The following is a 230,686-nucleotide window of genomic DNA, read 5'->3' on the forward strand; positions in this document are numbered from 1 at the left end:
TGGCGCTGATGGGCATCGTGGCCCAGGTCGGCTCGTTCAACATGCGCGACATCGTCGAATACCAGGCGCAGAACCTGTGGTTCATCATTCCGCAGTTCTTCGGCTTCTGTACCTTCTTCATCGCTGGCGTGGCCGTGACTCACCGTCACCCCTTCGACCAGCCGGAAGCGGAACAGGAACTGGCCGACGGCTACCACATCGAATATGCCGGCATGAAATGGGGCATGTTCTTCGTGGGCGAGTACATCGGCATCATCCTGATCTCGGCGCTGCTGGTAACCCTGTTCTTCGGTGGCTGGCACGGGCCGTTCGGCATCCTGCCGCAACTGTCGTTCGTGTGGTTCGCCCTGAAGACCGCGTTCTTCATCATGCTGTTCATCCTGCTGCGCGCCTCGATCCCGCGCCCGCGCTATGACCAGGTGATGGACTTCAGCTGGAAGTTCTGCCTGCCGCTGACCCTGATCAATTTGCTGGTGACCGCTGCGCTCGTGTTGCTCAACACGCCAGCTGTTGCGGCCCAGTGAGGATTTGACCCATGTTCAAGTATATTGGCGACATCGTTAAGGGCACTGGCACCCAGCTGCGCAGCCTGGTGATGGTGTTCTCCCACGGGTTCCGCAAACGCGACACCCTGCAATACCCCGAAGAGCCGGTCTACCTGCCGCCGCGCTACCGCGGCCGCATCGTGCTGACCCGCGACCCCGACGGCGAGGAGCGCTGCGTGGCCTGCAACCTGTGCGCCGTGGCCTGCCCGGTGGGTTGCATCTCGCTGCAGAAGGCCGAGACCGAAGACGGTCGCTGGTACCCCGAGTTCTTCCGCATCAACTTCTCGCGCTGCATTTTCTGCGGCCTCTGCGAGGAAGCCTGCCCGACCACCGCGATCCAGCTCACCCCGGATTTCGAAATGGCCGAGTTCAAACGTCAGGACCTGGTGTACGAGAAAGAAGATCTGCTGATCTCCGGCCCCGGCAAGAACCCTGATTACAACTTCTACCGTGTTGCAGGTATGGCCGTTGCCGGCAAGCCGAAGGGCGCCGCGCAGAACGAAGCCGAGCCGATCAACGTGAAGAGCTTGCTCCCTTAAGGAAGAAAGATGGAATTCGCTTTCTATTTCGCATCCGGTGTCGCCGTGGTGTCCACCCTGCGGGTGATCACCAACACCAACCCGGTGCATGCCCTGCTCTACCTGATCATTTCGCTGATCTCCGTGGCGATGACCTTCTTCGCCCTCGGCGCGCCGTTTGCCGGCGTGCTCGAAGTGATCGCCTACGCTGGCGCCATCATGGTGCTGTTCGTGTTCGTGGTGATGATGCTCAACCTGGGGCCGGCCTCGGTCGCCCAGGAGCGCGGCTGGCTCAAGCCCGGCATCTGGGGCGGGCCGGTGTTCCTCGCCGTCCTGCTGCTGGCCGAACTGCTGTACGTGCTGTTCGTGCAGCCGAGCGGCGCCGCCATCGGTCATACCACCGTTGACGCCAAGGCCGTGGGCATCAGCCTGTTCGGCCCTTACCTGCTGGTGGTGGAACTGGCCTCGATGCTGCTGCTGGCTGCAGCAGTGACGGCGTTCCACCTCGGCCGCAACGAGGCGAAGGAGTAAATCATGTCAGCAATTCCTCTCGAACACGGCCTGGCCGTCGCCGGCATCCTGTTCTGCCTCGGCCTGGTCGGGCTGATGGTGCGCCGCAACATTCTGTTCGTACTGATGAGCCTGGAAATCATGATGAACGCCTCGGCACTGGCATTCATCGTGGCGGGCAGCCGCTGGGCGCAACCGGACGGGCAGATCATGTTCATCCTGGTGATCAGCCTGGCCGCCGCCGAGGCCAGTATCGGCCTGGCGATCCTGCTGCAGCTGTATCGCCGCTTCCACACTCTCGATATCGATGCTGCCAGTGAGATGCGCGGATGAACCTACTCTTTCTGACCTTCGTCTTCCCCCTGATCGGCTTTGTGCTGCTGTCGTTCTCGCGCGGGCGGTTCTCGGAGAACCTGTCGGCGCTGATCGGTGTCGGTTCGATCGGCCTCTCGGCCATCGTGGCCGCCTACGTGATCTGGCAGTTCAACGTCGCCCCGCCTGAAGGCGGCGCGTACAGCCAGCTGCTGTGGCAGTGGATGCAGGTGGGCGACTTCAAGCCCAACTTCACCCTGTACCTGGACGGCCTGTCGGTGACCATGCTCGGCGTGGTGGTCGGCGTGGGCTTCCTGATCCACCTGTTCGCCTCGTGGTACATGCGTGGTGAAGCCGGCTACTCGCGCTTCTTCGCCTACACCAACCTGTTCATTGCCAGCATGCTGTTCCTGATCCTGGGCGACGACCTGCTGTTCATCTACTTCGGTTGGGAAGGCGTGGGCCTGTGCTCGTACCTGTTGATCGGTTTCTACTACAGCAACCGCAACAACGGCAACGCAGCGCTCAAGGCCTTCATCGTCACCCGTATCGGCGACGTGTTCATGGCCATCGGCCTGTTCATCCTGTTCCAGCAACTGGGCACCCTGAACATCCAGCAACTGCTGGTGCTGGCGCCGCAGAAGTTCCAGGCCGGTGATTTCTGGATCGTGCTGGCAACCCTGATGCTGCTGGGCGGCGCCGTGGGCAAATCGGCCCAGCTGCCGCTGCAGACCTGGCTTGCAGACGCGATGGCCGGCCCTACCCCGGTATCGGCACTGATCCACGCCGCCACCATGGTGACCGCCGGTGTCTACCTGATCGCGCGTACCCACGGCCTGTTCGCCCTGGCGCCCGACGTGCTGCACCTGGTGGGTGTGGTCGGCGGCGTGACCCTGGTGCTGGCCGGCTTTGCCGCGCTGGTACAGACCGACATCAAGCGTATCCTGGCCTACTCGACCATGAGCCAGATCGGCTACATGTTCCTGGCTCTGGGCGTGGGCGCCTTCGACGGCGCGATCTTCCACCTGATGACCCACGCCTTCTTCAAGGCCCTGCTGTTCCTTGCCTCCGGTGCGGTGATCGTTGCCTGCCACCACGAGCAGAACATCTTCAAGATGGGCGGCCTGTGGAAGAAACTGCCACTGGCCTACGCCAGCTTCATCGTCGGTGGTGCCGCCCTGGCTGCCCTGCCGCTGCTGACCGCCGGCTTCTACTCCAAGGACGAGATCCTCTGGGAAGCCTTCGCCAGCGGCAACAGCGGCTTGCTGTACGCCGGCCTGGTGGGTGCGTTCATGACCTCGCTGTACACCTTCCGCCTGATCTTCATCGCCTTCCATGGCGAAGCCAAGACCGAAGCCCACGCTGGCCACGGCATCTCGCACTGGCTGCCGCTGGGCGTGCTGATCGTGCTGTCGACCTTCGTCGGCGCCTGGATCCACCCACCGCTGGCCGGCGTGCTGCCGCAGAGCGTCGGGCATGCCGGTGGCGAAGCCAAGCACAGCCTGGAAATCGCCTCGGGTGCCATCGCCATCGCCGGTATCCTGCTGGCCGCCATGCTGTTCCTGGGCAAGCGTCGCCTGGTTACCGCGATCGCCAACAGCGGTATCGGTCGTGTGCTGTCGGCCTGGTGGTTCGCCGCCTGGGGCTTCGACTGGATCTACGACAAGCTGTTCGTCAAACCTTACCTGCTGATCAGCCACATCCTGCGCAAGGATCCGGTTGACCGCAGCATCGGCCTGATTCCGCGTTTGGCCAAGGGCGGTCATGCCGCCATGAGCAAAACCGAAACCGGTCAGCTGCGCTGGTACACCGCCTCGATCGCCATTGGTGCCGTGCTTGTGCTCGGTGCCGTTGTTGTGGCTGCGGTCTGATATGAACCTTGCGACTTTGCGAAAGGAATTGAGCCCGTCATGATTTTGCCTTGGCTGATCCTGATCCCCTTTATCGGCGGCCTGCTGTGCTGGCTGGGTGAGCGCTTCGGCGCCACCCTGCCGCGCTACATCGCGCTGCTGACCATGTCCCTGCTGCTTGGTATCGGCCTCTGGCTGTGGGCCAACGGCGACTACACCCTGGCGCCTGCGCCGGGTGCCGCGCCACAGTGGGCCTACGAGTTCAAAGTGCTGTGGATCGAGCGCTTCGGCATCAGCCTGCACCTGGCCCTGGACGGCCTGTCGCTGCTGATGATCCTGCTCACCGGCCTGCTCGGTGTGCTCTCGGTACTGTGTTCCTGGAAAGAGATCCAGCGCCACGTCGGCTTCTTCCACCTCAACCTGATGTGGATCCTGGGCGGCGTGGTCGGTGTGTTCCTGGCCCTGGACCTGTTCCTGTTCTTCTTCTTCTGGGAAATGATGCTGGTGCCGATGTATTTCCTCATCGCGCTCTGGGGTCACAGCTCCTCGGACGGCAAGAAGACCCGGATCTACGCAGCCACCAAGTTCTTCATCTTCACCCAGGCCAGCGGCCTGATCATGCTGGTGGCGATCCTGGGCCTGGTACTGGTCAACTACGGCAACACCGGTGTGATCACCTTCGACTACACCCAGTTGCTCAAGGCCGACCTGCCGGCGGGTACCGAATACCTGCTGATGCTGGGCTTCTTCATCGCCTTCGCGGTCAAGCTGCCGGTGGTACCGTTCCACTCCTGGCTGCCTGATGCCCACGCCCAGGCGCCGACTGCCGGTTCCGTCGACCTGGCCGGTATCCTGCTGAAGACCGCGGCCTACGGCCTGCTGCGTTTTGCCCTGCCGCTGTTCCCGAATGCCTCGGCCGAGTTCGCGCCGATCGCCATGACCCTGGGTCTGATCGGGATCTTCTACGGTGCATTCCTGGCCTTCGCGCAAACCGACATCAAGCGCCTGATCGCGTTCTCCAGCGTCTCGCACATGGGCTTCGTGCTGATCGGCATCTACTCCGGCAGCCAGCAGGCCCTGCAGGGCGCGGTGATCCAGATGCTGGCCCACGGCCTGTCGGCAGCGGCACTGTTCATCCTCAGCGGCCAGCTGTACGAGCGTCTGCACACCCGTGACATGCGTCAGATGGGTGGCCTGTGGTCGCGCATCGCCTACCTGCCGGCCATCAGCCTGTTCTTCGCCGCGGCCTCGCTGGGCTTGCCGGGTACCGGCAACTTCGTCGGCGAGTTCCTGATCCTGATCGGCAGCTTCGTCAGTGCCCCGTGGGTCACCGCGATTGCCACCTCCGGCCTGGTGTTCGGCTCGGTGTACTCGCTGATCATGATCCACCGCGCCTACTTCGGCCCGGCCAAGTCCGACGAAGTACTGGCCGGCATGGACAACCGCGAACTGATCATGGTGCTGGGCCTGGCGGTACTGCTGATTGTGCTGGGCGTTTACCCGCAGCCGTTCCTGGATACCTCCGCCGCCACCATGAGTGGTGTGCAGCAGTGGCTCGGCTCCGCTTTCACTCAACTCGCTTCGGCCCGGTAAGAGCGCTATGGACCTGACGATTCAACACTTTATTGCGCTTGCGCCACTGCTGATCACCAGTATCACCATCGTCGTGGTGATGCTGGCCATCGCCTGGCGCCGCAATCACTCGCAAACCTTCCTGCTGTCGACCGTGGGGCTGAACCTGGCCCTGCTGTCGATCATCCCGACCCTCAAGGTGGCCCCGCTGGCGGTCACCCCATTGCTGACCGTCGACAGCTTCGCGTGCCTGTACATGGCGTTGATCCTGGTCGCCACCCTGGCCTGCGTGACCCTGGCGCATGCCTACCTGGGTGACGGCGGCAAGGGCTACCCGGGCAACCGCGAAGAGCTCTACCTGCTGATCCTGATGGCGGCCCTGGGCGGCCTGGTGCTGGTCTGCGCGCAACACCTGGCCGGCCTGTTCATCGGCCTGGAGCTGCTCTCGGTACCGGTGTATGGCCTGGTGGCGTATGCGTTCTTCAACAAGCGTTCGCTGGAAGCCGGCATCAAGTACATGGTGCTGTCGGCAGCCGGTTCCGCGTTCCTGCTGTTCGGCATGGCGCTGCTGTATGCCGACGCCGGCAGCCTGAGCTTCGACGGCATCGGCAAGGCCCTGGCCACCACCAGCCTGCCAAGCCTGATTGCCCAGCTGGGCCTGGGCATGATGCTGGTCGGCCTGGCGTTCAAGCTGTCGCTGGTACCGTTCCACCTGTGGACCCCGGACGTATACGAAGGTGCTCCGGCGCCGGTTGCCGCGTTCCTGGCCACCGCGAGCAAGGTGGCTGTATTCGCCGTTGTGGTACGCCTGTTCATGCTCTCCCCTGCTGCCAGCAGCGGCGTGCTGACCACCGTGCTGTCGGTGATTGCAGTGGCCTCGATTCTGGTCGGCAACCTGCTGGCGCTGACCCAGAGCAACCTCAAGCGTCTGCTGGGTTATTCCTCGATCGCCCACTTCGGTTACCTGCTGATTGCCCTGGTGGCGAGCAAGGGCATGGCGGTGGAAGCCATTGGCGTGTACCTGGTGACCTACGTGATCACCAGCCTGGGCGCGTTTGGCGTCATCACCCTGATGTCCTCGCCTTACAAGGGCCGTGATGCCGATGCCCTGTACGAGTACCGCGGCCTGTTCTGGCGTCGTCCGTACCTGACGGCGGTACTGACCGTGATGATGCTGTCGCTGGCGGGTATTCCGCTGACCGCGGGCTTCATCGGCAAGTTCTACATCATTGCTACCGGCGTCGAGTCGCAGCTGTGGTGGCTGGTGGGTGCGTTGGTGATCGGTAGTGCGATCGGGGTGTTCTACTACCTGCGCGTGATGGTCACCCTGTACCTGATCGAGCCGAACCTGCGTCGTCACGATGCGCCGTTGAACTGGGAGCAGCGTACCGGTGGTGTGATGCTGCTGGCGATTGCGATTCTGGCGTTCGTGCTGGGTGTTTATCCGCAGCCGTTGCTGGACCTGGTGCAGCATGCAGGTTTGCAGTTGCTTGGTTGAGTGCTGATGCATTGACAGGACACCCCGCTTCGGCGGGGTGTTTTGTTTTTGGCGATTGAACAACCCATCCCCAGCACCGCCGTTGTTCTTGATCTTGATCTTGATCTTGATCTTGACCTTGATCTTGATTGTCCGGCCTGTCAGGAGGCCGAGTGGAGGTGTCGTGCAGGGGGCGGGGCGCAGCCCCTTCGGCGTTAGCCGAAGCGAGCGACTGTTAGAGTTGCGCAGCAACTCGGGTCGCGTGCCCCCTGGACGGCGCCGGAGGGAGGGAACCCGGAGCGAAGCGTAGGGCCGTATGTTTGGCCGGGGACCTTTTGGTTACTTTTGCGTCCTTGCAAAAGTGACCCGCTGTAAGAGCGGAAGGCGCCGTTCGCAGCGCTATGCATGCCGGATAAACACACCACTCGGTAAAATCGACGACCGTGAACATATCCAGAGCAGATCAAAAACATGACTGCACTACAGATCACCCACTGTGCTTCGTCTGATACTTGCAACGTCAGATAGCCGCCCAACCGTCCCGGAACCCCTTCGATGCACCCCACCCTGCCCCGCTCGTCCCTCGCCGTATTGATCGCCTGCACCGCCACCGCCCAAGCCAACCCAGGCATCGAACTCGGCCAGGTACTGATCCAGGACCAGGAACACAACGAACTTCAGGACGCCCGCGAGCGCCTGCAGCAAATCCCCGGGGCCACCAACCTGATCGACATGCAACAGGTCGAACAAGGCCGCGTCGCCAGCAACCAGGACGTGCTCGCCTACCAGCCCGGCGTGTTCGCCCAATCCGCCGGCAACGACGGCATCAAACTGTCGATTCGCGGCTCGGGCCTGAACCGTGCCCCCGGCGCCCACGGCTCCGGCGTATACACCCTGTTCGACGGCCTGCCACTGACCGGCCCCGGCGGCACGCCCTATGAACTGTTCGAGCCCCTGTGGCTAAGCCGCGCCGAGGTACTGCGCGGCGCCAACGGCTTCGACCGCGGCGCCCTGGCCCTGGGCGGCGCCATCAATTACGTGACCCACACCGGCTACGACGCCGCGCCCCTGCAGGTACGGGTCGAGGCCGGCAGCCGTGGCTACGGCAAACGCCAGGTCAGCTCCGGCCAGGTACTGGGTGACCTGGACTACTACGTCGCCCTCACCGACTCGGAATACGACGGCTACCAGGACCACAGCAGCGGCAGCAGCAAGGGCATCGCCGCCAACGTCGGCTACCGCTTCAACCCCAACCTGGAAACCCGCTTCTACCTGCGTTACCGCGAAACCGAAAACGAACTGGCCGGGCGCCTGACCAAGGACCAGATCAAGCACCACCCGCGCGCTGCCAACCCGCTGTACCTGAGCCGCGACGCCAGCCGCCCGCAACCGGGCAGCACCTGGCTGGGCAACAAGACCACCTTCTACCTCGATGACGACTCGCAACTGGAAGCCGGCCTGGTCTACCACGACTACCCGATGGACCTGCGTGAAGGCACCAAGCGCCTCAAGGTGGCGTACACCGACGTCAGCGGCACGCTCAACTACCTGCGCCGCGACACCCTGTTCGGCCGCGAGAGCAAGACCACCCTGGGCTGGCGCACCACCAAGCACCTGCCCAACACCGGGGCCTCGGAGTTCGTGCGGGTCGAGACCGACCCCACTCAGCCCATAGGCACCAAGACCCGCGACTTCACCTACCAGGGCTCGGACAGCGTCCTCCACTTCAGCAACGAACTGGAACTGGTGCCAGACCTGTGGCTGACCAGCGGCCTGGCGATGATCTATACACGCCGCGAAAGCGCCGTCACCTATCCGGCCAGCGGCGGCAAGGTCAGCCAGCATGACTGGGACTACGCCCCGCGCCTGGGGCTGCGCTACGACTTCAGCCCCGCGCTGCAGCTGTACGGCAACCTGAGCCGCTCGGTGGAGCCTGCGCACCCCTGGGCACTGATCTGGAGCTCGCCAGCGATCAAAGGCCTGCAGACCCAACCCATCGAGCTGCGCAACCAGACCGCCACCACCCTGGAGCTCGGCGCCCGCGGCGACTCGCGGCTGGGGCGCTGGGACCTGGCCTGGTACTACTCGGCCGTGCGCCACGAACTGCTGACAGTGGAAACCGTGGCCGCCAGTAGCACCACCAACGCCATCGTCGGCGAGGTGAATGCCAGCCCTACCGTGCACCAGGGGGTGGAAGCCAGCCTCGACAGCCTGCTGTGGGAACACAGCGGAGTTGGCCGGGTGTCGCTGCGCCAGGCCTACACCTTCAGCGACTTCCACTACCGCGATGACGCGGAGTTCGGCGACAACCGCCTGCCCGGCATGCCGATGCACTACTACCAGGCGCAGGTGCGCCTGGACCATCCCAGCGGCTTCTATGCCGGGCTCAACACGCAGATGGCCTCAAAGGTGCAGGTCGACTACGCCAACTCCTACCAGGCCGATGCGTATGCCCTGCTGGGCGCAACCTTCGGCTACGCCTCCCCCCGACAGGACTGGACCACCTGGCTCGACCTGCGCAACCTCACCAACAAGCGCTATGCCGCAACCGTGACGCCCGGCTACGACGACAAGGATCTCGATGCCGCACGCTCCACCCCCGGCGAAGGCTTCGCAGCCTACGTGGGCATGTCCTATAGCTGGAAGTGACGCTCGCCAGCGGCGCCTCAGGGCAGTTGCACCTGAGGCTTGGTCGCCACGAAAATCCCCCAGCTGGACATGAACAGCGCCGCGATCAACGGCCCGATGACGAAGCCGTTGAGGCCGAACACCGCCAGCCCGCCCAGGGTCGAGATCAGGATCAGGTAGTCGGGCATGCGGGTGTCCTTGCCCACCAGGATCGGGCGCAGCACGTTGTCCACCAGGCCGATCACGAACACCCCGAAGGCGGCAAGCACCACACCCTGCCAGATCGAACCACTGAGCAGGAAGTACGCGGCCACCGGGCCCCACACGATGCCGGCACCCACCGCCGGCAGCAGCGACAGAAACGCCATCAGCACCGCCCACACCAGCGCACTGGGGATATCCAGCACCCAGAAGATGAACCCGCCGAGCGCGCCCTGGGTCACCGCCACCAGCAGGTTGCCCTTGACCGTGGCACGCACCACGCGATTGAACTTCAGTTGCAGGCGACGCTTCTGGTGTTCGGCCAGGGGCACCGCCGTGCGGATCTTGCGCACCAGCTCGGCGCCATCGCGCAGGAAGAAGTACAGCAGGTACAGCATGATGCCGAAGCTCACCAGGAACTCGAACGTGCCCTGCCCGAAGCTGAACGCCTGGGTGGCGAAGAACTGGCTGCCCTGCATCGCGCCCTTGGCGATCTTGTCGCGCAAGCCCTCCAGATCCCCCATACCCAGGCGTTCCAGGCCATGCTGGGCCACAGCGGGCAGCATGTCCTTGAAGCGCTCGATGTAGCCGGCGATATCCAGTTGGCCGCTCTCGATGTTCTTGTACAGCGTGGCGCCTTCCTGAACCAGCAGCGTGCTGATGACGATCACCGGCAGAATCGCGATCAGCAGGCACACCAGCAGCGTGATGCCCGCTGCCAGGTTGCGCCGCCAGCCCAGGCGCAACAGCAACCGGCGCTGCAACGGCGCAAACACGATGCCCAGGATCACCGCCCAGAACACCGCGCCGTAGTAGGGCAATAGAATCCAGATGAAGGCCAGGGTCACCAGGACCAGCAACCACATCAGGGCTTTTTGCTGCAATACCGATTCGTTCATGTCCGCTCCTTTGCGCTCTGATGATTAGTGCGCGGCGCACTGCAGAAAGTGCCGTTGCCGTGGATCAATAAAATCGGTGGTGCAGGCGCGTAGCATCCGCGCTTTTGTCGCGACCTTGCCATGACCCACCTCGCCCGACCCGAACTGCTCGCCCCTGCCGGCACCCTGAAGAACATGCGCTATGCCTTCGCCTATGGCGCCGATGCGGTCTACGCCGGCCAGCCGCGCTACAGCCTGCGTGTGCGCAACAACGAATTCGACCATGCCAACCTGGCGCTGGGCATCCAGGAAGCCCAGGCCCAGGGCAAGCGGTTCTACGTGGTGGTCAACATCGCCCCGCACAATGCCAAGCTCAAGACCTTCCTCAAGGACCTGGAACCTGTGATCGCCATGGGCCCGGACGCGCTGATCATGTCCGACCCTGGGCTGATCATGCTGGTGCGCCAGCACTTCCCGGCCATGCCGATCCACCTGTCAGTACAGGCCAATACGGTGAACTGGGCCAGTGTCGCGTTCTGGCAATCCCAGGGCCTGAGCCGGGTGATCCTGTCCCGGGAGCTGTCGCTGGAAGAAATCGAAGAGATCCGCCAGCAGGTGCCGGCGATGGAGCTGGAAGTGTTCGTGCACGGCGCCCTGTGCATGGCGTATTCGGGGCGCTGCCTGCTGTCGGGCTACCTGAACCGGCGCGATGCCAACCAGGGCAGCTGCACCAACGCCTGCCGCTGGCAGTACAGCGCCACCCCGGCCCAGGAAAACGAGGTGGGTGACATCGTGCGCGAAGTCCAGCCGACCCTGGGCGTCGGCGCCCCCACCAACCAGGTGTTCGTGCTGCAGGAAGCCAACCGGCCCGGCGAAGACATGCCGGCATTCGAGGACGAGCACGGCACCTACATCATGAACGCCAAGGACCTGCGTGCCGTGCAGCACGTCGGGCGCCTGACCCGCATGGGGGTACACTCGCTGAAGATCGAGGGGCGTACCAAGTCGCACTTCTACTGTGCCCGCACCACCCAGGCGTACCGGCAGGCCATCGACGATGCGCTGGCGGGGCGTGAATTCGACCGTTCGCTGATGCTCGACCTGGAGTCATTGGCGCAACGCGGCTACACCGAAGGCTTCTTGCGCCGCCACGTGCACGACGAGTACCAGAACTACGAGCGGGGCAACTCGGTGTCCGAGCGCCAGCAATTCGTGGGCGAGCTGACCGGGGAACGGGTCGACGGGCTGGCCGAGGTCAAGGTCAAGAACCGTTTCGGGCTGGGCGATCACCTGGAGCTGATGACGCCGCGGGGCAACTACCATTTCGACCTGCACCAGCTGCGGGATCGCGCGGGCAATCCGCTGGAGGTGGCGCCGGGGGATGGGCACACGGTGTACCTGCCGATTCCCGAACAGGTGGAGCTGGGCTACGGGCTGTTGTTGCGGGATCTGAATACGTAGCCACGCTATCGCGGGTCAAGCCCGCTCCCACAGGTAGTGCGCAATCCTGGTGGGAGCGGGCTTGACCCGCGATGCAGCCGACGCTCAACGTGGGCTGCTGGCTACAGCTGCAGTATCCGTCTCACGTATCACCTGCACCTGATACTGCGGGTCCGCCTTGATCTGCGCCTCGGTGAATGGAATGGTGTGCCAGTGCCCGGCCGAGAACGCACGGGTCTGGTCACTGGCATGCACCGACCCCGCCTCGCTGGACTGGGAAAACGCCAGCAGCCCCTGCGCGTGCGGCCCCTTGTCATCGAAACTGACCACCTGCAGGTAACTGGTGCCGCTGATCACGGTGCGCTTGCCCCCCTCGCCCGGCACGCTCTGCATGGCGTTGTACACCCCAAGGCTCGACGGCCCGCCATGCATCGGCGTGCCGTCGCCCGCCTGCTGGATCTGCCCCCACTGCACATTCGCACTCAGCCCGGCCTCGGCCACCTGCGCCTGCGACGCCAATGCCGCCGCACGCACGGCCCTGGCCACCTCGGCACACTCCAGCGCAAGGCCGCGTGGGGTGTGCTGGGGGTCGGCCGGATCGAATGCCACGCGCCAGAACTCACCGTGCTCCTGCAACGCCTGCAGGATGTTCTGGAAGTGCACCAGGCCGATGCCACTGGCCAGGCCGGCCTTGCCATCCCACGCCGCCAGGCTGTCGCAAACGGCCTTGAGCTGCGGATCGGCCGTCGCGCCCTTGCACCACTGCAACAGGTCGGGCAGCGCCAGCTCGGCCAGGTACACCTTGTCGTCCATGACCATGTGGTGCAGGTCCTGCGCGCTGATCTTGCCGGGGCGGTTCAACCGCTGCAGGGCAAAGCGGCTGCGCGGGCCCAGGGGCACGTCTTCGCGGCTGATGATCGGCGAGTAGCCGCGCAGCGGCTGCGCCGGGTTGACCATCCAGGCCGAATCGTTGGAGTGCTGTACGAAGTCGCCACGCAGCAGGCTTGGCTGCAGTTGCGCGGGGAAGATACCGGGCTGCGCCGCTCGCGCATCGACCTTCCAGTTGCAGGCGCTGCGCGAACCGTCGAGCACGATCAGTTCCAGGCCCGCCGCCGGGTCGCTGCACTGCGCCAGCAGCGGCGCATCCACATAGGGCACCACCGACTGGTTCAGGTACAACGCCTGCCCCCTGGCATCCACCGCCAGGGTGTTGACCCAGGGTATGCCCTGCAGGCGCTGCACCGACTGCTGCAGGGCCTGCAGGCTGTCGGCCTGGTTCATGCTGTACCACTGCTGCAGCACGCGGGTGTTGCCCAGGTTGGCATCACGCAGGCTGAAGGCAACCTGCCCGGTCCAGTCCAGCCGCCCGGGCCACTGCACCAGCGGGCCGTAGATCGTGCCGTACAGCTCGCGGGTGACCACCTGCTGCTGGCCGTCCTCAGCCTTGACCGACACGCTCACCGGCTGGCGGGTCATGGGGGTGGACACGCCGTCGAGCAGGTAGCGGGTCGAATCTTTCGGGTCCAGTTGCAAGCGGTGCAAGGTGAAGTGCCGGGAGGTGTCGACGGTGTGCGTCCAGGCCAGATGCCGGTTGAAACCGATATTGATCAGCGGCAGGCCGGGCAACGCGGCGCCCATCACGTTCAGCTTGCCGGGGATGCTCAACTGCATCTGGTAGAAGCGCATGCCACCCACCCACGGGAAATGCGGGTTGGCCAGCAACAGGCCACGGCCATTGGCCGAACGCTCGTGCCCTATCGCCACCGCGTTGCTGCCGCGCTCAAGCGCAAAGTTGGCCTGACGCGCCTGGGCCATACTGAAGGCCGCAGCCGGCAACCCCGCCGCTGCACCGGGGGGCGCGGCACCGGCCACGGCTTCGACGAACTGCCCGGCCCCACCCTCGACCAGCAGGCGCCGGGTCAGCTTGACCAGGTCCAGGGCGGTGATGGGGCGCAGCCACTCGGCCTGCTGACACTGGGCTGGCAAGCCCTGGGCAGTGCGCTCGGCCAGCGCGCGGTTGTAGCCCAGCGCGTAGCCTTCGAGCAATGAACGGATCGGCGCCGGTTGCGCCTGCCAGTACGCAGACACCGCCGCCGGCGTGTTCAGCCAGGTGAAAAACACGTCGCTGGCCAGGTTTTCACGCTGCTCCAGGGTCAGCGCCTGCGGCCCGAAGAACCGCGAGCGCTCACCGTTGACGGTCACCACTTCGTTGGCCAGCAGGCACAGGTTGTCCTGCGCGTAGGCATACCCGATGCCATAGCCCAGGCCACGCTCATCGCGGGCCACGATGTGCGGCACACCGAAGCTGGTGCGGCGGATCTCGGCCCGGGCCTCGCCCGGCGGCGCCTCGCGGGCGTGGGCTGAACAACTCAGAGCAACCAGCAGGGCCGTCAGGCAGAACGAGGGGATCGAGCGATTGGCAGACACGCGGACTCCGGCAGCATCAGGGTGAACGAACATCCTGACTAGACGAATTTCATCATGAAAATTTACCGCTTTTGCGCCGCTCGTTCGTCTCTCTCTACATAAAGGCAATATTTTTTGCCTTGCCGATGCAGATTTGCCGCGCTCGTTCGTCTTATAGAGTGAGAGCACCACACGCAAACTGGACAGGCTCGGGAAAGGGAGTTTTCACATGTACAACCAGCAACAGCCAATCACACCGCTGCGTTTCAGACGCAAAGCCCACGCGCCGCTGCCGGAAAAGCCCGAAGCGGCTGAACCGGACCGCGCCGGCAACGAACATATCCGCGAACTGCTCAAGGCATTCGGCCTGCGCACCAGCCTGATCCGGCTGAAGGTCATCGATGCGCTGCACGCGGCCGCCAGAGAGGGGCGCAGTATCGGGGTGCGCGGGGTGCACAGCCAGCTCGAGCAGCTGGATATTCCGCTGTCGTTCCTGAGCGTTCGCGAAGTGCTCAAGCGCCTGTGCGTCGAAGGTGTGATCAGCCTGGGCAGCGACAAGTGCTACAGCCTCAACCCCGAGGCTCGCGCGGTGCTGGAACAGCCGGTTTCACGCTAGGCCAACGGCCGGGTGACGCCGGCCGCAGCCTCGCAAGCGGTCAGAACTTGACCTTGCGCCGCATGATGCCGTTCACGATCACGGCCAATACGGCTACGCCGATGGCAATGTACTGGAACACCTTTTCGCTGATCACGCCGGCGTTCTGCAGGTACGAGCCGCCCAGCATGATTGCCAGCACCACCAGGGCAACCAGGATCGAGTATTTCAGGCGTTGAGCTTGAGTCATTGAAAAATCCTTACGACAACGGGTTTGAGGGCCCTACTGCGGCCGGCGGCCATGATACAACGCCACGTCACGCAGGAGGATGTTTCCCGGTTTTTCCCGACGCGACAACCTGAAATCATCCGCCAGGTGTGCCCGTGCCCTGCGTTCAGGGTTGAGCAACCTGAACCACAGCACTGGAGCAGGCTCGCCGCAGACACGCGGCCACGCCCTCCCTGGCGCCGCTGGTTCCTACAACAGACCACCGACTTCCTCACGCAATGTGTACGGAAAGACTACCTCCCCTGACCCGCTTGCTGCCTAGATCTCCCCTTGGCGGTTGACCGAGAATTCCTTCAGGCCACTTGGCAGTTCAACGCTGTCGACGTGGGGCGCGCCGCACCTGGCAAGGATGCTCAGGCACGGACGGCACCCGATGAAGTGGCCCCTTCGCTCATACCGCCAACAAGGAAGTCATCATGGAACTGTGTGACCTGAACAAGATCGACATCGAACAACTGCCCCAGTCACTGCAGATGCTCATCGAATGCATCGGGCTGGAGCATGCCTACCGCCTGACCACCATCTACGGCGGCCGCCCCAAGTACATTCCCAAGCACCGCGAGCGCACCACGCTGGCCGAGATCCTGCCAACCGAAGCGCTGGATGCATTGATCAAGCGCTACGCCGGCATGGCGCTGGAGATTCCCAAGGCCGACCACTTCAATCGCCAGCTGCGCAACCAGCAGATCCAGCAGGAAAGCTCCAATGGCCAGTCACGCAGCGTGCTGGCCGACAAGTACGGGTTGAGCCTGCGCCAGATCGGCAACATCCGGCGCCAGGAAGCGCACACGCGCTAGACACACCCTGCACACAACAACGCCAGGCGCGAGCGGTCGCGCCTGGCGTTGTTGTGTGCGCAGCCCTTGACGGGCCGTATCAGAAGTCGCGCTTGTAGAAGATATCCAGCGAGCTGGCGATACCGCTGGCAGCCTCCAGGTAGACCTTCTTGCTGAGCAGGTAGCGCAAGGCGATGGTGTTGGCCGGCTCGAACACCCCTACGCCGTAGCGCAGGCTCAGGCGCTCGGTCAGCTTGCCGCTGGCCACCACGCTGGTGTTGTCGCCGCTGCCCTGGGTGTCGAGCTGGAAGTCCTCGATGCCCAGGCTCGATGCCAGGCTGCCGGTAATCCCCGCGCTGCCCGCCAGGCCCAGGCCCAGGGCCGCCTCCGCCAGCATGTTGTTGTCTTCGCCGGTATTGCCCAGCGGACGCCCCAGCACCAGGTACGACAAGGCCTGCTCCTGGCTCATCGCCGGCTCGGAAAACACCTGGGTGGTGGGCTGTTCGGCGCTGCCGCTGAGGCGGATGCCGGCAATCACGTCGTCGGTCTGGCGAATGGCCTCGATGTCCAGGTAGGGCTGGTCGATCGGCCCGGCAAACAGCAGCCGCGCACGGCGGATGGTCAGGCGCTGGCCATAGGCCCGGTAGCGCCCATCGGCCAGGCTGAGCTCGCCACGGGTATCGAGGTTGTCGCCAATGTGCACGCGCCCCAGCAGGTTGGCGGTCAGGCCGAAGCCGCTGAATGCCAGCTTGTCCTGCCCCACCTCCACGTCGATGTCCATGGCCACGGCCATCGGCGCCTTGCCCTGCTCGGTCTGGTGGCCGACGATGACCGTGTCATCCGACACCTTGACGGTCGAAGGCGGCAGTTCGCGCACGGTGATCTTGCCCTTGGGCACCAGCACCTTGCCGGTGACCGCGAGCTTTTCGCCGATGATGTGGATCTTCAGGTCCGGCGCCACCTCCAGGTTGGCGTAGGGTTCGACGGTGACCGGCAGGCGCTGCCCCTGCAGTTGCAACTCCACCGCCAGGCCCTGGGCCCAGCCGATCTGGCCACTCAGGCGGCCCTGGCCGACCGGGCCGCTCTTCCACTCGCCGCCCAGTTGCACCTGCTCGCCTGCGATCTGTGCCCGCAGGCTGAGGTCGCTGAGGCTGATGGGCAACTCGGCACCCGACACTTCGCCATTGCTCAGCGTCAGGTTGCCGTTGACCTGGGGCGCCAGCAGCGTACCGGTGATCTGTCCGCTGCCGTTGAGCTGGCCAGCCAGGCGCTCGACCATCGGCGCGAACGGCCGGCCCACCGACAGGTCCAGCCCGCTCAGGCGGAAGTCTCCGCTCAGCGGCTTGTTGCGCGCCAGTGGGTCGATACGCGCCGACAGGGTCAGCTCGCCCAGGCGCCCGCCCACGAACTCCAGGCGCGTGTCCACGCGGCGCGGGCCCAGGGTGCTGTTCAGGCGCAGCGCCTGGTACGGGAAGTCCAGCCATCGATCCTTTTCCCGCACCCGCAAGGTGCCGCCACTGGCGTCTACCACGATCGACCCCTTGGGCCCGCTGGCCGGCAGGTCGAGGTTGATGTCGGCATTGAGCATGCCCTGCCAGGCGAAGTCCTTGGGCAACCACTGCGCCAGGCTTTGCAGCGGGAACTGCTTGAGGTGGTAGCGCAGGCGCGGGTCGGGCATCAGGCGCTGGTCTTCACCACACAGGCTGGCCTGCCCGGAGCGCCAGCAATGGGCGCCGAAATCCACCTGCCCATTGGCCAGGCGCTGCAACCTGGCCGGTGCCTGCAACTGCCAGTCCTGCCCGCCCGCCTGCACCTGGCCGCTGGCCAGGCGTCCGCGCCAGTTGCCCTTGTCGAGCTGACCGTCCAGGCCCAGGTCGAGCTTGAGCTGCGGCCCATCGAGGGCCAGTTGCAATTGCTGCTTGCCAATGTCGCCCTGGCCTTTGGCGGTCAGGGTGCCCAGGTTGGTTTCGCCCAGGCGGATCGACCCGGCCTGCAGGTCGATCAGGGCACGCTGGGCGCTGTCCAGCCGGGCGTCCAGGTCAAGGCGTTGCACGCGGTTTTCGGCCTGGCCCAGTTGCTGGCCCTGCAAGGTCAGTTGCCCCTGCGGCGCCTTGAGCGTACCGGCCACATCAAGCCGACCCTTGAGCTGGCCTTGCAGTTGCGGCCACAGCTGGCCCAGGCGCGGCAGGTTGAGGTCAAGCTGACCGGCCAGGCGTTGCTGCACACTGGCGCTGCCGTTGATCTTGTTGTCCCCCAGCTGGATCAGCAAGGTGCCCAGGGTCCAGTTCTCGCCTGCACCGTCGGCCTTGGCCTGCAGCACGGCGGGCTGGCCGCGCAATCGCCCCTTGAGGTCCAGGTCGGCATTCAGGCGCAGCGTGTCGCCCTTGAGTTCGCCCTTGCTGCGCAGCGGGCCCGCCAGGGTGCCCGGCAGCTCGGCCAGCCAGTACGCCGGGTTGAGCGCCGACAATTCCAGTGCCGCGTCCCACGCCACGCCCTCGGCAAACTGCACGGCGACGCTGCCGGCCACCTTGCCCTGGCCGGCTTCAAGGGCCAGCTGTGGCAGGCTGACCTGGCCCAGGTCGCCCTTGAACGGGCTGCTGACCTTGAAGGCACCTGCCGGCCCGTCCAGGTCGCCACTGAAATCGCCCTGGTAGTTGCCGTCGCGGTAGTTGACCTTGACGTTCAGGCGCCGCAGCGTGACCTGCGGAGCCTCGTCCAGCGGGTACAGGCGCAGCCACGGGAAGTCCAGCCAGTCGATGCTGGCATCGGCAACCAGACCGCTCTGCCAGTCGGCAGTGGCGCTGAGCGTGACACGCTGTTGCGCGGCGGCGCTCAGGTCCAGGGCAGCGATCTGGGCGCCCTTGGCATCCACCCGGCCACGCAGGCTCAGGCTGATCGGCCCCTGCTCGGCCGGCAGGCGACCGGCGCCCACCAGTTGGTAACCTTTTGCCAGGTCGCCATAGGCACTGAGTTCCAGCTGTTCGAACTGCAGGGTGTCCGGCAATCCGGCCGATGGCTTGAAGCCGGTGGCGCTCAGGCGTACCTGGGCCGGCAGGTGCTCGGCCAGGGGCTGCAATTGACCCGCCAGGCGCCCTTGCAGGTAGCCGCTGCTGTCGGCCTGCAGGTCGAGGCTTTTCTGCAGCTCGCCTTTTATATGCACCGCCAGTTGCCAGGGCTGGTCGTCGATGGCCGGCAGTTGCACCTGACCCTGCAGCTGCAACGGCCAGTCACCCACCGGTTGCAGCAGGCCGCTGAGGTTCAGGCTGAGGTCTTCGCGTTGCAGGTTCAGGCTGTCGATCTGCAGGCCCTGGGCGGTCCAGTGCGCAGCCAGTTGCAACTGGCTCAACTGCTCGCTGCCGTCCAGATGCAACTGGCCGACCTGTACTTCGCCCAGTTCGATCGCCACTGGCAACTGGAGGCTGGGCAACTGCAGCGGGCCGCTGTCGGGCGCTGCCTCGCTGGGGGCGAAGTCCAGGTTGACCTGCCCGGCGCGCAGCTGGTCGATGCACAAGGTCATGCGCAACAGGCAGCCGGGCGACCAGGCAAACACCGGTGCAAGCACTTCGACCCGGTCCTCGCCCTGCTGCCAGATCAGCCGATCGGCCTGCCATTGCCCGCCAAGGCGGCCCTGAAAATTGTCCAGTTGCAAGCCCGGCACCAGGCTCAAGGCCCAGCGGCTGCCGGCCTGGGTACCCAGCAGGATACCCACGGCCAGCACCAGCACGACCAGCAGCGCCAGCAGGGCCAGCCCGCCGCGTTTCAACACCTTGCTCACAACTCGGGCCCCATGGAAAAGTGCAAACGTATGCCGCCGTCATCGTCCAGCGCCTTGGCCAGGTCGAGCCGCAGCGGGCCGACCGGCGACACCCAGCGTACACCGAAGCCGACGCCGGTCTTGAGGCTGGGAAGCTCCAGGCTGTTGAACGAGTTGCCCTGGTCGACGAAGGTCGCCAGGCGCCACTTCTCGGCGATCGAGTACTGGTACTCGGCACTGGCGGCCACCAGGTAGCGCCCGCCGATACGGTCGCCATCGGCGTTCTTGGGTGAAAGGGTCTGGTAGTCGTAGCCACGCACGCTCTGGTCGCCACCGGCAAAGAAGCGCAGCGAGGGGGGCACCGACTTGTAGCCGTTGGTGGCGCTGCCGCCGAACTGCACCCGGCCCAGGAAGCGGTGGTTCTGCGCCACGGTGGTCAGGCCCTTGAGCAGCACGTTGCCATGCAGCAGGTTGGTGTCGGACAGCAGCCCTTCCTTGGCCACCTGCGCGTCGAACTGCAAGCGGTAGCCGTTGTGCGGGTCGATGCGGTTGTCGCTGCGCAGGTAGCTGTAGCTCACACCCGGCATCAGCAGAGTGCTCAAACCCGAATCGTCACCCAGACGGTACTCTTCGCGCTGCCACTTGAGCGATACCACGCGCTGCCAGCCGCTGGGCAGCTTGCTGTGCCATTCCGGGCCTACGGTGAGCAGTTTGCTGAGGCTGTCGGTACCGGCGATCTCTTCGTTCTGGTAGCCGCCGGCAAAGCGCAGCTTGTCGGTCAGCGGCGGGTCGAGCGGTATGTCGTACCACAGGCCGACGTTCTGGCGCGGCGCCGAAAGCTCGGTTTCCAGGCCATAGCTGTGGCCTTGCGGGTTGACCCAGTGACGGGTCCAGTTGGCCTTGCCGCGCGGCCCGACGTCGGTCGAAAAGCCCAGGCCCAGGCCCATGGTGCGGGGCTTGCGGGTTTGCAGTTGCACCTCTACCGGGATGCTCTGCGCCACGGCGGCAGTGGGCGCAGCGTCGCCCCGCACGCCTTCGAAGTAGCCGCTCGATTGCAGCGCGTTGTTCAGTTCGGCGATCAGTTCGGAGTCGTAGGGGGTGCCTTGCTTGAAGGGCACCATGCGTTGCAGCAGGCTCTCGTCGAACGGCGCGTCGCCTTCGAAGCGGACCTTGCCCAGCTGGTAACGCGGGCCGCTGTCGTACACCAGTTCGATATCTGCCACACCCGCCGCCGGGTCGACCGCCAGGCGCTGGCGCAGGAAATGCCCGCTGAAGAAACCGTAGCGCGAGGCCTGGTTCTGGATCAGCCGCTTGGCGTCCTCGTAGTTGCCATGGTTGAGCACAGCCCCAGGCCGCAGCGCCTTGCTCGAAGGAACCCGGAAGGCCGTCATCTCGCTGGCCGGGCCCTCGACGCGCACAGTCACCTCGCGCAGGCGCACCGGCTCGCCCGGCTCGATGCTGAGCACCAGTTGCGGGCCCTTGTCGGCCTTGGGCGAAGGTTTGACCTGGCTGTCGATCTGCGCCTGGTAGTAGCCCAGCGCCTGAGCGGCTTTTCTGGCCTGCTCCACGGCGCCGCGGCTGAAGCGCAGCAGCGCTTCTTCATCGCGGGTGCCAAGGCTGCCGATATAGCCTTCGACGTTGGCCTTGAGCTCGTTGTTGACGGGCTTGATGCGTACTACCAGCTCGCTCTGTGCGTACACCGCGCAGCTGGCAACCCATAAAATCAACCCGCAGGTGAATCGTCCTGAATACGTCATAGGCGCGGATGCTACCAGAGCTTGGCGGTTGCCCGCAGCTCGCCGACGGTCTGATACACCACCCCTTCAGGCCTGTGCCTGGCGCAAACGCTGGGGATTGGGATGAAAAAACACATGCTCGCGGATTGGTCCTACAGCAATTTCACCGATTTCCAGGTAGCCCTGTCGCTTGTAGAACTCGAGGTAGTGGTCATTGCCGGTATTCAGTACCACGCCTTCGGACTGTTCGTCCTCGGCGCACCAGTCATGCAGCGCCAGCAGCAACTGTTCGCCATAGTGATGGCCCTGGAACTGCGGGTGAATGCCCAGTAGCGGCAGCACATGCACCGCGTCGCCCGGCACACAGGCCATGACCGCGGCCTGGTAGTCCAGGTAGCGCCGGGTACAGCGCAGGCCGGCGCTCAGCAGCATGCGCAGGCGCCACGCCCAGCTCTCGGTGATGCCCAGGCGCCGCTGCGGCGGGGCGATCAGGGCGATGCCGATCAGCCGGTCCTGCACCAGCAGGCCCAGGGCCGGCAGGTCCTGGAAGAAATGCTGACGCACCAGCTCGCGTACCGTGGCGCGCACGCGATGGTCGTAGCCGGGGCGATCGGCCTCGAACAGGTAGCGAAAGGTCGGCTCATGCCGGTAGGCCTGGTACAGCAGCGAGCGCGCCTCACGGCTGTAGCCGCTGTCGAGCTGACGAACTTCGGCCGGTACGGCAGGGGTATCGGACATGGTGACTCTCCTGGTGGGCTTCAATGCCTCTTTCTGAGTAGTGCGCGCTGGCCAACGTTCCCTTTGACTATAGGCCAGGACGCCACGCGTGCTGACACGCCGGGCGCCATCGGCTAGCATTCCCGATTTGCTCAGGATTGCGCCCCCCCATGAAGATCGTCTCGTTCAACATCAATGGCCTGCGCGCCCGCCCCCATCAACTGGCCGCGCTGATCGAAAAGCACCAGCCGGACGTGATCGGCCTGCAGGAAACCAAGGTGTCCGACGAGCAGTTCCCGCTGGCCGAGGTGCAGGCGCTGGGCTACCACGTGCACTTTCACGGGCAGAAGGGCCACTACGGTGTCGCCCTGCTGTCGCGCCAGGCGCCGCTGAGCCTGGTCAAGGGCTTCAGCACCGATGAAGAGGACGCGCAGCGGCGTTTCATCTGGGGCACCTTCGCCGACGAGCACGGCAACCCCATCACCATCATGAACGGCTACTTCCCCCAGGGCGAAAGCCGCGACCACCCCACCAAGTTCCCGGCCAAGCAGCGCTTCTACGAAGACCTGCAGGCCCTGCTCGAATCCCGATTCCAGAACGACCAGCCACTGGTGGTGATGGGCGATGTGAACATCTCGCCCGAGGACTGCGACATCGGCATCGGCCCAGACAATGCCAAGCGCTGGCTGAAGACCGGCAAGTGCAGCTTCCTGCCCGAAGAGCGCGAGTGGATGGCGCGCCTGAAGAACTGGGGCCTGACCGACAGCTTCCGCCATCTGCACCCGGAAGTGGCCGACCGCTTCAGCTGGTTCGACTACCGCAGCCGCGGCTTCGAGGACGAGCCCAAGCGCGGGCTGCGCATCGACCTGATCCTGACCTCCCAGGCACTGCTGCCGCGCATCAAGGCCGCCGGGGTCGACTACGAGTTGCGCGCCATGGAGAAACCCTCCGACCATGCGCCGATCTGGCTGGAACTGAACTGAGCCATGCGCTCGATGGCAGTCATTGGACTGTCATCGATCTGTCTTAATCTGCGCTCACCATCTTGAGTGCAGAGCACCCCCGGCAATGTTGCGATCTTTCTGTCTGCTGCTTGGCCTGCTGCCGGCGCTGTGCTGCGCCGAGCCGGCCAGCCTGCGCCTGCAAGGCTCCAATACCGTGGGCAGCGTGCTCGGCCCCGCGCTGGTACGCGGCCTGCTGCAGGCCCAGGGCGCCCGGTCGATCCAGACCCTGCCCGGCGCACGACCCAACGAGGTGTGGGTGCAGGGGGTTTCGCCACAGGGCCAGACACTGCGCGTGAGCATTGCCGCCCATGGCTCGAGCACCGGCTTTGCCGCGCTCAAAAGCGGCGACGCCGACCTGGCGGCCACCTCACGCCCGATCAACGACAGCGAGCAGCAGGCGCTGCACGCGCTGGGCGACCTGAAAAGTGCCGACGCCGAACAGGTCATCGCCCTCGATGGCGTGGCCGTCATCGTGCACCCGGACAACCCGCTGCCCCAGCTGAGCACCACGCAACTGGCGCAGATCTTCGCCGGCCGCATCACCACCTGGGATGAACTGGGCGCCGGCAGCGGGCCGATCCACCTCTACGCCCGCGATGACCGCTCGGGCACCTTCGACACCTTCAAGGCCCTGGTGCTGGACGCCCAGCAGTATTCGCTGGCCAGCCACGCCAGGCGTTTCGAGTCCGGCGAGCAGTTGGCCGACGAGGTCAGTGTCGACCGCCAGGCCATCGGCTTCAGCAGCCTGGCGTCGGTGCACGGGGCCAAGGTGCTGGCCATCGTCGACGGCACCTCCCAGGCCATGCTGCCGACCCCCGCCCTGGTGGCCAGCGAAGACTACCCGCTGTCGCGGCGACTGTACCTGTACCTGCCGCCCGCCCAGCGCAACCCGCTGGCCAGTGCCCTGGTGGAGTTCGCCCAGAGCGCAGCGGGCCAGGCCATCGTGGCCAGCAGCGGGTTCGTCGCACAGCAGGTGCGGCCGGTCCAGGTACAGGCCTTGCCGGGCATGCCGGCGCAGTACCGCCAGTTGATCGCCAACGCCAGGCGCCTGAATGTCAATTTCCGCTTCCAGGAAGGCAGCGCCAGCCTCGACAACAAGGCGCTGCGCGATGTGCAGCGCGTGCTGGCGTACCTGCGCGAACACCAGAAGCTGCAGCACAGCGTGGTGCTGGTGGGGTTTGGCGACGCCAAGGACGACCCCGACCGCGCCGCCCTGCTCTCGCGGCTGCGGGCCATGGCGGTACGCCGCGAACTGGTGCGCGAAGGGGTGAACCTGCGCGAAGTGACGGGCCTGGGCGGTCAGATGCCAGTGGCGACCAATGCCGCCGAAGAAGGCCGAATCCGCAATCGCCGCGTGGAAGTCTGGGTCTACTGACTCACCCACCCGGGAAACCATTTGTAACAGCCTCCCCCCTCACCCTTTCCAGAGGCGAGCTAGGCTTTGGCTCAGTGACACCGGGCCCCTCTGACGGCTGATCGCCGCCATGTCGGAGTCACAGTTGTTTTCATACAACTACGACGACAAGGAGGGGCTCATGAGCGCTCTGCCGTTATTTCTCTTCGACGATTTCCTGGGCACGGCCGTGTGGCTGTGGCTGGTGTTCATCACCCTGGTGGTGGCTCTGCTGGTCCTGGACCTTGGCGTGCTGCACCGTCGCCCGCACGACATCGAAATGCGCGAAAGCCTGCTGCTGTACTCGGCCTACTTCAGCGTGGGGCTGCTGTTCGGTGGCTGGGTGTGGCTGGAGCTGGGTGCGCAGAGCGCGCTGGAGTTCTACACCGGGCTGCTGGTGGAGCAGTCGCTGTCGATGGACAACGTGTTCGTCATGGCGATGATCTTCGGCTTTTTCGGCATCCCGCGCCGCTACCAGCAGCGCGTGCTGTTCTGGGGCATTCTGGGCGTGGTGGTGCTGCGCGCCCTGATGATCGGCCTGGGCAGTGCGCTGGTGCAGGAATTCGACTGGATACTGTACCTGTTCGGCGCATTCTTGCTGTTTACCGGCCTCAAGATGCTGTTCACCCGCCACGAAACGCACCCGGACCTGGCACACAACCCGGTGATCAGGTTCGTGCGCCGGCACATGCGCGTGACCGATGACCTGCATGGGGCGCGCTTCTTCGTGCGCCTCAAGCCGGCTGGCCAGCCCAGGGCACTGCTGTACGCCACGCCGCTGTTCCTGGCCCTGGTGCTGATCGAGCTGGCCGACCTGGTGTTCGCGGTAGACAGCGTGCCGGCCATCCTGGCGATCACCCAGGACCCCTTCATCGTGTACACCTCCAACATCTTCGCCATCCTGGGCCTGCGTGCGCTGTACTTCGCCCTGGCGGCGCTGGTGCACCGCTTCGTTTACCTCAAGTACGCCCTGGCGCTGGTGCTGATATTCATCGGCGGCAAGATCTTCGCCCACGGCCTGATCGGCAAGGTGCCGCCGCTGCTGTCGCTGTGCGTGACGTTCGGGCTGCTGGCCGGTGGCGTGCTGCTGTCGCTGTTCAAGACACGAACGGCGGCCGAGGAGGTGAAACGGGTGGAGTAGCCTCGGGCAGCGTGTAGATACCCTCGCGGATCATGCCCGCCCCACCCGGTCAGCAGGCGATCCGCGAGGGCATCGACGCGGGCTCAGTGCCCGCTGCGCAGCATCTCCCGGGGCACGTACTTGCCGATCTCGTACTTGCCGATCGCCGCGCGGTGCACTTCATCCGGCCCGTCGGCCAGGCGCAGGGTGCGTTGCATCGCGTACATGTAGGCCAGCGGGAAGTCGGCGCTGACCCCTGCCCCGCCGTGAATCTGGATGGCCCGGTCGATCACCTTCAGCGCCACGTTCGGTGCCACCACCTTGATCTGCGCGATCTCGCTGCGGGCCACCTTGTTGCCGACGGTGTCCATCATGTAGGCCGCCTTGAGGGTCAGCAGCCGGGCCATGTCGATCTCCATGCGCGAGTCGGCGATCTTGTCGATGTTGCCACCCAGGCGCGCCAGCGGCTTGCCGAATGCGGTGCGCTCGGCCGAACGCTTGCACATCAGCTCAAGGGCACGCTCGGCCATGCCGATCGAACGCATGCAGTGATGGATGCGCCCCGGCCCGAGACGGCCCTGGGCGATCTCGAAGCCGCGCCCTTCGCCCAGCAGCACGTTGTCATACGGTACGCGCACGTTCTCGAACAGCACCTCGGCGTGGCCGTGGGGCGCATCGTCGTAGCCGAACACCGGCAACGGGCGAACGATCTTCACCCCCGGTGCATCGGTAGGCACCAGGATCATCGAGTGCTGCTGGTGACGCGGCCCGTCCGGGTTGCTCAGGCCCATGAAGATCATGATCTTGCAACGCGGGTCGCAAGCGCCGGAGGTCCACCACTTGCGGCCGTTGATCACCCACTCGTCACCGTCGCGCACCGCCCGTGCGGCCATGTTGGTGGCATCGGACGAGGCCACGTCGGGCTCGGTCATGGCGAACGCCGAACGGATCTCACCGCGCAGCAGCGGCTCCAGCCACTGGCGTTTCTGCGCCTCGCTGCCGTAGCGCACCAGGACCTCCATGTTGCCGGTGTCCGGGGCCGAGCAGTTGAACGGTTCCGGCCCCAGCAGCGAGCGGCCCATGATTTCGGCCAGCGGCGCGTACTCCAGGTTGGTCAGGCCGGCGCCCAGCTGCGACTCGGGCAGGAACAGGTTCCACAGGCCCTCGGCCTTGGCCTTGTCCTTGAGTTCTTCCATGATCGCGGTCGGCTGCCAGCGATCACCTTCGGCAACCTGGCGTTCGAACACCGCCTCGGCGGGATATACATAGGCGTCCATGAACGCGGTGACGCGTTCGCGCAGTGCCTGGACCTTGGGTGAATAGGCGAAATCCATGAGCGGTACCTGCTGGGAAAGGCGAGTGATTTAAGAGATCTGGCTTGGATGCTAGATCACCGGGCAAAATCCACCTAGCCTATTCTCGGCGTGTATAAACATTCATAACCGATATATGATCGGGCCATAACTCCAACAAGAGCGGCATCCATGAACCTCAGCAAGGTCGATCTGAACCTGTTCATCGTCTTCGATGCGATCTACACCGAAGCCAACCTGACCCGTGCCGGGCAGATCGTCGGCATCACCCAGCCTGCGGTGTCCAACGCGCTGGCGCGGCTGCGCGAGACCTTCAACGACCCGCTGTTCGTGCGCACGGCCCAGGGCATGGTGCCCACGCCCATGGCCCAGAACATCATCGGCCCGGTGCGCAATGCCTTGTCGCTGCTGCGGGTGTCGGTGCAGGAGAGCCGCATCTTCAACCCCTTGCAGGCCAACAAGACCTTCCGCATCAGCATGACCGACCTTACCGAGGCGGTGGTGCTGCCATCGCTGTTCCAGCGCCTGCGCCGGCTGGCGCCGAACGTGGTGATCGAGAGCTTTCTGTGCAAGCGCCGCGAGACCACCAAGGAACTGGCCGCCGGACGCCTGGACTTTGCCGTGGATGCACCGCTGAACACCGACCCGCAGGTGCGTCACGTCAAGCTGATGCAGGACCCGTTCGTGTGCGCGATGCGCCAGGGCCACCCGCTGGCCAGGGACAGCATCAGCCTGGAGGATTACCTGAGCCTGACCCACATCCAGATCTCCAGCCGGCGCAACGGCCTGGGGTATGTGGACCTGGCGCTCGGCAAGCAGGGGCTCAAGCGCAAGATCGCGCTGCGCTCGCAGCATTACCTGATGGCCTCGCAGGTGCTGCAGCAGACCGACATGGTGATGACCGTGCCGGAGCGCTTCGCGCGGCGCCATCAACTGAGCTACGTGAGCCTGCCGGTGGGCGACGTGCCGCCTTTGGAAACCCACCTGTACTGGCATGAAAGCACCGACCAGGACCCGGCCAACCGCTGGATGCGCGAGCAGATGATCGAGTTGTGCCAGGCGGTGGTGGCGCAGGACGAGCGGGAGGCACGCGCATAAGCTGCGGGCTGCGTTGAAGCCATCGCGGGTCGAGCCCGCTCCCACCCGACCTGCGCTGAAGCTGTGGGAGCGGGCGTGACCCGCGACAGGCATCCCGAATGCCTGCTTGACGTATACGTCAAGCAGCCAGTAGCTTAGCCGCATGCCCCCTTCCCCGAGCCATGCAATGAGCAGCCAGACCTACAGCATCTCCGACCTTTCCCGCGAACTCGACATCACCACCCGGGCCATCCGCTTCTATGAGGAGCAGGGCTTGCTCAGCCCCGAACGTCGTGGCCTGGAGCGTGTGTATTCGGCCCGCGACAAGGTCAGCCTCAAGCTCATCCTGCGCGGCAAGCGCATCGGTTTCTCGCTGGCCGAGTGCCGCGAGCTGATCGAACTCTACGACCCCACCAGCGGCAATCAGAAACAGCTGCACAGCATGCTGGCGAAGATCGCCGAGCGCCGCGCCCAGCTCGAACAGCAACTGCTCGACATCCAGCAGATGCAGCTGGAGCTCGACACCGCCGAGGAGCGCTGCCAGCAGGCGCTGGCCACCACCCTGAACAATCAGAAAAACGGCCATTGAGGCCCACAGGAACCCTAGCCATGTCATTGCCTACCCATGTGCGTCTGGTCGAAGTCGGCCCCCGCGACGGCCTGCAGAACGAAGCCCAACCCATCAGCGTAGCGGACAAGGTCCGCCTGGTGGATGACCTGACCGACGCCGGCGTGTCCTATATCGAGGTGGGCAGCTTCGTCTCGCCCAAGTGGGTACCGCAGATGGCCGGTTCGGCCGACGTGTTCGCCAGCATCCGCCAGCAGCCCGGCATCACCTATGCGGCGCTGGCCCCCAACCTGCGCGGTTTCGAAGACGCACTGGCCGCAGGCGTCAAGGAGGTGGCCGTGTTCGCCGCCGCGTCCGAGGCGTTTTCGCAGCGCAACATCAACTGCTCGATCAGCGAAAGCCTGCAGCGCTTCGCGCCCATCATGCAGGCGGCGCGCGAACACGGGGTGAAGGTACGCGGCTATATCTCGTGCGTGCTGGGCTGCCCCTATGAAGGCCAGGTAGATGCCGAGCAGGTCGCCCCCATCGCCCGCGAGCTGCGCGACATGGGCTGCTATGAAGTGTCGCTGGGCGACACCATCGGCACCGGCACCCCGGGCGCCACCCGCCGCCTGTTCGAAGTGGTCGGCGCGCAGGTGCCGCGTGCCGAGCTGGCCGGGCACTTCCACGATACCTACGGCCAGGCGCTGGCCAACGTGTACGCCAGCCTGCTGGAGGGAATCAACGTGTTCGACAGTTCGGTCGCCGGCCTGGGCGGCTGCCCGTATGCCAAGGGCGCCAGTGGCAACGTGGCCAGTGAAGACCTGCTGTACCTGCTGCAGGGCCTGGGTATCGAGACCGGCATCGACCTGGACAAGCTGATCGACGCCGGCCAGCGCATCAGTGCCGTGCTGGGCCGCGCCAGCGGTTCGCGTGTGGCCAGGGCACGCGCTGCCCGGTAACGGTGCGCAGCAACAGGGCCAATGGGGGGTGAGTGTTACCGCCGCCACACCCGACAGGGGAAATCCGGGTAACACGGAAACAAATCAGCACAATTTCCCGTGGCGATTTTTCCATCAAACCAGCAAACCATTGATTTTATTGGGTTTTAAAAAGTTGGCACGGCACCTGCTATATCTTTCGTACAACAACAATAAAAAATGCGACAACCCAATAAAAATAAGACGTACCGGCTCTGACATAACAAGAACAACACGGCAGAGGCGCAGCTAACAGATTTTTTTGAAGTGGATGGCTTTTCGGGGGCGTGCCCCGCGACCTGACAGAGAACAATAAAACTACCCCAAGGTAGCGCCCGTCTCGGTTGGATCAGCAATGATAAAGGTCGATCAGCGCTCAAAAAAATACGTTTGCTCTTGATCCCGGATGGGGATCGCAACGCAACAAGAGGCAAGGGTCGCCAAAAACAACAATAGACCACCCTCCAATAATAAAAAGAGCACACGCAACAAAATTTGAGGGGAGCCCAGGCTCCCCTCAGTGCTTGCTGCCCTACTCGTTCTGCTGGTCATCCTCTGGCTTGCGCTTCTCCAGGCGGTCGACCACCCACGGCATCACCCCCAGCACCAGCAACGCCAGCACCGTGCTCACCAGCGCAGTGGCTTCGCGCCCCATGCCTGCGGCCACGCCGATGGCGGCGGTCATCCACAGGCCCGCAGCAGTGGTCAGGCCCTTCACATGGCCCGCATCGTCCTCCTTGCCCTTGAGTATGGTGCCCGCCCCCAGAAAGCCGATGCCGGCGACGATCCCCTGCACCACCCGACTCAACGCTGCGTCGTCCGCCCCGGCCATGCGCGGCACCAGCACGAACAGCGCCGCACCGATGGCCACCAGCATGTGCGTGCGCACTCCCGCCGCCTTGCCCTTGAGCTCGCGCTCGAAGCCCAGCACCGCCCCCAGCAGCGCAGCCATCAGCAGGCGCACCGTCACCTGCGTCAGTTGCTTGGCATCGGTGATATCGGCGAATTCGGCAATCAGTGTCGACCAGACTTGGTGCCACCAGGCGTCCATGAGCAGCGTCCATCAGCAAGGGGATACTGGATGGACAACAGCCTGGCGCGCGAGTGCTGTCGACCGCTGATCGGCCACGCTCAGCAACCCGGCCGGCAACGGAGTCACAGCTGTAAGCCCCCCGTTCGAGGACACCGCCATGCCCATTGAAATCAACGAAACCACCAAGCGCTGCACCCTGATAGCCGATGACCTGAACATCGAAGGTGAAGCGGCAGAGGTGCAGATCATCACCGATGCCGACCTGCGCATGTCGATCGCGACCCTGGCCGGGCAACGGGTGCCGATCACCGAGGCAGAGGCTGACGCGCTCACCGTGGCAGGTGCGGTGGATAGTCGCAGGCATTTGAAGACCTCCGAGGAGGGCTCGATCATATAAGGGCTGCAGGGTTTCAAGGGATAATCTGATACGGTTTTTATCCAGATATCTGCACCTGTTATGCAAACAGATGGGACGCCATAGTGCTCTGGCCTGATCGAGGCCTGATGAGCGACGAACCATGAGCGAACGAATTCCCGTCCAGATCGTTGAAATTGCCGAGCCCTCCACGTTCAAGAAGAAGGCCGCCAGCAGCGACAGACACATCCACACCCGTAGCTTCACCGGCTTTTTCCGAAACCTGCGCCTGGGTGGCGCGGGTTTTCTGTTTCTGCTGTTTTTCGGCACCGTCTGGCTGAACTGGGACGGGCGCCAGGCGGTCCTCTGGGACCTGGCCGACAGCAAGTTCCACATCTTCGGCGCCACCTTCTGGCCGCAGGACTTCATCCTGCTGTCGGCGCTGCTGATCATCTGCGCCTTCGGCCTGTTCGCCATCACCGTGTTCGCCGGGCGCGTCTGGTGCGGCTACACCTGCCCGCAAAGCACCTGGACCTGGGTGTTCATGTGGTGCGAAAAGGTCACCGAGGGCGAACGCAACCAGCGCATCAAGCTCGATGCGGCGCCCTGGGGCCCCAACAAGCTGGCGCGCCGCGCAGCCAAGCACACCCTGTGGCTGGGCGTCAGCCTGCTGACCGCACTGACCTTCGTCGGCTACTTCACCCCCATCCGGCCACTGACCCAGGAGCTGTTCACCCTGCAGCTGGGTGGCGTCAGCCTGTTCTGGATCCTGTTCTTCACCGGTGCCACCTACATCAACGCAGGCTGGCTGCGCGAGGCGGTGTGCATGCACATGTGCCCGTATGCCCGGTTCCAGAGCGTGATGTTCGACAGGGACACCCTCACCATCGCCTATGACCCGCAGCGCGGCGAGTCGCGCGGGCCGCGCAAGAAGGACGCCAACCACAAGGCCCAGGGCCTGGGCGACTGCATCGACTGCCACATGTGCGTGCAGGTATGCCCCACCGGCATCGACATCCGCGACGGCCTGCAGATGGAGTGCATCGGCTGCGCCGCCTGCATCGACGCCTGCGACAGCATCATGGACAAGATGAGCTACCCACGCGGGCTGATCGGCTACAAGTCCGAGCACACCCTGCAAGGCGGCACCACCCAGTGGATGCGTCCGCGCCTGCTGGGCTACGTGACCGTGCTGGTGGTGATGATCGGCGCCCTGGTGATCGCCCTGCAGCAACGCCCGATGGTGTCGATGGACGTGATCAAGGACCGCGGCCTGTTCCGCGAGAACGCCCTGGGGCAGATCGAGAACATCTACACCCTCAAGGTCATCAACAAGACCCAGCAGCCGCAGACCTACCGCCTGCGCCTGGTGGACGCCGAAGGCTTCGAACTGCATGGCAAGACCGAGTTCACCCTGGCGGCCAGCGAGATGAGCGATATACCGGTCTCGGTGGCGATGCTGGCCGACCGTGCGCCCAGCAGCTCCCAGGAGATCAGCTTCGAACTCATCGACACCGACCAGCCGAACGTGCGCAGCCTTGCGCGCAGCCGTTTTGTCGCGCCTTTGAACCGCTGATCACATACACTCCGCTGAGTCAGACCGCCCAGAGCCATGATGAAACGCTACGAGAAATTCGCCGACGACATTGCCGAACTGATTCGCTCCGGGGTACTCGGCCCCGGCCAGCGCGTGCCGTCGGTGCGTTACGCCAGCCAGACCCACGGGGTCAGCCCGTCCACGGTGTTCCAGGCCTACTACCTGCTGGAGCGTCGCGGGCTGATCCGGGCCCGGCCGCGCTCGGGCTACTTCGTCAACACCCACGCCCCGCGCCAGTTCAACGAGCCGCAGATCATCGAGCAGGCCAGCGAATCGACCGAAGTGGACGTCAGCGAGCTGGTGTTCTCGATCCTCGACTCGATCAAGGACCCGCAGACGGTGGCCTTCGGTTCGGCGTTCCCCAGCCCCAACCTGTTCCCGCTGCCGCGCCTGGCGCGCTCGCTGGCCAGCGCCAGCCGCGAGATGGACCCGCGCATGGTGGTCACCGACCTGTCGCCGGGCAACCCGCAACTGCGCCGCCAGATCGCCCTGCGCTACATGGTCGGCGGCTTGATGCTGCCGATGGAAGAACTGCTGATCACCAACGGTGCGCTGGAGGCATTGAACCTGTGCCTGCAGGCGGTAACCGAGCCGGGTGACCTGGTGGCCATCGAGGCACCGGCGTTCTATGCCTGCCTGCAGATTCTGGAGCGGCTCAAGCTCAAGGCGGTGGAGATTCCGGTGCACCCGCGCGAAGGCATCGACCTGGGGGTGCTGGCGCAGACGCTGGAGCGGCATCCGGTCAAGGCCGTGTGGTGCATGACCAACTTCCAGAACCCGGTGGGCGCGAGCATGCCGGAAGACAAGAAGAAGCAGCTGGTCGAGCTGCTGAGCGTGCACCAGGTGCCGCTGATCGAAGACGACGTGTATGCCGAGCTGTACTACGCGCAGCAGGCGCCCAAGCCGGCCAAGGCATTCGACACCGAAGGGCTGGTGATGCATTGCGGCTCGTTCTCCAAGAGCCTGGCGCCGGGCTACCGGATCGGCTGGGTGGCGGCCGGGCGCTATGCGCAGAAGATCGAGCGGCTCAAGCTGATGACCTCGCTGTGTGCATCGATGCCGGCGCAGGCGGCGATTGCCGACTACCTGCAGCACGGTGGCTACGACCGCCACCTGCGGCGCCTGCGCTATGCGCTGGAAGAGCAGCAGAACGCCATGCTGGCGGCGATTGCCCGGCACTTCCCGGCGCAGACGCGGGTCAGCCACCCCAGCGGCGGGTACTTCCTGTGGCTGGAGCTGCCGGAGCAGATGGACTCGCTGAAGCTGTTCCAGATGGCATTGGCCCAGGGCATCAGCATTGCGCCGGGGCCGATCTTTTCGCCGACGCGCCGGTTTCGCAACTGCATCCGCCTCAATTACGGCAGCCCCTGGACCGAGCAGTCGGAGCAGGCGATGGAGACGCTGGGGCGGATCGTGCGGTCGTTCTGAGGGGCTGGCATGACGGTCAACGCCCCATCGCGGGTCAAGCCCGCTCCCACATGACTGCGGTGATCCTGTGGGAGCGGGCCTAACCCGCGATTGGGTCGGTGCAGCCCCTTGCCCACACCCGCACAATCGCGCACCATCCCCTCCCGCACTTGCCCACGGATGGCCCCGGATGAAACCGCTGTACCTGCTACTGGCCCTGCCCCTGCTGCCCGCCTGCAGCCTGATCGGTTTCGTCGCCAAGGAAAGCGTCGTGGGCGCCACCAGCCACTACGGCTTGAGCAGCACCACGCTGATCGCCGAACTCCCGCCCAACCACGGCGTCACCTACAACGCCAGCTACGCCCCGCTCGACCCGTACCGCTGCACCGTGGCCTCCCCCGCCACCGGCGGCATGCGCTCGCGCCCCAACCAGTACCGCACCGACCAGGCCGATGCGCACCCCGACGCGCGCACCGTCACGTTCAGGATCCCGCTGACCTACACCATCGGCAGTTGCACCCAGCAACTGGACAACATCACAGTGAGCATCAAGTCCCCCAGCGGGCGGTACAGCCTGGCGGGGGTCAAGGTATTGCCGGCACTGCCCGACGGCACTGGGCCGGTGCGCGACGCAGACCCCGAGCTGGTTGTGCGCCGCCTGTGCGGCACGGCCTACCACATCGTGCCCGGGCATGAGCGCCACGTGCTGGCCAGGGACATCGACTGCCTCGCCGCCGACAGCCAGTGGCAACCGCTGGAGCGGACCTCCAGGCACCCCGGCCCGGTCGCCAACGTCGCCTACACCCAGCTGAACAAGACCGACCTGCGCTTCGTGTACCGCCTCATCGACAAGGAGTGGCCGCTTTACCCCGAGAACTGGTCACCGGTCGGCGATGGCATGAAGCCCTGCGCTTCACAATGGAAGTGGGTTGGCGAAGCCTCCTGCAGTTATCGTGACCCGACATTTTCGACTTTCGAGATGGACGGTCGTGAATGCACTCTTTATCCAGGCTGTACAGAGTAAGCCCGAATGGATATTTACCGAATTGCAAGGCCATTACTAAACTTAGCCAGAACCAAGTCGTATTCAAGATCTTTCTTTTCAGATGCCTGAATGTCTAAAGCAATACCAGTTAAAGCACGTCTAAGTGCATCCTTACTGGAGGCATAGTCCATCCTTTTTCTTATGGGGGCCGAGTCATCTGCGTATAGAGTAAACAAAATTGCATTTCGTCTCCCCTCAACGGTTTCAAACTCAAAGTCGACGACAGCATATCGCACTTCATTCGGGGTCAGCGCGCTCAGAAAATCCTCGTAGGTTGCGGACCTATCGCCTGTTGATTCAACAACAACCTCCTTGTAATCATCTGAGATCTTGAAAACAATATACCTAAACGCTTTACTTAATTTGAGCGAATTGTAAGCATTTCGACACTCATCCGTCACTAACACACCAGTGCTTGACATGGCCATCATCCTCTTCCGATTCAATCGCGTACCACGCCAACTAACCGCGAAGTCAGGCATCACCATACAACAGCGCCTAATCAACCGACACTGGCAAAGTTATCAGGTTACATACTGCTGAAAACAGGCTGCGCCCTGCTTACCTGCCAATCACCGCGCCTCCCCCGCACGCGGCTTGTAGAACAGGAACCTGGGAGTTTCGGCGGTCTTCAAGTACGTCCTGGCCCACGCGGGATGCACATGGCGGTCATGAAAGTACATCGCGCCATCGGTGCTGTCGGTCAGTTGCTGATTCAGCGCCTTGCGCGCGATTTCCTTGGCCACGGTGTACTGCACCGGCTCTTCCACATCGTCCGAGCGCCCGTCGCACCACCACGAGAACTGGCATGTACGCTCCTTGATGCCCTGCTTGACCACCTCGCACACGGTGCCCGGAAACCCTTCGTGCCCCAGCCGGTTCATCACCACGCTGGCCACACCCTGCATGTCCGCCGCCTCACCGCCCTTGGCCTCCCAGTAGAGGGTGCGCGCCAGGCAGGTGATCGCGTCATCCAGCGCGGCCTCGCCCTTGGGGTCGACCGCCTGCACTTCGCTGCGGGTGATGGCCTGGTCGCTGGGTACGCTGGCCTCGCGCCCCTGTTCGGCAGCCTTCTGCTCCAGCACCTGGGCCTTGTCTTCGGCTACCGCCGCAGGCGGCGCCGCGGCGGCAGAGCCCGGCAGAACAGCGATCAACCACACGGCAAGACAGCAAACTGCAGCGAATGAGCGCATGACCGAGCCTTCTTGTGAGCCTCTGATAGATGCACAGTAGCTGCAACCGGCGATTTGCGCCGCCCTACCCCAGCAGCTCGCGCAGGCGGTACCACAACATGCCCAGCGCCAGCAGTGGCGAGCGCAGGGCCGGGCCGCCGGGGAAGGTCATGTGCGGCACCTTGCTGAAGATATCCAGGCCCTGGCTATGCCCGGCGTGGATCGCCTCGGCCAGCAACTTCGCCGTCCAGTGGGTGACGTTCACCCCGTGCCCCGAATAGCCCTGGGCGTAGAACACGTTGGGGTGCTGCTGCAGGCGTCCCACCTGCGGGAAGCGATTGGCGGTAATGCCGATCTTGCCGCCCCACTGAAAGTCGATGCGCACATCCGCCAGCTGCGGGAACACCTTGAGCAGCTTGGGCAGCATGTAGCCGGCGATATCCGCCGGGTCGCGCCCGGAATAATGGCAGGCCCCGCCGAACAGCAGGCGCCGGTCGGCAGTAAGGCGGTAGTAGTCCAGGCCGACCTTCTGGTCGCACAGCGCCAGGTTCTGCGGGATCAGCCCGGCGGCGCGCGGTGCCGACAGCGGCTCGGTGGTGATGATGTAGCTGCCGGCCGGCAGCACCTTGCCGCTCAGGCGTGGCTCCAGGTCGTCCAGGTGCGCATTGCACGCCAGCACCAGGCTGCCAGCCCGCACGCTGCCGCGCGCGCAGCGCACCTGCACGGTGGGGCCATGCACCAGTTCGAGCACCGTGCTGTGCTCGAACACCTGCACCCCCAGCGACGCCGCCAGGCGCGCCTCGCCCTGCACCAGGTCGAGCGGGTGCAGGTGGCCGGAGCCCATGTCCAGCAGCCCGCCGGCATACACCTTCGAGGCCACCACCTCGTGCATCTGCTGCGGCCCGTAGAGTCGGGTCTGGTGCCGATAGCCCAACGCCTCCAGGCTCTGCTGTTCAGCCTGGAACGCTGCGTACTGCGCCGGGGTATTGGCCAGCTCGCAGAAGCCCCAGCGCAGGTCGCAGTCGATGCCGTCCTCCTGCACCCGGCGGCCCACCACCTCCACCGACTCGATGCCGGCGCGTTGCAGGTAGGCCACCCCTTCCTGCCCCACGTAGCGGGCAAACCCCGACACCTCGTGGCCGATGCCGCGAATCAGTTGCCCGCCGTTGCGCCCGCTGGCACCCCAGCCGATGCGCCGCCCCTCCAGCAACACCACCGAAAGCCCGCGGCGAGCCAGTTCGATGGCGGTGTTGACCCCCGTGAAGCCACCGCCGATCACGCACACATCGGCGATCAGGTCCTGCTCCAGCGTCGGGTAGTCGGCCTGGCGTCTGGCCGTCGCTGCGTAGTACGAACGGGCGTGTTGCGCATTGCCATTCACGTTGTTCATTTGTTCGATTTCACTTTGCTCCACGAGCGGGTCATCAAACGCATGATGGCCGGCGTGGGGGTGCTTGAGATATACAGTTTGTCGAGCACCGCCTGGGGCGGATACACCTCGGGGTTGTCGACCAGGTCGGCGGCCATGTACTGGCGCGAAGCCGGCGTCGGGTTGGCGTAGCCCACCAGGGTGCTGACCTTGGCGATCACCTGCGGGTCCATCAGGTAGTTGATGAAGGCGTGCGCCTCCTTGGGGTTGGTGGCGTCGGCCGGGATCGCCAGCAGGTCGAACCACAGGTTGCTGCCCTCCTTGGGAATCGAATAGGCGATGTTCACGCCGTTATGGGCTTCCCTGGCGCGGTTGGCCGCCTGGAACACGTCGCCGGAGTAACCGAAGGCGATGCAGATGTCGCCGTTGGCCAGGTCCGTGACGTACTTGGAGGAATGGAAGTAGGTGATGTACGGGCGCAGCGCCAGCAGCTTGGCCTCGGCCTTCTTGTAGTCCTGCGGGTTTTCGCTGCGCGGGTCCAGGCCCATGTAGTTGAGCACTGCCGGGAACAGCTCGTCGGCCGAATCCATGAACGACACGCCGCACTGGCTGAGCTTTTTCAGGTTCTCGGGCTCGAACAGCACCGCCCACGAATCGATATGGTCGATGCCCAGCACCTGCTTGACCTTGTCGACGTTGTAGCCGATGCCATTGGTGCCCCACAGGTAGGGCACCGAGTGGCGGTTGCCGGGGTCGTTGTCCTCCAGTTTCCTGAGCAGCACCGGGTCGAGGTTCTTCCAGTTGGGCAGTTGCGAGCGGTCCAGCTCCAGAAACGCCCCGGCCTTGATCTGGCGCGCCAGGAAGTGGTTGGACGGCACCACCACGTCGTAGCCGGTGCGCCCCGCCAGCAGCTTGCCCTCCAGGGTTTCGTTGGAGTCGAACACGTCGTAGATCACCTTGATCCCGGTCGCCCCCTGAAAGTCGGCCAGGGTGGTAGGGCCGATGTAATCGGTCCAGTTGTACACGCTGACGCTCGGCTGGGCCTGTGCGGCGGCCCCCCACAGCAACCCCAGAGCCACCGGCAACACGGATTTCAACAGACGCATATCGACACCTCTTCTGATTGTTTTATCGATGATCGGCAGGTCAGCGCATCACACGCTCAGCAGCAGGAACTCGCGCTCCCACGAACTGATCACGCGCTTGAAGTTCTCGTGCTCGGCGCGCTTGACCGCCACGTAGCCACGCACGAACTTGCTGCCCAGGTAGCGTTCGATGGTCGGGCAGTCTTCCATGTGCGCCAGCGCGTCCTCGATGGTGATCGGCAGGCGCAGGTTGCGCCGCTCATACGCACGCCCCTGCACCGGGGCGCTGGGCGCGATGCCCTCGACCATGCCCAGGTAGCCGCACAGCAGGCTGGCGGCAATCGCCAGGTACGGGTTGGCATCGGCGCCGGGCAGGCGGTTCTCAACGCGCATCGACTCGGGGCTGGAGGTGGGCACGCGCAGGCCCACGGTGCGGTTCTCTTCGCCCCACTCCACGTTTACCGGCGCCGAGGTGTCGGGCAGAAAGCGGCGGAACGAGTTGACGTTGGGCGCGAACATCGGCAACACCTTGGGGATGTACTTCTGCAGGCCGCCGATATGCTGCAGAAACAGCTCGCTCATGCTGCCGTCGTCATTGACGAAGATCGGCTTGCCGGTGGCGCTGTCGACCACGCTCTGGTGCAGGTGCATGGCGCTGCCCGGCTCGTCGCCCACCGGCTTGGCCATGAAGGTGGCGGTGACGTTGTGCTTGAGTGCGGCCTCGCGCATGGTGCGTTTGAACACGGTGATCTGGTCGGCCAGGTCCAGGGCGTCGCCGTGGCGGAAGTTGATTTCCATCTGCGCCGGGCCGTCTTCGTGAATCAGCGTGTCCAGGTCCAGGCCCTGGGCCTCGCACCAGTCGTAGACGTCCTCGAACAGCGGGTCGAACTCGTTGGCGGCATCGATGGAGAACGACTGGCGGCCACTTTCGGCGCGGCCCGAACGGCCCAGTGGCGCCTGCAACGGCAGGTCCGGGTCTTCGCAGCGCTGGGTCAGGTAGAACTCCATCTCCGGTGCCACGATCGGTTGCCAGCCCTTGTCGGCGTACAGCTTGAGGACTTTCTTGAGCACGTTGCGCGGCGACAGCTCGATGGGGTTGCCCTGCTTGTCGAAGGTGTCGTGGATCACGATCGCGGTGGGCTCCAGCGCCCAGGGTACCGGGTAGATGGCCGTCGAGTCGGGGCGGCAGAGCATGTCGATGTCGGCCGGGTCGAGCAGGCCGTAGTAGATCTCGTCCTCGACGAAGTCGCCGGTCACGGTCTGCAGCAGCACACTTTCCGGCAGGCGCATGCCTCGCTCATGCAGGAACTTGTTGGTGGGGGCGATCTTGCCGCGGGCGATACCGGTCAGGTCGGTGACCACGCATTCCACTTCAGTGATCTTGTGTTCTTTCAGCCAGGTGGACAGCTGATCGAAGGGGGTATTCATGAGAACCTCGTTGTCGTGATGCAGGGCATGCGCAAGGGTGTGTGTGGCGCGGGCGGGCAAGGCCTGGCTTCCCCTGCGCCGCGTTGAGGTCTATCTTGGTGCCGCAGCTGCGGCTGCATCTATCCACTTTGAGCAGAAGAAAATGCACCAAAGCAGTGCATTCAGAGGTTCTCATGACAACCCCGTCGCCCTTGCGGGTACAGGCCTTCACCAGTGCCGATGTGGCCGAACAGGTACGCGCCACGCCAGGCTGGGCACAGCACTACCAGCAGATGTCACCCGGGCACTTTGCCGGCATGGTGCGCTGCCTCGACCTGCAGGGCGTGGAGGTGTACGAAGAGCGCATGAACACCCGGGTGGAGCAGAGCTTCAGCGCCCCCGGCGGTTCGCTGTCGTTCTGCTTCGACCGCAGTGACAACAGCCTGTACGTGCTCAATGGCGAAAGCCGCAACATCTGGATCACCCCCGAGAACTACCAGGAAGTGGCCGTCGTGTTCGGCCCTGCGTTCGTGCGTGAGCACGGCGTGGACGTTGCGGCGCTCGAAGGTCTGTTCATGGCACCGCTCAATTCCCAGCGCAATGCCTTGTTCAGCGGCTGGCTGAGCAGTACCCTGACGCGCCTCTCGCAGAGCGAGGACGCGCCGTGCCAGCAGGTGCTGGCCAGGCAGTTGCTGGACGATTGTCTGTACATTCTCGACACCGCCTCGGTGTGCCTGGACCGCGGCGAGCTGTGGCGGCGCACCGAGGAGCGCACCATCATGCGCAAGGTCAGCGAATGGGCGGCGGATTCGCCGGAGGAGTCATTGAACCTGCTGCAACTGGCGCAGGTGGCCGGCAGTTCGGTGCGTCAGTTGCAGCATGCGTTCAAGGCGTACACCGGCATCACGCCCAGCCACTGGCTGCGCCTGCGCCGCCTCAATGGCGCACACCGCGAGCTGCTGACCGCGCGCGGCCACACCGTGGCGGAAGTGGCGATGCGCTGGTCGTTCTGGCACCTGGGGCGGTTTTCCAGCAGTTATCAGGCGCTGTTCAAGGAGTTGCCCAGTGAAACCCTCAAACGACGCAAGGAGACGCGGTATGGCTTTTGACTGGCATGGCGGGGTGATTACCCGGGAGACACCGGTGGGCGAGGATTACCGCAACACGCAGAACGTGCGGCGGTTCATGCGTGAGCAGTGTGGCGAGGATTTCAGGTTCGACCGGCCGTTGATGGCATGGATAGTCGATGGTACGGCGCGGACGATGGGGGATGTGGTGGATGAGTGGGCCAGGCGTCGTAGTGCTTAGCTGAACCCGCGACATCCCCGCGCAAGTACCCACTGGCAGCCCAGGCTGGTATTGTGCCGCCCTGCAAACCCAACTGGATGACTGTGAGGAAATGACGTTGAACGCTGATGCGAACATGACCGGGGACCTGTTCGAAGTCGACAAGCGCCTGGGCCTCAAACCCGTGGTGGACTTCAACACCTACCTGCGCGCCGCATTCGCCGACGGCGCCTGCGCATGCAGCCGCTGCCTGGAAAACAAGAGCGACGAGAGCGGCTACGCCTTCGCCCATACCTTCGACTTCCAGGGCCAGGTCACCCATCGCCGCTTCGCCACCACCACCGCCAGCGATGTGCTGATGGTCCTGAAAAAAGCCTGGCTGTCCTACACCAAGGCCGAACTGGATGTCAGCGGCAACCTGGACCTGGACGCCATCAAGGCCTTCGTCGAGCCACAGCTGCACAAACGCCTGGTGCCACTGTTCGTCGCCAGCGGGCTGGTTGTCGAGGTCGACGGGCAACTGGTGCTGCAAGCCCAGGCCGCCGCCTGACGGCCATGCCTGGGGCGCGTTGCCGGCAGAGCCGCCAACGCGCCCCAGGCGCAACCCGCGCGCGATTGCACCCCCGCCCAGGCTACACACAGGCATTGCGACACTGTAGTATTGAGAACTATTCACATTCACTGTCGAGTCGTTCCCGGTGCACACGCCTTCCTCCAAGCTCGGCTTCTTCTTCAGCGACCACCACCGCTGGCTGCTGCAACACATCCAGAAGCGCCTGCGCAACCGCGCCGACGCCGAAGACACGGCTGCCGAGGCGTTCTGCCAATTGCTGGTGGCGCGGGTTGATCCGGACAGCATCCAGCAACCGCGGGCCTTTCTGTCGACCATCGCGCGCCGGCTGATCTTCGACCGCCACCGCCGCCGCCAACTCGAAAATGCCTACCTGGAACGCCTGTCGAGCCTGCCCGAGCAGGTAGCGCCCTCCCCGGAGGAACAACTGCTGCTGGTCGAAGCGCTGGTGGCCATCGACCGAGCGCTCACCGGCCTGCCCGCGGTGGTCAAGGCAGCCTTCCTCTACAGCCAGCTCGATGGCCTGAGCTATGTGGAGATCGGGCGCAAGCTCGCGCTGTCGGAACGCACCGTCAGCCGCTACATGAAACAGGCCCTGCGCCAGTGCTACCTGGCCGAGATGGCACCATGAGCAAGGCCCGCCTCGACCCGGCCGCGGAGCAGGCCATCGACTGGATGGTGCGCCTGAGCGCCGACCGCAACGACACCCGCCTGCACGCCCGTTTCGATACCTGGCTCAACAGCGACCCGGCCCATGCCCAGGCCTGGGGCCGGCTGCAGGAGCGCCTGGGTGGCGCGTTCGGCACCGTGCGGGCGCTGGACCAGCGCCTGCCCGGCCAGGCCGGCGAAGCCCGGCGCGTGCTGATGCAGCCCGGCACCTCCCGGCGCGATGTGCTGCGCGCCATCGGCGGGCTGGGCCTGCTGGGCGGCGGGCTGTGGCTGGCGGCGCGCAGCGAGGTCGGCACCACGCTGATGGCCGACCTGCACACCGGTACCGGCGAGCGGCGCACCCTGGAACTGGAAGACGGCAGCCAGCTGAGCCTGAACGCTAGCACTGCCGTCGACCTTAAATTCGATGCCCACCAGCGCCTGGTGCTGCTGCGCCAGGGCGAACTGGTGATTGAAGTGGCACCCGACCCGCAGCGCCCCCTGCGCGTGCGCACCGCCCAGGGCGAAATCCGCGCGCTGGGCACGCGCTTTCTGGTCAGCCAGCAGCCCGACGCCACCCGCGTGGTGGTGCTGCAGCATGCGGTGCGCGCACGCCTGCACGATGGTAACGAACTGGACCTGCAGGAAGGCCAGGCCGCCCTGCTGCACGCCCAGCGCATCGAGCGTCTGGGCCGTGACGAGCGTCACCGCGCCGACTGGCTGAACGGGCACCTGAATGTACTGGATGACCCGCTGGATGCAGTGGTCGACGCGCTGCGCCCCTACACCCGCGGCTTCGTGCGTGTCGCGCCGCAGGTGCGCAACCTGCGCGTGCAAGGGGTGTTCCCGCTCAACGATCCGCAGCGCAGCTTCGGTGCGCTGGCCGAAACACTGCCGATCGAGGTGCGACACTACGGCCCGTGGTTGACCCTGATCGGCCCGAAAAGCTGAGCCCGAGAACCCTCTGAAAAGTTTTTATGAAAAACAATCGCATTTGTGTCCGGTTTTCATTTCTCATCCCACCTATCTCCTGACTGCACACACAATCAGGAGAATTCCGTGCTCAACCCTTGGTCCCGCGCCCTCCCCGTCGCCGTTGCCCTGGCCACCCTGAGCTGCGCCGTGTCTGCCCAGCAGCAGGCACTTGCGTTCAACCTGCCGGCCGGCCCGCTCGCCGCCACGCTCAATGCCATCGCCAGCCAGAGCGGCCAGATCATCTCCCTCGACCCGGCCCTGGTGCAGGGCAGACAGGCCCCGGCCGTCCGTGGGCAGATGAGCGCCGAGCAGGCCCTGCAGGCCGCACTGGCCGGCAGCGGGCTGCAACTGCTGGTGACCGGCAGCGGCCACTTCAGCGTGGTGCAAGGTGTGAGTGTCGACGGCGCACTGGAGCTGGGCGCCACCAGCATCACCGAGGTGCGCAACCTGGCCACCACCGAAGGCTCGAACTCCTACGCAGCGCGGGTCACCACCATCGGCAAGGGCGAACACACGCTCAAGGAAATCCCCCAGTCGGTCAGCGTCATGACCCGCAAGCAGATGGACGACCAGGGCCTGACCAACCTCAAGGACGCCGCCAACCAGACCACCGGCCTGGTCGGCCAGCAAGGCGTGGGCAAGGGCATGATCCTGATGTCGCGCGGTTTTCAGATCGACGACTGGCAGTACGACGGCGTGCCGATTCCGCGCAACACCTACTCGCTGGGCAACTGGGCGACCCAGGACCTGATCTTCTTCGACCGCATCGAGTTCCTGCGCGGTGCCTCGGGCCTGCTGCAGGGCACCGGCAGCCCGGGCGGCGCGATCAACCTGGTGCGCAAGCGCGGGCAGGACAAACCCACCGTGACCGTCACCGGCAAGGCCGGCTCCTGGGACCACTACGGCCTGCAGCTGGACGCTGGCGGCCCGCTGAACCAGCAGGGCACGATCCGCGGGCGCTTCGTCGCCGACGAAGACCAGAGCCAGTCGTTCATCGACTACGAGTGGAGCAAGACCCACTCGCTGTACGGCGCGCTGGATTTCGACCTGAGCCCGGACACCACCGTGGGTGTGGGCGTGAGCTACTCGGACAACACCTCACGGCCCATGCTGCGTGGCCTGCCGCGCTATGCCGACGGACGCCCTGTGGACGTGCCGCGCTCGACCTATACCGGCGCGCGCTGGAACCACTCCGAAATCGACGTGACCACGGTGTTTGCCGACCTCGACCACCGCTTCAACGACGACTGGAAGGTGCATGCCGCCGCCGTGTACATGAGCGAGAGCAACGACTCGCTGCACCAGCGGGTGCAAACCACCGGCCAAGGGCTGAATCCTGACGGCAGCGGTGTCCAGTATGCCAACTGGTACACCGACTTCGACTCGACCAAAGTGGGTCTGGACGCCTACGTCAACGGCCATTTCGAAACGCTGGGGCTGCAACAGGAACTCATCCTGGGTGGCAACTATTCCCAGCTCAAGACCGACGATGTGTTCGCGCGCACCTTCATCAACGGCGGCAATATCTTCGATATCGACCACGACCGCCCCAAACCCAGCTACGACAGCCTGATGCGTGACGGCGGCCGAGCCACCGCAAGCGAATATGACGTGCGCCAGAAAGGCCTGTACGGCAGTTGGCGGGTCAAGCTGGCCGAGCCGTTGACCGTAGTGCTTGGCTCGCGCGTGAGCTGGTACGACTTCCGCTACTCCTCAGTCATCACACAGGGCAACACGGTGACGGTCGCTGACCCAAGCGTCATGACCGAAACCGGTGTGGTTACCCCCTATGCCGGCATCATCTATGACCTGACCCAGGAATGGGCGGCCTACGCCAGCTACACCGACGTGTTCCAGCCGCAGAGCGAACTCGATGCCGCACAATCGGTACTGAAGCCGATTGTCGGCAGCAACTACGAAGTGGGCCTCAAGGGCGAACTGATGGATGGCCGGGTCAACACCTCGTTCGCCGTGTTCCGCTACGACCAGAACAACCGAGCGATCACCGACGCTTCTGCGCAATGTGGCTCCGGCGATTGCTCGAAAGCGTCCGGCAAGGTGCGCAGCCAGGGTTTCGAAGCCGAAATCAGTGGCGAAGTGATGCCCGACCTGCAGCTGTTCGCCGGGTACACCTACACCACCACCACGTACATCAAGGACCCGGAGAACGAAGGCAAGGTCTTCAACCAGTGGACCCCCAAGCACATGCTGCGGGTATGGAGCGACTACCGTTTGCCGGGCGACTGGAGCCGCGTAAGCGCGGGCCTGGGCTTCAGCAGCCAGAGCCACACACTGGGTTACGAGAGTACGTTTGATGTGCCCGGTTACACGGTGTGGAATGCACGCCTGGCCTATCAGCTGACGCCTGAGGTGAGTGTGGCAGTCAACGCCAACAACCTGTTCGACAAACACTACATTGCCTCGGGCTACAACCAGCTCGGCGGCAACAACAACTACGGCGAGCCGCGCAACATGATGTTCAGCGTCAAGTACACGCCGCAGTTCTGACGCGCCTGCTTCGCCGGCAAGGCCGGCTCCTGCACAGCCTGTAGGAGCCGGCCTTGCCGGCGAATGCCCCGACGCGGTGTCACCTGCCCAGCGCCCTGGCCATCACGATGGTGCGTTCTTCCCCCTCCACCACCTCGCGTACCACCGCATACCCCAACCGCGCATAGAACGCCTGCGCCGTCAGCGAGGACGGTACCCGCAGCGCCTGCACCCCCGACGCACCGGCCAGCTCTTCAACATGCAGCATCAAGGCCCGACCGATGCCCAGCCCCTGCCGGTCCGGCGCCACGAACACCGTGCGCACCACGTCCCCCTCCAGGCTCGCGGTACCCACCACCTGCCCGCCCAACTGCGCCACCACCACCTGCCGACGCGCCATCAACCCCAGCAGCGCCTCGGAGGAAAAACTCTGCTCCACCCGCGCAATCACCGCCGGCGAATAATCCTGGCTGTTGCTCGTGCGCAAGGCCTCGACAATCACCCGGCTGATCGCCGGCGCATCCGTTTCCAGTGCTTGGCGCACCTGACATGTTTCGCTCATCACCGCCCCACTCCAGCCACCCTGCATTTGAGAATGAATGCTATTATCGCCTTCCTTTTTTCGACACCCGAGCCCTGTCTTGTCCGCGCCCACCCGCTACCTGCTGAGCGACTTCCATGCCCTGGGCCAGCGCTACGACGTGCACTATAGCCTGCCCGAAGGCGACGGCGGCGAGGACGATCCGTGCCTGATGCAGGGCCATATCAGCGAACATCGCCTGGCCCCCGGCTTCAGCCTGGTGAACTCCGACGTGCAGGCCTTCCACACCTACCGCGCCGATTCGCTGGACATGCCTGACCTGACCCTCGCGCTGGTACTCCAGGGTCAGGCCTCGATCACCTACACCCGCACCCAGCCCCTGCAACCAGGCGCCTGCATCACCGCGCTGTGCGGCGATGGCCGGCCGATGTCGGCACTGCACCGCGGTGGCGCGCACCTGCGCGGGCTCAACCTGTCGCTGCGCCGCCCGCAGGATGTGGGCGAAGAGGCCTTGGCCGAGCTGATCGAGGCTCGCCTGCGCGGCCACGGCTCGGCCCTGAGTTGCTGGACCCTGCCCGCGCACTTGCTGGCGGGCATCGAAGACATGTTGTCCGGTCGCTGGCAAGGCACCCTGCAGCACCTGTTGTGCCAGGGCCTGAGCCTGCAACTGCTCAGCCACGGCCTGGCCAGTTTCGACAGCCTGCCGGGCCCTTCGCCGGGCCTGTGCCCACGCGACCGGCTGATGCTCGAACGGGTGCGCGAGCACCTGCACCAACAGCCCGGCGACGAGCACGACCTCACCGAACTGGCGCGCCTGGCCTGCATGAGCAGCAGCTCGCTACGCAGCAAGTTCCGCGCGCTGTACGGCGAAACGGTGTTCGGCTACCTGCGCAACCGGCGCCTCGACCAGGCCCGCCAGTTGCTCGAACAGGGCTGGCAGATCCAGCAGGCCGCCCACCATGTCGGCTACCGCCACGCCAGCAATTTCGCCACCGCGTTTCGCCAGCGCTTTGGCCACGCCCCCCGCGAGACCGCCTGAAGTTCCCCTCCCGACGCACGCTTTGGCAGCGCCCATAAGCAGTCTGGCATCTGCCAAACGTGGCCCCGCAAGCAACTGTGAATAATACGCAGACGATAACGATACTCTGCGGAGAACGATTCCCATGCAGCGCCGCCTTGCCCCCTCTACCCGACCGATCAGCAGCGTGCGTATCGCCCTGCTGGGCGGGGCCTTTGTCTCCCTGATGGCCAGTGCCGAGGAGTCCGCCGAAAAGCCGGTGCTGACACTGCAGGCCACCGACGTACAGGGCGAGGCGTACCGGCCGCAGACCACCGAAGGCAGCGCCAGCTACACCACCGGCGCGATGTCCACCGCCATCGGCTTGCCGATGTCGATCCGCGAAACCCCGCAGTCGGTCAGCGTGGTGACCCGCCAGCAGATCGAGGACGAGGGCCTGAGCAACACCGCGCAGATTCTCGACAGCGCGCCGGGCATTTCCCATGTGCGCAACGACAGCAATCGCCTGTCGTTCTCGGCGCGTGGTTTCACCATCGACAACTTCCAGTTCGACGGCCTGGCCTCGCCGATCAACGGCTTCTGGAACTTCGGCGCCACCGAGATGGACTCGGCCATCTATGATCGCGTCGAGATCGTGCGCGGCTCCACCGGCCTGCTGACCGGCGCCGGCAGCCCGTCGGCGGCGGTCAACTTCGTGCGCAAGCGCCCGCTGCCCGAGTTCGCCGCCAGCGGCTCGGCGGGCATCGGGCGCTGGGACGAGCGACGGGGTGATGTGGACGTGTCGGCCCCGCTGACCGAGGACGGGCGCATCGCCGCGCGGGTGGTGGCCGCCTATTCGCAGAAGGACAGCCACGTCAGCTACCTGGACTACGGCTCGCGCACCTTGTACGGCGTGGTCAGCAGCGAACTGGGCCCGCGCACCCGGCTGACCACCAGCCTGGAGTACCAGAAGAACGAAACCGACGGCATGGGCAGCGGCTTTCCGCTGTTCTACAAGGACGGCGGGCGTACCGATTTCGGCCGATCGGCGGCCAACAACACCAAGTGGGGCTACTTCGGCACCGAGTCCACCACCGCCTTCGTCGACCTCGAGCACCAGTTGGAAAACGACTGGAAGCTGCGCGCCGCCTACAGCCGCTTCGAAGGCAACTACCGCATGCGCTACCTGTACCGCGGCGGCTACCCGGACCGCGAAACCGGGCGCGGCATGTCGGCCAGCTTCCTCAAGTACGAGGGCGAACGCACCCGTGACGACTGGCACCTGACCGCCAGCGGGCCGTTCCAGCTGCTGGGCCGCAGCCACGAACTGGCGTTCGGTGCGATGAGCATCGACGACGACCTGACCATCGACCAGTTCAGGCCGCTGGGCACGGTGCCGGATACCGGCAACTTCATGGACTGGAACAGCAACCACATTGCCGAGCCCGCCTGGGCCAACGTGCGTGCCTCGGGCGATGCCACCCACACCCGCCAGAACGGCGGCTACGCGGTAACGCGCCTGTCGCTGGCCGACCCGCTGCACCTGATACTCGGCGCACGGGTCAGCAACTGGGAAATCGACCAGGACTACTACGGCAGCCTGCGCCAGTACCGCTACCGCAACGAAGTGACGCCCTACGCGGGGCTGGTGTATGACCTGAACTCGACCTACAGCCTGTACACCAGCTACACCAGCATCTTCAACCAGCAGAACGCGCGCGGGCCGGACGGCAGCATCCTCGACCCGGTGACCGGTGACAGCTACGAGGCCGGCATCAAGGCCGGCTACCTGGACGGTCGCCTGAACGCAGCGCTGGCGGTGTACCGCACACAGCAGGAGGGCCTGGCCGAAGCGATCCCGGGGGTGAACGTGGAGGGGCGCCCCAATGAGCAGGCGTACAAGGCCGGCACCGGGGCGCGGGTCGACGGCTTCGACCTGGAGCTGGCCGGACAGCTCACCGAGCAGTGGAACCTGTCGGCCAGCTACACCCACTTCATTGCCCGCAATGCTGACGACAAGGCGATCAACACCAACCACCCGCGCACCCAGGCCAAGCTGTTCACCACCTACCGCCTGGGCGGTGTGCTGGACAAACTGACCGTGGGCGGAGGCGCAACGTGGCGCAGTGGCGTGTCACGCAGCGACGTGGCGATGCCGGGCGGTTTCACCGACCTGGAGCAAGGCGGCTACACGCTGGTCAGCCTGATGAGCCGTTACGCCCTCAACGACCACCTGAGTGTCAGTGCGCATGTCGACAACCTGTTCGACAAGCGTTACTACGAGCAGATCGGCTTCTACAGCCAGGGCTGGTACGGCGAGCCGCGCAACCTGCGCCTGAGCGTGCGCGCCACCTTCTGACCGCATCGCGGGTCAAGCCCGCTCCCACAAGTACTGCGCCGGCCCCAGGAACATCGCAATACCTGTGGGAGCGGGCTTGACCCGCGATGGGCTGCAAGGCAGCCCCGCCTCAATCATCCCTCAACCCTGCGCTCGAATATCCAGGTGTCATGCACCCCATGCCACGGTGTATCGCGCACACCCTCCACCACCCGCACCACCTCGAACCCCAGCGCCCTGGCCAGCCCATGGCTGGCGCCGTTCACCGACGCCGCGGTCAGGCGCAGGGTGCCGAAATCCTGCGCCGCCAGCAGCGCGCCGATGCCTTCGCTCATCAACCCCTGCCCGCTGTACCCGACGTTGGCCCAGTACCCCAGCACATGCGCATGCTCGCCCGCAGGGTCCGGGTGCAGTCCCGCACAGCCAATCACCGCGGTCTGATCGGCCGTGAGAATGAAGTAACGTTTCTCGGCCGCCACCCGCGCGTGGTCCAGCAACGCCTGGCGCAGGTTGTTGCGCGTGTCCTGCAACGCCGGTGCGGCCTTGGCCCACGGCAAAAACGGCTGGTGCAGCACAAAGCTGTCGATCAACGCCTGGTTCACCCACGGCGCCAACACCGCATCCGGCATCACCACCACCGTCCTGGGCGTACTCGCCACCACCTGCAACACCATGTCTGCACTCCCCTTGCTGTTCATCCTGATCCCGATGATTGTCACAAAAAATTTCACCGGTGCGACATTTTGTCTTTCATTGCCGCCTGAACAGGTTCAAAATAAAACTGTACCGTACAGTACTAAACATGAATCCACGCCCCCATGCCCGCGCAGCTGGGGTCGTGTCATGGACAAACAGGAATGAAAAACACAGATAACCCGGGGGCCCCTGCCCCTGCTTCAACTCGCCTTGCCTTTTATATCTTCGGTACCCTGCTCGGCCTCAGTGGCCTGGCCCTGGCGGTCGGCGGTGTGCGCCTGGCCACCCTCGGCGGCTCGTGGTACTACCTGCTGGCCGGCCTGGGCATGCTGCTGGCCGGTGTGCTCTATGCCCGGCGCAAGCCGCTGGGCGCCGGCCTGATGGCGCTGGTGTTCGGCGCCACCGTCATCTGGTCGCTGTGGGAAGTCGGCCTGCGCTTCTGGCCACTGGTGCCGCGCCTGGCGCCGTTCCTGGTGATCGGCCTGGTGGCGGCGGTGTTGCATCCGTACCTGGCCGGCGGCCGTCAGCGTGGCCTCAGCCATGCCTGCGCCGCCCTGTTCGGGCTGGCCCTGGTGGCCGGCGGCGCCTCGACCTTCGTGCCGCACGGGGTCATGCACGCCACCACCGAACCGGTGCTCGACACCCCGGCCACCACGGCCGGCGCCCCCCAGGACTGGCAGCACTACAGCAACGGCCCGCAGGGCACGCGCTTCACGCCGCTGGACCAGATCAACAAGGGCAACATCGACAAGCTCCAGGTGGCCTGGACCTACCGCACCGGCGAGATCGCCGAAGGCGCCTCCGAGTCGCAGAACACGCCGATCCAGATCGCCGAAACGGTGTACACCTGCACCCCGTTGAGCAAGGTCATCGCGCTGGATGCCGACACCGGCAAGGAGCGCTGGACCTTCGACTCCAAGCCCGCCAACGACAAGACCTGGAACCGCTGCCGCGGCCTTGGCTACTACGAGCCGGCCAAGGTCCAGAAGCCGTTCCAGTTCGCTGACCTGGCACCCGCCCCACGCGCCACGGGTGGTGTGTGCGCCAAGCGCATCGTGCAGGTCACCATGGATGCACGGCTGATCGAGATCGACGCCGACACCGGCAAGCCGTGCGAAGACTTCGGCGACAAGGGCTCGGTCGACCTGACCCAGGGCCTGGGCCTGGTGGATGAAGGCGTGCCGTACTACGCCTACACCTCCGCGCCCACCGTGGCACGCAACCTGATCATCCTCGGCGGCTGGGTCTTCGATGGCCGCTCCACCGACGAACCGTCAGGCGTGGTGCGTGCCTTCAGCGCCGACACCGGCGAACTGGTGTGGGCGTGGGACCTGGGCAACCCGGCCATCACCAAGCTGCCACCGGAGGGCGAAACCTATACCCGCAGCACGCCGAACATGTGGTCTACCCCGGCGTTCGATGACGAACTGGGCCTGGTCTACCTGCCTACCGGCAACCAGCAGCCCGATTTCTGGGGTGGCGATCGCCCGGCGCTGACCGAGAAATACTCGTCTGCCGTGGTTGCCCTGGACATGGCCACCGGCCGCGAGCGCTGGACCTTCCAGACCGTGCACCACGACATCTGGGACTACGACGTGGCTGCCCAGCCGGCGCTGTACGACGTGCCGGACGGCAAGGGCGGCAAGATCCCCGCGCTGATCCAGCTGACCAAGCGCGGGCAGATCTTCCTGCTCGACCGTCGCACCGGCAAGCCGATTGCCGACGTGGTCGAAAAACCCGTGCCCCAGGCCCATGCCGAAGGCGACTGGGTAGCCAAGACCCAACCCTACTCGGTAGGCATGCCGGCGCTGGGCGCCGAACCGCTGACCGAACAGGACATGTGGGGCGCGACCTTCTTCGACCAGCTGATGTGCCGCATCAACTTCCGCGAACTCAACTACGAGGGTGAGTTCACCGCACCGAGCACCCGCGACACCCTGATCTACCCGGGCTACTACGGTGGCTTCAACTGGGGCGGCGCGGCCATCGACGAGCGCAACGGCTACCTGTTCCTCAACGACATCCGCATCCCGCAGGTGGTCAAGCTGGTCAAGCGTGAAAACGTCGACCTGTCGCACCTCAAGTCCGGGCACGGCGTGGGCAGTACCTACCCGATGGACGGCACGCCGTTCGTGATCGACCACAAGGCCTTCAACTCGCCACTGGGCATCCCCTGCCAGAGCCCGCCATGGGGCGTGTTCGCCGCCATCGACCTGAAAACCCGCAAGCAGGTCTGGGAACGTCCGGCCGGTACGGTGCAGGACGCGGTGATCAATGGCGTGCGTGCCAACCTGCCGATCCCGCTGGGCATGCCCACCCTGGGCGGCGGCGTGAGCACCGGTGCCGGGCTGGTGTTCTATGCCGGTACCCAGGACTACTACCTGCGGGCACTGGACATCGCCACGGGCGAGGAAGTGTGGAAGGGTCGCCTGCCGGTCGGCGGCCAGGCCACACCGATGAGCTACGTGTCGCCGCGCTCGGGCCGTCAGTACGTGGTGGTGGTGGCCGGCGGTGCGCGCCAGTCTCCAGATCGCGGGGATTACGTGATAGCGTACGCGCTCCCTGACAAAGAGTAGCGCCCATGACCCCGTTGCACCGTGCCCCGACTTCCCCTACGAGCCGAAGTGTGGAGCGCAGGCGCAACCTGCTGGTGACCGCCAGCGAGCTGTTTCTGGAGCACGGCTACGATGGCGTCAGCATGGACGCCATCGTCGCCGCGGCAGGCGGTTCCAAGGCCACCATCTACCGCTACTTCGGCAGCAAGAACGAGCTGCTGGTGGCGGTGGTGGAGTACCTGTGCGACGACTTCATCATCGACCTGCGCCAGCTGGACACCAGCACCGTGGGGCTGGCCGAGGGGCTGCGGCTGATCCTCGACCAGTTGGTGGCGGTGGTCACCAGCCCGCGGCACGTGGCGTTCTACCGCCTGGTGGTCAATGGCACGGCGCATGTGCCCGAAGTGGGCCAGACCTGGTACGAGCATGGCCCGCAGGTGTGGCATTCGCTGATTCTGCGCTTGCTCGAAGGCCAGCGCGGGCAAGGGGCAGTGGCCGCGGATGCATCGCTGTCGGAACTGCCGCACGTGCTGTTCGATGCGCTGTTCTCGCACCTCACCACACGCACCGTGATGCTCGGGCAGCACTGCACGGCCGAAGCGTTCCGGCCGATGATCGATGAGCTGACCGGGTTGGTGCTCAGGCGCTTGCAGCAGGGCTGATCGTTTTGGCCCATTCGCCGGCAAGGCCGGCTCCTACAGGTCGTGCACCGTCTGTAGGAGCCGGCCTTGCCGGCGAAGCTTCAACTCACCACGCGGTAGCACGGCTCATACGCCGCCCCACCCGGCAGCTTCATCCGATGCTGCTCCACGAACGCCTGCAACAGCTTGTCCAGTGGCTGCATGATCGCGGTATCGCCATGGATCTCGTACGGCCCATGCTCCTCGATCAGGCGAATGCCCTTGTCCTTCACGTTGCCCGCCACGATCCCGGAGAACGCCCGGCGCAGGTTCGCCGCCAGCTCGTGTGCCGGCAAGTCGCGGCTCAGCTGCAGGCTGGCCATGTTGGCGTGGGTCGGGTCGAACGGGCGCTGGAAGCCCTCTTCGATCTTCAGCATCCAGTTGAAGTGGAACGCATCGTTGCGCTCGCGGCGGAACTGCTTGACCTGCCTGAGCCCCTCGGTCATCTGCCGCGCCACCTGGGCCGGGTCATCGATGATGATCTCGTACAGCGCATGGGCCGCCTCGCCCAGGGTGGCGCCGACAAAATCATGCAGCTGCTGCAGGTACGCCTCGGCGCTGCGCGGGCCGGTGAGGATCACCGGGAACGGCAGGTCGCGGTTTTCCGGGTGCATCAGGATGCCCAGCAGGTACAGGAACTCCTCGGCCGTGCCTGCGCCACCAGGGAAGATGATGATGCCGTGGCCCACGCGCACGAAGGCTTCCAGGCGCTTTTCGATGTCCGGCAGAATCACCAGCTCGTTGACGATCGGGTTCGGCGCCTCGGCGGCGATGATGCCCGGCTCGGTCAGGCCCAGGTAGCGACCGATGCTCATGCGCTGCTTGGCGTGGGCGATGGTGGCGCCCTTCATCGGCCCCTTCATCACGCCCGGGCCGCAGCCGGTGCAGATGTCCAGCTTGCGCAGGCCCAGCTCGTGGCCGACCTTCTTGGTGTACTGGTATTCCTCGGTGCTGATCGAGTGGCCGCCCCAGCACACCACCATCTTCGGCTCCACGCCCGGGCGCAGGGTGCGCGCGTTGCGCAGCAGCTGGAAGACGTAGTCGGTGATGCCCTGGGAGCTTTCCAGGTCGATGCCCATGCGGTCCAGTTCGCTTTCGGTGTAGACGATGTCGCGCAGGGCGCTGAACAGCATTTCGCGGGTGCTGGCGATCATTTCGCCATCGACGAAGGCATCGGCTGGCGCGTTCAGCAGCTCAAGGCGCACGCCGCGGTCCTGCTGGTGGATACGGACTTCGAAGTCCTTGTAGGCGTCGAGAATGGTCTTGGCGTTGTCGACGTGGGCGCCGGTATTGAGGATGGCCAGGGCGCACTGGCGGAACAGGGTGTAGATGCTGCCGGAACCGGCTTCGCTCAGTTGCTGCACTTCACGTTGGGAGAGTGTCTCCAGGCTGCCTTTGGGGCTGACAGATGCGTTGATTACGTGTCTTGGGGTCATTCTGGATTCCATATGTACGACGCCAGCGAACGGCTGTGGCATCGGGGTATTAACGCCTGACGCAATGCTGCATACAGGTTTTATCAGGTGGCCGGTCGCAATGGCAAACGGTCTGCCTGAAAGAGTAGGCGCGATCCCCCGGCGATGCCTCAGATTCCGTGCGCCGCCCAGCACTGCGCCACCTGCTCGGGCTGCTGCGCCTCGACCCCGCGCAGATCCCTCGGGTAGGTGACCCCCGCCTGCTCCTCGAAGCGCGTGGCCACGAACTGCCCGTTGCTGGCGCGCAGCACCTGCCCCGTCACCTGGCACGCGTCCGACACCAGGTACACCACCCCCGGCACCACCCACTCGGGCTTGAGGTCATCCGGCTCGCCCTCCTCGCCCCACATGCGCGTGCGCGCCACCGGCGAAACCGCGTTGACCAGGATGCCGTGTGCGGCGCCCTCTTCGCTCAAGGCATTCATGATGCCCAGCTGCGCCATCTTGCCGGCGGCATAGGCCGCCAGCCCGGTCTGCGCGTAGCACGCATACATCGCCCGGTCGGAGGTCGTCAGCACCACACGCGGCGCGGCGCTGGCCTTCAGGTGCGGCCAGGCGTGCTTGCACAGCCACAAGGGCGCCTGCACGTTGATCGCCAGGGCGCGCTCGACAAAGCCTGCATCCACCTGCTCGATCGGCTGGTACCCCACCCAGCCGGCGTTGTGGATCACCCCGTCGAGGCCGCCGAACTGCTCCACAGTGCGTGCCACCAGCGCCTCACAGGCCGCTTCATCGGCCAGCTCGGCGCAGTGCCCGAGTACCTGGTGCCCCGCCGCCTGCAGGGCCTGGGCCGCCCGTTCGACCGGGCCGGGGTCGGTGCCGCAGCCGGCGCGGTCGGCGCCGCGGTCGGTAATGACCACCCGCGCGCCGCGTTCGGCCAGGGCCCTGGCGTAGGCAAGCCCCAGGCCGCGGGCGGCGCCGGTGACGAGAAAGGTGCGATGGGTGAAGTTCATGGGCGCTCTCCTGTAAAGTCGTCGAGCCTATCGAGCGCGCCGCGCAAAGTTGAATATTATCGAAGGCCGGTTCCGATACCCGTCAGATATCGCACCGCGCCAGGGACGCCGCCATGATCGAGACCCGCCTGTTACGCCAGTTCATCGTCGTTGCCGAAGAACTGCACATCCACCGCGCCGCCGAACGCCTGCACATGGCCCAGCCGCCGCTGAGCCAGGCGATTGCGCGGCTGGAACAGAAGCTCGGTTGCACACTGCTGGTCCGTCACTCGCGCGGGGTGTGCCTGACCGGCGCCGGCCAGGCCTTCGTCGAGACCGCGCGCGCCACCCTGAGCCTGCTGGACCAGGGCGCCGAACACGCCCGCGAGGTGGCCGACGGGGTCAGCGGGCACCTGCGCATCGGCAGCCTGGCACTGGCCGGCTACCCGCCCCTGCTCGAGGCCCTGCGCCGGTTTCGCGCGCAGTGGCCCAAGGTGCGCCTGAGCCTGCAGCAGCAACCCTCGGCGCAACTGGCCGAGGGCGTGCTGGGTGGTGAACTGGACGTGGCCTTCATGCGCCAGTTGCCGGGGCTGAGCGAGCGCCTGCACAGCCGGCTGATCCTCGACGAGCCGCTGCTGCTGGCGGTGCCTGCCGGGCACCGACTGGCCCACGGTGGCCCGGTGCACCTGGGCGAGGCCGCAGACGAAGACTTCGTGTTCACCCCGCCGGCCCTGGGCAGCGGCTTTCACCAGCAGATGCTGAGCCTGTGCGAACGCGCCGGCTTCACCCCGCGCATCAGCCAGCAGGCGGCGCAGATGCAGACACTGGTCAGCCTGGTGGGCTGCGGGTTCGGCGTGGCCCTGGTGCCGCAGGCGGCGGCGCGGGCCAACCGTCAGGACGGCGTGCACTTCTGTGCCCTGCACGACACCCCGCCGCTGGGCCTGTACATGGTGTGCCCGGGGGAGCAGAGCACCCCGCAGGCAAGCCACTTCATGGACCTGTTCGCACCGGCTACAGGGCAATCCCCAGTGCCTGGCGCAACTGCGCGGCACGCGGCTCTGCTGCCGGGCTGACCAGCGCGTAGTTGTAGGCGCCCTGCGACCAGTAGCGGGCCTGCAACTCGCCGTCCACCCGCTCGCCACTGGGCATGCGCGCATAGTGCTCGCCGGGCGAACGCAGGAACAGGCTGACCCGCTCGCCGCTGGCATCCTGAAACAGCAGCAGCGCCGCCGGCCCCTGCTCGTTGCTGAGCAACCGCGCGCCCACCGGCGTGAAGCCATAGGCCGAGAGGTCCGGCAACTGCCCTGCCTGGGCAAAGTGCTCGCCCAGCCAGGCCTGCAATTGCCCCGGCCGCTGCACGTTCAGGTCCAATGTGCCCGACTGGGCAAACAGGCGGTGCGCCTGCACGGCATCGGCCATCGGTGCGAGGCCCGCCTGCAGGCTCGACTCGCGCGCCTGCCAGCCGCCCAGGCCACCGATGCCCAGTGCCACCAGCAACATCGCCGCGCTGGCCCATTGGCGGCGATGGCGCTGGCGCACGGCGCGGCGCACGGCTGCCGGGTCGAGCCGCGGGTTCGCGGGCTGCTCGGCCAGCCCGGCCAGGGCGGTGCGCAGCAGGCGTGCATCGGCGCGCCAGCCCTCGACCCGCGCCGCCTGCTCGGGGTGGGCTGCCAGGTACAGTTCCACCTCGCGGCGGCGCGCCGCCTCGAGGCGTTCGTCGACATAGGCGTGCAACTCGTCTTCGGACGGGATCAGCCGGCTCATTTCAACCTCCGCAATGCCGGGGGCGGCGTATTGCCCTCGGCCAGTTCTCGCATTGCCGCACGCGCCCGCGACAGGCGCGACATCACCGTGCCGATGGGCACGTCCAGGGCCTGGGCGGCCTCCTTGTAGCTCAGGCCCTCGACACTCACCAGCAGCAACAGCGCCCGTTGCTCGGTGGGCAGGCGCGCGAATGCGGCCAGGCCCGACTCGGCGAGCACGATATCCTCGGTGCTGCTGCCCACCGCCTCGTCGCGCCCGAACCACGCCAGCCAGCGTGCATGCCGGCGCTCGCGGCGCTTGGCGTCGATGAACAGCCGGTACAGGATCGCGAACAGCCAGGCGCGCAGGCTGTCATCGCCACGCTGCTGGCCGCGCCGGCTCAGGGCGCGCTCCACCGTGGCCTGCACCAGGTCGTCGGCGCTGCTGGCCTCGCGGGTCAGCCACAAGGCAAAGCGGCGCAGGCGCTGGAGCATGTCGCGCAACTGGTCGTCATCAAGATCGTTCATGGTCGGGGTTCTGGGCGGCTGGCAGTCAGTGTACGAGGCAGACGCTCGCCGCCGAAATTTATTCCCGCCGGCGTGGAATAAAACCTGGTGCGGTGCGTCGTATCGGCTCATTCACTGACCGGATCGCCGCCATGAGCACTCCGTTAAACGGTCGCGCCCGCACCCTGCGCCTGGCCGTCATCGGCCTGGGTATCGCCGCCCTGGGCGCAAGCTTTGCCTACGCTGCCGGCTGGATCGGCCCGCAGCGCCTGACCCCGCAACGTATCATCGACACCTTCGAGGCCCAGGCCGGGCACTACCCCGGCTATCGAAAGAACCACGCCAAGGGCCTGTGCGTGAGCGGCTATTTCGACAGCAGCGGCCAGGCTGCCAGCTGGTCGCGGGCCCGGGTGTTCAGCCAATCCAGAGTGCCGGTGATCGGACGTTTCGCCATCGGCGGCGCCAACCCGTTCAGCGCCGACGCCAGTGTCGCCACCCGCAGCCTGGCGCTGCAGTTCAGCAGCGACGACGGTCAGCGCTGGCGTACCGGCATGAACACCCCGCCAGTGCTGGCCGTCAGCGATGCCGCAGGGTTCTACGAACAGGTGCTGGCCTCGACGCCCGACCCGGCCACCGGCAAGCCGGACCCGGCGGCCCTGCAGGCGTTTTTCGCCAGGCATCCCGAAAGCGCCGCCTTCCGCCAGTGGGCCAGGGACTACAAGCCCTCCGACAGCTTTGCCAGCTCGGCCTTCAACAGCATCAACGCGTTTCGCCTGGTGGATGCGGCGGGCAAGGTGCAGTACGTGCGCTGGAGCCTGCAGCCGCACAGCGACTTCGCCCCGTTGGCAGCCCAGGTCGACGACAGGAACTTCCTTCAGCACGACCTGCAGCAACGCCTGGCCAAGGGCCCGCTGCGCTGGACCCTGCGCCTGACCCTGGCCGGCGCCGACGACCCGGTGGACGACCCCGCGCGCCCCTGGCCCGTCACCCGCCAGCAGGTCGATGCCGGCACCCTGGTGATCGACCACGTCGATGCGCCCGAGCAGGGCGAATGCCGTGACCTGAACTTCGACCCGCTGATACTGCCCGACGGCATCCAGGCCTCGGCCGACCCGATCCTGGCCGCCCGCTCGGCCGCCTATGCCGAATCCTTCAACCGGCGCAGCCGCGAAACCGCCCTGGGGGCCCACCCATGAACCTGCACCCGTCCACCCGCTTCCACCCGCTGGCGCGCCTGCTGCACTGGCTGATGGCCGTGTTGATCCTGACGATGCTGTTTGTCGGCGTGAGCATGGTCGCCGACCTCTCGCCCCGCCACCCCTGGCTGGTCAGCCTGCACAAGGCCATCGGCCTGGCCCTGCTGGTGCTGGTGGTGCTGCGCATCGCCACACGCCTGCGTTACGCCACCCCGCCCCTGCCCAGCGACCTGCCACGCCTGCAGCAGTGGGCCGCCAAGGCTTCGCACCTGCTGCTGTACGGGTTGATGCTGGGCATGCCGCTGATCGGCTGGGGCATGCAATCGGCCGGTGGCTACCCGCTGCCGTGGCAACTGCCGGCCATCGCGCCCCACGACCTGCGCCTGTACGCCCTGCTGCGCGCCCTGCACGGCTGGCTGGCGTACCTGCTGTTTGCCACGGTGCTGGTGCATATCGCCGCCGCACTGGTGCACGGTTTTGTCCGCCGCGATGGCGTATTGCGCAGCATGTGGCCGGGGCGCTGAGCGCGCCGGCGCAGCAACAGGCAACCTACCTGGCAACGGGCATAACGTTAACACGTTAAGTTTTTTCGCCCGCAAGCCTGCAAAGGCTTTCGGGGCAAAAAGATAATATGTTAATTATATGCCCGCACCGCAGCAGCGGCTGCCGCCAGAACAACAACAAAAGGTAGATTGCATGTCGTTTTCCCGCCGTCCCCTGACGGCCAGCGCCGGCCTGTGCGCCGCGCTTGCGCCGTTGCTTGTGCAGGCCGATTTCATCCAGGACAGCAAGGCCAGCCTGGAGGCCCGCAACTTCTATTTCAGCCGCGACTTTCGCCAGCACGCCGCGCCCCAGAGCCAGGCGCGGGAGTGGGCCCAGGGCTTCATCCTGCGCATGGAATCGGGTTACACCGAAGGCACCCTGGGCGTTGGCCTGGATGCGCTGGGCGAGCTGGGCCTGAAGCTCGACTCCAGCAAGGCGCACCGGGGCACCGGCCTGCTGCCGTTCGGCGCCAGCCAGGAGCCGGCGCACGACTACAGCGAACTGGGCCTGACCGCCAAGCTGCGCCTGGGCAAGAGCGTGCTCAAGCTCGGCACCTTGCAGCCCACCTTGCCGGTTGCCTCGATCAACGACGTGCGCCTGCTGCCCTCGACCTACAACGGCAGCCTGCTGACCTCGCAGGACATCGACGGCCTGACCCTGAACGTGGGCCGCCTGGAAAAACAGAACCTGCGCGACTCCTCGAGCAACGACCAGATGAGCTATGCCGGTGTCCAGAGCAGCCACCTGGACCTGGCAGGCGGCACCTACGCGCTGCGCCCCAACCTGGCGCTGAGCTACTACTACGCACAGATGCACGACCTCTACCGCCAGCACTACGCCGGGCTGGTGCATGACATGCCGCTGGCCGAAGGCGTGAGCCTGCGCAGCGACCTGCGCTACTTCGACACCCGCGAACAAGGCAGCGCCAACCTGCGTTCCGCTGCGCGGGTGGACGGCGGGCGCATCGACAACCGCTTCTTCAACGGCATGCTGACCCTGGGCGTGGGCGCGCACAAATTCGGCCTGGGCTACCAGAACCTCTCGGGGGACGGCGACTTCGCCTACCCGGGGCTGGACCCGTACTCGGTCAACCTGGTGACGGTGAATGTCTTCACCAAGGCCGAAACCGATGCGTGGCAGGCGCGCTACGACTACAACTTCGCCGCGCTGGGGCTGCCGGGGCTGAGCTTCATGACCCGCTATGTGAATGGCAACCATATCCAGACCGCGACGGTGAGCGGCGGCAAGGAATGGGAGCGCGACACCGACATCGCCTATGTGGTGCAGAGCGGGCCGCTGAAGAACGTGAGCGTGCGATTGCGCAATGCGACGTTCCGTTCCAGTGGCGGGTTGACCAGCGATATCGACGAGAACCGCTTGATCGTGGGGTATACGCTGGCGTTGTGGTAATCGCCGAGGGGCCGCGTGGCGGCCCTTTCGCGGGTCAAGCCCGCTCCCACAGGCAAACCGCTGCCTTGCAGGACGGTGCAGACCCCGTGGGAGCGGGCTTGACCCGCGATGCGCCCAGCGCTATTTCACCTGCCCTCTTCCTAACATTCTTGGGAATGCTTATCATCTGCATCCTTTTTCCCCGGAAGTCGCCAGGATGAGCGCCCCCACCTCACCCGCCAACGCCGAAGTCGGCCAGCTCTACCAGCACCATCACCTGTGGTTGCAGCACTGGCTGCGCCGGCGCCTGAGCTGCCCGCAGCGCGCCGCCGACCTGATGCAGGACACCTTCGTGCGCATCCTCGCCTCGTCCGAGTCGCTGGAGCTGGTGCGCCTGCTGCGCGAGCCGCGCAGCTACCTGGCGACCGTGGCGCGGCGGGTGATGATCGACCACTTCCGGCGCCAGAAGCTCGAACAGGCCTACCTCCAAGCCCTGGCCGCCCAGCCGGTGTACGAGGAGATCTCGCTGGAAGAGCGCCTGCTGATTCTCGAGACCCTGCGCGAAGTCGACCGCCTGCTGGCCGGGTGCGGCGCCAAGGCGCGCCAGGCGTTCCTGATGGCCAACTGGCTGGGCATGACCTATGGCGAAATCGCCACGGCGCTGGGCGTTTCGCTCAGTTCGGTGAAGAAGTACATGTACAAGACCACCGAGCGCTGCCTGCTGCTCGCCTTCGACGAGCAGCCATGAGCAACGACCGCGAAGCGCAGCGCCAGGCGCTCAAGGAAGCCGCCCGCTGGCATGTGCAGCGCATGGCCGGCGATGCCAGCCCCGGCCTGGAACGGGCCTGGCGGGCATGGTTGGACAGTGCACCGCAGAACGGCTGGGCCTGGGCCCGGGTGGAGCAGTTGCATGGGCAACTGGCCAGTGTGCCGGGTGGGCTGGCGTTCGATGCCTTCAAGCGTGCCGAAGCCCATGGCCTGACCCGCCGCGGCGTGGTCAAGGGGCTGCTGCTGGCGACCGGGCTGGGGCTGGGTGGCTGGGCCAGCTACCGCAGTACTCCGGCGCAGGCGTTGCTGGCGGACGTGCACAGTGGCACGGGTGAAATTCGCAGCGTCACCCTGGCCGACGGTAGCCAGTTGGTGCTCGATACGGCGTCGGCGGTGAACATCCGCTTCGACAGCGGGCAACGGCTGATTCAGCTGGTGCGCGGGCGCATCCTGCTTACCAGTGGCAAGGATGTGCAGCAGCGGCCGTTGCGGGTGCAGACCGCGCAGGGCGTGGTGCAGGCGTTGGGCACGCGCTTCAGCGTGGCGCAGCAGGCCGGGCGCAGCGAGGTCGAGGTGTTCGAGCATGCGGTGCGGGTCAGCCCCTTGCTGGGGGAGGCGCAGCGCCTGGAGAGCGGGCAGGCGTGCGGGTTCAGTGATCAGCGGGTGGATAGCCCGCAGCTGGCGTCGGCGGCCCAGGCGGCGTGGAGCCTGGGGCAACTGGTGGTGGAGAACTGGCGGCTGGGTGATCTGCTCGACGAGCTGGGGCGGTACCGGCCGGGGTTGCTGACCTATGCGCCGCAGCTGGCAGAGCAGCGTGTGTCGGGCAACTTCTCGTTGACCGACAGTGATGCGGCGCTGTCGGCGCTGGCGCGCTCGTTCGATTTGCGAATCGAGCGGCATGGTCGGTACTGGGTGCGGGTGATGTAGGCGCCGGCCTTGTCTGGCCGGCTCTTGACCTGCACAGCGCAGTGTTTGATGCAGCAAAAAAAATTCCTCATCCCGCGGTACCTTTTCTCATTCTCATCCGCCTTGTCTGAAACACCCCCTTTCGCGCATCCCTTCTGCATCCGACGAGGCCCCCATGTCACCCCGTTCCCCCCGCCTGCTCCCCGCCCACCTGCTGGCCGCCGCCATGGCCGCCAGCATGCTGCCAGCCCCCTCGGCGATGGCCGATGAAGTCAGCAGCAGCCGCACGGCCTACAACATTCCGGCCGGTTCGCTGGCCAGCGTGCTCGGTGCCTTCGCCGCCGCCAGCAGCCTCAATCTGTCCTACGACGCCGCCCTTACCCGCGGCAAGCAGAGCCCCGGCCTGCAAGGCCAGTACGCCACCCTCGACGGCCTCAGCCGCATCCTGGCCGGCAGCGGGCTGCAAGCCTTCCCACAAGGCGACGGCAGCTACTCGTTGCGCCCGGCCCCCAGCAGCAACGGCGCCCTGGAACTGGGCGCCACCAACGTCGACGGCACCCGCACCAGCAGCACCGGCGACAGCACCGACAGCTACACCGTGCGCAGCGTCAGCATCGGCAAGGGTCAGCATTCGCTGCGCGAAACCCCGCAGTCGGTCACGGTCATCACGCGCAAGATGATGGACGAACAGAACCTCACCAGCCTCGAACAGGTGATGGAGAAAACCCCCGGCATCACCGTTCACGACTCGCCCATGGGCGGCAAGTACTTCTACTCGCGCGGCTTCATGATCGCCGGCCAGTACCAGTACGACGGCGTACCGCTGGATGTGGGCGGCAACTACGTGCAGGCCAACAGCTTCTCCAGCGACATGGCCTATTACGACCGCGTCGAGATCATGCGCGGCGCCGCCGGCATGATGAAAGGCGCCGGCAGCTCGGCCGGCGGGGTCAACTTCATTCGCAAGCGCGGCCAGGACAAGGCCGCCACCCACGTAACGCTGTCGGCCGGCACCTGGGACAACTACCGCGCCCAGGTCGACACCGGCGGCCCACTCAACGACGCCGGCACCCTGCGCGGGCGCGCCGTGGTCGCCCAGCAGGACCGCAAGTACTTCTACGACATCGGCGAGCGCGAAGACCAGGTGGTGTACGGCGCACTGGACTACGACCTGAACGAAGACACCACCCTGGGCCTGGGCCTGGCCTACGAAAAGCTCGACGCCAAGCCCTGCTGGCAGGGCCTGCCGCGCTACAGCGACGGCAGCGACCTGAAGCTGTCGCGCTCCACCTGCCTGGGCGCGTCGTGGAACCACTGGGACAGCGAGCGAACCAGCCTGTTCGCCGACCTTACCCACCGTTTCAACGCAGACTGGGCGCTCAAGGTCGCCTCGATGTACACCCACAACGACCAGAACATGCAATACGCCATGGGCGAAGGCACCGTGCCGGTGGGCAGTACCCAGAGCGCCTCGAAGCTGTACTCCGGGCTGTTCGACTACGACCAGGACGACTACGGCTTCGACGCCAACCTGGACGGCCATTTCCAGGCCTGGGGCCTGGAGCACGAGATCATCGTCGGCGCCAACGCCAGCCGCTCCAAGGGCCGCGACCGCTACGAACTGATCAACCTGACCGAGCTGTACGGCGTTACCCAGAACCCGTTCAACCCCAACCCGCACATCCCCAAGCCGGGTGACTCGGTCTACGAGAAGGAGTCCTACCGCGGCGGGCCGATTCCGGTGACCTCCGACACCCGTCAGTTCGGCACCTACGCCACCCTGCGCCTGAAGCTGGCCGAGCCCCTCACCGCCGTACTCGGCAGCCGCGTCAGCTGGTACCGCAACAGCAGCGACAGCTACACCCGATACTGGAACTACTGGCAGCCCAACCGCAGCCAGGAAAACGGCCAGGTGACGCCGTTCGCCGCGTTGATCTACGACCTGGACGACACCTGGTCCGTTTACGCCAGCTACGCCGACATCTTCCAGCCGCAAAGCACCTACGCCAAGGCCGACGGCAGCTCGCTCAAGCCCAAGACCGGTGCCAGCTATGAGGTGGGGGTCAAGGCCGAGTGGTACCAGGGTCGCCTCAATGGCGCCTTCAACCTGTTCCGCAACACCGAGCAGGGTCGCGCCGAGGCTGACTACAGCACGGTATGCGATAGGTCGTCCGACGGTTACTGCTACACCGACAGCGGCAAGGTGCGCGCCCAGGGCTTCGAAGCCGAGCTGAGCGGTGAACTGATCGAGCGCCTGCAGGTGCTGGCCGGCTACACCTACACCCAGGTCGAATACCTCAAGCGCATCGACGACACCCGCCAGGACGCCACCTTCACCGCCAGCTACGTGCCCAGGCACATGGCGCGTGTATGGACCAACTACGACCTGGACGGCGCCCTGCAGCGCTGGAGCGTGGGCGGCGGGGTCAGCGCGCAGAGTGCCAACCACTTCGTGGACCGCAACACCAAGATGGTGCAGCCCGGCTACGCCCTGTGGAGCGCCCGCATCGGCTATCGCCTGGATGACAACTGGAGCCTGGCCCTCAACGGCAACAACCTGTTCGACAAGCACTACTACAGCAGCGTCGGCGCCGCTGGCTGGGGCAACTTCTATGGCGAGCCGCGCAATCTGATGGTGACCCTGCAAGGCGACTTCTAACCCACAGCAACAAGGCTGAAGTCAATTAAATGATTATTACTATCGTTTACAGGCTTTAGCCTTGGGGACAGCTGCGGCACAATGGCCGCCCTGCTCCTCTGCCTTGGATAGCCATGAACACCGTCCAGCAACCCCCGCTGCTCAAAACCCCCGCCTTCGACCTGCGTCCGCTGATGGTGGTCAACATGGCCTGCACCATGGCGATGATGGCCTTCGTCGCCCTGATCGGCCCCATCGCCCGCGTGCTGGGCCTGGCAGCCTGGCAGGCGGGCGCGGCGGTCACGGTAGCCGGGGTGGTGTGGATGCTGCTGGCGCGCCCCTGGGGCCGGGCCAGCGACCGCTTCGGTCGACGCCGGGTGCTGCTGGTGGGCACCGCGGGGTTCACCCTGGCCTATTGGGCCCTGTGCCTGTTCATCGATGGCGCGCTGCGCTACCTGCCGGCCACCTCCCTGGCCTTTGCCGCACTGGTGATCGGCCGCGGCCTGATCGGTGCGTTCTATGCCGCCCTGCCGGTCGGCTGCGCCGCGCTGATTGCCGACAACATGCAACCGCAACAGCGCGCCCGCGCCATGGCCTCGCTGGGTGCGGCGAACGCCGTGGGCCTGGTGATGGGCCCGGCACTGGCCGCGCTGCTGGCGCGCCACAGCCTGAGCCTGCCGTTCTATGCGATGTCGGTGCTGCCACTGCTGGCATTGCTGGTACTGCAGTTCAAGCTCAAGGGTCAGGAGCTGCACCTGAGGCAACCGCCCCGCCCCGTCAGCCTGACCGACCCGCGCCTGCTTCGCCCGCTCACGGTGGCCTTCGTGGCGATGCTGTGCGTGTCGCTGGCGCAGATCACCGTAGGCTTCTTTGCCCTTGACCGCCTGGGCCTGGCGCCTGCCGATGCCGCCCAGGCGGCGGGCATTGCCCTGACCATGGTGGGTGCGGCGCTGATCTTCTCGCAGGTGCTGGTGAGCAAGCTGCAATGGCCGCCGCTGCGCATGATCCGCGTGGGCGGCTGCATCAGTGCGCTGGGTTTTGCCAGCGGCGCCCTGGCCGACAGCGTGGGCATGCTGTGGGCGTGCTACTTCGTCGCTGCGGCCGGCATGGGCTGGGTGTTCCCGGCGTTCCAGGCGCTGGCGGCGAACGCGGTGGATGCCGGTGAACAGGGCGCGACCGCAGGCTCTGTGGGCGCGGCACAGGCCCTGGGCACGGTGATCGGGCCGCTGGCCGGCACCCTGATCTACGCCCTGGACCCGCGCCTGCCGTACCTGATGGCCGCCTTGCTGCTGCTGTTGATCGCCTTGTGGCCGGTGCCTGCACGCCAGTAGGCGGGTTCGGCGACGGAATGTGTTTTAATGCGTCGCCCATTATTTTTGACATCAAGGCGGCTATGGACACGGGGACACGACTCAAACTGGTACGTGAACGCACCAAGCTCTCGCAACGGGAGCTGGCCAGGCGCAGCGGCCTGACCAACTCGACGATTTCACAGATCGAGCAGAACCGCGTCAGCCCATCGGTGAGCTCGTTGAAAAAGCTGCTGGAAGGCATCCCGATGTCGTTGGCGGAGTTCTTCAGTTTCGACGAACCGCCGCGCGAAGAACGCTTCGTGTTCCGCGCCAACGAGCAGCCCGACCTGGGCAGTGGTGGCTTGCGCATGCTGCTGGTCGGCGCCAGTGTCGAAGGTCGGCAGATGCGCATGCTGCGCGAGCTGTATGCGCCGGGCGCCGACTCCGGCGAAGAGCCGATCGTGCACACCGAGGGCGAGGAATGCGGCCTGGTGACCCGTGGCACCATCGAGTTGCGGGTAGACGGCCAGGTCAGCGTGCTGAACTCCGGCGACGGCTACTACTTCCCCACCACCCTGCCCCACAGCTTCAAGAACATCGGCCAGGACGAAGCCGAGATCATCAGCGCCAACACCCCGGCGAACTTCTGATGAGCATCGCTGCAAGCGGCAAGCTGGCTCGGCCTCGCTTGCCGCTTGCCGCTTGCAACGGCCCTTCTACATCCAGCCCAGCCAGTGCCACCAGGTTGCGGCGAACACCAGCATCAACCCGTACCCCACCAGCGTCACCACGATCCCGACCTTGGCAAACTGCCGCGCGTTGAAGGTTTCGGTACCCAGGCACACCATGTTCTGCGGTGCGTTGATCGGCAGGATGAACCCGTAGCTGACCACAAACCCCAGCACCATGGTCATGCCCAGGCGGCTGAAATCCCCCGGCAAGGTCTGCAGCACCGCGATCAGTATCGGCAGCAGCGCCGAGGTCAGCGCCGTGGCACTGGCAAAGCCCAGGTGGATCACGATCAGAAACGCCGCCAGAATCGAGAACACCCCCAGCGTGCCCAATTGATCCAGCCCGGTATTGGCCACCACCTGCCCGCCCAGCCATTGCCCGGCCTGGGTGGTCAACAGGGTGGTGCCCAGGCTGATGCCGACGCCGAACACGATCACTGTGCCCCACGGAATACGCGCCTGCACATCCTTCCAGGTCATCACCCCGAAGCGCGGCAGCAACAGCAGCACCAACCCGGCGTAGGTGGTCGAGGTGGTGTCGAAGTGATGCAGCTTGCCCTCGGTGGCCCAGGCCAGCAGCAACAGCAGCGACACCCCCAGCAGACGCTTCTGCGCCCCGCTCATCGGCCCCAGCGCCTGCAACTGCTCGGCCACCGCCGCCTTGCCGCCGGGAATGCTGTCGCTCTCGGGGGGCAGCATCCTGAGCACCAGCACGATCAGCACCACCGACATGATCAACGCCCACGGCGCCCCGGCGATCAGCCAGTCGATCCATGACACCCGTGCACCGAGCATCTTGTCCATGAAGCCGACCGTCAGCAGGTTCTGCGCGGCTGCGGTCTGGATGCCGATGTTCCAGATGCTGGTGCCCTGGGCCACGATGATCATGATGCCGGCGGCGATGTTGGAGCGCTTGTTCACGCCGAACGCGGCGATCACGCCCATCATGATCGGCACCACGCAGGCACTGCGCGCCGTGGCACTGGGCACCACCAGGCTGAGCAGGATGATCACCACCATCGCCCCCAGCAGAATGCGTCGGGTGCTCACGCCCACACGGTTGAGCGTGACCAGCGCGATGCGCCGGTCCAGCCCGGTGTGGGTCATCGCCGCTGCGATGAACAGGGCCCCCACCACCAGCGCCAATGCCGGGTTGGCAAAGCCCGTCAGGGCCATGCTCACGGCTGCCGACGAGCCGTAGATCACCGACGGGTCGGCAAGGGTCGGTGCGGTGCCCAGCAAAAATGCCAGCAGCGAGGTGATCATGATCGCACTGGCTTCGTACGACACCGCCTCGGTGATCCAGATCACCACCGCAAAGGCCAGGATCGCCAGCACACGGTGACCGGCCACCGGCAGGTCGGCCGGCAGCGGCAACAGCAGCACGCCGACCAGCGCGACGATGCCCAGCAGCAGGCCCACGGGCAACAGGGGTTGAGCGCCAGGCGCTGCGGGAGGATTGGCGGGGGTACTCATGGGCAGGACTTCTTTGGCAACAAAACAGGCCCCTATCATCCCCAGCGCCTGGCCGGTACGCGCTGACCCGGGTCAATACATGGCCAAGACGCCCTGACCAGAGCGCTTTGTAGGACATTCCAACAGCCGGTGGCGCGGCGACCCATAAGCTCGAAAAAGACTGACCGGTCATTTGTAGTGAATAAAAAAAATCACTACAAAACCTATTGACGGCATTCGTTGCCCCTTGCATGATGAGGCCGTCTCCCTGATCGGGAGCGCTGGCAAAGGGTGTTCCAGACAGTTCGAGCGGTTTCGGGCTGTCCGTGGAGAGGGACTGTCCAAAAGGCAGAGTGAAGAAAGCCCCTGTTGCGACGCTGCTGTAGCAGCCTTGGTAGATCGCTACATGAAGTAGCGCAGGTTTGAACTCACCAACGACGAATAGGTAATAGGGGGCTTTATGATCAACTTGAACAACCAACCCACCATCGACCAATTGGCTCAGCTGTTCGCTGCCCGCAAGGACAGCCTCGATGACCACCTGCTGTGGGTCAGTGCCACAGGTGACGTGCACATCGACAAGATGCCGCCGCACACTGTCGAAGAGGCGATCGATGCGAAGCGTGAAATGCGCGCCCGTTTCAGGATGTTCCGCCGTGGCAAGGGCTACGTCGGCAAGAAGGCAGCGGCAGACACCGCGTTTGTCGCCAAGGTGCTGGAGACCCTGCAACAGGAATGGCCCGCCATCCGCGAGCGCCAGGACGTGAAGGTGATCGACCGGCTGTGCTGAGCCAGGCGAATTGAAAAAGGCGACCTTCGGGTCGCCTTTTTTATGCGTGCCTTATCGCCTCATCGCGGCTCTGGCTCGCCCCACCGTCTGCGCACATTCCCTGTGCGCCACGACAGGGCGTAACCGCAGGCATCAGGCCTGACGACGAAACCGCGGGTGCTCCATCGGCACGGCGTCGGTGGCCAACGCCCGGGCCCGGTCCACGCCGCGCACCAGCGCACGGCTCATGGTTTCACCCGGGCACGAGGGGTAGTACTCCTCGAACAGCGCCTTGCCCCGGCGCCCGTACACCCCCAGGAACATCTGCGTGGCCCCGGTGCGCGACAACCGCACCTGCACGTCGATGCTGGTGCCATCGCTGAGTTCTTCGTCATGGCTGCGGCTGTGCAGCTGAGAGTCGGCCCACGCCCAATAAGTCTCTTCCCTGATGCGCATCGCACTGCTCCTTGTTCGTTCGAACCGACAGTAAGGCATACAACCGCCAAGGGGGCTAGCGACAGCCGTCGCCCCATTGAGCGAGGTCAAGAAAGCCGCATAAAACGGCAGATTCAGCGTACCGGTCGTCTGTTTGCGAAATAGCCTACAACCCACATGAAAAAGCCCCACACACCGCAGCACAGGCTGGATGGCGGGGCCTCTTCGGCGTCGTGGCTACTTCTTGCGCAGGCCCGGCAGAAACCGGCGGCGCTCGCTGCGCGGTGGCACCGTGGAGCGCACACGTACCGGCGCGTCTTCCAGGGTCATGTTGGCAAACCCCAGCTGGAACGCTGCTTGCCCGCAACGCACCTGGCTGTTGATGGGAAACTCGTCACCATCGTCTTCGAAATACGATTCCTTCATACCCGGCTCCCCTGCTGTGGATCACTACCGGCACGCAGATGAATGCCTAGGAAATAGTGACCTGTTGCTTTCAGAGACTAGCCGGACATTTGAAGACTGCCTGGTCACTTATTGTCGCACCCGACCAGTGGCCTATGGCTACCTGAGTTTGACCGCGGTGCCGGTGACGAATACCACCACCATGCCGCCACGGGCCGACGGCATGCTGATTTCGTAATCCAGGCCGATCACTGCATCGGCCTGCAGGCTGCGGGCGCGCTGGCGGATTTCGTCGGTGGCCTGGATGCGCGCTTCTTTCAGGGCGCTTTCCAGGGTTTGCGAACGGCCGCCGAAAAAGTCGCGAAAGCTGGTGAAGATGTCGCGTACCACGTTGATGCCCTGCACCGATTCGGCGCTGACTACATCCAGGTAGGCCGCGACTTCGCGCCCTTCGACAGTGCCAGTGGTGGTGAGGATCATTGCGTACTCCTGAGCGTTGTCGGGGCATGCCCCGACCCAAAAGAACACGATGGTAACAAACCCGCACTTTCGCCGCCCTGCCTCGCTGGCAAGGCTGGCTCCTGTCAGAAGCGCAACCGTGCAGCTGGCCCCGCAGAACGCCGGCTACGGGTATGTGCTGGCGGTGGCCCTGCACGATCAGGGGCAGCGCGAGCCGGCAATGCAACAACAACCGTTTAACCGTGATGTTCGGCTGGCCTTGATGCATTATCTGCAACAGGCCCGGCAGGTGGACACAGCCAATGCCCTGCTCGAGTCGCTGCGCCAGCTCAACCCCTACGACCCGATGCTGCAACCGCGCCCCGCCAGCGGGAGCTGAGGGCCTGCAAAAAATTTGATGAAGGCAATATCGAACTAGAATCAGGCCTGCACACTCAGATGCGCATGTGCCTTACCTACCCTGCTCAGGAGCTTGTCCAAATGGCTGCACTGCAACCTGTCACCCTCACCGCCATCCGCACCCACCAGGCCTCCCTGGTAGCCGAATGGCTGGCCGGGCTGGACGCATCGGGTGCCACGCGCAACCTTAAGGCCGACGACCTCAAGCGCCAGACCGAAGAGTTTCTCGACCTGCTGCACGCCGGCCTGCAGAACGGCGATGCCAGCAACCTCAACGCCGGTGCCTGGGACGAGGTGCGCCTGTTCCTGGAAAAGCTCTCCCATAGCCGCGCCCTGCTCGGCCAGGACTCGCAGCAGACTGCCACCTTCATCTTCTCCCTCAAGGGCCCGCTGTTCGCCCTGCTGCAGCGCGAGTACAGCGAGCAGCCGGCGCAACTGGCCAACCAGCTGCTGCAGGTGTCCGAACTGCTCGATGCCCTGGGCCTGCACACCATCCGCACCTTCCAGAAATCCCGCGAGGCGGTGATCAAGCGCCAGCAGGAAGAACTGCTGGAGCTGTCCACCCCGGTGGTCAAGCTGTGGGACGGCGTACTGGCACTGCCGATGATCGGCACTCTGGACTCGCAACGTACCCAGGTGGTGATGGAATCGCTGCTGCAGCGCATCGTCGACACCGGCTCTGAAATCGCCATCATCGACATCACCGGTGTGCCCACCGTCGATACCCTGGTGGCCCAGCACCTGCTCAAGACCGTGACCGCCATCCGCCTGATGGGCGCCGACTGCATCATCAGCGGTGTACGCCCGCAGATCGCCCAGACCATCGTGCACCTGGGCCTGGACCTGCAGGGCGTGGTGACCAAGGCCAACCTGGCCGACGCCCTGAAGCTGGCCCTGCATCGCCTGGGCCTGTCCGTCGCCAAGGCGGGCTGAAGCCATGGAGCGCATCCCGATTCTGCAAATCGGCGAATTCCTGCTGGTGACCATCCAGGTCGACATGCATGACCAGCTGGCCATGACCCTGCAGGACGACCTGTCCGAGCGCATCAGCGCGACCTCGGCCAAGGGCGTGCTGATCGACATCTCGGCGCTGGACATGGTCGACTCCTTCATTGGCCGCATGATCGGCACCATCTCCGGGGTGTCGCGCATCATGGACACGCAGACCGTGCTGGTGGGCATGCAGCCGGCCGTGGCGATCACCCTGGTCGAACTGGGCCTGACCCTGCCCGGCGTGCGTACCGCGCTCAACGCCGAGCGCGGCATGCGCCTGCTCAACAACTCGGCTGCACCGCAATGAGCGCCGAGCAAAGCGGCACCCAGCCCATCCTGCTGGAGCAGGATGTGGTACGTGCACGGCAACTGGCGCGCACCCTGGCCCAGGGCTGCGGCATGAGCCTGATCAACCTGACCAAGCTGGTCACGGCGGTCAGCGAGCTGGCCCGCAACGCCGTGGTGTATGGCGGCGGTGGCCACATGGACTGGCAGGTGGTCGAGAAGGACCATCGCAAGGGCCTGCGCCTGACCTTTCGCGACGAAGGGCCGGGCATCCCCGACATCAAGCTGGCCATGACCGATGGCTGGACCAGCGGCGGCGGCCTGGGCCTGGGCCTGACCGGGGCAAAGCGCCTGGTGGACGAGTTCGAACTGGATACCGCCCCCGGGGCCGGCACGCGCGTGACGATTCTGCGATGGGCCTGAGTATCCTGGGCAGCCTGACCCAGGTGCTGCCGATAGAAGACGAGAGCCAGGTCGGTCATGCCCGGCGCTGCGTGCAACGCCTGGCCGAACAGCAGGGTTTCGATGCCACCGACGCCGGGCGCGCCGCGCTGCTGGCCACCGAGCTTGCGAGCAACCTGCTCAAGCATGCCGGGCGCGGTGAACTGCACCTGCGGGTGCTGCCCAACAGCGGCTACAGCGGGCTGGAACTGATCGCCATCGACCGTGGCGCAGGCTTCGACCTGCACCACTGCCTGGCCGACGGGTTCTCCACCGGCGGTACCCAGGGCATCGGCCTGGGCGCGATCAAGCGCCTGGCCGATGTGTTCGATGTGTACGCCGACAGCCGTGGCGCCGCCGTGCTGGCGCGCCTGTACCCACGCAGCAGCGCGGCCTGCGACCTGCGCTGGGGCGCCAGCCAGCACAGCCTGCATCACGACCCGGCCTGTGGCGATGCCTGGTACCTGGCCTACGACGGCCAGCGCATCAGTGCCCTGGTGGTCGACGGGCTGGGCCACGGCGAGCTCGCCGAACGGGCCGCCCACGCCGGCACCCAGGCCTTTGCCCAGGCCCCGTTCGCCGACCCCGCGCAGGTGCTCGAGGCGATGCACGTCAACATGCAGGGCACCCGTGGCGGCGCTGCGGCCTTCGCCCAGTACGACAACGGCGCGCTGCGTTTCAGCGGCGTCGGCAACATCGGCGCGCACCTGCTCGCACCCGGTAGCAGTCGTGGCCTGGCCTCGCACCCGGGTATCGTCGGCGGGCAATTCCGTCGCGTGCGCCCCTTTGACTATGCTGATGTGCATGCCAACCTGCTGGTGCTCTACAGCGACGGGCTGCAATCGCGCTGGGACCTGCAGCAGTATCCTGGCCTCATGCATCAGCACCCGGCACTGATCGCCGCCGTGCTGCATCGCGACTTCTGCCGAGGCCGCGATGATGTCACCGTGCTGGTTGTTGCCCTGGAGACCCTAAGTGGCTGATTCCCCTACCCTTGCCGACACCGAGGCGCAGGCGCTGATCGCGCGGCTGCGTGAAGAGGGCGACGCCCTGCGAGCCGAACTCGAAGAAACCAACCAGGGCGTGCTGGCCCTGTATGCCGAGCTGGATATCCAGGCCGAGCAACTGCGCCAGGCCTCGGACCTCAAGAGCCGCTTCCTGTCGTACATGAGCCACGAGTTTCGCACGCCGCTGGGTTCGATCCTGAGCATCGCCCGCCTGCTCAGCGACGAGCTGGACGGCCCGCTGAGCCCCGAGCAGCACAAGCAGGTGACCTTCGTCAGCAATTCGGCGCGCGAACTGAGCGACATGGTCGACGACCTGCTCGACCTGGCCAAGATCGAGGCCGGGCGCATCACCATCTCGCCGGCCTGGTTCGACATGCTCGACCTGTTCGCGGCCCTGCGCGGCATGTTCCGGCCGATCGTCGATGCCTCGGCGGTCGACCTGATCTTCGAAGAGCCCCAGGGCCTGCCGCGCCTGTACAGCGACGACAAGAAGCTGGCGCAGATCCTGCGCAACTTCATTTCCAACGCGCTGAAATTCACCGCCCGTGGCGAAGTGCGGGTATCGTCGCAACTGGAAGACGACGGCCAGATCCGCTTTGCGGTGCACGACACCGGCATCGGCATTCCGGGCGAGCTGCACGACACGCTGTTCGAGGACTTCGCACAGATCGACTCGCCGCTGCAGAAGCGCCTGCGTGGCACCGGCCTGGGCCTGTCGCTGTGCAAGCGCTTCGCGGCGCTGCTGGGTGGCCGGGTCGGGGTCGAGAGTACGCCCGGGGTCGGTTCGACCTTCTACGTAGTGATCCCCTTGGCGCTGGCCCAGGAGCCTGGTGATGAAGCCTGACATCCGCCTGCTGATCGTCGACGACAACATCGTCACCCGCTATGCCCTGCGCCGGCGCCTGGAATGCCATGGCTACCGCATCGACGAGGCCGGCACCGGTGGCGAGGGCCTGGAGCTGATTGCCAGCCAGACCTACGACGCGCTGATCCTGGATGTACACCTGCCGGACATGAGCGGCTTCGATATCGTGCGCATCCTGCGCGCCACCCCGGCCACCGCGTTGCTGCCGGTGATCCACGTATCGGCGGCCGCCATCGGTACCGGCGACATCATCACCGGGCTGGACGCCGGGGCCGACGCCTACCTGATCCACCCGGTCGACCCCGAGGTGTTGCTGGCCACCCTGCGCACGCTGCTGCGGGTACGCGACACCGAGCAGGCGCTGCGCGAGAGCGAGGCGCGCTTTCGCGAGATCTTCGTCAGCACCGCCGCGCCCATCGCGCTGCTGGGCACCGGGCTCAAGGTGCACGAATGCAACCAGGCGTTCGCCCAGCTGATCCAGGACAACCTGAGCCCCGACACCCTGGTCGAGTGCTTTGCCGACGACCAGCAGCCGGTGATCGACGAGCTGCTGCGCAGGCTCGGCACCCGGGACCGCTGGAAGGGCCTGCTGCACATGCGCGTCAACGGCCAGCTGCGCGAGACCCAGTGGCAGGTGTCGCCCTACCGCAGCGGCGAGTCGAGCCTGATCTTCGTCGAGGACGTGACCGAACAGCGCCACCGCGAACGCACCCAGCGCGCCGAACTGGACAGCGCGACCACCCTGCTGGCCCAGGAAGTGGCCGAGCGCGCCCGTACCGAGGCGCAGTTGCTGCAGGTGCAGAAGATGGACGCACTGGGCAAGCTTACCGGCGGCATCGCCCATGACTTCAACAACATGCTCACCGGCATCATCACCAGCCTGGAGCTGATCAAGAAACGCATCGAGCAGGGCCGCGTCGACAAGGTGCAGTCCTACGCCGACGCTGCACTGGGCGCCGCCATGGGGGCCGCCACCCTGACCCACCGCCTGCTCGCCTTTGCCCGCCAGCAACCGCTGGACCCCCGCCCGGCCGACATCAACCAGCACATCCGCTCGCTGGAGGAACTGCTGCGACGCACCATCGGCGAACACATCAGCCTTCACCTGAACCTGAGCGAGCACCTCAGCGTGGCCCTGGTAGACCCGATCCAGCTGGAGAACGCCGTGCTCAACCTGGTGATCAACGCGCGCGACGCGCTGCCCCAGGGTGGCAACATCTGGATCAGCACCTACGCGGCGCACACCCAGGACGACCTCAAGCTGGCCGATGGCGCCTACGTGGCATTGTCGGTGCGCGACGACGGCAGCGGCATCGCCCCCGAGGTGATCGGCAAGGTCTTCGACCCGTTCTTCACCACCAAGCCCATCGGCCAGGGCACCGGGCTGGGGCTGTCGACCATCTACGGCTTCGCCCGCCAGTCGGCCGGCGACGTACAGATCCGCAGCACCGGCGGGCGCGGTACCGAAGTGACGCTGCTGCTGCCGGCCAGCCAGAGCCCGCTGTTGAGCATCACCGAACCCACACCCGACACCGTGATCAGTACCGCCGGCGAGCATGTGCTGGTGGTGGAGGACATGTCGGTGGTGCGCAGTTTCGTCTGCGAGGTGCTGACCGATGCCGGTTACCGCTGCACCCCGGCGCCGGACGTCGAAAGCGCCCTGCAGAAACTGCATGCCGACCCGAGCATCGCCCTGCTGCTCAGCGACGTGGGCCTGCCGCACATGAACGGGCGCGAGCTGGCCAATGTCGCGCGCATGCTGCGCCCGAGCCTGCCGGTGCTGTTCATGACCGGCTACGCCGAGAACGCCATCGACCGGCAGCATTTTCTCGGTGAGCGCATGGACATCGTCACCAAGCCGTTCCAGATCCACGAACTGCTGGACAAGGTTCGGCGCAGCCTCGACGCCTGAGCCGCCTCAGCCCAGGGCCCGGGCCAGAAACGGCGCGGTACGGCTGTGGGCACTGGCCGCCACCTGCTGCGGCGTGCCACAGGCCACCAGCGTGCCGCCCTGGTCCCCCGCCCCCGGGCCGATGTCGATCACCCAGTCGCTCTGGGCCACCACGCGCATGTCGTGCTCCACCACGATCACCGTATGCCCGGCATCCACCAGGCGCCCCAGCTGCAGCATCAGCCGGTCGATATCCTGCGGATGCAGGCCGTTGGTGGGTTCGTCGAGCACATACAGGGTGGCCCCGCGGGCCATGCGCTGCAGTTCGGTGGCCAGCTTGATGCGCTGCGCCTCACCGCCCGACAGCTCGGTGGCCGGCTGGCCCAGGCGCAGGTAGCCCAGCCCGATTTCGTGCAGCACCGCCAGGGCACGCTGCACCGCCGGCTGCTGCTCGAACACCGCCAGTGCCTGGGTCACCGTCAGTTGCAGCACCTGGGCGATGTTCAGGCCCTGCCAGGTGACTGCCAGGGTCTGCGGGTTGTAGCGGGCGCCATGGCAGGTGGGGCATGGTGCGTAGACGCTGGGCATGAACAGCAGCTCGACGCTGACAAAACCTTCGCCTTCGCAGGTGTCGCAACGGCCCTTGGCCACGTTGAACGAGAAGCGCCCGGCGTCGAAGCCCTGCTCGCGGGCCGCATCGGTGGCGGCGAACAGTTTGCGCACGTGGTCGAACAGGCCGGTGTAGGTCGCAAGGTTCGAGCGTGGGGTACGGCCGATGGGCTTCTGGTCCACCTGCACCAGCCGGCGGATGTGCTCCAGGCCCGCCGTGACCTGGCCGCCGCTGCCCTGCGCCACGTCATCCTCCAGGCCCTGCTCCTGGGGCTCGCTGGGCGCAGTGGCCTGGCCCAGGTGCGCGCCCACCAGCTCCAGCAGGGCCTGGCTGACCAGGCTGGACTTGCCCGAGCCGGAAATCCCGGTGACGGCCGTGAAGCACCCAAGGGGGAAGGCCGCATCGAGGTTGTGCAGGTTGTTGCGCGTCACGCCCTCCAGGCGCAGCCAGCCGCCGGGTTCACGCGGGGTGCGCGGCACGGCGGCCTGGGCGCCGAACAGGTAGTTGCGGGTCTGCGAGGCCTCGACCTCGGCCAACCCGGCCGGGGGCCCGCTGTACAGCACCTGGCCGCCCTGCTCGCCCGCCGCCGGGCCCACGTCCACCAGCCAGTCGGCGCGGCGCATGGTGTCCAGGTCGTGCTCGACCACGAACACCGAATTGCCCGCGGCCTTGAGGCGCAGCAGGGCCTCGTACAGCGCCTCGCCATCGGCCGGGTGCAGGCCGGCCGAGGGTTCGTCCAGTACATAGATCACCCCGAACAGCTGCGAGTTGAGCTGGGTGGCCAGGCGCAGGCGCTGCAGCTCGCCCGAGGACAGGGTCGGCGTGCTGCGCTCCAGGGCCAGGTAACCCAGGCCCAGGTCGATCAGGGTGGCCACCCGTTCGAGCAGGTCCTGGGCGATGCGCTGCGCGGCCAGGCGTTTTTCCAGCGAGAGGTTGGGCGTGTGGCGCACGTCCGCGCCGCCGGCATGGGCGTTGTCGCCCCTGGCCGCGCGCTGCTGGCGGGCGTCACGGGTTTGCGCGTGGGTCAGCACCGCACCCTGCTCGTCGCCATGCTCGACATAGGTGGCGCTGGCCACCGGCTTGAGCACCTCGGCCAGCTGCAGCAAGGGCAACTGCGCCAGCTCGGCAATGTCCAGCCCGGCGAAGGTCACGGTCAGGGCCTCGCGCTTGAGCCGCTTGCCCGCGCACAACGGGCAGGCGCTGGCCCGCATGAACTGGCTGACGCGCTTGCGCATCAGCGCGCTCTGCGAATGGGTGAAGGTGTGCAGCACATAGCGCCGCGCGCCGCTGAAGGTGCCTTGATAGCTGGGTTCGAGCTTGCGCTTGAGGGCGTCGCGGGTCTGGGCCGGGGTCATGCCGGCATACACCGGCACGGTGGGGGTCTCTTCGGTGAACAGGATCCAGTCGCGCTGCTCCTGGGGCAGGTCGCGCCACGGAATGTCGACGTCATAGCCCAGGGTCACGAGGATGTCGCGCTGGTTCTGGCCCTGCCACGCCAGCGGCCACGAGGCCACCGCACGCTCGCGGATGGTCAGCGACGGGTCGGGCACCATCGAGGCCTCGTCCACCTCGTAGACCCGGCCCAGGCCGTGGCACTCGGGGCATGCGCCCTGGGGCGTATTGGGCGAGAAGTCCTCGGCATACAGCATCGGCTGGCCGTCCGGGTAACTGCCGGCGCGCGAATAGAGCATGCGGATCAGGCTCGACAGCGTGGTCACGCTGCCCACCGAGGAGCGCGCGCTGGGGGTGCCGCGCTGCTGTTGCAGGGCCACCGCCGGCGGCAGGCCTTCGATGGCGTCCACATCCGGCACCCCGACCTGGTCGATCAGGCGTCGCGCATAGGGCGCCACCGACTCGAAATAGCGGCGCTGGGCCTCGGCATACAGGGTCGAGAACGCCAGCGACGACTTGCCCGAGCCGGACACGCCGGTGAACACCACCAGCGCATCGCGGGGGATGTCCACATCCACGTTCTTCAGGTTGTGTTCGCGCGCGCCGCGCACCTTGACCATGCCGGCCGGGCCGGCATGGGGCGTGGTGGATCGAGGTGAATTCATGGTCGGACCTTGGTCGGCGAGGGTCTGGAATTGGAGCGGCGTGCGCGGCGGATCGTTCCACCGCCGCCCTGGGGCCTCAGCTCAGCGCGGCCCGCAGACGTTGACGCAGGCGCGAGCCGAACACGTTGATCAGCAACCCCACCATCACCAGCACCCCACCCCAGCATTGCAGGGTACTCAGGCGCTCACCCAGCAGCAACGCCGAGGAGCTCAGCCCCACCACTGGCACCAGCAGCGAAAACGGTGCGACCTTGCCCGCCGGGTAGCGCGACAGCAGGCCGCTCCACAGGCTGTAGCCGAGCATGGTGGCGATGAAGGCCAGGTACGCCAGGGCCAGGATCGAGTTCAGGCCGATGCCGCGCAGCGAGCTTTCGATCAGCGCCGGCCCTTCGAGCCACCACGACAGGGCGAAGAATGGCAACGGCGGAATCAGCGCGCCCCAGATCACCAGCGCCACCAGGTCGATGTTGCCGAAGCGGCGCGTGATGATGTTGCCCATGGCCCAGCATGCGGCGGCGCACAGGGTCAGTAACAGCGCCAAAAATGGCACGTGGCTGCCGTTCTCGCTGCCGATCAGCGCCAGGCCCCCGGCGGCCACCAGCAGCCCCAGCAGGCTGGCGGCGCGCAGCCGCTCACCGAGAAACATCGCGGCAAAGAACAGCGTGAAGAAGGCCTGCGACTGCAGCACCAGCGACGCCAGGCCCGGCGGCATGCCGTTGCCCATGGCCTCGAACAGAAAGGCGAACTGGCCCAGCGAGATGGTGGTGCCGTAGGCCAGCAACCAGCGCCACGGCAGTTGCGGGCGCTTGATGAAGAAGATCGCCGGAAACAGCACCAGCACGAAGCGCAGGCCACCCAGCAGCATGGGCGGCAGGCCGTCGAGGCCGACCTTGATCACCACGAAATTCAGGCCCCAGGCGACGATCACCACCAGCGCCAGCAACAGGTCCTTTAACGGCATTCTGCCCTCACCAATTTGTAATATTTCGAAACAGCATATCCTTATTCCCGGGTTCAGTTATACCCGTCGGCGGCGCATGCCTGTGTGACCAGCAGCTGCCCGGCAGCCCACACCACAAAAAACGCCGCGCAACCTGCAGAACCGTCGTATAAATATCGGCCCGGTGCCTAACGCCCCGTCCTGCCAGAGGCCAGTATCCATGCCCCTCAAACCCTTCTGCGGTGCCAAACTCGCCCTGCTGTTCCACGACCACCTGCTCACCTACAGGCGCGACGTGAAAAGCACCATCCCCTTCCCCGGCTGCTGGGACTTTGCCGGCGGGGGGCGCGAAGGTGATGAGACCCCGGTGGAATGCGCGCTGCGCGAGCTGGACGAAGAGTTCGCCCTGCGCCTGCCCCCCGAACGCATCGAATGGCGCCGCAACTACCCCAGCCTGGCCAGACCTGGCTGGGAGTCCTGGTTTCTGGTGGGGCACATCACGCAGGGGGAAATCGATGCCATCGAATTTGGCGACGAAGGCCAGTACTGGCAGATGATGCCGATCAGCGATTACCTGAAACACGCTGAAGGTGTGTGGTATCTGCAGGATCGGCTGCGGGACTATCTGGCGCAGGCCAGTTGAACCCGTTGGGTGGCGAACCACCCGGCAGGAACGGATTGCGCCGGCGCAAGGGCCGGCGCGGCGGGTACTTACATGTGGCTGTGGTCGTGCATCGAGTGCTCGCCGTGACCGTCGGTGGCGGTCAGCGAACGCACCGGGGCGTCGACCTTGATCGACTCCTTCTGGCCCTTGGCGTCTTCGACGATCAGGGTCAACGGCACCGTGTCGCCTTCCTTCACCTGCTTGACCAGGCCCATCAGCATCACGTGGTAGCCATTGGTGTCGAGCACCACCGGCTTGCCGGCGGGCAGGTCCAGCGCCTTGACTTCACTCATGCTCATCACGTCGTTGTGCATCTGCATCTGGTGCACCTGCACGGTCTTGGCCACCGGCGACTCGACACCCACCAGCTTGCTGTCGGTGCTGGCAGTGAGGGTCATGAACGCACCGGTCGACTGCTGCTGCGGCACGCTGGCGCGCACCCAGGGCTCGCCCACGGTGGTCTGGGCAACGGCGGGCAGCGCCGCACCGAACAGGGACAGCAACGCCATCGCGCCAAGCGCGTGTTTCACGGGAGAACGCATTAACAAACCTCCATTACGGTAAGCAGGTCTTCGGTGCATTCCCTGGCATTGAGGGAGTGCGAGAGGCCAAGGCGCAGCACGCCACGCGAGTCGAACACGTAGCTGGTCGAGCTGTGGGAAATGGTATAGGTGTCGCCGGCCGGCACCTTCTCGTAGAACACGCCGAATTCCTTGGCCACTGCGGCCGTCTCTTCCAGGGTACCGGACAGCGCCACGAACGAGGGATCGAAGGCCTTGACGTAGGCGTCCAGCACTTCGGGGGTGTCGCGTTCGGGGTCCAGGCTGATGAACACCACCTGCAGGAAGTCGGCGTCGCGGCCCATCAGCTTCTTGATCTGCACCGCGCGGGCCAGGGTGGTGGGGCACACCGCCGGGCATTGGGTGAAGCCGAAGAACACCATCGGCATCGAGCCCTGGAAGCTCGACAGGGTCATCACGTTGCCTTGCGGGTCCTTGAGCTTGAAGGTGCGGCCGAGGATCTTGTTGCTCAGGTCCTTGCCGTATTTGAAGTCCAGCGCGCCGGAGTTGTTGCAACCTGCCAGGGCACCGAGGCCGAGCAGGCCGAGCCCGGCGATCACCGTGCGCCGGGTCAGTAAATCGTTCATGTAACCATCCTTTTGGGAAGGTGCCGGCCCCGAGAGCGGGAGCCTTGTGCAAGGGTTTTGCGAGGCGGCATTTTGTCACGCAGGGTCGACGGGTTCCAGCGCGCAGCGCCAGATGGGTGCGGTCTGATGTCGCAGCATGGCAGTCAAGATTGTAAGGAAGATTTACCGAGCAAATAGAAATGTTATACAGTAACCATTCAATTCGCCCCCTCTGCCTGCGACCTTTCCATGACTAGCGCTACTGCCCTCCCCGCCGCCAGCAAACCAAGCCAACGCCTGCTGTCCATCGATGCCCTCAGGGGCCTGGTGATCCTGTTCATGCTGCTGGACCACGTGCGCGAAACCTTCTTCCTGCACCGCCAGGTCAGCGATCCGATGGCCATCGACAGCACCGAACCTGCGCTGTTCGTCAGCCGTACGCTGGCCCACCTGTGCGCCCCGGTGTTCGTGCTGCTGACCGGTCTGTCGGCCTGGCTGTATGGCCAGAAGCACCAGGGCCGGGGCGATGTGTCGGCCTTTCTGTTCAAGCGCGGGCTGTTTCTGGTGGTGCTGGAGTTCACCTTGGTGAACATCGCCTGGACCTTCCAGCTGCCACCCAGCGTGATCTACCTGCAGGTGATCTGGGCCATCGGCATCAGCATGATCGCCCTGGCGGCCCTGGTGTGGTTGCCGCGCCCGCTGTTGCTGGTGCTGGGCGCCGCGATCGTGGCCGGTCACAACCTGCTCGACGGCCTGCACTTTGCGCAGGGCTCTGCGCTGCACGTGCCGTGGGCGATCCTGCATGACCGCGGCTGGCTCGAGTTCTCCGACAGCCTGTGCCTGCGTACCTCGTACCCGGTGCTGCCGTGGGTCGGCGTGATCGCGCTGGGCTACGGCCTGGGCCCCTGGTTCGCCCACTCGATGCCGGCCGCCACGCGCCAGCGCCGTCTGCTGCTGGCAGGCCTGGCAACCCTGATCGGCTTTGTCGCCCTGCGCCTGCTCAACGGCTACGGCGAGGCGCCATGGACGGTTCAGGCCGATACCGCGCACACCCTGATGAGCTTCTTCAACATCACCAAGTACCCGCCCTCGCTGCTGTTCCTGGCCCTGACCCTGGGGGCTGGCCTGCTGTTGCTGCTGGGCCTGGAGCGCGCCGGGCAGCGCCGGTGGATCAGCACCCTGGCGGTGTTCGGCGCCGCACCGATGTTCTTCTACCTGCTGCACCTGTATGTGCTGAAAGTGGCGTACCTGGCCTGCGTTGCACTGCTGGGCCTGAACCAGGGCAATTACTTCGGCTTCGATGGTATCTGGGCGGTGTGGCTGACCGCCGTGCTGCTGGCCGTGGCGCTGTTCCCGCCGGTGCGCTGGTTTGCCGCGTTCAAGGCCCGCCGTCGCGACATTGCCTGGCTCAAGTACCTCTGAGGCTGGCGGGGTTTTGTTTCCCTGCGGGCGGCGTGATCGACTACCATGCCGCCCGCCGGTTTCCACACGGAATCAATAGGGAATCCGAGACGCCACTGCATGGCGTCAAACGGAACTGCCCCCGCAACTGTAAGTGCCGAGCCTGCTCCTGAAATGCCACTGGGTGACCCCCGGGAAGGCCGGAGCCAGGTGACGACGCACCAGTCAGGAGACCTGCCGGCACAGCAACAATCACTAACCGGCGGGGTGTCCGGGGAGTACATCTGTGCCGCGAGCGCCCCGCGCGCCGAACGGCCTTGCCCTGCCCTCGCGGCAGCGCCTGTCGATGTGTTTCCAGGTTGTACACCCCTGCCCGTGTACGGTTCGAATGGAGATCGCATCATGCAGTTGCCCCGCCTTGTCACCCTGCTCGCGGTCCTGGGTCTGTCGACCCTGGCCCAGGCCGCCCCGACCCACTACCCGCTCACGCTGCAGAACTGCGGCATGCCGCTGACCTTCCAGCACGCGCCCGACAGCGCCGTGACCATCGGCCAGGCCGGCACCGAGATGTTCTACGCACTGGGCCTGGGCGACAGGCTGGTCGGCACCTCGCTGTGGTTCAACGATGTGCTGGCGCAGTACAAGGTGCAGAACGACAAGGTCGAGCGCCTGGCCGACAACGACCCCAGCTTCGAGGCGGTGATCGGCAAGCGCCCGCAACTGGTGGCGGTGCAGCTGGAGTGGATGGTCGGCCCGCAGGGCGTGGTCGGCACCCGCGAGCAGTTCCATGAGCTGAACATCCCCACCTACCTGATGCCGTCCGACTGCGAGGGCAAGGACAACCTGGTCGGCGCCGACGGCACCCGCCTGGAGCCGTTTCGCATCGACAGCATCTACAACAGCATCAGCCAGCTGGCCGAGATCTTCGACGTGCAGGCGCGTGGCGAGCGGTTGAACAGCGAGCTCAAGGCACGCCTGGCCAAGGCTGCCGCCACCGTGAAGGGCAAGGATCTGAAGGACACCAGCGCCCTGTTCTGGTTCTCCAGCGCAGACCTGGACATCGACCCGTACGTGGCCGGGCGCAAGGGTATCCCCGACTACATGCTGCAGACCCTGGGCGTGCGCAACGTGGTGCAGTCCGATGAGGAATGGCCGACCGTGGGCTGGGAAACCATCGCCAAGGCCAACCCCACCTTCCTGGTGATCGCGCGCATGGACCGTCGTCGCTTCCCGGCCGATGACTACCAGAAGAAACTCGAATTCCTGCGCAGCGACCCGGTCACGCGCAACATGGACGCGGTCAGACACAACCGCATCGTGATTCTCGATGCGCACGCCATGCAGGCCAGCACGCGCCTGTTCAGCGGCATGGAGACCCTGGCCTCGGCCATCAACGGCTTCGACCTGGCGCCATGACAGGCAGCGTTGTGCGCGGCCTGCTCGCGTGCCTGGCCCTGCTGCTGGCGATACTGGCAGGGGTGGCGATTGGCGAAACGCCGATCGCCCCCTCGGTGGTGCTGCAGGTGCTGGCCAACAAGCTGTGGGCCGCCGGGCACCTGCTGGACCCGATCGATGAAGGCATCGTGTGGAACTACCGCCTGACACGTGCGCTGGTGGCCGCCGCCTGCGGCGCGGGGCTGGCCACCTGCGGGGTGGTACTGCAGTCGCTGCTGCGCAACCCGCTGGCCGACCCGTACCTGCTCGGCATCTCGGCCGGCGCCTCCACCGGCGCGGTGCTGGTGGCGCTGCTGGGGCTGGGCGCGGGGGCGATCACGCTGTCGCTGGGCGCCTTCGTCGGGGCCATCGCGGCCTTCGCGCTGGTGGCGCTGCTGGCCCGTGCCAGCGGGCCGTCCAACAGCACGGGGCAGATCATCCTCGCCGGGATCGCCGGCTCGCAGCTGTTCAACGCGCTCACCGCCTTTCTGATCACTCGGTCGGCCAGTGCCGAGCAGGCGCGCGGCATCCTGTTCTGGCTGCTGGGCAACCTCAGTGGCGTGCGCTGGCCATCGGTGTGGCTGGCAGTGCCGGTGGCGCTGGCCGGCCTTGCGGTGTGCGTGTGGCATCGGAGGGCGCTGGACGCCTTCACCTTCGGCAGCGACTCGGCCGCCTCGCTGGGCATCCCGGTACGCCGCGTGCAGGTGCTGCTGATCAGCTGCGCGGCGCTGGTGACGGCAGTGATGGTGTCGATCGTGGGCGCCATCGGCTTTGTCGGGCTGGTGATTCCGCATGCGATGCGGCTGCTGTTCGGTACCCCCCATGCGCGCCTGCTGCCGGCCAGCGCGCTGGGTGGCGCGCTGTTCCTGATTGCCGCCGACGTGCTCTCGCGCACCCTGATCAAGGGCCAGGTGATTCCGGTGGGGGTGATCACGGCGCTGGTCGGCGCACCGGTGTTCGCATTGATACTGATTGGCCGCAGGAGCGCCCGATGAACGCTGTCACCCACCCGCTGGATGAAGCTGCACTGCGCTGCACCGGCCTGGGTTTGAAGGTGCGCGATGCCGTGCTGCTGGACGCGGTCGACCTTGAGGTGCGCCGTGGCGAGACCCTGGGTATCGTCGGCCCCAACGGCTCGGGCAAGTCCACCCTGCTCAAGCTGCTGGCCGGGCTGCGCACGCCCACCTGCGGCGAGGTGCAGCTGGGCAGCAACGCGCTCAGGCAGCTGCCACGCCGCGAGGTGGCGCGGCGGTTGGCAGTGGTCGAGCAACAGGCCGACACCAGCGATGCGATCAACGTGTTCGATGCCGTGGCCCTGGGCCGCACGCCGTGGTTGTCGGCGTTGCGCCCCTGGTCGGCAGACGATCACGCCATCGTGCAGCAGGCCCTGGCCGACGTGGATGCCACCCACCTGGCAACACGCAGCTGGCGCAGCCTCTCCGGTGGCGAGCGCCAGCGCGTGCACATCGCCCGGGCCCTGGCGCAACGCCCGCAACTGCTGTTGCTCGACGAGCCGACCAACCACCTCGACATCCAGCACCAGCTGGGCATTCTGCGCCTGGTTCAGGCGCTGCCGGTGACCACCCTGATCGCCCTGCACGACCTCAACCAGGCCCTCACCTGCGATCGCCTGGCCGTGCTCGAGCGCGGCCGCCTGGTGGATGTCGGCCCGCCGTTGCAGGTGCTGACCCCGCAACGCCTGCAGGCCACCTTCGGGGTGCAGGCGCACTACCTGACCGACCCCTTCGACGGCGCGCAGATCCTGCGCGTTCGTTCCCCTTGACCTGAAATGGATAGCCCGCCCATGCGCCTTGCCGCCTTGCCCCTGCTGCTCGCCAGCGCCCTGCTCGCCCCTTCGGTATCGGCCGAGGTGCACGAAGTGAAAATGCTCAACCGTGGTGCGACCGGCAGCATGGTGTACGAGCCGGACTACCTGCGCATCGCCCCCGGCGATTCGGTGAAGTTCATCGCCACCCAGAGCGGGCACAATGCCGCCTCGCTGCCCGGCCTGCTGCCCGAAGGCGCCGAGGCGTTCAAGGGCAGGATCAACCAGCAAATCGAGCAGACCTTCAACGTGCCGGGCCTGTACGGCATCCAGTGCATCCCGCACCTGTCGATGGGCATGGTGATGCTGATCCAGGTCGGTGAGCCCGCCGCCACGCCACCAAGCCTGCCGAGCACCTTGCCCAGGCGTGCAGCAGATCGTCTTGCCGCCCTGCTGCAACGCGAGGCCGCACAATGATCGCACTGCGCACCCGTTCGGCCCTGCTGCTGGCATTGGCCGGGCCGGCGCCCCTGGTGCTGGCCGAATCGGCTCAGGAGCAGGCCAACGGCCTTATCGAAGACAGCACCTGGAGCCTGCTCAACCGCAGCGTGTACGACAACCGCGAATACCGCCACGGCGCGCGCAACAGCGGCGCACGCAATGCCTACAAGCCCCGTGCCGAGCGCAACGGTTATGCCGAGGAATGGGCCTATGGCCTGATGGGCACGTTGCAGTCGGGCTTCACCCAGGGCCTGATCGGCGTGGGCGTGGATGCCCATGCCTACCTTGGCGTGCAACTGGACAGCGGCGGCGGACGCGCCGGCAAGGCGCGCCTGCTGGGGCTGGACAACCACGGTCACCCCAAGAACGAGTTCAGCCGCGGCGGCGCGGCGGTCAAGCTTCGGGCCTCCTCCACCGTGCTGTCGTATGGCGAACAGCGGGTCAAGACCCCGGTGTTCAGCTCGTCCGACAGCCGCCTGCTGCCCGAAACTGCCACCGGGGTGCTGGTCACCAGCACCGAATTCGATGGGGTGAAACTGGTAGGCGGGCACTTCACCGAGAGCACCGACCGCAACGCCAGCAGCCATGACCAGGGGTTCGTGGTGAACTACTCCAACGCAGCAAAGGGCGATGCCTTCGACCTGGCCGGGGTGGTCTACAGTGCAAGCCCGAGCCTCAGCGCCAGCCTGTACACCTCGCGCTACGAAAATACCTGGAACCAGCACTACCTGGGCGGCACCTTCAGCCATGCACTGGACGCCAACCGCTCGCTCACCTTCAACCTCAACCTGTACCGCACCACCGACACCGGCAAGGCGTTGTCCGGGCAGATCGACAACACCACCTGGAGCCTGCTCTCGACCTACGCCCAGGGCCCGCACAGCTTCAGCCTGGGCTACCAGAAGGTCGATGGCGACACGCCGTTCGACTATGTGACCCGTGGCGCGATCTTCATCAGCAACGCCGTGCAATTGTCGGACTTCAACGCCCCCAACGAGCAGTCGTGGCAGGCCCGCTACGACCTGGCGATGACCCCGTGGGGCCTGCCCGGGCTGGTGCTGAGTGCGGCGTATGTGCGCGGCAGCCGCATCGATGGCAGCCACGTCGACCCGCGTGGCGGCTATGCGTACCTGGGCTACGGCGAAGGCGGCAAGCACTGGGAGCGCGACCTGGAGGCGCGCTACGTGGTGCAGGGCGGCGTGGCCAAGGGCACCACCGTGTCGCTGCGGCACAACGTGCACCGGGGCAACACTGCCCAGGCCGAGCTGGATGCCGACCAGATCCGTTTGGCGGTGGAATACCCGCTCAACGGGCGCTTCTGAGGTTCAGCCGGCGGGCAGGCGACATTGCATGTGGGTGGTCTGCCACACCGGGTCGGCTTCCACATCGATGATCTCGAAGCCATGTTTTTGCCAGAAACCAATGGCGCCTGGCAGAAACGGATGGGTGTGCAGGTACAGCACCTGCACCTGGTCCTGCAGCGCCAGCTCACGCAACGCGCGGTACAACTCGCCGGCCAGCCCGCTGCGGCGATAGGCCGGCAACACGAACAGGCGCACCACTTCCACCACCTTCTGTCCACGGTAGTCGAGCTGGCGGAAGCGGTGGTCGTAAGGCAGGTAGCCGATGGCCGCGACGATCTGGCCATTGCAGCGGGCCAGCAGGAAACGCCCCGCGCCGTGCAGGTAGACCTGTTCGAACTGCTGCAGGTCTGCCGGCATCCCGGTGGCGGCGAGCTTGGGGAACAGCGCGGCGCGGGCCTGCATCACGAATGCTACGGCAGCCTGCCTGTCGTCGGCGCCGGCCTGGTGCAGCGTGATCGGCTCAGGGCGCATAGCGCAGCGGCAGGCGGGTGGAGTACTTGATCTGCTCCATGGAGAAGCTGGAGCTGATGTCGGACAGGCCCGGAATGCGGATCAACTGCTTGTACACCGCGTCGTAGGCGGCCACGTCCGGCACCACCACGCGCAGCAGGTAGTCGGTGTCGCCGGCCATGCGGTACACCTCCAGCACTTCGTCGATACCGGCCACGGCGGCATGAAAGCCGGCCAGCCAGTCGGCGTTGTGCTGGGTGGTCTTGATCGAGACGAACACCACCACGCCGACATTGAGCTTCTTGCCGTCGAGCAGGGCCACGCGGCCGCGGATGATGCCGGCCTCTTCGAGCTTCTGGATGCGCCGCCAGCAGGCGGTGGTGCCCAGGCCGATCTGCTCGGCGATATCGCCCACCGCGCGGGTGCAGTCGGTTTGCAGAAGGTCGAGTATTGCCCGGTCCAGCTTGTCCATGCAGAAGCCTTTTGGTGGGGAGAGGCGTCGGGCATTTTCCATCAGGTGGGCGGGGTGTGTCACGGGGCAGGCAGCAGTGCGGTGACGGTGGCGGCCCCTTGCAGGAGCTGGCCTTGCCAGCGAAGGGGCCGGGGAACCGTCAGACACGAAACCCCGGGCCTGTAAAAACGTTACCGCATGCAAACGCCTACAGCGTCGCCACACTGCTCACGATGCGCAGCGAAAGGCCCTCATAGCCATCCAGATTGATGGTCATCTCCCCCGCTTCGCTCAGCTCGCCCTCCAGCCGTTCGTTGATCATGTCCACCACCGCGCCGGGGCTTACATCCGGCAGATGCAGGGTTTCGCTCAGTGGCTCGGCACCGAAGTTGAGTGCGGTGATCTGGATGCCCTTGCCTGCCGGCAGCTCGTGCACCATCAGCAGCAAGGCCGGGTTGGCCACCTCGGGGATCAGGATTTGCCGGCTCGCCGCAATCGCATAGGCCTGGCGCACAGCGAGCATGCGTTTCAGGCTGCTGGCAAAACTGTCGGGCTGCTGCAACTGGCTGGCCAGGCTGCCATACAGCGAACGCGCACGCGGCAGGCCTTCGGCCGAGAGCTGCGCCTCCACGTCCAGGTCGGCCAGGTCATAGGCGCCGCGATGAATCCAGCGGGTGTCGCCGTCACCCATCAGCCCCTCAACCTGCTCGGGCTCCAGCGGCAAGGCGCCGACCAGGTCCCAGCCCGACAGCGCAAACACCCCCGGCTGCATGGCGTTGTACATGGCCAGCAGCAGGTGCACCTTCTGGATCAGCGCCAGCTGCTCGGCGTCGATGCTGCCCAGGTCGCGAATGCCCAGCGCGGCAGTGATGATGCTGACCGTGGTGCACGACACGCCATTGGTCACGAACTTGAGGTTGTACGGCGCGTGCTCGCCCGCCAGGCCCTCGTACATCTCGCTGCGGATATGCTCGCGCAGGATGTTGCCGGGGAAGGTCTGGCCCTTGTACAGGTAGCTGTCGGTGGCGTGCAGGGTCCAGAAGTGCACCAGCTCCAGGGTCAGTTCATCGTGGTTCTGCAGGGCATGGATCAACGAGGCGGGGTCGATCTTGAACGCATGCATCTGGTGCAGCATCAGGCGCAGGAACTCGGTGTCGCCGGTCAGCAGCGCGTGCTGGTAGGCCGGGCGCGTGACGAAGTCGTAGGACAGGTCGGCGCCGCCGTGGGACATGTTGGCGATGTCGTCCAGGGTCAGGTTCAGTTCCTGGAAGCTGAAACCACCGGCCTTGCGGATCATGCCGCCCAGCAACTGGTTGCCGGTGACCGACAGCGGGTGGCTCTCCGACCAGGCCGGCCCTTCGGCGCGCCGCTCCACGCCGAGAAAGCCATTGGCATCCAGACGCAGGCCACGGGCGCCGAGCACGTCGATGGCGTGCAGGGCGTCGCCGATGATCAGCTGCTGCGCGGCAAAGCTTGGGTCCAGCCAGTTCAGCGATGGCTGGCCCTCCTTGAAGTAGTGCAGGTACACCCAGCGTCGCAGCTTGCCGTCGACCCCGAGTACCGGCGGCGTGGCGCTCCAGTCGGTTTCCTTGATGCCGGGCTCGAAGAAGATCACCCGCTGCAACTGGCCAACGATGTAGTGGCGAGCCTTGAGCTCGTCGCACATGGCCGGCGTGAGGTTGGCCGCATCGCGCCCGGCCGGCACCTCGGGCAGCAGGCCCCAGTCGGCTTCGCGGATCTCGATCATGTGGTACAGCCCGGGATAGTCGCCGTAGGCCATCTCGGCCAGGCGAAAATCGGCGCCCTTGCCGGTGTGCGCCGGGATCGAGTCGTCGATGGTCACCGCGTTGTGCGCCGAGGCCACCTTGCTCAGGTGCACCAGCTCGGCCTCGCTGCCGTAGCGCGGGTCGATGTCGAAGCTGATGCGGTCGAAGTTGCCGTCCACGCTGGGGGTGAACTCGCGCTGGGTGATGCCGCCCGAGCGCTTCAACGGCCCGGTGTGCACGCCCTGGATGCCCAGCTCCGACAGCGCCTGCCACAGCTGCTCATGGGCCAGCGCCTGCAACACCGAACCGCCCTCCTCGACGATGATCGAGGCCGGGTACACCGTCAGCCACACCGAGGCGATGGCACTGGCGTCGCGGGCGCGGGCCTCGGCGTAAGGGTGCAGCCACATGCGCGCCTGCCCTGCATACAGCCGGGCGCGGTCGCGGGCGGCTTGCAGCATGGACTGGCCTTGCAGCCATTCGATGGTGTCCTGGCCTCGCTGGGTCATACGCTTGCTCCTTCGACGGGGGGCGTGGGGTCGTGCCCTCAAGGTGTGAGTGGGTTTGACTGCAATCGTTCGCATTTTTTGCTGCGACCAGCGGGCAGATGTCGCAGAGCTCCGCCGCACGGCGCGCCTACCCCGGCCCACACGCCCTCAAACCCACCCCTCCAGCCGCAACGTCGCGCGCACCAGCCGCTGCTCCTCCTCTTCGATCTCCTTGAGGTTCGCGCAGATGCCCTGGATATGCGCAATCGCCGCCTTGCGCGCCTGTTCCGGCATTCGCCCGGTCACGGCGTTGTACAGCCGCGCATGCTGGCGGTCGATCTGGCGCTTCTGCTCATCGCGGTGGTACAGGTTGTTCACCGAGGCGAACACCGAGTTCAACAGCAGGTCGGTCAGCGAGCGCAGCGTCTGCACCAGCACCGGGTTGTGCGAGGCCTCGCAGATCGCCAGGTGAAACGCATGGTCCAGGTGCGCATGCTCCGAGGCCGTCAGTGGCTGCTCATGGGCCGCCAGCAACGCCTCGTAGCTGCGCCGTATGAGCACGAAGTCCGCCTCGGTGCCGCGCAGCGCCGCCAGGCGTGCCGACTCCCCTTCCAGCAGGCTGCGCACCTCGAACAGGTCGTACAGGGTGCGCGGCTGCGAACTGAACAGGTGCATCAATGCCGAGGTGCTGCCCTGCCCCGACAACTGCGCGACATATGAACCCTTGCCATGCGCAGTCTCGATGATGCCTTTGGCGCGCAGCAGCTTGAGCCCTTCGCGCAGGGCCGTGCGCGACACGCCGAGCTTTTCGGTCAGGCGCCGCTCCGACGGCAGCGCCTGGCCGACCTTGAGCACGCCATCGACGATCAGCCGCTCGATGCGCTCGCACACCACGTCTGCCACCTGCATTGAAAGCGCTTCGCCCATCGTCCCTCCAACTGGTATGACCAGACACCATGGGCTTTAGGACCCTTGCCAGATCAATACATAACTAACTGTATTTATTGAATATTTATGAAAAAGCCGGAAAAACCGCAGCAACAAACTGGTTCGACCAGTGATTTGAGCGATAGACACTAAGCCGTCGCCGGCCAATGATGCAAGTGAGCCGTGTTCCATCGAGCTTCCATAACAACAAGACAAGGGTCGTTAGCCTGCCCATGAACATTCTCTACGACGAACGCGTCGATGGTGCGCTGCACAGCGTCGACCGGGCCGAGTTCCTGCACACCCTGCAGAGCCGCCTGCCCGACCTGGATATCCTGCACGCCGCCGAAGACCTCAAGCCCTACGAGTGCGACGGCCTCTCGGCCTACCGCACCACGCCGATGCTGGTGGTGCTGCCGCGCCATCTGGAAGAGGTGCAGAGCGTGTTGCGCCTGTGCCACGAGCGCAAGGTGCCGGTGGTGGCACGTGGCGCCGGCACCGGTTTGTCCGGCGGCGCGCTGCCGCTGGAAAAGGGCGTGCTGCTGGTAATGGCGCGCTTCAACAAGATTCTTGAAATCGACCCGGCCGGGCGCTTTGCCCGCGTGCAGCCCGGCGTACGCAACCTGGCGATTTCCCAGGCTGCCGCGCCGCATGGGCTGTACTACGCACCCGACCCCTCCTCGCAGATCGCCTGCTCGATCGGCGGCAACGTCGCCGAGAACGCCGGCGGCGTGCACTGCCTCAAGTACGGCCTGACCGTGCACAACGTGCTCAAGGTCGAGATGCTCAGCGTCGAGGGCGAACGCATGACCCTGGGCAGCGATGCCCTGGACGCCCCCGGCTTTGACCTGCTGGCGCTGTTCACAGGTTCCGAGGGCATGCTCGGCATCATCACCGAAGTCACCGTCAAGCTGCTGCCCAAGCCGCAGGTGGCCAAGGTGCTGCTGGCCGCCTTCGATTCGGTGGAAAAGGCCGGCCGCGCCGTGGGCGACATCATCGCCGCCGGTATCATCCCCGGCGGCCTGGAGATGATGGACAACCTGGCGATTCGCGCCGCCGAAGACTTCATCCACGCCGGTTACCCGGTAGAGGCCGAGGCCATCCTGCTGTGTGAACTGGACGGCGTCGAGGCCGACGTGCACGACGACTGCGAGCGCGTGCGCGTGCTGCTCGAACAGGCCGGTGCCACCGAAGTGCGCCTGGCCCGCGACGAAGCCGAGCGCGTGCGCTTCTGGGCCGGGCGCAAGAACGCCTTCCCCGCCGTGGGCAGGCTGTCGCCCGACTACTACTGCATGGACGGCACCATACCCCGGCGCGAACTGCCCCACGTGCTGGGGGCCATCGCCGACCTCTCGGCCGAGTACAACCTGCGCGTGGCCAACGTGTTCCATGCCGGCGACGGCAACATGCACCCGCTGATCCTGTTCGATGCCAACACCCCCGGCGAGCTGGAACGCGCCGAGGCGTTCGGCGGCAAGATCCTCGAGCTGTGCGTGAAGGTCGGCGGCAGCATCACCGGCGAGCACGGCGTGGGCCGCGAGAAGATCAACCAGATGTGCGCCCAGTTCAACAGCGACGAGCTGAGCCTGTTCCATGCGGTAAAGGCTGCGTTCGACCCGCTGGGCCTGCTCAACCCGGGCAAGAACATCCCCACCCTGCACCGCTGCGCCGAATTCGGCGCCATGCACGTGCACCACGGCCAACTGCCCTTCCCGGACCTGGAGCGCTTCTGATGAGCACCGTACTGTTCGACCCGGCCCACGGCAGCGACCGCAGCGCCGACCTGCTGGCCCGCGTGCAGCAGGCCATCGCCGAGCGCACCCCGCTGTTCATCCGCGGCGGTGCCAGCAAGACCTTCTACGGGCGCCCCGTCGACGCCCAGCCACTGGACCTCGCCGGGCACACCGGCATCGTCTCCTACGACCCCACCGAACTGGTGATCACCGCCCGCGCCGGCACGCCCCTGCGCGAGCTGCAGGCCGCGCTGGAGCGTGGCGGGCAGATGCTTGCCTGCGAAGTGCCGTGCTTTGGCGACAACGCCACGGTCGGCGGCATACTCGCTGCAGGCCTGTCGGGCCCGCGTCGCCCATGGGCGGGTTCGGTACGCGACTTCGTACTGGGCACGCGCATGATCAGCGGCCTGGGCACGCACCTGCGCTTTGGCGGCGAGGTGATGAAGAACGTCGCCGGCTACGACCTGTCGCGCCTGCTGGCCGGCAGCCTGGGCTGCCTGGGGGTGATCACCGAAGCCTCGTTCAAGGTGCTGCCCAAGTACCGCTGCCGGGTCAGCCTGCGTCAGGCCATGCCGCTGCAGATGGCCCTGGACAAGCTCGGCGAATGGGGCCAGCAGCCGATCCCGCTGACCGCCGCCAGCCATGACGGCAGCACCCTGTACCTGCGCCTGGAAGGCAACGAGGGTTCGGTACGCGCCGCCGCTGAACGCCTGGGCGGCGATGCGCTGGATGACAGCTACTGGGACGACCTGCGCGAACAGCGCCTGGCGTTCTTCGACGACCCGCGCCCGCTGTGGCGCCTGTCGGTGCCGGCACTGACGGCGCCGCTGGCGATCGAGGGCGAGCAACTCGTCGACTGGGGCGGCGCGCAACGCTGGCTCAAGAGCAGCGCCGATGCCGACAGCATCCGCCAGCTCGCCGCCGCCGCCAACGGGCACGCTACCTGCTTCACCCCGGGCGTGGTGGACAGCCCGTTCCAGCCGCTGGCCGCACCGATTCTGCGGTTTCACCAGACGCTCAAGCGCAACCTGGACCCTCAGGGCATCTTCAACCCCGGCCGCCAGTACGCCGACGTCTGACCCAGGAGCCACCATGCAGACCAACCTGAGCGAAGCGGCCAAGCGCCTGCCCCACGCCGACGAAGCCGAACGCATCCTGCGCAGTTGCGTGCACTGCGGCTTCTGCAATGCCACCTGCCCCACCTACCAGGAACTGGGCGACGAGCTGGACGGCCCGCGCGGACGCATCTACCTGATCAAGCAATTCCTCGAGCAGGACACCGTCAGCGAGAAGACCCAGCAGCACCTGGACCGCTGCCTGACCTGCCGCAACTGCGAAACCACCTGCCCGTCGGGGGTGGAGTACCACAAGCTGCTGGACATCGGTCGCGACGCCATCGAGGCCCGTGTGCCCCGCCTGCTGCGCAGCGGCCTGCGCGCCGTGGTGCCGCGCCCGGCCCTGTTCCAGGCGCTGGTGAGTACCGGCGAGCTGCTGCGCCCAGTGCTGCCCGTGGCATTCAGGACCCACCTGCCACGCAGCGTGGCACCGGCCCGGCAACGCCCCCAGGCCACCCATGCACGGCGCGTGCTGATGCTCGAAGGCTGCGTGCAGCGCAGCCTGTCGCCCAACACCAACGCCGCCACCGCGCGCGTGCTCGACCGCCTGGGCATCAGCATCACGCCGATTGCCCAGGCCGGCTGCTGCGGCGCGGTGGACTATCACCTCAACGCGCAGGACACCGGGCTTGAACGTGCGCGGCGCAACATCGATGCCTGGTGGCCAGCCGTGGAAGCCGGCGCCGAAGCCATCGTGCAGACCGCCAGCGGCTGCGGCGCCTTCGTCAAGGAATACGCCTACCTGCTGCGCGACGACCCGGCCTACGCGGCCAAGGCCGAACGCATCAGCGCCCTGGCGCGGGACATCGTCGAAGTGATCCGCGCCGAACCGCTGGAGCGCTTCGAGGCGTGCTGCGACCAGACCCTGGCCTTCCACTGCCCGTGTACCCTGCAGCACGCACAAAAACTTGGCGGCGCAGTTGAAGCCGTACTCAAACGCCTGGGCTTCAACCTTACCGAGGTACCCGACAGCCACCTGTGCTGCGGTTCGGCCGGCACCTATTCGCTGACCCAGCCGGTGCTGTCCAGGCAACTGCGCGACAACAAGCTCGATGCGCTGGAAAGTGGCCACCCCGACGTGATCGCCACGGCCAACATCGGCTGCCAGACCCACCTCGACGGTGCCGGGCGAACCCCCGTGCGGCACTGGATCGAACTCGTTGACCAAGCCCTCAACCCAGGAGCCTGATTTCATGCAAAGCAAACCCGTAATGACCCTGAGCGACGTGCAGCAGATTCTCGCCGCCGCCCGTGCCGAGGCCCAGGCCAACCAGTGGGCCGTGAGCATTGCCGTGGTCGACGACGGCGGCCACCCGCTGGGCTTCGAGCGCCTGGACGGCTGCGCGCCGGTGAGTGCCTACATCGCCACCGAAAAGGCCCGCAGCGCGGCGCTGGGCCGACGTGAAACCAAGCTGTACGAAGACATGATCAATGGCGGGCGCACGGCGTTCCTGTCGGTGCCGGTGATCAGCGGCACGCTCGAAGGCGGCGTGCCGGTGATCGTCGACGGCCAGGTGGTCGGCGCGGTGGGTGTGTCGGGGGTCAAGTCCGAACAGGACGCCCAGGTGGCCAAGGCCGGCGTTGCCGCCGTTAAAGACTGATCAGGAGCAACCGAACATGAACGACCGTATTCAGCGTCAACGCCTGCAGGTCGCGAGCGCCCTGCAGCACTTCATCGAAACCGAGGCCCTGCCCGGCACCGGTGTGCCGGAGGCCAACTTCTGGCAAGGCTTCGACGCCCTGGTGCACGACCTGGCGCCGAAGAACCGCGCCCTGCTCGCCGAACGCGACCGCCTGCAGGCCGCGCTGGACACCTGGCACCGCGCCCACCCGGGCCCGGTGGCCGACATGCCGGCCTACCGCGCCTTCCTGAGCGAGATCGGCTACCTGGTGCCGGTGCCTGAACAGGTGGCGGTGAGCACCTCCAACGTCGACAGCGAGCTGTGCGAACAGGCCGGCCCGCAGCTGGTGGTGCCGGTGATGAACGCGCGCTATGCGCTCAACGCCGCAAACGCACGCTGGGGCTCGCTGTATGACGCGCTGTATGGCACCGATGCGATCAGCGACGCCGACGGCGCCGAGGCTGGCGAGGGCTACAACCCGCGCCGTGGCCAGAAGGTCATCGCCTTCGCGCGCAAGGCCCTGGACCAGGCTGCACCGCTGGCCGGCGGCTCGCACGCCGAGGCCAAGGCCTACCGCATCGAGGACGGGCAACTGCGCGTCGAGCTCATCAGCGGCATGACCACCACACTCAAAGACCCCGCCAAGTTCGTCGGTTTCCAGGGCGATGCCGCCCAGCCGAACGCGGTGCTGCTGAAGAACAACGGCCTGCACCTGGAGATCCAGATCGACCCCACCAGCGCCATCGGCCAGACCGATGCGGCCGGGGTCAAGGACGTGCTGGTCGAAGCCGCCCTGAGCACCATCCTCGACTGCGAGGACTCGGTGGCCGCGGTGGATGCCGAAGACAAGACCCTGATCTACCGCAACCTGCTGGGCCTGATGAAAGGCGACCTGAGCGAAGCGATCAGCAAGGGCGGCAAGACCCGCGTGCGCCGCCTCAACCCGGACCGCGTCTACACCGCAGCCGATGGCGCAACACTGACCCTGCATGGCCGTTCGCTGCTGTTCGTGCGCAACGTCGGCCACCTGATGACCAACCCGGCGATTCTCGATGGCGATGGCGCCGAGATTCCCGAGGGCATCATGGACGCGGTGCTCACCGGCCTGATCGCCATCCACGACCTGCAGCGGCGCGGCAACTCGCGCAGCGGCAGCGTGTACATCGTCAAGCCGAAGATGCACGGCCCTGCCGAAGTGGCGTTTGCCGCCGAACTGTTCGGGCGTGTCGAAGACCTGCTGGCGCTGCCGCGCAACACCCTGAAGATGGGCATCATGGACGAGGAGCGGCGCACCTCGGTGAACCTCAAGGCGTGCATCGGCGCAGCGCACGAGCGGGTGGTGTTCATCAACACGGGCTTTCTCGACCGTACCGGCGACGAGATGCACAGCGCCATGGAAGCCGGCCCGATGCTGCGCAAGGGCGACATGAAGTCCACGCCGTGGATCACCGCCTACGAGCGCAACAACGTGCTGGTGGGGCTGGCCTGCGGGCTCAAGGGGCGCGCGCAGATCGGCAAGGGCATGTGGGCCATGCCCGACCTGATGGCCGACATGCTGGTGCAGAAGATCGGCCACCCCAAGGCCGGTGCCACCACCGCATGGGTGCCCTCGCCCACGGCCGCCACGCTGCATGCGCTGCACTACCACCAGGTGGACGTGCAGGGGGTGCAGAGCGAATTGCAGCGCATCGACCTGGCCGGCGAGCGTGACAGCCTGCTCAACGACCTGCTGACCATTCCGGTGTCGCCGCGTCCGAACTGGAGCGATGCAGAAAAACTGCAGGAGCTGGAGAACAACTGCCAGGGCATTCTCGGCTACGTGGTGCGCTGGGTGGAGCAAGGGGTCGGGTGCTCCAAGGTGCCGGACATCCACAACGTCGGCCTGATGGAAGACCGTGCGACCTTGCGTATATCCAGCCAGCACATTGCCAACTGGCTGCTGCATGGCACGGTGAGCGAGGCCAAGGTACGCGAGGTGCTCGAACGCATGGCGGTGGTGGTCGACCGGCAGAATGCCGGGGATGCGGCATACCGCCCGATGGCGCCGGACTTCGCCACCTCGATGGCGTTCCAGGCCGCCAGCGACCTGGTGTTCAAGGGGCGTGAGCAGCCGAGCGGGTATACCGAGCCGCTGCTGCATGCGTGGCGCTTGAGGTTCAAGGCGGCGAACTGACGGGCCTCTTCGCCCGCAAGGCTGGCTCCTGCAGGAACCAGCCTTGCGGGCGAAGGCCCCGGCAACTACACGATGGGCAACCCATTGTTGACCACTTCCCGCGTATACGACGCCAGCTGCTTGGCATCCATGCTGGCCACCAGGTCGGCCTCGATGGGCCGGTGCGCCACGATACTCACATCGGTGCAGCCCAGGGCGTTGTGGCGAATCCGGCGCACCGCCGGGCTGATGGTCACGGGGATGATGCCGATGCCCATTTCCTTGGCGATGCGAAATGCACCGGTCTTGAACGGCAGCACGCCCTGCCCGGTGTTGCGCGTGCCCTCGGGGAAGATCCAGAGCGATGTCTTGCTGTCGGCCACGCGGGTGGCGATGCGCCGCAGGCTGGTGATCGACGCGCGCGGGTTGCTGCGGTCGATGAACAGGCTGCCGGTCAGCCAGTACAGCTGCCCGGCCAACGGCAGCCAGCGCAACGACTGCTTGCCCACGATCACCGTGCCTGGGCGCAGCGCCTGGGCCACGACAAATGCATCGTGGTTGCTCTGGTGGTTGGCCACATAGATGTAGGAGCGGTCGGGCGCGATGGCGTCGAAACCACCGACCTCGACACGCACGCCAAAGATCCAGTTGATGGCCCTGTAGACCTTGCAGGCCAGGTAGAGGTTGTCCTGCTTGCGCGGGTTGAGCAACAGCACCAGGCACAGGAACGGAAACGTCACCACCACGAACAGCACGACCAACAGCCAACGCACACACGCAATCATTGCTTTACCACCTTCCCTCGACATGTTCACCCGTCACGCTGCCAGTTGCAGTGCGCGGGTCGTCTGGTCATCGATTTCGATCCAGAAGGCCAGCACCGGCTTGTCGTCAATCATCTGCGGACGCGCGATTCTTCGCGTGGTCACGCCCATGCGCTTGAGCAACCGCTCGTTACCCATTGCAGTAAAGGCAATCAGCCTGCGCGCCCCCTGGGCACGGGCCACATCGATCACCTTGCCGACCATCGCCACGGTATTCTGCCAAGCCTGTTCAGCCGACAGGTATTGGCCTTTGGGCGAACTCATGGCGAAGCGCGAGAGCTCCCATATGTCCTGCTGATAGGGGAGCGGCGCATCGCCAACCAGGTGCGGAAACACTTCTGCCAGCAAGTACGGGCGATGGGTGGGGATCAGGCGGGCACAACCGAAAATACTCTGTTGCTTGTCGCATGCCAGCACATACAGCGTATCGGGGCGGTCGAACTCATCCCACTCCTGACCCTCGGGACACTGCAATGGCCAGCCCAGCTCCCTTACAAACACCTGGTAGCGGTACTCGGCCAGTGCGCTCGCCATGGTGCGCGGAAAGTCTTTGATGGTCCCGGTTACAGCAGTGAACATGAAAACGCCCCAACTCAAAGAGCTGGGAGTACAACAAACCCTCCGGAGCCTATATAGCTGCCCGAAAGGGCAGGTTTATTCGTAGGAAAAACCTGAAATGCCAGCGCACTGATGGCCATTTGCTACAGAAGTTTTCCGCGAAAACTGTACCGTACGGTATAATTCCGGCCTGTTTGCACTCTCCATTGGCCGAGCACATTCCACCCATGAAAGGCACATTGCGTGAATGACTGGCGCGAGCACTTCATTGCCGTGGTGACGGGGTGCCGCAACGAAGGCGAGCTGTTCAGCGAGCTGACCCGACTTACCCGCGAGCTGGACTTCGAGTTCTGTTCCTATGGGCTGAAGAATCCGCTGCCGATCGCCGCCCCGCAGTTCATCCTGCGCTCCAACTACCCCAGCGCCTGGGAAGCCAGGTACGTGGCCGAGGACTATTTTTCCTGCGACCCGACGGTGGCCCACGGGCTGACCCGCACCACGCCCCTGCAGTGGGCCGCCGCGCAACAGCAGCACCAGCAGGCATTCTGGGAAGAGGCGCGGCACTACAGCCTGGACCACGGCTGGTGCCTGTCGGTGCAGGGCGACTACGGCACCATCGGCCTGCTGTCCCTGTCCCGCCCGGATGACCCGATCTCCACACTGGAACTGGACGCCAAGGAAGCCAAGCTCATCTGGCTGTCGCAACTGGCGCACAGTGCCATGACCGGCTTCTTTGCCCAGACCCACCTGCCCGAGGCCCAGAAGGCCCTGACCGCACGGGAGAAAGAAGTGCTCAAATGGACCGCCGTGGGCAAGACCTACAGCGAGATCAGCATCATCCTCACCATCGACAGCCGCACGGTGAAGTTCCACCTGGTCAACGCCATGCGCAAGCTGCAGGCCAGCAACAAGGCCGAGGCGACGGTGAAGGCGATTCTGCTGGGGATGCTTTTCTAGGCCAGGGCTGCATCAATAGCTGAAAATTCCCGACACAGCGACTAAGGTAGGCACAGATCGGTGCCCGCCCCTGGCCCGAGACAACAAGATGACGGTGAGCCGCCCCTGCGCGCGCCACGGTCGATGGGAGCCCAGCATGCAGCATACCCAGACCAGCCCGAGCGATCTTGCGGCCTTCGTCGACGATCACTTCCCCGAGCGCGGCATCCGCCCCGACCCTGTCATTGCGCAGTCCTGGTACCGCAGCGTGGTCGAGCATCGCCTCGACCCCGGCGCCGCCGGGCGTACCCACGTGCTGGGCGCCGACGCCATCCGCCAGCATCAACAGCAGCACCAGCAATACCTGGCCATCGCCAGCCAGGGCGTCAGCGGCCTGGCCAGGCGCGTGGTGCCGGCCGGGTTCGCGGTGCTGCTCAGCGACGAACACGGCATCACCCTCGACACCCGCCTGCCCGAAGCCAGCCACATCTATACCCAGGCCGGGCTGGTGGTGGGCGCGCGCTGGGACGAGTCGATTGCCGGCACCAACGGCATCGGCACCACCCTGGCCGCCGCGCAGCCGCTGATCATCCACCGCGAAGAGCACTTTCTGGCCTCCAACTTTCGCCTGAGCTGCTCGGTGGCGCCGATCTTCGACGCCCAGGGCCTGCTGCGCGGCTGCCTGAACGCCACCTGCCTGAACAGCAACGGGCCCAAGGAGGCGCAGTACCTGACCCTGCAACTGGTGATCCTGTATGCGCGGCTGATCGAGAACGCGCACTTTCGCGAGTGCTACCGCGACCGCCTCACCCTGTCGCTCAAGCCCATCGACGACATAGCCGACCTGGCCAACGAGCAGTTGCTGGCGCTGGACGACAACGGCCGCATCATCGGCGCCAACCGCGCCACCTTCGTTGCCCACCAGCGCGATGCGGCGCCGCTGCTGGGTGCGCGCATCGACAGCCTGCTGCCAACCTCGGTGGATGAACTGCTGCACCTGACCCAGGGCGGTGCACGCGGCGTGCGCCTGCGCGGGCAGCAGGACGACGCCTTGCTGGATGTGGGCCTGCGCATACCGTCGCAGCGCCACCGCCCTGCCCCGGCCAGACCGCCGGTGCGCAGCAGCCACCCCGACCTGCAGCAGCTGGCCGGCGGCGATGCGCGCCTGCAACAGGCGGTGCAGCGGGTGCGCAAGGTGCTCGACAAGGACCTGCCGATACTGATCACCGGCGAGACCGGCACCGGCAAGGAGGCATTCGCCCGCGCCATCCACCAGGCCAGTGCGCGGCGCGCCGGGCCGTTCATCGCGCTCAATTGCGCGGCGATTCCCGAGACGCTGATCGAGAGCGAGCTGTTCGGCTACCGCGGCGGCAGCTTCACCGGGGCCGACAAGAAGGGCATGAAGGGCAAGCTGGAACTGGCCGCCGGCGGCACGCTGTTTCTGGACGAGATCGGCGACATGCCGGCGCACCTGCAAACCCGTTTGCTGCGGGTGCTGGCCGAGCGCGAGATCTTCCCGATCGGCGCCCAGGCGCCGGTGGCGCTGGACGTGCAGGTGGTGTCGGCGACCCACCAGGACCTGCACGGGATGATTGGCGACAAGCGCTTTCGCGAGGACCTCTACTACCGCCTGGGCGGCATGAGCCTGGCGTTGCCGGCCTTGCGCGAACGCAGTGACCGGGGCGCGTTGATCGAGCAGTTACTGGCGGTGCAGAGCAGCGGCGTGCGGCTGACCGAACAGGCCCGCCAGTGCCTGCATGCCCATGCGTGGCCGGGCAACATTCGTCAGTTGCTCAATGCGTTGCGCTACGCGGTGGCGTTGGCCGAGGACGGGGTGATCGACGTGGATTGCCTGCCGGCGGAAGTGGTGCAGGTGGTGCGCGGCGAGCCGCTGCGCATCGACAGCCAGGACCCGGCCAGCGAGTTGCTGCAAAGGTTGCGGCGCCATCGCTGGAACATCAGTGCGGTGGCGGCTGAACTGGGGGTGGCGCGCTCGACGCTGTATCGGCAGATGAAGAAGTACGGGGTGGTGCAGCCCAATGATCGGTTGTGATGGCAGGGGTTGCTGTGCAACCCATCGCGGGTCGAGCCCGCTCCCACAGGCTGTGGGAGCGGGCTTGACCCGCGATGAGGCCCTAACAGGCTACCTGGGCCTCAGATCTGGATGTAGACCACATGGGTATGCGTGTACTCATACAACCCATGCTTGCCATCGGCCCCACCGATCCCCGACTTGCGCGTGCCGGCATGGAAGCCCTGCATGGCCTCGAAGTTCTCGCGGTTGATGTAGGTCTCGCCGAAATCCAGCGCGTTGCTGGCATGCATCGCTGCACTCAGGCTGCGCGTGTACAGCGATGAAGTCAGCCCGTATTCACTGTCGTTGGCCAGCGCAATCGCCTCGTCCAGGCTCTCCACGATCTGGATCGGCAACACCGGCCCGAAGATCTCCTTGCGCATGATCTCCATGTCGGCCGAGCAGCCGGCCAGCACCGTCGGCTGGTAGTGGAAGCCCTGCCCGCGATCGGCCACCGCGCCCCCGGTCACCAGCTGCGCGCCCTGCCCGGTGGCGGTGCGCACCATCTGCCCGACCTTGTCCAGGGCGGCCTGGTTGATCAGCGGGCCCATGTCCAGGTCCGCCTCGGCCAGCGGGTCACCATAACGGGTGGCGGCCATGGCGCTGGCCAGTTTGTCGGTGAACTCATCCGCCACCTCGCGCTGCACGTACACCCGCTCGGCGCAGTTGCACACCTGCCCGGTGTTGATCACCCGCGACGCGGTGATCGACTTGACCGCCAGCTCCAGGTCCGCATCAGCCAGCACGATGGCCGGCGCCTTGCCGCCCAGCTCCAGGTTGAGCTTGGTGATGTTCGGCGCCGCCGCGGCCATGATCCGCGAGCCGGTGCCCACGCTGCCGGTGAAGCTGATCAGGTCGATGCCGGCGTGGCTGGTCAGGCGCTGGCCCACGGTCGCCCCGGTACCGCACACCACGTTGAACACGCCGCTGGGCAGGTCGGTCTCGGCCACCAGGCGGGCGAACTCGAAGCAGTTGATCGGTGTTTCTTCGCTGGGCTTGATCACGATGGTGTTGCCCGTGAGCAGGGCCGGCGCCATCTTGCGGGCGATCAGAAAGAACGGGAAGTTCCACGGCAGAATCCCGGCCACCACACCCAGCGGCTTGCGCAGCAGAAAGATGCTTTCACCGGCGCGGTCGCTGGTGAGCACCTCGCCTTCCAGGCGTCGCGCCCACTCGGCCATGTAGTCCAGGTAGTCGGCGGTGAAGTTGACTTCGACCAGGGCCAGGCCGAGCACCTTGCCCTGCTCGGCGGTGATGATGCGCGCCAGGCGCTCGGCGTTGTCGCGCACCTTGCTGGCGATCTTGCGCAGGTAGCCGGCGCGCTCGATGGCCGGGCGCGTGGCCCAGCTCTTCTGGGCCTTGCGCGCGGCGGCAATGGCCTGCTCCACCTGCGCGTCACTGGCCTGGGGCACGCGCCCCAGCAGTTGTCCATTGGCCGGGTTGTGCACCTCGATCTGCGCGTCGCTGTCGACGAACGCATTGGCGATGTAGTTCTGGTAGATGACGTCACTCATGGGTCAATGGCTCCTTTTCAATGGGATGACTTGGCGCTGAACTGCTTCCAGGTATCGCCTTCCTGATGAAGGTCGTGGGCGCGCTTGATCAGGTACTGGTGGATCTGGTCGACCTGCTCGGGGGTGAAGGCGTCGGCGAACGACGGCATGCCATCCGGCACGCGGCCACCGAAGAGGATGCCGAGGAACATCTGGTGCTTTTCCGGGGTGAGCTTGCGCAGGTCGGGCAGCACGCCGCCGCTGACCGCGTGGATACCGTGGCACTGCGAGCAGTAACCGTCGTACAGCTTGGCGCCCGCCTCGATCGAAGCGGTGTCGTTGCTCAACGCGGGTGGTTTGGGGGTGTCCGGGCGTGGCGCCGGCTCTTGCAGCTTGGCGGTGCCGCCCAGCTTGTAGGTCAGCACCTGGGCGTACGGCTGCACGCCGGCCCGCAGCGACAGGGCCCCGGCAAAGGTGGAGAACGCGCCGCCCCAGCCGGCCATGAAGGTCACGTACTGCTCGCCATCCACGCTATAGGTGACGGGCGCGGCCATCACGCCGCTGGCAGCCGGTTGCTCCCAGAGTTTTTCGCCGGTGTCGGCGGCATAGGCGATCACCCGCCCGTCGGCGCTGCCCTCGAACACCAGGTTGCCCGCAGTACTCAAGGTGCCGCCGTTGAAGATGGTCACGTAGGGCACTTCCCAGGCGGCCTGCTGCTTGACCGGGTCCCAGGCGATCAGCTTGCCCGACCAGCTCTTGGCCATCTCCAGCAGGCCTTCGGCGCCTTCGGGCATCATCCCGGTGCGCAGGCCCAGCTGGTACATGCTCTTGAACGGGTTGCGCTTGGGCGCCTCGGGGATGTGCTCGTAGTAGGCCGACATGATGTGCGCCGGGATGTACACCAGCCCGGTGTCGGGGTTGTACGACATCGGCTGCCAGTCATGCGCGCCCCAGAACGCCGGGGTCACCAGGTTGCGCTTGCCGTTCTTCCAGTAGGCGGCGTTCTCTTCGTCCAGGATCGGCCGCCCGGTCTTCATGTCCATGCCCTTGGTCCAGCTCTGCGGCACGATGCCCTTGGCCGACAGCAGCTCGCCGGTGGCGCGGTCGATCACATAGAAGAAGCCGTTTTTCGGCGCCTGCATCAGCACCTTGCGCGGCTTGCCGTCGATGGGCAGCTCGGCCAGGATCATGTGCTGGGTGGCGGTGTAGTCCCAGGCATCGCCCGGGGTGGTCTGGTAGTGCCACACGTATTCGCCGGTGTCGGCATTGACCGCCACGATGGACGACAGGAACAGGTTGTCGCCCTTGGCCTGGCTACGCCATTTGGGGTCCCACAGCGAGCCGTTGCCCACGCCGATGTACAGCAGGTTCAGCTCCGGGTCGTAGGCGAACGAGTCCCAGGCGGTGCCGCCACCGCCCTGCTCCACATAGGCATCGCCGAACCAGGTCTTGGCGGCGATCTCCATGCCCTTGCCCTCGGGCGGCAGCTTGGGGTCGCCCGGCACGGTGTAGAAGCGCCACGCCTCCTTGCCGGTTTCGGCGTCGTAGGCGGTGACATAGCCCCGCACGCCGAACTCGGCGCCGCCGTTGCCGATCACCACCTTGCCGTTGACCACCCGAGGGGCGCCGGTGATGGTGTAGCTGCGCTTGTGGTCGGCGCGGGTGTCGACCGACCAGGCGCGCTGGCCGGTCTTGGCGTCGATGGCCTCCAGGCGCCCGTCGAGCACGCCCACGTAGACCTTGCCCTTCCACACCGCCACGCCACGGTTGACCGCGTCGCAACAGGCTTCGCCGGCGCGGTGGCGGTCCGATTGCGGGTCGTACTTCCAGATCAGCCTGCCGTCGCGCGCATCCAGCGCGTACACCACCGAGAACGGCCCGGTGGTGTACATCACCCCGTCGACCACGATGGGGGTGGCTTCCACGCCACGGTCCAGGTCCAGCTTGTAGCTCCAGGCCAGGCCCAGCTGGCCGACGTTCTGGTCGCTGATCTGCTTGAGCGGGCTGTAGCGCTGTTCGTCGTAGGTGCGCCCGGTGCTCATCCAGTTACCGGGCTCCTTGTCGGCGGCGATGATGCGCGCGCCATCGACGTTGGCCGGGATGTCCGCAGCCAGCGCCGGTGTACCCGCCAGGCTCAGCAGCACGGCAACGGCAAGGGATTTGAGGGGAAGCGAGGCGAGGCCAGTCTGTCTCATGGGAGTGTCCTGTTCTTATTAGTGGCGCAGTCTTCGCGCTGCGCCATCAGCTCATCGCAACCGCCATGCCAGCTGTGACATGAACCGCCAAAACCGCTCTGGCACGCGGCTTTGCGCGCGCCGCACCGATGCCGCCCGCGCTGCAATCAACGCTACAGGTGTTGCATCACCCGCTACACAGGACGCACACCTGTAGCGCAGTGCTGGCCCGGCGCACGCCGCATTCACAAATCGAATGGCAGGGATTTCAACATTTAATTTGTGGATAGCTAAAGATGGTCATAACGTAGCGGTGCAATCCCTGAACGGGGCCGCCCGCCGCAGGCTGGCCCGGGGGACACAACAACAAACATCGAGACTGTCCATGTCCAGAACCACTTACTTCGCCCCCCACGGCGGGCACCCGGCTCAGACCGAGCTGCTGACAGACCGTGCCATGTTCACCGAAGCCTACGCGGTGATCCCCAAGGGCGTGATGCGTGACATCGTCACCAGCCACCTGCCCTTCTGGGACAAGATGCGCATGTGGGTCATCGCCCGCCCGCTGTCGGGTTTCGCCGAGACCTTCTCGCAGTACATCGTCGAAGTTGCCCCTGAAGGCGGCAGCGAGCGCCCGGAGCAGGACAAGAACGCCGAGGCGGTTCTGTTCGTGGTCGAAGGTGAAGTCGACATCACCCTGCAAGGCAAGCCGTACACCCTCAAGCCAGGCGGCTACGCGTTCATTCCGCCGGGCGCCGACTGGAGCCTGCGCAACAACAGCGCGGCCAACGTGACCTTCCACTGGATCCGCAAGCACTACCAGGAAGTCGAAGGCCTGGCGCACCCGGAAGCGTTCGTCACCAACGAACAGGACGTTACCCCGATCCCGATGCCGGGCACCGATGGCGCCTGGGTCACCACCCGCTTCGTCGACATGGCCGACATGCGCCACGACATGCACGTCAACATCGTGACCTTCCAGCCGGGCGGCACCATCCCGTTCGCGGAAACCCACGTGATGGAGCACGGCCTGTACGTGCTGGAAGGCAAGGCGGTGTACCGCCTGAACCAGGACTGGGTCGAAGTGGAAGCCGGCGACTTCATGTGGCTGCGCGCCTTCTGCCCGCAGGCCTGCTACTCGGGTGGCCCTGGCCCGTTCCGCTACCTGCTGTACAAGGATGTGAACCGCAACGTGAACCTGACGCTGAACCCAAAGCGTTAAGCAGGTAGCGATGCAGAAAGCCCGCCGTGACTGGCGGGCTTTTTTGTGGGGAAGTGACCCGCAGGCTCACACCGCCTGTGCTTCGAGCAGGCCGGTCAACACGCCCGCCAGCGCTCGTACCATCGGGTCGGCCGTCTGGCGATGCAGAATCAGAATCTCGTAGCTGTCGATCACCGGCAGGCCATCCGCCTCGCCGAGCACCCGGTGCTCGGCGGTGACGGCGCGTGGCGGCAGCAGGCTGATGCCCATGCCGTCGGCCACGGCGGCCTGAATGCCGCTGAGGCTGGAGCTGGTGAACGCGATGCGCCAGCGCCGGCCCAGGCTCTCTACTGCGCTGATGATTTCGTCGCGGTACAGCCCGCGTGGCGGAAAGGTCACCAGCGGGATCGGGTCCAGCGCCAGGGCCGGGTTGTTCGCGCTGTCGATCCAGCGCAATTGCTCCGGCCAGCTGGCCACCCCTTCGCGACCGTTGCGCCGCTGCTTGAGCAGCACCAGGTCGAGCTCGCCGTTGTCGTAGCTCTGGCTGAGGTCGCGGCACAGGCCGCTGGTGACTTCGAGCTTGACCTGCGGGTGCTTGCGGTTGAACGCCGACAGCGCGTTGGTGGTGCGCCCGCCAACGAAGTCTTCGGGTACGCCCAGGCGCAGGGTCACGCCGACCGTGGCGCCGGCCAGGGCTTCGAGCATCTGGTCGTTGAGGGCGAGCATGTGGCGGGCATAGCCGAGCAGGGTCTGGCCGGCGTCGGTGGGCAGCACCTCGCGATTGCCGCGCTCGAGCAAGCGGTGACCGACCATCTCCTCGAGGCGCCGGACCTTCTGGCTGATGGTCGACTGGGTGGAATGCAGGCGCGTGGCCGCCGTGGTGAAACTGCCGCAGTCGGCCACCACCACGATGGCGCGCAGCAGGTCGAGGTCGAACAGAGACCTATTCGGTTTCAGACTGAGGGTCATGCGTAGATTCGATTCATGAATGGTGCAAGGGTTCTACCATGCGCCCCCCGGCGCGGCAACCAGTGACATGAACCCGCAGGCACCGGCCCTGTCGGCGAAGTGGCCGTCTATCGTCGATAGAACCAACTGTTGATTGAATAGTTTAAATACGTCCAAACGTTAAACCGATTACTACCCGATCAGGTAGTTACGCAGTGCGCGCCAGTGGGATCTAATTCATGTGCGTGGAGGGCCCAACGCACATTGAACCTGTTGAACACGGAGTGTTTATGTCGACCCGCATGTTTATCACCGCCGCACCGGTGGGTGCAGTGTCTCGTTTCGTCTCACCGAAAGAGCCGAAGTTTCTCGATAACTCGGAACTCGCCGCCCAGGACGACTCACTTGAAAGTGTATTGTTGAATGCAGGTTGGAAACGCGTTGCGGCGGGCGGCCTGCGCACCCGCGTCAACCCCGGCGCCGGTACCCGGGCGCTTGTGGCTGTCAGTGCAACAACCCTCGAATGGCTCGAATCAAGGAAGACCCAGCAGGACATCGTGTTCACTCTGACCGGCAGCGGCTGGCAGCTGGATAACGACGGCGCGCTGGTGCAGGATGATCCCCTGCACCAGGGCTACCTGCCGCCAAGCCTGGTCGAAGCGCTGCGCAGCGACTCCCCCGCAGCCTATGAAACCTTGATTTCACAGGGCTGGGAGGTCTGCGCAGCCGGTTACTGGAACCCCATGCGGGCCGCGTCACCGTACCTTCCCATTACCCCGGACGCCATTATCGAAGCCAGCGTGCACGCCGCCGCCGAAGGCGCGGCGATCCTTCACCTGCACACCCGCGACCTGTCCGACAGCCACACCCTGTCGATCCCCGGCAACACGCAGACCATCAACCTGGGGGCCCAGCAAAACCATATCGATGTCGACCAGTACAACCAGATAGTACCGGCACTGCATCAACGTATTCCTTCGGCCATCATCAACCTCTCGACCAGTGTACGCGGCGGTCGCAACTTCGAAAGTCCGATACGCCGGGCGCACTTGCATCACTATGGCCTGAATAAACGCGGGCCAGATGTAAGTTCATTCAGCCCCGGCCCGGTTATATTCCAGGCCGGCGGCGGTTATGAAAACTCACCCCAGTTTCTTGAACAGCAACTTGAACACTTGAACACCTGCGCCATTCGCCCGGAAGTTGAAGTGTTCAACAGTTCGATACTTGATAATGCACTCGGCCCGAACCTGCGCGGGCTGTCCCAGGCAGGCAACCCGATACTGTTCATGCTGGTCGCCGGCGTGGATCAGTTCCGCCGAGCCGAAGACGGCAGTGTCAGCGACGATTCGCTGATTCCGGTAGCCGACCGGGAAGCAGTCTATGGGCTGATCAAGCAGGACACCCCGGCGTCTCTGGCGCACGCCATCGAACTGGCGTCGTCGCGCTTGCAGCCGTTTGTGCAACGCATCCGCCGTGAAGTGCCCGACGCGGTCATTTCAATCCTGGCACCCGGGCCGATGCTGAGGATACTGGCGGAGGTGGCGCTGAGCCTGCGCCTGGACGGTGTACGAGTCGGCCTGGAAGATGCGTTGCATGTACCGGATACGCTGGCGCCCGGCGGCTCGCGCAAGGCCACCACCGCCGATCAGGTGCGCTACGTGCGCAAGCGGCTCGAAGCACTGGGCGTGAGCCTGCAAGACGCCGAGCAGACCCGCGACCGGCTGAACATGCCGCTGGACCAGGTGAGACTGTTTCGCGAGGCAGCGGCAACGCTGAAAAGCCTGGAACTGGAAGGCCCCCCCACGGCGCCACGCCCCATCGCCCGGGCACTGCTCGATGCGCTCCAACCCCTGCAGCAGCGCTACCTGGAACGTGAGGCGGCGTTCATCGGACATGTATCGGCACGCCTCGCCGAAACCCTGGCCGGGCAGGCACCCGTCAGCGCAGAACGCCTGGCCGAGGTGGCGATCGAGACCATTTTCGACAGCGGCCTGTACGTGCGCTACTTCATCGAAGAGCGTGACCGTTACCGCCTGCCGCTGAACCAGTTCGGCAAGCGCCTGTATGCCGTGCAGGCGCTCAACTTCATTCGTGAATTGAACGACGAACACGGCGTGACGAACCTTGCCTGGGACCAGGCTCTGGACACCCTGGCGACGCAGGACCAACTGCCCCGCGACAGCTATCGAATCGTACCGCACCAGTACAAGGGCCAGGACCTGCGCTTTCTTGAATACCTGGCGTCGCTACCGTGTCGCTACAACAGCAGCAGAACCCTGGTGGTCAACACTGTACTGCGCACCGACCCCGACTACAGCATGACCATGGCCCTGCTGTTCGAAGGCATTCACCAACTGACCTCGCGCCTGCGCGGCGATTCGTCTGCCGAACGCAAGGCACACGGCACGCGGCTTTACCACGTGCAGGCGCAGGACGTGCAGGATGTGCACGCAACTGCCCTGCCCAACCCTATACGCCACTACCAATGGGCCGTACTGCCCAGCACACCCACCACCAATTACCCGCAAGGCATTGCCTTGGGCAAGGGCCTGGCTTCGACCTTCTCGAGTTTCCTGCAAGGCATCGGGCAATCGTCGGTGGCGCTGCTGGGCATTGTGCATTCGGGCCTTGATGCCCAGGACAACCCGATCATCGAATCGGCCATGCTGCACAACCGGTTCATCCTCGGCACGCAGTGGCACAGCCAGGTCGTCAGCCACTCGGCACGCCTGATCTATGAGCAGGTGATACTGCCCCGCATCATTGCGCAACCCAACGCCCTCAGGTTCTGCCCCGATGGCTTGGTGGCCCGCGATGACAACGGGTTGCCACTGGACCACGCCGGACGCCCCGCCACCCGGCTTTCCTTCCAGGGCATCGAAGACCTTCAGCGCCTGCACTTCTGTGCCCACAGCTCTGGCGCCGCCACATTGCAGCAACTGGACAATGCCATGCGCGAGGACATGCAGCGCCTGGGCTACTCCGTTCTGGAACAGGAGGAAATATTCAACCGTGCGGTGGCCATTTCGTTCGGCTCCGCCACCGACATCGACACCACCCTGCAAGGCACGCCGGTCATCGATATCACCGCCTACAACGATATACGCAGCCTGGCCGGTACCACCACGCACGACTACATCCCGGCCAAGGCCTGCGCCAACACCGCGACCATCGCGCAGCTTCACGGCGGCGTGGCTGCACAGCACCGCTACGATCAGGCCAGCTGGGCGTTCTACAAGGAAGGCAAGGGACGCAAATTGCTGCGCCTCAAGGATGTGGTGCTGCGCCACGACCCGGTACGGGCCCATGACGGTCACTCGATCCGACGTTATCTGGAGGGTGCACCGGCCACCTTGCACGACCTGTTGAACCTGTTCCTCGAGGCGCCGTTGAACATCCGCGCCGACATGCTCATGCGCGAGTTCTACGCCACTCAACAGACCACCCGTCACTGAAGGGATGCCTGAATGAAAATCGCAATTGTGGGCGCTGGATGCAGCGCCGTTCTGCTCTGCAAGGAACTGGCACGCCAGGGGCATGACGCAGCGGTGTCGGAAATCACCGTGTACGAAACCACCGGCCACTTCGGCCCGGGGCTACCCTACGGCCAGGCCACCACGACACCGGAGTTCATTCTGAACATGGCCACTTCCACCCTGGGCACGGACGTCGAACATGCCTATGGGTTCCTGAAATGGCTCAAGGCCCAGCCTGGTTGCGAAACCACCGACCTGAACGACTATGTCAGCCGCCGGCAGATGGGCCAGTACCTGGCCAAGGAGCTGGAGCTTGCCCGTCACACCCTGGCCCGGTTCAACATCCGATTGCGAACCCTCGCGCAAACCGTCATCGACGTGAAGGCCGAGCACCCCGGTTACACCGTGACCACTGCACAGGGCGATGAACGCTTCGACAACGTTGTGCTGGCGGTCGGGCACTTGAAGAAGCAGACGCCCTACCCCGACCTGGCGCACTACTACGCCAACCCCTATCACGATCTGGAGCGCCTGAAGACGCAGGTCAGGCCGGGGGCCACCGTCGGCATCCTGGGCACCAAGCTGACCGCAGTGGACATGGCCCTCATGCTCAGCGGGCTGGGCGCCGGACATGTCGCGATCTACTCCAATTCGGGGCGTATCCCGCTGGTGCGCGGGGCCGTGCTCGACAACCCGGTGGGCACGCAGCGACGCTTGCCAGAGCGCGTCTCGATCAGTGGCTTCCTGAACAGCTTTCGCCGCATGCGCAGCTTCAGCGCCGAGTACAAGGGCCTGTTTGCACCGCTGGAACCGCTGGAACGCCTGCAGCGGGAGATCCAGGCGGCGGCCCATGTGCGTGACTGGCAGATCTGGCTGGACGCCACCAAGACCTGGATCGACGAGTTCTGGACACGGCTGGACAACGTGCAGAAGCGTCGCTTCCAGCGCAAGTACCAGGGCCTGTGGATGTCCTATCGCCACCCCATGCCGCTGGACAATGCACTCAAGCTCGAAGCGCTGATCAAGGCAGGCCGGGTATCCATTCACCGAGGCTACAAAGCCACCCGCGCGGATGCGCAAGGCAACATCCTGATCGACCTCAGCGGGCAGACCCTGAGCGTCGACTACGCCATCGACGCCACCGGTTTTGCCGGCAACCTGGCGCGGCTGGACTCACCGCTGATAGAAAACCTGCTCGACCGCGGCCTGATCCGGCAGAACAGCCACGGCGGCATCGCGATCAACCCTACCACCCACCTGATCGATGGGCAGCGGGGGGTGTATGCGATCGGGCCATTGACCCAGGGCTCGCTGTTCTATGTGTCAGCGATCGAACGCCTGGCGGTGCATGCGCGCAACCTGGTCACTCACCTGATGACCAACAACAGCCGCGTGCAACCTTCGTTGTCGAGCCTGCAGCAATAGGCATCTGCTCACGACAGCAGGCCCAGCGCGAACGCGCGGGCCACTGCTGCCGTGCGGTTCTTGCCGCCGAGCTTGGCCACCGCATTCTTGGTGTGGAACTTGACGGTGTTGACCGAAATGCTCAGCGCCAGCGCCACCTCCTTGCAGTTCTTGCCGGCGGCATAGTGCTTCAAGGCCTCGCGCTCGCGTGCGGTCAGCCTGTCGTCGCCAGGGCTTGCAGAGGGGTCGAGGTGATCACTGTCCAGCGGGGTATGCGACATGACTCATTCTTCCTTAAAGAGTAAGTGCATCAGCAGTGCTATTCAGCCGATGAGGTTGGGTACCGAGGAAATCAGCAGCGAAATGCCGGAGACCGTGAGCAGGCTCAGCACGACGCGGCGAAACTGCACGTCGCTGATGCCGATATACAGGCGTGTGCCGAGGAACGTCGGTATCAGCATCGCCGGCGCGACAATGGCGAAGTAGGGCAGCATCTCGCGCGTGGCAATGCCGGTACTGAGGTAGGTGCCCATGGTGACCAGCAGCATGGACAGGTTGAAGTTCTGGATAATCGAGCGCTGCACGTCGCGGTCGTACCCCTTGAGGGTGCACCACAGGGTCGGCACAGTGCCGGTGAAACCGCCCAGCCCGCCCATGATGCCGCCGGCCATGCCGATCACACCGTCGGCGATCTTGCCCTCGGCAGTGATTTTCGGCAGGTTCTTGGCAAACAGCATGGCTGGGCACCAACTCACCAGCAGGGTGCCCAGAATGGCCTTGAACCAGTTCATGTCCAAGCTGGGCAGCAGCGCGACGCCGAGTGGGATGCCGGCCAGGCCGCCAAGCACGAAGGGCAGCAGGCGCTGCATGTTGAAGCCCCGGCGTACCGAAATGGCCGCCACCACCTGGCCGGTCAGCGCCCCGAACACCGCCAGTGTGGCAGCCAGCTTCGGGTCGAGTACCCAGGCCCAGAACGACATGGCCACCAGGCCGAATGCAAAACCCGAGAGCCCCTGAACAAAGCCGGCCACCACTGCTCCGACCGTTACAATCAAATAAACCGTAAGCACCTGATATCCCCCTTTCCCTGGCGCACCCTCATGGTGCGCCTGGCGGGAAGTATGGTACCGGGTCTGTAAAGTTGGAAATTTGAATCCTGTATCAGCCTATAAAACAATGTTATTGCGACACTTCAATCTGTCGTGACCAGCCACTGTTCATTGACCGGTGACGTCGATAAAACAGCAACTTTTGCGGCGCGTTTGAGTGCCCGTGCAAAGAGCGCTTGTTCGACCGCATTGGCACCATTGATACGCTGAAACAGGCTCATGGGTGACAGCCGCCAGCCAAGGCGATGGCGCACCCTGCCGACATTGCACAGGCGCACGAGCTCTTCGGCAACATCTGCCGGCACGATGGCCACGGCCTGCTCGTTGGTTGCCACCAGCTCACCGATGAACCTGGACGACAAGCTCTCGACCATGGGTGAAGGGGGGGTGATGCCGGCATTGAGGAAGAAGTCGATGAGTTGCTCGCGGATCGGCGTCTGGCGTGGGCCGAGTACCCAGTCCAGGCGAGCCAGTGCCTGCAGGTCGAGTGGCCGCTGGTTGAGGTGCATCGCCAGGCGTTCGTGGGCAATCAGCCGGGGTTCCTGGTGATACAGCACCTCGTGTTGCAGATCGGGCACGTCCGGCAGCGCGGACGTGCGGCCGATCACGCAGTCGAGTTCGTGGGCCTGCAGGCGCTCCAGCAGGTGGGCGCTGGAGCCCTCGTGCAAGGTCACCGATATGCGCTTGCCGCAGGAGCGGGTCTGGTTGATGGCGGTGGCCAGCAGGCGCCCGGGTAGAAACGGTATGACGCCCACGTTCAAGTGTGCTGCGCGACCCTGGGTCATGGCTTCGATGTCCATCGCCCAGTGATCGAGGTCGGCCAGCATCCCCCTGGAGCGGGCGACGATCAGGTTGCCCAGTTCAGTGGGCAGCATGCCGCGCGGTGAGCGTACAAAAAGGGGGGCGCTGAACAGGCTTTCGAGGTCGGCGAGGATCTGAGTGATCGCCGGTTGGCTGGTGGACAGCCGCAGCGCAACCTGGGTCAGCGAGCCATGCGCCTGAATGGCCTGAAGCACCAGCAGGTGTTTCATTTTCAGGCGGCTGGCAAGTCGTCGTGACAGTGAGGTTTCAAAGGGTAAGCGAGTCCTTTCGGTTTTCATACAATTCCATCATAAGAAAGTTATTATCCGTTCTATACAGAACGTACACGCCCGTATGAGGTTAGTACGAAACACGCGCAATGATTGGCCGCAATTAAAACTTCCCAATTATTTAAATTGCACACTTCCCGACACTGTTTGCAGGTATAAGTTCGCCACAAAAAACCGTCAAACCAACACTACCCCTACCCCCCATATCGGTAAAACGCCCAGCAACCACACCGCCAGACGCGGCCAGTACGGCAACAGCATCGCCACCCCGAACCCCGCCAGTGAAATACCGCCAAACCAGGCTACCGGCCCCATCGCCCAGCCCCAGGCCACGCCACTGACCCACAGGCTGATGGCCAGCGCCGACCAGCCCGCCGACCGCAGGGCCACCCGCATCCAGGGTGCAGGTGCCCTGCCCCACACCTGCTTGTAGTGCCGCTCCAGCCCCAGGCACAACGCCAACATGCCCACATAGGCAAACACCACCACGCCGATCATCAGCATGTCATTGCCCCTCCACCGCTACCGTCGCACGCTTGCGCGCAGGTTTTTCTTCACGCGGCGCCACGCAGCGCCATGCCGCATACGCCAGCAACCCACCCAGCACCACGCTGGTGGCCTCCAGCACGCGGTGCGCCGGGTCGTGCTGCGCGGTCAACGCGCCCAGCACCGGCAGGCCGATGCACAGTACCGCGGTCAGCCCCAGCTGCTCGGCCCAGGCGCGCTGCGCCGGACGCAAACCGGCATGCAGCAGCGACAGCAACCACACCGTGAAGAACGCCTTGACCTCCCAGTTGGCCCGCTGCGCCAGCTCCACCGGCAGCAGGCGGTTGGCCCACAGCAAGCCTGCGCAGGCCAGCATCAGGCCGGCGACGAACGCCACGTTGAAGCTCTCGGCCACCTTGTACCAACGCTGCGCCGACACCGAGGCACTGGCGTACTTGCGCCGGCGCTTGACGCAGAACAGCACCAGCCCGGTGCCGATCATCGCGGTGCTGACCAACGCACACACGAAGTACAGCCAGCGCATCGGATAGCCGCCGAACTGCGCGAAGTGCAGCCCCGCCATCACCCGCTGGGTGAGCACGGCAGGCCGCATGTCGGGCACATCGCGCAGCAGCTCGCCGCTGACGCCGTCGAACACCATGGCCTGCCCCTTGCTCAGGGCGATGCGATAGCCCAGGGTCGGGCGCACCTCGATCCGCGCGGCCGCCGTACCGGGGTTGGAGATACCGATGCTGCTGATGGCGCCCAGCCGCTCTTGCGCGCTGGCCAGTACCGGGGCCAGGTCGACCAGCGCGGCTGGCTGCTTGAGCGCCGCGCGCGGCGTGGGCAGACGCTGCTCGCCCTGGGCCTTGTAGTACGCCTGGTTGTCACCCTCGAACAGCGCATCCACCGCCGCCGGCATGTAGATCAGCAAAAAGATCACCAGCCCGGTGTAGGTGATCATCAGGTGAAACGGCAACAGCAGCACCGCGCTGGCGTTGTGAAAATCCAGCCACGAGCGCTGGCCCTTGCCGGGGCGGAAGGTGAAGAACTCCTTGAAGATCTTCTTGTGGATCACGATGCCGCTGACCAGCCCCACCAGCATCACGATTGCCAGGGCGCCGACCACGAAGATGCCCCAGTTGCGCGGCAGGTTCAGGGTGAAGTGAAAGCGGAAGAAGAAGCTGCCACCGGCCGTTTCGCGCACCTCGATCGGCTCGCCGGTATGCGGGTCGAGCGCGGTGCCGCCACCGCGTCGACGCTCGCCGGACGCTACCTGCAAACCGGGCGAACGCGCATCCGGCAGGCTGATGTTCCAGTTGCTGGCGCCCGGTGCATGCTGGGTCAGGTAGGCCAGCCCGCGTTGCGCGGCCTGCAACTGGGTGAGGTCGTGGCTGCGCACCTCGGGGCGCATCCAGTTGTCGATTTCGCTGTCGAACACCGCCAGCGTACCGGTGGCGAATATCGCGAACAGCAGCCAGCCGAAGATCAGGCCGGCCCAGGTGTGCAGCCACGCCATGGATTGGGTGAAGGTATTTTTCATCTCACAGGCTCCACAACTGCGGCCAGAAGCCGACCGCCGCCAACGGCACCGCCAGCGCCGCCGGCCACCACGCACGCAGGGCATCGCGACTGGCGAAGGCCCACAGGAACGCGCAGGTGTAGAACGCAAAGGACGGCAGGCTGGCCACGATCACCGCATCCACCGCAGGCATTGGCAGCACACGGGCCAGAAAAGCCGTGGCCGCATAGCTGAATGCATAGCCGCCCAGCAAGGCGGCTGCCGCGCGCGACACAATCAACAACCAGACCGGTCGGGTGTTGCTCATCAGGTTTCTCCTTGTGCTGCCGCTGGCAGGCGCAGGTTCACGCGCAGGCCCGGCTTGAGGTTCTGTGCCCATACCTGGCCGCCCTGCAACTGCACCCGGCAACGGGCGATCGTCAGGCCAAGGCCGAAGCCGTCGCCGCCCGGGCGTGCGGCGTCGAGTCGGGTGAAGGGTTGGAAGATGGTCTCCAGCGCAGCCTCGGCCACGCCGGGGCCCTGGTCGTCGATCCACAGGTGCCAGCAATCGCCATCGCGCCGGCCGCCCAGGCGCACCTGCCCGTTGGCAGGCGAATGGCGGATGGCATTGCGCACGATGTTTTCCATCGCCTGGGCCAGGCCGTTGAGGTGGCCGCGCACCAGGCAGTCTTCGGTGAGCGCCATGGGCAGTTGCCCCTCACGCCAGCCGGACTCGAAACAGGCGTTCTCGCGTACCACCTCCCACAGGGTCTGCACCTCGACCGTGTCCAGCGCCAGTTGCGGGCGCTCGGTGCCGAGCCACACCAGCTCCAGGGTGTCGTCGACCAGCTGGCGCATGCACTGCACCTCGCGGGTCAGGCGCTCGCGCAACACGTCATCGTCGGGCTCGTTTTCGGCGGCCATGTGCAGGCGCGTCAACGGCGTGCGCAACTCGTGGGACAGGTCGGCGAGCAGGCGCTGCTGCAGCGACACGGTCTTTTCGAGGCGCTCGGCCATGTGGTCGAAGGCCCGCCCCAGATCGCCCAGTTCGTCGCTACGCCGGGAAATCGCCGGGTCGACCCGGGTGTCCAGGCGGTCGGCACGCAGGGCATTGGCCTGGGCGCGCAGGTGCGCCAGCGGGCCGATCAGCACGCGATACAGCAGAAAACCCGCCAGCAGTGCCAACAGCGCCGGCAGTAGCCCGTGGATCAGCAGTTGCACCAGCAGCGGACGCATCGACGGCATGAAGCGCTCGGGCAACTGGATCACCAGCCTGCCGGCCTGGGGCGCCTCGGGGAACGGCACGCTGATCGCCGGCAGCTCGGTGGAGCGCTTGCTCATGGGCCAGTCGAGCTCGCGCATGAACGTCACGTACTTCTGCTGCTCATCGGTCAGCGTCTGGCTGCTCAACGAGCGCAGGTCGCTGCCCAGCACCAGCGCCCAGCCCGGCTCGCGGATCTTCAGGTCGGCCAGCCACCGGTCGACGCCTGGCGTACCGCCGCTGCGCCACGCCGCGTGGGCCTCCACGGCGTAGCCCTTGAGCACCTGGCGCGCCTCCTCGCTCAGGTGATAGCTCCTGCGCTCCAGGTGCGCACCGCCCGAGCGGCTGAACCAGATGATCGACAGGCACAGCACCACCAGCAGCGCGCACAGTTTCCACAGCAGCGAGTGCCGTCCGGGCAAGCTCATGCCGGCACCTGTGTCAGCACGTAGCCCTTGCCCCATACCGTGGCCAGGCGGCCGGCATAGCCGATGGCGGCCAGCTTGCGGCGCACGTGGCTGACGTGCATGTCCAGCACGCGGTCCTGCTGGGAGAACGGCCTGTGCAGCACCTGCTGGTAGAGGAACGGCTTGCTCAGCACTTCCTCGGGGTGCGCCAGCAGCACTTGCATCAGGCGGTACTCGATGGGGGTGAAGCTGGCCACCGCAGTGCCCAGCTGCATGTCCTGGCGCATGTCCTTGCGCAGCGCCGCCGGCTCGCCCTGCGCGCCTTCCGGCGCGGCCCGCTCATAGGCAACCCGGCGCAGCACCGCATCGATGCGCACGTCCATCTCGTTCATGCTGAACGGCTTGGGCAGGTAGTCGTCGGCGCCCTGGCTGAAGCCGACGATGCGGTCCTGCTCGGCACCCAGTGCCGACATCAGGATCACCGGCACCATGAACCGCTCGCGCAGTTCACCCAGCAGTTGCAGGCCGTCGCGACCGGGCAGGAGGATGTCCATGAGGATCAGGTCGAAGGCCGTCCAGACCTGCAGGTCGGTGCTGTCGTCCACGCCATGACAGACGCTCACATCGAAACCGCGGCGACGCAGGTGCTGTTCCAGATGGGCCGCCAGCAGCGGATCGTCCTCGACGGCCAGAATCTTCGTGGCAGGTTGTGCTGATAGATAACTCACGCTTCACCTTGGGTAGTACGGGTGTAGAGGGCCTGAAAACACAAAAAGCCGCCCCGGGCCGATCGATGCGCGATCGACCCGGGGCAGCCTGTAGGCAATGGCGGCTCAGAACGAGATGTTCAGTGCCGCGAACAGCGCCCGGCCCGGCTGGTTGTAGGTGTTGGCGCCCGAACTGCTGGCGTTGCCACCCCGGTGGATCTGCTTGTCGAACACGTTGTTCACGCCAAAGCGCACGTCGTAGTTCTTGGTGATCTTGTAGCCGGTGCTCACATCGACCAGGCCGTAGGCTTCGACGTCCTGCTGGGCATCCAGGTCGTAGTTCTGCTGGGTGCGGTAGTTGTAGGTCGGCGACTTCTGCTTGCCGAAATAGGTACCGGCGACCTGGAACGACAGCTTGTCGGTGGCACGCCAGTCCAGGGTGCTGTTGACCGTGTACTTGGGAATCACGCTCAGCGGCTCGCCGGTGTCGCGGTTGTCGTTGTTGAGCATCAGGGTGAGGTTGGTGTTCCAGTCCAGCGACGGGGTCAGCTCGACGAAGAAGTTGCCTTCTACCCCTTCCACCAGTGCCTTGCCGGCGTTTTCCCACTGGGTCACGCGGCGACCGCTGTTGATGTCGTAGATCACGTCGGTGCCACCGATGATCTTGTTCTTGTAGTCGTTGCGAAAGTACGTCGCGCTGGTGCGCCAGGTGCCACGGTCGTAGAGCAGGCCGATTTCCTTGTTGACGCTGGTTTCGGGGTCGAGGTTGGGGTTGCCCTGCAGGTAGCAGCCGCCGTTGTTGGTCTGCTGGGTGCTGCAACCGTTGCCCCGGCTGTAGAGCAGGTAGTTGGGGTTGGCCTGGTACAGGTTCGGGGTCTTGTAGGCCCGTGCGATACCGCCCTTGACGGTGAGGTCGTCGGTGAGCTTGTGCGCCACGTTCAGGCTCGGGCTGTAGTTGTCGCCGAACTCTTCGTGGTGATCCAGGCGCAGGCCCGGGGTGATGGTGGTGTCGCCGATCACGATGTTGTCTTCGGCGAACAGGGCGAAGCTCTTGGCCGACATCTTCGAGTCGCTGCGATCGAAGCCTGCGATTTCATTGCCGGCACCACCGCTGGGGTCGAAGCTTTGCGGGCGCAGCGAGCCCTTGTCGTTGAGCACTTCGTACAGGTACTCGCCACCCAGGGTCAGCACATGTTCGCTGCTGTCGAAGCTGAACGGCAGGTTCACTTCGCTGGACAGGCGCGTGTTGCGCAGGCGCGACATGTCGGCACCGGTGTCGTTGATCGAGCCTTCCGGGCCACCGGCCAGGCCTTCGTTGAGGCGCCAGTTGCGCACGTATTCATACGACAGCGACGACTTGGTCGAGCCCCACTGGAAGTCGCCCAGGTGCGTGAGGTCGTAGGTGCTGCGCTGCATTACGTTGGTTTCGTGGCCGTACAGGCTGGAGATGCGCTCCACGTCACCGCCGCCGTTGCTGTTCATGGTGTCGCCGGCGTAGATGTTGCCCTGGCGGCTGTAGCCGCTGCCCAGCTCCAGGCGGTGCTCATCGTTCAGGCGCCAGCTGAGCAGGCCGTTGATGTCCTTGTTGCGCACGCCTTCGCGGCCGGCCACCAGCGCGCTGTTGGCGCTCTTGGCGTTGATGTCCAGGTCATCGGCGTCGGTCTTGGCCAGGCCGCCATACACACGGAACGCCAGGTCGTCGGTGAGGCCGCCGCTGAGGCTGAAGTTGGTGCGCTTGCTGGCGCCTTCGGCGTGGTCTTCGGGCAGCGTGGTGAACAGGCTGACGTTGCCCTGCAGCTCCTGGGTGGGGCGCTTGGTGATGATGTTGACCACCCCGCCCATTGCGCCGGAGCCATAGCGTGCAGCAGCCGGGCCGCGCAGGAACTCGATGCGCTCCACCGCCTCGGCCGGTACCCAGTTGGTTTCGCCACGGGTGTCGCGGTCGCCGTTCCAGCCGTAGCGCACTGCGTTGCGGGCGCTGGAGGGCTTGCCGTCGATCAGGATCAGGGTGTTTTCCGGGCCCATGCCGCGCAGGTCGATCTGGCGGTTGTTGCCGCGCGCGCCGCTGGCGCTGTTGCCGGTGAGGTTGACCCCCGGTTCGCGACGGATGATGTCGGACAGGTCGTTGGCGGGCGGGTGACGCTTGATGTCCTCGGCGGTGATGATCGAAGAGCCCAGTGCCTGCTTGGCTTCCTGCTCGGCGGTGACCATGGTGTTCTGGATCACCAGGGTGTTCTCGCCGTTCTGCTCGTCATCGGCCTGGGCCGAGGTGGCAATCAGGGCCGGCGATGACAGCGCGACAAAGGCCCAGGCCAGGCTGTTGGGGGTACTTCTGGACTGCATTTCACGTCTCCGTCACATCAAGCACAAGGGCAGCCTGCACGGCAGGGCTGCCACAAAGAGACGCCAAATATAATGATTCTCAAATGGGTTTAAATCTTATTTACGAAATTTACATATGGTTCCGCCTGGGCTGATAACCAATCTGTCTAATTTAATAAACAAACCATCACTCATCACCCACGAAAAAACGGAAACATCGGCAATTTTGCGTTTTATCTGCGAGCACCCCGCATCAAAGTGGAAATATTAATTGACACTTGTCTGTCAATTTTCTTATGGTCCGTGCCTCCTGTATGCCATCACTGCGCCACCCCTGCCGAGCACCGCCCAACGATGCCCACCCGCGATCCAGAGCGGGCCGTTGCTGCTCGACACCGTGAAATCAAGGACCTGATCATGTTGCTGCGTCGCCTGCGAATTCAATGGAAGATCACCTTGCTGGCGGGCCTGTGCCTGCTGGCCGTCGTGGTGGTGCTGATGGTGGCGACACGGGTGCAGTCCTCGCGCAGCGCCACGCTGGTGAGCAGCGCCAGCACCCAGATGCTCGACCAGAACGCGCGCCTGCGCCTGCACACCTACGCGCAGCTGCAGGCGGCGCAGATCCAGCGCTACTTCCAGAGCGCCTACCTGTACGGCAACGGTTTTGCAGACCTGGTGATGTACCTGCGCGCCCAGGGCAATGGCGACCTGCGCCAGGCCCTGACCCGCGAAACCGAACGGGCGCTGGGCAACAACCCCGAACTGCTCGGGCTGTACCTGGTGTTCCTGCCCGATGCGCTGGACGGCAAGGACGCGGCCTTCGTCAACCAGGCCGGCGCGGGCAGCAACGAGGCCGGACGGTTCTCGTTGTACTGGTCGCAGCCCAGCCCCGGCACCCTGGAGCGCGAGGCGATGCCTGAATCGATGCTCGCCGACACCAGCGTCTCGGCCAATGGCTCGGTCTCCAATCGCTGGCTGACCTGCACCCTGGAGAGCGGTGACACCTGCATGGTGGAGCCCTACTTCGACACCGTGGGCGACCGCACCCCGCTGACCACCAGCATCTCCATCCCTCTCAAGCACAACGGCAAGCTGATCGGCGTGCTGGGTGTGGACATCAGCCTGGACAACCTGCAGCTGCTGAGCCTGGAGGGGCGCAAGGACCTGTTCGACGGCAACGGGCAGGTGAGCATCGTCAGCGCGACCGGCCTGCTGGCCGGGCACAGCGAGGACAGCGGCCAGTTGAGCAAGCACTTCGAGCAGGTGTTCGGCACCGACTCCAGGGCCCTGGCCGAACAGATGCGTGCCGGCAAGGCGGCCGAATTCAACGACAACGGCCTGCTGCAGGTGAGCCAGTCGTTCGCCCCGGTGCCCGGTGCCCAGCCGTGGAGCGTGCTGCTGGAGGTGCCCGAGCAGGTGCTGCGTGCGCCGGCCGTGGCACTCAACAATCGCCTGGACACCTACAATGCCAGCGCCAACCTCAGCAGCCTGTTGATGGCACTGGTGGCCGCGCTGGTGGGGTTACTGGTGATCTGGCTGACCGCGCGCGGCGTGACCCGCCCGATACTGGACGTGGCGGCGATGCTCAAGGACATCGCCAGTGGCGAGGGCGACCTGACCCGGCGCCTGGAGTATGCGGGCAAGGACGAGCTGGGTGAGCTGGCGGGCTGGTTCAACCGGTTTCTCGACAAGCTGCAGCCGGTGATTGCCGACGTGAAGGCCTCGGTGCACGACGCACGCGGCACCGCCGACCAGTCGGCGGCACTGGCCAGCCAGACCAGCGCCGGTATGCATCAGCAGTACCGCGAGGTGGACCAGGTGGCGACGGCGTCGCACGAGATGAGCGCGACTGCGCAGGATGTGGCGCGCAACGCCGCACAGGCCGCCGAGGCTGCGCGCGGCGCCGACCATGCCAGCCGCGAAGGCCTGGAGCTTATTGGCGACACCACCCGCGCCATCGAACAACTGGCCGGCGAGATGACCACCAGCATGCAGGAGGTGGAACACCTGGCCACGCGCAGCGAGCAGATCGGCTCGGTGCTGGACGTGATCCGTTCGATTGCCGGGCAGACCAACCTGCTGGCGTTGAATGCCGCCATCGAGGCAGCGCGGGCGGGGGAAGCCGGGCGTGGCTTTGCGGTGGTGGCCGATGAAGTGCGCAACCTGGCCAAGCGCACCCAGGACTCGGTGGACGAGATTCGCGTCGATATAGAAGGGCTGCAGCAAGGCACCCGCGAGGTGGTGGAGGCCATGCACAACAGCCACCGCCAGGCGCAGGACAGCGCGGCGCGTGTGGAGCAGGCATTGCCGGCCCTGCAGCGCATTGGCGATGCGGTGGCGGTGATCACCGACATGAACCTGCAGATCGCTTCGGCGGCGGAGGAGCAGAGTGCCGTGGCCGAAGAAGTGAACCGCAACGTGGCGAGCATTCGCGACGTGACCGAATCGTTGTCCGGGCAAGCCGAGGAATCGGCGCAGATCAGCCAGACACTCAACCGTCTGGCCAATCATCAGCAGGGGCTGATGGCGATGTTCAGGGTGTGATGCGGTTGGCGAGGCGCAACGGTTTAGGCATGAATACGGTCGGCGGCGCGCCATAACGAAAAAAATACTAACTCTTTGGATTCAAATAGAAGATTTTTTCTACAAACACCAAACAAACCGAACAACAGTCAAAAATTTTCTCCGTCATCGTCGGTAGGCTACCTACCTGCCCTTCACGTGCACAAAAAGACGATGACCATGCCAGAACTACCGCTGTACCTCGACTACGCCGCTACTACTCCGGTCGATGACCGGGTGATCGAAGCCATGCTGGCCTGCCTCGGCCGCCAGGGCAATTTCGGCAACCCCGCCTCCACTGGCCACGGCTATGGCCAGGCCGCCCGACAGGCCGTGGACCACGCGCGCCAGCAAGTGGCCGACCGGGTTGGCGCTACCGCAGACGCCCTTGTATGGACCTCGGGCGCCACCGAGTCCAACAACCTGGCCCTCAAAGGCATTGCCCAGGGCCAGCCTGGGCGCCGTCACCTGATCACCAGTTGCCTGGAGCACAAGGCGGTGATCGACACCGCCCATGAACTGGAGCGCCAGGGCCACACGGTCACCTGGCTCAAGCCCGATGCACAGGGGCTGATCCAGCCCGAGGCCGTGCAGGCGGCCTTGCGCGAGGACACCGCACTGGTGTCGTTGATGTGGGTGAACAACGAACTCGGCACCCTCACCGACATTGCCCGCATCGGCGACATCGTGCGCGAACACGGCGCACTGCTGCACGTGGACGCGGCGCAGGCGGTGGGCAAGGTGGCCATCGACCTGGGCACGCTGGCGGTCGACCTGATGTCGTTTTCGGCGCACAAGGTCTATGGGCCCAAAGGCATCGGTGCGCTCTACGTCGGCCCGCGTGCGCGCCCCGTGCTGCAGGCGCAGATGCATGGCGGCGGGCACGAGGGCGGTATGCGCTCGGGTACGCTGGCCACGCATCAGATTGTGGGCATGGGCGCGGCGTTCGAGCTGGCGGGCGTGCAAGGTGATGCGCAAAGCATGCGCATCGAGCAACTGAGCCAGCGCCTGCGTGAAGGCTTGCTGGCCCTGCCGGGCGTGACCCTGAATGGGTGCGCGCAGCAGCGCATCCCGCACACCTTGAACCTGTGCATCAGCCGCAGCGGGTTCAACAGCGCGCAGGTGGCCGGCAGCCTGGCGCTGTCGTCGACCTCCGCGTGCAGCTCGGCCACCCAGGCCCCTTCGCATGTGCTGCTGGCACTGGGGCTGGATGCCGGCCAGGCGCTGAGCAGTGTGCGGGTGAGCGTGGGGCGGTACACCGAGATGGCGGATGTGGAGCGGGCAATCGAGGTGTTCAGGGCTGCGCTGCAGGCGCCGGCAGGGTTCTGGTAAAGCGGCCTGCAGGAGCCGGCCTTGCCGGCGATGGTGCGTATAGCACCCCTGGCCCGGCATGGCCGGGCATCGCCAGCAAGGCTGGCTCCTACACCCTTGCCACGGCTTACTCGGCTTGCACGTAAGCCGCCGGTTTGTCGGCCACCCGATTGCGCTTCACGAAATAGGCCACCACCACCAGCACCGTGGTGGCCGCGATGAACCACAGTTGCAGGCGTGATGCCGGGTCGATGGCCTGGCTGCCGATCACGGCGAGCAGCGCAAGCAGTGCCACGACGTTGGCATAAGGGAAGAACCAGGCGCGGAAGGCCTTGGGGTCGACCGGTTCGTGACGGGTTTTCAGGCGCATGGCCAGGTGGGCAATGATGATGAAGATCCACACGATCATCACGAAGGTGCCGCTGCTCTTGGCCAGGGTCATGAACAGGTCGCCGCCGCTGAGAAAGTGCACGGTCAGAATCGTCAGGCAGATGCACAGGCTGAGCAGCAAGGCATTGAGCGGCACGCCCTTGGCCGTGGTGTGCGAGAACAGCTTGGGCGCATGCCCACGCTGGCTCAAGGAGAACAGCATGCGCGAGTTGGAGAACATGAACGAGTTCATCACCGACATGAACGAGACGAACAGCACGATCTTCATCGCCACCGCCGCGCCGCCGAACCCGGCCAGGGTGAACAGCGACACATAGGGCGACGCCAGGTTGGCCTTGTCGGTCCACGGCAGGCACAGGATCAGGATCGACACCGAGCCCACGTAGAACAGCATCACGCGCAGGATCACGCTCTTGATCGCGCGGATCACGTTGCGGCGCGGGTTCTCGGACTCGCCAGCCGCCACGGCGGCGATTTCACTGCCGCCCAGCGAGAAGATCACCACGATCACCCCCGCCATCACCGGCGACAGGCCATTGGGCATGAAGCCGTCGTGCGCGGTCAGGTTCACCAGGCCAGGGGACGGGATGTCGCTGTGCAGGCCGAGCAGTATCGACACGCCCAGCAGCATGAAGATGAGGATGGTGGCGACCTTCAGCGCGGCCAGCCAGTACTCCACTTCGGCGAACGACTTCACCGAGTAGGCGTTGCTCGCCATCAGGGTCACCAGCATGATGAACGCACCCGCCCAGATCGGCAGCCAGGGCAGAAAGTCATGCAGGATGGCGCCCAGCAGCACGGCCTCCAGGGTGATCGTCATCATCGACTTGAACCAGTACAGCCAGCCGACGGTAAAGCCGGCCCACTCGCCCAGGTACATGTTGGCGTAGGTGGAGAACGACCCCGCATCGGGGGTGCGGCAGGCCATCTCGCCAAGCATGAACATCACCAGGGTGACCACGATGCCGCCGATGAAGTACGACAGGATCGCGGCGGGGCCGGCCGACGCGATCAGCGAGCCGGAGCCCATGAAAAGCCCAGCCCCGATCACGCCCCCCAGCGCGATCATGGTGATGTGACGTTGCTTCAGGCTCTGCTTGAGACTGTTGGATTGCATTTCCTTTACCTCTCTTATTATTGGGAGAAGACGGCAACGTTCTGCAGCGAGATGACGCGTCACGCTTGCAGAAGGCCGCTCCTCACGCAGGCATCGTCATGTGCCTGCGCCGCACGCTTCAGCCTTTTTCAGGCAATGGCTATCAGGGTGGCACCTTGGACGGCAAGGCCGGCTACCTCAAGCGATTTCTGCGCACAACATCCTGCATTTTTTTCCTGAGGGGCTGCAGCGGGTTTGTGGTAGGCGGCGAGCGAGTGGGCCCTGACGGTCATGTGCCGGCAGGGCTCGCAACTATCGGATAAATAAAACTTTATTCACCCGGTTATTACTTGATAACTTCACCTGCCGTGAAGCGGTTGATAACGTTTTAAGTCTCGCGCCCTAAGTAGTACGACTCTCGACCCGGCTCCCCTTCTTTGGTATTCCCCCACCGCGGCTTGCTTGACACACAAGTACCGCCCTCGCAATGCTTGCCCCCAGCAAAACCCCACGATGAATAACAACAATAACAATTGAACAAGGAGTTCGCCGATGCTTGGCTACTATGCGCAATACAGTAGTGTGTACATCACCACCCTGATGATCGTGACCACGCTGTTCTTCGCCCTGCCGATCTTCATTGCGCCACTCACCTGGGCGCGCCTGATGCAATGGACCATCCCGGAACATACCCACCTGGCCATCTATTTCGGCCGCTGCCTGGGCGCGTTCATTCTGGTGGTTGAAGTGGCCATGTTGCGCTCGGCCACCACCGGCACCAGTTTCAGTTATGCCTTCGACATACTCTTCGTGGTATTCACCCTGATGTTTGTGGTGCATGTCTATGGCGCGATAAAACGTATTCAGCCTATTACCGAAACACTGGAAATCGGCTTCTGGATGATTCTGTTCGTATTGAACATGCTGTTCTACCCCACCACCAGCATTACCCTTTAATACCTGACCCAGCCACTTGAAGGCTGACGCCACCGCGGCGTCGGCCTCTGTGTGCCTGCCCGTCGCCTGTCAACTTTTATTCAGGAATTGAAGATGCTCGATACCGAGGAAGCCCGTTCGCACGCCGCCTTGATGGATCTGGTGCGTCAACTGCTGGAGCAGGCGACCGGTGTCGAGGCCCACACCCTGTACAACGATGCGCCCTTCCACGAGATCGGCCTCACGTCGCTGGCCATCCTGAATTTCAACGAGCTGATCCAGCCCCTCTTCGCCGACCTGAACAAGACCCTGCTGTTCGACTGCCGCTGCATCCGCGACGTTGCCACGCACCTGCTGCGCGAGCATCCGCAGGCCAGCGCCAGCTACCTGCAGGGCCGCCCGCCCAGCCCGCCCCCACCGGCCGCAGGCGTCGAGGCCTGGCCCTCGATTGCCCCCCTGGCGCCGTGCAACGAGGAGCCCGCTGGCGATATCGCCATTGTCGGCCTGCATGGCCGCTTCCCCGGTGCCGACGACCTGGATGCGCTGTGGCGCAACCTGCTGGCGGGTGTCGACTCGGTGAGCGAGATACCCGCCGAGCGCTGGCCGCTGGACGGTTTTTTCGCCGCGGGCACCGACGCCCGCAGCAGCGGCCTGAGCTATGCCAAATGGGGCGGTTTTCTACCCGATATCGATCGGTTCGATGCGCAGTTCTTCGCCATCGCCCCGCGTGAAGCCGCCTGCCTCGACCCGCAGGAGCGGCTGTTTCTCGAATGCGCCTGGCATGCCCTGGAAGACAGCGGCCACCTGGGCGAGCGCGGCCAGTTGCTGCGCGGCGCCCAGGGTGCGCTGGATGTCGGCGTGTTCGTCGGGATCACCAGCAACACCTACCCCCTGCTCGGCCCTGCCCTGTGGCAGGCCGGGCAACCGGCGATCCCCAGTGGCCTGCCGTGGTCGGTGGCCAACCGGGTGTCGTTCGCCCTGGACTTGTGCGGGCCGAGCCTGGCCATCGACACCGCCTGCTCGTCATCGCTCACGGCATTGCACAGCGCCATCGACAGCCTGCGCAAGGGCGAGTGCCGGGCAGCGCTGGTAGGTGCGGTCAACCTCTACACCCACCCCGCCAAGTACGTGCAGTTGTGCCAGCAGCACATGCTCTCGCCCACCGGACGTTGCCATGCGTTCGGCAGCGAGGCGGACGGCTTCGTGCCCGGTGAAGGGGTTGCGGCCGTGGTGCTCAAGCCGCTCGAGGTGGCCCGGCGCGACGGCGACCGGATACTGGCAGTGATCAAGGGCAGTGCGATCAACCACAGCGGGCGCACCAACGGCTACACCGTGCCCAGCGCCGGTGCCCAGGCCGCGCTGATCGAGCGGGCGCTGGCCGATGCCAGGGTACCGGCCGCCAGCATCAGCTACGTCGAAGCCCACGGCACCGGCACGCGCCTGGGCGACCCCATCGAGTTGCAAGGGCTCAGGCAGGCACTGGGCGGGCAACACTCGGCGACCTGCCATGTCGGCTCGATCAAGGCCAATTTCGGCCACCTGGAAGCGGCCGCCGGCATGGCCGGGCTGAGCAAGGTGGTGCTCCAGTTGCAGCACCGGCGCCTGGCGCCGTCGCTGCATGCCAGGGTGCTGAACCCCGACGCCGGGCTCGAGCACAGCCACCTGCAGATCGTGCGTGACACGCGCGATTGGACCAGCGACAACGGCCCGCGCCGCGCCGGCATCAGCTCGTTCGGCGCTGGCGGCGCCAATGCCCATGTGATTGTCGAACAGGCCCCCGAACCCACTCCGTCGAGCGCCAGCACGGGCCCGGCGGTGTACCCGCTGTCGGCGCGCAGCCAAGCGCAAGTGCGCGAACAGGCCGCCGCCCTGCTGGCCTGGTTGCAACGCCACCCCGACGCATCGGCCAACCAGCTCGCCTACACCCTGCAATGCTGCCGCCCGGCGTTCGACCATCGCTTCGCGCTGGTAGCTGCCGACTTGACGCAGTTGCAGGCTGGCCTGGAGCGCTTCGTGCAATCGATGCCGGGGGGCTATCAGGGCCGGCTGCTGCCCGGCACACCAACGCGCGAGCTGAGCGCCAGCGCCCCCAATGAACTGGCAGCGGCCTGGGTAGACGGCACGCTCGCCCGCTGGGGCCGCTTCTGGCCGCAGCCGCCCGGCCCACTGGCCGCGCCGCTCTACCCCTTTGCCAGGGACCGCTACTGGGTGCCGCGTGTGGCGTCGGCCGCGCCCCACGCCAGCACCCAGCTGCACCTGGATGCCGGCCAGTTCTTTCTGCGCGACCATGTGGTACAGGGCCAGCCGGTGCTGCCCGCCGCCGCCTACATCGACTTGTGCTGCAACCAGGCGCGCCGCCACGGCCTGGGCCTGCCGCTGACCCTGCACAAGCTGACCTGGGCCAGCCCGATCCGCGTCGAGCCCGGCCAGCAGCGCAGCATCGAATGCCGCAGCGAACGCACCCACGACGGTGTGCGCCTGGCGTTCCAGCCGCTGCCGGCCAGTGACCCCACCCCCAGTTTTCGTGGCGAGTGCCGCGCCGTGCAGGTGCCCGCCGACAGCCTGCCAAGCCTGGCGCAGGTGCGCAGCGAGTGCACCCGGCCGCTGGCCCTCGACGCGCTGTACCCCACCCTCGAGCGCCTGGGCATCGCCTACGGCCCCACCCTGCGCTGCATTGCCGGCGCGTGGCTGGGCGAGCAACAGGCGCTTACCGAACTGCACTGGCGCCCCGAGCAGCGCCCGGGCGAACCGCTGAGCACGCTGGACCCGGCGTTGCTCGATGCGGTGCTGCAAAGCGCCTTCGTCACCGCCGCCCAGGGCAATGCACAGATCGACACCACCTTCGTGCCCTACGCCTGCCAGGCCCTGCACGGCTACCGGCCCTTGACCGAGCGCTGCTTCGTGCACGTGCGCCCGCGTGCTGCCCAGGGCAGCCAGATGCGCCTGTACGACTTCCGGGTGTTCGATGCAGACGGCCAGGTGCTGATGGACATCGAGGCCTTTGCCTTTCGCGAGTACCGCGTCGACCCCGAGCATGCCGTGCATCTGCTCGAACCCTACTGGCAGCACCAGCCCGCCGCCCCGGCCGCGCCCGGGCCGATGCCCACCACACTGCTGCTGTGCGACGACCCGCAAGCCTTCGCCCAGTTACCCTCGCAACTGCGTGACGCCGCCTGGCGACTGGTACCCGCGCAGCAGTTCCACTACACCTCACCACGCACCGTCGAGGCCGACCTGGGCGATGCGCGCCACATCGACCTGTTGCTGCGCCTGCTGACCAGCCAGCAGCAGGTACCCGCACGCCTGCTGATCGACCTGCGCAGCACCGACAGCCAGGACGCCGGCCTGGGCGAAGGGCTGGACGCCGCCCTGGCCACCGCAGACCTGCTGCGCCACCTGTGCCAGGGCCAGAGCACCCCCGCGCTGCATACCCGGATCGTACTGCACCCCGGCCCTGTCAGTGCCCTTGAAGGGCTGCTGCGCTCGGTGGTGCAGGAGATCCCCAGCCTGAGCGCCAACCTGATCGAAACCAGCCACCAGCCCGGCAGCGCAGAGCGTGAAGCGCTGGCGCACGAACTGCTTGCGGCTGCGCAGCCCGGTGTCAACCGGGTATCGCTGTGCGAAGGGCAACGCCGCGTGGCGAGCCTGCGCTTTGTCACCCCGGGTGCCGGCACAGCGCCGACGCAACTGAGCGCCGGCGATGTGCTGGTGATCAGCGGCGGGCTGGGGGCCGTCGGCCGTGCACTGGGTGAAGCGCTGGCGAGCCTCGGCGGCCTGCGCCTGGCCGTGCTGGGCCGTCGCGCCCTCGATGCAGACGCTGCCCGATGGCTGGAGCGCCTCACGCACCTGGGCGCCGACGATGCCGCCTACTGGCAGGCCGACTGCGCCGATGCCGACTCGTTGCACGCTGCCCTGGCCAGCATTCGCCAGCGCTATGGCGCCTGCCACGGGGTGATTCACTGTGCCGGGGTTCTGCAGGACGGGTTCTTCCTGCGGCAACCTGCCCAGGAGCGCGCCAGCGTACTCCAGGGCAAGACCCTGGCCGCCCGCCATCTGGATGCAGCCACCGCCGATGACCCGCTGAAACTGTTCATGGTGTGCTCGTCGCTGGCCGGGGTGTACGGCAATGTCGGGCAGAGCGCCTACGCGCTGGCCAACGCCTGGCTCGACCGCTTCGTGCAGGCCCGCCAGCAGCGCTGTGCCAGCGGCCAGCGCCAGGGCCGCTCGCTGTCGATTGCCTGGCCACTGTGGCAGACCGACAACGGCATGCAGGCCCCGGCGCCGGTGCGCCAATGGCTGGCTCGCCATGGCCTGGCCCTGTTGCCGAGCGATCAGGGGGTGGCCACGTTCCTGCGCTGCCTCGCCTTGGCGCAAGCGGTGTTGATCCCGGTGTGCGGCAAGCGCGACGCGGTTGCGCGGTTGTTCGGCATCGAGGCGCCGCCTGCGACGCCTGTGCAGGTCGCGCCGCAGGCGGCCAGCGACGCGCCCTGCCTGCTCGACTACCTCACCCGTCAACTGGCCGAGGTGACGGCCACACCGCTGGACAAGGTCGACCCCGACACCTCGCTGGAGGTATTCGGCCTGGACTCGATCCTGGTGATGGAACTCAACGGCCGGCTTGAACAGCACTTCCCCACCCTGTCGAAGACCGTGCTGTTCGAAGTGCGCAGCCTGCGCGAGCTGGCCGCCCTGCTCGGCAACGAGCACCCGGCCGAAGTCGCCCGGCTGGCACCGGGCCCCGTGGTGGTCGAGCCGCCAGCACCCGCGCTGTCGGTGGTCACGCAGGGCACTGCCGACACCCAACGCCAGGACATCGCGATCATCGGCCTGGCCGGGCGCTACCCCGGCGCACGCGATGCCCAGGCGCTGTGGCAGCACCTGGCGGCCGGCGATGACCTGATCAGCGAAGTGACCTCGCGCTGGGAGCAACCGGGCGGCGACGACCAGCTGTATGCACGCTGGGGCGGCCTGGTGGATGATTTCGACTGCTTCGACCCGCTGTTCTTCGGCATCTCGCCGCGCGACGCCGAGCGCATGGACCCGCAGGAGCGCCTGTTTCTGCAAACCGCCTGGCATGCCGTGGAAGACGCCGGCTACACCCCGCAGAGCCTGTGCGGGCCGCGCCAGCCGGGCGTGGAGCGACGCCGCGTGGGGGTGGTCGCGGGGGTGATGTACGGCGAGTACCAGTTCTATGGTGCGTCGAGCTGGCCCGCGCGGCCGGCGACCCTGACCAACTCCTCGTATGCCTCGATCGCCAACCGCGTGTCGTTCTGCCTGGACCTTGAAGGCCCCTCGTTCGCCGTCGACAGCATGTGTTCGTCGTCGCTCACCAGCCTGCACCTGGCCTGCGACCTGATTCGCAGCGGCAGTTGCGAGCTGGCCCTGGCCGGCGGGGTGAACCTGTCGCTGCACCCGTACAAGTACCGCATGCTGTGCGAGCTGAACTTCGCCTCCACCCAGGGCCAGTGCCGCAGCTTCGGTGCCGGCGGCGACGGCTATGTGCCAGGTGAAGGCGTGGGCGTGGTGCTGCTCAAGCCGCTGGCCCAGGCCCTGCGCGACGGCGACCACGTGTACGGGGTGATCCGTGGCAGCGAGCTCAACCATGGCGGGCGCACCTCGGGCTATACCGTGCCCAACGCCGAAGCGCAGGCCCAGGTGATCGGCCGCGCCCTGCAGCGCTCGGGCCTGCCCGCCGCCAGGCTGGGCTATATCGAGGCCCACGGCACCGGCACCAGCCTGGGCGACCCGATCGAGATCCGTGGCCTGGGCAAGGCCCTGGCCGCCCAGGTACCCAGCGAGTGGCGCTGCCCCATCGGCTCGATCAAGGCCAATATCGGCCACCTGGAATCGGCCGCCGGCATGGCCGCGTTGACCAAGGTGCTGCTGCAGTTCAAGCACCGGCAACTGGCGCCGTCCATCCATGCCCAGCCGCTGAACCCGAACATCGATTTCAGCAACACGCCCTTCGTGGTGCAGCAGCGCCTGGCCGACTGGCCGGACCCTGCGGATGGCCTGCCCCGGGTGGCCGCCATCAGTTCGTTCGGGGCCGGCGGCGCCAATGCCCATGTGCTGATCGAGGACGCCCCGCTGCAAGCGCCACCCGCACCCACCGGCCCCCAGGCCTTTGTATTCAGCGCGCACAGCGCCGGGCAACTGCGCAGCTACCTGCAGCGCTTTGTCGACTGCCTGGAGCATGAACACGCCCTGGCACCGCAGCACCCCGAGCACTACCTGGGCCTGCGCTGCTTCACCACGCGGGACGTCGCCAGCACCCTGCTGCACGGGCGCCAGGCGTTCGAGCAAGCACGGTTGGCCGTGGTGGCCGACGACTTCGACGCGCTTCGCCGGCAGTTGAGCGAATGGTTGATGAACCCGCCGGGCGACGACGCACGGGTGCTGCTCAGTGGCCCGGCCCCTGCGCCCGAGTGTGCGGCGCTGGCCCGCACCTGGCTCGATGCGCACCTGCCCGCGACGCCGCCAGCGGCGACCCAGGCGTGGCGAAAGGTGCCGCTGCCCGGCTATGAGTTCTTGCGTCGTCGCTACTGGATCAGTACGCCGCCCACGGTGAGCAGCCCACCGCTGCCGGCGCCACCGCACGCTGCGCCCGCGGTGACGCCACAAGACATTCTCGACCGCCTGGCCCGCCGGGAAATCAGCCAGCAACAGGCCCGCGACCTGCTGCGTTCGATGCTCTGAATTCGCCTGTTTCCACCTTCAAGGGAGTGATGCAATGCAGCAGCCGACTATCGCCATCATCGGCGCCGGGGCCAGTGGCCTGGGCGTGGCAAAGGCCCTCGGCGAAGTGGGCCTGGCCTTCGAGATCATCGAGGCCACCGCGCGTTTCGGCGGCAACTGGCAGCCCGACGGCCCGGCCTCGAAAATGTATGAAGCGGTGCACCTGATCAGCTCCAAGCGCAACACCCAGTTCGCCGACTTCCCGATGCCCGAGCACTACCCGGACTACCCGCGGCACACCCAGGTGTTCGACTACCTGACGCAACTGGCCGAGCATTGCCAGCTGCAGCAGCACACCCGCTTCAACACCCGCGTCACCCACATGGACAAGACCGCCGACGGCTGGCTGCTGAGCTTCGACGACGGGCGCCAGGCCCGCTACGAGGCGGTGGTGGTATGCAACGGCCTGCTCGGCACGCCCAAGGTGCCGCAGTACCCCGGCACCTTCAGCGGGCAGGCCCTGCATGCCAGCGCGTACCGCAGCTCGGCACAGTTTCGCGGCAAGCGCGTGCTGGTGGTGGGTGGCGGCAACTCCGGTTGCGACATTGCCGTGGACGCCGCGCAAACCGCCAGCCTGGCGCTGCACTCGACCCGGCGCGGCTACCACTACATGCCCAAGTTCATCGATGGCCAGCCGACCCAGGAATGGCTGATGGACCAGGCGCCGAAATTTGCCGACGAGGACGAATACTGGGCGCACGTGGAGCGCAGCTTCAAGTTCGCCGGCTACGACGGGCGCGACTATGGCCTGCCCGCACCGGACCACGGCATTCGCGAATGCCACCCCATTCTCAACTCGCAGATTCTCTACTACATCGGCCATGGCGATGTGCAGGCCAAGCCCGACATCAGCCATTTCGACGGCCAGCAGGTGCACTTTTGCGACGCCAGCGTAGCCACCATCGACCTGATCGTATGGGCCACCGGCTACGGCATCGACCTGCCGTTTCTGCCGCTGCAGACCTTCGACTGGCAGCGCGATTTCGACTCGCTGTTTTTGCGCATGCTGCCGGCCGAGCACGACGACCTGGTGTTCGTCGGCTACCTCAACACGCCGTCGGGCATCGGCAACCTGGCCAACATGACCGGGCGCTTCGTGGCCGCCTACCTGCAGGCCCGTGCCTTGCGCAGCCCGGCCTGGCACACCGTGCAGCAGATCAAGCGTCAGCCGCAGCTGCTCGACCTGGGCCAGCAGCGCTTCATGCAGACCCAGCGCCACGCCCACGAAGTGGACCTGTGGAAGTTCATCCGGGCCGTGAACTTTCTGACCGCGCGGCTGCAGCCCTCGCCACCCTTGGCGCGTAGCGCCTGACCATCGACGACACGCCGGGGAACCGACCATGAACCAACCGACCCACCTGCCCCTGACGGGCGACCCGGATGCCGGCGCGCTGAGTGCGCGCCAGGCGCTGCTGCTGCTCGACAGCCTGGATGCCGGCGCCGCGCCGCCGCTGGAGCAGCGCCTGCTGGAGGACCTGCGCGATCTGCTGCTGGGCGTGCTGAAGATCGACCCGGCGGACTTTTCGCCCACGCGTGCATTGATGGACTACGGCCTGGACTCCATCGCCTCCACCGAAATCGGCACGCTGTTCACCCAGCGCTTCGGCATCAGCGTGCCACCGACGGTGTTCTTCGAATTCCAGAACCTGCAGAGTTTCTGCGGCTACCTGCTGGCCAACCATCACGGGCAGTTGCTCGAGCATTACGGCGACAGTGCGCCCTTGCCCGCCCCCGCACCGGTTGTGGCTGCGGCGCCACCGATGGCGCAGGTGGTTGCGCCCGTGGCTGCCGGCGCAGTGGCCACACCCGCTACGCAAGGCCCCTTGAGCATCGAGGCGCTGTGGCAACGCTATGAGCACCTCGCCCCCGCTGCCCCGGCGGTGGTCCAGGGCACGCAAGCGAGCAACGAGTACGAGCCCAGCCAGGCCCTGCTCGACGAACAGTTCAGCCTGTGCCAGCAGGCCACGCGGGTGCAGATCCACCGACCCGGCGCGCCGCGCCTGGAATGCGCGACCTATGGCAGCGGCACGCCGGTGTTGATGCTGGGCGGGCTGGTGATGCAGTACGACGTGATGTGGCGCCTGCAACTGCAGGCGCTGGGGCGCGGTCACCGGTTGATCATGCTGCACCTGCCCGGCTGCGGCGAGGCCGAGCTGCCGCCTGCGTTCGACATTGCGCACCTGGTGGCCGATATCGTGGTGCTGCTGGATCAGCTGGGTATCGACCAGCCGCTGCCGGTGATCGGCTATTCGTTCGGCGGCGTGCTGGCCCAGGCCTTTGCCCTGGCCCACCCGCACCGCTGCGCAGGGCTGTGCATCAGCGTCAGTTCGCCGTTCAGCGAAGGCGCGTCGAACTTCCCGGTACTGATGGGCGAGCTGCAGAAAAGCCCGCGCTTCATGACCCTCAACCGCGGCTGGAACATGGCAGCGCTGCCGGCCTACCAGCAGGTGATCGGCGACTTCGACCTGCGCCCGCAGTTGGGCAACCTGCACTGCCCGTGCAGGATCATCTGCGCCAGCGACGATGCCTATCAGCCGCCGGCCTATTCGGCGCTGATCGCCAACGCCGTGCCGCATGCCGAACTGATCGAGGTGCAGGGCGCCGGGCACCTGCTGGGCTTTACCCATCACCAACGCTACAACCAGTTGCTGCTGGAGTTCCTGCACAACCTGCCAACTCCCGAAGGCCCGGCCCGGCGCCCCGTGCCCCCGGTGTTTCAGCCGGCCACCGCGCACACCCTGCAGACGCTGGAAGACTACGTGCGCCAGGGCGAACAGGGCCACTGCGCGATCCTGTCGGCGCCCGCCGCGCAGACCGCCCTGCTGCTCAATCACCTGGCCAAGCGCGGCAAGCGCGAGCCTGCCGATTACCGCAGCTACTTCATGACTTCGCTGGAGGAAGCCCTGGATGCGGCCCTGCGCCTGGCCCGCCACCATGCACGCAACCGCACCCCCGACGGCCAGGGCGAACTGCTGCTGATCGACGACAGCGGCTACTGGGCGCGCTACTTCAACCCGCTGCAGCGCGCCGATGCCAGTGCGCTGGTACCCGGCATCCGGGTGGTGGCGAGCCTTGCCCAGGCGCTGGCCTACCAGCGCCAGCATGGGCCCGAGCAACTGGCGGCGGTGGCCTGCATCCAGGCCGCCGACGCCAACGCCGAGGCCTGCGATGCCTGGCTGCGCGAGCTGGCCGGCAGCGGCATTCTCAGCCTGGTGGTGGAGCCTGCCCGGCAGGCCGGGCACTGGCCGTTGCTGGCGTTGTGCGAAAGCCCCGACCTGATCGTGCTGGGCGAGGGCCTGAGCGGGTTCCAGGCGCCGCTGGGCGCCTGCCTGGTACATGAACGGGTGAAGAACCCGTGGCTGATGACGCCCAACGAAAGCTATGTGCGCCATGTGATGAGCAACTTCGGCCTGCCGTTCAAGCTGGCCTTCGAACACCTGATGGCGCAGTTCGCCGCCGGGCTGAGCGTGGATGAACAACGCGAACTGCGCCGTATCGCCAGCAGCAGCGAAGCGACCTACCAGGCGCACCTGTGCTACGGCAACCGCGGTTACGCGAAGATCGCCCGCATGCACGGCTTCGATGGGCGCTTCCACGAGGCTCGCGGGGTGCGCTCACGGCTGATGCACGATGGCGAACCCTCGCGGGAAATCATCGACTGCTTTGTCAACGTGGGCACCTGCCCGCGCGGCCTCAACCCGCTGGATGTGATCGAGCAGGTCGCGCGCCAGCACGACACCCGGCGCGACTACTGGGGCGAGCTGCAAGGCCTGCTGCAGCACAACACCGGCCTGCCGATGGCGCTGCCGGCCTCCAGCAACGTCACCGCCGTGGAGGCCGCGCTGACCCTCGGCCTGCTGGCGGCCAGGGGCGAACGTCACAAACTGCTGTGCTTGAGCGGCGGGCTGGGGTTCTCGATGCTCAGCGCCGCGGCCTCGCACACGCTGGGCTTCGATATCTTCCGCGCGCCGTTCGAGCCACTGCATGCGCATACAGTGTTCATCGACCCGCTGGCCGAAGACGCCGAGGCGCAGTTGCAGGGCCACCTGCTGAGCGGCGAAATCGCCCTGGTGTGGTTCGAGACGATCCAGGTCGATGCCAATGCCTCGCGCCCGGTGCCGCCCCACCTGATCGCGATGATCGAGCGCCATCGCGACGCCGGCGGCTACCTGGTGGGCATCGACGAAACCCAGACCAACCTGATGACCGGGCGCTTTCTGCACAGCCAGGCACAGGTGCCGCAGCCGGATATCGTGGCACTGGGCAGCGCGCTGTGCGACAGCCTGCTGCCGATGGGCGTGGTGCTGTGCAGCGAGGCCGTGACCCAGGCTGGCGCCCAGCGACAACCGCAGCGCGTGGCCGACCTGCAGGGGCGCGGCATCAGCCAGCTGAGCGCACACCTGGCGCTGAACTGCCTGCAGGCACTGGAGCGCGAGGGTGCGCTGGCCCATGCGCGAACGCAGGGGGAGTACTTCCACCAGCGCCTGCTGGAGCTGCAACGGGCGTTCCCGCTGATTCGCGCAGTGCGCGCCGAGGGCCTGCTGCTGACGGTGGAGCTGGAGCTGGCCGGCACCCCGGCGTTTGTCGAGCGCAGCTTCGGCTACCTGCTGTGGGGCAGCCTGCTGCGCGACCCCGAAGGCGGGGTGGCGGCAGCCGTGTGCCCGATCCACAACCACTGCCTGCGCTACCTGCCGCCGCTGAACATCGACCGCGACAGCATCGACCTGATGGTCGCCAACCTGCGCCGGGCCCTGGCCCGGGGCGTGGACGGCGTGTTGCAGGACTGCGCCGAACACAACCGGCACCTGGGCGATACGCGCACTGCGCAGTTTCTGTCGAGCCTCACCCACCCTAAAAAAAAAGGACCCAACCTGTGACTGAGCACACTCGCGTCAACTCGCCAAGCCACGCCGCACCGGGTGTGGCCGCCATTCGCCCGCTGACCGGGCCAGGCCCCAGGGTGTGCATCGTCGGCGCCGGGGTCGGCGGCCTGTCGATGGCCCGCGCGCTCAAGCGCAAGCACATGGCCTTCGACTGCTTCGACAAGCGCGACCGCATCGGCGGTATCTGGGCCTTCGACCACACGGGCGAGCACACCTCGGTGTGGCACAGCATGAACATGAACACGCCCAAGGGCCTGTACCAGTTCAGCGACTTCCCCATGCCGTCGCATTACCCGGACTTCCCCTCGCACCGCCAGGTGCATGCGTACCTGGACAGCTTCGTCGAGCACTTCGCGCTGCGCGACAGCATTCACCTGGAGTGCCCGGTGCAGCACACCGAGCGCCTGGCCGACGGCACCTGGCGGGTGACCCTGGGCTCGGGCGAAGTACGCCACTACGACGCGCTGGTGGTCGCCAACGGGCACCACAACACGCCCAACCTGCCGGACTACGCAGCCACTGCCCGGATCGACAGCATCCACTCCAAGCACTACCGCTATCGCCACCCCTACCAGGACAAGACCGTGATGGTGGTGGGCGTGGGCAACAGCGGCGCGCAGATTGCCGTGGACGTGAGCCACGATGCACGCATGACCTACCTGTCGCTGCGCCGTGGGGTGTACGTGCTGCCGCACTACCTGTTCGGCATTCGGGTGGACAAGGTGATGGGCCCACTCAACGACTGGTGGGTGAAGAAGCTTCTGCCCTACCCGCTGACCGGGCTGATGTTCACCGGCCTGTACAAGCTGCTGATCGCCAAGCGCAAGCAACTGGGCATGCCCAAGCCCGACCACCTGATGATGTCGAGCCTGCCGACGCTGTCGGAGAACTTCGCCAACCGCGTGGGCGACGGCAAGCTCAAGGTGGTGCCGCAGGTGCAGCGCATCGACGGCAACACCGTGCACTTCGTGGATGGCAGCAGCCAGGAAGTGGACGCGGTGATCTACGCCACGGGCTATCACACCGACTTCCCGTTCTTGCCCCAGAGCCTGTTGCAGATCGAGGAAAACCGCATTCCGCTGTACCAGCGGATCTTTTTGCCCGAGGTGCCGAACCTTGCCTTCATCGGCGTGTTCCAGGCCGTGACCTGGGGCTTTCTGGACATGATGGAGCGCCAGGCCGAGGTGGCCGCCGACTACTTTGCCGGAGCGTACCAGCGCCCCGGTGCCGAGGCCGAGCGTGCGCATATTGCCGCCGAGCGCAAGGTGATCGAGCGCGAGTTCCTGGCCACCCCACGCAACAACTACGAGATGCACGGCCCCACCTACCTGCACTACCTGGCCAAGGAGCTGCGCCAGGGTCGCGAGCGGGCCCAGGCCGGCAATCGCCAGAGCCCGTTGCTGAGCATCGCCCACACCTATGATGCCAGCAGCGCCGCACACCACGTCCAAGAGCGGGAGCCGGTCTCATGCCCGTCGTGACGCCGGTCGCCGTGGTCGGCATGAGCGCTCGCCTGCCGGGGGCGCCAGACCTGCGCGCGTTCTGGCAGCTGTTGCGCGAAGGCCGCGATGCGGTCGGCCAGGTGCCGGCCGAGCGCTGGAACTGGCGCGACCACGACAGCACGCTGAACCCCGGGGAAGAGACCACCTACTGCCAGCGCGGCGGCTTCATGCCCTGGGTCGACCGCTTCGACGGGCGCTTCTTCGGCATTCTGCCTCGCGAAGCGCAAGGCATGGACCCGCAGCAACGGCTGTTCTTGCAGGCGGCCTGGGCGGCGCTGGAAGATGCCGGCTACGCGCCAGGCCAGTTGGCCAAACGGCGGGTGGGGGTGTTCGTGGGCGTGGGCCATGCCGACTACCCCACGCTGATGCGCCGCGACGGCGTGCCCAGTGATGCCTGGCGCGGCACCGGCATTGCGCTGACGGCCATCGCCAACCGGGTGTCGTACTGCCTGGACCTGCACGGCCCCAGCGAGGCCATCGACACCGCCTGCTCCAGCTCGCTGGTGGCACTGCACCGTGCCCGGCAGGCACTGCAGGACGGTGAATGCGAGCTGGCGATCGTGGGCGGGGTCAACCTGCTGCTGGGGCCGGAGCTGTTCATCGCCTTCGGCAAGGCCGGCATGCTCAGCCATGCCGGACATTGCCAGACCTTCGCCGCCAGTGCCGACGGCTATGTGCGCGGCGAAGGGGTGGCCGCGCTGGTGCTTGCGCCGCTGGCGGCAGCCCAGGCCAACGGCGACTTCATCTACGGCCAGGTGTGCGCCAGCGCGCAGAACCACGGCGGCCGTGCCCACAGTTTTACCGCGCCCAACCCCAAGGCGCAGACCGAGGTGATCACCCGGGCCTGGCAGCAGAGCGGCCATTGCCCCAGCCAGGCGCGGATGATCGAGACCCACGGCACCGGCACGCCGCTGGGTGACCCGATTGAAATCAACGCGCTGAAGAACGCCCTGCCCATGACCGAGGCCGGCACGCCCATCGCACTGGGCGCGCTCAAGAGCCAGATCGGCCACCTGGAAGCCGCGGCCGGGATTGCCTCGGTGATCAAGAGCCTGCTGTGCCTGCAGCATCGCCAGGTGGTGGGCAACCTGCACCATGACGCGCTCAACCCGCAGATCGAGCTGGCGGGCAGCCCGTTCTATCTGCCCGATGCCACGCATTCCATGGGCGAACAAGATGCACCGCTGCTGGCCGGGGTGAGTGCGTTCGGGTTTGGCGGGGTGAATGCGCATGTGGTGCTCAAGGCTGCCGACAGGGGGAGCGACAGCCCTGGCGTGCCCGACGGCCAGCCGTATCTGGTGCTGCTGTCGGCCAAGGATGAAGACGGCCTGCGCGCCCGTGCGCGGCAGTTGCTGGCGGCCTTTGGCGAGCCCTTGCCCGATGCCGGCGGCGCGCTGCGCCAGGCGCTGGACGAACGTCTGCGCGACCTGCTGGGGCTGATGCCAGGCAACGGTGTGGCCACCCGGCTTGCCGAGCTGAAGGTGGACGCCGAGGATTTTGTAGGTTGCCTGGAGCAGGCGCTGGACGCCCTGCAACTGGACGTACCCATCGATGCATGGCGCGGTGCGGTAAGCCTTGAAGAGGTGGTGGAGCGGCTGGTGGGCGAAGCGGCGGTGCAGCCTGAAGAGGCGGCACGGCTGGAGAGCTTGAATGCGTTGCCGGGCGACCTGTCGGCCAGCCTTGCGGCCATCGCCCGCAGCCTGCAGGAGGGGCGCGATGCGATGGTGCGGCGGCTGGCGGTGGTGGTCGATAGCCGCGAGGCGTTGTTCGAACAGCTGCGGGCGTATCTGGGGTCGTCTGATTGCCCCTCGGATACCCGGTGGCACAGCGCTGATGGGCTGACCGGCAAACCGGCGCCGGAGGCAGGCAGTGGCCGGGCCGACCGTGCACTGCTCGAGCAATGGGCTGCGCATTGGGTGGCCGGCAAAGTGCCGAGCCCGGGCTGGGCCACGCTGTATGGCGACGAACCGCGGCCACACAAGTATCCCTTGCCGGCCTACCCTTGGCGGCTGGAGCGGGTGTGGTACAGCGCAGCCGTCGCAGCACCTGCGCCGGCCACGCCGGCACAGGCGTGGCTCGACTGCTGGGCGCCTGGCGCGGCGCTGCCGGGTTCATGCATGGCGCTGGCCGCCCTGGTGGACCATGTGGCCCAGCCAAGCAGCGTGCTGCACTGGAACGATGTGTGCTTTGGCCCGCCGGTTGCCCTTGCGGCAAGCGACACACTGCACTTTACCCGCGCCCCACGGCATTGGCAGGTGAGTGTGAACGGGCAGGTGCTGCTGCAGGTCGAGACCGCGGCTGCGGTTGCTGCCGCGCCGGTATTGCAGGCGTTGCCCGTCACGGCAGAGGGTGTGCAGGCGACACTGCCTCAGGGCCTGGACGGCTACCGGCTGTGGGCTGCGCTGTTGACCCACCTGAGCACGGCGGCGGGCACCAGCCTGCCCTATCGCATTCGCACGCTGGCGCTTGATCCCCAGGCGTTGCGAGACGCGCGGCAGCTGATTGTCGAGCGCCAGGGCATGACCTTCGATGTGGCCCTGTGCACGGCCGATGGCCGCTGCGCACTGCGCCTGGCGGGCATGCAGATGCGCGCCTTCGACCTTGTGCGCCAGCAGGTGAGCGCATGAAGGCGTGGCTGTTTCAGGGCCAGGGCAGCCAGCGCAAGGGCATGGGCGCGGCGTTGTTCGCGCGTTTTCCGGCGCTGGTGGCCGAAGCCGATGCGGTGCTGGGTTACTCGATCGAGCGTCTGTGCCTGGAAGACCCCGAGCAGCAGTTGAACCTCACCACCTTCACCCAGCCGGCCATCTATGTGGTGTCGTGGCTTGGCTACCTGGCGGCACGTGAGGATGGCGCCGTTGCCAGCGTTGCGGCCGGGCACAGCGTGGGTGAGTACGCGGCGCTGACCGCTGCCGGCGCGCTGGACTTCAGCCTGGGCCTGCGCATCGTCATCGAGCGGGCGCGGTTGATGGCCCAGGTGCAGGGCGGCGGGCTGGTGGCGGTGCTGGGCCACGATCGACAGCGGGTGCAGGCACTGCTGGACGAACGGCCGGATGCAGGCCTGGCCATCGCCAATATCAACAGCCCCACACAGATCATCGTAGGGGGCACGCTGGCAGCCCTTGAACAGTTGCTGGAGCACTGCACAGCGCGGGGGATTCGGGCCATTGCGCTGAAGGTGAGCGGGCCCTTCCATACCGCGCACATGGCCGCTGTGGAGCAACCGTTTCGGGACTTTCTGCAACGCATGAGCGGAGCGTTTCGCGAACCGGCATTCCCGGTGATCGCCAACGTGCACGCGCGCCCGCATACCCGCGACGGGCTGGTGGAGGCACTGTCCACACACCTGACCCACCCGGTGCAATGGCAGCAGGTGATCGAGCGGATGCTGGCCGAGGGCGTCGAGGATTTTGTCGAGATCGGCCAGCCTGCGATTCTGGGTGGGATGCTCAAGGCTATTCGTGAGCAGCCTGCCGTTGAGCGGTCGAATGCCCCTGCGCGCCCTGTGCTGGTGATTGCGCCTGACGCCCCCGCGCTGCTGAGCGAACTGGCACGCCACGGGGCCATGGGGCTGATCGACAGTCACGGCCTGGACCAAAAACAGTTGAAGGCCCGTGTGCTGCGCCTGAATGCCGAGCCGCAGGTGGGCGGCCGTTTCGGTATCCGCCTGCATGGCCGCGCAGATTCAGCACTGATTGATTGGCTGGCGGGCCAGACACTGGCCTGCATCGAGGTGCCGGCCCACTGGCAGCCCCTGCGTGAGCGCTGCCCTGGGGTGCGTTGGCAGGTGCGGGTCGAGTGCATCGATGAGCTGGAGGCTGACGCCGATGCGCTGGTGATTGCTGCCGATACACACCTGCCCCTGCTGCTGGCAGCGCTGGCCCGGCGTAAGCCTTGCGGGCCGAAGATCGGCGCCAGCGGCCTGATCGGCAGCCCTGCCAGCGCCCAGGCGATGTTCGATATGGGGGTGGATTTCGTGGTGTGCGGCAGCGTGTTTCTGCTGGGCAGCGAGGCCGGCCTGCCCGTCGAGCGTCAGCAGCAGCTTGCCGGCATGACACAGGCCGAGCATCGCCCGTTGACGGACTGGCGCTACCCCGAGTTCGCCAGCCGCACGCCCGGCTATGTGCTCGACAGGTTGCGCAACGAACAGGCCGAGGCGATGCAGGCCTTCTACCTCAGCGACAGCGGCGGCGATCAGGCCGCCCTGCGCGACCGCCTTGGCGACGCTGCCAACCCCGCGACCCAAGCCACCTGCGCACGCCGCGCACTGCAGGCCCACATGCTCGCCGGCCTCAACCAATGGCAACAGCCGGGCGATGCCTCGCTGTGGCTGTTCAATCACTGGCGCCAGCGCTGCCGGCCCGAGCTGCCCATTCCCATGCCCACGGAGCAATTGCTCAACCTGCTCTGCCCTCCCCTCTGCCCTTCAAGGACAACGCCATGACCCTGGTCGAGACGCTGCAAACGCGCATCAGCGAATTCATCTGCTGTGAAATGGACCTGCCACCCGAGGACATCGACCTGGATACGCCCCTGGGTGCGTTCGGGCTCGGCTCGCTGGCGGGCATGAAACTGATCGGCAGCCTGGAGCAGCAGTTTGGCTTGCGCCTGTCGCCGACCCTGGTGTTCGAGCACCCGACCATCGCCGAATTGGCCCTCGCCATCGCGGCGATTGCCGCCCGTGGGGAGGCCGCGCATGTTTGACAAAAGCTGCCTGAGCCCACAGGAACTGGCCAGTGCCACCGGCCTGCTGGCGGTGCACGATAGCCTGGCGCTGCGCGCCTGGGTGCACCCGCACAAGGTGCTGTTCACCCTGCTCGACGACCAGGGGGAAGAACAGCAGCAGGTCAGCTACCAGCAGTTGCTGGGGCGGGCCAACGCCATCGCCCGCCAGTTGCAGGCCGTGAGTGAGCCGGGTGATCGCGTGGCGCTGTTCTTCCCGCAGGGCCTGGACTTTATCGCAAGCTTTCTGGCCTGCCTGATCGCCGACCGCATCGCCGTCCCCGTCAACCTGCCGAACCGGCGCCGGGTGGAGCGTTGCCTGAGCATTCTGCATGACAGCGGCAGCTGCCTGCTGCTGGTGGCCGCAAGCGAACAGGCAATGCTGCAGCAGGCATTTGCCGGCACCCCGGCGGCGGCGCTGGCGATGCTGAGCCCTACTGACGATTGCGACGCACCGTTGACGTTCGCCCGGCCTGCGGAGCGTGACCCACAGCGCGTCGCCTTCTTGCAGTACACCTCCGGCTCCACCTCGGCGCCCAAGGGCGTGAGGGTGAGCCACGCCAACATCACTGCCAACCTGCGCATGATGCGCGACAGCTGGGCGCTGGACCACACCAGCGACTTCGTCACCTGGCAGCCGCACCACCATGACATGGGCCTGATACTCGGGCAGCTGCTGCCCATCGTGTTGGGCAACCACACGGTGATCATGGCGCCGGCGACCTTCGTGCGTCAGCCGCTGATCTGGCTGCAGGCCATTGCGCGGTACAAGGTGCGGTTGGCCGGGGGGCCGAACTTTGCCTACAACCTGGCGGTGGAGCGTTACGACGCCGAACGCCTGCAGGGCCTGGACCTGTCCCACTGGACCCACGCCCTCAACGGCGCCGACGTGGTTCGCCCGGCAAGCCTTGCGCGCTTTGCGCAGCAGTATGCGGGGCATGGCTTCAGGGCCAGCGCGTTTGTGCCGTGCTATGGGCTGGCGGAGGCAACGCTGTTCGTGAGCGGCGGGCCGCAGGGGCGGCCGGTATGCTCGGTGGTGGTGCCCGTGGATGCGGGGGCACCGCAGGAGCTGGTGGGGTGTGGCGAGCCATCGTGGGAGGTGGAAATCGCGATCGTCGACCCGGCCAGCCGACAGCGCTGCACGCCTGGGCACATCGGCGAAATCTGGCTACGCGGGCCGAACATTGCACAGGGCTACTGGCAGAACCCGGCGGCGACCGAGGCGGGTTTCAAAGCGCGGATCGACGATGGCAGCCCCCTGGATTACCTGCGCACCGGCGACCTGGGTTTTGTCGGCCCCGACGACCGCCAGCTGTACGTGTGTGGCCGGCTCAAGGACCTGATCATCTGCGAGGGCCGCAACCTGCACCCCGAAGACATCGAGTACACCGTGATCGAAGCCCTGGACGAGGTGCGCCCGCAGAGTTGCGCGGTGTTCAGCCACGACAACGAGCAGCAGCGCCAGACCCTGGTGGCGGCCATCGAACTGAACCGCGAGATCAAGCGCTGGCTGCAGGACAACCCGCGTCAGCTCAAGGCGGTGGTACGCAGCGCGGTGGTGGACCAGCACGGCATCACCCTCAACCGCATCGTGTTCGTGCAGCCCACCAGCATGCACAAGACCACCAGCGGCAAGATCCAGCGCGCGAAGATGCGCCAGCTGTACCTGGCGAGCGAGCTGGACCTGTTCGATGAAACCCGCTGAGCCGCTGGTGCAGTGGCTGGCAGACGCCGAAGCGCCGGTCAGCCTGGTCTGCTTTCACTGCGCAGGCGGCAGCGCGCAGAGCTTCTTTGCGTGGAAGCAGGCGGCGGCTGGGGTATGCGAGTTGTACGCCGTGGAGCTGCCGGGGCGCAGCCGGCGCTTGCGCGAGCCGTTCGCCCGCTCGGTAACGGAGGTGGCCGCGGCGTTCGCCGAGCAGTGCCAGGCGTTGCCCGACAAGCCGCTGGTGCTGTTCGGGCACAGCCTGGGCGCCCTGCTCGCCTACGAGACTGCGCGGGTGTTGCTGGCGCAGGGGGTGCGCAAGCCCGTGCACCTGCTGGTGTCTTCTCGCCAGAGCCCGGACTGGCTGCCCGTGTGCGCTGGCCTGCCAGCACTCAATGACCAGGCCTTGCGCGATTACCTGGCGAACCTTGCCGGCACGCCACGGGAGGTGCTGGCGAACCAGGCGATGATGGACCTGGCGGTGCCGATACTGCAGGCCGACCTGGAGTTGATTCTGGGGTATCGCCACACGCATGTGCGCGGCCTGGACATCCCGGTGGATGCGTTTGGCGGTATGGGTGACGAGCAGGTGCGCTTTGAATCGCTGGGTTGTTGGCAGCGCGTGACCGAGGGTGGTTTCAGCTTGCGCATGATCGGGGGCGGGCACTTTGCGGTGATGCAGCAGCCGCAGGTGGTGATGGCGCGGGTGCGGGTGATCGGTGACGGCCTTGCCGCGGCCGAGGGGCAGCATCGGCGCCCTTCGCCCGCTGCTGTGCGGGGTGACTAGTCGGTGAGCATGGCGTGAGCCACGTCCTCGACCAGGGCTTTTGACATGCCGCTGAGGCAGTGCGCGGCCCAGATCAGCGAGGCGTCCTGCTGGGTGCCGGCTTGCAGGGTGAGCTTGTACACGCAGCTCATCAGCGCGGCGGCTTGCTCCAGCGCGAACTGCGCATTGTGACCGGGTTGCACGCGGAACAGCCGGTCGGCGTTGGAGGCTGCTTCGCCTTCGCCGAAGGTGCCGACGCCGATGGTTTTGATCGCGTTTGTGGCGGGTGCAATCGAATCCTTGTCCATCCAAAATGCTCCTGCAGCGTTGCCAATTTCAGGAGGTGTGGGGGCTCTACAGGCGCCGCATAACCCTGTAGGAGCTGGCCTTGCCAGCGAATGCAGACACCGCCGTAGCCGAATGCACACCACAAAACCCTGTAGGAGCGGGCTTGACCCGCGAACGACCGCTACGCGGTCGCATAGCACCCAAGCCCCCTCCTACCCCATCAGTGAACAGCCTGAACCCGACTCAACGCCACCTCCACCAACTCCCGCGCGTGTTCTATCTCATGCACGGCCGCCAGGCTGAGCATCTGCTGGGGGGCTTGGGAATGAAGTAGCACCGCGTGCTGCGATACGGTCTGTGCGCAGAGCAGGTATTCGGAGAGTTGAATGAGGATATCTTCGAGGGTTTGGGGGGTGTGGTGGGGTGGGTCTGGGACGATTTTGAGCATGATGAACCTCTAGAGTCGATGAGGCTGCTACAGACCTGCTGTCAAACAAGAAGGTGGCAGCGGTACGCGGGTTGACAGACCGAGGACTCTAGAACTCGGCGCACACGAGTGTGCCCCACGTACAGCCGCCATAAAGGGTGCACGTGCGCCAAGAGTCAGGGACGGCCTGTCAAAGCCGGTCGTTGATGAGCAACGACGCGGAGGAGACTAGAGCGCTGACTGGGCCGGCGCAATGGCTGGCGTGCGGCGGGAGTATGATTGGGAAAGAGCCTACAGGGAATAGGGAAAGGCTGAGGTTTGGATGTAACGGATTGCAAATTCGTTGTGAGAAATGCGCTTTAGCCAGGACTTTAGTTCGCTGGTTGATAGGCCAGGATCGCCCTCGCCAGTTGCATCTCGTCCTCAGTAATTACCGTGCTTGCGGGCCGCAGCGCTGACAAGGCAGCTTGCAGCTCCACGCCCAGAATGGCGCCGTCGCTTGCCACGTAGGCCGCCGCGTCATTGCGGGCGTCTACGATTTTTCTATCCTGGTTTTTGCTGCTATTTCGGCTGCTGGCTTCCGCGTCCTCGGTAAGGGTCACGGGAAACAGCGTCACGGCCAGAGACGAGGTAACGATTACTCCGAGGAACGTGGGTTCCACGGCGCGGCCATCCCCCGCCAAGGCGGGCAGAGAGCAGGAAAAACCGAGCACAATTGCCGCTAGTAAATGACGCACCTAGTCGCTCCATGCGTTGGACCGATCATCAAAATCGAAATGTGCGCGCATTCTGGCGGAGTATCGCCTGGAGGAGAAGTGCTACTCACAAATGCCGAGCTCGGCATTTGCTGGGAAGTCCGGAATTACTTGCTGCGTCACGCCGTTCAAGCGTAGCGATCAAACGACCAGGTGGCAGCTATACGCAGGTTGACAGACCGAGTAAGCAACGAACCCGGCGCACACAAATGTGCCCCACGTAGAGCTGCCGGACTTACAACAGCGCAGAAAGATTAGAGAGCGATGGAGAGGAACGCAACGGCTGGAAGCGGCAAAAACACGATTGGGAAATGGACTACAGCGCGTAAAGAAGGGCCGGAAAACTAGCAAATCGATGGAGCTAAAAGGGGCGACAGATTTACATACTGACAGACGTTTCGTGATGGCCACTTGAAATTAATCAAGATATTGCAGCACCATGCTTTTCCTACATTTTCGCAGGAAAGGTCTGACAGTGACGAAAGCAACGCCGAAGGAACGGGTCCAGTGGGCAATCAATGAATTCGATCAAAATCTGAGGCATCAGTCCAACTGGATAGGCTGGGAAACCAATCGTCGCTATCACTCCGCCATAACGGTTGCGGGCAAGCGCTATCCTGCAAAAAAAATTGTGGCCTTGGCCTCAGCAAAGGATGAGCAGTCTTTCTCAGGCGCATTTGAAACGACACGCTATTTACGTAAAGCTGGATTTCAGACTGAAGCCATCCTCCACCCACCAGCTTCGATCCTGGACCTTCACTTCGAACGAGGTGCGGTGTATGACCGAAAAACCGAAATCCATGGACCATTTGGTGGGAGTCACCAGTCAGGGATTGCTCCGTCTTCAACTCATCCTGCGATTTTTATTTTCACCGGTGAAGCGGGTGAGCAGCATGGTTACCTGGACGACTGGCTGGATGACAATACCTTTCTCTATACCGGTGAAGGCCAGAAAGGGCCTATGACCTTAACAAAAGGAAACCTGGCCATTGCCGAGCATGTTAAGACTGGGAAATCGCTCTATCTATTTCAGTCATTAGCAAAAGGTAAAGGTCATCGCTTTGACGGCGAATTCGTCTGTGAGGGATTTTTCCAAAGCGAACAAGCCGACAAGGACGGCGATTTGCGCAGCACTATTGTTTTCCGGTTGAGCCGAATTGAAGCGATAACTGACGACGCGCTGAACCGATTACCATCAGAACATAATGAATTTCCTTTAGAGTCCGATCTAATCGCAGCACGAAATGCCGCCCTCTCAGTGACTCAACGCGCACCGAGAATAAACCCAAGTGTAAGTAAAAGAAACATTTACCAACGAAGCCGCGTGGTGGCCCACTACGTGATTATGCGTTCGAAAGGTGTATGTGAGAGCTGTAGTACTACGGCCCCCTTTCTAAAAGTTGATGGGCAACCTTATCTGGAACCGCATCATATTAATCGAGTTTCAGATGGTGGCTTGGACCATCCTCAGTTTGTCGCAGCGATATGCCCGAATTGCCATCGAGAAATTCACTCAGGCGCAAATGGAGAGAGGAAGAATCTAGAGTTAGCAGCGAAAATTAAAAAAACCGAATTGCTTTACTCCTGAAATTACTATGGCACTTTAGGGCATCATTTGATGCCATAACTCATACCACTCCGTATTTCATCCCGATCAAGTCGGCTCGCCTTCACGCCCTTACTTGTAACGGTGCTATTTTCGATAACGCTTGCCGATTTATCGAAGCTTGCCCTTACGAAAAGACCTATGCGGCTAAAATAATTCGCTGCGCCCTAGCCACACTCAAAAAGCAACTAATTGCAAAGTCGGCATTTTCCAAAAGAGAGTGATTGACTGCGGCGCAGAGGTAGGTTGGCTATTTCAGAAAACGTAGAAACCTAAGAATCTACATAAAAATCACGCACATGAAAAAGGCCATCCCTTTCGGAAATGGCCTTATTCACTGAATATATGGTCGGGACGGAGTGATTCGAACACTCGACCCCTTGCACCCCATACAGTTACGCACTAGACATCCATGGTTCGTACTGCACCTCTATAGAATCCTAAAGCCCATTAAAATATGGACTTTTAGCGATTCACTCTTCCAACGACCGCTATCGTGACCTACCCTTAGCTGACAAATCTGTGGGAGTAAATGTGGGAGTAAATTTCTCAGGAGATTGATTATGGCCAAGCTCACCGCCAAAGAACTAGAAGCACTGACCGAGCAAGATGTCGGCACCGTCATACGCGACGAAGGCAGCCTCTCAGGCAGGGTCTCACTCCGCAAAAAAGGTGTCGCCATCCCCTTTTACTTCCAGTTTCGTTGGGAAGGTATTTACACCCGCTTTTCCTGCGGCACCTGGCCAAACAAGTCGTTGACCGAAATCCGCAAGGAGCGCAACGAAGCGCGAGACCTTGTAGCCAAAGGGATCAATCCTAATGAAAACAAGCGCGCCGGGAAGGTCAGGCAAAAAGCGGAACTGGCTGCACAACTCGCGGAGGCCGATCGGCAAAAGTCTAAGGAGCTAACGCTGCTGGACCTGGCGGAAGAATGGCTTCGCGATGGTGTGGCACGCAAGGATGGTAATGCCGAGCTACGGAGAAAGTTCGCGAAAGATCTTTACCCTACTCTTGGCTCTAAAGTCATCAGTTCAATCAGTGAGCATGACCTGCGGAACTTGGTGCGGTCCGTAATGGCTCGTGGCGCTACTCGTCAAGCCATCAGTCTTTTTTCGGATACCGTTCAGATGTTCGGGTGGGCCCAGAAGCGCCAGCCATGGCGAACGCTGCTGATTGACGGAAACCCAGCAGACTTGGTCGAAATCAACAAGCTTGTACCCAGTGACTACCAGGAGGAGCGAACTCGGATCCTCTCCTCTAGCGAACTTCAAGAACTACACCACCGTTTTCAAACAATGACTGCGGACTACGCAGCACTACCTGCCGGCGAAAAGTACGATGGTATTCGCCCACTCAAACCAGAGTCCCAGCTTGCGCTTTGGATCTGTTTAGGAACGTTATGCCGGATCGGTGAACTACTTCAGGCTGAATGGAAAAACGTCGATTTGGAAAATGGCGTCTGGTTTATTCCCGTGGCAAACGTCAAAGGCAGCCGGGGAAAGAAGCAGGACCACCACGTGTTCCTATCTGCGTTTGTGATCCACTATTTCAGCAAGCTTCGGCTGCTCACGGGACACTCTCAATGGTGCTTCCCCGCAAAGCATCATGATGGTCATGTCGATCTCAAGGTCGTCAGCAAACAGGTGGGAGACCGCCAATCACGCTTCAAAAATCGCAGACCGCTTTCCCGTCGCCGACATGATGACACCCTGGTGCTGTCCGGTGGTGCGAATGGGGAGTGGACACCCCACGACTTGAGACGAACAGGAGCAACCATGATGCAAGCCTGGGGCATAAGCCTTGACGTGATAGATCGGTGCCAGAACCACGTGCTGGCAGGTTCCCGGGTCCGCCGTCACTACTTACATCATGATTATGCCGAAGAGAAAAAAGAAGCTTGGAACCTGCTGAGCGAAAAGCTCACTGAGATCATGATCGGCCAGGATGGTTTGTAGGGAATTAAGACACGATAGAAGGTGTCATCGCCTCCGCCATCTTTATACGACAAAGGCCTTATTATTCAGGGCTTTGTCGTTTCTGGGGTTTGGAAAAACCTGCCAACCCACACTCCAGCCCACACCCTGGATGAAGTATTGCTTTCCAGCGGCTAATTTTCGAAACGTCTCTTGCCTGCACCTCCAGCCCTTAAGAGCCGGTTTAGAAGCAGCTTCTGCATGAAGCTCCGGAACGAAAGTAGAGATCATGACCGCTCTTCGGCTCCGCCCTCTTTCGCGACATGTTCGGCATTACCGAGATGCGCGGCGCTTTTTCCGACAAAGCCCTGATCGAACGCTAAATTGAAGTGGAAGTGGCCCTTGCCCAGGCCGAGGCACGCTACGACGTGATATCAAGCGAGGCCGCCGAGCAAATCGCTGCCCTAGCGACTTCCGCCTCACTCGATATGGCGCTCATCAGTACGTGGCTGAAAATGTCGATTACCCGATTCTGCCGCTGGTGCAACAACTGTCGATAATCTGTGGTGAAGCCGGTCGTTGCGTCCACTGGAGGCCACCACGCAGGACATCATGGACACTGCCGTGGTGCTGCAGGTATGGAACCGCACCGTTGCTGGCCTGGATGGTAGAGGAATAGGACATCGAGCCGCATGTGCCGGTGTGGGACAAAACCGAGCGCAAGAACGACAGTTTTTCGAGCAACGATTTCCACTGGAATGAAGAGGCTGAGGAATACCGCTGTCCGGCCGGCAATGCGTTACGTAGCGAATGGCGAGCCTTCAAAAACGAGCGTTCGCACGTCACCAAAGCCAACACCATCATCTTCCGATCCTGGCAGACCGACTGCGTTGCCTGCCCGATGAAAGCCAAGTGCTGCGCGAATACTGCGTTCCGCAAGATCGCTCGCAGCGTCTATGAAGCCGCGCGCGATGTGGCTCGGCGAATGGTAGCAACACCTGCGTACGTGCGCTCCCGCCACGAGCGTAAAAAGGTCGAAATGATGTTTGCCCCCCCAAGCGCATCGTGAAATTGGATCGCCTGCGGCTACGTGGCATGAGTGGCGCGACCGATGAGTTTACGCTGGCCGCTGTGCGGTTCAGACCCTACGACGGCTGGCCAAATTTACCTCTCAAGGGCCACCGGTCACGGGATAGGTGCGTCTGCACTAAACAAAAAACCTCAACCAAACCCAATAACCGAGCAGCAAAGGTCACCGAAGGGCCGAGAAACCACTCAATGTGGTGAGTAGGGTTCTCCGATGGTGATCCTGCCTGGGTTCGAGCCAGCTGAAAATCCGACTTTTTCAACAGAATCGGTCAAAAACAGTCATTCTATGTTTCTACCGCGGCAGATGAATCCGGCATCTGTAAACACTGGTAGCGGAGTCCCCAAGAAGGTGATTGGGTGTCAACCGGTGTATCGCTACATCGCGCCCGAATTCTGGAAGCCGTATTGACGACTAAAGGAACAGGCGTTTCTGGGCAAACGGCGTCGATGGCGTCGCGCATGATCAGCCTCAAAAGCAGCGTACACGCGCTCGAAAGCATATGGTTTCGCTGCGCGTCGTACGTGAAAATATACCTCCGTGGTCGGATTGACGCGGAATTTCAGCGAGCGCAGACTGCCGGAAGAACAGTCGCACCGGCATTTGGCTGAGTTGCCCACGTGTCACGTGTGTGCACCATGGGTGAGATGGCGACGAACATCGCAATGAACGAAACCAACCGCTCATGACGATTGCCAACTTCGCCAGCGCTAGTATCCTGCGCATCAAGCCAAGTGCCGATGCGTGTCGAAGTACTCGAGAAATTCGAGAGGATAGTCGGAGAGGGCAAGCGTGGCGGACAGATCATTCGACAGATCCGCGAGTTGGTAGCCAAGGGAGAGTTCAAAGTGGGACCAGTCGACCGAGTGGTGATTACAGTTCTGAACTTCCTCGAACCGAAGGCGGGACAGCGCCAAGTTGACCGTGCGCCCACGACTTGCTGCAGAACTTCCGTCGGTTCAAGCTGAAAAGATCGAGATCGAACAGATTCTGCCAAATCTGGTGGAGAGCTCGATCGATGTGGAGGTGACCGTACGAGATTCAGTGCTAGCTTTTCGGTTATTGTCCGAGCGCAGATTTTCGATCTTTTTTCACCGCCAGAACTGACGGCACGGGCCGGGGCTGTCCATCAGTCACTCAATCGTGCAAGTGCATCATGGCCGGTTCTTGCTGGATTCAAATGCGCTTTGCGTTGCAATATTCCGTTTGACGCTCCCAATACAATAAGAGAGGTTAACTAAATGGGCAGTTCGGGGACCGTTTTTGTTGTGGACGATGATCAAGCAGTGGCCGAATCCCTGCGCGCACTGCTCATGTCCGTCGATCTTCCGGTAAAAACTTATCCTAGCGCGCAGGCGTTTATCGATGATGACGATTGCTCCAAACAGGGCTGTCTGGTTCTCGATGTGCGTATGCCTGGTATGAGTGGCCTGCAGCTTCAGGAATACCTCAAGGCGAGAAAAATAACGATACCCGTGATCTTCATCACGGGGCACGGGGATGTGCCTATGGCCGTGCGAGCGGTTAAGGCGGGCGCTTTGGATTTCCTGGAAAAACCTTTCCACGATCAGGATCTGCTCGATCAGGTGCATCTCGCGCTTACGCTAGAGCAGGAAAGGCGCCATTCGGCAGTTGGGCGTGAGTCAGTGCGTGAGCGTCTGGAGGCCCTGACGACGCGCGAGCGCGAGGTCATGGATCTGATAGTCGCTGGCAAGTCCAGCAAGATGATAGCCAATATCTTTAATCTATCGTGCAAGACCATCGAGTTTCATCGCGCCAATGTCCTGCTCAAGACGAATGTTCATACCACCGCGGAACTGATCCATATGGTGCTTTCTGCGCAAGACGCTGCCCGTCCGTCCTGACGGTACAAAGCATTCCGAGCCGGTTTCGAAACATCGCCGCCGCGCCACCCGGCGCTGGCGGAGTGTCGCAGACATGGCTTTCTGTTCTGACATTGCTGAGGTCGTTCGCTGTCACTCCTGCCCGGGAGCAAGCCTCCGGCCGAGAGAGTCGGCGCCGCGAGAAGTAAAAGCGCGGCGGCCCAAGCCGCCGGTTGCCAAAACACTCTGCCGCCAATCCTTACAGTCTACGGAATCAGGTCGCGCCGCCGAAACGGATCCCACTTGGTGCACCGCTATTCAGAGGACGTCACGAAAGTGGTATTCAGCGCGTACCCTGCAGTTCGCAGCGCAGCGCCGATCTCCGGCAGTGAGCCCGGATCGTCGATTGTGGCGGGCATTTTCCATTCCTGACCGTCGGCGATCTTCTGCATGGTCCCGCGCAGGATCTTTCCCGAGCGCGTCTTAGGTAGCCGATTGACCACTACCGCACGCTTAAAATCAGCAACCGGGCCGATGTTTTCGCGAACGAGCTGCACAATTTCCTTGATGATTTCCTCGTGCGAGCGATTGACGCCGGCCTTCAGGCATAACAGCCCCAGCGGCACTTGCCCCTTAATCTGGTCGGCGACTCCAATCACTGCACACTCGGCGACATCGCAATGACTGGCCAATACTTCTTCGATCGCCCCTGTCGATAGTCGGTGGCCGGCGACATTGATGATGTCGTCGGTCCTGGTCATTACATGAACGTAGCCCTCCTCATCAATGAACCCCGCATCCCCGCTCTCGTAGTACCCCGGATAAGCACGCAAATAGGAGTTCTGGAAGCGTAGATCCGCGTTCCACAGTGTAACCAGCGCACCTGGGGGCAGCGGCAGCTTAATGCACAGGACACCGATCTTGCCTCGGGCCACCACATCCTGCTCGCTGTCGAGCACCTGGACATCCCAGCCCGGCATCGGACGCGTGGCCGAGCCGTACTTGACGGGAAACAGATGCGTGCCGAGGGGGTTGCCCGCGACGACCCAACCTGTTTCCGTTTGCCACCAATGGTCGATGACCGGAACCTGCAGTTTCTGTTCTGCCCACTGCAGGGTGTCCGGATCTGAACGCTCCCCAGCCAGGAACAGCGCCCTGAGATGAGACAGGTCGTACTTGCCGATATGCTGGCCCTGAGGATCCTCGCGTTTGATGGCACGGAAGGCCGTCGGCGCGGTAAATAAGGTCGTCACTTTGTGCTGTTCGACGATCCTCCAGAATGTACCGGCGTCGGGAGTTCCTACTGGTTTACCTTCGAACACGACAGTGGTGCAGCCGGCGAGCAACGGCCCGTACACGATGTAGGAGTGACCCACGACCCATCCGACATCCGAAGCCGCCCAGAAGACTTCGCCGGGTTGCACATCGTAGAAATGCTCCATGGTCCAACGAAGAGCGACCGCGTGGCCGGCGTTGTCCCGAACCACGCCCTTGGGCTCCCCGGTCGTTCCGGATGTGTAGAGGATGTATAGTGGATCGGTCCCCTTTACCGGTACGCAGGCCGCGGGCTGCGCGCTGGCCACGGCCTGCTCCCAATCGACATCCCGGTCCTCGACAAGCGATGCGCGCTCCTGCGAGCGCTGGTAAACGATAACGCTGTCCGGCTTGTGCTTGGCCTGCTCGATGGCGCAATCGAGCATCGGTTTGTACCTGACGATGCGGTTTGGCTCGATTCCGCATGAGGCAGAAACGATGACCTTCGGCTTGGCGTCATCGATACGAGTCGCGAGCTCGTTGGGCGCAAAGCCTCCGAACACCACAGAATGAACAGCCCCCAGCCTCGCACAGGCCAGCATGGCAATGACGGTCTGCGGGATCATGGGCATGTAGACGAGTACCCGATCGCCCTTGGCCACGCCACGCAAACGCAACGCTCCTGCGAAACGGGCAACGGACGCCTGAAGCTCGCTGTAGGTGATGGTCTGGACAGTCCCGGTGAGCGGGCTGTCGTAGATGATGGCAGCCTGGTCACCACAGCCCGCCTCGACGTGCCGGTCCACTGCGTTGTAGCACGTGTTGAGTTCAGAGCCTACGAACCAGCGATAGAACGGAGCCGTGCTGTCGTCCAGCACCTTGCTCCAGGGTTTGTACCAGCTGATGCCCTGAGCAGCTTCGCCCCAGAACCGGTCTGGATCTGCGATAGAGCGGGCATGCATTTGGTCAAAGGCGTCAATTTGTTCTGCGGTCATTGCGATCTCTCTGGCAGTTGTCAACGTTGAATCGAAACCAACCATGTAGCGCTGTTGCCGGATGGAGCCGACGCCCATGGCCGCGCGCCGTTATGCCGCGACGCGGAGTAAGGGGCCCGAAAGCCCCTTTGAAAGCTCCGACCACCCATCAGGACAGCCGGTCGCTACGCGGAGGTCAATCGCCAGCCTGGAGCTTCTTCACGTCGGCAGCGGTAAGGCAATGCCCACCGATGGACCAGTCGCCGCTCTTCACCTCCTCGAAGATCACCCAGGTCACACCTTCCATATTCTTGCCTTCGACTGACACCATGGCGTCGTGGACAGCGCGAATTGCCTTCTGCTTTTCCTCGGCGGTGAACACACCCTCAATACCTTTAATCGTCACGAGCGGCATAACGTTTTCCTTTTTGGATAACACAAGAAAATGCGCAAGGTCAGCCTCTGCTGATGCCCAAACATCGCGGACTAGCCCCAATGTTCGTTGCAGCCTCCTTACGAAGGCTGGGAGCGTTGCACTTAACCGACCCAACGCGGGGGGGGGTAAAGGATGAAAGGCACAGCAGGCCACTATTTGATCTGCCGGTACCCGGTTTTCAACAAAACCCAATTTGTTGGCGCTATAGCTCTCTAGCACGCACTTGGTCTGCTGGTAGTTAGCTAAGGCGATCTTGTGGGTTTCGCGGCCAATGCCGGAGCGCTTGTAGCCGCCACCCGCACTGTCTTTGTCATTTCCGTCCTCCTTACTTTTATTGAAATGCTCAACAGAGGGTGACGTTCTTCCGGGGCAAGGTCAGTCCCCGCATTCACTGGACGCGATGATTGACAGCAAGTCTCAAATGTCAGGTGTAACTGTATCCGTCGTCCGCCAGGTAACATCTCAGCTTGTTCCCCAGAACAACTTCAACCAGACACTTGTTGCAGTTGGAACACTTCCCCGGATCCTCTCTTCCATCGAGAACGTCATTAGGGAAGTCAGGTTCCGCAGCAAGGACCCTCGCTAAAGACAACATATCCGCGGTCCCTTCTTTGATGATCTGATTCATGGTCGCCGGATACTTGTGACCGCCCGTGAGAATCAGCGGGGTATCGCCACAGAGCGGCTTAAGGGCGACTGCATGGTTATACCAATATGTTTCTTCGAACTTGACTGAGTCCCTGATTCCATACAGGCCATTGATGAGTTCAGAAGTGATCCCCTCGACAATTCCGCCGACACCCTTCTTCAAGGTTCCGATCGGAATTTCTCCCCGTGTCATCATGAAAACGTTGTCAACGATCGTGCCGCCGCTGATCTCAATGGCGTCGACGAGTTTGGCCACTTCCGGGATGAATATCTTCGCTTCGTCCAGGTTGATTCCATCGCTCCAGGGTTCATCGACGGAAATTTTGGTCCAGACCAGCATCTCTGGCCCGACTGCCTCCCTTACAGCCCGGAAGGTCTCTTCAAAGAACTTGAACCTCTTCTCGGGCGTACCTCCCCACGCGTCGGTTCGCTTGTTGGTATGTGGAGAAAGGAACTGCGCCAGCATGTAACCGTGGGCGGCGTTGGGCAGCACGATATCGAATCCGGCCTTCTTCGCTCTTACGGCAGCCGCCGCCTGGTCTTCGACCGCCTTCCAGATCTCAGCCTCGGTCATCTCCCGACATGCAGCCTGGTACATCGGACTCGGCCCCATCGCCGACGGGCCCATCACTGCCTCTGCGCCTGAGAAGAACAGGTTGGGATTCGCCTGCCGTCCGGCGGCCGCCAGTTGCAGACCCGCCACCGCACCATACGAATGGATTGTATCCGCCAGCTTTTTCAGACCGGGAATGTGGCTATCGTCGTATGAGCCGGTCTGGAATGGCATGCAGCGGGGCAGGCAAACGTTGGTGTAGCCGGGGAAGATACAACCAGCACCGCCAGCGGCCTGCCGTGCAATCCAGGACTCCAGTTCGGGCGTCACCTCACCCCGTTCCGTCGCCATTCCCTCATACATGCCCGAGCGCATCATCCGGTTCTTGAACGTTATTCCTCTCATCTCGATGGGTGAGCAAAGTTCCATCCATTTTGTCTGTCTTGTCATGGTGTCTCTCCTTTGCTTGAGTTCGTAGCGAGCGCTGCCGATAGTGAGTTACGCCACTCAGTGGTTTTATTTTCGAGGCGACAACCTGGCTAAAAGGACTGATCGGCTAAAGCGGCATGAGCGCCTCACCGTTCAAGAACACTTTGCCGGTGACATTCACCGGCCGCTTCAGTGTGTCGAGCGTTGGGCAGCGCGCTTCAACCATGCGTACGAATTCCGCGATGGTCGCGGGGTCCTCCTGACTCGTGATGCGCGTTTCGAACTTAATTGTCTGGTAGCCAGGCGGAACCGAGGGATCTACGCCAAACACTCCCCGGACATCGAGCTGCCCCTTGAGATCCACGATGACCGAATCGAGTTTGATCCCTGTCATGTGTGCATAAAGCGAGTACAAAATCCCTTGGCATGCTCCCAGGGAAGTCAGTAGCAATTCGACGGGATTCATTCCAGCGTCGTTGCCTCCCATATCTGGCGGCTCATCGATGAGCAAGGCGGGGAACTTGCGAACGTACGCGCTGCATTGCGTGCCGCCGTCTAGCCGCACCTGCGCCTTGAACATCGCGGGCGCCGGAGCGGCGGAGTTTTTCTGGAGGTGGGTAACCATCTCATGAATTTTTTTGCTTATTGTTGAAGTTGTCATGGGATCCTCGATAGGTCATTTTCGGAGCTGATCCTGAACATGCGACTGACGTTCAAGAAGCACGAAAAGTGTCAGCCTTCGATCACATGCGGAACAACTAGGCTGACTCAGCGGCGCGCCTAGGCGCCTCCCGAGGCTGAACCTAGGGCAATACCGAGTCCGGACACACATGTCACTCGTTGGACCAGGAGCGAGCCACGCCGCGCCATCGGGGTACAGTCGCCGATGCGGTAGATCTTGCCACTGTCGCAGGCCGCAGTTGACCACCTGCGCCCGGCATCCCGCGCACGAGAGGGAGAGCGGCAGGCCGCGCTTCATGAACGCCTGCGTGAGGCCATGAACGAGTCTTTCGGCGGTCTCCTCTAGATACTCCTGCAGGTGGCACAGCAGACGTGAGCGGTCACCACGCAGCATCGGCTCGACCCAGGCGCCGCTGCGCGTCAGGACCTTGCGCACGGCGTGATGGAAGTCGAGCAGCCAGATAGCTCTTCGGGGGCCGCCGGTGCGGGGAGCAAGGGGCCGATGATCGAGTAGCGCAGGCGCGCCTCGCGATCCCGCTGAAGCGGATCGAGTTCGGTACTCAAAAGGTCCCCCGGTGAAGCGGCGCCGAGGGCGTTGCGGGTGGGAGTGAAGGCTACAACCCCTAGGAGACGTGGACTGTGCGCATCCTCTGCGGGCGCAGCGGCCCTGCTCGGTGAAGAGCCCCGCACACTCCTATCGGCCCGCACGCACTTGAGCAGGCGGCTCCTCAGCATTGCGTAGCGGTAAACGGAAAACTTGGGGTGAGTAGCAGGGCTTGGCACACAGGGGGGCCGCCAATGCCATCAGGAAAGGTGGCGGTACTCACTCCGCTCCAGGGCAGGAGGAACTGTGAATGCGAACTTGACGCCCTTGTCTGCGTTGGGATGAACCGAAATGCGACCACCGTGCGCTTCGATGACCGATCGACTGATCGAGAGACCCATGCCGATGCCGTCAATTTTCGTCGTAAAGAAGGGATCGAACACCTTGTCGATATCATCCGCATCAATACCGCATCCGCAATCCTGCACCGCCACCTCGATTCCTCCGTCTTGGCCGCGCATCGTTGACACACTGACGAACGCCTGTGCGGCAGCGCCAGGATCTCCCATTGATTCGACCGCATTTCGAATCAGATTGAAGACGACCTGCTCCAACTCAATCTTACTTGCGTAGATGGACCCAGTATCCGGCGCGAGCTTCATCGCAATCCTGACGTCGTGTCGCGTGGCCTCGGGTGTTATAAGCATCACCATCATGCGTACGATCTCGTTGATATCCACCAGCGTTTTAGTTGGTTCCGTTCGGCTAACCAGCTCCCTGACAGTGCGAATGATCTGCCCCGCCCGCTGGCCTTGTTCGTTAATTGCTTCCAGTGACTCGACCACGTTTTCAATCTTGTCCGGCGCAGTTCGAAGTCGGCGAAGACACGCCGACGCGTGGTTCACGATGGCGGCGAGGGGTTGATTCAGCTCATGCGCAAGACCCGACGCCATCTCTCCCATGGATGTGATTCGGGCGACCCTGGCCAGGTCGGAGAGGTGGCGCTGTGCCCGCTCTTCAGCGTTGCGCCGGTCGGTGATGTCGCGGGTCAGCGCGAGCGCCGCGACGATTGTGCCGCCCGACTCGCGCATTGGCACGACATTCGTCTCGAACAAACGGTGCTGACCCATCGCACACAAGACTCGAAACTCCATCGACTCGGATCGCCCCTCAAAGACAGCTGCAGAGAGGGCTTTGTATCGCTCGTGATATTCCGCGGAGATAAAGCTATAAACAGAGGTGCCCACCACCTGCGCGGCACAATTGGCACCTAGGCACGCTATCCCTGCCCTATTCATGGTCAGGACAGTGCCATCGGCGTCGTGGAGTTTTACGCACTCCAGTTGCGATTCAAAAATAGTTTGCAGGCGTTGCTCTAAATCCGAGAGCGCGCGCTCCGCCAGAACACGCGCGGATCCCTCGGCTCCCAACCGGCTTTCGGCATCGCCTAGCCGCTTTGCCAAGTACAAAGCAATGCCGGTCATCGCGACAAACACTAATCCGCCGACTATCAATGTCAACATCGCGCGCTCACTCGGTCGATCCCGACTTCACTTTGGCTCATGGATTCAAGAAACATAGTTTGCGTCGTTGGGATGTTGTAGAAAGAAATTGACCATCACCCGAAAGGTCACTTGTGCCAAACGGTGTCGCACTGGTTCTGGGCTCAGTCTCTCAGGCTTGTCATGAAGATGAAACCGGCTTCAAACGGCCGCCTTGACCAGCCTGGCACGGGGCAACAAAAACCAAAGCACGCCCGCCATGATGAACAGGGCGGGTACATCACCCAGAAGGTTGGCGTGCTCGTGAGTATCAACCCCGGCCTGCATCGCCATGATTCCGGCATGCACGATGCTGGACCAGATCGCGAACTGGATCAGACTGCGGTGCTCGCTTGGTCGGCGGGAAGCGATTAGCATAAATATTCCCAGAGTAGCGTAGACCCCTTGAATCATCTGTTCATATTTGACCTGCCTCGGCTCCCATGTCCATCCATCGATCCAGAACCAGTTCATCAAGGGATACAGACCAATCAGGAGAAACAGGCCAAAAACCAGCAGGGCCCACCGCAGGGACTTCTCTCTAGTTTCATCGCTCATGTCGTATACGCATCCATAGTTAAGTGACGAGGCTGAATATTGTCAGAGTCCGCGGGTATGAGGAATCAGTGGGAACCCCGGCATTAGCTGGTAAATCTACTAGGGAACGCTGATCATTTGTCTCGCTAAACCGAAAGACGGATTTTTTCAGAATTATATTTTCAGCTGCGACAGCCCTGGGTCAGTGTCTTCTATTACGCATATTCCAGCCTCTAAAAGCCTGCGCTGCATATTTAAAGATTCGGTTCTTTCACCCAGGCTCGCCTGTTTCCATTCTCGGCACAAAATGGACTGGGAATGAATCAGCGTTTCCTTAGTAGTTTCTCCAGTATCTCCCAGACGAAACCTCTGCTCGGTCCGTAAGACACACGTCTCTTGCCGGCCATCGTCCGAGTTACAACAAGCAAACAGCTTATATAGATTTCAGGGTGCACAGGCCGAATCGATGCCTTGCTCGCCTGATGCGTAACCCTGATGCGTTGAAAAATGTGTGCGGTGCTGGATCTGTATTTGTCGGACCGGAGTAGTCGGTCACAAATACGGGGGAAGTATCAGATGGTTTATTAATAACAATAAAGGAAACCAACGATGAAACAACCTTTCATAGCGCTGGCAATGGGTGCAATAGTGAGCGCAACCGCTCAGGCCGCGAATTACGGAACGGATTTCAATCTGACGATGTTGCCCGCTTCCGGTGGAATGGCCGGGGTGGGCGTCGCTCGCCCACTGGAGCCTGCGGCGGCTCTTTATGGCAATCCAGCGGCTTTGACCCAGTTTAACGACGCAACCCGCTTTTCGCTCGGGGCTACATACTTTGACCCGAGCCTTAATGTCGAACACGACGGATCAGTGACCGGTGCCGCTTGGGCAGATGATTCCAAGGCCTCGCCTTATGTCGCACCGGCGATTGCGGTCACCCAGCCGCTGGGCGAGGACGACGTATTGGGCTTTGGTCTTACCGTAGTGTCCGGGGTTGGGTCCGACTTCAAGGGTGCCGGCGGACCACATCCCGGCGGGTGCTCTGCGGGGGGCGGCGTTTTCTGCACTTCAGCCAGCCTGGATCCGAATGCTGAGATGCTTGTTTTCGGCGCCAACGTTGGATACGGCCACCGTTTCAGTGACGCTCTATCCGGCGGGGTGGCGATCACCTTGGCTCAAGGCTACGCACAGATGCCGCTGAATTCCGACACTTCCAGTGTTCATGCTTTCGGTGTGCGTGCAACGCTGGGCATAAACTATGACCTTGGTGCCACCACCGTTGGCGCCTACTATCGCAGCCCCATGTCTATGAGGTACCAGAACCTGTTCAACAACGGCCCCAGCAAGTTCAGTGATACCACTATCGAGCAACCGCAGGAATTTGCTATTGGTATCGCAAATCGGGCTTTGATGGGTGGCAGGCTCTTGATTGCCCTCGATGTTCTCTACAAAGACTGGAGCAGCGCTGAATTTTACAAGGATATCTACAAGAGCCAGACTGTGATTGCTACGGGCGCCGAACTGACTACCGGCGCTGCCAAGTGGCGTATCGGTTATAGCCACGTCAATAGCCCTATCAAGAAGGATGTGGGCAGTAGCATTGCGGGGAACGACTCCTTCGGCCTGAATGGAGTTTCGGTTCCTCTTAGCCCACCGATTGTCCAATACCTCCAGGCTGTTGACGCGGCAGTGATCTGGCTTGATCAAGTAACACTGGGTGCTGGCTATGAGATCAACAAGAATCTGCGCGTAGACAGTCACTTGGGACTCGCCCTGAACAGGAGCGAGCAGATCGGCGCAAGCAACGTGGAAGCGAAAGCTTGGCAACTAGGTGCAGGCTTGACGTGGAGCTTCTGACATCAGAACGCGCTCGCGCTAATTATCGACAAAGGCGATCTTGATCGTTGCCAAAAATCGTGTACCCAGGTGAGCTGCGGCAACTAACGCGGCTTACGGTCGCCAATCGCGCTGAGCTGGGCCGCGACGCAGCGCGGCATTCGTAAACTCTAGCCATCAAGGAACCTCCCGGCTCTGCCGGGGAGGCAGCGGTTGCGAAAAACTTCGCCTCTTCCCAACAAAAAGGATTCGGACACCGTATTCGCTGGAGCTGGCGCTCAAGGCCGATTCGTTTCGGGCAAAGCACAATCGCAGGAGCGCCAAAGCATTCTTCGAGCAGATCAAGGCCGAGGGTTACGACGGCGACTATATCCAGCTCACCGCCTTCATACGTTCGTGGCGCGGTGAGCATGGCAAATCCTTACGGACCTTTGTACCGCTGACGTTCGAGTGCCTTTCAGTTCAACTGGAGCGAAGAAGGCCTGCTGATCGGCGGTCTGTTCCGACGGATCCAGGTCGCGAATTTTGGTTGGTTGCATATCCCAGCCAAGGCATCATGAAGACGGCTGTCGACAAGGTCAATAAGGGTAAGGGCCGGACAGTTAATGCCCGGTTTGCCGTGATGTGCGCTCACTACCTGTTCGACCCAGACTTCTGCAATGTGGCCTCCGGCTGGGAAAAAGGCATCATTGAAAAGAACGTCCGGAACAGCCGACGGCGCATCTGGCTTGACGCTCAAAACTGCATGCTCCACACCCTCGAAGAACTGAATACCTGGCTCGGCCAACGCTGTCGTGCTGGAGTTCACCTATACCGCGCAGAATGTCGTGTTCATCGGCGGGCCTAGGCAAAACACCCCTGGCCATCGCCTTGGCCGTATCCGAGATCACGACGCATTACAAACGGCTTCTACTCCACGGTGGATCCGGTCAATTTGCTGGAGCACGAAAAATACAAGAATAAGGCTGGTCGAATCGCTCAAGGGCTGCTACGAACAGACCTGGTGATACTCGAAGAGCTGAGGTATTTGCCCTTCAGCCAGAGCGGTGGTGTCCTGTTATTTCACCTGCTGTCCAAGCTATACGAGCACACCAGTGTGGTCATCACGACCTGAGCTAGGCGAATGGCTTGGCCAGGAACCAAAGCACCAGCCGAATCTGAGCTACCCCATCGGAACCTTGGTAGCCCGACGCGCAAGCATGATGACCATCCGTAATAGCGACCGGGCCTGGCTTGATGTAACCCTGCATGACCTGCGAGATATTCGCGGCGACGAAACGCCATGCGAAAAGCTGTTGGGCGAATTGCATAAGGTCGGCTATGACATTGAGGCCGCTGGTGGGAGTTGCGCACCTATCGCAACAAGGTTCGCGAGCTTGCCAGCGTTAAGATGTTCAACCGGTGGAAAATTTACCCAAGCAGCTGCTGGCCGCCTGCAGTTCGGCCCATTCGGCATCGGTAAACAGCCGCGAACGGGTGTGGAAAGCCTTTCCAGTATTGCCTTCGAGCGAAAAGGTGCCGCCCGATCCGTCGATGACGTCGATGATCAGTTGCGTGTGCTTCCAGTACTCGTATTGCGAGGCGCTGATGTAGAAGGGCACGCCGCCGATGTCGCCGAGATGGACGTCGTAGGGGCCAATGGTGAGGTCGGTGGCCAGATAGCAGTTGGCAGCGCTGTTGTCGCAACAGCCGCCGGACTGGTGAAACATGAGCTCCGGGCCGTATTTCTGTTTCAGGAGCGCAATGAGCTCAAGCGTTGCCGGCGTACAAATGACACGGTCGACCATGTTTTTCTCCTAAAAAAGGTGGCGGTTGCCCGCCACCAAGAGTTGCCCGCAAATCTATACGGCCAGGAGACGCCCGGTTTAGAAGAAGCCCAGCTTACTTTCGCTGTAGGACACCAGCAGGTTCTTCGTCTGTTGATAGTGGTCCAACATGACCTTGTGGTTTTCGCGGCCAATGCCGGATTCCTTGTAGCCGCCGAACGCCGCGTGTGCCGGGTAAGCGTGGTAGCAGTTGGTCCAGACGCGACCGGCCTTGATGGCACGCCCCATTCTGTAGGCGACGTTGCCGTTGCGGCTCCAGACGCCGGCACCGAGGCCGTACAGAGTGTCGTTGGCGATGGCCAGGGCTTCAGCTTCATCCTTGAAGGTGGTCACGGCCAAAACCGGCCCGAAGATTTCTTCCTGGAAGATTCGCATCTTGTTGTGGCCCTTGAACAGGGTCGGCTGGATGTAGTAACCGCCGGCCAGGTTGCCTTCGAGGACAGCGCGAGCGCCCCCGATCAGGCATTCAGCGCCTTCCTGCTTACCCACGTCGAGATAGGACATGATCTTGGTCATCTGCTCTTGGGACGCCTGGGCGCCCATCATGCAGTCGGTGTCAAGCGGGTTGCCCTGCTTGATGGCGGCGACACGCTTCAGCACGCGCTCCATGAACTTGTCGTAGATCGATTCCTGGATCAGCGCACGGCTCGGGCAGGTACAGACTTCGCCCTGGTTGAAGGCGAATAGCACCATGCCTTCGATAGCCTTGTCGAGGAAGCCATCATCCTTGTCCATGACGTCGGCGAAGAAGATGTTCGGCGACTTGCCGCCCAGTTCCAGTGTTGCCGGAATCAGATTGTTGGCGGCAGCCTGGGCGATAACGCGGCCGGTGGAGGTCGAGCCGGTGAAGGCGATCTTGGCGATGCGCTTGCTGGTAGCGAGCGGCATGCCGGCTTCGCGGCCGAAACCATTGACGATGTTGAGGACGCCCGGCGGCAGCAAGTCGGCGATAAGTTCGGCCAGAATCAGGATGGAGATCGGGGTCGATTCAGCCGGTTTAAGCACCACGCAGTTGCCGGCGCCGATGGCCGGGGCCAGCTTCCAGGCCGCCATCAGAATCGGGAAGTTCCAGGGGATGATTTGGGCAACGACGCCGAGCGGCTCCTGGTAGTGGTAAGCAACGGTGTTTTCGTCGATATCGGAGAGAGAGCCTTCCTGAGCGCGCAGACAGCCGGCGAAGTAACGGAAGTGGTCAACGGTGAGCGGGATGTCGGCGGCCAGGTTTTCGCGGATGGCCTTGCCGTTATCGACTGTTTCGGCGTAAGCCAAGATCTCTAGGTTCGCTTCGAGACGGTCGGCGATCTTGAGCAGCAGGTTGGCGCGCTCGGCTGGGCCGGTCTTGCCCCATGCATCGGCCGCAGCGTGAGCGGCGTCGAGCGCCAGTTCGACGTCTTCGGCTGTGGAGCGAGCGGCCTTGGTGTAAACCTTGCCGGTCGTCGGGGTGATCACGTCGAAATATTCACCCTTGGTCGGGGCAACCCACTTGCCGCCGATGAAGTTATTGTACTGGGCCTTGTAGACGATCTTGGCACCAGCGGTGCCAGGGGCTGCATAAATCATGTTTGTCTCCTGAAATTTTTGTTGGATTTGCGGGTAGCTGACTTTAAGGCAGGTCAATCCTGATGGCATCGGCTGGCACTTGTGATCCAATAAACGCAAGTCTCGTGTCAAACTCGGTATTGCGGATTTTTGTTAGTAAAAATGCATATGCATCAGCATGTTGAAATTACATATATGGCAACTGAATAATTCCTGATCTATTTTGTTCGCTGGTGAAAAATGAAACAGGCATTCATTTCTCGGGATGCCGAGGTAGATGAAGCGGTTGATAACGGCGGCTCAAACAGCGATCTTTAGCCTAGTTGCGCAGCTTCTCAGGGCTGCGCAATAGGTGATGGAAGCGAATAGGCGACGAAAACGCCGAAACTTATTTAACCGAGGCGATCTCTTTGACTTTTTCAGTTGTGAGGTACTGTCCTTCAATACCCTAGTCGCCACTCTTGCCCCCTTAGACAACGAGCCAAGTTACAGCGCGCATTGCTTCACCTTCAATAGACATTATCGCATCGGTGATGGGTAGTGATAATTTTCTGCTTTTGACTTTGCGAGAAAACCCCTTCAATCAGTTCTACGTTTACACATGGCATAGAGTACTTTCAGAAATGTGTTGATTTATCCACGCTCCGGTGATTCGAAGCGTGGACTTAGTATGGCGAATTGCCCTAGTTAGAAGCGGCAAACACCTGCTGTTACTGACGTGCCTTCGAGCATGTTTTCATAACAAACAGTATTAAAATTCACCAAATTTGGATGAGTACTAACCGCTTTATACAAATCTGATTTTTCGTAATTTTCATAATCCTCCTTTGACGCCCAATAATAAATACCACCGTACGCGCCAATATTGCTGTTTTTGATCCAGACCTTGGATACCAATCCTGGTACTTGCGCATAGCCTGGGGCGAGAGACTTCACAGCCTCACTGTAGGCGTTCTCATCCATTCCGCTGAGGTTAAATGTGACATGAGTGACGTACATGGTTTTGCTCCTGCTTGATAAAGTGTTGTTTGAAAATTGCTAGGTGTACTGGGGAAAATCAGTTTTGTATTTTGGTCTCCTCCCCTTTTTTACGTTGAATTAACCGGTCAGCAACATTGGCAGCCCACACAGAGATCGTCATTGACGGTGGCCCCCCCGGCGCTGCAGGAAGGGCGGCGGCATCGGCAACGTACAGTCCTGGATGATCGAAGACTTCTCCGTTCGCGCCGACAACCCCGTTCTCAATGGATGCCCCCAATCTGGCACCCCCGATGGGATGAACTGTAATGGGCGTGTTGAGCGAGTAAATTCTCGAATCGGTCACCCTCTCGATATCTTTGAAGGCCGAATCGATTTCGCGATAGATCGGATTATTGTGTTTTTCATACTTCAAATGAAAGTCTTTCCCTTTCATGTGAAGATGCCCATTCCCCACGTCTGCACCCATGCCGACGATGATCGATTGATGCCTGAGTTTTCTCTTGAGAAATTGCGGCAATGGGAAGCGTTCGACCCCCTGCCACCCGGCTCGCATGATGTTGGCTTTGTTTTCACTACCGCGGACCTTAAATAGGCCAGCGATAGGAAGGCTCTTGGTTAGGTCTTCTGGATTATTCTCTGCCCAGAAAGCAAAAAAATCACCATTTCCTCCAAACCATTTCCCGAGCTGAGGCATTCCGTCTAACCCTTTGGTGACATCTCTGCTGTGTAGCAGGAGTCTTGCCGTATTTGCTCCACCCGCTGCGAGAATTAGATGCTTGGCGGCATGGGTCTCGAAAGAACCGGTGCTGTAATTTTTATATTCCACCTCATACCGCATTCCATCTGATTGTGGTATCACCAGTTTTCTGATCGATAGCACTTCGCACATGTCCTTTACTACCAACCCCTTCTTCATGGCTGGACCTAGGAGCGCAAAATCGAGAGTGGTTTTCGCGCCAGACTCAGACCCCAAGAAACTGTCATTGGATAAGGAGGACTCCCATCTGATGGTTCCATTGCTATCCACGATCTTTCGAGGTTTGCCACACTCACGAGGATGCAGAATTCCTACGCGATAGTCTGGCACGCCGCTGGAGGTCAGCGGCTCATCATCTCGAAGGAACATCGTGTGACATGGAATCCTGTCTTCGGGCTTGCTACGACAGGATCCCAGTTGGTCCATGATTTCATCGTAATATGCATCCATTTGCGCGCTGCTGATCCCCGCACAGTGGCCGTTCCAGTAGTACGGATTATCAGGACGACCATGTAATCCGGAATATGCGTGGCTCCCTCCGCCGACGTTTGAAGTACAGAACACCCAAAGCCCGTCACCAAAGATCGCTTCGAAGAAACCTTTATTATTTATTAATAGAGGCTTCTTTCTGAACAAGGGCATGCGAACTGATCTAATCCCATGTGTAATGAGACGCGCACCTTGTGGTAACGGCGCCCGGTTAGATATTCCCATTGATCTCACTGGAACCGTATCCCGCCACGGGCCTCTCTCCAGCAGTGTGACCTCAAACCCCGCATTTACTAATCGGGACGCAGATATCGAACCTCCAAATCCGCTACCGACAACCAAAACCTCGCTCTTTACGATGCTCATGTTTTGTCTCCTTCAACTTGCAATCGGTCGTGCAATGCGGTCCGGCGGTATTCGCTACCGCTCTTTTCTGCGCCAGCTCAAAAATTCCAAACCTTCTGTTTCAGATAAGCTGGCAAGGTCCCAGAGTAGTGAAGACAGAATAGATCTCACAATTGGTGGCATTACTCGGCAATCCTAGGGGATTACCTTGTACAGTCAGGTTATCTACCAGTTGATGTCTAGGGATTCTCCGATCAAGTCCCCAAATGTGCTGAAATACGCCTGACCTCCTGATCCGAGCCACCCATGAGCCAGATGAGCTTTTCCGACTTCGAATATGCCGGCAAGCGCAAGCAGACACGCCGCGAACGCTTCCTCGCCGAGATGGATCAGGTCGTGCCCTGGACTGGGCTGCTGGGGCTGATCGAGCCGTTCTATCCCAAGGCCGGCGGCGGTAGAAAACCCTACCCGCTGGAAACCATGCTGCGCATCCATCTGTTGCAGAACTGGTTCTCCCTGAGCGATCCGGCCATGGAAGAAGCGCTCTACGAAATCACGCCTATGCGCCAGTTCGCACGCCTGACGCTGAGCGCGCCGATCCCCGAAGACACCACGATCATGAACTTCCGGCACTTGCTGGAGAAGCATCAACTCGCACCTGCGATCCTTGCGGTCATCAACGGTTACTTGCAGGAGAAAGGCCTGTCGTTGCGCCAGGGCACCATCGTTGATGCCACCATTATTCATGCCCCAAGTTCGACCAAGAACGAAGAAGGCAAGCGCGATCCCGAGATGCATCAGACCAAGAAAGGCAATCAGTATTTTTTCGGGATGAAGGCTCATATCGGCGTCGATGCTGAGTCCGGCCTGGTTCATCACGTCCATGGCACCGCAGCCAATGTGGCCGATGTCACACAGGTCGCCGAGCTGTTGCATGGCGAAGAAAACGCGGTGTATGCAGACGCCGGGTACACCGGTGTCGAGAAGCGCGAAGAGCATGAAAATCGTGAGGTGATCTGGCAAGTCGCCGCGCGCCGCAGCACGTATTCCAAGCTGAACAAACGCAGCCTGCTTTACAAAGCCAAGCGCAAAATTGAGTACTGCAAAGCTCAGACACGGGCCAAGGTTGAGCATCCGTTTCGGGTGATCAAACGGCAATTTGGTTACGTGAAAGTGCGCTTTCGAGGGCTGATGAAGAACACGGCTCAGTTGACCACGCTGTTCGCTCTGTCGAACCTATGGATGGCTCGAAAGCAGCTGATGGGTATGGGCGAGTTACGCGCGTAACACGGAAGACCGGGCGACAAAGCCCTCAAAACGCTGTGCATGGGACTTTCTTTCGGCAAACAGCGGTACGCGCCGGAGAATGTTTGGCCTGCCGCCGCTTTTCGGCAAGTTGATCGGAGCATCCCTAGCTGTTGCCGCTAACCGAAAACAGACCCAGGTGCTCCACTGCTTCTGCTCGCTTTCCGACCAGGAGAACACAGGGTGATCAGCATGGAATGATGGGCAAAAATCGGCGCTCGCGACAAGCTGATCAAGGCCGAGGGTTACGACGGCGGCTACAGCCAGCTCACCGCCTTCATACTTTCGTGGCGCGGTGAGCCCTCAAGGGCTGCTTCGCATAGACCTGGTGATACTCGATGAGCTGGGGTATTGCCCATCAGCCAGAGCGGTGGAGCCTGTTGTTTCACCTGCTGTCTAAGCTATACGAGCACACCAGTGTGGTCATCACGACCTCAGCTTCTCGGAATGGTCGAGTGTGTTCGGCGACGCCAAAGATGACCACTGCGTTGATGGATCGGCTGACACATCACTGCCACATCGTCGAAACGGGCAACGAGTCCTACCGCCTGCAACACAGCAGCTTGGTCGCCCAGACAAAAATCAAATCACGTGAACGAAAGCGCAAGGACGCTGATGGTATCGAGGACGCATTTTGATCTGCACCGTAAATACCCCACCGCATGCCTGCATGCGGTGGGGCCTGATGCCTCTGCACCGGGACACTGCTGCTCAGCATTCTGCCCTGAGTCAGTTTTCAATAAGCGCTAACAATCATAGCCCCATCCCCACTAGCCACCCTCCGCATCGTTGATTTTGATCAACTGGATCTGATCGTCATATGCATAGTGCACCACGCTGTCATCGACACAGATATGCTCGAGCAAGTTGCTGCGATCATCCTAATTAAAGCGATCGTTGCTGCCATCGGCATGAACGTGACGTACTACGTTTTTTGCGGCGTCACGAAAGAACCACTCCGAACGCTCATCCGCATAACGGATGCGGGGTGATGGTGGATCGCGAGCTGACCGAGCGCGAAGATGCTCGCTTGAGCACTCGCCTGAAAGCAGCCCGACTACGTCAGAGCGGGCCTGGAAGATATCGATTACCGAACAAGTTGCTGATCCTGCAACTGGGCAGCGGCTAATGGCCGCGTGACGGCCTGAACCGGATCATCGGCGGCCCCACTGGCGTGGGCAGCTCATGCAGTAGCAAGGACTGCTTGCCTAGCAAAGTTATGGGCGTTTTAACCTTTTCGGGCCGCAGCAGCCGTTCAGCGTTTTTCCCAGCCAATTGAGCCAATTCAGATCCCATGCATTTCTGCGATCAAGGCGTCAGTTCGACACTTGCCGACCTCCTTCATCACATGCTCAATAATCATCTTGCGGCTAACCAGGATCGTTTGCTTGAGCTTGGACAGTTCAACAAAACGCTCATGGGTGGAAAGATTCGCGTGCGCGATGAACGCTGCATGCGCCTCATCAAAATCAATAGGGGGCACCTTCGACGCACTGGTGTCGGCATGTCCCAAGCAGCAATGTTCAGAGCCGCCACCTCGCACATGGCGCGCATCGGACGGAGCAAACTCCTGATACGCCTCACGGCTATCCTGAGATCGTGCAACGCTTCGCTATCAGTCCGCGCCTCCAAGCGAGCACGGGAGTGATACAGCGCAACCTGAAGCGCCAGTATCTCGGTTGTCACGCACACTTGCGCAACCTACCAACTAGATGGTAGATTTTACTCGAATTTACATCTCCTCCTGTAAACCTACAGGGCGCCACGACCAGGTGAGTATCCCATGCAAGATTGGAAGCAAACTCGTAAAGAAATCAACTCCCGCCTAGTACAACTGAATGGCCTGTCTCCAGAAACCCTGAAAGGCATGGCTTCGCTAGGGAATGCCGGCGCGAAAACAAACTATCTCGACGCCAAAACCCGGGAATTGATTTCACTCGCTGTAGCGGTGACCACACGCTGCAATGGTTGCATCGCTTTCCACGCTGCTGAGGCCAAGAAAATTGGTGTAACAACTGAAGAGGTTTCTGAAGCCTTGGGTGTAGCAATCAACATGAACGCCGGTGCTGCATTGGTTTACAGCACTCACGTTTTGGATGCGTTCGACAAGCTTTGATACAGGGCACCGCGGGAGCATCAGTACATGGCCTTCCCTTCCACCCAGCCAATCAACTGCGAAATTTTTCATGAATGAGCTGTTCACGCCCTACGATCTGTCCGCCACGCTACTAGGCATCCGCGTCGCTATGGCCCCTATGACTCGCACTCGAACGCTGGAAAACGATCCCTACGCGCAGCGAGCGTCTGCCGGTCTGACCACAGAAGTACTGCCAATCTCCGAGGAGGCCCGTGGCTATTTGTATACCCCGGGTAGTTACACTGCGGAACATGTTGAGGCTGGCGCCAAGTCAGTGATGCTGTATGAGGAATAGCGACATGAACAATTCTTATGAGCAGTCCCTGAAAATCGATGCTCCCCGTGATGGCGGGTTGCGTCAATTGCGTAGCCTGTGCGCTTACGAAATAGGTGTAATCCCACTCCCGATTTTTCTCGGCATCGCCGTAATCGTTTATCTCTCGGCACACTTGGGTTTTTTACCTAATAACATGATCGGTGGCCTCGCCGTCATCATGACGATGGGCGTGTTCTTCGGCCAACTGGGTTCGCGTCTTCCGATTTTGAAGGAAATCGGAGGAGGAGCCATTCTGTGCTTGATGCTGCCATCGATTCTGGTGTTCTACGGCTTCTTCGGGCCAGCCACGATTGACGCTACAAAAATGCTGATGAAAGAAGCCAACTTTTTGTACTTTGTGATAGCCAGCCTAGTAGTCGGCAGTATTCTCGGGATGAGCCGATTTATTTTGATTCAGGGCATGATGAGGATGTTCATACCTCTCCTCGTCGGAACCCTGGCTGCCGTGGCAAGCGGACTCATTGTGGGAAAACTCGTCGGCTACAGTTTCTACCACACCTTCTTCTTTATCATTGTTCCAATTATTGGCGGGGGCATTGGTGAGGGAATCCTGCCTTTATCGCTTGCCTACTCAGCTATTCTCGGCGGTACGCCAGAAGTCTACGTTGCTCAATTGGTGCCTGCCGCTGTAGTCGGCAACATCGCGGCGATTATCTGTGCCGGCTACCTGGCCCGGCTGGCGCTAAAACGTCCGCATCTCAATGGCGAGGGTTCATTGATCCGTGCCAAAGACGAGAATGACAAATTCCAAGTCAGGGAAGATAACGGCTCGACTATCGATTTCAGAGTGATGGGTGCAGGCATTTTGGTCATCTGCGCATTCTTCGTCCTTGGCGGTCTGCTTGAGAAAGTCTTGGGTATTCCTGGCCCTGTCATGATGATCTTGGCCGCTGTTCTTTTTAAGTACGTCCGCGTTCTGCCGGAAAAACTGGAGAAAGGCACAAACGCTTTCTCCAAGCTGATTTCTTCCGCTTTCATTTGGCCGGTGATGATCGGCTTGGGTATGCTGTATGTCCCTCTCGATAGCGTCGTAAAAGTCTTTTCTATCGGTTATGTCCTAGTCTGCGTATCCGTCGTTGCCTCAATGGCCGTCGCAGGTTTTTTCACTGGCAACCTGATGAAAATGTACCCCATCGAATCAGCCATCGTGACCTGCTGCCACAGCGGCCTTGGCGGTACCGGGGATGTTGCAATCCTGTCAGCCTCCAATCGTATGTCGCTGATGCCGTTCGCTCAAATCTCTACTCGCCTCGGGGGCGCTTCGACGGTGATCCTCGCTAGTATTCTTTTGCGTATTTTTGCTTGATGCCGAATGCAGGACACTCATCATCAGCCCATCAATAAACGCAATGGTTTTCACTTTCTAGTGAACACCATGTGAGGTCAGATTTCGTCTGCCCTGCTGGATTGCTAAGCGGCGCTTTAAAGCAGCCCTGAGCAGTCTGAGCACAAACATCTGGTAGAGATAAACCTGCGGGCCTACCGGCTCGCACCAGGCCAGGTATCAGAGCCTCCAAGGAAAATTCATCATGAGCAAACAAAAGATAACGTTCCGAAACCCCCAGGGTATAAGCCTGTCAGGTCTGCTTGAAACGCCGGAGTCGCCGAGAGCCTACGCATTGTTCGCCCACTGCTTCACCTGTGGGAAGGATATTAAAGCTGCCGCGAGAATTGCTAAAGCGCTAGTCGACAATAACATCGCTGTGCTCCGATTTGATTTCACGGGCCTAGGCAGCAGTGGTGGTGACTTCTCCAATAGCAATTTCTCTTCCAACGTTGCTGATTTAGTTGCTGCGGCGGATTATTTGCGGGAAACATATCAGGCACCATCCATCTTGATCGGCCATAGTTTGGGTGGGGCCGCAGTTATAGCCGCGGCTAAATACATTCCTGAGGTAAAAGGTGTTGTGACAATCGGCGCCCCTGCTGAAGCGGCTCATGTCATGAAACAGTTCAAAAGCGAGGTAGAAAATATAAGAGACATTGGTGAATATAAGGTCATGCTGGCAGGGAGAGAATTTACTATAAAAAAGCAATTTCTCGATGATATTGAAACACATCAGCAGGACACAAATATTTCCAACCTTCGACGTGCGCTGCTAGTTTTTCACTCTCCAGCGGACACCGTTGTATCGATAGAGCAAGCTCAGAAGATCTACCAGACCGCTAGACACCCCAAGAGTTTTATTTCGCTCGACTCGGCTGACCATTTGCTGACCAACAACCAAGACGCGGATTATGTAGCTTCATGCATTACCGCCTGGAGCTCGAGGTATCTGTAACCCTAGGCTTTTCTTCCCGTCGAAAATACCATTATCAGGTCTATCTTTAGCGTCTTACACCCGGTGAGCGGCGCACTGAACCTATGAATGACTCTCAAACCCCGGCGATCGGCGGTTGAGGATCATCGACGATGGCATCGGCTAGCGTTGTTAAAGTTGAGCGTCGCCATGCGAGGATCGGGCTGAGGAACATACGCGAGCGCATCGAGCACATTGGTGGCCGATTTCATATGGCATCAGCACTAGGCCAGAGCGAGCTGGAATCGTGATACCCATGAGTATTCCCTGTAAAAAAATCTGACTTATCCTACATCGATAACAGTGGGCACCCTCAATGAACTTATCAACACAAATCCGTTTAGCCTTGGTCGATGATCACACCCTAGTACGCGATGGAATCAGGGCTCTACTATCCGTCATTCCGACTGTGAACGTGGTTGGTGAGGCTAAAAATGGTGAGGATGCGTTGGTGATGGTTGAGCACTGCAATCCAGATCTTCTGTTGGTCGACATCAATCTTCCCGACATGAGCGGTCTCGAGCTCACGCGAAAAATACGCGACAGGTACCACACCCTGAAGGTGCTTGTGCTCAGCATGTATGATAGTAAAGAGTATGTAAGCGAATCCCTCCGATCAGGTGCGAGTGGTTATGTATTGAAAAACGCACCATCTAGAGAGATTGTCGCTGCGATTGAAGCCATTACAAATGGAGGTACCTTCTACAGTGCTGAAATCGCACAAAAACTCCTTTTTGATGACGGTACTATCAACGAGCTAACGCCTCGGGAAAGCCAAGTTTTATATAACATGACTCAAGGACTGAATAACAAGGAAATGGCACGAGAACTGGACATCAGCGTCAGGACTGTAGAAACCCATCGCCAGAGCATTCGACGCAAACTCAACATAGATAAACCTGTTGCATTGGCAAAGTATGCAATAGACCATGGAATAATTCCGGATAGGGAGTTTTAGCCAGTGGCTGGGCGTGTTATTCAATATTTTTATAACAGCGCGTGCCATCGAGGCTGCATCGCTCTTCCGCGACAGAGGCTTCTTAATTTATTCACATGATGTGGGCGTCACTGCTCGTGTTAATGCTCGATGTCGATGCGAGTCTGCGAACTCGAATGCTAAATGACCTCTAAATTCGCAGCCCGCCCTCCTCCCTGCCCCTATACTCAACATACGACAAAACCTGTCGGCACGCCATTGCAGGCCTACCAATCGGATGGTAGATTCTAGTCACCCTCTAGAAACTAGCAAACCTACAGGCCTGTGCTCGATGAGTTGCTGACTCCCTACCACAGTCCGGCCCGCTATTAGCCAACTGAGTCATCACGCTGGTTGCCTGCCACGGAGATTGAAAATGCCCTATGATTTTGACCTTTATGTAATTGGTGCGGGTTCCGGCGGGGTGCGGGCTGCGCGTTTCTCCGCCGGTTTTGGCGCGAAAGTGGCTGTGGCTGAAAGTCGCTACTTGGGTGGGACGTGTGTGAACGTTGGCTGCGTGCCGAAAAAGCTGTTGGTTTACGGCGCGCACTTCGCCGAAGACTTCGAGCAGTCACAAGGTTTTGGCTGGACTCCGGGCGAGGCGAAGTTCGATTGGGCTACGCTGATTGCCAACAAGGATCGCGAGATCAATCGCCTGAACGGCTTCTATCGCGATTTGCTGGTCAACAGCGGTGTCACCTTGCATGAAGGCCACGCGAAAATCGTCGATCCGCATACCGTCGAGATTAATGGTGAGAGCTACACCGCCAACAAGATCCTGATCACTACCGGTGGCTGGCCGCAGATCCCCGAGATTCCGGGGCACCAACACGCGATCAGTTCCAATCAGGCATTCTTCCTTAAAGATCTCCCCAAGCGCGTTTTCGTGGTCGGTGGGGGTTACATTGCCGTGGAGTTTGCCGGGATCTTCCACGGCCTAGGTGCCAAGACCACGCTGCTGTATCGCGGTGATCTATTCCTGCGCGGCTTCGACGGTGCGGTACGTAATCATTTGCAGGAAGAGTTGACCAAGCGTGGCATGGATCTGCAATTCAATGCCGACATCGAGCGTATCGACAAACAAGCCGATGGCAGCCTGAAAGCAACCCTCAAGGATGGTCGTCAGCTTGAGGCGGACTGCGTGCTCTACGCTACTGGTCGACGTCCGATGCTCGACAACCTGGGCCTGGAAAACACTGGTGTCAAACTCGACAAGAAAGGTTTTGTCGAGGTCGATGAACTGTATCAAACCGCTGAATCGTCGATTTTGGCCCTGGGCGATGTGATCGGTCGGGTGCAACTCACGCCGGTCGCGCTGGCCGAAGGTATGGCCGTGGCGCGTCGCCTGTTTAAGCCTGAGCAGTATCATCCGGTGGATTACAAGATGATCCCGACGGCAGTGTTCAGCCAGCCTAACATCGGTACTGTCGGGTTGACCGAAGACGAGGCGCGAGAAGCCGGTCACGAAGTGGTGATCTTTGAAAGCCGTTTCCGACCGATGAAATTGTCGCTGACCGAATGTCAGGAGCGCACTTTGATGAAGCTGGTAGTGGACGCCAAGACCGACAAGGTATTGGGCTGTCACATGGTGGGCCCGGAGGCCGGCGAGATCGTACAGGGTTTGGCGATTGCCTTGAAGGCGGGCGCGACCAAGCTCGATTTCGACCAAACTATCGCCGTGCATCCGACGTCCGCTGAAGAGTTCGTCACCATGCGCACGCCCGTAGCGAGCTAATCGCTTTTAGGTATTTCTAATGCGTCCGGCTCTCGCCAAAACAGCAGCCAGACGCACCCTCAAATCCTGAAGTGCGTTCTTCGTAGATGTACAGCCAGCGGTTGCTTGACCTTCTCGTCAATAGAAGCCTGAAGCTTTGTGAGCTGAGTTTCTTGGAAGAAAGAATGCGTGACCTAGCGTCGCCTCATAATCGACGCGATGGTGTACGCACCCTGTCAATCTGAATCGTTGAAAGCATCGATTTTCCAACCAAATCTACATCTGTAGAAATAACTTCTAATTTTTCTCTATCCCCTGCAAAAAACGAAAAATATTCCGTTGCCCGATGCCCTATATTTTACTGAAGCCCAGGGGTTGTAGATGGCTTGCAGCTAAGCACCACAAAGAGTTTTTAGCCAAGTCGTGGGACGTCAAAACCATAGCAAATATGAGAGGTGATCATGGAACAAATACCATTGTTTATTGGCGGTGTATGGCGTAATACGCATCCCACTGAATCGATCCCTGTAATAAATCCGGCAACAGAAGATCAGATCGGACTCATCGCGAAAGCGAGCTTGGCTGACATTGAAGATGCCGCGATCGCTGCGGAAAAAGGCTTTGCCGCCTGGAAGCAGGTTTCTGCGCTTGAGCGCGCAACGATTATGCACAAAGCGGCAAACCTAATTCGTGAGCGTGCAGAAAATATTGCTCTGATTCTCACGACTGAGCACGGAAAACCCCTGGCCGAGGCTATGGGTGAAGTCGCAGCAACTGCTGACACCATCGATTGGCATGCTGAAGAAGGAAGACGCGCGTATGGGCGTGTTATACCTTCCCGCGCACTAGGGATTCATCAATTTACTCTGATGGAGCCTATCGGGCCTGTAGTGGGTTTCGCCCCATGGAATTTCCCGCTCATTCAAGCAGTGAAAAAGGTCGCTGGTGCGCTGGCCGCCGGCTGTTCGATCATCTTAAAAGGCGCAACCGAGGCACCTACGTGTGCTGTTGAGCTTGTGAAAGCATTCGCTGACGCTGGCGTTTCTCCGGGAGCCGTCAACCTACTGTTTGGCGACTCGAGCCAGATTTCTGAGTATTTGATTGCTCATCCCTCCATCCGGAAAGTGACCTTCACCGGATCAACGCCAGTGGGCAAAAAGCTTGCAAGCCTTGCCGGGCTACATATGAAGCGATCCACAATGGAGCTGGGTGGCCATGCGCCGGTAATCGTTATGGACGACGCGGACATCGCAACCGCAGTTAAGATTTCTGTCGCCGCTAAATATCGAAATGCGGGCCAGGTCTGTGTTTCCCCTACTCGCTTTCTTGTTCACTCTAAAGTGTTCGACGAGTTTGTTTCCCGTTTCGTGGAAGGCGCACGCGCAATCAAGGTAGGCGACGGTCTTGATCCGACGGTAACAATGGGCCCGATGGCTCATTTGGGCCGGCTTAAGGCAACAGAAGAACTCGTGGCAGATGCTGTATCCCATGGAGCGAAGCTGGAGACTGGTGGCAACCGCGTGGGCGACAAGGGTTATTTCTTCGAACCCACCGTTCTCACGAATGTACCGGTGACCGCCCTCGCCATGGTTGATGAACCCTTCGGGCCGATTGCAATAATCAACCCGTTCGACGACATCGACGAAGCCATCAAAGAAGCGAACAGACTGCCATACGGTCTTTCTGCATACGCCTATACGCGATCGCTTAGCTCGGCCAATAAGCTGTTTAACGGCATCGAGTCTGGCGCCATCTCGATCAACCATCACAGCGTTGCCCTACCCGAGCACCCGTTTGGCGGCGTAAAAGATTCCGGATACGGAACCGAAGGAGGCCCTGGCGCACTGGATGCTTTCATGACCACGAAGTTCGTTTCGCTTGCGAGCGTTCTTTAACGTTCGGCGAACGTGTTTTTTAGTCGCAATCGAGCACGGCTGCATTCAGGAAATAACGCGTCGCTAACTATTGGAACTCATATGCTTACTCCGAACATTATCGAGCGTCTTGTCGGCGCAAACGAAAACTCTCCGCTCGCGATGGCCATTGCTGAGCGGGCAGAAATTATGGCGCTGAGCCAAGCGAGCCATGATGCCGTGATCATTCCGAAAGATCCCGGTGGTCTGTCACATGCAGAACGTGCAGCTCTTGCTGAACGAATCGCTCGGTTGAGCAACTCTGAAGAATTGGCTGATCACTACCATGCATGTCTTGAGACAGCAGGTGGCGAAGAAGGCCTTTATGTTGCTGCCAATCCTCAGCAGTCCGCGTACGGGGATGAACGCTTTATGGCGATTATCCGATTCACGGAACTGGTCACTCAAAAGCCGCGAGAAGCTACAAAGCAAGATATCGATACCTTAAAGGCCGCTGGGATTTCAGAACCGGACATCGTAAGGCTCACGGAAGTCCTCGCTTTCGTGAACTACCAGCTCCGGGTCGTAGCAGGATTCAAAATTGCAGGAGAAATGAAATGAGCCAGGTCGTGCATAATTTCACCGTATCGGTGCCTCACTGGTCTCCGTACATCAAGCCTGTTGAGTTAGAAAGCGCGAGCCAAGAGCAGCTTGATGCGATGAAAGTGACCCCATCGAGCAAAAAGATCTCGGAGTATGTGCTCACTCTCGCTCATGACCCTGAGTCGCTCGCTGTGCGATCCCCTTTGTTCAACGCCATTATGTATGGCCGTGCCGGCTTGCCCCCAGCAGAGCGGGAACTGGGTGCGATTGGGTCTTCAATTGTTAATCGATGCGTCTACTGCGCTGCAGTACACGGCGCCCGATACAATCAACTGACCAAAACTACAGAACTGGTCGCAAAAATCTTTGCAGACGAAACCGAAGCACAATTGGATGAGCGCTCTCAGGCGTTATTCGATTTTTCGGTTGAGCTGGCCAAGTCACCTCCCGCATTAAATGCACGGCATGCCGATACGTTGAAAGAGCTCGGCTTTGACACGCTTGGAGTTGTCGACCTCGTGCTGGCCACAGCCATTTTCGGTTGGGCAAACCGCCTGATGCATGTTTTAGGTGAACCAGTAAAAATCTGACCAGTCGCTCCATCGTAGTGATATCAAAATAGCGGGCAGCCCCAAGCTGCCCGTTTGTCAAAATTATTGAGTTCGATAGCTGCAGCTCCACACTAGATCCTTCCCCTCCTCCTCTCCTCTGACTTCCAGCCCACTACTCGTATCTCGAAGCGAAATCGACGCTGCCGGCCAGGCCTTGGAATATCCCTATCAGACGTGCTACACAGTCTGTCGTAATACTTCGTTGACCCTGAGCAACCGATTTGCAATGCAGCGCCAGGTAAGGGTCTCACCTCTTTCCGAGCAAGCATTGCGTGGCAGCTAACGGACATACAATGACCCGACCTCTCACCGTCAGTGCCACTTGGCTTGTAGGCGTCATCGAGGAACTGGCTCGTCAAGGTATCGAGCCTTCCCGTCTGGGCGCTTCATGGGCTAAACATCTGGAAGACGTGGCGCCGACGCGGCAGCTACAACTCGTGCAAGTGAGAAGGCTATGGCAGCGCGCAATGCAACTCTCCCAGGATCCGCTGCTCGGCTTGAAGGTTGGCGTAGCACTGCCACTGCAATCAATGAACGTCGTAGCACTGGTGTTGATGCACAGTATCTCCTTACGCCAGGCGCTCGCCCATACGGTCAGGCTGCAGCAATTGGTTAGCAACTCTGGTCGTTTTTTAATTGAACCTGCTTCCAACAATGGTGTTCAGCTGGTTTACCACATAACACCTAGCCCTGCGGCCATGCACCCTGCCCAAATAGATTCGCTGTTTGCCGCGTACATGCGCCTTCTCTATAACTGTATGCCGGCTGACCGTAGGCCAACCAGAATTGAGCTACCTGGTACTGACGCGTGTTTAGCCGACCGCTATCAAGTCTACTTTGAATGTCCGGTCATTCTCGGAGTCGAGCAAGCTCGTGTCGTATTTGGCGCTGAACTGCTGGACTCACCCTGGCAGGCTGCTGATCCAACACTGCTTCGCATCGTACTCGGTCGCGCGGAGACGCTGCTTAAAACCCAGGGTCGCTCTGACACGCTCGTTGATTACGTGACAGCAGCCATCGCCGCGCAGGGATTTTCAGAAGCGAATTGCGACAGCGTAGCGCGCTCGCTGGATCTCAGCAGGCGTACTCTTCAGCGTCGATTGGCTGAGCGCGGTTCATCTTTCCGCCAATTACTGGAAGCGGTGCGTATGAGCGAGGCATTGGAAGGCCTGGCTGATCCCAATGTGCCGCTTGTGATGCTGTCAGAACGGCTGGGCTACGCCGAGCCCAGCGCTTTTTCGCATGCGGTGCGAGGTCATTTCGGTAAAGCACCTAGTGCGCTGCGCCATGAATTAGCAAGCAGCTTCTTTGCAGGAGGAAAGGCTCTTGCAATCAACAGCACTGAGAGTTCTGACCACCAAAGGACGCCTTGTAAAGCCGATCCGACCCGGTGTGAACTTGAGGGCTAAAGCTCTCGGAAAAGGTCACGTTCAAGAACGGCACTCGCTGCGACCAGACCACTGACCATCGCGCCACTGACTCCGGCAGCGGTCACATCCTGCCCACCGAAGAACAGACCTTTAATAGGGCCGTGCGCGCGCATCCAGCGCTGTGCAAAACGAAGCGGCGTTTGCTCATATCCCATGAAATTGCCGTGGCTACGGTTTAGAAAGTGATTGAAGGTTAGAGGTGTAGCTAACTCGGCATGAGCAATGCTTCCGCCAATCTGAGGATAATGTTTTAAGGCCACGGCCATGAGGTCTTCGCTCAGTCTTGCCGTCATATCCTCGTACTCTGCACCTCTGTGCTTCCACTTCGTGCCAGTGAAACGCTCGAACACAGACCAATCAGTTAAGCCGCAAATATCCATCGTGCTCTGCTTAGGGTGGCGCTCGGGCCAACTCGGATCCCGCAGTGATGGATGGGCAATGAAATGCAGGGGCATGGGCTGTCCCTCTGGATCAGCTTTGTACCGTGCGAGGTTCGCTGGGAGATCGTTGCTTGGGTGCACCCAAAGATTGGCTGGATGAATATTCAGATCAGCGTTTGCGATGTCGATGCCTAGGTTCAGCACAGCAAAACATTGAGTTTTACCAATACTCTTAGTTACTTCGCCCAATGGCTGCGCCAGTTCAGGATTTGCATGAGCCACCAGCGGTACGGTCTGAGATATACCAATCGCACTGACGACTCTGTCTGCGCGAATCTGGCTTCCGTCAGCGGTTTGTACACCTACCACGCAACCATCACACATCTCGATGCTCACAACCTCAGCCGCAACCAGGCAAGCCCCTCCTGCAGCGCGGACAGTGTCGGCCATTGCTGTGGCTATTCGTTGCGAACCGCCAACGGGATAGCTAGCACCATCGATGTAATGGCTGAAAACCATGGCATGTATCGCAAAAGAGGCCTCCGCAGGGGAATTGCAGTAGTCGCCGTAGTTCCCACACCAGACTGCCTTAAGGTCAGCGTTGTCAGTCAATTCGTCCAAAACATCCTGCACTGTGCGCTGTGCAAGTGGCATGAATGCAGTCTGAGCCCTGGAGAACGCTGCCTCAGACATGGATTGTGGCAAGGCCCGCTCTCCGAAGAAAGATTTCGCAGCCCGGCTTGCCTCACCGACTAGCTCTACGTAACGATCGATCGCACGCGCGTCCTTCGGAAAGTAGTCCTTAAGCCGATCCTTGTAGGCTTGTGCACCGGCCATATGATCGTAGCTTTTGGCACCTACAATAATGCGATTGTAGTTTTCGGGCATGGGCGCCCATTCAAGCTGACCGCCCGAGACTTTGTCGAACAGGCGATAGAGGCCACTCGTTTTGCGGTGTACCTCACCCATATAGTGCAGGCCTACGTCCCACTCGAAGCCTTGGCGTTTGAAGGATTGCAAACAACCGCCCAACACTGCGTGGCGTTCGAGCACCAAAACTCGCTGTCCTTCGAGAGCCAACAATGCGGCTGTGCTTAGGCCGCCTGCGCCAGAACCTATAACAATCGTGTCAAACCTGCTGTCCAGCTCTCCACGAGCCAACGCGCGCTTAAAACTCAGATCGTAATCGCTCATCGTCCGTCCCCTTCCCTGCCCTTTCCGGGTTTTTTATTGATTATCGGTGCGCAGTCGCTACGCAGCCTGGCTGAGTGTGGGTACGTGTGGAATCGGCGGGAATGGCACCACACGCCAAAGATTTGTTTCGACACGACAATTGAAAAGCGGGAACACCAACCGCCCAAGGTATTGGCACCCCAAATCAATTCTCTGTCGCACGTTATCAACGACAGCAGAGGACTGGCATCGGAGAATCCCTCCACGGTCTTCCTGTGATTTATTTATAAAAACGAGAGAAAGGGACTGCGATGATGGACAGCAACTTTAGGCATATTCAGGTGGAACCCGAGGCTTACGGTTTTGGCGCCAGGATTACTGGTATCTCGATTGATAAGCCACTCACGGCAGCTGTACTAAGTGAGGTGAAGGAAGCGTGGGCAAGACACTCGGTAATTTACTTCCCGGATCAGCCGCTCTCCCACACACAACTGGAAGCGTTCACGCTTCAGTTTGGTGAGTTCGGCGTAGACCCATATATCCTCCCGATGGAGGCGCATCCGCACATTCTCGAACTCAGACGCGAGGCTGATGAAAAGGCAGTTAACTTTGGTGCCCAGTGGCACTCAGACTGGAGCTTTCAGGAACAGCCGCCGGCGGGAACCATCCTACATTCCAAGATCACTCCGCCCGTAGGTGGCGATACGCTTTTTGCCGACGGCTATCGTGCCTACGATGACCTGTCTGAGACGATGAAGGGACTCATGAATCATCTTGTCGCGATACATTCTGCAAGCATGCCCTATGGCAAAAATGGCCTGTTCGCAAAAGAGACTGAAGCGCGCTCAATGAAGATAGTGGTCAGTGAAGACGCTGACAAAACCTGGCCGCACCCGCTGGTACGTGTACATCCCGTAACGGGTCGCAAATCCCTCTATGTGAGCCCTGTCTACACGCAGGGTATTCAGGGTCTGACTCATGGAGAATCAACGGCACTGCTGAATTATTTGTATCAGCACATGGTGCAGGAGACATATGTCTACCGTCACCGATGGGCGCCGAACATGCTTACTCTGTGGGACAACCGCTGCACGCTTCACAATGCAGAGGGTGGCTACGACGGCCACCTACGCCTCATGCATCGAACAACCATCTCAGGCGAACGCCCTGTTGGTGTTGCCGCCGTTTAATCAATAAACCAGGGAAATACACCCAATGATTGACGTAAGCATACTGTACCCGAATGAAGCTGGCGCAACCTTCGACTTCGATTACTATCGTGAGCAGCATATGACGATGATTCAGCAGAAGATGGCCGGGGCCTGCAGTCACTTCACTATTGAAAAAGGACTTCAAGGCCCAGTGCCTGGAAGTGCTCCGACCTACATTGCGATAGGTCATCTCTTCTTCGAATCACTCGACGCGTTCACTTCCGCATTCGGGCCGCATGTCAAGGCTATCGGAGCGGACGTCGCCAATTACACCAGTCTCAAGCCCGTCATCCAGATCAGCGAAGTGATCGTCGGCTGATCCCCAAGAAACCGATTGGCGCACACCGAAAGGCACCTGTTTTTAAGAACCAGGTGCCTAAACATTTGAAGCCTGCATAAGAGTCATCACATTATTAATAACTAACAATGAGCCACAACACTACTGCCGCATATATTTTTACATAGACTGATCAGTGACACATCCGAACTCTTTCCGTCGAGAAACAAATTCAAATATTTTTCATAAGGTTTTATGTCAATATTGGCTTCTTTAAGCCAGTCAGCATCGTAATACGTAGAGGCATAACGATCTCCCGAATCGCAAATTACCGATACTATCGACCCTGTCTGCTTCTGTGAGCGCATTTGCTCCGCAATGCAACAAACACCAAAGAAATTCGTCCCCGTAGAACCACCAACTCGACGTGATAGCCGCTCTGAAAGAACGTGCATGGCAGCAAGTGAGGCTGCATCTGGAATCTTTATCATGTGATCGATGACATCAGGGATGAACGAAGGCTCCACTCTAGGCCGACCAATACCTTCGATCCGAGAGGGAGTGGAACAAGTGCTCGCTTTATCCCCAGTATCGTAGGATTCGTAGAAAGCAGAATGCTCAACGTCAACTACACAAAGTCGAGTGTTCAGATGCTTATACTTGATATACCTTCCGATTGTAGCTGACGTTCCTCCAGTGCCGGCACTCATAACTACCCAAGCTGGTTCAGGATCTTTCTCCATCGCCATTTGCGAAAATATACTTTCGGCGATGTTATTGTTGCCACGCCAGTCAGTAGCGCGTTCTGCATTTGTAAACTGGTCTAAATAATGACCGCCCGTTTCACGAGCAAGTTGCTCGGCGACCGTATAGATAGCCCCAGGATTGTCAACAAAGTGGCATGTTCCTCCTAACCGATTGATTGCATCGATTTTTTGGCAACTGGTGGAACGCTGCATTACTGCAGTAAAGGGCAGATTTAGGAGCTTAGCGAAATACGCCTCACTGACAGCTGTTGAGCCAGAAGATGCCTCGACTAACAAAGTACCTTTCTTTATCCAGCCATTGCATATGCCATACAGGAAAAGCGATCGTGCCAAGCGGTGCTTCAGACTGCCTGTAGGGTGAGTAGACTCATCCTTCAGATAAATCGATATCCCAGGCAGCCCATTAAAATCTAAAGGAATCAGATGTGTATCGGCAGAGCGATTGGCATCCCCCTGCAACACGCCGATCGCCCAGCGAGTCCACTCTTTATCCTGATTACCGAGATTAAGATTCATAAATATCCTGTATTTGGCTACTGATTCAACATTCAGTCCAGCGCGACAATGGCATCTACTGCAACGAGGGCTCCTTTTGGTAGTGCGGAAACCTCGAATGTGGCGCGAGCAGGGAACGGAGAAGAGAAATAAGTAGCATATACTTCATTCAACTTCGCAAAATCACTTAGATTCGTGACCATTATTGTTGTTTTGATAGTTTTTGATATACCGGTACCCGCCGCTTCAGCAATCGCTGAGATATTGCTGAGGCACTGTTTCATTTGAAGCAAGGCATCGTCCGCCACCAGCTCTCCTTTGTCTGGGTCAATGCCTAGCTGCCCCGAAACAAATAGATATTCACCATGGCAGACTGCTTGGGAATAAGGGCCAACGGCAGAAGGGGCTAACAAAGTTGAAATATTTCGCATAAAAAAATCCCTATCCATTATTAATGGATATTAACAATTTATAATTTTATGTCAGTAAAGGTATCGACTAGCGATACCTTTCATGAGCCAAGCAAGGACAAATAATTCAATCAGCGAAAATTTTTCTTGTTTGAGTTGAATTGCTGAACGGAACAACCCCTACCATCTCAAGCTCGGCATAATCGGTGAATTTATTATAAATCTCTTCAGCATCTTCAAGGTATAGCGATTTCGTGATACCACGCACCGCGCGAGGAACCGAATATCTAAACCCGCTGATAGCCGAACCGGAAAGCCCCATGCTTACAAGGGCGCTATAGGTAAAGTTGAATATATTCTTAATGTAGGGGGCTTCACCAGGCGTTTTTTCGACAAACTCAAAATTCTCACCCAGGTAGGGATGGCTGGATATTTGAGCATCTTCCTCCCCTTGGACAGGACTATATTTGTCTTTCCACAGTGCTATGTCATTGGCAATACTTGAAAGCTCTGGGCGTAGTGAAAAATCGTTCACAAACCCAACAGCAACTATCAAGTAGTCAACCTTGAGCTTGTCTCCAGACGCAAGGGTAACCTCAACTTGTTCTTTTTCGTCATCAATGACGAGTTTCACCCCTTCCCAGGCCGCATTGGTACGAACGCTCGCACCTTCTAAACCTGACAATCGATTGTAGGCGTCCTGCGGAGCTGGAATGTTGTACCTGAACATATGCCGCATGTATTTCCACTTTAGGGAATTATCCATATCAGCGTAATGATTAAGAAACCCTGCTTTTGCCATCCAGATTTGAGGATTAATACGCTGAATATCCTTGCGACGGATACAAACAGTCGCCTCTAACGCTCCCGCTTCAAGTGCGGTCGAAGCGTTGTCGAATGCAGATGCACCTGCGCCGAGAACAGCTATCTTCTTCCCTACAAGCTTGGAAAAATCAATATGCTCTCCTGAAGATGCATATCGATCCTTAGGCAATGCCGATGAGATGAACTTGGGTACATGCCACGCCCCGCTGCCATCAACACCTGTTGCAACAACCACTCTGCGAGCATAAACAACGTCGCGAGCCGATATTTCACCTCGAATATCGAATCTGTTCAATTCTAGTCGAAACAGTTTTCCTTCTGGAATGACGTTGGAGACACCCGTAAGATTCTCGACTGGGATCTTCAGCGTATCGCGGCACCATGTAAGATACTCTTGCCAGTCTTCTTTCGGAATTTTGATCAGCGCTTCCCAAGCCTCTTCGCCGTATTTGGCTGTGTACCAAGCTTGAGGTGCAAGACTCGTTAATGACGCATCTATACCTGGCAAATGCTTTACGGTACGCAAAGTACGCATCCGCGCAGTATTGTTCCAAGGGCCTTCCAGTCCCTTAGGCTGCCGATCGAAAACAACGATGTTATCAACCCGTTCGCGCAGAAGGCCCGCAGCGATTGCCAGCCCGCCTTGGCCTCCCCCAATGATCGCAACGTCATAAACATGCTTGCCGCTAGGGTGCGTCTTGGTCAGCACCCAAGGGTCATGAGGAAATCTTAGAACGTGGAGATCGGCTTGTACCCTGGACGCCAATTCATCTAGAGCACTATATTCTGTTGAATTCACACTCATTTTTCTTCACCTATCTACATAGATCCGAAATACAGGTCATCTCGTCGCAAACAGCCCTGGAGGCCATCCTTTTCGCGATTTAGCTAATTGGGCCCGATGAAGTCAGTGTATTCTTCCTACACCAAAAGCAGTTTCTAAACTTCACCGATAAAGTCACAAAAAGCTGAATAAAATTCTAAAAAAATACGATCTATTGGAAGTATTTTCCAATGATTAGCCATCGCGCGAACGACAACCTCCTATTACACCACCGAGACCACGAGTTTTTTTCGTTTTAGCTACGTAAAAAGTAACGTATTACGATAAAAACGAATTCCCGCGTCATATGCCTCTAAAGCGATCTCACGCATTGGATATTTCGTAGACTTTCTCAGTGGCAACGGAGTGATTACATCATCGCCGAGTGCGATTTGAGCCAGCATTTTTCCGAAATAAGCATTTGGTGCAATGCCTCGCCCATTGCATCCGATGGTTGCAAAGATACCCGGGCGCGGTTCAACGAGATGCGGCAATCTGTCGACCGTTTGGCCAAGCGTGCCTGACCACCGATAGCCCCATTTGAATGTAGGCGCGAAAGGGTAGACAAACTTCATTGCGCGGTTTACCCAGTTATCCCCTTCCGAATGAATGGGAAGGAATCCAATAGATCCAACATGTAGGCGTCCAACTGGGTCATATCTGAACCAAAGCGGTATCTTATGGGTGTCCCACATGGCGATGTAGTGAGGCAAAATTCGCTCTCTCCACTCAGGGGGCAGCGGATCTGCAGTGGCGATACCAAAAGCACCAAGAGGCATTATTTCTTCTTTGAAACCTGGTACCAGATCATTGCTGTATGCGTTGGTTGAGAGAATGACCTTGTCGGCTTTTATTGTCGTATTGCCGGTGGTGGCAACCCATCCGTTACCTAAAGGCTCCAGGGATGTCACTTTAGAGCCGACGGAAATTCTAAGACCTCTGGCGACTGCGGCTCGCGCTAACCCGCGCACGTAGGCAAGGGGTTGAAGCGTAAATCCGCGATGATCGATCAGTGCAGCTTTATATCGGGTCGATCCGTTCATCTCTTCGAGTTCAGAGCCATAGACCATCTGAACATTCGCGCCCAAGGCTTGCCAATCCGAGGCCTGGGTTTCGAGTTCTCGTGTTTTCTGAGGAGACGTTGAACAGCGGATGATAGGCCTTTCGTCAGCGGCACAGTCAATACCGTAATCGCGTATCAGTTGACGGACGACGTCAGGCGCGCTGCCCAACTCTTTCAAAAAGAGCTGACCGTAATCCGGGCCGAGCGCACGAAGAATTTGTTCGGGCGAGAGAAACTGACCAGGATTTACCTGACCCGCGTTCCGTCCGCTAGCACCAGAACCAATTTCTTGGGCTTCAACCAATATTGTCCTAGCGCCGCGTTCTGCACAGTGGAGCCCAGCAGTCACGCCATTGAATCCGCCGCCAATGATCAAGACATCGCAGGACTCTTGCCGCGCCAGAATCACGCTTTCTGGCTTTTCCCCACCGGTCGCAGACCACATTGAATGGTTGATTTCAGATTCTTGTCCGCTAATGAAAGGTCTATCGCCATTAAACATAGTCATCCTACTTCGCTACGAGCGCTTAATTTATTAACTGTTTTCAATCGCCACAAAGGGTTGGTTTTTTGCTTAACTAAATAGCCATGGTATGCAAAATTTTCCGCTCCAGCGCCGTGACAGCGCGAGTAATAGGAAACGCAATTACAAAATAAATTACTGCAGCAGCGGTCAAGAGCTCCACCGGATGCCCTGTTCGGTTAGATATATTTTGACTAACGAACATCAAATCAGCCATACCCACGGCGGAGACGAGTGCACTCTCCTTAAACAAGCTAGTGCAATTAGATAAAAGCGTGGGAGCCGCTCTGAGGAGCGCCTGCGGTAGAAGAACGTACAATGTATGGACACGGTAAGTCAGTCCGAGAGCAACCCCCGCATCATGTTGTTCTTTGCTAACGAAACTGAACGATGCACGGAACGTCTCACTGCTTATCGCCGCCATATACAACGTAAGCGCGATGATTCCACAAGTCAGGTTCGAGAGTTCAACACCCAATACCAGAGGCAAGCAGAAAAACATCCAAAACAACTGAATGAGCACTGGAGTGCCGCGAAACAGCGCCACATATACGGTACTAATCCCATATATAATTTTGTTTTTTGAGCTGCGAGCTATGGCCACGATAAAGCCTAAAGCGCAACCCAATACCACACAGATTGCTGTAAGCTTCAGAGTTAATAAAAGGCCAAAAAGCAGCGCAGCCTTGTAATCGAAGATTACTGAAAAATCTAATTCCATGGCCGCGTCCTCATGAGTTTTCCGCTTTACCGCGGCGCTCTATGTATTCTACGAGCTGAGATATTGGGAACGATATCGCAAAATATATGAGTGCAATAACCGTGAACACTTCGATAGGGCGATAGGTATCGGTGGCCAAGATTTTCCCCATGTACATTAGATCTTGCAAGGCGACGATCGCAACGAGTGCCGTTTGCTGAAAAGCGCCGATACCATTTGCAACCAACACGGGTAGAGCCGAGCGAAATGCTTGGGGCAAGACTACATAGACTGTTCGTTGAAACGGAGAGAGACCTAACGCAATAGTCGCATCGTACTGATTACTTTGCACTCCCTGAATGGCCGCCCTGTACGCTTCTGCGTTGAATGCTGCGAGATTAAGTCCAATTGCCAAGATCCCCATCGTCAATGCGTCTATGTAAACATCGAAGATGATCGGTATGCAGTAAAAAAACCATACGATCTGGACAAGCGCAGGAGTACAGCGAAAGAACTCAATAAACAGAGTGAAAGGCCAACGGAGTATCGGATTGGGGCTCATTACCAGGAGCGCAATAACGAAACCCAGAGTCAATCCTATAATGTTCGCCGCCACGGTGAGCTGTAGGGTTACGACTAACCCTTTCAGTAGTGGCCAGAGCCCGTTCGCGATAAAGAACAAATCAAATTGATAGTTCACGTTTGACTCCTTCAGTCTCGCCAATATGAAAGACTCGCTGAATGAACTCTCTCGTTCGAGCTTCCTTCGGCCTACCGAGTACCTGCTCAGGAGGCCCGTCTTCGACCACTACGCCGCCAGCGCAGAAGATCACCCGGGAGGCAATGTTTTTGGCAAAGTGCATATCGTGAGTCACTATAACCATAGGCATGGATTGTTCAGCCAAATGCATAATGACTTGCTCGACTTCAGCGACAAGCTCAGGATCAAGAGCCGACGTAACTTCGTCGAACAGCATCAATTTTGGGTCAAGCATTAAAGCTCTGGCGATGGCCACTCGCTGCTTTTGTCCACCAGACAGGTGGGCTGGATAGGCTTTTTCCTTTCCTTCCAATCCAAATCTGACTAACAAACCACGTGCTCGCTGTTCTGCCGATTGTCTTGACTCTCCCCGAGCCTTGATCGGCGCAAGCGTCAGATTTTGTAAAATATTCAGGTGCGGGAACAAAGTGTAATGCTGGAAAACCATACCAATGTTACGGCGAATATCCTTATCAATTACGGTTCTTCCGAACTTATCAGTCGTAATGTAGTTTTTACCTTGAAACAGTAATTGGCCCTTATCAATATCTTCTAGACCCATCAACACTCGTAGCAACGTACTTTTTCCGCCACCACTCGGCCCAATTACGACGACCCGATCACCAGGGCACATGCTAATGTCCAAACCTTGCAGCACAGGTTTTACGCCGCCTGCGTAGCTCTTGTGCAGCCCCTTCATTTCTACGAGATAGTTTGCATTTGCCATTAGCTTCTACTCCAAATTCAGACAGCTACTACCGATCACTAGGAAAATTACTTAGTCTCGTGTGCGATAGCTTTTTTGATTAGCTCATCCATATGACCGGTCGTGACGGCATCATTGATATAAAGGTCTAATACTTGAAGATCAGCGTATGAGGTATCGCGCCGTAGGCCGAACGAAACACCTTTTTTATCGATCGCTGGCACAGGTCTAAGAACTACAGCCCAATCGGTATGCGAAGCAGCGAAAAGGTCATTAGCTGCCGACGTATCGAAAATCACATCAGCTCGTTTTGACATAACCGCTAAACGGATTTCGTCGGGGCCAGGTAGCCGCATGATCGATGCGTTTTTGATGATGGCCGTTAAAGACTTATCCTGAGCTGTGCCAGATGACACCGCGATGGTGACTCCCGGTTGGTCGATATCAGCAACTCCCTTAGGCTGATTCGTCTTGGGATTTTTCTGGTTGTAAATAAAGGTCGATTCGGTAGCTGAAAGGTTTTTCGAGAACACGATAGAGAGCGCACGTTGCGGGGTAGCCGTAAGTGCCGGTGCCAAATCCCATTTTCTGGATTGCAAGCCAGCAATCATGTTGTCCCAACTGGTGTCCACAAAGACGGGTTTGACCTTCAGTATTTCGGCGAACTCTCTGCATGCGTCGACAAAGAAACCTGAATACTCCCCGGTAGCCGGGTCTTTCATGATGTAGGGCGGAGCCTCCGCCGTGCCACATCGAATAGATCCAGATTTTTGGGCTGCGGCCCATATGCCATCCCCCTCACCCTCGGCGTAAACGCCTGATGATCCGGTAACCACTCCTACTAGAACCAATGCCGGTAACAGACGCATGCCCATACGTTTGAAAATCATATCGGTATCTCCCAGTGATGCGCTGGCCATGCGCAGATTTGAGGGGATGGCCCTCTGAGCCTCTTGTTATTTTCAGCGCGCCTGCTTTGGGGCTGGGACGCGCCTCTTTTTTTCTCCTTGATGAAGCACTCCGCTCGATCCGTCTCGCTGTTGAAAAAAGACTACCATTTGACAATAGGTAAACTATTGCAAAATTTCCACACCTCAACCTCTTGACTTGGAAGCCACTTCCAATGTTTTCTCTATCCGTGCAATATTTTTTCGAGGCTGTATAAATGACCAGTTCTTCAAAGCTGCCGGATCGTTCCTCCCGTCTAGACCGTATCGATCGTCGAATTTTGGCGGCTCTTCAGCGCGACGCTACTCAGCCCGTAACCGAGCTCGCAGAGCAGGTCGGGCTCTCCATGACGCCTTGCTGGCGCAGAATTCAGCGCTTGGAACAGCAAGGTTTCATCAAGAAACGTGTCGCCATCCTGGACAGAACCACGCTGAATGCAAAAGTGACAGTGTTCATCATGATCAAAACTAGAGAGCACTCCATTGAATGGATAGATCGTTTCTATCAAGCGACTCGCGATATGACAGAAATTGTTGATATCTATCGGATGAGCGGTGAGGTTGATTATCTGATCCGCGCTTTCTTGCCAGATATCCAAGCCTATGACGTACTTTATAAAAAAATCATTGGTCAGTTACCCGTGGCGAACATCACGTCCATGTTTGCAATGGAAGAAATAAAATCGACAAGCGAAGTACCGCTTGATTTTATTCCAGACTAAATCAGCTTCAGAGGCAGCTCTCTGTATTCAGACGAGCTGCTTGGTCTAAACGCTAACCAACGGAATTGGTAGTGTTTTTCCTAATTCCGAATCGGGTTGGGCGTACTGCCACAGCAGTGGGTAGAACTCTAGAAAATCCGCACTTAGCGGCTCATACAGCGCTGTCAGCTCTTCGTATGCCCCACGCAAGCCTTCTGGTTGGGATAGGCGCTGGGAAATGACTTCCAGCCCATGTCCGATCATCGAAAAATCCCTATACGCGCCAAGCCAATCTTCCGAAATAATCAATGGCGCGATCTTGGCCAAGCGCTCCGGCAACGCGGGCTCATCCTTTAAAAGTCGGTAGATTTTTTGAGAAAAAACGTCCAGGGGCTGATCGGCGTATCGCGCCCAATCCCGCGCTAAGCAATGATCAAAAAACATGTCGAGAGCGATACCCGCGTAGCGACGTCTTGTCACAGGAAATCGCTCCAGCGCCCTTATAACCAGTGGATGGGAATCCGTAAAAGCATCAATTCGGCGATGTAGCCTGATTGCCTCTGCAGTCTGCGTAGAGAAATTTCCTAAAAAAGTCCCCTTTACAAAATCCCCATAAAGACTCCCCAGCAGCTGCTGTGGCTCCTGACCGCCTAAGTGGAGATGTGCAAGGTAGTTCATCAGCGACTCCTACTGACTATAGGGCTTTTGGGAGGGTTGACAGCGCTGGGCGCCGCACGTCCGAGATCGGCCCTCCACATAAACGCTACCATTCACTAGGTAGGTCATCAATAGCAGATTTAAAGCCGCCCAGCCACCCTAGCTCTTCAGCTGCATGCCGCCCGTAGCCACCTTCAAAATGTCATGACAACACCGATTGTCGCTTTTCTCGTTGCACGCCTACCAACTAGATGGTAGCGTATATGCATATTCAAATTTTATCCCCGTGAACCTGCAGGGCGTTAACGCCCACGTGAGAATCCTATGCAAGATTGGAAGCAAACTCGTCAAGACATCAACGCCCGCCTGGTACAGCTGAATAGCCTGTCCCCTGAGACCTTGAAAGGTATGGCTTCGCTAGGAGGTGCTGGCGCGAAAACAAATCAGTTGGACGCCAAAACACGCGAACTGATTTCGTTAGCCGTAGCGGTAACTACCCGCTGTGATGGCTGCATCGCTTTTCATGCTGCAGAGGCCAAAAAGCTCGGCGTTACTACTGAAGAGGTGGCAGAAGCTTTGGGCGTAGCAATCAACATGAACGCAGGGGCTGCGCTGGTCTACAGCACTCACGTGCTCGACGCCTTCGACAAGTCATAAATCTTTCTCCGCCCTTCAAATCTTTAACGACGTCGAGATTAATCATGAATAAGCTGTTCACCCCTTACGATTTGTCAGGCATTGCGCTGAAAAACCGTGTTGTCATGGCGCCGATGACCCGCACCCGTACCCTGAACAACATTCCAAATGAATCCAACGCACTGTATTACGCGCAACGTGCTTCTGCCGGCTTGCTGATCACCGAAGGCCTGCCTATCTCCGACGAGGCTCGCGGCTATCTGTACACCCCTGGCATTTACGAAGATGAGCACTTGCCTGGATGGCGCAAAGTCACTGAAGCCGTGCATGCCAAGGGTGGGAAGATTTTTGCGCAGCTCTGGCACGTTGGCCGCATGTCTCATGTCTCGGTGCATGGCATGGTGCCGGTCTCCTCGGGTACGGTGCCTGCGGTTGATACCACGGTGTATGCGTGGATCGAACCTGGCAAATCAGGCCCGGTTCAACCCAGCGCACCACGTGCTCTGGAAACTGAGGAAGTAAAACGCGTCATCGCCGACTTTGTGAAGTCTGCGCGGATGGCAATGGACGCAGGTTTTGATGGTATCGAAATCATGGCGGCGAACGGCTTTCTGTTCGATCAGTTCCTGAGCAGCGCCCTGAACACTCGAACCGACCAGTACGGTGGCTCCATTGCCAACCGTCAGCGCTTCCTGCTGGAGACCATTGACGCAATTGCTGCTGAAATCGGTGGTTCCCAGATTGGTGTACGTTTCTCGCCGTTTGGTCGCCTGTATGACTTCGGCGTGTACGAAGGTGAAGAAGAAACCTGGATGAGCATGGCGGCAGCCCTCAATGAACGGGAACTAGCGTTCGTTCACCTGAACTACCAACCAACCATCCTCGCCGCGCAAACACCTCCGGGTTTCGGCGCCGCCTTCCGCGAAGCCTACAAAGGCACCTTGATGGCTGCTGGCGGCTTCACCAAAGAGATCGCAGAGTCTGAACTGGCCAAAGGTGAACTCGACCTGATCGCCTTCGGCACCGCCTACATTGCCAACCCTGATTTGGTAGAGCGTATGCAGAACGGTTGGCCATTGGCGGAAGGCGATCGCGCAACCTACTACGGCGTCAGCGATTCGATTGACAAGGGTTACACCGACTATCCGACTTACGCTAACGCTGCTCAGCGGGTTCCGGCTGAAGCGTAATTGCTTTAAGGCACAGCCTACGTTGAGTTCTGCGTGGGCAAGCCTGTCGTAGTGCGGAGCCTACCAGTCATGTCTGCTGTAAAGACCGGATAGAGCCCGCGCCCCAAAGTCACGAAGATACGGGCGTCTTCGGTACTGACCTATAGCCCTTACTGAAATGGAGCACACTATGCCGTTAGTCATTATTAAAGGTATCGAAGGCGTTTTCACGGAAGAACAAAAAACCGAGGCGATTCACAAAGTTACTGAGGCTATGGTCTCTGTTGAGGGTGAAAACATGCGCGCTGTCACTTGGGTTCTTTTCGAGGAAGTCAAAAGCGGCAGTTGGGGAATTGCAGGAGAGCCGCTCACCGCAGAAAAGGTGCTTAAGCTACAAGCAGGCGAATAAAGCGCTGCCCTGATAATCAAGCCTTTTCTGGATTTGGTGCATCTCGTTCCTTGGGACTTGGCATCTTCTCCAGGAAGGGCTTTTTCATTCAAAACACATTAATTGGCTTCAAAGTGCTTGAACCAAAACCATCCTTAACGTGGTGTGGGGTCTATCGCTCATTGACCTAACGGACATCCTGGAGGTCATCTTGATTCTTATCATTTACGCTCATCCCTATCCCGAAAAATCACTTGTTAATCAAGCAATGCTCGAACGCGTTTCCAGCAATCCGGACATAGTCGTACGCTCCCTGTACGACCTTTATCCAGATTTCAATATCGACGTTGAGGCTGAACAGAGAGCAGTCGATCAAGCACAGCTGCTCGTATTTCAACATCCGATGTATTGGTACAGCTCCCCGCCCCTTTTGAAGTTATGGATCGATAAAGTATTCACTCACGGTTGGGCATACGGCAAAGGCTCTGTCGCCCTCAAAGACAAGAGTCTGCTGTGGGCCGTCACGACGGGTGGCGAGCACGATCATTTCCAAATAGGCAATCACCCAGGTTTCTCGGTGTTAGCTCAACCCCTCCACGCAACTGCAATCTATTGCAGCATGCGCTGGCTGAACCCGGTCGTGGTACACGGCGCGTATGCAGCTGCACCCGACTCCCTACACTCACAAATCGAGCACTATTACGCGCGCTTGGCCTCCTGGAAGGAAGATTGATATGGAGACTCACAGTCTGATTGAAATGCTCATTTACTTGGGCTCAGCCGCCTTGATAGTCCCCATCGCCGTTCGGTTGGGGCTGGGCCCGGTATTGGGTTATTTGCTTGCCGGTTGTCTCATCGGCCCATGGGGGCTGAAGCTCGTTACAGACGTCAAGACCATTCTGGAGTTCGCTGAAATTGGCGTCGTCTTGATGCTATTCATCATCGGACTTGAACTCGATCCCAAACGGCTGTGGGCCATGCGCAGAATGGTGTTTGGCGGAGGCTCACTTCAGATGCTGGCCTGTGGCGCCGCTATCGCTTTGTTCTGCGCTGCGCTTGGTCTGAACTGGACAGCCGCTCTGCTGGTTGGGCTGACACTAAGCCTTTCTTCCACGGCGATAGCCATGCAGGCGATGAATGAGCGCAACCTGACCTCGACCGCCGTTGGGCGTAGTAGCTTCGCCGTGCTGCTGTTTCAGGACATCGCGGCCATTCCTTTAGTCGCCATGATTCCGCTGTTGGCTGCCAATGGTGGTACCCCTTCTGGCGCAGCCCTGGCGCTTTCGGTCGCCAAAATCGTTGCAGCGATTGGTGCCGTCGTGGTGCTGGGCCAGTACGTTTCTCGACCCGTACTGCGCTTCGTCGCACGATCTGGCTTGCGTGAAATCTTCAGCGCCGTGGCGCTTTTTTTGGTATTCGGGTTCGGTTTTCTCCTGGAGGAAGCAGGCTTATCGATGGCCATGGGAGCATTCCTCGCGGGAGTATTGCTGGCCAGTTCCGAATACAGGCACGCCTTGGAAAGTGACATTGAGCCGTTCAAAGGCCTGCTGCTTGGTCTTTTCTTCATTGGCGTCGGCATGTCGATTGACTTCGGCACACTGATCAATTCGCCTTTGAAGGTCATGACCCTCACCTTCGGTTTCATACTGATCAAGCTTTTGGTGATCAAATCCGTGGGCCGATTTTTGAACGTTCCTGCGGGTCAGCGCTCATGGCAGGCTGTTTTTTTAGGCCAAGGGAGCGAGTTCGCCTTTGTGGTTTTCGGCGCTGCGACGGTTGCCGGCCTGCTGACAGACCCGTGGGGAAAAAGCCTCACTCTGGCAGTTGCACTCTCCATGAGCTTAACGCCCTTGCTAATCCTGCTGCTCGACAGACTAGAGTCCGCAGCCAAAAAAGACAGCCGGGAGTCCGACATTATCGACCAGCAGGATCCGCTGGTAATCATCGCCGGATTTGGTCGTTTTGGACAGGTCGCCGGGCGCCTCTTAATGTCCTGCGGAATCGAAGTGGTGGTACTGGATCACGACCCCGACCATATTGAGACGCTGCGAAAATTCGGGGTGAAAGTTTTTTATGGGGATGCCACGCGTCTTGACTTGCTGGAAGCTGCCGGCGCAGCCCAGGCGGTTGTGCTGATCAACGCGATAGACGACCGGGAGGACAACTTAAAGCTGACCAGGCTAGCCCAAGAGCACTTTCCAGCGTTGAAGCTGGTCGTGCGCGCTCGCGATATGGAGCACATCATCACCCTTCGACAAATGGGGGTGAATGCGGTCGAGCGAGAAACCTTTGAAAGCGCCCTTTCCTTGGGACGAGTTGCGTTAGTGCATATGGGCATAGGACGATACGAGGCTCGAGAAAGAGCTGATCGGTTCCGACGCCTGAATCTTGAGATGTTGGAAGAAATGGCTGCTCAATCAGCTGAAGATTCTGAGTTCAAATACGATGCCTACAAACGGGCAAACGCACTTCTTACGGAAATATTCAACGAAGATCGAGCTCATCCGATCAATAACTGGCCGGATCAAGGTCGAGCCAAGGCGGAAGAGAAAGATAGCTAAACGAAGGTCGAAAAATCCAAACCCATCCTGAGGTCGGTCTACAAGACGTCCTTTAAGTCAGCCAAGATTGCTTTCTTCAACGCGGCAACCGAACGAGAGCCGGCCAGGACTAAGCGCAACCGCCCTTCATGAAATATCGCCAAGGATGGCACTGACCGGATACCGTACATTTGGGAAATCGTCGGCGAAACAGCTACATCAATCCTTCCGAATGCGGCGCGAGAATGCAGCTTGTCTGCCAGGTCGTGAAAGACCGGCTTCATTTCCTTGCATGGCTTGCACCAAGACGCCGAAAACAGCACGACGCTGCTGCCTTTTGCAACAAATCGGGCGAACTGTTCGGCTTTCAAGTCTACGACATGGTTCATTTGCACCTCACCCACAACGCCATTACAAATCCAGAGATTGCAGCACCACAGGTGCTGCAAAGCCTCTAGCATCAATTACATCCATCAAGACCACAGACTTGACCACTGAACGACTCATCCTCACCCTTTGATTCCAAATACATTTGATTCAATGCCTGGAGAAAAGCCTCTTGAGGCTGAGCACCCGAAACAGAAAACGAATTGTTGAAAACAAAAAAAGGAACGCCTGAGCCGAATTGGGCCGCCGCGCGCTCGTCTTTCTGCATCTGAAGGTGCAGATCCCGGGATGACCACGCGAGTCGAATCGACTCATCAGATACCCCTACCGACTTTGCTATTGCCTCTAAACTATTTCTGTTAAAGAGCGACTTACCCTGGGCAGTGCTTTGCTCATAGAGCGCTTCCACCAGGTTTTTCTTCACTGCTTCATCTTCGACTGCTTTGACTAATACGTGCGCATCCGCAGTGTCACCAAACAGCATGGTTTCGAAACGGTAATCGAGCCCGGAAGATTGGCCATATTGCTTTACCGTACTCATCATGCTTACAGCAGCGGCTGGACTACCCAATTTACGCTTGAGGGCTCCTACCATAGGCTCAGCAACATGGTTCGGGGCAAGGCGGTAAGCTCTAACGTTAACTTGAACGCTGTCCTTGTGAGGGAAATTTTCAAGCGCGTTTTCAAAACGACGCTTAGCGACCCAGCACCAAGGACAGACGTAATCTGACCAAATATCTACTATGAATTTCTTCGAAACATTGCTCATAAATCACTCTGATTTGAAGGAAATAAAAGAAGTCGTCGCTATTGAGGGAAGGCTAAAAGCGACTGCTAACAACTCTGTTGATGCCCGCTGGTTTGTCTGATTTCACGAGCAGCCATTGCGGCTGATCGCTCCACCGATTCGAGCAAGCAGTCGAACCCAGCTAAAGGATCTGCCGATCTGCCCAATGTCCAATCAATAAGACTCGCCCCCTCTAATGCGCTCAACAGCATGAATGCATAGGATTGAGCGGGCTTGGCCAGTAACCAGCCTTTCTGAATAGCTGCCTCACTGATGGTTCTCTGGAGCCAGTCAAGTTGCGTCTCGAAAAAGACTCGAGTAAGAACTTGAAGCGATAAAGGTAGTGCGGCCATTTCTGCCGCCAGTGCGCCACACAAAGGTAGAAGCCCATCATTCGCACTGACGACAAACAGACGAGAAAAAGCTCGAAGCCGCATCAAAGGATCCTTATCAGTGTCTTCAATTGACCGAATGGTCGCTTCGAAGCGATTGATCGAGTCTTTGATTAACTCTTGACCGAGACACTCTTTGGTCGGGAAGTGATGATGAATACTGGCTTTTCTAATACCAATCGTCGCGGCTAGATCAGCGTAACTAAATGCTGAGTAGCCCTTAGACCTCATCTGGTTTTCCGCGACTTTTAACAGCGCTGCTCTTGTCGAAACAGACATTGAAAACTCCTGCGGCTAGAGTCAGCCGCCCTACACCAAAAGCTGGCAAGCTGCTGCCAACTGGGCCAGTCAAATGGCCTTGGATTAACGTTCTAGCCATTGCACCTCCCAGCACTCTTGGTGATGGAATGGAAGTCGACTTAGGCGACTTCCATCAGACAGCGTTAGCTGAAATCAGGCACGAACAGCCATAATTCCCGCATCCACGTCCCAGATAGCACCGGTCACCCAGGATGTCTTGTCCGACAGCAGGAACACGATGGTGTTAGCCACATCTTCCGGAACACCAACTCGACCCAGTGGGTGGAAATCGTTCAGCGACTTCATCGCTTCTGGGATCGCCTCTTTGTCCATGAAACCTTCATAGATCGAGGTGTGAACGATCCCTGGCGAGACGGCGTTTACGCGGATACCCGAGTGAGCCAATTCAATTGCCAGGTTACGGGTCAGGGCGTGCAGACCTGCCTTCGCCATGGAATAGGCAGAGGCCGGTGAACCTGCCAGTGCAGCCTGTGCACCGATGGAGCCGACGTTGACGATTGATCCTTCGCGCTTGGCGGCGAGCATGTTCTTGACCACTGTTTGGGTGATAAAGAATGTCGCACGATTGAGAGACAGGTACATGTCGTACTCAGCTTCGTCGTGTTCGGTGAAGGCTTTGGGAATGAAAATGCCAGCGGAATTCACCATCAGGCTGATATCGCTGTGGTTGGCGTTGATTTCGTTGCGAACGAAATTCATACCCTCTTCAGTCATGAGGTTTGCGACTATCACGGAAACCGGGCCAAAAGCGCTCAACTCGCTACGAACGGCGTCTGCCTTGTCTTGTTTGCTGCCTGTCAATACCACGCTACCACCAGCTTTAAGCACCATGCGGGCTGTTTCCAGACCCATACCACTGGTACCACCTACCACAAGCAGTTTCTTACCTTTGAAAAAATCGTTCATTTCATACTCCAGCTAACCAAGTTTTCGAAAATTGCAGCGCCAGAGGATCATTCGCCTGCTGGCGCTCTTAGGGTTCAGAGAAATCAAACCCGTTGAAAATCAGTCCTCACGAACCTCGAGGGTCGGCACCATACGGATGGCTTTCGAGAAGTTGGCGTAGTTGACCGAAGTCTTAATCACATTTTTATGCAGCTCTTCCACGCGCTCACGAGGTGCGTCGGTGTGCAGACGAACGACAAAGCTCACTTCGTCGTAGCCTGGGTTGACGCTCTCGTCGAGACCCAAGAAACCACGCAGGTCGAGGGTACCGTCCGTCTCAATTTCCAGACTGTGGATCTTGATACCCATCATGGCGGCGTTGGCCGCATAGCCGACCGACATGCAAGCGTTCAGAGCGGCCATCAGCAGTTCTTGAGGGTTAGGCGCACTGTTCTGGCCCAGCAATTCATTTGGCTCATCGGCGACGATTTCGAAATCACGCGAGTAGGTCTCCCCTGCGAGGCTGTAACGGTTGACTTTCGCCACAGAGCGCGTCTGGCCTTTCCACTCGGTCTTAACGTTAAAGCTGGCGTGGCGCTTGCCCGCATCCTCAGCAACACCTTGGGCAAACTGCTGCAGGGCGGCTACGTCAATACCGTTCAGGTTATTTGTCATTTGGTAAATCCTCTGTGCAACGCATTTTTTGCGCGTGGGTTGATGTTCGACGAAACAACTCTACCAACTGGTAGGGAGGCATGCAATAGAATTTTTGAAATTGCTTGATGCACCAAAGCCAGCAAGGAGTAATCTACTCACAAGCCCAGCAAACATAGCCCACAGCGAAGCACCGTCTATCCGAACGGACAGACGGCAAAACGCCTACGAGTAGGATGGCTTAAACCAAAGAACGACTATTATGCTCTAAGTCTTTACTAGGCTTATAAAATTTGTTGAAAAGTATTAGGGAGAGTAATCATGAACCGTAAAATTGCTTCAGGTCTTTTTTTATCAGCAATTGGAATATACATCGCAGGGCCTCAAGCATCGTTACGTACAGAGGCCCAAGAACTGCCCATCGCAAGTTCTCTATCGATTGCTGATAACGAAGCCAAACCTACCGGTGCTGATCATGACGGGGCCGACGCATTAGCACGAAGTGGTGCTGAGCATGGCGCGGGCCAGGTGGCCGCTGACGGTGCCGATCACGTCGGGGCAAAAGATCTAGCCGCTGACGGCGCCGATCATGTCGGAGCGAAAGACCTGGCTGCTGACGGTGCCGATCATGTCGGGGCCAAAGGTCTAGCCGCTGATGGTGCCGATCACGTCGGAGCGAAAGACCTGGCTGCTGACGGTGCCGATCACGTCGGAGCCAAAGGTCTGGCCGCTGATGGTGCCGATCACGTCGGAGCGAAAGACCTGGCTGCTGACGGTGCCGATCACGTCGGAGCCAAAGGTCTGGCCGCTGACGGTGCCGATCACGTCGGGGCGAAAGGTCTGGCTGCCGACGGTGCCGATCACGTCGGAGCCAAAGGTCTAGCCGCCGACGGTGCCGATCATGTCGGGGCCAAAGGTCTAGCCGCTGATGGTGCCGATCACGTCGGGGCCAAAGGTCTGGCTGCCGACGGTGCCGATCACGTCGGAGCCAAAGGTCTAGCCGCCGACGGTGCCGATCATGTCGGGGCCAAAGGTCTAGCCGCTGATGGTGCCGATCACTTCGGAGCGAAAGGTCTGGCCGCTGACGGTACTGATCATGTCGGGGCAAAGGGACTGGCCGCTGACGGTTCGGATCGCGCGAGTAAAAATCAAGTGGCTTCCAAAGATACTAAGATTCGGATCGGTGGTATTGGCTCCGATGCGGTGGCTTCACTTAGGTAGTTGGTCAATTCATAGGAGTAGGGAGTGAATCCTATGGATATGTATCTCTAAAGGTCGCGGTGGGAATGGCAGTTAGCTGCCACCTCCCGCACCGATACGTGCGCTCAACCGCATACGGCTCCTCGCCTCAGTGACGCGAAGCATTCCTCTGATTAAGGATGTGAAATTCTGGTTTTGGGGGCTTTATTGCCTTCATAGACGACATCCCGGAGACCGAAACCACCAAGACGAAGCAGGTTTTCGTCGGCGCGTGATAGTTGGAATCCCCCCCCCTTCCACCTGCGATGCTGTACAGCCTAACGGAAAAACTCGATCAGCTTTGCCATCGAAACGTGAAAGGGAGAATCAATCTTGACTAGGTGTGGTGCTAATTGCGCTAGGAGATGCTGCGTCTGCCATTGCGCTACCCACTCACCTGTCTTCCGCATAAAATGCCCCCACGGAGGAGTGGCACTTAGATAAAACCCTAAGCGCGGGTTACGAAACGATAATATTTTGCAAAATCAAATTAAATCCAGACTGATCAACCGTTTTGTCGCTAAGTGCCCAAGAAACAAAACTGCTGCCTTCAAGCAGGCTCAAAATCGCTCTTGAAACCTCTTTCGGATTCAGATCCGCCTTAATAACTTTTTGGGATTGACCTATGGCTAGATTACTTTCCAACCACGAAAGATGAATCTCAAAAAACTTCTTAGTCAACTCTTTAAGGCTTTCTGGCAGCGCAGACAGCTCAGCTGCAAGCGCACCGCAAAGTGGCAGCATGCCGTTATCCGAGCTATCGACAAAAAGCTCGGCAAATGCTTTTAGCCGACCTACTACATCATGACTCTCTTCGTTTATTGATTCTAGATTCTTGGAAAATCTGAATAGATAACTCTCAATAACAGCAATTCCAAGCCCTTCCTTTGTAGGGAAGTGATGATGAATGCTCGCCTTTTTTATCCCAATTTCGTCAGCCAGATCGGCATAGCTAAATGCAGCGTAGCCTTTGGTGCGCAGCAATAACTCGGCGGTGGTTAAAAGGTCGGAACGCGTACTCATAAAGCTTACCTAGAGTTTTTAATGAATGCATATTAGCTGCCTTAAGGCAACAGTTCAACTCTAGAGATGAGAGGACGCTGTAAAACGACCTCTCAGCTCTATTAAGCTAGGCCCCTACGTGGCTAGGATCGCTTTTAATTTCTTCCGAACCTTTAGCTTTGGAACGGACGGCCTTCGACCAACCCAGCATCAGTGCACCAGCGACTAACGGTATAGAAAGAACGGTGTAAGTTCCGTTGGGATAATCGAACGCCAAGAGAACCAATACCACAAGCAAGAAAACAAGAGTTAGCCAAGAGGTGAACGGCGCTCCAGGCATTCTAAATGAGACCAATTCGACCTCACCTCTTTTTACAGCACGACGGTAATTTATTTGCGACAAAACAATGAATGCCCAAGTCGAAAGAATTCCCAGCGATACCAAGTTCAGTAAGAGCTCAAATAATTGCGCGGGGATCAAGAAATTCAGTACAACACCAAATACGTTAATCCCCATGGTGACCAAGATCCCCATATATGGTACCCCTTGACTACTCATGCGTTTAAACATTTTCGGCGCTGACCCACCCATCGCAAGTGACCTCAACACACGCCCAGTGGCGTATAAACCTGAATTGAGACTTGAAAGCGCCGCTGTCATTACAACAATGTTCATTACGGAGCCAATGCCAGGTACACCAAGTGCTTCAAAAAAAGTTACAAAAGGACTGACGTTAGCGCTATAGGCTGTCCAAGGGAGCACAGTAACAAGCAGGAATACGGAGCCCACGTAAAACAAACTTATTCTCCAGATCACCCCATTAATGGCTTTGGGAATAACTTTTCTTGCATCCGCCGTCTCGCCAGCAGCAGTCCCCACCAACTCTATGCTCGCATAAGCAAAGATGACGCCTTGCACGATGATGATTGCTGGCAAAAGCCCATGAGGAAATATCCCCCCGTTATCCGTGATCAAATGCAAGCCCGGAATATGTCCTGCCACCTCATGCCCAGTAGCAAAAAAGAACGACCCGATCACCAAAAAAATACTGATAGCGGCGACCTTTATCACAGCGAACCAGAACTCCATTTCACCAAACCATTTGACACCGACCATGTTCATCAATGTCACTACACCCAAAGCACTTAGCGCGAATACCCACTGAGGAACATCCGAAAACACACTCCAATACTTCATATAAATAGCAATGGCGGTTATATCAACAACACCTGTTAACGCCCAAACCACAAAATACATCCATCCTGCAACGAAAGAGGCACGTTCACCCATAAACTCCCTGGTGTAAGATACAAAACTTCCACTGCTTGGACGGTGCATCACTAGCTCACCCAGCGCCCTCAAAATGAAAAAGGCAAATATCCCACAAACCAAATAAATCACCGCAAGTGCAGGCCCCGCGATTTGCAGTCTGGCCCCTGCGCCCAGGAACAGACCTGTACCGATGGCTCCACCTAGCGCCATCATTTGTACATGACGTTTCTTTAAATGCTTTGAATATCCGCTTTCATGAGAATCAAGCCAGTTCGATCTATCTTTTAGTTCGCTGCCACACTGAACTGCTGAGAGAGATTGTATTTTTTGTTTTTTCATGTTTCACCCAAGCGATTAATTTGCAGTTTTTGTTCTTATCCCTTGCAAACTTAACTTTCTTCTTCCCATTCCAAACGGGAAGTGCGAGAGAAGCCTTGAGCTCCCATGTCGTCAAAGACACTAAACCTCTCCCGCTCAATGCCACAACACGCTCAGATCATCGCTTTTCGGTCGACCAGGTAGCGAAATCCCAAGACACAAAAAACCTACCATTCACATGGTAGCCATGCAAACTCTATTTTTTAACTATTTTTAATATGTTGTTTTTTAACGAGTTTTACCTACAAGCCAACCTTGTGGTAGACATTTAATGAAAATGGCATTTTAATCTTGAATCTGCGGTAGCTAGTGCGTAGCCAAATCTCACCAAAGCTAGAATTGGAAGCCGGTATGAAAAAATATAAAAACGTGCAAACCCTACTCGCCCACGCCTCTATCGAGCCTGATCAGCATCATGGCTTCGTTAATACACCGGTTTACCGGGGTTCCACTGTGGCGTTCCCTACGTGTGAGTCGATGCGTGAGGGCCGCCAAAAATATACGTATGGCCGGTGGAACAACCCCTCGACGGAAGCATTGACTCAGGCCCTCCAGCAGCTGGAGGGAGCGGAAGGCACGGTTCTTTGCCCTTCGGGGCTCTCGGCATGTACGACTGCCATACTGTCGGTGGTGGGAGCTGGGGATCACCTGCTCATTGCCGACAACGTGTATTCGCCGATAAGGGCTTTTTGTGAGCAGGTGGGTCAACGCTTTGGAATCGAGGTCACGTTTTACGACCCGACAATAGGTGCCGGCATCGTAGATTTCCTCAAACCAAACACTAAAGCCATCTATACCGAATCTCCTGGCTCTTTGACTCTGGAAATACAAGACATCCCTGCAATAGCCAAGGTTGCCCATGAACATGACATCCTAGTTATTACAGACAACACTTGGGGTACCCCGCTTTACTTTCCATCACTGGAACTTGGTGTCGATCTATCCATCATGGCTGCCACGAAATATATCGTCGGTCACTCAGATGCCGTTCTTGGTACCGTATCAGCCTCCAAGCGTGCGTGGGATAGCCTCAAGCGATTCCATTTCAACATGGGATTGTTTGCGAGTCCGGATGACGTGACGCTGGCGCTCCGAGGGATGAGGACGCTAGATGTGCGACTGGAACGTCATTACAAAAACGCGACGACTGTCGCCAAGTGGCTGGAGACACGCGAGGAAGTGGAAGCAGTTTATTATCCTGCATTAGAGTCTCACCCTCAGCACCAATTATGGAAAAGGGATTTTAAAGGAGCATCAGGTTTACTGTCCTTCGTGACAAAACCTTCCACGCAAGCAGCGGCAGATGCACTCTTGGATAGCCTATCGTTGTTTTCAATTGGCTACTCTTGGGGCGGTTTTGAAAGCTTGGCGATGATCGCAGATCCCAAACCCGTTAGAAGTGCGACGTTCTGGGAAATTGATGGACACCTTGTGCGGCTGCATATTGGTCTTGAAGACCCATCTGATCTGATCGAAGACCTCGAACAAGGCTTTGCGAAATTCAACAAATTACGCGGCTAATCTTCAAGCTGATTATATGCACAGCCCTTAATTGGGCTGTGCTTGCTTGTAGTCCGAATGCTTTATCTCAAGATCAACACCTTCAACGCTGCTCGCCGATAAGACTCATCTATTTCCCTTCTAAAACCTGAATCCGACGATAAAGCGTTCGTTCACTAATCCCCAGTTCTTTGGCTAAATCTGCTCGCGACCCCTCGAACCCATTAAGTACCTGGGCAAGGTTTTTTAGGGACTTGCTATTTCTATTTGTAGTTTTGTACTGGGAGACGTAGCCAGTTACATTCGTAGGCAAATCTCTTTCCCGTACAATCCCGTCGTCACTGAACAGACGCGCCCGTTCAAGAATATTTTTTAGCTCCCTGATATTCCCCGGAAATGAATACAGCATAAGGCGCTTCAATGCTTCCTCGTCAATTTCAGCCCGACTGCCAGGTGCAATTCGTTTTAGATGACTTTCTATAAGCAGCGGCAAATCGTCTAAACGCTCTCTCAATGGCGGAAGCGTTATAGGGAAAGCACTGATTCTGTAGTAGAGATCTTCGCGAAAAGTGCCAAGTTCAACCATATCCTTTAAAGGCTTATGAGTTGCAACAACGAGACGAAAATCGGAATGGATCGTCCGTAAACTACCAACAGGTCTAAAACTGCCAGACTCAATTAGACGCAACAATTTGACTTGCATGGAGAGAGGTACATCGCCTATTTCGTCCAGGAAAAGCGTACCGCCATGCGCAGCCTCTGCAAGCCCAATTTTCTTACTGAGCGCGCCTGTGAATGCTCCTTTTTCATGGCCAAATAATTCACTCTCGAACAGCGACTCTGAAAGGCCGGTGCAGTCGACTACAACCAGAGGTGCCTTTGAGCGCGGACTACCCATATGGAGCGCCCTAGCGAACAGCTCTTTACCGGTTCCCGACTCACCCTGCAAAAGAACGGGAATCGGGGAAGGCGCCGCTCGCTGCAGCGCGCTCAACGCTTGTTTAAAAGACGGCGATACGCCCACTAGCCCCTGCTTTTGCGGCTGCGCAGACGCTATGTCTACGGTGATCAATCTTTCAACGTAAGCAACTACCTGGCCCTGGCGATCCAAAATGGGACGAAGCTCAACATCAACGTGTTCTGGCCCCCGGGGAGTGTGGTGAATATGCAGTACCCTTTCCGCAGCATGGCTATCAAACGCCTTGCGCATTGGACAAAGCTCACCCGCCTGATCGCAGGGAACGGCATAGCCATGCGAAACCTTGAAGCATTTGGAGCCAACGTTCGGTTTTCCCTCAACACCAAAATGCCTTTGATAGGCCTTGTTGGAGGCAATGACGTTGTACTCGACATCCAGGACGATGGTGGGTCTATCGTCATGCTCAAGGTAAGAAATCAACGCTTGAACATCTACATTGCTCGTAGCGATAAGCCCACTACTCATAATCTTCTCCCGAACACGTATGTTTCCTGCTGCCAAATACTGCCACAGACTGCCAGGTAACTGCCAAAAATAATGGCAGACACGGATACCTCTCCCTGGAAACCCAGGAAATACGCTGTTTAGAGCGCTCAATGGAAAGATCAACTCTGGCATGGATCTTGAGACTGCTGACATAGCAGCTATTCAGGAGCTATCTAATGTATTTCGGCGAAAAAATATTGATCGAAGAATTCTTTGACGAAGCGACATCGACGTTCAGCTATCTGTTGCTTGACCGCTCAACCATGCGGTGTGCGCTCATCGATAGCGTGCTTGACTACGATCCGAAATCGGGCCGCACAAAAACCGAATCAGCCGACAGAATCGTTGCACGCGTGACGGAGCTGGGCGCATCCGTCGAATGGATCCTCGAGACTCATCTACATGCCGATCATCTGACTGCCGCACAATATTTGAAACAACGGCTAGGCGGCCAGATAGGCATTGGAAGCAGAATAAAAGACGTTCAAAAAGTCTTTAACCACTTGTTCCATACGGAAGAAGAACTCAGAAGCAGTTCCGACCAGTTTGATATTTTGTTTGATGACAACGATACATTTCATATCGGTAGCTTAACCGCCCAAGCGTTGCATACACCTGGGCACACACCTGCCTGTATGACCTATCTTATCCAAGAGGAAGAAACAAGACTCGCATTTGTGGGCGATACATTGTTCATGCCTGATTACGGCACAGCAAGGTGCGACTTCCCTGGTGGAGACGCTAGAACACTCTTTCAGTCAATACATAAGATTTTAGCGCTTCCCGAATCAACCAACATTTTCATGTGCCACGACTACCGTCCCAATGGCCGACCTCTTGCGTTTATTACCAGTGTGAAAGCACAAAAGCAGGAGAACATTCATGTTCGCGAAGGTACAAGCGAAGATACATTCGTTAGCATGCGAGAAAAACGAGATGCAACACTGGATATGCCAGTTCTTATATTGCCATCCGTTCAGATTAATATGCGAGGCGGAAACATGCCAGAACCAGAGACGAATGGCATCCGCTATCTAAAGATACCGCTCAACACGCTTTAACCTTGCGTAGTAACCCACGGAAAACAACACTATGAATACTTATAAATTAAGTTCGGATTTTTCTATTGCGCCGCAATTGACCGTGGTCGATGTGAAGCAACTCGCTGAGCTAGGGGTTCGTACTCTCATCTGCAACAGGCCGGATGGCGAGGCACCCGACCAGCCAACACATGCAACGATCCGCCAAGCAGCCGAAGCAGAAGGCATGACGTTTCACTACCTGCCCACCCAAGCATCGGCCATCGCTGATGAAACGGTAGATTCCTTCGTCGCAATTTTGAAGGAAGCGTCGAGACCTGTGGTTGCCTACTGTAGAACTGGCACCCGGGCGGCGATGCTGTGGGCGCTCTCTGAAGCAGGCAAGCAGAGTCTGTCCGCCATACTCGAAAGAACCAAAAGCGCACAGGTGGATGTTTCTTCAATTGTGCGCAGAATCAGCAATGGTGGACGCACCAGCAATGCAATGGCTACAACTCACCACCAGATCGTCATTATTGGTGCCGGTTCTGCAGGCATCGCCACCGCAGCCAGCCTGAAGGCACGAGAGCCGAATCTGGATATCGCCCTAATCGACCCTGCCGACGCGCACTACTATCAACCTGGGTGGACTATGGTCGGCGGAGGCATCTTCGAGGCTGAATCTACTGTAAGGACAATGGCATCAGTCATGCCCAAAGGTGTGACGTGGATCAAAGCGTCAGTGACTGCTTTCGACCCACAGACCAACGTGGTAGTCCTCGATGGCGGCAGGGTTATTGAATACGACCAGCTTGTCGTCTGTCCTGGGCTGAAACTCGACTGGTCAGCCATTAAAGGACTGACTGAGACGTTGGGCTCCAACGGCGTAACCTCGAATTATCGTTACGACCTCGCGCCCTATACTTGGAAACTCGTCCAGGAACTCAAGACTGGAAAGGCGCTTTTTACTCAACCCCCCATGCCAATCAAATGCGCCGGGGCACCTCAAAAAGCGCTGTATCTGTCATGCGATTACTGGCTGAAAAACAATCACCAACCACAGATAAAAACTCAGTTTTTCAATTCTGGCGGCGTATTATTCGGAGTCGCCGCCTACGTCCCTGCCCTCATGTCGTACATGGAAAAATACTCGGTCGACTTGAGGTTTAGCCACAAGCTGGTTGCAGTGGATGGCCCCACCAAACAGGCAACGTTCGAACGCACCGATAAAGATGGAAACATCGAGACCGTGCTTGAATCGTTTGACATGCTCCACGTCGTGCCCCCGCAGGTTGCTCCTGACTTTATTCGCTCAAGCCCGCTTGTGGATGATGCAGGCTGGGTCGACGTAGACCCGGCGACATTGGCGCACCGAAAATTCCCCAAAGTTTGGGCGTTAGGTGATGTGGTCAATACAACAAATGCGAAAACTATGGCAGCCGCCCGCAAACAAGCTCCAGTAGTAGCGAACAACGTCTTGGTTGCCTTGGGAATGAAGCAGCATCAAGTCGCGTACAACGGATATGGCTCCTGTCCACTGACGGTCGAGCGGGGAAAAGTTGTCTTGGCTGAGTTTTTATATGGAGGAAAGTTATCGCCAACGTTCTCCAACTGGATCGTGGATGGACGGAAACCATCTCGCTTGAGTTGGCTTCTGAAAGAGAGAATTCTTCCTCCTTTTTACTGGCATTGTATGTTGAAAGGACGTGAATGGTTCGCTGTCCCTGAAGCAAGCGAGTCGGAGCATTAAAGATGGATGAACACAGCATTCTGTCCATCGCTCTGGGCTCAGTTATCGGCGGCATTCTAGCCATGACAGGCGCGGGCGGGGGGATCCTCGCCGTTCCTGTATTGATTTTCGGGCTAGGTTTATCAATGACCCAAGCGGCCCCGGTGGGATTGTTAGCAGTAGCGTTGGCTGCGAGCGTGGGTGCAGTGCTGGGATTGAAGCAGGGAGTGGTTCGATATAAGGCTGCGGCTTTCATTTCGTCGATTGGAATCATTGCTGCGCCGTTAGGCTTACAACTTGCCCAGCGCATCCCCAACAAGCCGCTAGCGCTAGTGTTTTCGGTGGTGTTGGTATACGCAAGCGTGCGCATGCTGCGCAATGCGAGTCGGGAAATCCGCAATGGCGGTGCGGCTCCGCGAGGCGAGGTATTGCCGTGTGTGCTGAATCCTGCGAAGGGAAGATTGCGTTGGACGCTACCCTGCGCTCGGGTATTGGCGTTAACTGGTTTTGTGTCTGGGTTACTGTCAGGCTTGTTAGGCGTTGGGGGAGGATTCGTCATTATCCCCGCCTTGACGCGTTACACCAATCTCGAAATGAAAAGTATTGTCGCAACTTCTCTCGCAGTGATCGCCCTGGTTTCAATCGGCGGAGTCACTGCTGCTGCGATCAGCGGCGTGATGTATTGGCAAGCAGCGGTACCGTTTGCCGCCGGTGCGGTTTTAGGGTTGATCGCGGGAAGGCAGCTAGCGCACAAGCTGGCCGTTCCTCGTTTACAACAAGCGTTCTCGATCGTCGGAATTCTCGCAGCCATCATGCTGGCAGCCACCGTACTGGGGTTACATGCATAGTTGTTAATTGAGCAACGTACGATAGTAAAAAATGCTCAATGGACGCGTCGCGCATGTCACCGACGCGTCTGACCAGCATGTCTTTCGGATAGCGTTTCTGAAGGGCTATCTTGTTAGTGGCTTAATTGGTGAGCTTTACTCCACGCCCAAGTGAACCCCCAATTTTTTTTCGCCGTCCGCTTTAACTTTAGATATTTCACTCGCATGTAGCCTTCGGAGGGCCAAACTTTAATGCACCAAGACTACCAACTACACGGCAACCTGATAAGAGGCTTTTAAAAAAACAGCCTCTGGCTAGCACAGAGTGATATTGCTTCGCTGCACCATAACGCTCGCCCAGTAGAAGCAAGAGCTTTAGTGAAACTAAGCCACTTGGGTGAACTGTACTCATCCCTAGCGGCGCCGCGTCAATCGTCGAGCCTGGGGCTCTGAGTTAGTGACCGGCTCGGTAGACGTGCTATCCGACACGTGCTGCGTCCTTTGGGCAGTCTGAAGATTGATTTTTTTGGTCATCACTGGAACTTAATACCGGCCGATCGGTACAGTCCAACCATCGATCGCTCGGAATATATGTTGATCATGAGAACACGAATGAACAATGACTCAACAGACGATAAAAATGAGAAAGCCGCTTCATCGGCCCGTCGGGACTTCCTAATCATAACAAGCACGATTGTTGGAACAGCGGCCCTCGGCGCAGCTTTTGCACTCCTTGTTCGGGCCGTAGAACCCTGACTGACTACTACGGTTGGCGGCTAGCCGCTAGAGGTACCTACCTGGACAAAACTTTAAGGAGGCCCAACCGCTGTGCCCTACGGTAAACCTTCTAAATTCGAGACTGGTGCGGTGCGCAGCTATACCTAGGGCTGAAGGAGCCCATGTAAGCCTATAGCACCTCGCCTCTACAGGATTTAGACGGAATTATCACGCCCATTGGCCCTTTCTATGAACGCAATCACGCAGGGGTTTCAGAAAACGATCCTGCGAATCACCAATTGGTGACCCATGGACTGACGAACGAAGCACTTCTCTTTACCGTGGATGAGATAAGACAATTCCCGGCTGTTTCACGCATTCACTTCATCGAATGCTCAGGAAACTCCCTCATTTTTGCCACCATGGGGCAAAACTGCGGCTGATGTTGCCGGCTTGGTAAGCTATGCGTGGACTGGTGTGCCCTTGAAAACATTGCCGGAAGAAGCAGGACTCAAGCCTGAGGCGAAATGGGTTATTGCTGAGGGGGCGGATGGAGCAGCCATGACACGCAGCATTCCGATCGAGAAATGTCTGGATGACGTAATGGTGGTATACAGCCAGAACGGTGAAAGGCTAAGACTCGAGCAAGGGTAGCCGGATAAGCTGCTACTCATGTAGTGAAAGCAATCGCCGCCGCTTATAAAAGCGGCGACTGCCTCTGCACCCTTGCTATAATAACTATTACCCTATTTGCATTTCGGCATCTCAAACAGTAATAGGATTAAGTTTACTTTCCCCTGAATTTTGGCTCTTCAATAAAGAAGCAGGTATTCCCTTGAGCAACACTATAGCCCCTACAATTAACACTCCAGCGAATATGTAGAGCCCATAATCAATAGATCCCGTAGACGCTTTGATCCATCCAATAAGAGCGGGGCTGGTGAAACCTCCGAGCAGCCCTATTGAATTGATAGCAGCGATACCTCCCGCTGCTGCAGAACCGGACATATAAGAAGTAGGTATTGTCCAGAAAACCGGCATCGTTGTAAGAATGCACGTCGCCGCCAGTGTAAGAGCAACCATTGACACTATTAGGCTCTCGCCAAATAAACCAGTCACCAGAAGACCTATGCATCCGCCGAGCATACAAAGCGCGACATGCCACCGTCGCTCCTGCGTCTTATCAGAATGTCTACTAATTAAAATCATGCCACAGACACCAACTAAATAAGGGATTGCTGTAAGCATTCCAATTTCTAGAGAATCTGATACGCCATGCTCACGTATTAAAGTAGGAAGCCAAAAACTAATCACATACAGACTGGCTGACACCGAAAAATAAACAGCTCCTAAAATATATAGACGGGGATCACTTAAGGCTTGCTTGAAATGATGCGTTTTTTGCCCCTGCGCAGAATTTTCTTCCTCTAAGGCATGAATGACGGCGTATTTCTCTTGCTCTGAAAGCCACTTAGCTTCACTAGGACGGTTTGCAAGTGCATAATAGACAGCGACACCTAACAGTACCGTCGGAATGGCCTCTACCACAAACATCCATTGCCAACCTTTCCAGCCATAAACACCATCCATACTAGACAACAACCAACCGGAAATAGGCCCGCCGATGATCCCCGCCACAGCTATCGCTGACATAAACATCGCAATAATCCGTCCGCGCATTGCCGTCGGGTACCAGAAAGTCAAATAGAGTACGATTCCTGGAAAGAAACCGGCCTCAAAGGCACCAAGTAGAAATCTTGCAATATAGAACTGCATTGGTGTTTGAATAAATGCAAAACTGCCCGAAATCAACCCCCAAACTATCATGATCCGCATAAGAGTCAAACGCGCTCCGACCCTCTCTAATATCAGATTACTTGGGACTTCGAACAGAAAATAGCCTATAAAAAACATCCCCGCACCAAGACCATATACCGCTTCAGAAAACCCGAGATCCTGCTTAATATGCAATGCTGCAAAGCCAATGTTGACCCGATCCAAATAAGCAAAGACATAGCATATGAACAGAAACGGAATTAATCTCAACGTGATTTTCTTGTAAATTCTTTGCTTATCATTACCGCTTTCACTTGAATGCGAAACTTGGCAGTTTTTGTAATTATCGTTACTCATTGCCTTTCTCCTGCTTAAGGTCACTCAGAAGAGATAAGCAGCCTTTAATTAATATCACAGGATTTTTCGTTAACGCACTATTTTGAGAGGTTGTCATTTTTATTCTCCCATCGATGAAAGGATCAGGAGTGATTCCCTCCCGACCCTCAGGTGATATATAGACTTACAAGCCTAAGTAGCCCTTAAATACACGTGGTGGATGAGCTTTAATTTTCTCCTCAATCGGATCGCATCCCCAACCTGGCGTGTCAGGGACGACGATCGCACCGTTTTTAATTTCGGGAACGTAGGTGAATAGATCTTTATCCCAAGCCAACCTGTCAATGTCATGCTCCATGATCCGCAGGTTTGGCACTGCAGCGGCAAAATGGATATTCATCATTGTAGCTTGGTGACTGTAGAAATTATGAGGCGCCACATTGACATCTAATGCGTCTGCAACATGAGCAATCTTCATAGACTGCCAAACTCCGTTCCAGACAGCATCGATGATCGCAACGTCTACGGCCTGACTTTGTAGATAAGGCAGATACTGCCGGATCCCGAAAAGTGTTTCACAGGCCGCGATCGGCGCGTGGCTACGCTCTCGAATATAAGCAAGTGCTTTCGGGTTGTAGCTATCGAGCTCTATCCAGAGAAAATCATAGTCATGCAGCTCTTGAATGATTTTAACAAAACCTTCCGTTTTGAAATTGAAGTTCAAATCAATCATCAGCTCAGTATCAGGCCCTGCACCTTCTTTCAGGGCGTCAAGATGTGCGCGCACACTACTGACAAGCTTCTTGTCCACATTAAGTGAGGGATCGTAGGGCGACGCGAAACCAGGCATCCATTGGCGCATACCTGCTTCGTCATTCAAAAAAAGGTTCGTTTTCACGGCAGGAACACCAAGCTCACGCGCATCCTGCCCCGCCCGTTTCACACCTTCAAGATCAGTAATCACCGGACTGTAGAATTTCGGATGGTTGATTCGCCATGTAGCACAGTGTGACCAGTAAACCGGGATGGTGTCCCGGTGCTTGCCCCCAAGGATTTCGTGGCAAGGAACACCTAGCGCTTTCCCCTTGATGTCCAGCAAGGCGTTTTCTATCGCGCCTAATGCTTCTGCACTCAGGCCGTGCGGTGCTGGTCGCAGGGTGGCCGCTATCGGCCCAATAACCGCTTCGTGACTACTCACTGGCTTACCGATTAGACGCGGTGCAATTTTCTCAATTACCGCTGTCAGCCCTTTAGGCCCAAAAGCTTCATCGTACTCGGCCCAGCCAACGATGCCGTTGTCAGTGACGATCTTCAGGTAGTGGTAATTCCGCCATCCTGCATCGCATGCGATCGTTTCCACGTGCTCAATACGCATTTTTTTCTCCACTTTGTTAATTGTCTTAGATTAATTGTTAACAATCGACAACGCCGAATCTATCCCCATTGCTCCAACCGGTCAACAGCCAATCGTCACCGATCTACTGCCTACCCTTTTTGGTTTTGCTCTGTCTGATTGTTAACTGTTGACAGTGGATTTTTGCCGCATCACTATGTGGGCATGACCCAAAAAAACCTCCTTTCTATAGCGGGCGAGAATATCGACCGCCGCAGCCTAGACCGTAAGGCTGCGGACTGTATCCGCGACGCGATCATCTCCGGCCAGCTTTCCCTAGGCTCTCGACTCACTGAGATTGGACTTGCAGCTCAAGTTGGGCTGTCGAGATCGACAGTTCGGGCAGCATTGCAGCGTCTATCAGGCGAAGGGCTTGTGGTGCAGCACGCCTATACAGGCTGGGAGGTGTTTTCCCTCTCATCGGATGATGCAAGAGAGCTGTACACGTTACGCAGCTGCCTGGAGGGATTGGCCGCTCGACTAGCTGCGGAGAACATTGACAGCGATGGCAAGAAAGCGCTAACCGCAGCTTTGAAGACGCTTAAGCTTGCCACGCAACGGAATGATTGGAGGGCAATCGCTGAGGCCGATCTGGCTGTACACAAGACTATCGTCAGCATCGCAAATCACAGAAGGCTCTTACAGCAGTACGCTCTGATCATAGACACCGTACTTCTATACATCCTGAGTACCAATCGTATGGTCGGAAGCGCTGCGTCGATCTACCCGGAACATAAAGCGCTAGTCGATGCAATTATAGGTGGCGATGCGGCACTGTCGGAGCAGTTGGCTTCAGAGCATGTAACAGTTCACGGACAACGTCTCACAGAATCCCTGCGCGACACAGGCCATTGATACGTTGCACATCGATCAAATTCGTAAGTGCAATCCGACACGAATATCAAATTACCAGTAGTACGGGTCGTCCATTGCAGTGCCACGCCCCCGTTTACGCTGATGTACAGACCCATGTGATTGAGTAAGCTGTCCTCAAACCGAGGACATACTCATATCTCAGGGAATGCAACTCGCCGTTACCACTTCGCTACCTACATGTTCAACAGCACTTTTTCATAGCACTGCCTTGCTAGCGCATTGCCTCGTGGACGATGCCTATCGAAACAAACTAAGCGTCATGAATCATCCGCTGAGTTTGGCCATACCAGGCCGCAAGCTCCTCAGAAGTGATGCGCTAGGGTAATACAACAGCGGCGCTGCGACCTGTCTAAGCTGCGCTGATTTAAATTGTTGGCTAGCAGGGTACGCGAGGCCGTGCTGAGCACGGCTCCGCAGGTCAAACCGAGACACCTAGTTCATACCCTGCCCTAGCAGCACACCATTGACAGACTCGCCATACAAATTCACGCCGTCACCCTCATGATATTTCTTGCGGGTCTTTTCAACGGAACCTTCGATGAGACGTGGATCCTGGGGACGCTCATGGCTATTGACGTATGCAGCTACATGCCAGGCATCGTCATCAGTTAGCGAGTCGCCCTTACCCAACGGCATGTTTTGCTTGATAAAACCGGCAGCAGTATTGATACGGTGCATCCCCGCGCCCCAGTTGTAAGAGTCCTTACCCCAGAGCGGGGGAAATATGAATGTACCTGCGGATTTTTGGCCCTGTCCCTCTCCGCCATGGCAGATGGAACATTGTTCAGTATAGATTTTTTTTCCTTTAACCAAGTCGAATCCCTTCGCGGGCGCAGGGATCACCGGATACAAGCGCCCAGGAATGTCCTCGCCCAAAGGAGCCTTTGTCGCAAGCCAATATGCATATGTTCCCAGCGCTTTCATTACATGGCTATCGCTGGAAGGTGCCTTTCCATTCATGCTGTACTCGAAGCAACCCTGCATACGTTCAGTAAACGTATTGACTTTATTATTTTTTTTTCGATAGGCAGGATACATACCGTACGCAGCCCAAAGAGGGGCAGACCCAGACTTGCGACCTTGGTCGAGGTGGCAATTACTGCAATTGAGGCCATTGCCTACAAACTCCGGAGCGTTCTTCTGGGTATTCACAAAAATATCCCGCCCTTCCCTAACCAGCACTCCGAATGCATTGTCTGGCAACTCCGCCTCTTGCGGCGGAATGAAAGCTGAAGAACTGGACTGCATGGCCTGCTCGATCGATTCCACTGAGTTTTTGTGCGCGGACTCAACGTCGGGAGGTACAACAGAGTCTTTGGATGCGGTAGCCATGTCGCGCTCTTCGTAGAAGGTCTTTGCAGCCAAAAGCGGAACAGCTATCGCGGCACTGAGAAGGATTTTAGCTAGAAATTTCATTGTTTAGCCTCCGCGCTCAGACTTGCGAAATAGGCCGACAAGTCCTTTATTTCGGAATCACTCAGCGAGCGAGCTATGTGGCCCATTAGGTCATTTGGATCATTTTTACGCGTACCACTTCGCCAAGCATCTAGCTGTGTTGCAATGTAAGAGCCAGGCTGGCCAACGAGCGGAGGGAAACTATCCCCCACGCCGCTGGTACCCATCCCATGACAAGCCACGCACGATGGAATATTCCGACTCCAGTCTCCTTGCTTCACTAGCTTTTCGGCAGCGTTGGCATTACTTCTAGTCGGATCTGAATCAACACCCGGAACAGCAATATTTAATGAACCCAAATAGTCGGCAACTGCCCGAGTCTCGCTATCTGTGAGTGCCGATGCGATGGGTTGCATGACAGCGTTGACCCGTTTCCCTGATCGAAAGTCATCAAGCTGTTTAATTAGATAGCCCTGCGGGAGCCCAGCCAGACGGGGAAATCCAGCGCTCTCGGTGCCCATTCCGTTGGCGCTATGACATGTGGTACACGCCATGGCTGCTGGAGATTCGCCCCCGTTAACGTAGATTTTCTGCCCTTGGAGCTCCGCATGTGCGGCGCAGGAAATCATAAAGGCAAAGGCGCTAATACTGGTTTTGAGAATAACTCTCGTTGCCACATTCAAGGTTTTGAACTCCTTTTCTTGTTAACTTCGCCACGGTTGGGAGAGCGTACGAGCTTGCGAAAATCGCACCCTAAACTATTTAGGGATATCCTTATACCTTAGGATGATAAAGTCAATTGTATTCTATCAACTAGTAGAGTTGGCGTTAGACGAGGCGATCGAGTTATCCCAGGACGAAGGAGAACACCGCATCGAGATCCCTTTCGGAGAGTAAAAACTTACCGTGAAGTGGCCATCCTAAGATCCTGATGGGTGCACTCGATAATACGTGATGTGATCCGTCCAGCATCTGTTGGCCCGCTTTACGCAATACCTCAAGTCCCTCTGCCAACCTGCCTTCTTTGAGCACAGGAAGTCGCCATCAAAGGTAGAAATCACAAACACGCCGAAACCGGCTGCGCTCGACGGGCGAACGACAGACCGAAAAATACCAGCTTCATCAAACGCGAAGGGACCAACGAATTGCACGAAACTCCAGTCGCGATCGATTTTGACCCACTCAGACATTCGGGCCTGATGGCAAACAATGGTCAGCTAATCGGCGGAGCGCGCGATGTTTACGTAGCCCTCAAGGGCTGTAAAGGATCAATACACTGCTGCGACAAGGCGGCGTGTCCGCCCTTACCGAACAAACGGATATGCCTGGCGACTTCGCGAGCGTCAGCAACCTCGGTCCCTGCGAAAAACTGAACTGGAACGGGCCGAAGCTTCACTCCATCACCAGCGTGTTGAGAAATGACGAGCCGGAGGCTCTGCTGTGCATCAATAGGAATTTTACGTGCTGGAAATGACACGGGAAGCGCTGAACAGTTTCTTCGAGTTCAGCCACTTGCTTCCGCAACTGACGCACTGTTCCGGGATGACTGGCAAGAGTGAATCAATCCACCAGCTTTATAGTGTCAGCGGCCGTTAGAGATGGCGCGCCGGACCAATCTTTTCCAACCTCCGGTATATTGTTTTGCGACTGATCCCTAGAAGCCTGGCAGCCTCAGACACGTTACCCTTTGTTGACGCCAAGGCTCGTCTTATGGCCGAAATTTCCAGATCAGCGAGATTACCGGCTTCAGGCATAAGCACCCTACAATTGTTGAGATTTTCCGACTGTATCGCATCGTTACCACCATGATAGATATCGCTCAAAAATTCGTCAGGCAGGTGTTCGACTTCTAATACGTTTCCCGGGCGAGCCAACGCAAGCGCAGTCCGAATTACCATTTGCATTTGGCGAATGTTTCCTGGCCATTCGGCACGTTCAAACATGTCAACCACTTCAGAAGAGAAGATTATCTCGCGTCCCCCCGCTTCCTTCTGGGCAACTAAAAGAGCCAACTGAACCCGATCTGTGCGCTCACGTAGAGGGGGCAATAAGATACGGAAACCATTCAGCCGATAGTACAGATCTTCGCGAAACCGTCCTGCTTGTATTTCTTGACGCAGGTCGCGATGAGTAGCGCATATTAGAGAAAAGTCGACGGCGATAGCTTTGTCTCCTCCCAAGCGGTCAACCTTTCTTTCTTGCAAAACTCGCAGTAAACGCCCTTGCAGTTGAAGTTGCATATCCCCAATTTCGTCCAGGAAAAGCGTGCCCCCATTCGCTTGGAGAACTTTTCCGATACTGCCTCGACGTTTAGCACCAGTAAAAGCTCCCTCTTCATAACCAAATAGCTCGGACTCAATGAGCCCCTCGGGAATTGCTGCGCAATTGACCGCTATAAACGGGCCCTGTCTGCGCGGTCCGCTATTGTGGAAGGCGCGAGTAAATATCTCTTTGCCCACCCCCGATTCGCCTTCGATAATCAAAGGTAAATCCAGTCCGATTATTTTTTGAGCTTTCTCGATCACCCGGTGCACTTGAGGGTCACCGGTATCCAAATCGCGCAATGTGAAGTCTGCAATGTCTTTGCGTTGAACATGCGCGTTGTCAGTATTTGGATGAGCCTCGATCGTCTCGCGTGGTAAATTAAACGCTGAGCCACTGACATTAGAGGAGCCTCTATTGAGGACGATGTACACCTCTCGACCGTCCAACAGCGGGAGACTGAGCGGCTTGCTAAGATGCTGAGTTGCGCTTATAAACAATTCAGCCAGTGGCAAGTCGAAAATGTCATTGAAACCAAGCGCAGTGGAGCTATGTCGCTCCAGCCCTAAATATTTCCTGGCAGCAGCGTTGGTAGCGATTAATTTTTCTTGTTTATCGAAAGCGACAATGCATTGTTTAATGGTTTCGATATTGCCTAATTCGGGATGGAAGATTAGGACGATTTTATCAGTCATTTCTCCGAGCAGCATGCGGTTTTCGACTAGTGTAGCCGTAGTTCTAATAAAACCTAAAGTATGTAGCTGAGTCAGTTTACTTTTAGTGACGACCGCTAGAGTGCCTACAACTTTACCTCGATGATCCAGCAGAGGAGCAGCGCAAGTGGAATAGGATTGAAGCCACGTGATGTGATGCTCTGCAGGCCTTACAAACATACTCGTCTGCTCGATGAGGCTAACACCTATTGCATTCGTGCCTATTGCTTCCTCGCTCCAACAGCTTCCTGGTTGAAAAATTGGTTGGCCCGAGGGGTCGGTCAAGTTTGCGTCCGTTCTACTAAACAATATCGTGCCATCCAACCCCGTAACAGCCACGGCAGACGCTGTACCTTCGACCAGCTCAAAGGTATTTTCAACTGTTGCGACAGCATAATTCAGCAACGTCTGCGCCCTTTTTGTGGCGGTCGCCAGCGCTGCAGGGGAAAGAGATTTCAGAGGCGTGGTCTCGGTTGGAGCGCTTACACGATCTTGACAGCGGCGTTGGGACGCGACAATTGCGCGGTCGCGCCCAGCATTTTCCGAACATACATCAAGGTTGAGCACTTCTACCTCCATTGCCACTTCTGGGAGATCTTATTGTGGTGAATCCATACTAGGCGGTCTCAAATAGCAAGTCGAGCACCTCGGATAGGGGGTTGCGACGCAGAAGAATAATGGTCAATTGAGTACAGAGAAGCGGGTCACGCTGATGCTCAAGCGTCGTCAAGGTACCGTCTCAGGACCATCACTGGCGTCTTGAGTCCGCCCCTCAGAGTCGGGACCTGCAGCGTAAGCTGATTGCAGCCGTAAAGAAGTTGACACGCAGAAATGCCAAGCCAGAGAGCATCGGCCATCCAGCACGCCGTCGACGCGAGCTATGTGCTGGCTCGGAGCTGTTGCAGGTGGTGATGCAGATGCTCACCAAGGGCTGCCCCCCGGCAGATCGTCATGAAGGTTAATTGGCCTGACAACCCGGAGTGGCACGTAAGCCACGTGACAATTACCCAAACGACCTCCCCCACCTCGCGGCGAACTGGCGTCTTCCTTTGAATAGATTTCGCCACGTCGAGGATGCCGAAAGACGCTTTCGGAGTTCGTTATAAAAGTGCCGTTGCGGCGATAATAACCCCCATGCCAGTGAGCAGAAAAAAGGCGATTCGGCGAACCAGGGCATCTGATACAGAAGGGGGATACAGCGCAAAGAAAACGGACGCTGCGACAACCACAGGGACAGATAGCGTGGAAAGATATACTGCTTCTCGGGAGACCTCACCCTGCAGGCCGACAATTGCCAGGCGAAATGCCGACATGACGCCGAAGATTGCCAGTAAAGTTGCCCTCACGTCGCATACTGTTAAGGGTTGACGATAGAAGAGATAAACAACCGGTGGACCAGGTATGCTGTAAAGGCCACCAAAAATCCCACCAAAAATACCGATTAGACCAAATTGATGGTACGGAGAGAGCGTAGATCGTGGTGTCGGTCGGATGACCATCGTAACGCCAGCAGCGATTATCAAGAGGCCCAATAGCATTTGCAAGGCTAAAAAATAATCGTCGCCGAGATTCTGAAGTAGCCATACTCCGCCAATTGTTCCAGGCACGATGCCTATCAGGGTTACTGTCAATAGCTTGGCATTGATCGCTCCCCAACTATTTCGTAGGGCAAGCACAACGTTGGTAACCATCAGCACATTAATCACCAGCGCGGCTGTCTGAAGCGAACTCAAATCCAGTGCTATTACTCCCCCCAGTGCAAAGATACCCAGAGCAAACCCGGTCAGCGCTTGAAGATAACTGGCCAGTGCAATGATGAAGAGAAAGGCTACAAGGGAGTCTGTCATATGGAGAGGCCCTAAGTTTCATTGTCGACTCCGATTAATGCGGAGCGCCATCGCCGGAAAAGAGCTTTCGGCCCTCCTTGCACAGAGGCCGAAAGCTTTGATCAAAGCCGGAACTTAGGATTGACTTGCAAAGCGGTTCGTCTCGGCCGCCTGGGCAAATCTTCTTTCAACTGCCGATTTGGAAGACACGCAGAATGCGGACCATAGCCCAAGGCAAGCAGTCACGGCGATTAATGCCGAAATTGGCCAAGTGCCGTAATCCTCCAGAACTGCTGTTGCAAACATTGGGACTAACCCACCAATAATCGTGCCGGCCTGACTACCCAAAGAGATCCCCGTGTATCGCAATTTTTCCGGGAACAGCTCACAGAAGAATGCTGGCATCGCGCCCCACATTGCCCATAAAGGAAATGAAAGCATTACCATAGCGAGCCACAACCATTTAGTCTCCGCCAAGTCGGCCACCCAGAAGAAAGGAAAAGCCATCACCGCCAGTAGCGTGAACCCACAAAAGAACACGAAACGTCGGCCAAGTTTATCCGAGAGTTTACCCGCGCCTAGAATGGCTAATGAAAGTATTGTATTGACGACAACCACCCCCAAAAGTAGATCGGAGCGATCCACCTTCAAAACATTTGTTCCGTAGTAGATCAGGAAGACCCAAACAGTATAAAAAGGCACCGTGATCGATCCAAGATAAATCGCGGCCGTGTGATAAATTTCTTTATAGTGATCTCGAAGCACGTCTTTTAAAGGAAACTTTGCGATTTCCCCTGATTCTCGTAGCTTCTTGAAGGCGGGAGTTTCTGTGACCTTTAGACGGATATATAGCCCCGAGACGAGCATCACAATACTGATCAGGAACGGTACGCGCCACCCCCATGCAATAAACTCTTCCTGGGGTAGCATATAAGAGCAGATAAAAAGCACTGTTGTAGCCAGCGCAAGACCTATCGTTGCCCCGGATTGTACAATACTTCCAAAAAACCCTCGGCGTTTGTCTGGTGCGTACTCTACTGCCATAAGCACGGCCCCGCCCCACTCTCCACCCAGAGCAATACCCTGGAAGAACCTGCACGCGGTGAGAAGGATGGGCGCCAGGATCCCGGCCGTCTCGTAGGTGGGCAACAGGCCAATGCCGAAAGTCGCGGCTCCCATAATGCTAAGAGACGTTATAAGCATTGTCTTCCGGCCGATCCTGTCTCCAAAATGGCCGAAAATGACTCCCCCCAGAGGTCGTGCTACAAATCCGACTGCCAGCGTCGCAAAGGCAGCGAT

191 protein-coding genes, 12 pseudogenes and 1 riboswitch (2 of these 204 running past the window's edge) are annotated in these 230,686 nt (G+C 61.1%); of the genes and pseudogenes, 115 read left to right on the top strand and 88 right to left on the bottom strand.

Annotated features, from left to right (window positions below; all coding sequences use genetic code 11):
- The 8 genes from nuoH to KH389_RS16575 form a co-directional block, all read left to right on the top strand.
- Positions 1-524, top strand: the 3' portion of a protein-coding gene (nuoH, locus tag KH389_RS16540) for an NADH-quinone oxidoreductase subunit NuoH (RefSeq protein ID WP_054915105.1). The gene continues 484 nt to the left of window position 1, outside the view; the window shows 524 of its 1,008 coding nt (coding positions 485-1,008); the start codon falls outside the window, past its left edge; its stop codon occupies positions 522-524.
- 11 nt (positions 525-535) lie between these two features.
- On the top strand, positions 536-1,084 hold the full coding sequence (nuoI, locus tag KH389_RS16545) for an NADH-quinone oxidoreductase subunit NuoI (RefSeq protein WP_009400993.1): 549 nt from the start codon (positions 536-538) through the stop codon (positions 1,082-1,084).
- Positions 1,085-1,093: 9 nt separating this feature from the next.
- Positions 1,094-1,594 carry an NADH-quinone oxidoreductase subunit J gene (nuoJ, locus tag KH389_RS16550; protein WP_043860871.1) on the top strand — a complete coding sequence of 167 codons (501 nt, stop codon included), beginning with the start codon at positions 1,094-1,096 and terminating at the stop codon, positions 1,592-1,594.
- A 3-nt stretch (positions 1,595-1,597) separates the two neighbouring features.
- A complete protein-coding gene (nuoK, locus tag KH389_RS16555) occupies positions 1,598-1,906 on the top strand; it encodes an NADH-quinone oxidoreductase subunit NuoK (protein ID WP_010220409.1) in 309 nt (102 codons plus the stop codon).
- On the top strand, positions 1,903-3,756 hold the full coding sequence (gene nuoL / locus KH389_RS16560; RefSeq protein ID WP_043860872.1) for an NADH-quinone oxidoreductase subunit L: 1,854 nt from the start codon (positions 1,903-1,905) through the stop codon (positions 3,754-3,756). Before nuoK ends, nuoL begins: the two co-directional genes overlap by 4 nt.
- A gap of 39 nt (positions 3,757-3,795) precedes the next feature.
- Positions 3,796-5,328, top strand: a complete 1,533-nt coding sequence (nuoM, locus tag KH389_RS16565) for an NADH-quinone oxidoreductase subunit M (RefSeq protein ID WP_043860873.1) — start codon at positions 3,796-3,798, stop codon at positions 5,326-5,328.
- A 7-nt stretch (positions 5,329-5,335) separates the two neighbouring features.
- Entirely contained in the window at positions 5,336-6,805 is a 1,470-nt protein-coding gene (nuoN, locus tag KH389_RS16570; protein WP_043860874.1) for an NADH-quinone oxidoreductase subunit NuoN, read from the top strand.
- 534 nt (positions 6,806-7,339) lie between these two features.
- On the top strand, positions 7,340-9,433 hold the full coding sequence (locus tag KH389_RS16575) for a TonB-dependent receptor family protein (RefSeq protein ID WP_213605823.1): 2,094 nt from the start codon (positions 7,340-7,342) through the stop codon (positions 9,431-9,433).
- Positions 9,434-9,450: 17 nt separating this feature from the next.
- Here KH389_RS16575 and KH389_RS16580 read toward each other — a convergent pair whose 3' ends face one another.
- Positions 9,451-10,512 (bottom strand): AI-2E family transporter, encoded by a 1,062-nt coding sequence (locus KH389_RS16580; RefSeq protein WP_043860876.1) that lies wholly within the window; start codon positions 10,510-10,512, stop codon positions 9,451-9,453.
- 120 nt (positions 10,513-10,632) lie between these two features.
- Here KH389_RS16580 and trhP point away from each other — a divergent pair, with 120 nt between their 5' ends.
- The gene (gene trhP / locus KH389_RS16585) at positions 10,633-11,952 is read left to right on the top strand and encodes a prephenate-dependent tRNA uridine(34) hydroxylase TrhP (protein ID WP_116054807.1); all 1,320 of its coding nucleotides are present in this window, start codon (positions 10,633-10,635) and stop codon (positions 11,950-11,952) included.
- 84 nt (positions 11,953-12,036) lie between these two features.
- Here the strand turns inward: trhP and pvdQ are convergent, their stop codons facing one another.
- A complete protein-coding gene (pvdQ, locus tag KH389_RS16590; protein WP_338053195.1) occupies positions 12,037-14,358 on the bottom strand; it encodes a bifunctional acylase PvdQ in 2,322 nt (773 codons plus the stop codon).
- Positions 14,359-14,566: 208 nt separating this feature from the next.
- Between pvdQ and KH389_RS16595 the strand changes: the two genes are divergently transcribed.
- Positions 14,567-14,953 carry a fe2+ zn2+ uptake regulation protein gene (locus KH389_RS16595; RefSeq protein ID WP_088515161.1) on the top strand — a complete coding sequence of 129 codons (387 nt, stop codon included), beginning with the start codon at positions 14,567-14,569 and terminating at the stop codon, positions 14,951-14,953.
- A gap of 40 nt (positions 14,954-14,993) precedes the next feature.
- On the opposite strand, the gene KH389_RS16600 is transcribed toward KH389_RS16595, so the two are convergent.
- A complete protein-coding gene (locus KH389_RS16600; RefSeq protein WP_043860879.1) occupies positions 14,994-15,182 on the bottom strand; it encodes a hypothetical protein in 189 nt (62 codons plus the stop codon).
- A 455-nt stretch (positions 15,183-15,637) separates the two neighbouring features.
- On the opposite strand from KH389_RS16600, the gene KH389_RS16605 reads away from it, so the two are divergent.
- Complete coding sequence (locus tag KH389_RS16605; protein ID WP_043860880.1) at positions 15,638-16,018, top strand: Mor transcription activator family protein; 381 nt, start codon at positions 15,638-15,640, stop codon at positions 16,016-16,018.
- A gap of 79 nt (positions 16,019-16,097) precedes the next feature.
- Here KH389_RS16605 and KH389_RS16610 read toward each other — a convergent pair whose 3' ends face one another.
- From KH389_RS16610 to KH389_RS16620, 3 genes are all read right to left on the bottom strand, one after another.
- Positions 16,098-19,772, bottom strand: a complete 3,675-nt coding sequence (locus KH389_RS16610; RefSeq protein ID WP_213605825.1) for a translocation/assembly module TamB domain-containing protein — start codon at positions 19,770-19,772, stop codon at positions 16,098-16,100.
- Positions 19,769-21,508 carry an autotransporter assembly complex protein TamA gene (locus tag KH389_RS16615; RefSeq protein ID WP_213605826.1) on the bottom strand — a complete coding sequence of 580 codons (1,740 nt, stop codon included), beginning with the start codon at positions 21,506-21,508 and terminating at the stop codon, positions 19,769-19,771. Before KH389_RS16615 ends, KH389_RS16610 begins: the two co-directional genes overlap by 4 nt.
- A 66-nt stretch (positions 21,509-21,574) precedes the next feature.
- Entirely contained in the window at positions 21,575-22,225 is a 651-nt protein-coding gene (locus KH389_RS16620; RefSeq protein ID WP_043860883.1) for a GNAT family N-acetyltransferase, read from the bottom strand.
- Between the two features lie 149 nt (positions 22,226-22,374).
- On the opposite strand from KH389_RS16620, the gene xthA reads away from it, so the two are divergent.
- The 3 genes from xthA (at position 22,375) to KH389_RS16635 (ending at position 25,742) form a co-directional block, all read left to right on the top strand.
- Entirely contained in the window at positions 22,375-23,187 is an 813-nt protein-coding gene (gene xthA, locus KH389_RS16625) for an exodeoxyribonuclease III (protein WP_043860884.1), read from the top strand.
- Positions 23,188-23,272: 85 nt separating this feature from the next.
- Positions 23,273-24,583 carry a substrate-binding domain-containing protein gene (locus tag KH389_RS16630; RefSeq protein WP_213605827.1) on the top strand — a complete coding sequence of 437 codons (1,311 nt, stop codon included), beginning with the start codon at positions 23,273-23,275 and terminating at the stop codon, positions 24,581-24,583.
- 160 nt (positions 24,584-24,743) lie between these two features.
- Entirely contained in the window at positions 24,744-25,742 is a 999-nt protein-coding gene (locus tag KH389_RS16635) for a TerC family protein (RefSeq protein ID WP_213605828.1), read from the top strand.
- Positions 25,743-25,825: 83 nt separating this feature from the next.
- Here KH389_RS16635 and KH389_RS16640 read toward each other — a convergent pair whose 3' ends face one another.
- Positions 25,826-27,055 carry an acyl-CoA dehydrogenase gene (locus KH389_RS16640; protein WP_043860887.1) on the bottom strand — a complete coding sequence of 410 codons (1,230 nt, stop codon included), beginning with the start codon at positions 27,053-27,055 and terminating at the stop codon, positions 25,826-25,828.
- 150 nt (positions 27,056-27,205) lie between these two features.
- Between KH389_RS16640 and KH389_RS16645 the strand changes: the two genes are divergently transcribed.
- The 3 genes from KH389_RS16645 (at position 27,206) to KH389_RS16655 (ending at position 29,620) form a co-directional block, all read left to right on the top strand.
- On the top strand, positions 27,206-28,132 hold the full coding sequence (locus KH389_RS16645) for a LysR family transcriptional regulator (RefSeq protein WP_058541227.1): 927 nt from the start codon (positions 27,206-27,208) through the stop codon (positions 28,130-28,132).
- A gap of 166 nt (positions 28,133-28,298) precedes the next feature.
- Positions 28,299-28,700: a MerR family transcriptional regulator gene (locus KH389_RS16650; RefSeq protein WP_043860889.1), complete on the top strand. Its 402-nt coding sequence runs from the start codon at positions 28,299-28,301 to the stop codon at positions 28,698-28,700.
- Between the two features lie 20 nt (positions 28,701-28,720).
- Positions 28,721-29,620 (top strand): hydroxymethylglutaryl-CoA lyase, encoded by a 900-nt coding sequence (locus KH389_RS16655; RefSeq protein WP_088515165.1) that lies wholly within the window; start codon positions 28,721-28,723, stop codon positions 29,618-29,620.
- A gap of 550 nt (positions 29,621-30,170) precedes the next feature.
- Here the strand turns inward: KH389_RS16655 and KH389_RS16660 are convergent.
- Positions 30,171-30,689, bottom strand: coding sequence for an MgtC/SapB family protein (locus tag KH389_RS16660; RefSeq protein WP_043860891.1), 519 nt, complete (start codon positions 30,687-30,689; stop codon positions 30,171-30,173).
- Between the two features lie 139 nt (positions 30,690-30,828).
- Between KH389_RS16660 and KH389_RS16665 the strand changes: the two genes are divergently transcribed.
- From KH389_RS16665 to KH389_RS16680, 4 genes are all read left to right on the top strand, one after another.
- Positions 30,829-31,068, top strand: coding sequence for a DUF3203 family protein (locus tag KH389_RS16665; RefSeq protein ID WP_054915115.1), 240 nt, complete (start codon positions 30,829-30,831; stop codon positions 31,066-31,068).
- Positions 31,069-31,189: 121 nt separating this feature from the next.
- The gene (gene ccoG, locus KH389_RS16670; RefSeq protein ID WP_043860893.1) at positions 31,190-32,602 is read left to right on the top strand and encodes a cytochrome c oxidase accessory protein CcoG; all 1,413 of its coding nucleotides are present in this window, start codon (positions 31,190-31,192) and stop codon (positions 32,600-32,602) included.
- Between the two features lie 39 nt (positions 32,603-32,641).
- Positions 32,642-34,051 carry a GntR family transcriptional regulator MpaR gene (mapR, locus tag KH389_RS16675; RefSeq protein WP_043860894.1) on the top strand — a complete coding sequence of 470 codons (1,410 nt, stop codon included), beginning with the start codon at positions 32,642-32,644 and terminating at the stop codon, positions 34,049-34,051.
- A gap of 169 nt (positions 34,052-34,220) precedes the next feature.
- On the top strand, positions 34,221-35,054 hold the full coding sequence (locus KH389_RS16680; protein ID WP_210013940.1) for a hypothetical protein: 834 nt from the start codon (positions 34,221-34,223) through the stop codon (positions 35,052-35,054).
- Positions 35,055-35,068: 14 nt separating this feature from the next.
- Here KH389_RS16680 and KH389_RS16685 read toward each other — a convergent pair whose 3' ends face one another.
- The 5 genes from KH389_RS16685 to KH389_RS16705 form a co-directional block, all read right to left on the bottom strand.
- Positions 35,069-35,497, bottom strand: a complete 429-nt coding sequence (locus KH389_RS16685) for an actin-binding ADF family protein (RefSeq protein WP_210013939.1) — start codon at positions 35,495-35,497, stop codon at positions 35,069-35,071.
- Positions 35,498-35,647: 150 nt separating this feature from the next.
- Positions 35,648-36,268 carry a cell wall hydrolase gene (locus tag KH389_RS16690; RefSeq protein WP_058541232.1) on the bottom strand — a complete coding sequence of 207 codons (621 nt, stop codon included), beginning with the start codon at positions 36,266-36,268 and terminating at the stop codon, positions 35,648-35,650.
- Positions 36,269-36,332: 64 nt separating this feature from the next.
- Positions 36,333-37,637, bottom strand: coding sequence for an NAD(P)/FAD-dependent oxidoreductase (locus tag KH389_RS16695; RefSeq protein ID WP_078480749.1), 1,305 nt, complete (start codon positions 37,635-37,637; stop codon positions 36,333-36,335).
- Positions 37,634-38,722 (bottom strand): polyamine ABC transporter substrate-binding protein, encoded by a 1,089-nt coding sequence (locus KH389_RS16700; protein WP_043860898.1) that lies wholly within the window; start codon positions 38,720-38,722, stop codon positions 37,634-37,636. Before KH389_RS16700 ends, KH389_RS16695 begins: the two co-directional genes overlap by 4 nt.
- Before the next feature lie 48 nt (positions 38,723-38,770).
- On the bottom strand, positions 38,771-40,129 hold the full coding sequence (locus tag KH389_RS16705) for a glutamine synthetase family protein (RefSeq protein ID WP_213605829.1): 1,359 nt from the start codon (positions 40,127-40,129) through the stop codon (positions 38,771-38,773).
- Between the two features lie 173 nt (positions 40,130-40,302).
- Here KH389_RS16705 and KH389_RS16710 point away from each other — a divergent pair, with 173 nt between their 5' ends.
- The 6 genes from KH389_RS16710 to KH389_RS16735 all read left to right on the top strand — a co-directional run bounded on the left by KH389_RS16710 (position 40,303) and on the right by KH389_RS16735 (position 46,097).
- Positions 40,303-41,217, top strand: coding sequence for a helix-turn-helix domain-containing protein (locus KH389_RS16710; protein ID WP_054915122.1), 915 nt, complete (start codon positions 40,303-40,305; stop codon positions 41,215-41,217).
- Positions 41,207-41,416 carry a DUF6434 domain-containing protein gene (locus KH389_RS16715; protein ID WP_116054828.1) on the top strand — a complete coding sequence of 70 codons (210 nt, stop codon included), beginning with the start codon at positions 41,207-41,209 and terminating at the stop codon, positions 41,414-41,416. Before KH389_RS16710 ends, KH389_RS16715 begins: the two co-directional genes overlap by 11 nt.
- A gap of 91 nt (positions 41,417-41,507) precedes the next feature.
- Complete coding sequence (locus KH389_RS16720; RefSeq protein WP_043860902.1) at positions 41,508-41,945, top strand: hypothetical protein; 438 nt, start codon at positions 41,508-41,510, stop codon at positions 41,943-41,945.
- A 148-nt stretch (positions 41,946-42,093) separates the two neighbouring features.
- Positions 42,094-42,597, top strand: a complete 504-nt coding sequence (locus KH389_RS16725) for a sigma-70 family RNA polymerase sigma factor (protein ID WP_043860903.1) — start codon at positions 42,094-42,096, stop codon at positions 42,595-42,597.
- The gene (locus KH389_RS16730; RefSeq protein ID WP_213605830.1) at positions 42,594-43,565 is read left to right on the top strand and encodes a FecR domain-containing protein; all 972 of its coding nucleotides are present in this window, start codon (positions 42,594-42,596) and stop codon (positions 43,563-43,565) included. The genes KH389_RS16725 and KH389_RS16730 overlap by 4 nt, the downstream gene beginning before the upstream one ends.
- Before the next feature lie 108 nt (positions 43,566-43,673).
- Positions 43,674-46,097: a TonB-dependent siderophore receptor gene (locus tag KH389_RS16735; protein ID WP_213605831.1), complete on the top strand. Its 2,424-nt coding sequence runs from the start codon at positions 43,674-43,676 to the stop codon at positions 46,095-46,097.
- 79 nt (positions 46,098-46,176) lie between these two features.
- Here KH389_RS16735 and KH389_RS16740 read toward each other — a convergent pair whose 3' ends face one another.
- Complete coding sequence (locus KH389_RS16740) at positions 46,177-46,638, bottom strand: GNAT family N-acetyltransferase (protein ID WP_213605832.1); 462 nt, start codon at positions 46,636-46,638, stop codon at positions 46,177-46,179.
- Positions 46,639-46,717: 79 nt separating this feature from the next.
- On the opposite strand from KH389_RS16740, the gene KH389_RS16745 reads away from it, so the two are divergent.
- Together KH389_RS16745 and fauA are read left to right on the top strand one after the other, a co-directional pair.
- Positions 46,718-47,656 (top strand): helix-turn-helix transcriptional regulator, encoded by a 939-nt coding sequence (locus tag KH389_RS16745; RefSeq protein WP_213605833.1) that lies wholly within the window; start codon positions 46,718-46,720, stop codon positions 47,654-47,656.
- A 124-nt stretch (positions 47,657-47,780) separates the two neighbouring features.
- On the top strand, positions 47,781-49,973 hold the full coding sequence (gene fauA / locus KH389_RS16750; protein ID WP_213605834.1) for a TonB-dependent alcaligin siderophore receptor FauA: 2,193 nt from the start codon (positions 47,781-47,783) through the stop codon (positions 49,971-49,973).
- Between the two features lie 113 nt (positions 49,974-50,086).
- Here fauA and KH389_RS16755 read toward each other — a convergent pair whose 3' ends face one another.
- Positions 50,087-50,650 carry a GNAT family N-acetyltransferase gene (locus KH389_RS16755; protein ID WP_104572640.1) on the bottom strand — a complete coding sequence of 188 codons (564 nt, stop codon included), beginning with the start codon at positions 50,648-50,650 and terminating at the stop codon, positions 50,087-50,089.
- A gap of 159 nt (positions 50,651-50,809) precedes the next feature.
- Here KH389_RS16755 and KH389_RS16760 point away from each other — a divergent pair, with 159 nt between their 5' ends.
- Positions 50,810-53,224 carry a membrane-bound PQQ-dependent dehydrogenase, glucose/quinate/shikimate family gene (locus tag KH389_RS16760; RefSeq protein WP_213605835.1) on the top strand — a complete coding sequence of 805 codons (2,415 nt, stop codon included), beginning with the start codon at positions 50,810-50,812 and terminating at the stop codon, positions 53,222-53,224.
- A 5-nt stretch (positions 53,225-53,229) separates the two neighbouring features.
- A complete protein-coding gene (locus KH389_RS27535; protein WP_081315165.1) occupies positions 53,230-53,865 on the top strand; it encodes a TetR/AcrR family transcriptional regulator in 636 nt (211 codons plus the stop codon).
- Positions 53,866-53,945: 80 nt separating this feature from the next.
- Here KH389_RS27535 and ppnN read toward each other — a convergent pair whose 3' ends face one another.
- Together ppnN and KH389_RS16775 are read right to left on the bottom strand one after the other, a co-directional pair.
- On the bottom strand, positions 53,946-55,319 hold the full coding sequence (gene ppnN / locus KH389_RS16770; RefSeq protein WP_043860910.1) for a nucleotide 5'-monophosphate nucleosidase PpnN: 1,374 nt from the start codon (positions 55,317-55,319) through the stop codon (positions 53,946-53,948).
- Between the two features lie 149 nt (positions 55,320-55,468).
- On the bottom strand, positions 55,469-56,311 hold the full coding sequence (locus KH389_RS16775) for an SDR family NAD(P)-dependent oxidoreductase (protein WP_213605836.1): 843 nt from the start codon (positions 56,309-56,311) through the stop codon (positions 55,469-55,471).
- Between the two features lie 113 nt (positions 56,312-56,424).
- On the opposite strand from KH389_RS16775, the gene KH389_RS16780 reads away from it, so the two are divergent.
- The gene (locus KH389_RS16780) at positions 56,425-57,363 is read left to right on the top strand and encodes a LysR substrate-binding domain-containing protein (RefSeq protein WP_213605837.1); all 939 of its coding nucleotides are present in this window, start codon (positions 56,425-56,427) and stop codon (positions 57,361-57,363) included.
- On the opposite strand, the gene KH389_RS16785 is transcribed toward KH389_RS16780, so the two are convergent.
- Both KH389_RS16785 and KH389_RS16790 read right to left on the bottom strand, forming a co-directional pair.
- Positions 57,302-58,054 (bottom strand): anti-sigma factor family protein, encoded by a 753-nt coding sequence (locus KH389_RS16785; RefSeq protein WP_054915133.1) that lies wholly within the window; start codon positions 58,052-58,054, stop codon positions 57,302-57,304. The two genes, KH389_RS16780 and KH389_RS16785, sit on opposite strands and share 62 nt — an antisense overlap.
- Positions 58,051-58,560 (bottom strand): sigma-70 family RNA polymerase sigma factor, encoded by a 510-nt coding sequence (locus KH389_RS16790; protein WP_043860914.1) that lies wholly within the window; start codon positions 58,558-58,560, stop codon positions 58,051-58,053. Before KH389_RS16790 ends, KH389_RS16785 begins: the two co-directional genes overlap by 4 nt.
- Positions 58,561-58,691: 131 nt before the next feature.
- Here KH389_RS16790 and KH389_RS16795 point away from each other — a divergent pair, with 131 nt between their 5' ends.
- The 8 genes from KH389_RS16795 (at position 58,692) to KH389_RS16830 (ending at position 67,921) form a co-directional block, all read left to right on the top strand.
- Positions 58,692-59,735: a catalase family peroxidase gene (locus tag KH389_RS16795; RefSeq protein ID WP_213605838.1), complete on the top strand. Its 1,044-nt coding sequence runs from the start codon at positions 58,692-58,694 to the stop codon at positions 59,733-59,735.
- Positions 59,732-60,259, top strand: a complete 528-nt coding sequence (locus KH389_RS16800; RefSeq protein ID WP_058541244.1) for a cytochrome b — start codon at positions 59,732-59,734, stop codon at positions 60,257-60,259. Before KH389_RS16795 ends, KH389_RS16800 begins: the two co-directional genes overlap by 4 nt.
- Before the next feature lie 172 nt (positions 60,260-60,431).
- Entirely contained in the window at positions 60,432-61,688 is a 1,257-nt protein-coding gene (locus tag KH389_RS16805; RefSeq protein WP_116054860.1) for an OprD family porin, read from the top strand.
- 196 nt (positions 61,689-61,884) lie between these two features.
- Complete coding sequence (locus KH389_RS16810) at positions 61,885-62,415, top strand: sigma-70 family RNA polymerase sigma factor (protein ID WP_043860918.1); 531 nt, start codon at positions 61,885-61,887, stop codon at positions 62,413-62,415.
- Positions 62,412-63,362: a FecR domain-containing protein gene (locus tag KH389_RS16815; protein WP_213605839.1), complete on the top strand. Its 951-nt coding sequence runs from the start codon at positions 62,412-62,414 to the stop codon at positions 63,360-63,362. Before KH389_RS16810 ends, KH389_RS16815 begins: the two co-directional genes overlap by 4 nt.
- 154 nt (positions 63,363-63,516) lie before the next feature.
- Positions 63,517-66,000, top strand: a complete 2,484-nt coding sequence (locus KH389_RS16820) for a TonB-dependent siderophore receptor (RefSeq protein WP_213605840.1) — start codon at positions 63,517-63,519, stop codon at positions 65,998-66,000.
- Positions 66,001-66,113: 113 nt separating this feature from the next.
- Complete coding sequence (locus KH389_RS16825; protein WP_213605841.1) at positions 66,114-67,310, top strand: MFS transporter; 1,197 nt, start codon at positions 66,114-66,116, stop codon at positions 67,308-67,310.
- A 62-nt stretch (positions 67,311-67,372) separates the two neighbouring features.
- Positions 67,373-67,921, top strand: a complete 549-nt coding sequence (locus KH389_RS16830; RefSeq protein WP_043859772.1) for a cupin domain-containing protein — start codon at positions 67,373-67,375, stop codon at positions 67,919-67,921.
- A gap of 66 nt (positions 67,922-67,987) precedes the next feature.
- On the opposite strand, the gene KH389_RS16835 is transcribed toward KH389_RS16830, so the two are convergent.
- The gene (locus tag KH389_RS16835) at positions 67,988-69,478 is read right to left on the bottom strand and encodes a DASS family sodium-coupled anion symporter (protein ID WP_054915142.1); all 1,491 of its coding nucleotides are present in this window, start codon (positions 69,476-69,478) and stop codon (positions 67,988-67,990) included.
- A gap of 439 nt (positions 69,479-69,917) precedes the next feature.
- On the opposite strand from KH389_RS16835, the gene KH389_RS16840 reads away from it, so the two are divergent.
- Positions 69,918-70,247, top strand: a complete 330-nt coding sequence (locus KH389_RS16840) for a hypothetical protein (RefSeq protein ID WP_043859774.1) — start codon at positions 69,918-69,920, stop codon at positions 70,245-70,247.
- A 132-nt stretch (positions 70,248-70,379) separates the two neighbouring features.
- On the opposite strand, the gene KH389_RS16845 is transcribed toward KH389_RS16840, so the two are convergent.
- The 3 genes from KH389_RS16845 to KH389_RS16855 form a co-directional block, all read right to left on the bottom strand.
- A complete protein-coding gene (locus KH389_RS16845) occupies positions 70,380-70,682 on the bottom strand; it encodes a hypothetical protein (protein ID WP_043859775.1) in 303 nt (100 codons plus the stop codon).
- Between the two features lie 216 nt (positions 70,683-70,898).
- Positions 70,899-71,087, bottom strand: coding sequence for a hypothetical protein (locus KH389_RS16850; RefSeq protein WP_043859776.1), 189 nt, complete (start codon positions 71,085-71,087; stop codon positions 70,899-70,901).
- Positions 71,088-71,225: 138 nt separating this feature from the next.
- Entirely contained in the window at positions 71,226-71,546 is a 321-nt protein-coding gene (locus tag KH389_RS16855; RefSeq protein ID WP_043859777.1) for a YbjQ family protein, read from the bottom strand.
- Between the two features lie 118 nt (positions 71,547-71,664).
- Here KH389_RS16855 and KH389_RS16860 point away from each other — a divergent pair, with 118 nt between their 5' ends.
- From KH389_RS16860 to KH389_RS16890, 7 genes are all read left to right on the top strand, one after another.
- Positions 71,665-71,904, top strand: a complete 240-nt coding sequence (locus tag KH389_RS16860; protein ID WP_213605842.1) for a hypothetical protein — start codon at positions 71,665-71,667, stop codon at positions 71,902-71,904.
- Between the two features lie 101 nt (positions 71,905-72,005).
- Positions 72,006-72,857 carry an STAS domain-containing protein gene (locus KH389_RS16865; protein ID WP_054915144.1) on the top strand — a complete coding sequence of 284 codons (852 nt, stop codon included), beginning with the start codon at positions 72,006-72,008 and terminating at the stop codon, positions 72,855-72,857.
- Positions 72,858-72,861: 4 nt separating this feature from the next.
- The gene (locus KH389_RS16870) at positions 72,862-73,224 is read left to right on the top strand and encodes an STAS domain-containing protein (RefSeq protein ID WP_043861203.1); all 363 of its coding nucleotides are present in this window, start codon (positions 72,862-72,864) and stop codon (positions 73,222-73,224) included.
- Positions 73,221-73,625, top strand: coding sequence for an anti-sigma regulatory factor (locus KH389_RS16875; RefSeq protein ID WP_043861202.1), 405 nt, complete (start codon positions 73,221-73,223; stop codon positions 73,623-73,625). The genes KH389_RS16870 and KH389_RS16875 overlap by 4 nt, the downstream gene beginning before the upstream one ends.
- Positions 73,616-74,626 carry an ATP-binding protein gene (locus tag KH389_RS16880; protein ID WP_178083069.1) on the top strand — a complete coding sequence of 337 codons (1,011 nt, stop codon included), beginning with the start codon at positions 73,616-73,618 and terminating at the stop codon, positions 74,624-74,626. Before KH389_RS16875 ends, KH389_RS16880 begins: the two co-directional genes overlap by 10 nt.
- A complete protein-coding gene (locus KH389_RS16885) occupies positions 74,619-75,494 on the top strand; it encodes a sensor histidine kinase (RefSeq protein WP_043861201.1) in 876 nt (291 codons plus the stop codon). Before KH389_RS16880 ends, KH389_RS16885 begins: the two co-directional genes overlap by 8 nt.
- Positions 75,484-77,427: a response regulator gene (locus KH389_RS16890; protein ID WP_054915145.1), complete on the top strand. Its 1,944-nt coding sequence runs from the start codon at positions 75,484-75,486 to the stop codon at positions 77,425-77,427. The genes KH389_RS16885 and KH389_RS16890 overlap by 11 nt, the downstream gene beginning before the upstream one ends.
- Before the next feature lie 6 nt (positions 77,428-77,433).
- Here KH389_RS16890 and KH389_RS16895 read toward each other — a convergent pair whose 3' ends face one another.
- Both KH389_RS16895 and KH389_RS16900 read right to left on the bottom strand, forming a co-directional pair.
- Positions 77,434-80,073 carry an excinuclease ABC subunit UvrA gene (locus KH389_RS16895; protein ID WP_213605843.1) on the bottom strand — a complete coding sequence of 880 codons (2,640 nt, stop codon included), beginning with the start codon at positions 80,071-80,073 and terminating at the stop codon, positions 77,434-77,436.
- Between the two features lie 76 nt (positions 80,074-80,149).
- Positions 80,150-81,034, bottom strand: a complete 885-nt coding sequence (locus KH389_RS16900; protein ID WP_100633335.1) for an EamA family transporter — start codon at positions 81,032-81,034, stop codon at positions 80,150-80,152.
- A 199-nt stretch (positions 81,035-81,233) separates the two neighbouring features.
- Between KH389_RS16900 and KH389_RS16905 the strand changes: the two genes are divergently transcribed.
- Positions 81,234-81,656, top strand: a complete 423-nt coding sequence (locus KH389_RS16905; protein ID WP_104572655.1) for an NUDIX hydrolase — start codon at positions 81,234-81,236, stop codon at positions 81,654-81,656.
- A 68-nt stretch (positions 81,657-81,724) separates the two neighbouring features.
- Here KH389_RS16905 and KH389_RS16910 read toward each other — a convergent pair whose 3' ends face one another.
- Together KH389_RS16910 and KH389_RS16915 are read right to left on the bottom strand one after the other, a co-directional pair.
- Entirely contained in the window at positions 81,725-82,219 is a 495-nt protein-coding gene (locus KH389_RS16910) for a copper chaperone PCu(A)C (protein ID WP_043861196.1), read from the bottom strand.
- Complete coding sequence (locus tag KH389_RS16915; protein ID WP_054915148.1) at positions 82,219-82,824, bottom strand: SCO family protein; 606 nt, start codon at positions 82,822-82,824, stop codon at positions 82,219-82,221. The genes KH389_RS16910 and KH389_RS16915 overlap by 1 nt, the downstream gene beginning before the upstream one ends.
- Before the next feature lie 228 nt (positions 82,825-83,052).
- On the opposite strand from KH389_RS16915, the gene KH389_RS16920 reads away from it, so the two are divergent.
- The 6 genes and pseudogenes from KH389_RS16920 to KH389_RS16945 all read left to right on the top strand — a co-directional run bounded on the left by KH389_RS16920 (position 83,053) and on the right by KH389_RS16945 (position 89,226).
- Positions 83,053-84,225, top strand: coding sequence for an acetyltransferase domain-containing protein (locus KH389_RS16920; protein ID WP_213605844.1), 1,173 nt, complete (start codon positions 83,053-83,055; stop codon positions 84,223-84,225).
- A gap of 40 nt (positions 84,226-84,265) precedes the next feature.
- Positions 84,266-84,460: riboswitch (cobalamin riboswitch) on the top strand.
- Between the two features lie 146 nt (positions 84,461-84,606).
- Positions 84,607-85,620, top strand: coding sequence for an ABC transporter substrate-binding protein (locus tag KH389_RS16925; protein WP_213605845.1), 1,014 nt, complete (start codon positions 84,607-84,609; stop codon positions 85,618-85,620).
- Positions 85,617-86,633 carry a FecCD family ABC transporter permease gene (locus KH389_RS16930; RefSeq protein ID WP_043861192.1) on the top strand — a complete coding sequence of 339 codons (1,017 nt, stop codon included), beginning with the start codon at positions 85,617-85,619 and terminating at the stop codon, positions 86,631-86,633. Before KH389_RS16925 ends, KH389_RS16930 begins: the two co-directional genes overlap by 4 nt.
- Positions 86,630-87,169: pseudogene (locus tag KH389_RS16935) on the top strand (ABC transporter ATP-binding protein); the annotation flags it as partial. The gene KH389_RS16930 and the pseudogene KH389_RS16935, both read left to right, overlap by 4 nt.
- A 273-nt stretch (positions 87,170-87,442) precedes the next feature.
- Positions 87,443-87,880, top strand: a complete 438-nt coding sequence (locus KH389_RS16940) for a pseudoazurin (protein WP_058541265.1) — start codon at positions 87,443-87,445, stop codon at positions 87,878-87,880.
- Complete coding sequence (locus KH389_RS16945) at positions 87,877-89,226, top strand: OprD family porin (RefSeq protein ID WP_213605846.1); 1,350 nt, start codon at positions 87,877-87,879, stop codon at positions 89,224-89,226. The genes KH389_RS16940 and KH389_RS16945 overlap by 4 nt, the downstream gene beginning before the upstream one ends.
- 3 nt (positions 89,227-89,229) lie before the next feature.
- On the opposite strand, the gene KH389_RS16950 is transcribed toward KH389_RS16945, so the two are convergent.
- From KH389_RS16950 to glcC, 4 genes are all read right to left on the bottom strand, one after another.
- The gene (locus tag KH389_RS16950; RefSeq protein ID WP_043861188.1) at positions 89,230-89,739 is read right to left on the bottom strand and encodes a GNAT family N-acetyltransferase; all 510 of its coding nucleotides are present in this window, start codon (positions 89,737-89,739) and stop codon (positions 89,230-89,232) included.
- Complete coding sequence (locus tag KH389_RS16955; RefSeq protein ID WP_043861187.1) at positions 89,729-90,190, bottom strand: Lrp/AsnC family transcriptional regulator; 462 nt, start codon at positions 90,188-90,190, stop codon at positions 89,729-89,731. The genes KH389_RS16950 and KH389_RS16955 overlap by 11 nt, the downstream gene beginning before the upstream one ends.
- Before the next feature lie 187 nt (positions 90,191-90,377).
- Positions 90,378-92,444 carry a maltose alpha-D-glucosyltransferase gene (gene treS, locus KH389_RS16960; RefSeq protein WP_058541267.1) on the bottom strand — a complete coding sequence of 689 codons (2,067 nt, stop codon included), beginning with the start codon at positions 92,442-92,444 and terminating at the stop codon, positions 90,378-90,380.
- A gap of 147 nt (positions 92,445-92,591) precedes the next feature.
- Entirely contained in the window at positions 92,592-93,350 is a 759-nt protein-coding gene (gene glcC, locus KH389_RS16965) for a transcriptional regulator GlcC (protein WP_213605847.1), read from the bottom strand.
- Between the two features lie 233 nt (positions 93,351-93,583).
- On the opposite strand from glcC, the gene glcD reads away from it, so the two are divergent.
- Genes glcD through KH389_RS16990 form a run of 5 tightly spaced genes read left to right on the top strand, consistent with a single transcriptional unit; the run spans position 93,584 to position 99,993 of the window.
- On the top strand, positions 93,584-95,083 hold the full coding sequence (gene glcD, locus KH389_RS16970) for a glycolate oxidase subunit GlcD (protein ID WP_043861170.1): 1,500 nt from the start codon (positions 93,584-93,586) through the stop codon (positions 95,081-95,083).
- Complete coding sequence (gene glcE, locus KH389_RS16975) at positions 95,083-96,162, top strand: glycolate oxidase subunit GlcE (RefSeq protein ID WP_213605848.1); 1,080 nt, start codon at positions 95,083-95,085, stop codon at positions 96,160-96,162. Before glcD ends, glcE begins: the two co-directional genes overlap by 1 nt.
- Before the next feature lie 13 nt (positions 96,163-96,175).
- Positions 96,176-97,387 carry a glycolate oxidase subunit GlcF gene (gene glcF, locus KH389_RS16980; protein ID WP_213605849.1) on the top strand — a complete coding sequence of 404 codons (1,212 nt, stop codon included), beginning with the start codon at positions 96,176-96,178 and terminating at the stop codon, positions 97,385-97,387.
- A 4-nt stretch (positions 97,388-97,391) separates the two neighbouring features.
- On the top strand, positions 97,392-97,799 hold the full coding sequence (locus KH389_RS16985) for a heme-binding protein (protein ID WP_043861167.1): 408 nt from the start codon (positions 97,392-97,394) through the stop codon (positions 97,797-97,799).
- Positions 97,800-97,815: 16 nt separating this feature from the next.
- Positions 97,816-99,993, top strand: coding sequence for a malate synthase G (locus tag KH389_RS16990; protein ID WP_116054914.1), 2,178 nt, complete (start codon positions 97,816-97,818; stop codon positions 99,991-99,993).
- A gap of 65 nt (positions 99,994-100,058) precedes the next feature.
- Here KH389_RS16990 and KH389_RS16995 read toward each other — a convergent pair whose 3' ends face one another.
- Positions 100,059-100,745 carry a lysophospholipid acyltransferase family protein gene (locus KH389_RS16995; protein ID WP_210015277.1) on the bottom strand — a complete coding sequence of 229 codons (687 nt, stop codon included), beginning with the start codon at positions 100,743-100,745 and terminating at the stop codon, positions 100,059-100,061.
- Between the two features lie 45 nt (positions 100,746-100,790).
- Positions 100,791-101,375: an acyl-homoserine-lactone synthase gene (locus KH389_RS17000; protein WP_213605850.1), complete on the bottom strand. Its 585-nt coding sequence runs from the start codon at positions 101,373-101,375 to the stop codon at positions 100,791-100,793.
- Positions 101,376-101,597: 222 nt separating this feature from the next.
- Between KH389_RS17000 and KH389_RS17005 the strand changes: the two genes are divergently transcribed.
- Both KH389_RS17005 and KH389_RS17010 read left to right on the top strand, forming a co-directional pair.
- On the top strand, positions 101,598-102,311 hold the full coding sequence (locus tag KH389_RS17005; RefSeq protein WP_043861163.1) for a LuxR family transcriptional regulator: 714 nt from the start codon (positions 101,598-101,600) through the stop codon (positions 102,309-102,311).
- Positions 102,312-102,447: 136 nt separating this feature from the next.
- On the top strand, positions 102,448-104,343 hold the full coding sequence (locus KH389_RS17010) for a sigma-54-dependent Fis family transcriptional regulator (RefSeq protein ID WP_213605851.1): 1,896 nt from the start codon (positions 102,448-102,450) through the stop codon (positions 104,341-104,343).
- 101 nt (positions 104,344-104,444) lie between these two features.
- On the opposite strand, the gene aldA is transcribed toward KH389_RS17010, so the two are convergent.
- Complete coding sequence (gene aldA, locus KH389_RS17015) at positions 104,445-105,878, bottom strand: aldehyde dehydrogenase (protein ID WP_043861161.1); 1,434 nt, start codon at positions 105,876-105,878, stop codon at positions 104,445-104,447.
- Between the two features lie 17 nt (positions 105,879-105,895).
- Positions 105,896-108,052 carry a PQQ-dependent dehydrogenase, methanol/ethanol family gene (locus tag KH389_RS17020; RefSeq protein WP_054915158.1) on the bottom strand — a complete coding sequence of 719 codons (2,157 nt, stop codon included), beginning with the start codon at positions 108,050-108,052 and terminating at the stop codon, positions 105,896-105,898.
- Positions 108,053-108,416: 364 nt separating this feature from the next.
- Between KH389_RS17020 and KH389_RS17025 the strand changes: the two genes are divergently transcribed.
- On the top strand, positions 108,417-109,253 hold the full coding sequence (locus KH389_RS17025; RefSeq protein WP_043861160.1) for a bifunctional allantoicase/(S)-ureidoglycine aminohydrolase: 837 nt from the start codon (positions 108,417-108,419) through the stop codon (positions 109,251-109,253).
- Positions 109,254-109,319: 66 nt separating this feature from the next.
- Here the strand turns inward: KH389_RS17025 and KH389_RS17030 are convergent, their stop codons facing one another.
- Entirely contained in the window at positions 109,320-110,201 is an 882-nt protein-coding gene (locus KH389_RS17030; protein ID WP_213605852.1) for a LysR substrate-binding domain-containing protein, read from the bottom strand.
- Between the two features lie 281 nt (positions 110,202-110,482).
- Here KH389_RS17030 and KH389_RS17035 point away from each other — a divergent pair, with 281 nt between their 5' ends.
- Together KH389_RS17035 and KH389_RS17040 are read left to right on the top strand one after the other, a co-directional pair.
- Complete coding sequence (locus tag KH389_RS17035; RefSeq protein ID WP_338053212.1) at positions 110,483-113,638, top strand: 3-keto-5-aminohexanoate cleavage protein; 3,156 nt, start codon at positions 110,483-110,485, stop codon at positions 113,636-113,638.
- A 12-nt stretch (positions 113,639-113,650) separates the two neighbouring features.
- Positions 113,651-115,084, top strand: coding sequence for an FAD/NAD(P)-binding protein (locus KH389_RS17040; RefSeq protein ID WP_058541277.1), 1,434 nt, complete (start codon positions 113,651-113,653; stop codon positions 115,082-115,084).
- An 8-nt stretch (positions 115,085-115,092) separates the two neighbouring features.
- On the opposite strand, the gene KH389_RS17045 is transcribed toward KH389_RS17040, so the two are convergent.
- The 9 genes from KH389_RS17045 to KH389_RS17085 form a co-directional block, all read right to left on the bottom strand.
- Entirely contained in the window at positions 115,093-115,344 is a 252-nt protein-coding gene (locus KH389_RS17045; protein WP_058541278.1) for a response regulator transcription factor, read from the bottom strand.
- Between the two features lie 42 nt (positions 115,345-115,386).
- A complete protein-coding gene (locus KH389_RS17050; RefSeq protein WP_235593702.1) occupies positions 115,387-116,094 on the bottom strand; it encodes a sulfite exporter TauE/SafE family protein in 708 nt (235 codons plus the stop codon).
- Positions 116,095-116,255: 161 nt separating this feature from the next.
- Positions 116,256-117,203, bottom strand: coding sequence for a LysR family transcriptional regulator (locus KH389_RS17055; RefSeq protein ID WP_235593703.1), 948 nt, complete (start codon positions 117,201-117,203; stop codon positions 116,256-116,258).
- Positions 117,204-117,440: 237 nt separating this feature from the next.
- Complete coding sequence (locus KH389_RS17060; protein ID WP_213605854.1) at positions 117,441-117,767, bottom strand: DUF3325 domain-containing protein; 327 nt, start codon at positions 117,765-117,767, stop codon at positions 117,441-117,443.
- A 1-nt stretch (position 117,768) separates the two neighbouring features.
- The gene (locus KH389_RS17065; RefSeq protein WP_213605855.1) at positions 117,769-119,292 is read right to left on the bottom strand and encodes a PepSY-associated TM helix domain-containing protein; all 1,524 of its coding nucleotides are present in this window, start codon (positions 119,290-119,292) and stop codon (positions 117,769-117,771) included.
- A gap of 1 nt (position 119,293) precedes the next feature.
- Positions 119,294-119,578, bottom strand: a complete 285-nt coding sequence (locus tag KH389_RS17070) for a hypothetical protein (protein ID WP_043861156.1) — start codon at positions 119,576-119,578, stop codon at positions 119,294-119,296.
- The gene (locus tag KH389_RS17075; protein WP_088515198.1) at positions 119,578-120,939 is read right to left on the bottom strand and encodes a sensor histidine kinase; all 1,362 of its coding nucleotides are present in this window, start codon (positions 120,937-120,939) and stop codon (positions 119,578-119,580) included. Before KH389_RS17075 ends, KH389_RS17070 begins: the two co-directional genes overlap by 1 nt.
- Positions 120,936-121,646, bottom strand: a complete 711-nt coding sequence (locus tag KH389_RS17080; RefSeq protein WP_213605856.1) for a response regulator transcription factor — start codon at positions 121,644-121,646, stop codon at positions 120,936-120,938. Before KH389_RS17080 ends, KH389_RS17075 begins: the two co-directional genes overlap by 4 nt.
- Positions 121,647-121,751: 105 nt before the next feature.
- Positions 121,752-123,968: a TonB-dependent siderophore receptor gene (locus KH389_RS17085; RefSeq protein WP_213605857.1), complete on the bottom strand. Its 2,217-nt coding sequence runs from the start codon at positions 123,966-123,968 to the stop codon at positions 121,752-121,754.
- A 657-nt stretch (positions 123,969-124,625) separates the two neighbouring features.
- On the opposite strand from KH389_RS17085, the pseudogene KH389_RS27820 reads away from it, so the two are divergent.
- The 3 genes and pseudogenes from KH389_RS27820 to KH389_RS17095 form a co-directional block, all read left to right on the top strand.
- Positions 124,626-125,585, top strand: a pseudogene (locus KH389_RS27820) (PDC sensor domain-containing protein); the annotation flags it as partial.
- Positions 125,586-125,978: 393 nt separating this feature from the next.
- Positions 125,979-126,491: pseudogene (locus tag KH389_RS27825) on the top strand (methyl-accepting chemotaxis protein); the annotation flags it as partial.
- A 198-nt stretch (positions 126,492-126,689) separates the two neighbouring features.
- Positions 126,690-127,841, top strand: coding sequence for a cysteine desulfurase family protein (locus KH389_RS17095; protein WP_213605859.1), 1,152 nt, complete (start codon positions 126,690-126,692; stop codon positions 127,839-127,841).
- A 106-nt stretch (positions 127,842-127,947) separates the two neighbouring features.
- Here the strand turns inward: KH389_RS17095 and KH389_RS17100 are convergent, their stop codons facing one another.
- Entirely contained in the window at positions 127,948-129,327 is a 1,380-nt protein-coding gene (locus KH389_RS17100; protein ID WP_043861150.1) for an amino acid permease, read from the bottom strand.
- 531 nt (positions 129,328-129,858) lie between these two features.
- Between KH389_RS17100 and KH389_RS17105 the strand changes: the two genes are divergently transcribed.
- The 10 genes from KH389_RS17105 to KH389_RS17150 all read left to right on the top strand — a co-directional run bounded on the left by KH389_RS17105 (position 129,859) and on the right by KH389_RS17150 (position 150,570).
- Positions 129,859-130,263: a hypothetical protein gene (locus tag KH389_RS17105; protein ID WP_043861149.1), complete on the top strand. Its 405-nt coding sequence runs from the start codon at positions 129,859-129,861 to the stop codon at positions 130,261-130,263.
- A 93-nt stretch (positions 130,264-130,356) separates the two neighbouring features.
- The gene (locus KH389_RS17110; RefSeq protein WP_213605860.1) at positions 130,357-136,938 is read left to right on the top strand and encodes an SDR family NAD(P)-dependent oxidoreductase; all 6,582 of its coding nucleotides are present in this window, start codon (positions 130,357-130,359) and stop codon (positions 136,936-136,938) included.
- A 34-nt stretch (positions 136,939-136,972) separates the two neighbouring features.
- Complete coding sequence (locus KH389_RS17115) at positions 136,973-138,289, top strand: flavin-containing monooxygenase (RefSeq protein ID WP_054915169.1); 1,317 nt, start codon at positions 136,973-136,975, stop codon at positions 138,287-138,289.
- A 28-nt stretch (positions 138,290-138,317) separates the two neighbouring features.
- Positions 138,318-141,854: an alpha/beta fold hydrolase gene (locus KH389_RS17120; protein ID WP_213605861.1), complete on the top strand. Its 3,537-nt coding sequence runs from the start codon at positions 138,318-138,320 to the stop codon at positions 141,852-141,854.
- A complete protein-coding gene (locus KH389_RS17125; protein ID WP_213605862.1) occupies positions 141,851-143,341 on the top strand; it encodes a flavin-containing monooxygenase in 1,491 nt (496 codons plus the stop codon). The genes KH389_RS17120 and KH389_RS17125 overlap by 4 nt, the downstream gene beginning before the upstream one ends.
- Positions 143,329-145,989, top strand: coding sequence for a beta-ketoacyl synthase N-terminal-like domain-containing protein (locus KH389_RS17130; protein WP_213605863.1), 2,661 nt, complete (start codon positions 143,329-143,331; stop codon positions 145,987-145,989). The genes KH389_RS17125 and KH389_RS17130 overlap by 13 nt, the downstream gene beginning before the upstream one ends.
- Positions 145,986-147,803, top strand: a complete 1,818-nt coding sequence (locus tag KH389_RS17135; protein WP_213605864.1) for an acyltransferase domain-containing protein — start codon at positions 145,986-145,988, stop codon at positions 147,801-147,803. The genes KH389_RS17130 and KH389_RS17135 overlap by 4 nt, the downstream gene beginning before the upstream one ends.
- The gene (locus KH389_RS17140; protein WP_043860793.1) at positions 147,800-148,063 is read left to right on the top strand and encodes an acyl carrier protein; all 264 of its coding nucleotides are present in this window, start codon (positions 147,800-147,802) and stop codon (positions 148,061-148,063) included. Before KH389_RS17135 ends, KH389_RS17140 begins: the two co-directional genes overlap by 4 nt.
- Positions 148,056-149,786 (top strand): fatty acyl-AMP ligase, encoded by a 1,731-nt coding sequence (locus tag KH389_RS17145; protein WP_213605865.1) that lies wholly within the window; start codon positions 148,056-148,058, stop codon positions 149,784-149,786. Before KH389_RS17140 ends, KH389_RS17145 begins: the two co-directional genes overlap by 8 nt.
- On the top strand, positions 149,773-150,570 hold the full coding sequence (locus KH389_RS17150; protein ID WP_213605866.1) for a thioesterase II family protein: 798 nt from the start codon (positions 149,773-149,775) through the stop codon (positions 150,568-150,570). Before KH389_RS17145 ends, KH389_RS17150 begins: the two co-directional genes overlap by 14 nt.
- Here the strand turns inward: KH389_RS17150 and KH389_RS17155 are convergent.
- The 3 genes from KH389_RS17155 to KH389_RS17165 all read right to left on the bottom strand — a co-directional run bounded on the left by KH389_RS17155 (position 150,567) and on the right by KH389_RS17165 (position 152,001).
- Positions 150,567-150,857, bottom strand: a complete 291-nt coding sequence (locus tag KH389_RS17155) for a DUF3077 domain-containing protein (protein ID WP_078481921.1) — start codon at positions 150,855-150,857, stop codon at positions 150,567-150,569. The genes KH389_RS17150 and KH389_RS17155 overlap by 4 nt on opposite strands.
- 200 nt (positions 150,858-151,057) lie before the next feature.
- Positions 151,058-151,285: a hypothetical protein gene (locus tag KH389_RS17160; RefSeq protein WP_213605867.1), complete on the bottom strand. Its 228-nt coding sequence runs from the start codon at positions 151,283-151,285 to the stop codon at positions 151,058-151,060.
- Between the two features lie 350 nt (positions 151,286-151,635).
- Complete coding sequence (locus KH389_RS17165) at positions 151,636-152,001, bottom strand: DUF2388 domain-containing protein (RefSeq protein WP_213605868.1); 366 nt, start codon at positions 151,999-152,001, stop codon at positions 151,636-151,638.
- Positions 152,002-152,494: 493 nt separating this feature from the next.
- On the opposite strand from KH389_RS17165, the gene KH389_RS17170 reads away from it, so the two are divergent.
- The 5 genes and pseudogenes from KH389_RS17170 (at position 152,495) to KH389_RS17185 (ending at position 158,490) form a co-directional block, all read left to right on the top strand.
- On the top strand, positions 152,495-153,607 hold the full coding sequence (locus KH389_RS17170) for an HNH endonuclease (protein ID WP_244988643.1): 1,113 nt from the start codon (positions 152,495-152,497) through the stop codon (positions 153,605-153,607).
- A 581-nt stretch (positions 153,608-154,188) separates the two neighbouring features.
- Positions 154,189-155,580: a tyrosine-type recombinase/integrase gene (locus tag KH389_RS17175; RefSeq protein ID WP_213605870.1), complete on the top strand. Its 1,392-nt coding sequence runs from the start codon at positions 154,189-154,191 to the stop codon at positions 155,578-155,580.
- A gap of 281 nt (positions 155,581-155,861) precedes the next feature.
- Positions 155,862-156,177 (top strand): annotated as a pseudogene (locus KH389_RS27380) (3-carboxy-cis,cis-muconate cycloisomerase); the annotation flags it as partial.
- Positions 156,176-156,734 (top strand): annotated as a pseudogene (locus tag KH389_RS17180) (transposase); the annotation flags it as partial. The pseudogenes KH389_RS27380 and KH389_RS17180, both read left to right, overlap by 2 nt.
- 1,132 nt (positions 156,735-157,866) lie before the next feature.
- Positions 157,867-158,490: a response regulator transcription factor gene (locus KH389_RS17185; RefSeq protein ID WP_213605871.1), complete on the top strand. Its 624-nt coding sequence runs from the start codon at positions 157,867-157,869 to the stop codon at positions 158,488-158,490.
- Between the two features lie 272 nt (positions 158,491-158,762).
- On the opposite strand, the gene KH389_RS17190 is transcribed toward KH389_RS17185, so the two are convergent.
- The 8 genes and pseudogenes from KH389_RS17190 to KH389_RS17220 form a co-directional block, all read right to left on the bottom strand.
- Positions 158,763-160,697: a propionyl-CoA synthetase gene (locus KH389_RS17190; protein WP_213607540.1), complete on the bottom strand. Its 1,935-nt coding sequence runs from the start codon at positions 160,695-160,697 to the stop codon at positions 158,763-158,765.
- Between the two features lie 175 nt (positions 160,698-160,872).
- Positions 160,873-161,091 (bottom strand): tautomerase family protein, encoded by a 219-nt coding sequence (locus KH389_RS17195; protein WP_213605872.1) that lies wholly within the window; start codon positions 161,089-161,091, stop codon positions 160,873-160,875.
- 204 nt (positions 161,092-161,295) lie between these two features.
- A pseudogene (locus KH389_RS27830) lies at positions 161,296-161,415 on the bottom strand (hypothetical protein); the annotation flags it as partial.
- Positions 161,416-161,536: 121 nt separating this feature from the next.
- Positions 161,537-162,763: an NADH:flavin oxidoreductase gene (locus tag KH389_RS17200; protein ID WP_213605873.1), complete on the bottom strand. Its 1,227-nt coding sequence runs from the start codon at positions 162,761-162,763 to the stop codon at positions 161,537-161,539.
- Positions 162,764-162,869: 106 nt separating this feature from the next.
- The gene (locus KH389_RS17205; protein ID WP_213605874.1) at positions 162,870-163,403 is read right to left on the bottom strand and encodes an OsmC family protein; all 534 of its coding nucleotides are present in this window, start codon (positions 163,401-163,403) and stop codon (positions 162,870-162,872) included.
- Between the two features lie 291 nt (positions 163,404-163,694).
- Positions 163,695-163,889, bottom strand: a pseudogene (locus KH389_RS17210) (IS481 family transposase); the annotation flags it as partial.
- 338 nt (positions 163,890-164,227) lie between these two features.
- On the bottom strand, positions 164,228-165,490 hold the full coding sequence (locus KH389_RS17215) for a PAS domain-containing sensor histidine kinase (RefSeq protein WP_213605875.1): 1,263 nt from the start codon (positions 165,488-165,490) through the stop codon (positions 164,228-164,230).
- A gap of 180 nt (positions 165,491-165,670) precedes the next feature.
- Positions 165,671-166,066, bottom strand: a complete 396-nt coding sequence (locus KH389_RS17220; protein WP_213605876.1) for a DUF6632 domain-containing protein — start codon at positions 166,064-166,066, stop codon at positions 165,671-165,673.
- A gap of 588 nt (positions 166,067-166,654) precedes the next feature.
- Between KH389_RS17220 and KH389_RS17225 the strand changes: the two genes are divergently transcribed.
- The 3 genes and pseudogenes from KH389_RS17225 to KH389_RS17235 form a co-directional block, all read left to right on the top strand.
- Positions 166,655-167,902, top strand: a complete 1,248-nt coding sequence (locus KH389_RS17225; RefSeq protein WP_213605877.1) for an OmpP1/FadL family transporter — start codon at positions 166,655-166,657, stop codon at positions 167,900-167,902.
- Between the two features lie 241 nt (positions 167,903-168,143).
- Positions 168,144-168,680: pseudogene (locus tag KH389_RS17230) on the top strand (IS21 family transposase); the annotation flags it as partial.
- Positions 168,679-168,992 (top strand): annotated as a pseudogene (locus tag KH389_RS17235) (ATP-binding protein); the annotation flags it as partial. The pseudogenes KH389_RS17230 and KH389_RS17235, both read left to right, overlap by 2 nt.
- Before the next feature lie 283 nt (positions 168,993-169,275).
- Here KH389_RS17235 and KH389_RS17240 read toward each other — a convergent pair.
- The 4 genes from KH389_RS17240 to KH389_RS17255 all read right to left on the bottom strand — a co-directional run bounded on the left by KH389_RS17240 (position 169,276) and on the right by KH389_RS17255 (position 173,839).
- Positions 169,276-169,668, bottom strand: a complete 393-nt coding sequence (locus KH389_RS17240; protein ID WP_213605878.1) for a DUF779 domain-containing protein — start codon at positions 169,666-169,668, stop codon at positions 169,276-169,278.
- A gap of 78 nt (positions 169,669-169,746) precedes the next feature.
- On the bottom strand, positions 169,747-171,267 hold the full coding sequence (gene exaC / locus KH389_RS17245) for an acetaldehyde dehydrogenase ExaC (RefSeq protein WP_213605879.1): 1,521 nt from the start codon (positions 171,265-171,267) through the stop codon (positions 169,747-169,749).
- 666 nt (positions 171,268-171,933) lie between these two features.
- Positions 171,934-172,245: a YdhR family protein gene (locus tag KH389_RS17250; protein ID WP_213605880.1), complete on the bottom strand. Its 312-nt coding sequence runs from the start codon at positions 172,243-172,245 to the stop codon at positions 171,934-171,936.
- Positions 172,246-172,303: 58 nt separating this feature from the next.
- Positions 172,304-173,839: a GMC oxidoreductase gene (locus KH389_RS17255; RefSeq protein ID WP_213605881.1), complete on the bottom strand. Its 1,536-nt coding sequence runs from the start codon at positions 173,837-173,839 to the stop codon at positions 172,304-172,306.
- Positions 173,840-174,124: 285 nt separating this feature from the next.
- Here KH389_RS17255 and KH389_RS17260 point away from each other — a divergent pair, with 285 nt between their 5' ends.
- The 3 genes and pseudogenes from KH389_RS17260 to KH389_RS27385 all read left to right on the top strand — a co-directional run.
- Positions 174,125-175,105, top strand: coding sequence for an IS5 family transposase (locus KH389_RS17260; RefSeq protein ID WP_213605882.1), 981 nt, complete (start codon positions 174,125-174,127; stop codon positions 175,103-175,105).
- A gap of 356 nt (positions 175,106-175,461) precedes the next feature.
- Positions 175,462-175,761 (top strand): ATP-binding protein, encoded by a 300-nt coding sequence (locus tag KH389_RS17265; RefSeq protein ID WP_213605883.1) that lies wholly within the window; start codon positions 175,462-175,464, stop codon positions 175,759-175,761.
- Between the two features lie 347 nt (positions 175,762-176,108).
- Positions 176,109-176,249, top strand: a pseudogene (locus tag KH389_RS27385) (AAA family ATPase); the annotation flags it as partial.
- Positions 176,250-176,408: 159 nt separating this feature from the next.
- Here KH389_RS27385 and KH389_RS17270 read toward each other — a convergent pair.
- Both KH389_RS17270 and KH389_RS27835 read right to left on the bottom strand, forming a co-directional pair.
- Positions 176,409-176,636, bottom strand: coding sequence for a hypothetical protein (locus tag KH389_RS17270; protein WP_213607565.1), 228 nt, complete (start codon positions 176,634-176,636; stop codon positions 176,409-176,411).
- An 83-nt stretch (positions 176,637-176,719) separates the two neighbouring features.
- Positions 176,720-176,815 (bottom strand): annotated as a pseudogene (locus tag KH389_RS27835) (CHAD domain-containing protein); the annotation flags it as partial.
- Between the two features lie 91 nt (positions 176,816-176,906).
- On the opposite strand from KH389_RS27835, the gene KH389_RS17280 reads away from it, so the two are divergent.
- The 10 genes and pseudogenes from KH389_RS17280 (at position 176,907) to KH389_RS17325 (ending at position 187,063) form a co-directional block, all read left to right on the top strand.
- Positions 176,907-177,239 (top strand): carboxymuconolactone decarboxylase family protein, encoded by a 333-nt coding sequence (locus tag KH389_RS17280; protein WP_213605884.1) that lies wholly within the window; start codon positions 176,907-176,909, stop codon positions 177,237-177,239.
- A 70-nt stretch (positions 177,240-177,309) separates the two neighbouring features.
- Positions 177,310-177,545, top strand: a pseudogene (locus KH389_RS17285) (oxidoreductase); the annotation flags it as partial.
- 14 nt (positions 177,546-177,559) lie between these two features.
- Positions 177,560-178,903 carry a 2-hydroxycarboxylate transporter family protein gene (locus KH389_RS17290; protein WP_213605886.1) on the top strand — a complete coding sequence of 448 codons (1,344 nt, stop codon included), beginning with the start codon at positions 177,560-177,562 and terminating at the stop codon, positions 178,901-178,903.
- A 223-nt stretch (positions 178,904-179,126) separates the two neighbouring features.
- Positions 179,127-179,879, top strand: coding sequence for an alpha/beta hydrolase family protein (locus KH389_RS17295; protein ID WP_213605887.1), 753 nt, complete (start codon positions 179,127-179,129; stop codon positions 179,877-179,879).
- 334 nt (positions 179,880-180,213) lie between these two features.
- Positions 180,214-180,855, top strand: a complete 642-nt coding sequence (locus KH389_RS17300) for a response regulator (RefSeq protein ID WP_213605888.1) — start codon at positions 180,214-180,216, stop codon at positions 180,853-180,855.
- Between the two features lie 394 nt (positions 180,856-181,249).
- The gene (gene gorA / locus KH389_RS17305) at positions 181,250-182,608 is read left to right on the top strand and encodes a glutathione-disulfide reductase (RefSeq protein ID WP_213605889.1); all 1,359 of its coding nucleotides are present in this window, start codon (positions 181,250-181,252) and stop codon (positions 182,606-182,608) included.
- 440 nt (positions 182,609-183,048) lie between these two features.
- Positions 183,049-184,482: an NAD-dependent succinate-semialdehyde dehydrogenase gene (locus tag KH389_RS17310; protein WP_244988644.1), complete on the top strand. Its 1,434-nt coding sequence runs from the start codon at positions 183,049-183,051 to the stop codon at positions 184,480-184,482.
- An 81-nt stretch (positions 184,483-184,563) separates the two neighbouring features.
- Entirely contained in the window at positions 184,564-185,061 is a 498-nt protein-coding gene (locus tag KH389_RS17315; RefSeq protein WP_213605890.1) for a CMD domain-containing protein, read from the top strand.
- Complete coding sequence (locus tag KH389_RS17320) at positions 185,058-185,633, top strand: peroxidase-related enzyme (RefSeq protein ID WP_150744206.1); 576 nt, start codon at positions 185,058-185,060, stop codon at positions 185,631-185,633. The genes KH389_RS17315 and KH389_RS17320 overlap by 4 nt, the downstream gene beginning before the upstream one ends.
- Positions 185,634-185,947: 314 nt before the next feature.
- The gene (locus KH389_RS17325; RefSeq protein ID WP_213605891.1) at positions 185,948-187,063 is read left to right on the top strand and encodes an AraC family transcriptional regulator; all 1,116 of its coding nucleotides are present in this window, start codon (positions 185,948-185,950) and stop codon (positions 187,061-187,063) included.
- On the opposite strand, the gene KH389_RS17330 is transcribed toward KH389_RS17325, so the two are convergent.
- On the bottom strand, positions 187,060-188,658 hold the full coding sequence (locus tag KH389_RS17330; protein WP_213605892.1) for a phytoene desaturase family protein: 1,599 nt from the start codon (positions 188,656-188,658) through the stop codon (positions 187,060-187,062). The genes KH389_RS17325 and KH389_RS17330 overlap by 4 nt on opposite strands.
- 293 nt (positions 188,659-188,951) lie before the next feature.
- Between KH389_RS17330 and KH389_RS17335 the strand changes: the two genes are divergently transcribed.
- Together KH389_RS17335 and KH389_RS17340 are read left to right on the top strand one after the other, a co-directional pair.
- On the top strand, positions 188,952-189,827 hold the full coding sequence (locus KH389_RS17335; protein ID WP_244988645.1) for a TauD/TfdA dioxygenase family protein: 876 nt from the start codon (positions 188,952-188,954) through the stop codon (positions 189,825-189,827).
- A gap of 25 nt (positions 189,828-189,852) precedes the next feature.
- On the top strand, positions 189,853-190,167 hold the full coding sequence (locus KH389_RS17340) for an EthD family reductase (protein WP_213605894.1): 315 nt from the start codon (positions 189,853-189,855) through the stop codon (positions 190,165-190,167).
- Between the two features lie 101 nt (positions 190,168-190,268).
- On the opposite strand, the gene KH389_RS17345 is transcribed toward KH389_RS17340, so the two are convergent.
- The 8 genes from KH389_RS17345 to KH389_RS17380 all read right to left on the bottom strand — a co-directional run bounded on the left by KH389_RS17345 (position 190,269) and on the right by KH389_RS17380 (position 198,087).
- Entirely contained in the window at positions 190,269-191,408 is a 1,140-nt protein-coding gene (locus KH389_RS17345; protein ID WP_213605895.1) for a PLP-dependent cysteine synthase family protein, read from the bottom strand.
- A 32-nt stretch (positions 191,409-191,440) separates the two neighbouring features.
- Positions 191,441-191,818: a Rid family detoxifying hydrolase gene (locus KH389_RS17350; protein ID WP_213605896.1), complete on the bottom strand. Its 378-nt coding sequence runs from the start codon at positions 191,816-191,818 to the stop codon at positions 191,441-191,443.
- 106 nt (positions 191,819-191,924) lie between these two features.
- Positions 191,925-193,427, bottom strand: coding sequence for an FAD-dependent oxidoreductase (locus tag KH389_RS17355; RefSeq protein ID WP_213605897.1), 1,503 nt, complete (start codon positions 193,425-193,427; stop codon positions 191,925-191,927).
- A 278-nt stretch (positions 193,428-193,705) separates the two neighbouring features.
- A complete protein-coding gene (locus tag KH389_RS17360) occupies positions 193,706-195,016 on the bottom strand; it encodes an NAD(P)/FAD-dependent oxidoreductase (RefSeq protein ID WP_244988646.1) in 1,311 nt (436 codons plus the stop codon).
- Between the two features lie 70 nt (positions 195,017-195,086).
- Positions 195,087-195,752, bottom strand: a complete 666-nt coding sequence (locus KH389_RS17365) for an amino acid ABC transporter permease (RefSeq protein WP_213605898.1) — start codon at positions 195,750-195,752, stop codon at positions 195,087-195,089.
- A gap of 10 nt (positions 195,753-195,762) precedes the next feature.
- Positions 195,763-196,431 carry an amino acid ABC transporter permease gene (locus tag KH389_RS17370; RefSeq protein ID WP_213605899.1) on the bottom strand — a complete coding sequence of 223 codons (669 nt, stop codon included), beginning with the start codon at positions 196,429-196,431 and terminating at the stop codon, positions 195,763-195,765.
- Positions 196,415-197,218 carry an amino acid ABC transporter ATP-binding protein gene (locus KH389_RS17375; protein ID WP_007987612.1) on the bottom strand — a complete coding sequence of 268 codons (804 nt, stop codon included), beginning with the start codon at positions 197,216-197,218 and terminating at the stop codon, positions 196,415-196,417. The genes KH389_RS17370 and KH389_RS17375 overlap by 17 nt, the downstream gene beginning before the upstream one ends.
- Before the next feature lie 47 nt (positions 197,219-197,265).
- Positions 197,266-198,087, bottom strand: coding sequence for a substrate-binding periplasmic protein (locus KH389_RS17380; protein ID WP_213605900.1), 822 nt, complete (start codon positions 198,085-198,087; stop codon positions 197,266-197,268).
- Positions 198,088-198,362: 275 nt separating this feature from the next.
- Here KH389_RS17380 and KH389_RS17385 point away from each other — a divergent pair, with 275 nt between their 5' ends.
- Entirely contained in the window at positions 198,363-198,866 is a 504-nt protein-coding gene (locus KH389_RS17385; RefSeq protein WP_150750594.1) for an Lrp/AsnC family transcriptional regulator, read from the top strand.
- A 45-nt stretch (positions 198,867-198,911) separates the two neighbouring features.
- Here KH389_RS17385 and KH389_RS17390 read toward each other — a convergent pair whose 3' ends face one another.
- Positions 198,912-199,523, bottom strand: a complete 612-nt coding sequence (locus KH389_RS17390) for an acyl carrier protein phosphodiesterase (protein WP_213605901.1) — start codon at positions 199,521-199,523, stop codon at positions 198,912-198,914.
- A gap of 303 nt (positions 199,524-199,826) precedes the next feature.
- Between KH389_RS17390 and KH389_RS17395 the strand changes: the two genes are divergently transcribed.
- The 5 genes from KH389_RS17395 to kefC all read left to right on the top strand — a co-directional run bounded on the left by KH389_RS17395 (position 199,827) and on the right by kefC (position 204,256).
- Complete coding sequence (locus tag KH389_RS17395; protein WP_008015729.1) at positions 199,827-200,159, top strand: carboxymuconolactone decarboxylase family protein; 333 nt, start codon at positions 199,827-199,829, stop codon at positions 200,157-200,159.
- A 44-nt stretch (positions 200,160-200,203) separates the two neighbouring features.
- Complete coding sequence (locus tag KH389_RS17400) at positions 200,204-201,328, top strand: alkene reductase (protein ID WP_213605902.1); 1,125 nt, start codon at positions 200,204-200,206, stop codon at positions 201,326-201,328.
- Between the two features lie 169 nt (positions 201,329-201,497).
- A complete protein-coding gene (locus KH389_RS17405) occupies positions 201,498-201,716 on the top strand; it encodes a tautomerase family protein (RefSeq protein ID WP_213605903.1) in 219 nt (72 codons plus the stop codon).
- Positions 201,717-201,906: 190 nt separating this feature from the next.
- Positions 201,907-202,428 (top strand): glutathione-regulated potassium-efflux system oxidoreductase KefF, encoded by a 522-nt coding sequence (gene kefF, locus KH389_RS17410; protein WP_213605904.1) that lies wholly within the window; start codon positions 201,907-201,909, stop codon positions 202,426-202,428.
- Position 202,429: 1 nt separating this feature from the next.
- Entirely contained in the window at positions 202,430-204,256 is a 1,827-nt protein-coding gene (gene kefC, locus KH389_RS17415; protein WP_213605905.1) for a glutathione-regulated potassium-efflux system protein KefC, read from the top strand.
- Positions 204,257-204,294: 38 nt separating this feature from the next.
- On the opposite strand, the gene KH389_RS17420 is transcribed toward kefC, so the two are convergent.
- The 5 genes from KH389_RS17420 to KH389_RS17440 all read right to left on the bottom strand — a co-directional run bounded on the left by KH389_RS17420 (position 204,295) and on the right by KH389_RS17440 (position 207,682).
- Entirely contained in the window at positions 204,295-204,624 is a 330-nt protein-coding gene (locus tag KH389_RS17420) for a thioredoxin family protein (protein WP_213607543.1), read from the bottom strand.
- Positions 204,625-204,695: 71 nt separating this feature from the next.
- Entirely contained in the window at positions 204,696-205,391 is a 696-nt protein-coding gene (locus KH389_RS17425) for a DsbA family oxidoreductase (protein ID WP_213605906.1), read from the bottom strand.
- Positions 205,392-205,456: 65 nt separating this feature from the next.
- Positions 205,457-206,080 carry a TetR/AcrR family transcriptional regulator gene (locus tag KH389_RS17430; protein WP_213605907.1) on the bottom strand — a complete coding sequence of 208 codons (624 nt, stop codon included), beginning with the start codon at positions 206,078-206,080 and terminating at the stop codon, positions 205,457-205,459.
- Positions 206,081-206,254: 174 nt separating this feature from the next.
- On the bottom strand, positions 206,255-207,028 hold the full coding sequence (locus tag KH389_RS17435; RefSeq protein WP_105347532.1) for an SDR family NAD(P)-dependent oxidoreductase: 774 nt from the start codon (positions 207,026-207,028) through the stop codon (positions 206,255-206,257).
- 99 nt (positions 207,029-207,127) lie between these two features.
- Positions 207,128-207,682, bottom strand: coding sequence for an OsmC family protein (locus KH389_RS17440; RefSeq protein WP_213605908.1), 555 nt, complete (start codon positions 207,680-207,682; stop codon positions 207,128-207,130).
- A gap of 300 nt (positions 207,683-207,982) precedes the next feature.
- Between KH389_RS17440 and KH389_RS27840 the strand changes: the two genes are divergently transcribed.
- The gene (locus KH389_RS27840; protein ID WP_244988648.1) at positions 207,983-208,882 is read left to right on the top strand and encodes a hypothetical protein; all 900 of its coding nucleotides are present in this window, start codon (positions 207,983-207,985) and stop codon (positions 208,880-208,882) included.
- A 477-nt stretch (positions 208,883-209,359) separates the two neighbouring features.
- On the opposite strand, the gene KH389_RS17450 is transcribed toward KH389_RS27840, so the two are convergent.
- Together KH389_RS17450 and KH389_RS17455 are read right to left on the bottom strand one after the other, a co-directional pair.
- A complete protein-coding gene (locus KH389_RS17450) occupies positions 209,360-209,923 on the bottom strand; it encodes a TetR/AcrR family transcriptional regulator (protein ID WP_213605909.1) in 564 nt (187 codons plus the stop codon).
- A gap of 106 nt (positions 209,924-210,029) precedes the next feature.
- Positions 210,030-211,514: an amino acid permease gene (locus KH389_RS17455; protein ID WP_213605910.1), complete on the bottom strand. Its 1,485-nt coding sequence runs from the start codon at positions 211,512-211,514 to the stop codon at positions 210,030-210,032.
- A 390-nt stretch (positions 211,515-211,904) separates the two neighbouring features.
- Here KH389_RS17455 and metC point away from each other — a divergent pair, with 390 nt between their 5' ends.
- Positions 211,905-213,074, top strand: a complete 1,170-nt coding sequence (metC, locus tag KH389_RS17460; RefSeq protein WP_213605911.1) for a cystathionine beta-lyase — start codon at positions 211,905-211,907, stop codon at positions 213,072-213,074.
- Between the two features lie 109 nt (positions 213,075-213,183).
- Here the strand turns inward: metC and KH389_RS17465 are convergent, their stop codons facing one another.
- On the bottom strand, positions 213,184-214,497 hold the full coding sequence (locus tag KH389_RS17465) for a sigma-54 interaction domain-containing protein (RefSeq protein WP_213607544.1): 1,314 nt from the start codon (positions 214,495-214,497) through the stop codon (positions 213,184-213,186).
- A gap of 197 nt (positions 214,498-214,694) precedes the next feature.
- Between KH389_RS17465 and KH389_RS17470 the strand changes: the two genes are divergently transcribed.
- The 5 genes from KH389_RS17470 (at position 214,695) to KH389_RS27850 (ending at position 219,464) form a co-directional block, all read left to right on the top strand.
- On the top strand, positions 214,695-215,579 hold the full coding sequence (locus KH389_RS17470; RefSeq protein ID WP_213605912.1) for an MBL fold metallo-hydrolase: 885 nt from the start codon (positions 214,695-214,697) through the stop codon (positions 215,577-215,579).
- A 31-nt stretch (positions 215,580-215,610) separates the two neighbouring features.
- Entirely contained in the window at positions 215,611-217,287 is a 1,677-nt protein-coding gene (locus KH389_RS17475; protein ID WP_213605913.1) for a bifunctional protein tyrosine phosphatase family protein/NAD(P)/FAD-dependent oxidoreductase, read from the top strand.
- 2 nt (positions 217,288-217,289) lie between these two features.
- Positions 217,290-218,114, top strand: a complete 825-nt coding sequence (locus tag KH389_RS17480; RefSeq protein WP_213605914.1) for a sulfite exporter TauE/SafE family protein — start codon at positions 217,290-217,292, stop codon at positions 218,112-218,114.
- A 998-nt stretch (positions 218,115-219,112) separates the two neighbouring features.
- Positions 219,113-219,253 carry a hypothetical protein gene (locus tag KH389_RS27845; protein ID WP_420831942.1) on the top strand — a complete coding sequence of 47 codons (141 nt, stop codon included), beginning with the start codon at positions 219,113-219,115 and terminating at the stop codon, positions 219,251-219,253.
- A 34-nt stretch (positions 219,254-219,287) separates the two neighbouring features.
- A complete protein-coding gene (locus KH389_RS27850) occupies positions 219,288-219,464 on the top strand; it encodes a molybdopterin-dependent oxidoreductase (RefSeq protein WP_420831943.1) in 177 nt (58 codons plus the stop codon).
- A 111-nt stretch (positions 219,465-219,575) separates the two neighbouring features.
- On the opposite strand, the gene KH389_RS17495 is transcribed toward KH389_RS27850, so the two are convergent.
- Both KH389_RS17495 and KH389_RS17500 read right to left on the bottom strand, forming a co-directional pair.
- Complete coding sequence (locus KH389_RS17495) at positions 219,576-220,943, bottom strand: MFS transporter (protein ID WP_213605917.1); 1,368 nt, start codon at positions 220,941-220,943, stop codon at positions 219,576-219,578.
- Between the two features lie 163 nt (positions 220,944-221,106).
- Positions 221,107-222,297 (bottom strand): mandelate racemase/muconate lactonizing enzyme family protein, encoded by a 1,191-nt coding sequence (locus tag KH389_RS17500; RefSeq protein WP_213605918.1) that lies wholly within the window; start codon positions 222,295-222,297, stop codon positions 221,107-221,109.
- 183 nt (positions 222,298-222,480) lie between these two features.
- Between KH389_RS17500 and KH389_RS17505 the strand changes: the two genes are divergently transcribed.
- Positions 222,481-223,170 (top strand): GntR family transcriptional regulator, encoded by a 690-nt coding sequence (locus KH389_RS17505; protein WP_213605919.1) that lies wholly within the window; start codon positions 222,481-222,483, stop codon positions 223,168-223,170.
- A gap of 453 nt (positions 223,171-223,623) precedes the next feature.
- Here the strand turns inward: KH389_RS17505 and KH389_RS17510 are convergent, their stop codons facing one another.
- The 5 genes from KH389_RS17510 to KH389_RS17535 form a co-directional block, all read right to left on the bottom strand.
- Positions 223,624-224,607: a c-type cytochrome gene (locus tag KH389_RS17510; RefSeq protein ID WP_213605920.1), complete on the bottom strand. Its 984-nt coding sequence runs from the start codon at positions 224,605-224,607 to the stop codon at positions 223,624-223,626.
- Complete coding sequence (locus KH389_RS17515) at positions 224,604-225,269, bottom strand: c-type cytochrome (protein ID WP_244988649.1); 666 nt, start codon at positions 225,267-225,269, stop codon at positions 224,604-224,606. Before KH389_RS17515 ends, KH389_RS17510 begins: the two co-directional genes overlap by 4 nt.
- A 909-nt stretch (positions 225,270-226,178) precedes the next feature.
- Entirely contained in the window at positions 226,179-228,140 is a 1,962-nt protein-coding gene (locus KH389_RS17525) for a sigma-54-dependent Fis family transcriptional regulator (RefSeq protein WP_213605921.1), read from the bottom strand.
- 521 nt (positions 228,141-228,661) lie between these two features.
- On the bottom strand, positions 228,662-229,408 hold the full coding sequence (locus KH389_RS17530; protein WP_213605922.1) for a TSUP family transporter: 747 nt from the start codon (positions 229,406-229,408) through the stop codon (positions 228,662-228,664).
- Positions 229,409-229,522: 114 nt separating this feature from the next.
- A protein-coding gene (locus tag KH389_RS17535) for an MFS transporter (protein WP_213605923.1) crosses the window boundary here: on the bottom strand, positions 229,523-230,686 show its 3' portion. The gene runs 174 nt beyond the window's last position; 1,164 of the gene's 1,338 nt are visible here — the last part of the coding sequence; the start codon falls outside the window, past its right edge; the stop codon is at positions 229,523-229,525.

The sequence above is a fragment of the Pseudomonas qingdaonensis genome (assembly GCF_018398475.1).
In the GTDB taxonomy this organism is placed as follows: domain Bacteria; phylum Pseudomonadota; class Gammaproteobacteria; order Pseudomonadales; family Pseudomonadaceae; genus Aquipseudomonas; species Aquipseudomonas palmensis.

Bases quoted from the DNA above. Each gene is read 5' to 3' on its own strand.
- KH389_RS17110 (WP_213605860.1), top strand. From the start codon at position 130,357: ATGCTCGATACCGAGGAAGCCCGTTCGCACGCCGCCTTGATGGATCTG.
- KH389_RS17160 (WP_213605867.1), bottom strand. From the start codon at position 151,285: ATGCTCAAAATCGTCCCAGACCCACCCCACCACACCCCCCAAACCCTC.
- metC (WP_213605911.1), top strand. From the start codon at position 211,905: ATGAAAAAATATAAAAACGTGCAAACCCTACTCGCCCACGCCTCTATC.
- KH389_RS16990 (WP_116054914.1), top strand. From the start codon at position 97,816: ATGAACGACCGTATTCAGCGTCAACGCCTGCAGGTCGCGAGCGCCCTG.
- KH389_RS16660 (WP_043860891.1), bottom strand. From the start codon at position 30,689: ATGGACGCCTGGTGGCACCAAGTCTGGTCGACACTGATTGCCGAATTC.
- KH389_RS17530 (WP_213605922.1), bottom strand. From the start codon at position 229,408: ATGACAGACTCCCTTGTAGCCTTTCTCTTCATCATTGCACTGGCCAGT.
- KH389_RS17450 (WP_213605909.1), bottom strand. From the start codon at position 209,923: ATGAGTACGCGTTCCGACCTTTTAACCACCGCCGAGTTATTGCTGCGC.
- KH389_RS16955 (WP_043861187.1), bottom strand. From the start codon at position 90,190: ATGGACAAGCTGGACCGGGCAATACTCGACCTTCTGCAAACCGACTGC.
- KH389_RS16775 (WP_213605836.1), bottom strand. From the start codon at position 56,311: ATGAACTTCACCCATCGCACCTTTCTCGTCACCGGCGCCGCCCGCGGC.
- trhP (WP_116054807.1), top strand. From the start codon at position 10,633: ATGACCCACCTCGCCCGACCCGAACTGCTCGCCCCTGCCGGCACCCTG.
- KH389_RS17030 (WP_213605852.1), bottom strand. From the start codon at position 110,201: ATGACCCTCAGTCTGAAACCGAATAGGTCTCTGTTCGACCTCGACCTG.
- KH389_RS17405 (WP_213605903.1), top strand. From the start codon at position 201,498: ATGCCGTTAGTCATTATTAAAGGTATCGAAGGCGTTTTCACGGAAGAA.
- KH389_RS16685 (WP_210013939.1), bottom strand. From the start codon at position 35,497: ATGTCAAGCACTGGTGTGTTAGTGACGGATGAGTGTCGAAATGCTTAC.
- KH389_RS16615 (WP_213605826.1), bottom strand. From the start codon at position 21,508: ATGACGTATTCAGGACGATTCACCTGCGGGTTGATTTTATGGGTTGCC.
- KH389_RS17365 (WP_213605898.1), bottom strand. From the start codon at position 195,752: ATGGAATTAGATTTTTCAGTAATCTTCGATTACAAGGCTGCGCTGCTT.
- KH389_RS16950 (WP_043861188.1), bottom strand. From the start codon at position 89,739: ATGCGCCCTGAGCCGATCACGCTGCACCAGGCCGGCGCCGACGACAGG.
- KH389_RS17220 (WP_213605876.1), bottom strand. From the start codon at position 166,066: ATGAGCGATGAAACTAGAGAGAAGTCCCTGCGGTGGGCCCTGCTGGTT.
- KH389_RS16815 (WP_213605839.1), top strand. From the start codon at position 62,412: ATGAGCAACGACCGCGAAGCGCAGCGCCAGGCGCTCAAGGAAGCCGCC.
- KH389_RS17290 (WP_213605886.1), top strand. From the start codon at position 177,560: ATGAACAATTCTTATGAGCAGTCCCTGAAAATCGATGCTCCCCGTGAT.
- ccoG (WP_043860893.1), top strand. From the start codon at position 31,190: ATGAGCGAACGAATTCCCGTCCAGATCGTTGAAATTGCCGAGCCCTCC.
- KH389_RS17525 (WP_213605921.1), bottom strand. From the start codon at position 228,140: ATGGAGGTAGAAGTGCTCAACCTTGATGTATGTTCGGAAAATGCTGGG.
- treS (WP_058541267.1), bottom strand. From the start codon at position 92,444: ATGACCCAGCGAGGCCAGGACACCATCGAATGGCTGCAAGGCCAGTCC.
- nuoI (WP_009400993.1), top strand. From the start codon at position 536: ATGTTCAAGTATATTGGCGACATCGTTAAGGGCACTGGCACCCAGCTG.
- KH389_RS17185 (WP_213605871.1), top strand. From the start codon at position 157,867: ATGGGCAGTTCGGGGACCGTTTTTGTTGTGGACGATGATCAAGCAGTG.
- KH389_RS16945 (WP_213605846.1), top strand. From the start codon at position 87,877: ATGATCGCACTGCGCACCCGTTCGGCCCTGCTGCTGGCATTGGCCGGG.
- KH389_RS16635 (WP_213605828.1), top strand. From the start codon at position 24,744: ATGAGCGCTCTGCCGTTATTTCTCTTCGACGATTTCCTGGGCACGGCC.
- KH389_RS16580 (WP_043860876.1), bottom strand. From the start codon at position 10,512: ATGAACGAATCGGTATTGCAGCAAAAAGCCCTGATGTGGTTGCTGGTC.
- KH389_RS17205 (WP_213605874.1), bottom strand. From the start codon at position 163,403: ATGACAACTTCAACAATAAGCAAAAAAATTCATGAGATGGTTACCCAC.
- KH389_RS16655 (WP_088515165.1), top strand. From the start codon at position 28,721: ATGTCATTGCCTACCCATGTGCGTCTGGTCGAAGTCGGCCCCCGCGAC.
- KH389_RS17420 (WP_213607543.1), bottom strand. From the start codon at position 204,624: ATGAACCATGTCGTAGACTTGAAAGCCGAACAGTTCGCCCGATTTGTT.
- KH389_RS16795 (WP_213605838.1), top strand. From the start codon at position 58,692: ATGAGCACTCCGTTAAACGGTCGCGCCCGCACCCTGCGCCTGGCCGTC.
- KH389_RS17350 (WP_213605896.1), bottom strand. From the start codon at position 191,818: ATGCGAAATATTTCAACTTTGTTAGCCCCTTCTGCCGTTGGCCCTTAT.
- KH389_RS17310 (WP_244988644.1), top strand. From the start codon at position 183,049: ATGGAACAAATACCATTGTTTATTGGCGGTGTATGGCGTAATACGCAT.
- KH389_RS17505 (WP_213605919.1), top strand. From the start codon at position 222,481: ATGACCCAAAAAAACCTCCTTTCTATAGCGGGCGAGAATATCGACCGC.
- KH389_RS17315 (WP_213605890.1), top strand. From the start codon at position 184,564: ATGCTTACTCCGAACATTATCGAGCGTCTTGTCGGCGCAAACGAAAAC.
- KH389_RS16605 (WP_043860880.1), top strand. From the start codon at position 15,638: ATGGAACTGTGTGACCTGAACAAGATCGACATCGAACAACTGCCCCAG.
- KH389_RS16695 (WP_078480749.1), bottom strand. From the start codon at position 37,637: ATGAACAACGTGAATGGCAATGCGCAACACGCCCGTTCGTACTACGCA.
- KH389_RS16645 (WP_058541227.1), top strand. From the start codon at position 27,206: ATGAACCTCAGCAAGGTCGATCTGAACCTGTTCATCGTCTTCGATGCG.
- KH389_RS17390 (WP_213605901.1), bottom strand. From the start codon at position 199,523: ATGAACTACCTTGCACATCTCCACTTAGGCGGTCAGGAGCCACAGCAG.
- KH389_RS16760 (WP_213605835.1), top strand. From the start codon at position 50,810: ATGAAAAACACAGATAACCCGGGGGCCCCTGCCCCTGCTTCAACTCGC.
- KH389_RS17470 (WP_213605912.1), top strand. From the start codon at position 214,695: ATGTATTTCGGCGAAAAAATATTGATCGAAGAATTCTTTGACGAAGCG.
- KH389_RS17060 (WP_213605854.1), bottom strand. From the start codon at position 117,767: ATGCTGATGATCGGCGTGGTGGTGTTTGCCTATGTGGGCATGTTGGCG.
- KH389_RS17155 (WP_078481921.1), bottom strand. From the start codon at position 150,857: ATGGACAAGGATTCGATTGCACCCGCCACAAACGCGATCAAAACCATC.
- KH389_RS17075 (WP_088515198.1), bottom strand. From the start codon at position 120,939: ATGAGCTTGCCCGGACGGCACTCGCTGCTGTGGAAACTGTGCGCGCTG.
- KH389_RS16895 (WP_213605843.1), bottom strand. From the start codon at position 80,073: ATGAATTCACCTCGATCCACCACGCCCCATGCCGGCCCGGCCGGCATG.
- KH389_RS17400 (WP_213605902.1), top strand. From the start codon at position 200,204: ATGAATAAGCTGTTCACCCCTTACGATTTGTCAGGCATTGCGCTGAAA.
- KH389_RS16665 (WP_054915115.1), top strand. From the start codon at position 30,829: ATGCCCATTGAAATCAACGAAACCACCAAGCGCTGCACCCTGATAGCC.
- KH389_RS17300 (WP_213605888.1), top strand. From the start codon at position 180,214: ATGAACTTATCAACACAAATCCGTTTAGCCTTGGTCGATGATCACACC.
- KH389_RS17115 (WP_054915169.1), top strand. From the start codon at position 136,973: ATGCAGCAGCCGACTATCGCCATCATCGGCGCCGGGGCCAGTGGCCTG.
- KH389_RS16715 (WP_116054828.1), top strand. From the start codon at position 41,207: ATGGCTTTTGACTGGCATGGCGGGGTGATTACCCGGGAGACACCGGTG.
- KH389_RS17250 (WP_213605880.1), bottom strand. From the start codon at position 172,245: ATGTACGTCACTCATGTCACATTTAACCTCAGCGGAATGGATGAGAAC.
- KH389_RS16805 (WP_116054860.1), top strand. From the start codon at position 60,432: ATGTCGTTTTCCCGCCGTCCCCTGACGGCCAGCGCCGGCCTGTGCGCC.
- KH389_RS16680 (WP_210013940.1), top strand. From the start codon at position 34,221: ATGAAACCGCTGTACCTGCTACTGGCCCTGCCCCTGCTGCCCGCCTGC.
- KH389_RS17225 (WP_213605877.1), top strand. From the start codon at position 166,655: ATGAAACAACCTTTCATAGCGCTGGCAATGGGTGCAATAGTGAGCGCA.
- KH389_RS17360 (WP_244988646.1), bottom strand. From the start codon at position 195,016: ATGACTATGTTTAATGGCGATAGACCTTTCATTAGCGGACAAGAATCT.
- KH389_RS16575 (WP_213605823.1), top strand. From the start codon at position 7,340: ATGCACCCCACCCTGCCCCGCTCGTCCCTCGCCGTATTGATCGCCTGC.
- KH389_RS16650 (WP_043860889.1), top strand. From the start codon at position 28,299: ATGAGCAGCCAGACCTACAGCATCTCCGACCTTTCCCGCGAACTCGAC.
- KH389_RS17085 (WP_213605857.1), bottom strand. From the start codon at position 123,968: ATGCAGTCCAGAAGTACCCCCAACAGCCTGGCCTGGGCCTTTGTCGCG.
- KH389_RS17120 (WP_213605861.1), top strand. From the start codon at position 138,318: ATGAACCAACCGACCCACCTGCCCCTGACGGGCGACCCGGATGCCGGC.
- KH389_RS17330 (WP_213605892.1), bottom strand. From the start codon at position 188,658: ATGAGCGATTACGATCTGAGTTTTAAGCGCGCGTTGGCTCGTGGAGAG.
- glcD (WP_043861170.1), top strand. From the start codon at position 93,584: ATGAACATTCTCTACGACGAACGCGTCGATGGTGCGCTGCACAGCGTC.
- nuoN (WP_043860874.1), top strand. From the start codon at position 5,336: ATGGACCTGACGATTCAACACTTTATTGCGCTTGCGCCACTGCTGATC.
- KH389_RS16865 (WP_054915144.1), top strand. From the start codon at position 72,006: ATGGCTGCACTGCAACCTGTCACCCTCACCGCCATCCGCACCCACCAG.
- KH389_RS17095 (WP_213605859.1), top strand. From the start codon at position 126,690: ATGCCAGAACTACCGCTGTACCTCGACTACGCCGCTACTACTCCGGTC.
- KH389_RS17510 (WP_213605920.1), bottom strand. From the start codon at position 224,607: ATGAAATTTCTAGCTAAAATCCTTCTCAGTGCCGCGATAGCTGTTCCG.
- KH389_RS27535 (WP_081315165.1), top strand. From the start codon at position 53,230: ATGACCCCGTTGCACCGTGCCCCGACTTCCCCTACGAGCCGAAGTGTG.
- KH389_RS16705 (WP_213605829.1), bottom strand. From the start codon at position 40,129: ATGAATACCCCCTTCGATCAGCTGTCCACCTGGCTGAAAGAACACAAG.
- KH389_RS16880 (WP_178083069.1), top strand. From the start codon at position 73,616: ATGGGCCTGAGTATCCTGGGCAGCCTGACCCAGGTGCTGCCGATAGAA.
- KH389_RS17475 (WP_213605913.1), top strand. From the start codon at position 215,611: ATGAATACTTATAAATTAAGTTCGGATTTTTCTATTGCGCCGCAATTG.
- KH389_RS16790 (WP_043860914.1), bottom strand. From the start codon at position 58,560: ATGAACGATCTTGATGACGACCAGTTGCGCGACATGCTCCAGCGCCTG.
- fauA (WP_213605834.1), top strand. From the start codon at position 47,781: ATGCAGCGCCGCCTTGCCCCCTCTACCCGACCGATCAGCAGCGTGCGT.
- KH389_RS16640 (WP_043860887.1), bottom strand. From the start codon at position 27,055: ATGGATTTCGCCTATTCACCCAAGGTCCAGGCACTGCGCGAACGCGTC.
- KH389_RS17320 (WP_150744206.1), top strand. From the start codon at position 185,058: ATGAGCCAGGTCGTGCATAATTTCACCGTATCGGTGCCTCACTGGTCT.
- KH389_RS16930 (WP_043861192.1), top strand. From the start codon at position 85,617: ATGACAGGCAGCGTTGTGCGCGGCCTGCTCGCGTGCCTGGCCCTGCTG.
- aldA (WP_043861161.1), bottom strand. From the start codon at position 105,878: ATGAGTGACGTCATCTACCAGAACTACATCGCCAATGCGTTCGTCGAC.
- KH389_RS17340 (WP_213605894.1), top strand. From the start codon at position 189,853: ATGATTGACGTAAGCATACTGTACCCGAATGAAGCTGGCGCAACCTTC.
- KH389_RS17345 (WP_213605895.1), bottom strand. From the start codon at position 191,408: ATGAATCTTAATCTCGGTAATCAGGATAAAGAGTGGACTCGCTGGGCG.
- KH389_RS17465 (WP_213607544.1), bottom strand. From the start codon at position 214,497: ATGAGTAGTGGGCTTATCGCTACGAGCAATGTAGATGTTCAAGCGTTG.
- KH389_RS17100 (WP_043861150.1), bottom strand. From the start codon at position 129,327: ATGCAATCCAACAGTCTCAAGCAGAGCCTGAAGCAACGTCACATCACC.
- KH389_RS17355 (WP_213605897.1), bottom strand. From the start codon at position 193,427: ATGAGTGTGAATTCAACAGAATATAGTGCTCTAGATGAATTGGCGTCC.
- exaC (WP_213605879.1), bottom strand. From the start codon at position 171,267: ATGATTTATGCAGCCCCTGGCACCGCTGGTGCCAAGATCGTCTACAAG.
- KH389_RS16840 (WP_043859774.1), top strand. From the start codon at position 69,918: ATGATCAACTTGAACAACCAACCCACCATCGACCAATTGGCTCAGCTG.
- KH389_RS17070 (WP_043861156.1), bottom strand. From the start codon at position 119,578: ATGAGCAACACCCGACCGGTCTGGTTGTTGATTGTGTCGCGCGCGGCA.
- KH389_RS17000 (WP_213605850.1), bottom strand. From the start codon at position 101,375: ATGTTCACTGCTGTAACCGGGACCATCAAAGACTTTCCGCGCACCATG.
- KH389_RS17175 (WP_213605870.1), top strand. From the start codon at position 154,189: ATGGCCAAGCTCACCGCCAAAGAACTAGAAGCACTGACCGAGCAAGAT.
- KH389_RS27840 (WP_244988648.1), top strand. From the start codon at position 207,983: ATGAACCGTAAAATTGCTTCAGGTCTTTTTTTATCAGCAATTGGAATA.
- KH389_RS16730 (WP_213605830.1), top strand. From the start codon at position 42,594: ATGAGCAAGGCCCGCCTCGACCCGGCCGCGGAGCAGGCCATCGACTGG.
- KH389_RS16835 (WP_054915142.1), bottom strand. From the start codon at position 69,478: ATGAGTACCCCCGCCAATCCTCCCGCAGCGCCTGGCGCTCAACCCCTG.
- KH389_RS16720 (WP_043860902.1), top strand. From the start codon at position 41,508: ATGACGTTGAACGCTGATGCGAACATGACCGGGGACCTGTTCGAAGTC.
- KH389_RS17135 (WP_213605864.1), top strand. From the start codon at position 145,986: ATGAAGGCGTGGCTGTTTCAGGGCCAGGGCAGCCAGCGCAAGGGCATG.
- xthA (WP_043860884.1), top strand. From the start codon at position 22,375: ATGAAGATCGTCTCGTTCAACATCAATGGCCTGCGCGCCCGCCCCCAT.
- KH389_RS17385 (WP_150750594.1), top strand. From the start codon at position 198,363: ATGACCAGTTCTTCAAAGCTGCCGGATCGTTCCTCCCGTCTAGACCGT.
- KH389_RS16785 (WP_054915133.1), bottom strand. From the start codon at position 58,054: ATGAGCCGGCTGATCCCGTCCGAAGACGAGTTGCACGCCTATGTCGAC.
- KH389_RS17265 (WP_213605883.1), top strand. From the start codon at position 175,462: ATGAGCTGGGGTATTGCCCATCAGCCAGAGCGGTGGAGCCTGTTGTTT.
- KH389_RS17430 (WP_213605907.1), bottom strand. From the start codon at position 206,080: ATGTCTGTTTCGACAAGAGCAGCGCTGTTAAAAGTCGCGGAAAACCAG.
- KH389_RS17395 (WP_008015729.1), top strand. From the start codon at position 199,827: ATGCAAGATTGGAAGCAAACTCGTCAAGACATCAACGCCCGCCTGGTA.
- KH389_RS17040 (WP_058541277.1), top strand. From the start codon at position 113,651: ATGAAAATCGCAATTGTGGGCGCTGGATGCAGCGCCGTTCTGCTCTGC.
- KH389_RS16855 (WP_043859777.1), bottom strand. From the start codon at position 71,546: ATGATCCTCACCACCACTGGCACTGTCGAAGGGCGCGAAGTCGCGGCC.
- KH389_RS17335 (WP_244988645.1), top strand. From the start codon at position 188,952: ATGGACAGCAACTTTAGGCATATTCAGGTGGAACCCGAGGCTTACGGT.
- KH389_RS17295 (WP_213605887.1), top strand. From the start codon at position 179,127: ATGAGCAAACAAAAGATAACGTTCCGAAACCCCCAGGGTATAAGCCTG.
- KH389_RS16600 (WP_043860879.1), bottom strand. From the start codon at position 15,182: ATGACTCAAGCTCAACGCCTGAAATACTCGATCCTGGTTGCCCTGGTG.
- KH389_RS16810 (WP_043860918.1), top strand. From the start codon at position 61,885: ATGAGCGCCCCCACCTCACCCGCCAACGCCGAAGTCGGCCAGCTCTAC.
- KH389_RS17065 (WP_213605855.1), bottom strand. From the start codon at position 119,292: ATGAAAAATACCTTCACCCAATCCATGGCGTGGCTGCACACCTGGGCC.
- KH389_RS17035 (WP_338053212.1), top strand. From the start codon at position 110,483: ATGTTTATCACCGCCGCACCGGTGGGTGCAGTGTCTCGTTTCGTCTCA.
- KH389_RS17145 (WP_213605865.1), top strand. From the start codon at position 148,056: ATGTTTGACAAAAGCTGCCTGAGCCCACAGGAACTGGCCAGTGCCACC.
- KH389_RS16910 (WP_043861196.1), bottom strand. From the start codon at position 82,219: ATGCGTTCTCCCGTGAAACACGCGCTTGGCGCGATGGCGTTGCTGTCC.
- KH389_RS17425 (WP_213605906.1), bottom strand. From the start codon at position 205,391: ATGAGCAATGTTTCGAAGAAATTCATAGTAGATATTTGGTCAGATTAC.
- KH389_RS17200 (WP_213605873.1), bottom strand. From the start codon at position 162,763: ATGACAAGACAGACAAAATGGATGGAACTTTGCTCACCCATCGAGATG.
- KH389_RS17480 (WP_213605914.1), top strand. From the start codon at position 217,290: ATGGATGAACACAGCATTCTGTCCATCGCTCTGGGCTCAGTTATCGGC.
- glcF (WP_213605849.1), top strand. From the start codon at position 96,176: ATGCAGACCAACCTGAGCGAAGCGGCCAAGCGCCTGCCCCACGCCGAC.
- KH389_RS17195 (WP_213605872.1), bottom strand. From the start codon at position 161,091: ATGCCGCTCGTGACGATTAAAGGTATTGAGGGTGTGTTCACCGCCGAG.
- KH389_RS16915 (WP_054915148.1), bottom strand. From the start codon at position 82,824: ATGAACGATTTACTGACCCGGCGCACGGTGATCGCCGGGCTCGGCCTG.
- KH389_RS16830 (WP_043859772.1), top strand. From the start codon at position 67,373: ATGGACACGGGGACACGACTCAAACTGGTACGTGAACGCACCAAGCTC.
- KH389_RS16825 (WP_213605841.1), top strand. From the start codon at position 66,114: ATGAACACCGTCCAGCAACCCCCGCTGCTCAAAACCCCCGCCTTCGAC.
- KH389_RS16925 (WP_213605845.1), top strand. From the start codon at position 84,607: ATGCAGTTGCCCCGCCTTGTCACCCTGCTCGCGGTCCTGGGTCTGTCG.
- KH389_RS17380 (WP_213605900.1), bottom strand. From the start codon at position 198,087: ATGATTTTCAAACGTATGGGCATGCGTCTGTTACCGGCATTGGTTCTA.
- KH389_RS17375 (WP_007987612.1), bottom strand. From the start codon at position 197,218: ATGGCAAATGCAAACTATCTCGTAGAAATGAAGGGGCTGCACAAGAGC.
- gorA (WP_213605889.1), top strand. From the start codon at position 181,250: ATGCCCTATGATTTTGACCTTTATGTAATTGGTGCGGGTTCCGGCGGG.
- KH389_RS16755 (WP_104572640.1), bottom strand. From the start codon at position 50,650: ATGAACAGCAAGGGGAGTGCAGACATGGTGTTGCAGGTGGTGGCGAGT.
- KH389_RS16920 (WP_213605844.1), top strand. From the start codon at position 83,053: ATGACTAGCGCTACTGCCCTCCCCGCCGCCAGCAAACCAAGCCAACGC.
- KH389_RS16700 (WP_043860898.1), bottom strand. From the start codon at position 38,722: ATGCGTCTGTTGAAATCCGTGTTGCCGGTGGCTCTGGGGTTGCTGTGG.
- KH389_RS16690 (WP_058541232.1), bottom strand. From the start codon at position 36,268: ATGCGCTCATTCGCTGCAGTTTGCTGTCTTGCCGTGTGGTTGATCGCT.
- nuoK (WP_010220409.1), top strand. From the start codon at position 1,598: ATGTCAGCAATTCCTCTCGAACACGGCCTGGCCGTCGCCGGCATCCTG.
- nuoL (WP_043860872.1), top strand. From the start codon at position 1,903: ATGAACCTACTCTTTCTGACCTTCGTCTTCCCCCTGATCGGCTTTGTG.
- KH389_RS16845 (WP_043859775.1), bottom strand. From the start codon at position 70,682: ATGCGCATCAGGGAAGAGACTTATTGGGCGTGGGCCGACTCTCAGCTG.
- KH389_RS16800 (WP_058541244.1), top strand. From the start codon at position 59,732: ATGAACCTGCACCCGTCCACCCGCTTCCACCCGCTGGCGCGCCTGCTG.
- KH389_RS16740 (WP_213605832.1), bottom strand. From the start codon at position 46,638: ATGAGCGAAACATGTCAGGTGCGCCAAGCACTGGAAACGGATGCGCCG.
- KH389_RS16620 (WP_043860883.1), bottom strand. From the start codon at position 22,225: ATGTCCGATACCCCTGCCGTACCGGCCGAAGTTCGTCAGCTCGACAGC.
- KH389_RS17280 (WP_213605884.1), top strand. From the start codon at position 176,907: ATGCAAGATTGGAAGCAAACTCGTAAAGAAATCAACTCCCGCCTAGTA.
- KH389_RS17435 (WP_105347532.1), bottom strand. From the start codon at position 207,028: ATGAACGATTTTTTCAAAGGTAAGAAACTGCTTGTGGTAGGTGGTACC.
- KH389_RS17455 (WP_213605910.1), bottom strand. From the start codon at position 211,514: ATGAAAAAACAAAAAATACAATCTCTCTCAGCAGTTCAGTGTGGCAGC.
- KH389_RS17140 (WP_043860793.1), top strand. From the start codon at position 147,800: ATGACCCTGGTCGAGACGCTGCAAACGCGCATCAGCGAATTCATCTGC.
- KH389_RS17055 (WP_235593703.1), bottom strand. From the start codon at position 117,203: ATGAAACACCTGCTGGTGCTTCAGGCCATTCAGGCGCATGGCTCGCTG.
- glcE (WP_213605848.1), top strand. From the start codon at position 95,083: ATGAGCACCGTACTGTTCGACCCGGCCCACGGCAGCGACCGCAGCGCC.
- KH389_RS17150 (WP_213605866.1), top strand. From the start codon at position 149,773: ATGAAACCCGCTGAGCCGCTGGTGCAGTGGCTGGCAGACGCCGAAGCG.
- KH389_RS17255 (WP_213605881.1), bottom strand. From the start codon at position 173,839: ATGAGCATCGTAAAGAGCGAGGTTTTGGTTGTCGGTAGCGGATTTGGA.
- KH389_RS17020 (WP_054915158.1), bottom strand. From the start codon at position 108,052: ATGAGACAGACTGGCCTCGCCTCGCTTCCCCTCAAATCCCTTGCCGTT.
- KH389_RS16890 (WP_054915145.1), top strand. From the start codon at position 75,484: ATGAAGCCTGACATCCGCCTGCTGATCGTCGACGACAACATCGTCACC.
- KH389_RS17440 (WP_213605908.1), bottom strand. From the start codon at position 207,682: ATGACAAATAACCTGAACGGTATTGACGTAGCCGCCCTGCAGCAGTTT.
- KH389_RS17500 (WP_213605918.1), bottom strand. From the start codon at position 222,297: ATGCGTATTGAGCACGTGGAAACGATCGCATGCGATGCAGGATGGCGG.
- KH389_RS16820 (WP_213605840.1), top strand. From the start codon at position 63,517: ATGTCACCCCGTTCCCCCCGCCTGCTCCCCGCCCACCTGCTGGCCGCC.
- glcC (WP_213605847.1), bottom strand. From the start codon at position 93,350: ATGGGCGAAGCGCTTTCAATGCAGGTGGCAGACGTGGTGTGCGAGCGC.
- KH389_RS17010 (WP_213605851.1), top strand. From the start codon at position 102,448: ATGCAGCATACCCAGACCAGCCCGAGCGATCTTGCGGCCTTCGTCGAC.
- KH389_RS16875 (WP_043861202.1), top strand. From the start codon at position 73,221: ATGAGCGCCGAGCAAAGCGGCACCCAGCCCATCCTGCTGGAGCAGGAT.
- KH389_RS16985 (WP_043861167.1), top strand. From the start codon at position 97,392: ATGCAAAGCAAACCCGTAATGACCCTGAGCGACGTGCAGCAGATTCTC.
- kefC (WP_213605905.1), top strand. From the start codon at position 202,430: ATGGAGACTCACAGTCTGATTGAAATGCTCATTTACTTGGGCTCAGCC.
- KH389_RS17215 (WP_213605875.1), bottom strand. From the start codon at position 165,490: ATGTTGACATTGATAGTCGGCGGATTAGTGTTTGTCGCGATGACCGGC.
- KH389_RS17025 (WP_043861160.1), top strand. From the start codon at position 108,417: ATGTCCAGAACCACTTACTTCGCCCCCCACGGCGGGCACCCGGCTCAG.
- KH389_RS17325 (WP_213605891.1), top strand. From the start codon at position 185,948: ATGACCCGACCTCTCACCGTCAGTGCCACTTGGCTTGTAGGCGTCATC.
- KH389_RS17045 (WP_058541278.1), bottom strand. From the start codon at position 115,344: ATGTCGCATACCCCGCTGGACAGTGATCACCTCGACCCCTCTGCAAGC.
- KH389_RS17190 (WP_213607540.1), bottom strand. From the start codon at position 160,697: ATGACCGCAGAACAAATTGACGCCTTTGACCAAATGCATGCCCGCTCT.
- KH389_RS16900 (WP_100633335.1), bottom strand. From the start codon at position 81,034: ATGCCGTTAAAGGACCTGTTGCTGGCGCTGGTGGTGATCGTCGCCTGG.
- KH389_RS16905 (WP_104572655.1), top strand. From the start codon at position 81,234: ATGCCCCTCAAACCCTTCTGCGGTGCCAAACTCGCCCTGCTGTTCCAC.
- KH389_RS17105 (WP_043861149.1), top strand. From the start codon at position 129,859: ATGCTTGGCTACTATGCGCAATACAGTAGTGTGTACATCACCACCCTG.
- ppnN (WP_043860910.1), bottom strand. From the start codon at position 55,319: ATGACCCCAAGACACGTAATCAACGCATCTGTCAGCCCCAAAGGCAGC.
- KH389_RS16630 (WP_213605827.1), top strand. From the start codon at position 23,273: ATGTTGCGATCTTTCTGTCTGCTGCTTGGCCTGCTGCCGGCGCTGTGC.
- KH389_RS16940 (WP_058541265.1), top strand. From the start codon at position 87,443: ATGCGCCTTGCCGCCTTGCCCCTGCTGCTCGCCAGCGCCCTGCTCGCC.
- nuoJ (WP_043860871.1), top strand. From the start codon at position 1,094: ATGGAATTCGCTTTCTATTTCGCATCCGGTGTCGCCGTGGTGTCCACC.
- KH389_RS17240 (WP_213605878.1), bottom strand. From the start codon at position 169,668: ATGGTCGACCGTGTCATTTGTACGCCGGCAACGCTTGAGCTCATTGCG.
- KH389_RS17495 (WP_213605917.1), bottom strand. From the start codon at position 220,943: ATGAGTAACGATAATTACAAAAACTGCCAAGTTTCGCATTCAAGTGAA.
- KH389_RS17130 (WP_213605863.1), top strand. From the start codon at position 143,329: ATGCCCGTCGTGACGCCGGTCGCCGTGGTCGGCATGAGCGCTCGCCTG.
- KH389_RS16710 (WP_054915122.1), top strand. From the start codon at position 40,303: ATGACAACCCCGTCGCCCTTGCGGGTACAGGCCTTCACCAGTGCCGAT.
- KH389_RS16595 (WP_088515161.1), top strand. From the start codon at position 14,567: ATGTACAACCAGCAACAGCCAATCACACCGCTGCGTTTCAGACGCAAA.
- nuoM (WP_043860873.1), top strand. From the start codon at position 3,796: ATGATTTTGCCTTGGCTGATCCTGATCCCCTTTATCGGCGGCCTGCTG.
- KH389_RS17260 (WP_213605882.1), top strand. From the start codon at position 174,125: ATGAGCCAGATGAGCTTTTCCGACTTCGAATATGCCGGCAAGCGCAAG.
- mapR (WP_043860894.1), top strand. From the start codon at position 32,642: ATGAAACGCTACGAGAAATTCGCCGACGACATTGCCGAACTGATTCGC.
- KH389_RS16780 (WP_213605837.1), top strand. From the start codon at position 56,425: ATGATCGAGACCCGCCTGTTACGCCAGTTCATCGTCGTTGCCGAAGAA.
- KH389_RS16870 (WP_043861203.1), top strand. From the start codon at position 72,862: ATGGAGCGCATCCCGATTCTGCAAATCGGCGAATTCCTGCTGGTGACC.
- KH389_RS16850 (WP_043859776.1), bottom strand. From the start codon at position 71,087: ATGAAGGAATCGTATTTCGAAGACGATGGTGACGAGTTTCCCATCAAC.